At 44.8% G+C, this 230,686-nt stretch carries 230 protein-coding genes, 1 tRNA gene, 4 pseudogenes, 1 riboswitch and 1 other annotated feature (1 of these 237 cut by a window edge); of the genes and pseudogenes, 24 read left to right on the top strand and 211 right to left on the bottom strand.

Annotation, left to right across the window (positions count from 1 at the left end):
• The 24 genes and pseudogenes from FKX92_RS10000 to FKX92_RS09885 all read right to left on the bottom strand — a co-directional run.
• Window positions 1-316, bottom strand: partial view of an NUDIX hydrolase N-terminal domain-containing protein gene (locus FKX92_RS10000; RefSeq protein WP_149566225.1) — the 5' portion only. It extends 296 nt beyond the left edge of the window; 316 of the gene's 612 nt are visible here — the first part of the coding sequence; the start codon lies at window positions 314-316; its stop codon lies off the left edge, out of view.
• Window positions 306-1,676, bottom strand: a complete 1,371-nt coding sequence (locus tag FKX92_RS09995; protein ID WP_149566224.1) for a UDP-N-acetylmuramoyl-tripeptide--D-alanyl-D-alanine ligase — start codon at window positions 1,674-1,676, stop codon at window positions 306-308. Before FKX92_RS09995 ends, FKX92_RS10000 begins: the two co-directional genes overlap by 11 nt.
• Window positions 1,677-1,751: 75 nt before the next feature.
• A complete protein-coding gene (locus FKX92_RS09990; protein ID WP_187759421.1) occupies window positions 1,752-2,798 on the bottom strand; it encodes a D-alanine--D-alanine ligase in 1,047 nt (348 codons plus the stop codon).
• A gap of 218 nt (window positions 2,799-3,016) precedes the next feature.
• Window positions 3,017-3,613, bottom strand: a complete 597-nt coding sequence (gene recR / locus FKX92_RS09985) for a recombination mediator RecR (protein ID WP_002900872.1) — start codon at window positions 3,611-3,613, stop codon at window positions 3,017-3,019.
• A gap of 104 nt (window positions 3,614-3,717) precedes the next feature.
• Window positions 3,718-5,784 carry a penicillin-binding protein PBP2B gene (pbp2b, locus tag FKX92_RS09980; protein WP_149566222.1) on the bottom strand — a complete coding sequence of 689 codons (2,067 nt, stop codon included), beginning with the start codon at window positions 5,782-5,784 and terminating at the stop codon, window positions 3,718-3,720.
• Window positions 5,785-5,993: 209 nt separating this feature from the next.
• The gene (locus tag FKX92_RS09975; protein WP_002896114.1) at window positions 5,994-6,686 is read right to left on the bottom strand and encodes a phosphoglycerate mutase; all 693 of its coding nucleotides are present in this window, start codon (window positions 6,684-6,686) and stop codon (window positions 5,994-5,996) included.
• Window positions 6,687-6,835: 149 nt separating this feature from the next.
• Window positions 6,836-7,582, bottom strand: coding sequence for a hypothetical protein (locus FKX92_RS09970; RefSeq protein WP_002921900.1), 747 nt, complete (start codon window positions 7,580-7,582; stop codon window positions 6,836-6,838).
• Between the two features lie 465 nt (window positions 7,583-8,047).
• Entirely contained in the window at window positions 8,048-8,491 is a 444-nt protein-coding gene (locus FKX92_RS09965) for a Fur family transcriptional regulator (protein WP_002896119.1), read from the bottom strand.
• 202 nt (window positions 8,492-8,693) lie between these two features.
• Window positions 8,694-9,014 (bottom strand): hypothetical protein, encoded by a 321-nt coding sequence (locus FKX92_RS09960; protein WP_149566221.1) that lies wholly within the window; start codon window positions 9,012-9,014, stop codon window positions 8,694-8,696.
• Between the two features lie 218 nt (window positions 9,015-9,232).
• Window positions 9,233-12,808: an LPXTG-anchored SHIRT domain periscope protein gene (locus FKX92_RS09955; RefSeq protein ID WP_149566220.1), complete on the bottom strand. Its 3,576-nt coding sequence runs from the start codon at window positions 12,806-12,808 to the stop codon at window positions 9,233-9,235.
• A 332-nt stretch (window positions 12,809-13,140) separates the two neighbouring features.
• Window positions 13,141-13,416 carry an HU family DNA-binding protein gene (locus FKX92_RS09950; RefSeq protein ID WP_002896125.1) on the bottom strand — a complete coding sequence of 92 codons (276 nt, stop codon included), beginning with the start codon at window positions 13,414-13,416 and terminating at the stop codon, window positions 13,141-13,143.
• 112 nt (window positions 13,417-13,528) lie between these two features.
• On the bottom strand, window positions 13,529-14,362 hold the full coding sequence (locus tag FKX92_RS09945) for a DegV family protein (RefSeq protein ID WP_004191928.1): 834 nt from the start codon (window positions 14,360-14,362) through the stop codon (window positions 13,529-13,531).
• A gap of 282 nt (window positions 14,363-14,644) precedes the next feature.
• A complete protein-coding gene (locus FKX92_RS09940; RefSeq protein WP_149566219.1) occupies window positions 14,645-15,373 on the bottom strand; it encodes a metallophosphoesterase in 729 nt (242 codons plus the stop codon).
• 52 nt (window positions 15,374-15,425) lie between these two features.
• Window positions 15,426-17,084, bottom strand: a complete 1,659-nt coding sequence (gene recN, locus FKX92_RS09935) for a DNA repair protein RecN (protein ID WP_149566218.1) — start codon at window positions 17,082-17,084, stop codon at window positions 15,426-15,428.
• Between the two features lie 8 nt (window positions 17,085-17,092).
• Entirely contained in the window at window positions 17,093-17,524 is a 432-nt protein-coding gene (locus FKX92_RS09930; RefSeq protein ID WP_002900885.1) for an arginine repressor, read from the bottom strand.
• Entirely contained in the window at window positions 17,517-18,332 is an 816-nt protein-coding gene (locus tag FKX92_RS09925; protein WP_149566217.1) for a TlyA family RNA methyltransferase, read from the bottom strand. Before FKX92_RS09925 ends, FKX92_RS09930 begins: the two co-directional genes overlap by 8 nt.
• On the bottom strand, window positions 18,325-19,200 hold the full coding sequence (locus FKX92_RS09920) for a polyprenyl synthetase family protein (protein WP_149566216.1): 876 nt from the start codon (window positions 19,198-19,200) through the stop codon (window positions 18,325-18,327). Before FKX92_RS09920 ends, FKX92_RS09925 begins: the two co-directional genes overlap by 8 nt.
• Window positions 19,197-19,409 carry an exodeoxyribonuclease VII small subunit gene (locus FKX92_RS09915; RefSeq protein ID WP_002896137.1) on the bottom strand — a complete coding sequence of 71 codons (213 nt, stop codon included), beginning with the start codon at window positions 19,407-19,409 and terminating at the stop codon, window positions 19,197-19,199. Before FKX92_RS09915 ends, FKX92_RS09920 begins: the two co-directional genes overlap by 4 nt.
• The gene (xseA, locus tag FKX92_RS09910; RefSeq protein WP_149566215.1) at window positions 19,387-20,727 is read right to left on the bottom strand and encodes an exodeoxyribonuclease VII large subunit; all 1,341 of its coding nucleotides are present in this window, start codon (window positions 20,725-20,727) and stop codon (window positions 19,387-19,389) included. Before xseA ends, FKX92_RS09915 begins: the two co-directional genes overlap by 23 nt.
• Window positions 20,672-20,907: pseudogene (locus FKX92_RS12205) on the bottom strand (initiator RepB protein). The gene xseA and the pseudogene FKX92_RS12205 overlap by 56 nt, the downstream one beginning before the upstream one ends.
• On the bottom strand, window positions 20,883-21,725 hold the full coding sequence (locus tag FKX92_RS09900) for an NAD(P)H-hydrate dehydratase (protein WP_149566214.1): 843 nt from the start codon (window positions 21,723-21,725) through the stop codon (window positions 20,883-20,885). The pseudogene FKX92_RS12205 and the gene FKX92_RS09900 overlap by 25 nt, the downstream one beginning before the upstream one ends.
• Before the next feature lie 107 nt (window positions 21,726-21,832).
• A complete protein-coding gene (locus FKX92_RS09895) occupies window positions 21,833-22,606 on the bottom strand; it encodes an HAD hydrolase family protein (protein WP_149566213.1) in 774 nt (257 codons plus the stop codon).
• Window positions 22,603-23,457 (bottom strand): bifunctional methylenetetrahydrofolate dehydrogenase/methenyltetrahydrofolate cyclohydrolase, encoded by an 855-nt coding sequence (locus FKX92_RS09890; protein WP_149566212.1) that lies wholly within the window; start codon window positions 23,455-23,457, stop codon window positions 22,603-22,605. Before FKX92_RS09890 ends, FKX92_RS09895 begins: the two co-directional genes overlap by 4 nt.
• 198 nt (window positions 23,458-23,655) lie before the next feature.
• On the bottom strand, window positions 23,656-23,886 hold the full coding sequence (locus FKX92_RS09885) for a DUF1797 family protein (RefSeq protein WP_002896146.1): 231 nt from the start codon (window positions 23,884-23,886) through the stop codon (window positions 23,656-23,658).
• Between the two features lie 249 nt (window positions 23,887-24,135).
• Here FKX92_RS09885 and FKX92_RS09880 point away from each other — a divergent pair, with 249 nt between their 5' ends.
• Window positions 24,136-26,406 carry an ATP-dependent Clp protease ATP-binding subunit gene (locus tag FKX92_RS09880; protein WP_149566211.1) on the top strand — a complete coding sequence of 757 codons (2,271 nt, stop codon included), beginning with the start codon at window positions 24,136-24,138 and terminating at the stop codon, window positions 26,404-26,406.
• A 48-nt stretch (window positions 26,407-26,454) separates the two neighbouring features.
• Here the strand turns inward: FKX92_RS09880 and FKX92_RS09875 are convergent, their stop codons facing one another.
• Together FKX92_RS09875 and FKX92_RS09870 are read right to left on the bottom strand one after the other, a co-directional pair.
• Window positions 26,455-27,069, bottom strand: coding sequence for a GyrI-like domain-containing protein (locus FKX92_RS09875; protein ID WP_149566210.1), 615 nt, complete (start codon window positions 27,067-27,069; stop codon window positions 26,455-26,457).
• A gap of 59 nt (window positions 27,070-27,128) precedes the next feature.
• On the bottom strand, window positions 27,129-28,028 hold the full coding sequence (locus FKX92_RS09870) for a helix-turn-helix transcriptional regulator (protein WP_149566209.1): 900 nt from the start codon (window positions 28,026-28,028) through the stop codon (window positions 27,129-27,131).
• Window positions 28,029-28,253: 225 nt separating this feature from the next.
• On the opposite strand from FKX92_RS09870, the gene FKX92_RS09860 reads away from it, so the two are divergent.
• On the top strand, window positions 28,254-28,703 hold the full coding sequence (locus FKX92_RS09860; RefSeq protein ID WP_149566208.1) for an NUDIX hydrolase: 450 nt from the start codon (window positions 28,254-28,256) through the stop codon (window positions 28,701-28,703).
• A 67-nt stretch (window positions 28,704-28,770) separates the two neighbouring features.
• Window positions 28,771-29,073, top strand: coding sequence for a DUF1827 family protein (locus tag FKX92_RS09855; RefSeq protein WP_002896152.1), 303 nt, complete (start codon window positions 28,771-28,773; stop codon window positions 29,071-29,073).
• Window positions 29,074-29,098: 25 nt separating this feature from the next.
• Here FKX92_RS09855 and FKX92_RS09850 read toward each other — a convergent pair whose 3' ends face one another.
• Window positions 29,099-29,533: a GNAT family N-acetyltransferase gene (locus tag FKX92_RS09850; protein WP_149566207.1), complete on the bottom strand. Its 435-nt coding sequence runs from the start codon at window positions 29,531-29,533 to the stop codon at window positions 29,099-29,101.
• Between the two features lie 22 nt (window positions 29,534-29,555).
• Here FKX92_RS09850 and FKX92_RS09845 point away from each other — a divergent pair, with 22 nt between their 5' ends.
• Entirely contained in the window at window positions 29,556-30,011 is a 456-nt protein-coding gene (locus FKX92_RS09845) for a MarR family winged helix-turn-helix transcriptional regulator (RefSeq protein WP_149566206.1), read from the top strand.
• 135 nt (window positions 30,012-30,146) lie between these two features.
• Here FKX92_RS09845 and ileS read toward each other — a convergent pair whose 3' ends face one another.
• The 13 genes from ileS to typA form a co-directional block, all read right to left on the bottom strand.
• On the bottom strand, window positions 30,147-32,939 hold the full coding sequence (ileS, locus tag FKX92_RS09840) for an isoleucine--tRNA ligase (protein WP_149566205.1): 2,793 nt from the start codon (window positions 32,937-32,939) through the stop codon (window positions 30,147-30,149).
• A 282-nt stretch (window positions 32,940-33,221) separates the two neighbouring features.
• Window positions 33,222-34,016, bottom strand: a complete 795-nt coding sequence (locus tag FKX92_RS09835) for a DivIVA domain-containing protein (protein ID WP_002898030.1) — start codon at window positions 34,014-34,016, stop codon at window positions 33,222-33,224.
• A gap of 9 nt (window positions 34,017-34,025) precedes the next feature.
• Window positions 34,026-34,811 (bottom strand): YlmH family RNA-binding protein, encoded by a 786-nt coding sequence (locus FKX92_RS09830; RefSeq protein ID WP_002925564.1) that lies wholly within the window; start codon window positions 34,809-34,811, stop codon window positions 34,026-34,028.
• Window positions 34,808-35,083 (bottom strand): YggT family protein, encoded by a 276-nt coding sequence (locus FKX92_RS09825; protein ID WP_002896162.1) that lies wholly within the window; start codon window positions 35,081-35,083, stop codon window positions 34,808-34,810. The genes FKX92_RS09830 and FKX92_RS09825 overlap by 4 nt, the downstream gene beginning before the upstream one ends.
• 5 nt (window positions 35,084-35,088) lie before the next feature.
• Window positions 35,089-35,676 carry a cell division protein SepF gene (locus FKX92_RS09820; RefSeq protein WP_002896164.1) on the bottom strand — a complete coding sequence of 196 codons (588 nt, stop codon included), beginning with the start codon at window positions 35,674-35,676 and terminating at the stop codon, window positions 35,089-35,091.
• Between the two features lie 9 nt (window positions 35,677-35,685).
• Window positions 35,686-36,357: a YggS family pyridoxal phosphate-dependent enzyme gene (locus FKX92_RS09815; protein WP_002919449.1), complete on the bottom strand. Its 672-nt coding sequence runs from the start codon at window positions 36,355-36,357 to the stop codon at window positions 35,686-35,688.
• A gap of 8 nt (window positions 36,358-36,365) precedes the next feature.
• Entirely contained in the window at window positions 36,366-37,643 is a 1,278-nt protein-coding gene (ftsZ, locus tag FKX92_RS09810; protein WP_002900919.1) for a cell division protein FtsZ, read from the bottom strand.
• A 16-nt stretch (window positions 37,644-37,659) separates the two neighbouring features.
• Window positions 37,660-39,018, bottom strand: coding sequence for a cell division protein FtsA (gene ftsA, locus FKX92_RS09805; RefSeq protein ID WP_002904044.1), 1,359 nt, complete (start codon window positions 39,016-39,018; stop codon window positions 37,660-37,662).
• Between the two features lie 121 nt (window positions 39,019-39,139).
• Window positions 39,140-40,351 (bottom strand): cell division protein FtsQ/DivIB, encoded by a 1,212-nt coding sequence (locus FKX92_RS09800; RefSeq protein ID WP_149566204.1) that lies wholly within the window; start codon window positions 40,349-40,351, stop codon window positions 39,140-39,142.
• Window positions 40,348-41,418 (bottom strand): UDP-N-acetylglucosamine--N-acetylmuramyl-(pentapeptide) pyrophosphoryl-undecaprenol N-acetylglucosamine transferase, encoded by a 1,071-nt coding sequence (locus tag FKX92_RS09795; RefSeq protein ID WP_149566203.1) that lies wholly within the window; start codon window positions 41,416-41,418, stop codon window positions 40,348-40,350. The genes FKX92_RS09800 and FKX92_RS09795 overlap by 4 nt, the downstream gene beginning before the upstream one ends.
• 1 nt (window position 41,419) lies before the next feature.
• Complete coding sequence (gene murD, locus FKX92_RS09790) at window positions 41,420-42,772, bottom strand: UDP-N-acetylmuramoyl-L-alanine--D-glutamate ligase (RefSeq protein WP_149566202.1); 1,353 nt, start codon at window positions 42,770-42,772, stop codon at window positions 41,420-41,422.
• A gap of 219 nt (window positions 42,773-42,991) precedes the next feature.
• Window positions 42,992-43,261: a DUF3165 family protein gene (locus FKX92_RS09785; protein ID WP_002898040.1), complete on the bottom strand. Its 270-nt coding sequence runs from the start codon at window positions 43,259-43,261 to the stop codon at window positions 42,992-42,994.
• A 23-nt stretch (window positions 43,262-43,284) separates the two neighbouring features.
• Window positions 43,285-45,132: a translational GTPase TypA gene (gene typA, locus FKX92_RS09780; protein ID WP_032916279.1), complete on the bottom strand. Its 1,848-nt coding sequence runs from the start codon at window positions 45,130-45,132 to the stop codon at window positions 43,285-43,287.
• Between the two features lie 180 nt (window positions 45,133-45,312).
• Between typA and FKX92_RS09775 the strand changes: the two genes are divergently transcribed.
• A complete protein-coding gene (locus FKX92_RS09775) occupies window positions 45,313-46,038 on the top strand; it encodes a pseudouridine synthase (protein WP_149566201.1) in 726 nt (241 codons plus the stop codon).
• Window positions 46,039-46,112: 74 nt separating this feature from the next.
• Here the strand turns inward: FKX92_RS09775 and FKX92_RS09770 are convergent, their stop codons facing one another.
• The 4 genes from FKX92_RS09770 to FKX92_RS09755 form a co-directional block, all read right to left on the bottom strand.
• Window positions 46,113-46,340 (bottom strand): hypothetical protein, encoded by a 228-nt coding sequence (locus tag FKX92_RS09770; RefSeq protein ID WP_002910330.1) that lies wholly within the window; start codon window positions 46,338-46,340, stop codon window positions 46,113-46,115.
• 89 nt (window positions 46,341-46,429) lie between these two features.
• Window positions 46,430-46,810, bottom strand: a complete 381-nt coding sequence (locus FKX92_RS09765; RefSeq protein ID WP_002900929.1) for a rhodanese-like domain-containing protein — start codon at window positions 46,808-46,810, stop codon at window positions 46,430-46,432.
• 1 nt (window position 46,811) lies between these two features.
• Window positions 46,812-47,030, bottom strand: a complete 219-nt coding sequence (locus tag FKX92_RS09760) for a YqgQ family protein (protein ID WP_002898045.1) — start codon at window positions 47,028-47,030, stop codon at window positions 46,812-46,814.
• A 91-nt stretch (window positions 47,031-47,121) separates the two neighbouring features.
• Complete coding sequence (locus FKX92_RS09755) at window positions 47,122-47,637, bottom strand: Dps family protein (RefSeq protein ID WP_002911956.1); 516 nt, start codon at window positions 47,635-47,637, stop codon at window positions 47,122-47,124.
• Window positions 47,638-47,804: 167 nt separating this feature from the next.
• Between FKX92_RS09755 and FKX92_RS09745 the strand changes: the two genes are divergently transcribed.
• A complete protein-coding gene (locus FKX92_RS09745) occupies window positions 47,805-48,467 on the top strand; it encodes a prepilin peptidase (RefSeq protein WP_149566200.1) in 663 nt (220 codons plus the stop codon).
• Here the strand turns inward: FKX92_RS09745 and trpA are convergent.
• From trpA to FKX92_RS09670, 15 genes are all read right to left on the bottom strand, one after another.
• On the bottom strand, window positions 48,436-49,215 hold the full coding sequence (gene trpA / locus FKX92_RS09740) for a tryptophan synthase subunit alpha (protein WP_149566199.1): 780 nt from the start codon (window positions 49,213-49,215) through the stop codon (window positions 48,436-48,438). The two genes, FKX92_RS09745 and trpA, sit on opposite strands and share 32 nt — an antisense overlap.
• Window positions 49,208-50,431: a tryptophan synthase subunit beta gene (gene trpB, locus FKX92_RS09735; RefSeq protein ID WP_149566198.1), complete on the bottom strand. Its 1,224-nt coding sequence runs from the start codon at window positions 50,429-50,431 to the stop codon at window positions 49,208-49,210. Before trpB (FKX92_RS09735) ends, trpA begins: the two co-directional genes overlap by 8 nt.
• The gene (locus FKX92_RS09730) at window positions 50,421-51,008 is read right to left on the bottom strand and encodes a phosphoribosylanthranilate isomerase (protein ID WP_149566197.1); all 588 of its coding nucleotides are present in this window, start codon (window positions 51,006-51,008) and stop codon (window positions 50,421-50,423) included. Before FKX92_RS09730 ends, trpB (FKX92_RS09735) begins: the two co-directional genes overlap by 11 nt.
• Window positions 50,995-51,762: an indole-3-glycerol phosphate synthase TrpC gene (gene trpC / locus FKX92_RS09725; RefSeq protein WP_149566196.1), complete on the bottom strand. Its 768-nt coding sequence runs from the start codon at window positions 51,760-51,762 to the stop codon at window positions 50,995-50,997. Before trpC ends, FKX92_RS09730 begins: the two co-directional genes overlap by 14 nt.
• Window positions 51,759-52,763 (bottom strand): anthranilate phosphoribosyltransferase, encoded by a 1,005-nt coding sequence (gene trpD / locus FKX92_RS09720; RefSeq protein WP_149566195.1) that lies wholly within the window; start codon window positions 52,761-52,763, stop codon window positions 51,759-51,761. Before trpD ends, trpC begins: the two co-directional genes overlap by 4 nt.
• Before the next feature lie 10 nt (window positions 52,764-52,773).
• Window positions 52,774-53,337 (bottom strand): aminodeoxychorismate/anthranilate synthase component II, encoded by a 564-nt coding sequence (locus FKX92_RS09715; RefSeq protein ID WP_149566194.1) that lies wholly within the window; start codon window positions 53,335-53,337, stop codon window positions 52,774-52,776.
• Window positions 53,334-54,692, bottom strand: coding sequence for an anthranilate synthase component I (trpE, locus tag FKX92_RS09710; protein WP_149566193.1), 1,359 nt, complete (start codon window positions 54,690-54,692; stop codon window positions 53,334-53,336). Before trpE ends, FKX92_RS09715 begins: the two co-directional genes overlap by 4 nt.
• 402 nt (window positions 54,693-55,094) lie before the next feature.
• Window positions 55,095-56,276, bottom strand: a complete 1,182-nt coding sequence (gene trpB / locus FKX92_RS09705) for a tryptophan synthase subunit beta (RefSeq protein WP_125373591.1) — start codon at window positions 56,274-56,276, stop codon at window positions 55,095-55,097.
• 62 nt (window positions 56,277-56,338) lie between these two features.
• Window positions 56,339-56,568 (bottom strand) — a binding site (T-box leader).
• Window positions 56,569-56,643: 75 nt separating this feature from the next.
• On the bottom strand, window positions 56,644-57,183 hold the full coding sequence (locus FKX92_RS09700) for a VanZ family protein (protein ID WP_101771122.1): 540 nt from the start codon (window positions 57,181-57,183) through the stop codon (window positions 56,644-56,646).
• Window positions 57,170-58,258 (bottom strand): 23S rRNA (adenine(2503)-C(2))-methyltransferase RlmN, encoded by a 1,089-nt coding sequence (gene rlmN, locus FKX92_RS09695; protein WP_149566192.1) that lies wholly within the window; start codon window positions 58,256-58,258, stop codon window positions 57,170-57,172. The genes FKX92_RS09700 and rlmN overlap by 14 nt, the downstream gene beginning before the upstream one ends.
• Window positions 58,255-58,836: a YutD family protein gene (locus FKX92_RS09690; protein WP_149566191.1), complete on the bottom strand. Its 582-nt coding sequence runs from the start codon at window positions 58,834-58,836 to the stop codon at window positions 58,255-58,257. The genes rlmN and FKX92_RS09690 overlap by 4 nt, the downstream gene beginning before the upstream one ends.
• Window positions 58,837-59,017: 181 nt before the next feature.
• Window positions 59,018-60,061, bottom strand: a complete 1,044-nt coding sequence (locus tag FKX92_RS09685) for a SepM family pheromone-processing serine protease (protein ID WP_149566190.1) — start codon at window positions 60,059-60,061, stop codon at window positions 59,018-59,020.
• Window positions 60,048-60,542, bottom strand: coding sequence for a pantetheine-phosphate adenylyltransferase (gene coaD / locus FKX92_RS09680; RefSeq protein ID WP_149566189.1), 495 nt, complete (start codon window positions 60,540-60,542; stop codon window positions 60,048-60,050). The genes FKX92_RS09685 and coaD overlap by 14 nt, the downstream gene beginning before the upstream one ends.
• Window positions 60,532-61,080 carry a 16S rRNA (guanine(966)-N(2))-methyltransferase RsmD gene (gene rsmD, locus FKX92_RS09675; protein WP_002900954.1) on the bottom strand — a complete coding sequence of 183 codons (549 nt, stop codon included), beginning with the start codon at window positions 61,078-61,080 and terminating at the stop codon, window positions 60,532-60,534. Before rsmD ends, coaD begins: the two co-directional genes overlap by 11 nt.
• 69 nt (window positions 61,081-61,149) lie before the next feature.
• Window positions 61,150-61,638: a YcxB family protein gene (locus FKX92_RS09670; RefSeq protein ID WP_149566188.1), complete on the bottom strand. Its 489-nt coding sequence runs from the start codon at window positions 61,636-61,638 to the stop codon at window positions 61,150-61,152.
• Window positions 61,639-61,780: 142 nt separating this feature from the next.
• Here FKX92_RS09670 and FKX92_RS09665 point away from each other — a divergent pair, with 142 nt between their 5' ends.
• From FKX92_RS09665 to FKX92_RS09650, 4 genes are read left to right on the top strand one after another with little or no spacing between them, the layout of a single operon-like run.
• A complete protein-coding gene (locus FKX92_RS09665) occupies window positions 61,781-62,458 on the top strand; it encodes a helix-turn-helix domain-containing protein (RefSeq protein WP_002904012.1) in 678 nt (225 codons plus the stop codon).
• Between the two features lie 3 nt (window positions 62,459-62,461).
• Entirely contained in the window at window positions 62,462-63,877 is a 1,416-nt protein-coding gene (locus FKX92_RS09660) for a Y-family DNA polymerase (RefSeq protein ID WP_149566187.1), read from the top strand.
• On the top strand, window positions 63,874-64,248 hold the full coding sequence (locus FKX92_RS09655; protein WP_125405542.1) for a hypothetical protein: 375 nt from the start codon (window positions 63,874-63,876) through the stop codon (window positions 64,246-64,248). The genes FKX92_RS09660 and FKX92_RS09655 overlap by 4 nt, the downstream gene beginning before the upstream one ends.
• Complete coding sequence (locus tag FKX92_RS09650) at window positions 64,226-64,519, top strand: DUF5960 family protein (RefSeq protein ID WP_149566186.1); 294 nt, start codon at window positions 64,226-64,228, stop codon at window positions 64,517-64,519. The genes FKX92_RS09655 and FKX92_RS09650 overlap by 23 nt, the downstream gene beginning before the upstream one ends.
• 294 nt (window positions 64,520-64,813) lie before the next feature.
• Here FKX92_RS09650 and FKX92_RS09645 read toward each other — a convergent pair whose 3' ends face one another.
• Window positions 64,814-65,344, bottom strand: a complete 531-nt coding sequence (locus FKX92_RS09645) for a YceD family protein (RefSeq protein WP_149566185.1) — start codon at window positions 65,342-65,344, stop codon at window positions 64,814-64,816.
• A gap of 99 nt (window positions 65,345-65,443) precedes the next feature.
• Between FKX92_RS09645 and FKX92_RS09640 the strand changes: the two genes are divergently transcribed.
• Together FKX92_RS09640 and FKX92_RS09635 are read left to right on the top strand one after the other, a co-directional pair.
• A complete protein-coding gene (locus tag FKX92_RS09640; RefSeq protein ID WP_149566184.1) occupies window positions 65,444-66,313 on the top strand; it encodes an Rgg/GadR/MutR family transcriptional regulator in 870 nt (289 codons plus the stop codon).
• 352 nt (window positions 66,314-66,665) lie between these two features.
• On the top strand, window positions 66,666-67,907 hold the full coding sequence (locus FKX92_RS09635) for an MFS transporter (RefSeq protein ID WP_149566268.1): 1,242 nt from the start codon (window positions 66,666-66,668) through the stop codon (window positions 67,905-67,907).
• A 131-nt stretch (window positions 67,908-68,038) separates the two neighbouring features.
• On the opposite strand, the gene FKX92_RS09630 is transcribed toward FKX92_RS09635, so the two are convergent.
• From FKX92_RS09630 to FKX92_RS09615, 4 genes are all read right to left on the bottom strand, one after another.
• Entirely contained in the window at window positions 68,039-72,751 is a 4,713-nt protein-coding gene (locus tag FKX92_RS09630) for a glycoside hydrolase family 70 protein (RefSeq protein WP_149566183.1), read from the bottom strand.
• Window positions 72,752-72,820: 69 nt separating this feature from the next.
• Window positions 72,821-73,702 carry a helix-turn-helix domain-containing protein gene (locus FKX92_RS09625; RefSeq protein WP_125410656.1) on the bottom strand — a complete coding sequence of 294 codons (882 nt, stop codon included), beginning with the start codon at window positions 73,700-73,702 and terminating at the stop codon, window positions 72,821-72,823.
• Window positions 73,703-74,158: 456 nt separating this feature from the next.
• Entirely contained in the window at window positions 74,159-75,055 is an 897-nt protein-coding gene (gene htpX / locus FKX92_RS09620) for a zinc metalloprotease HtpX (RefSeq protein WP_149566182.1), read from the bottom strand.
• A 1-nt stretch (window position 75,056) separates the two neighbouring features.
• Complete coding sequence (locus tag FKX92_RS09615) at window positions 75,057-75,626, bottom strand: LemA family protein (RefSeq protein WP_002915741.1); 570 nt, start codon at window positions 75,624-75,626, stop codon at window positions 75,057-75,059.
• A 153-nt stretch (window positions 75,627-75,779) separates the two neighbouring features.
• Here FKX92_RS09615 and FKX92_RS09610 point away from each other — a divergent pair, with 153 nt between their 5' ends.
• From FKX92_RS09610 to rsmG, 5 genes are all read left to right on the top strand, one after another.
• The gene (locus FKX92_RS09610) at window positions 75,780-76,397 is read left to right on the top strand and encodes a TetR/AcrR family transcriptional regulator (RefSeq protein ID WP_149566181.1); all 618 of its coding nucleotides are present in this window, start codon (window positions 75,780-75,782) and stop codon (window positions 76,395-76,397) included.
• Window positions 76,398-76,459: 62 nt separating this feature from the next.
• On the top strand, window positions 76,460-77,743 hold the full coding sequence (locus FKX92_RS09605; RefSeq protein WP_002907078.1) for an MFS transporter: 1,284 nt from the start codon (window positions 76,460-76,462) through the stop codon (window positions 77,741-77,743).
• A complete protein-coding gene (locus FKX92_RS09600) occupies window positions 77,718-80,054 on the top strand; it encodes an ABC transporter permease (protein ID WP_149566180.1) in 2,337 nt (778 codons plus the stop codon). The genes FKX92_RS09605 and FKX92_RS09600 overlap by 26 nt, the downstream gene beginning before the upstream one ends.
• Before the next feature lie 57 nt (window positions 80,055-80,111).
• Window positions 80,112-80,855: an ABC transporter ATP-binding protein gene (locus FKX92_RS09595; RefSeq protein ID WP_149566179.1), complete on the top strand. Its 744-nt coding sequence runs from the start codon at window positions 80,112-80,114 to the stop codon at window positions 80,853-80,855.
• Window positions 80,856-80,935: 80 nt separating this feature from the next.
• Window positions 80,936-81,649, top strand: a complete 714-nt coding sequence (gene rsmG / locus FKX92_RS09590) for a 16S rRNA (guanine(527)-N(7))-methyltransferase RsmG (protein ID WP_002907081.1) — start codon at window positions 80,936-80,938, stop codon at window positions 81,647-81,649.
• 50 nt (window positions 81,650-81,699) lie between these two features.
• Here rsmG and FKX92_RS09585 read toward each other — a convergent pair whose 3' ends face one another.
• From FKX92_RS09585 to FKX92_RS09440, 28 genes are all read right to left on the bottom strand, one after another.
• Entirely contained in the window at window positions 81,700-82,284 is a 585-nt protein-coding gene (locus FKX92_RS09585; RefSeq protein WP_149566178.1) for a hypothetical protein, read from the bottom strand.
• Between the two features lie 50 nt (window positions 82,285-82,334).
• On the bottom strand, window positions 82,335-83,171 hold the full coding sequence (locus FKX92_RS09580; protein ID WP_111676229.1) for an energy-coupling factor transporter transmembrane component T family protein: 837 nt from the start codon (window positions 83,169-83,171) through the stop codon (window positions 82,335-82,337).
• Window positions 83,164-84,849 carry an ABC transporter ATP-binding protein gene (locus FKX92_RS09575; RefSeq protein WP_149566177.1) on the bottom strand — a complete coding sequence of 562 codons (1,686 nt, stop codon included), beginning with the start codon at window positions 84,847-84,849 and terminating at the stop codon, window positions 83,164-83,166. Before FKX92_RS09575 ends, FKX92_RS09580 begins: the two co-directional genes overlap by 8 nt.
• A gap of 9 nt (window positions 84,850-84,858) precedes the next feature.
• Window positions 84,859-85,620 carry a nucleoside phosphorylase gene (locus FKX92_RS09570; protein ID WP_149566176.1) on the bottom strand — a complete coding sequence of 254 codons (762 nt, stop codon included), beginning with the start codon at window positions 85,618-85,620 and terminating at the stop codon, window positions 84,859-84,861.
• A gap of 219 nt (window positions 85,621-85,839) precedes the next feature.
• Window positions 85,840-86,100 carry a SemiSWEET family transporter gene (locus tag FKX92_RS09565; RefSeq protein ID WP_002898091.1) on the bottom strand — a complete coding sequence of 87 codons (261 nt, stop codon included), beginning with the start codon at window positions 86,098-86,100 and terminating at the stop codon, window positions 85,840-85,842.
• A 180-nt stretch (window positions 86,101-86,280) separates the two neighbouring features.
• A complete protein-coding gene (locus FKX92_RS09560) occupies window positions 86,281-87,198 on the bottom strand; it encodes a DUF4299 family protein (RefSeq protein ID WP_149566175.1) in 918 nt (305 codons plus the stop codon).
• 294 nt (window positions 87,199-87,492) lie between these two features.
• Window positions 87,493-87,852 carry a TfoX/Sxy family protein gene (locus FKX92_RS09550; protein ID WP_149566173.1) on the bottom strand — a complete coding sequence of 120 codons (360 nt, stop codon included), beginning with the start codon at window positions 87,850-87,852 and terminating at the stop codon, window positions 87,493-87,495.
• A gap of 9 nt (window positions 87,853-87,861) precedes the next feature.
• Window positions 87,862-88,275: a VOC family protein gene (locus FKX92_RS09545; RefSeq protein ID WP_049553430.1), complete on the bottom strand. Its 414-nt coding sequence runs from the start codon at window positions 88,273-88,275 to the stop codon at window positions 87,862-87,864.
• A gap of 56 nt (window positions 88,276-88,331) precedes the next feature.
• A complete protein-coding gene (locus FKX92_RS09540; protein WP_149566172.1) occupies window positions 88,332-89,135 on the bottom strand; it encodes a helix-turn-helix transcriptional regulator in 804 nt (267 codons plus the stop codon).
• Window positions 89,136-89,375: 240 nt separating this feature from the next.
• A complete protein-coding gene (gene trhO, locus FKX92_RS09530) occupies window positions 89,376-90,362 on the bottom strand; it encodes an oxygen-dependent tRNA uridine(34) hydroxylase TrhO (protein WP_002915762.1) in 987 nt (328 codons plus the stop codon).
• A 316-nt stretch (window positions 90,363-90,678) separates the two neighbouring features.
• Complete coding sequence (locus FKX92_RS09525; protein WP_002907093.1) at window positions 90,679-91,221, bottom strand: ECF-type riboflavin transporter substrate-binding protein; 543 nt, start codon at window positions 91,219-91,221, stop codon at window positions 90,679-90,681.
• An 11-nt stretch (window positions 91,222-91,232) separates the two neighbouring features.
• Complete coding sequence (locus FKX92_RS09520; RefSeq protein WP_002911906.1) at window positions 91,233-92,078, bottom strand: SAM hydrolase/SAM-dependent halogenase family protein; 846 nt, start codon at window positions 92,076-92,078, stop codon at window positions 91,233-91,235.
• A 31-nt stretch (window positions 92,079-92,109) separates the two neighbouring features.
• Window positions 92,110-92,703 carry an MptD family putative ECF transporter S component gene (locus FKX92_RS09515; RefSeq protein ID WP_149566170.1) on the bottom strand — a complete coding sequence of 198 codons (594 nt, stop codon included), beginning with the start codon at window positions 92,701-92,703 and terminating at the stop codon, window positions 92,110-92,112.
• A 16-nt stretch (window positions 92,704-92,719) separates the two neighbouring features.
• Window positions 92,720-94,102: a M20/M25/M40 family metallo-hydrolase gene (locus FKX92_RS09510; RefSeq protein WP_149566169.1), complete on the bottom strand. Its 1,383-nt coding sequence runs from the start codon at window positions 94,100-94,102 to the stop codon at window positions 92,720-92,722.
• Between the two features lie 117 nt (window positions 94,103-94,219).
• Window positions 94,220-95,047, bottom strand: a complete 828-nt coding sequence (locus tag FKX92_RS09505) for an amino acid ABC transporter substrate-binding protein (protein WP_011836610.1) — start codon at window positions 95,045-95,047, stop codon at window positions 94,220-94,222.
• Between the two features lie 118 nt (window positions 95,048-95,165).
• Entirely contained in the window at window positions 95,166-96,308 is a 1,143-nt protein-coding gene (locus FKX92_RS09500) for a M20 peptidase aminoacylase family protein (protein ID WP_011836609.1), read from the bottom strand.
• A 375-nt stretch (window positions 96,309-96,683) separates the two neighbouring features.
• Complete coding sequence (locus FKX92_RS09495) at window positions 96,684-97,400, bottom strand: YebC/PmpR family DNA-binding transcriptional regulator (protein WP_149566168.1); 717 nt, start codon at window positions 97,398-97,400, stop codon at window positions 96,684-96,686.
• Between the two features lie 232 nt (window positions 97,401-97,632).
• Window positions 97,633-98,022 (bottom strand): hypothetical protein, encoded by a 390-nt coding sequence (locus FKX92_RS09490; RefSeq protein WP_187759426.1) that lies wholly within the window; start codon window positions 98,020-98,022, stop codon window positions 97,633-97,635.
• A 230-nt stretch (window positions 98,023-98,252) separates the two neighbouring features.
• Window positions 98,253-99,056: a DUF6612 family protein gene (locus FKX92_RS09485; RefSeq protein WP_149566167.1), complete on the bottom strand. Its 804-nt coding sequence runs from the start codon at window positions 99,054-99,056 to the stop codon at window positions 98,253-98,255.
• 205 nt (window positions 99,057-99,261) lie between these two features.
• A complete protein-coding gene (locus FKX92_RS09480) occupies window positions 99,262-100,356 on the bottom strand; it encodes a nucleotidyltransferase (protein WP_149566166.1) in 1,095 nt (364 codons plus the stop codon).
• 1 nt (window position 100,357) lies between these two features.
• Window positions 100,358-101,092, bottom strand: coding sequence for a class I SAM-dependent DNA methyltransferase (locus FKX92_RS09475; RefSeq protein WP_149566165.1), 735 nt, complete (start codon window positions 101,090-101,092; stop codon window positions 100,358-100,360).
• A gap of 74 nt (window positions 101,093-101,166) precedes the next feature.
• Complete coding sequence (gene rsfS, locus FKX92_RS09470; RefSeq protein ID WP_149566164.1) at window positions 101,167-101,532, bottom strand: ribosome silencing factor; 366 nt, start codon at window positions 101,530-101,532, stop codon at window positions 101,167-101,169.
• A 9-nt stretch (window positions 101,533-101,541) separates the two neighbouring features.
• Complete coding sequence (locus FKX92_RS09465) at window positions 101,542-102,045, bottom strand: cysteine hydrolase family protein (protein ID WP_149566163.1); 504 nt, start codon at window positions 102,043-102,045, stop codon at window positions 101,542-101,544.
• Window positions 102,042-102,641 carry a bis(5'-nucleosyl)-tetraphosphatase (symmetrical) YqeK gene (gene yqeK / locus FKX92_RS09460; protein ID WP_149566162.1) on the bottom strand — a complete coding sequence of 200 codons (600 nt, stop codon included), beginning with the start codon at window positions 102,639-102,641 and terminating at the stop codon, window positions 102,042-102,044. The genes FKX92_RS09465 and yqeK overlap by 4 nt, the downstream gene beginning before the upstream one ends.
• Window positions 102,638-103,270, bottom strand: a complete 633-nt coding sequence (locus tag FKX92_RS09455) for a nicotinate-nucleotide adenylyltransferase (protein WP_149566161.1) — start codon at window positions 103,268-103,270, stop codon at window positions 102,638-102,640. Before FKX92_RS09455 ends, yqeK begins: the two co-directional genes overlap by 4 nt.
• A 28-nt stretch (window positions 103,271-103,298) precedes the next feature.
• Window positions 103,299-103,610, bottom strand: a complete 312-nt coding sequence (gene yhbY, locus FKX92_RS09450; RefSeq protein WP_125330663.1) for a ribosome assembly RNA-binding protein YhbY — start codon at window positions 103,608-103,610, stop codon at window positions 103,299-103,301.
• A gap of 106 nt (window positions 103,611-103,716) precedes the next feature.
• A complete protein-coding gene (gene yqeH, locus FKX92_RS09445; protein WP_149566160.1) occupies window positions 103,717-104,823 on the bottom strand; it encodes a ribosome biogenesis GTPase YqeH in 1,107 nt (368 codons plus the stop codon).
• Between the two features lie 2 nt (window positions 104,824-104,825).
• A complete protein-coding gene (locus tag FKX92_RS09440) occupies window positions 104,826-105,353 on the bottom strand; it encodes a YqeG family HAD IIIA-type phosphatase (protein WP_005592391.1) in 528 nt (175 codons plus the stop codon).
• A gap of 134 nt (window positions 105,354-105,487) precedes the next feature.
• Between FKX92_RS09440 and FKX92_RS09435 the strand changes: the two genes are divergently transcribed.
• Window positions 105,488-106,114: a TVP38/TMEM64 family protein gene (locus tag FKX92_RS09435; RefSeq protein ID WP_149566159.1), complete on the top strand. Its 627-nt coding sequence runs from the start codon at window positions 105,488-105,490 to the stop codon at window positions 106,112-106,114.
• Between the two features lie 123 nt (window positions 106,115-106,237).
• Here the strand turns inward: FKX92_RS09435 and FKX92_RS09430 are convergent.
• The 13 genes and pseudogenes from FKX92_RS09430 to FKX92_RS09370 all read right to left on the bottom strand — a co-directional run.
• Window positions 106,238-106,485: pseudogene (locus tag FKX92_RS09430) on the bottom strand (EamA family transporter); the annotation flags it as partial.
• Between the two features lie 106 nt (window positions 106,486-106,591).
• On the bottom strand, window positions 106,592-107,638 hold the full coding sequence (locus tag FKX92_RS09425) for a 2,3-butanediol dehydrogenase (protein ID WP_149566158.1): 1,047 nt from the start codon (window positions 107,636-107,638) through the stop codon (window positions 106,592-106,594).
• Between the two features lie 121 nt (window positions 107,639-107,759).
• Entirely contained in the window at window positions 107,760-108,116 is a 357-nt protein-coding gene (locus FKX92_RS09420) for a hypothetical protein (protein WP_002898121.1), read from the bottom strand.
• Between the two features lie 81 nt (window positions 108,117-108,197).
• Window positions 108,198-108,728 (bottom strand): annotated as a pseudogene (locus FKX92_RS12180) (PASTA domain-containing protein); the annotation flags it as partial.
• Between the two features lie 522 nt (window positions 108,729-109,250).
• Window positions 109,251-110,081 carry a GIY-YIG nuclease family protein gene (locus FKX92_RS09410; protein ID WP_149566156.1) on the bottom strand — a complete coding sequence of 277 codons (831 nt, stop codon included), beginning with the start codon at window positions 110,079-110,081 and terminating at the stop codon, window positions 109,251-109,253.
• A gap of 145 nt (window positions 110,082-110,226) precedes the next feature.
• Window positions 110,227-111,660, bottom strand: a complete 1,434-nt coding sequence (gene gatB / locus FKX92_RS09405; protein ID WP_149566155.1) for an Asp-tRNA(Asn)/Glu-tRNA(Gln) amidotransferase subunit GatB — start codon at window positions 111,658-111,660, stop codon at window positions 110,227-110,229.
• Window positions 111,660-113,126 (bottom strand): Asp-tRNA(Asn)/Glu-tRNA(Gln) amidotransferase subunit GatA, encoded by a 1,467-nt coding sequence (gene gatA, locus FKX92_RS09400; protein ID WP_149566154.1) that lies wholly within the window; start codon window positions 113,124-113,126, stop codon window positions 111,660-111,662. The genes gatB and gatA overlap by 1 nt, the downstream gene beginning before the upstream one ends.
• Window positions 113,126-113,428 (bottom strand): Asp-tRNA(Asn)/Glu-tRNA(Gln) amidotransferase subunit GatC, encoded by a 303-nt coding sequence (gene gatC / locus FKX92_RS09395; protein WP_002896305.1) that lies wholly within the window; start codon window positions 113,426-113,428, stop codon window positions 113,126-113,128. The genes gatA and gatC overlap by 1 nt, the downstream gene beginning before the upstream one ends.
• Before the next feature lie 203 nt (window positions 113,429-113,631).
• Entirely contained in the window at window positions 113,632-115,368 is a 1,737-nt protein-coding gene (aspS, locus tag FKX92_RS09390) for an aspartate--tRNA ligase (protein WP_149566153.1), read from the bottom strand.
• 312 nt (window positions 115,369-115,680) lie between these two features.
• On the bottom strand, window positions 115,681-116,238 hold the full coding sequence (locus FKX92_RS09385) for a cysteine hydrolase family protein (protein WP_002925676.1): 558 nt from the start codon (window positions 116,236-116,238) through the stop codon (window positions 115,681-115,683).
• Entirely contained in the window at window positions 116,238-117,026 is a 789-nt protein-coding gene (codY, locus tag FKX92_RS09380; RefSeq protein WP_002896308.1) for a GTP-sensing pleiotropic transcriptional regulator CodY, read from the bottom strand. The genes FKX92_RS09385 and codY overlap by 1 nt, the downstream gene beginning before the upstream one ends.
• A 201-nt stretch (window positions 117,027-117,227) precedes the next feature.
• Window positions 117,228-119,813 carry an SEC10/PgrA surface exclusion domain-containing protein gene (locus FKX92_RS09375; RefSeq protein ID WP_149566152.1) on the bottom strand — a complete coding sequence of 862 codons (2,586 nt, stop codon included), beginning with the start codon at window positions 119,811-119,813 and terminating at the stop codon, window positions 117,228-117,230.
• Between the two features lie 322 nt (window positions 119,814-120,135).
• Window positions 120,136-121,350: a pyridoxal phosphate-dependent aminotransferase gene (locus FKX92_RS09370; protein WP_009659361.1), complete on the bottom strand. Its 1,215-nt coding sequence runs from the start codon at window positions 121,348-121,350 to the stop codon at window positions 120,136-120,138.
• A gap of 344 nt (window positions 121,351-121,694) precedes the next feature.
• Between FKX92_RS09370 and FKX92_RS09360 the strand changes: the two genes are divergently transcribed.
• Window positions 121,695-122,147, top strand: a complete 453-nt coding sequence (locus FKX92_RS09360; RefSeq protein ID WP_002896311.1) for a universal stress protein — start codon at window positions 121,695-121,697, stop codon at window positions 122,145-122,147.
• A 204-nt stretch (window positions 122,148-122,351) separates the two neighbouring features.
• Here the strand turns inward: FKX92_RS09360 and FKX92_RS09355 are convergent, their stop codons facing one another.
• The 7 genes from FKX92_RS09355 to FKX92_RS09325 form a co-directional block, all read right to left on the bottom strand.
• Complete coding sequence (locus FKX92_RS09355; RefSeq protein ID WP_002910434.1) at window positions 122,352-122,651, bottom strand: hypothetical protein; 300 nt, start codon at window positions 122,649-122,651, stop codon at window positions 122,352-122,354.
• A 12-nt stretch (window positions 122,652-122,663) separates the two neighbouring features.
• Complete coding sequence (locus FKX92_RS09350) at window positions 122,664-122,957, bottom strand: hypothetical protein (protein ID WP_002932350.1); 294 nt, start codon at window positions 122,955-122,957, stop codon at window positions 122,664-122,666.
• Window positions 122,958-123,086: 129 nt separating this feature from the next.
• Window positions 123,087-123,467, bottom strand: coding sequence for a hypothetical protein (locus tag FKX92_RS09345; RefSeq protein WP_149566266.1), 381 nt, complete (start codon window positions 123,465-123,467; stop codon window positions 123,087-123,089).
• Between the two features lie 22 nt (window positions 123,468-123,489).
• Entirely contained in the window at window positions 123,490-125,313 is a 1,824-nt protein-coding gene (locus FKX92_RS09340) for an EndoU domain-containing protein (protein WP_149566151.1), read from the bottom strand.
• Window positions 125,314-125,315: 2 nt separating this feature from the next.
• Complete coding sequence (locus tag FKX92_RS09335; RefSeq protein ID WP_002902533.1) at window positions 125,316-125,663, bottom strand: DUF3958 family protein; 348 nt, start codon at window positions 125,661-125,663, stop codon at window positions 125,316-125,318.
• A 3-nt stretch (window positions 125,664-125,666) separates the two neighbouring features.
• On the bottom strand, window positions 125,667-126,017 hold the full coding sequence (locus tag FKX92_RS09330; RefSeq protein ID WP_002902532.1) for a TIGR04197 family type VII secretion effector: 351 nt from the start codon (window positions 126,015-126,017) through the stop codon (window positions 125,667-125,669).
• Window positions 126,018-126,093: 76 nt separating this feature from the next.
• Window positions 126,094-127,491: a Cof-type HAD-IIB family hydrolase gene (locus FKX92_RS09325; RefSeq protein WP_125356169.1), complete on the bottom strand. Its 1,398-nt coding sequence runs from the start codon at window positions 127,489-127,491 to the stop codon at window positions 126,094-126,096.
• Window positions 127,492-127,671: 180 nt separating this feature from the next.
• Between FKX92_RS09325 and FKX92_RS09320 the strand changes: the two genes are divergently transcribed.
• Complete coding sequence (locus FKX92_RS09320; RefSeq protein ID WP_149566150.1) at window positions 127,672-128,634, top strand: asparaginase; 963 nt, start codon at window positions 127,672-127,674, stop codon at window positions 128,632-128,634.
• Window positions 128,635-129,348: 714 nt separating this feature from the next.
• Here the strand turns inward: FKX92_RS09320 and recG are convergent.
• The 32 genes from recG to FKX92_RS09150 form a co-directional block, all read right to left on the bottom strand.
• A complete protein-coding gene (gene recG, locus FKX92_RS09315) occupies window positions 129,349-131,364 on the bottom strand; it encodes an ATP-dependent DNA helicase RecG (RefSeq protein ID WP_149566149.1) in 2,016 nt (671 codons plus the stop codon).
• Window positions 131,365-131,468: 104 nt separating this feature from the next.
• On the bottom strand, window positions 131,469-132,575 hold the full coding sequence (gene alr, locus FKX92_RS09310; protein ID WP_316250857.1) for an alanine racemase: 1,107 nt from the start codon (window positions 132,573-132,575) through the stop codon (window positions 131,469-131,471).
• The gene (acpS, locus tag FKX92_RS09305; RefSeq protein ID WP_002896329.1) at window positions 132,565-132,927 is read right to left on the bottom strand and encodes a holo-ACP synthase; all 363 of its coding nucleotides are present in this window, start codon (window positions 132,925-132,927) and stop codon (window positions 132,565-132,567) included. Before acpS ends, alr begins: the two co-directional genes overlap by 11 nt.
• Before the next feature lie 107 nt (window positions 132,928-133,034).
• Window positions 133,035-134,066 (bottom strand): 3-deoxy-7-phosphoheptulonate synthase, encoded by a 1,032-nt coding sequence (locus tag FKX92_RS09300; protein ID WP_149566147.1) that lies wholly within the window; start codon window positions 134,064-134,066, stop codon window positions 133,035-133,037.
• A 1-nt stretch (window position 134,067) separates the two neighbouring features.
• Complete coding sequence (locus FKX92_RS09295) at window positions 134,068-135,099, bottom strand: 3-deoxy-7-phosphoheptulonate synthase (protein WP_002901054.1); 1,032 nt, start codon at window positions 135,097-135,099, stop codon at window positions 134,068-134,070.
• A 20-nt stretch (window positions 135,100-135,119) separates the two neighbouring features.
• A complete protein-coding gene (secA, locus tag FKX92_RS09290; protein ID WP_002896334.1) occupies window positions 135,120-137,639 on the bottom strand; it encodes a preprotein translocase subunit SecA in 2,520 nt (839 codons plus the stop codon).
• Window positions 137,640-138,134: 495 nt separating this feature from the next.
• Complete coding sequence (locus tag FKX92_RS09280; RefSeq protein ID WP_002898196.1) at window positions 138,135-138,584, bottom strand: cupin domain-containing protein; 450 nt, start codon at window positions 138,582-138,584, stop codon at window positions 138,135-138,137.
• A 17-nt stretch (window positions 138,585-138,601) separates the two neighbouring features.
• Entirely contained in the window at window positions 138,602-139,696 is a 1,095-nt protein-coding gene (locus FKX92_RS09275) for an ethanolamine utilization protein EutH (RefSeq protein ID WP_002896353.1), read from the bottom strand.
• Between the two features lie 16 nt (window positions 139,697-139,712).
• A complete protein-coding gene (locus FKX92_RS09270) occupies window positions 139,713-139,994 on the bottom strand; it encodes a EutN/CcmL family microcompartment protein (protein ID WP_002896356.1) in 282 nt (93 codons plus the stop codon).
• Between the two features lie 14 nt (window positions 139,995-140,008).
• On the bottom strand, window positions 140,009-140,656 hold the full coding sequence (locus FKX92_RS09265) for a hypothetical protein (protein ID WP_002911857.1): 648 nt from the start codon (window positions 140,654-140,656) through the stop codon (window positions 140,009-140,011).
• 31 nt (window positions 140,657-140,687) lie between these two features.
• Complete coding sequence (eutD, locus tag FKX92_RS09260; protein ID WP_002896361.1) at window positions 140,688-141,314, bottom strand: ethanolamine utilization phosphate acetyltransferase EutD; 627 nt, start codon at window positions 141,312-141,314, stop codon at window positions 140,688-140,690.
• A 23-nt stretch (window positions 141,315-141,337) separates the two neighbouring features.
• On the bottom strand, window positions 141,338-141,979 hold the full coding sequence (locus FKX92_RS09255) for a hypothetical protein (protein ID WP_149566146.1): 642 nt from the start codon (window positions 141,977-141,979) through the stop codon (window positions 141,338-141,340).
• Between the two features lie 196 nt (window positions 141,980-142,175).
• Window positions 142,176-142,451 (bottom strand): propanediol utilization microcompartment protein PduA, encoded by a 276-nt coding sequence (gene pduA, locus FKX92_RS09250; RefSeq protein ID WP_002896373.1) that lies wholly within the window; start codon window positions 142,449-142,451, stop codon window positions 142,176-142,178.
• A 55-nt stretch (window positions 142,452-142,506) separates the two neighbouring features.
• Entirely contained in the window at window positions 142,507-142,788 is a 282-nt protein-coding gene (gene pduA, locus FKX92_RS09245; RefSeq protein WP_002898203.1) for a propanediol utilization microcompartment protein PduA, read from the bottom strand.
• A 34-nt stretch (window positions 142,789-142,822) separates the two neighbouring features.
• Entirely contained in the window at window positions 142,823-144,301 is a 1,479-nt protein-coding gene (locus FKX92_RS09240; RefSeq protein WP_149566145.1) for an acetaldehyde dehydrogenase (acetylating), read from the bottom strand.
• Window positions 144,302-144,307: 6 nt separating this feature from the next.
• Entirely contained in the window at window positions 144,308-144,871 is a 564-nt protein-coding gene (locus tag FKX92_RS09235; protein WP_002910480.1) for a BMC domain-containing protein, read from the bottom strand.
• 15 nt (window positions 144,872-144,886) lie between these two features.
• Window positions 144,887-145,540 carry an ethanolamine utilization microcompartment protein EutL gene (gene eutL / locus FKX92_RS09230; RefSeq protein ID WP_009659835.1) on the bottom strand — a complete coding sequence of 218 codons (654 nt, stop codon included), beginning with the start codon at window positions 145,538-145,540 and terminating at the stop codon, window positions 144,887-144,889.
• A gap of 15 nt (window positions 145,541-145,555) precedes the next feature.
• Window positions 145,556-146,476, bottom strand: a complete 921-nt coding sequence (eutC, locus tag FKX92_RS09225) for an ethanolamine ammonia-lyase subunit EutC (protein ID WP_002919542.1) — start codon at window positions 146,474-146,476, stop codon at window positions 145,556-145,558.
• 16 nt (window positions 146,477-146,492) lie between these two features.
• Complete coding sequence (locus FKX92_RS09220) at window positions 146,493-147,863, bottom strand: ethanolamine ammonia-lyase subunit EutB (RefSeq protein ID WP_002903902.1); 1,371 nt, start codon at window positions 147,861-147,863, stop codon at window positions 146,493-146,495.
• 31 nt (window positions 147,864-147,894) lie between these two features.
• Window positions 147,895-149,328 (bottom strand): ethanolamine ammonia-lyase reactivating factor EutA, encoded by a 1,434-nt coding sequence (gene eutA, locus FKX92_RS09215; RefSeq protein ID WP_149566144.1) that lies wholly within the window; start codon window positions 149,326-149,328, stop codon window positions 147,895-147,897.
• 113 nt (window positions 149,329-149,441) lie between these two features.
• Entirely contained in the window at window positions 149,442-150,878 is a 1,437-nt protein-coding gene (locus FKX92_RS09210) for a PAS domain-containing sensor histidine kinase (RefSeq protein ID WP_125401321.1), read from the bottom strand.
• The gene (locus tag FKX92_RS09205) at window positions 150,878-151,453 is read right to left on the bottom strand and encodes an ANTAR domain-containing response regulator (protein WP_149566143.1); all 576 of its coding nucleotides are present in this window, start codon (window positions 151,451-151,453) and stop codon (window positions 150,878-150,880) included. The genes FKX92_RS09210 and FKX92_RS09205 overlap by 1 nt, the downstream gene beginning before the upstream one ends.
• Before the next feature lie 24 nt (window positions 151,454-151,477).
• Complete coding sequence (locus FKX92_RS09200) at window positions 151,478-151,822, bottom strand: BMC domain-containing protein (protein ID WP_002898216.1); 345 nt, start codon at window positions 151,820-151,822, stop codon at window positions 151,478-151,480.
• A 96-nt stretch (window positions 151,823-151,918) separates the two neighbouring features.
• On the bottom strand, window positions 151,919-153,061 hold the full coding sequence (locus FKX92_RS09195; protein ID WP_149566142.1) for a 1-propanol dehydrogenase PduQ: 1,143 nt from the start codon (window positions 153,059-153,061) through the stop codon (window positions 151,919-151,921).
• Between the two features lie 310 nt (window positions 153,062-153,371).
• Window positions 153,372-153,520: riboswitch (adenosylcobalamin (AdoCbl) riboswitch) on the top strand.
• 260 nt (window positions 153,521-153,780) lie between these two features.
• Window positions 153,781-154,380, bottom strand: coding sequence for a cob(I)yrinic acid a,c-diamide adenosyltransferase (locus FKX92_RS09190; protein WP_125340456.1), 600 nt, complete (start codon window positions 154,378-154,380; stop codon window positions 153,781-153,783).
• A gap of 12 nt (window positions 154,381-154,392) precedes the next feature.
• Window positions 154,393-155,460: a nicotinate-nucleotide--dimethylbenzimidazole phosphoribosyltransferase gene (cobT, locus tag FKX92_RS09185; protein WP_187759418.1), complete on the bottom strand. Its 1,068-nt coding sequence runs from the start codon at window positions 155,458-155,460 to the stop codon at window positions 154,393-154,395.
• A 1-nt stretch (window position 155,461) separates the two neighbouring features.
• Window positions 155,462-156,328: a GHMP family kinase ATP-binding protein gene (locus FKX92_RS09180; RefSeq protein ID WP_149566140.1), complete on the bottom strand. Its 867-nt coding sequence runs from the start codon at window positions 156,326-156,328 to the stop codon at window positions 155,462-155,464.
• The gene (gene cobD / locus FKX92_RS09175) at window positions 156,321-157,415 is read right to left on the bottom strand and encodes a threonine-phosphate decarboxylase CobD (protein WP_002911848.1); all 1,095 of its coding nucleotides are present in this window, start codon (window positions 157,413-157,415) and stop codon (window positions 156,321-156,323) included. Before cobD ends, FKX92_RS09180 begins: the two co-directional genes overlap by 8 nt.
• A 64-nt stretch (window positions 157,416-157,479) precedes the next feature.
• A complete protein-coding gene (locus FKX92_RS09170) occupies window positions 157,480-157,914 on the bottom strand; it encodes a EutP/PduV family microcompartment system protein (protein ID WP_080555648.1) in 435 nt (144 codons plus the stop codon).
• A 39-nt stretch (window positions 157,915-157,953) separates the two neighbouring features.
• Window positions 157,954-159,270, bottom strand: a complete 1,317-nt coding sequence (locus FKX92_RS09165) for an HAD family hydrolase (protein ID WP_002911847.1) — start codon at window positions 159,268-159,270, stop codon at window positions 157,954-157,956.
• A gap of 305 nt (window positions 159,271-159,575) precedes the next feature.
• The gene (locus FKX92_RS09160; RefSeq protein ID WP_149566139.1) at window positions 159,576-160,298 is read right to left on the bottom strand and encodes a hypothetical protein; all 723 of its coding nucleotides are present in this window, start codon (window positions 160,296-160,298) and stop codon (window positions 159,576-159,578) included.
• 303 nt (window positions 160,299-160,601) lie between these two features.
• Window positions 160,602-161,258, bottom strand: coding sequence for a lantibiotic ABC transporter permease (locus FKX92_RS09150; protein ID WP_161543461.1), 657 nt, complete (start codon window positions 161,256-161,258; stop codon window positions 160,602-160,604).
• A gap of 183 nt (window positions 161,259-161,441) precedes the next feature.
• On the opposite strand from FKX92_RS09150, the gene queG reads away from it, so the two are divergent.
• A complete protein-coding gene (gene queG / locus FKX92_RS09145) occupies window positions 161,442-162,584 on the top strand; it encodes a tRNA epoxyqueuosine(34) reductase QueG (protein WP_002907153.1) in 1,143 nt (380 codons plus the stop codon).
• Window positions 162,585-162,617: 33 nt separating this feature from the next.
• Here the strand turns inward: queG and FKX92_RS09140 are convergent, their stop codons facing one another.
• The 49 genes and pseudogenes from FKX92_RS09140 to FKX92_RS08900 form a co-directional block, all read right to left on the bottom strand.
• Window positions 162,618-163,193 carry a flavin reductase family protein gene (locus tag FKX92_RS09140; protein WP_002901082.1) on the bottom strand — a complete coding sequence of 192 codons (576 nt, stop codon included), beginning with the start codon at window positions 163,191-163,193 and terminating at the stop codon, window positions 162,618-162,620.
• A gap of 52 nt (window positions 163,194-163,245) precedes the next feature.
• Window positions 163,246-163,956, bottom strand: a complete 711-nt coding sequence (locus tag FKX92_RS09135; RefSeq protein WP_125352200.1) for an ABC transporter ATP-binding protein — start codon at window positions 163,954-163,956, stop codon at window positions 163,246-163,248.
• The gene (locus FKX92_RS09130) at window positions 163,943-164,734 is read right to left on the bottom strand and encodes an ATP-binding cassette domain-containing protein (protein ID WP_149566138.1); all 792 of its coding nucleotides are present in this window, start codon (window positions 164,732-164,734) and stop codon (window positions 163,943-163,945) included. Before FKX92_RS09130 ends, FKX92_RS09135 begins: the two co-directional genes overlap by 14 nt.
• A complete protein-coding gene (locus FKX92_RS09125) occupies window positions 164,722-165,528 on the bottom strand; it encodes an ABC transporter permease (RefSeq protein ID WP_149566137.1) in 807 nt (268 codons plus the stop codon). Before FKX92_RS09125 ends, FKX92_RS09130 begins: the two co-directional genes overlap by 13 nt.
• Complete coding sequence (locus FKX92_RS09120; RefSeq protein WP_149566136.1) at window positions 165,521-166,462, bottom strand: ABC transporter permease; 942 nt, start codon at window positions 166,460-166,462, stop codon at window positions 165,521-165,523. The genes FKX92_RS09125 and FKX92_RS09120 overlap by 8 nt, the downstream gene beginning before the upstream one ends.
• Window positions 166,463-166,552: 90 nt before the next feature.
• Window positions 166,553-168,160: pseudogene (gene nikA, locus FKX92_RS09115) on the bottom strand (nickel ABC transporter substrate-binding protein).
• Between the two features lie 94 nt (window positions 168,161-168,254).
• Entirely contained in the window at window positions 168,255-169,064 is an 810-nt protein-coding gene (locus FKX92_RS09110) for an ABC transporter permease (protein ID WP_002915853.1), read from the bottom strand.
• On the bottom strand, window positions 169,057-170,052 hold the full coding sequence (locus tag FKX92_RS09105) for an ABC transporter permease (RefSeq protein WP_011836551.1): 996 nt from the start codon (window positions 170,050-170,052) through the stop codon (window positions 169,057-169,059). The genes FKX92_RS09110 and FKX92_RS09105 overlap by 8 nt, the downstream gene beginning before the upstream one ends.
• Window positions 170,045-171,028: a M14 family metallopeptidase gene (locus tag FKX92_RS09100; protein ID WP_011836550.1), complete on the bottom strand. Its 984-nt coding sequence runs from the start codon at window positions 171,026-171,028 to the stop codon at window positions 170,045-170,047. Before FKX92_RS09100 ends, FKX92_RS09105 begins: the two co-directional genes overlap by 8 nt.
• On the bottom strand, window positions 171,018-171,788 hold the full coding sequence (locus FKX92_RS09095) for an ABC transporter ATP-binding protein (RefSeq protein ID WP_011836549.1): 771 nt from the start codon (window positions 171,786-171,788) through the stop codon (window positions 171,018-171,020). Before FKX92_RS09095 ends, FKX92_RS09100 begins: the two co-directional genes overlap by 11 nt.
• A complete protein-coding gene (locus FKX92_RS09090) occupies window positions 171,785-172,567 on the bottom strand; it encodes an ATP-binding cassette domain-containing protein (RefSeq protein ID WP_149566135.1) in 783 nt (260 codons plus the stop codon). Before FKX92_RS09090 ends, FKX92_RS09095 begins: the two co-directional genes overlap by 4 nt.
• A gap of 3 nt (window positions 172,568-172,570) precedes the next feature.
• Window positions 172,571-174,166 carry an ABC transporter substrate-binding protein gene (locus FKX92_RS09085; protein ID WP_187759417.1) on the bottom strand — a complete coding sequence of 532 codons (1,596 nt, stop codon included), beginning with the start codon at window positions 174,164-174,166 and terminating at the stop codon, window positions 172,571-172,573.
• A 120-nt stretch (window positions 174,167-174,286) separates the two neighbouring features.
• On the bottom strand, window positions 174,287-175,390 hold the full coding sequence (locus tag FKX92_RS09080; RefSeq protein ID WP_149566133.1) for an NADH-dependent flavin oxidoreductase: 1,104 nt from the start codon (window positions 175,388-175,390) through the stop codon (window positions 174,287-174,289).
• 51 nt (window positions 175,391-175,441) lie between these two features.
• Window positions 175,442-176,014: a histidine phosphatase family protein gene (locus FKX92_RS09075; protein ID WP_149566132.1), complete on the bottom strand. Its 573-nt coding sequence runs from the start codon at window positions 176,012-176,014 to the stop codon at window positions 175,442-175,444.
• Window positions 176,011-176,739 (bottom strand): adenosylcobinamide-GDP ribazoletransferase, encoded by a 729-nt coding sequence (gene cobS / locus FKX92_RS09070; RefSeq protein ID WP_149566131.1) that lies wholly within the window; start codon window positions 176,737-176,739, stop codon window positions 176,011-176,013. The genes FKX92_RS09075 and cobS overlap by 4 nt, the downstream gene beginning before the upstream one ends.
• Entirely contained in the window at window positions 176,736-177,320 is a 585-nt protein-coding gene (gene cobU / locus FKX92_RS09065) for a bifunctional adenosylcobinamide kinase/adenosylcobinamide-phosphate guanylyltransferase (protein WP_149566130.1), read from the bottom strand. Before cobU ends, cobS begins: the two co-directional genes overlap by 4 nt.
• Window positions 177,313-178,611 (bottom strand): glutamate-1-semialdehyde 2,1-aminomutase, encoded by a 1,299-nt coding sequence (gene hemL / locus FKX92_RS09060; protein ID WP_149566129.1) that lies wholly within the window; start codon window positions 178,609-178,611, stop codon window positions 177,313-177,315. The genes cobU and hemL overlap by 8 nt, the downstream gene beginning before the upstream one ends.
• Before the next feature lie 43 nt (window positions 178,612-178,654).
• Window positions 178,655-179,626: a porphobilinogen synthase gene (gene hemB / locus FKX92_RS09055; RefSeq protein ID WP_002910526.1), complete on the bottom strand. Its 972-nt coding sequence runs from the start codon at window positions 179,624-179,626 to the stop codon at window positions 178,655-178,657.
• A complete protein-coding gene (locus FKX92_RS09050; protein WP_149566128.1) occupies window positions 179,613-180,338 on the bottom strand; it encodes a uroporphyrinogen-III synthase in 726 nt (241 codons plus the stop codon). The genes hemB and FKX92_RS09050 overlap by 14 nt, the downstream gene beginning before the upstream one ends.
• Window positions 180,323-181,243 (bottom strand): hydroxymethylbilane synthase, encoded by a 921-nt coding sequence (gene hemC / locus FKX92_RS09045; RefSeq protein WP_149566127.1) that lies wholly within the window; start codon window positions 181,241-181,243, stop codon window positions 180,323-180,325. Before hemC ends, FKX92_RS09050 begins: the two co-directional genes overlap by 16 nt.
• Window positions 181,230-182,483 (bottom strand): glutamyl-tRNA reductase, encoded by a 1,254-nt coding sequence (hemA, locus tag FKX92_RS09040; RefSeq protein ID WP_149566126.1) that lies wholly within the window; start codon window positions 182,481-182,483, stop codon window positions 181,230-181,232. Before hemA ends, hemC begins: the two co-directional genes overlap by 14 nt.
• 15 nt (window positions 182,484-182,498) lie before the next feature.
• Complete coding sequence (locus FKX92_RS09035; protein WP_002896443.1) at window positions 182,499-182,930, bottom strand: precorrin-2 dehydrogenase/sirohydrochlorin ferrochelatase family protein; 432 nt, start codon at window positions 182,928-182,930, stop codon at window positions 182,499-182,501.
• An 11-nt stretch (window positions 182,931-182,941) separates the two neighbouring features.
• The gene (locus FKX92_RS09030) at window positions 182,942-183,517 is read right to left on the bottom strand and encodes a cob(I)yrinic acid a,c-diamide adenosyltransferase (RefSeq protein WP_111676385.1); all 576 of its coding nucleotides are present in this window, start codon (window positions 183,515-183,517) and stop codon (window positions 182,942-182,944) included.
• Entirely contained in the window at window positions 183,514-185,013 is a 1,500-nt protein-coding gene (locus FKX92_RS09025; protein WP_111676387.1) for a cobyric acid synthase, read from the bottom strand. Before FKX92_RS09025 ends, FKX92_RS09030 begins: the two co-directional genes overlap by 4 nt.
• Complete coding sequence (locus FKX92_RS09020) at window positions 184,998-185,813, bottom strand: energy-coupling factor ABC transporter ATP-binding protein (RefSeq protein ID WP_149566125.1); 816 nt, start codon at window positions 185,811-185,813, stop codon at window positions 184,998-185,000. The genes FKX92_RS09025 and FKX92_RS09020 overlap by 16 nt, the downstream gene beginning before the upstream one ends.
• Window positions 185,814-185,875: 62 nt before the next feature.
• Window positions 185,876-186,550: a CbiQ family ECF transporter T component gene (locus FKX92_RS09015; protein ID WP_125401503.1), complete on the bottom strand. Its 675-nt coding sequence runs from the start codon at window positions 186,548-186,550 to the stop codon at window positions 185,876-185,878.
• A gap of 117 nt (window positions 186,551-186,667) precedes the next feature.
• Window positions 186,668-186,973: an energy-coupling factor ABC transporter substrate-binding protein gene (locus FKX92_RS09010; RefSeq protein ID WP_002896451.1), complete on the bottom strand. Its 306-nt coding sequence runs from the start codon at window positions 186,971-186,973 to the stop codon at window positions 186,668-186,670.
• Complete coding sequence (locus FKX92_RS09005) at window positions 186,970-187,704, bottom strand: energy-coupling factor ABC transporter permease (RefSeq protein WP_002901131.1); 735 nt, start codon at window positions 187,702-187,704, stop codon at window positions 186,970-186,972. The genes FKX92_RS09010 and FKX92_RS09005 overlap by 4 nt, the downstream gene beginning before the upstream one ends.
• Before the next feature lie 69 nt (window positions 187,705-187,773).
• On the bottom strand, window positions 187,774-188,475 hold the full coding sequence (locus tag FKX92_RS09000) for a cobalt-factor II C(20)-methyltransferase (RefSeq protein WP_149566124.1): 702 nt from the start codon (window positions 188,473-188,475) through the stop codon (window positions 187,774-187,776).
• Window positions 188,476-188,484: 9 nt separating this feature from the next.
• Window positions 188,485-189,252, bottom strand: coding sequence for a sirohydrochlorin cobaltochelatase (locus FKX92_RS08995; protein ID WP_149566123.1), 768 nt, complete (start codon window positions 189,250-189,252; stop codon window positions 188,485-188,487).
• A 13-nt stretch (window positions 189,253-189,265) separates the two neighbouring features.
• Entirely contained in the window at window positions 189,266-190,705 is a 1,440-nt protein-coding gene (cobA, locus tag FKX92_RS08990) for a uroporphyrinogen-III C-methyltransferase (RefSeq protein ID WP_149566122.1), read from the bottom strand.
• An 18-nt stretch (window positions 190,706-190,723) separates the two neighbouring features.
• Window positions 190,724-191,473, bottom strand: a complete 750-nt coding sequence (gene cobK / locus FKX92_RS08985) for a precorrin-6A reductase (protein ID WP_149566121.1) — start codon at window positions 191,471-191,473, stop codon at window positions 190,724-190,726.
• Complete coding sequence (gene cobJ / locus FKX92_RS08980; protein WP_149566120.1) at window positions 191,470-192,195, bottom strand: precorrin-3B C(17)-methyltransferase; 726 nt, start codon at window positions 192,193-192,195, stop codon at window positions 191,470-191,472. Before cobJ ends, cobK begins: the two co-directional genes overlap by 4 nt.
• Window positions 192,196-192,271: 76 nt before the next feature.
• Window positions 192,272-193,333: a cobalt-precorrin 5A hydrolase gene (cbiG, locus tag FKX92_RS08975; protein WP_187759416.1), complete on the bottom strand. Its 1,062-nt coding sequence runs from the start codon at window positions 193,331-193,333 to the stop codon at window positions 192,272-192,274.
• Window positions 193,323-194,096, bottom strand: coding sequence for a cobalt-precorrin-4 methyltransferase (locus FKX92_RS08970; protein ID WP_002896463.1), 774 nt, complete (start codon window positions 194,094-194,096; stop codon window positions 193,323-193,325). The genes cbiG and FKX92_RS08970 overlap by 11 nt, the downstream gene beginning before the upstream one ends.
• Window positions 194,096-194,665, bottom strand: a complete 570-nt coding sequence (locus tag FKX92_RS08965; RefSeq protein WP_002896464.1) for a decarboxylating cobalt-precorrin-6B (C(15))-methyltransferase — start codon at window positions 194,663-194,665, stop codon at window positions 194,096-194,098. Before FKX92_RS08965 ends, FKX92_RS08970 begins: the two co-directional genes overlap by 1 nt.
• Entirely contained in the window at window positions 194,637-195,269 is a 633-nt protein-coding gene (locus FKX92_RS08960; protein ID WP_002901143.1) for a cobalt-precorrin-7 (C(5))-methyltransferase, read from the bottom strand. The genes FKX92_RS08965 and FKX92_RS08960 overlap by 29 nt, the downstream gene beginning before the upstream one ends.
• Complete coding sequence (gene cbiD, locus FKX92_RS08955; RefSeq protein ID WP_002901144.1) at window positions 195,260-196,387, bottom strand: cobalt-precorrin-5B (C(1))-methyltransferase CbiD; 1,128 nt, start codon at window positions 196,385-196,387, stop codon at window positions 195,260-195,262. The genes FKX92_RS08960 and cbiD overlap by 10 nt, the downstream gene beginning before the upstream one ends.
• Entirely contained in the window at window positions 196,387-197,091 is a 705-nt protein-coding gene (locus FKX92_RS08950; protein WP_149566118.1) for a cobalt-precorrin-8 methylmutase, read from the bottom strand. The genes cbiD and FKX92_RS08950 overlap by 1 nt, the downstream gene beginning before the upstream one ends.
• The gene (locus FKX92_RS08945; protein WP_002901147.1) at window positions 197,092-197,790 is read right to left on the bottom strand and encodes a cobalt-precorrin-8 methylmutase; all 699 of its coding nucleotides are present in this window, start codon (window positions 197,788-197,790) and stop codon (window positions 197,092-197,094) included.
• 9 nt (window positions 197,791-197,799) lie between these two features.
• Window positions 197,800-198,750 carry an adenosylcobinamide-phosphate synthase CbiB gene (gene cbiB / locus FKX92_RS08940; protein WP_149566117.1) on the bottom strand — a complete coding sequence of 317 codons (951 nt, stop codon included), beginning with the start codon at window positions 198,748-198,750 and terminating at the stop codon, window positions 197,800-197,802.
• A 1-nt stretch (window position 198,751) separates the two neighbouring features.
• Window positions 198,752-200,110: a cobyrinate a,c-diamide synthase gene (locus FKX92_RS08935; protein WP_149566116.1), complete on the bottom strand. Its 1,359-nt coding sequence runs from the start codon at window positions 200,108-200,110 to the stop codon at window positions 198,752-198,754.
• A gap of 293 nt (window positions 200,111-200,403) precedes the next feature.
• On the bottom strand, window positions 200,404-202,161 hold the full coding sequence (locus FKX92_RS08930) for an ABC transporter ATP-binding protein (protein ID WP_149566115.1): 1,758 nt from the start codon (window positions 202,159-202,161) through the stop codon (window positions 200,404-200,406).
• On the bottom strand, window positions 202,151-203,917 hold the full coding sequence (locus FKX92_RS08925; protein ID WP_149566114.1) for an ABC transporter ATP-binding protein: 1,767 nt from the start codon (window positions 203,915-203,917) through the stop codon (window positions 202,151-202,153). Before FKX92_RS08925 ends, FKX92_RS08930 begins: the two co-directional genes overlap by 11 nt.
• Complete coding sequence (locus FKX92_RS08920) at window positions 203,910-204,368, bottom strand: MarR family winged helix-turn-helix transcriptional regulator (protein WP_149566113.1); 459 nt, start codon at window positions 204,366-204,368, stop codon at window positions 203,910-203,912. The genes FKX92_RS08925 and FKX92_RS08920 overlap by 8 nt, the downstream gene beginning before the upstream one ends.
• A gap of 174 nt (window positions 204,369-204,542) precedes the next feature.
• Entirely contained in the window at window positions 204,543-204,878 is a 336-nt protein-coding gene (locus FKX92_RS08915) for a hypothetical protein (RefSeq protein WP_002903845.1), read from the bottom strand.
• 78 nt (window positions 204,879-204,956) lie between these two features.
• Window positions 204,957-205,367, bottom strand: coding sequence for a peptide deformylase (locus FKX92_RS08910; RefSeq protein ID WP_002910562.1), 411 nt, complete (start codon window positions 205,365-205,367; stop codon window positions 204,957-204,959).
• 46 nt (window positions 205,368-205,413) lie between these two features.
• Window positions 205,414-206,313, bottom strand: coding sequence for a fructokinase ScrK (gene scrK / locus FKX92_RS08905; RefSeq protein ID WP_002907200.1), 900 nt, complete (start codon window positions 206,311-206,313; stop codon window positions 205,414-205,416).
• 157 nt (window positions 206,314-206,470) lie between these two features.
• Window positions 206,471-208,435: a sucrose-specific PTS transporter subunit IIBC gene (locus FKX92_RS08900; protein WP_149566112.1), complete on the bottom strand. Its 1,965-nt coding sequence runs from the start codon at window positions 208,433-208,435 to the stop codon at window positions 206,471-206,473.
• Between the two features lie 196 nt (window positions 208,436-208,631).
• Between FKX92_RS08900 and FKX92_RS08890 the strand changes: the two genes are divergently transcribed.
• Both FKX92_RS08890 and FKX92_RS08885 read left to right on the top strand, forming a co-directional pair.
• Window positions 208,632-210,086, top strand: coding sequence for a sucrose-6-phosphate hydrolase (locus FKX92_RS08890; RefSeq protein ID WP_149566111.1), 1,455 nt, complete (start codon window positions 208,632-208,634; stop codon window positions 210,084-210,086).
• Window positions 210,067-211,032 (top strand): LacI family DNA-binding transcriptional regulator, encoded by a 966-nt coding sequence (locus tag FKX92_RS08885; RefSeq protein WP_125401280.1) that lies wholly within the window; start codon window positions 210,067-210,069, stop codon window positions 211,030-211,032. The genes FKX92_RS08890 and FKX92_RS08885 overlap by 20 nt, the downstream gene beginning before the upstream one ends.
• Before the next feature lie 96 nt (window positions 211,033-211,128).
• Here the strand turns inward: FKX92_RS08885 and FKX92_RS08880 are convergent, their stop codons facing one another.
• The 17 genes from FKX92_RS08880 to FKX92_RS08795 all read right to left on the bottom strand — a co-directional run bounded on the left by FKX92_RS08880 (window position 211,129) and on the right by FKX92_RS08795 (window position 228,692).
• Window positions 211,129-214,827 (bottom strand): pullulanase, encoded by a 3,699-nt coding sequence (locus FKX92_RS08880; RefSeq protein WP_149566110.1) that lies wholly within the window; start codon window positions 214,825-214,827, stop codon window positions 211,129-211,131.
• Window positions 214,828-215,152: 325 nt separating this feature from the next.
• A complete protein-coding gene (locus FKX92_RS08870) occupies window positions 215,153-216,070 on the bottom strand; it encodes a TDT family transporter (protein WP_009659049.1) in 918 nt (305 codons plus the stop codon).
• Between the two features lie 72 nt (window positions 216,071-216,142).
• Window positions 216,143-217,207, bottom strand: a complete 1,065-nt coding sequence (locus FKX92_RS08865; RefSeq protein ID WP_049540993.1) for an acyl-CoA dehydrogenase family protein — start codon at window positions 217,205-217,207, stop codon at window positions 216,143-216,145.
• An 18-nt stretch (window positions 217,208-217,225) separates the two neighbouring features.
• Entirely contained in the window at window positions 217,226-217,774 is a 549-nt protein-coding gene (locus FKX92_RS08860; RefSeq protein ID WP_149566109.1) for a carboxymuconolactone decarboxylase family protein, read from the bottom strand.
• 199 nt (window positions 217,775-217,973) lie between these two features.
• A complete protein-coding gene (locus tag FKX92_RS08855) occupies window positions 217,974-218,744 on the bottom strand; it encodes an acetyl-CoA carboxylase carboxyl transferase subunit alpha (protein ID WP_149566108.1) in 771 nt (256 codons plus the stop codon).
• Window positions 218,741-219,604, bottom strand: coding sequence for an acetyl-CoA carboxylase, carboxyltransferase subunit beta (accD, locus tag FKX92_RS08850; RefSeq protein ID WP_149566107.1), 864 nt, complete (start codon window positions 219,602-219,604; stop codon window positions 218,741-218,743). The genes FKX92_RS08855 and accD overlap by 4 nt, the downstream gene beginning before the upstream one ends.
• Window positions 219,605-219,703: 99 nt before the next feature.
• Complete coding sequence (locus FKX92_RS08845) at window positions 219,704-221,071, bottom strand: acetyl-CoA carboxylase biotin carboxylase subunit (protein WP_149566106.1); 1,368 nt, start codon at window positions 221,069-221,071, stop codon at window positions 219,704-219,706.
• An 18-nt stretch (window positions 221,072-221,089) separates the two neighbouring features.
• Window positions 221,090-221,512 carry a 3-hydroxyacyl-ACP dehydratase FabZ gene (gene fabZ / locus FKX92_RS08840; protein WP_002896886.1) on the bottom strand — a complete coding sequence of 141 codons (423 nt, stop codon included), beginning with the start codon at window positions 221,510-221,512 and terminating at the stop codon, window positions 221,090-221,092.
• Window positions 221,509-221,997 (bottom strand): acetyl-CoA carboxylase biotin carboxyl carrier protein, encoded by a 489-nt coding sequence (gene accB, locus FKX92_RS08835; protein ID WP_125401276.1) that lies wholly within the window; start codon window positions 221,995-221,997, stop codon window positions 221,509-221,511. The genes fabZ and accB overlap by 4 nt, the downstream gene beginning before the upstream one ends.
• A gap of 6 nt (window positions 221,998-222,003) precedes the next feature.
• Window positions 222,004-223,236 (bottom strand): beta-ketoacyl-ACP synthase II, encoded by a 1,233-nt coding sequence (gene fabF / locus FKX92_RS08830; protein WP_002901177.1) that lies wholly within the window; start codon window positions 223,234-223,236, stop codon window positions 222,004-222,006.
• Between the two features lie 64 nt (window positions 223,237-223,300).
• On the bottom strand, window positions 223,301-224,035 hold the full coding sequence (fabG, locus tag FKX92_RS08825; RefSeq protein WP_002893608.1) for a 3-oxoacyl-[acyl-carrier-protein] reductase: 735 nt from the start codon (window positions 224,033-224,035) through the stop codon (window positions 223,301-223,303).
• A gap of 12 nt (window positions 224,036-224,047) precedes the next feature.
• Complete coding sequence (fabD, locus tag FKX92_RS08820; RefSeq protein ID WP_149566105.1) at window positions 224,048-224,968, bottom strand: ACP S-malonyltransferase; 921 nt, start codon at window positions 224,966-224,968, stop codon at window positions 224,048-224,050.
• Complete coding sequence (gene fabK, locus FKX92_RS08815; RefSeq protein WP_002896881.1) at window positions 224,961-225,935, bottom strand: enoyl-[acyl-carrier-protein] reductase FabK; 975 nt, start codon at window positions 225,933-225,935, stop codon at window positions 224,961-224,963. The genes fabD and fabK overlap by 8 nt, the downstream gene beginning before the upstream one ends.
• 135 nt (window positions 225,936-226,070) lie before the next feature.
• Complete coding sequence (locus FKX92_RS08810; RefSeq protein WP_002893611.1) at window positions 226,071-226,295, bottom strand: acyl carrier protein; 225 nt, start codon at window positions 226,293-226,295, stop codon at window positions 226,071-226,073.
• Between the two features lie 55 nt (window positions 226,296-226,350).
• On the bottom strand, window positions 226,351-227,325 hold the full coding sequence (locus FKX92_RS08805) for a beta-ketoacyl-ACP synthase III (protein WP_125341570.1): 975 nt from the start codon (window positions 227,323-227,325) through the stop codon (window positions 226,351-226,353).
• On the bottom strand, window positions 227,325-227,759 hold the full coding sequence (fabT, locus tag FKX92_RS08800; RefSeq protein ID WP_002901186.1) for a fatty acid biosynthesis transcriptional regulator FabT: 435 nt from the start codon (window positions 227,757-227,759) through the stop codon (window positions 227,325-227,327). Before fabT ends, FKX92_RS08805 begins: the two co-directional genes overlap by 1 nt.
• A gap of 141 nt (window positions 227,760-227,900) precedes the next feature.
• Window positions 227,901-228,692 (bottom strand): enoyl-CoA hydratase, encoded by a 792-nt coding sequence (locus FKX92_RS08795; RefSeq protein ID WP_149566104.1) that lies wholly within the window; start codon window positions 228,690-228,692, stop codon window positions 227,901-227,903.
• A gap of 251 nt (window positions 228,693-228,943) precedes the next feature.
• Between FKX92_RS08795 and FKX92_RS08790 the strand changes: the two genes are divergently transcribed.
• Complete coding sequence (locus tag FKX92_RS08790; RefSeq protein WP_149566103.1) at window positions 228,944-230,308, top strand: aspartate kinase; 1,365 nt, start codon at window positions 228,944-228,946, stop codon at window positions 230,306-230,308.
• A 231-nt stretch (window positions 230,309-230,539) separates the two neighbouring features.
• Here FKX92_RS08790 and FKX92_RS08785 read toward each other — a convergent pair.
• Window positions 230,540-230,613: transfer RNA gene (locus FKX92_RS08785), tRNA-Asn, on the bottom strand.
• Window positions 230,614-230,686 lie beyond the last annotated feature (73 nt).

Here is a 230,686-nt window from a genome sequence, read left to right as displayed (position 1 = left end):
GAGATAGGCCGACTTCACAAAAGCCGCCTGGTAAAGCCCAAGTTTTCTCATTTTTACCCTTGACTAAACAGACTTTTCCGTCTCGAACCAGTAAGGCGCGGACATCAATCAAGGGAGTGGCATAAAAATCCGTTGGGCGCAACAGCTCTGCCAATTCTTTCCCATCCAAATCTGACCAATCAGCCAGAAGGTGTCCCAAAAGCTGACGGAGTTCTAAGTAACGCTCTCGATCAAATTCATCACGACTAAATGCCAGTCCAGTCTCTGTAATAGAAAGGAGACGTTGAATGGTTTTTGCAATTTCTTTAGTTTCCATCTTCCAAGTCCTCTACCAGCTTAGCCAGATTCATGGAATTGCTGCCTTTGAGAAGGATTTGGTCGGCAGGAGTAAGCTTCTCTCTGACAGCTTTGGTCAGCTGTTCAAACTGGTCTTTCTCGTCATTTTTGATAAAGTAATGGACCTTGCCTAGCGGGTAAATCTCCTTGGCATAGTCATAGAGAGCTTCCATGTCCTGTCCATAAAGGAAAAGGTCGGTCACAATTTCTGGATTGAGGCTGGTAATCATAGAGCCATGCATGGACTTAGAGTCCGCTCCCAGCTCTTTCATATCCGCCAGCACCGCTAATTTTCGTCCGCCTGGATTAGCCGGAATGGTCGAGAAGGTCTCAAGAATCAAGCGCATGGCTGTTGGATTGGCATTGTAGACATCCGATAGGATATCTGCGCCATTACCAGCTTTCTTCCACTCCGTTCGATTGCGGGTCAGCTCTAGCTCAGAAAAGGCTTGAGCAATAGCCACCTCAGATACCCCCTCCTGCAGAGCCGCATAGGCTGCAATCATAGCGTTGGTTGCATTGTACTTGCCGGTCACAGGCAGGTCAATCCTTTGCTCTAAAAAGTTACATTCAAAGCTCAAGCTGTCCTTGCGCTCTTCCAGACACGTCAGGAAGATATCCGCATCAGGACCAAAGCGAACTAGTTTGCAGTCTGCTGGCAGAAATTCATTGACAATCTTATCTGCCGGAACAATCAAGAGGCCATCTTTTTTCAAACCGTCCGCAATCTGCATCTTGCCTTGGGCAATCTCAGCTCGGCTGCCAAAAAATTCCAGATGGGCTTCTCCGACCAGAGTTACAATGCCCGTCTTAGGTTTGGCAAGTTCAGACAGGAGATGGATATCCCCCAAGTGGTCCTGCCCCATTTCTAAGACAAGTTTCTCTGTGTCCTCAGGCATATGAAGAACCGTATAAGGCAGACCGATTTCATTGTTGTAATTGCCCTGGGTCTTATAGGTCTTGTAAGTGGTTGCTAGTAGTTGAGCCATCATATCCTTGGTTGTCGTTTTGCCGTTGGAACCTGTCACTGCCAGCACATCCACCTGCATCTTTTCCAGATAATACTGGGCCAAGCGCTGAAAGGCTGTCAGGACATCATCGACCAAGAGATAAGCCCCCTCTGTCACTGGACGCTCAGATAGGGTAGCGGCCGCTCCCTGAGCAAAGGCTGTTGGGATAAAGTCATGGCCGTCACGCGCGCCCTTAAGTGGCACAAAAAGATCACCCGACTCAATCAAGCGGCTGTCAAACTCCGCATTTCTAAGCGCGACATTTTCAAACTGAGTCACATCATTTTTCGCAGATAGGACTTCTGCGATTTCATATAAATATAATTTCATACTTCTTCCTCGTTTTTCGGTTTGCTCGCAAAAAGAAAGGACCGAAAATTTTCAGCCCCTCTATTATATCATATTTTAGAGAAGATGCGCCTCTCTCTTAGCAAATGCCTCTTCAGCTAGGCCAACTAGTTTCTCAATCAAGTCAGGATAGGCCAGCCCCATATTTTCCCAAAGCAATGGATACATAGACCACTGGGTAAAACCTGGCATGGTATTGAGCTCATTAAGGAAGACCTGACCATCTTCTGCATAGAAGAAATCACAGCGGGACAGCCCCAGACCGCCCAGAGCTCGGAAAGCGGCCTCTGCATTTTGACGCATCAGGCTCACCACTTCTTCTGGAATCTTGGCCGGAATATCCATGGTAATTTTATTATCAATGTATTTGGCTTCGTAGTCATAGAAAGCCACGTCCTTGACCACTTCTCCGGGCAGGGTACTCTTGACATCAACATTGCCCAGAAGCCCAACCTCAATCTCGCGAGCCGTCACTCCTTGTTCGACCAGTACCCGGCTGTCATATTTGAAAGCCAGGTCCAGAGAAGCACGCAGTTCTGCTCGGTTCTCCGATTTAGAAATGCCGACACTGGAGCCCATATTGGAAGGTTTGGTGAAGACTGGATAGGTCAATTTCTCCTCGATTTCCTGGATTTTTTGCTCTAGATCCTCTCCATCGACCAGCGCCACATAAGGCACTTGGGCAATGCCTGCCGATTCCAGCACTCGCTTGGTCGTGATTTTATCCATGGCTAGGCTAGAAGACAAAATATTACAGCCGACATAAGGCATTTTGAGTACTTCTAGGAAACCTTGAATAGAACCATCTTCGCCCATAGGACCATGCAAGACTGGAAAGACCACTGCTCCTTCTTCGTAAATGTCGCTAGGCTTAATCTTCCGAGACATGTCCACCGTGGCATTAGTCATCAACTTCTCATCAGCCGCCGGCGTTGCTTCAAATTCCTGAGTTTGGATAAAATCTCCGTCCTTGGTGATGAAGTAAGTCTTCACCGAGAATCTATCATAATTGACAGCCCGCATGACGCTCTCAGCTGATAAAACCGAAACTTCCCGCTCTGCACTGCGTCCGCCATACAATAAAATCAATCTTAGTTTTGCCATGATTTTTCCTATCATTTTCTAAAAATAGTACAATTTACAAAAGCTGCCAGCCCGAGAAGAATCAAGTTCAAAAGCTTGGTTTTGCATCTACCTAGCTAGTCGATTCTTCTAAGCAGGAGCTTCTGTATCAGTCCGTTTTAGTATATCACAATTCCCAGCATTTTTGAACAGAAAAAAGGACTCTTCCAGCCAGCTAGAGCCAGAAAAATCCTTGATGTTTATAATTCCGTCCGATTTTCGATAGCGCGAATCAGCGTAACCTCGTCCGCATATTCAATGTCGGAGCCAACCGCCAAACCACGCGCTAGACGAGTCACCTTAATCCCAGCGGGCTTCAAAACCCGTGAGATATACATGGAAGTCGCTTCGCCATCCGCAGTCGCATTGGTCGCGACGATAACTTCCGTCACTTCACTATCCATCAAACGAGTAATCAGACTCTTGAGATTGATGTCATCCGGTCCAACGCCATTCATAGGTGAAATCAAGCCATGCAAGACATGATAAAGTCCGTGGTATTCCTGAATATTTTCCATGGCAGATACATCCCGACTGTCCTCAACGATCAAAATAGTCGATTGATCGCGCGACTGGTCTTGGCAGATAGCACAAGGATCTTCATCCGTCAGGTTGCCGCAGACAGAGCAGTAGCTCAGCTCACGCTTAGCAGCCAGCAGATTCTTGGCAAATTCATTGACATCGTCATCGCTCATGCCAATGGTGTAAAAAGCCAGTCGAGTGGCTGTTTTGACGCCAATGCCGGGCAGCTTTGAAAAACTGTCAATCAGCTTGGCAATAGGAGTTGGGTAAAGCATAAAATCCTTTCTCTATTCTCAAAAAATCTCCTCAAACCAGATTACTCTACTTGAGCACTGACAGCTCTTAGCTTTCTCCGTTTGCTGATGATTTTCATTAAGCACTAATTCATAGGGTGTTGTTGGTTGTAAAGATTGATAATATCGCGAGTGATACTGTGGCTGACAGTAGAAGATAGGTTCGTATTGTGAGGGAACACCACCGCCACCGCAATCTGCGGCTTCTCACTCGGTGCATAGGACACGACATTGGTATTGATGGCTTCTTTCTTGCCCTTGTCCACAAAGGTCTCAGCCGTACCAGTCTTGGCACTGATTGGCACGCTCTCTCCCTGGGAAATGGTTCGACCAGTCGTAAAGCCACTGCTGCCATGAACCACTTGATAGAAGCCTTGCTTGATAATGCTCATATCCTCGTCAGAGATATTGACCTGGTTCAGCTCCTTGGTATCAATTTTCTGCACCAAATCACCTAGTCCTCCTTGGTCACTGTTGCCGTAAATGCCTTCAACGATATGCGGAGCCACACGCTTGCCATTATTAGCTACTGTTGAGGCATACTGGGCCAGCTGAAGCGTTGTATAGTTGTCAAACTGGCCGAACGAATTGGTCAAATAGTTGGCAAAGGTAAACTTGTCTGGAAGATAGCCTGTGGACTCATTTGGCAAATCAATCCCTGTCGAAGTGCCCAGACCATACTCCGCAAAAGTCGACCGCAGCTTTTTCATGGACGAATCCAGCTCATCAAAATCCAGCTTCATATCCGCTGAGTAAGGCGTTCCCATCATCTTCAGCGCCACCTGCACCATATAGGTATTGGAAGAGTATTCCAAGGCCTCTTGGGCTGTGATAGCACGTGAACCATACTGGGTGAACCAAGAAGTTATACTGTCTGTACCGCCAAAGCTAATCGGCTGGTCTGTCAGGACTTGGTTGCCGCTAATGGCATTATTCTCCCAGCCCGAGGTCAATGTTGCAGCCTTGACAACAGATCCCGGAACAAAGACATTAGTCATGGTCCCCAGAGCATCGATTGAGCTTTCTCCTGTTTCCAGGTCGTGCCGGATGCCTGCCATAGCCAAGACGGCGCCAGTATTGGGATCCATAGCTACGGCATAGACACCCTCAGAGTAAGTCGCATTGCCACTAGCCAACTCCGCATTAAAGGCATTTTTGAGAATGTCCTCCACTCCCTGCTGGAAGCTCAAGTCTACCGTCAGCTTGAGATTGTCGCCCTTACTGCCGTCAGAGATATTTTCCACACTCTCCATATTACCATTTTTATCTAGATGAATCTCCTTCTCAGCTCGCTTGCCTTGCAAGACTGACTCATATTGCTTTTCCAGATAGGAGGTCCCCACCCGGTCATTGAGAGAGTAGCCTTTTTTCAGGTAATCATCCACTTCCTCAGCCGGAAGTCCAGTCTTTTCTGTCGAGATATTACCCACGATAGAAGCCAGCGAGGTATCCAAGACTTTGCGATCCCAGCCCGTTGAAACACTGATACCTGGCAGCTCTTTGCTGCTGGAAGCCAGTACAGCCACCTGCTCTGTTGTCAGCGGATCTGTCTGGATGGTTCCCGTCGCAAAGTTGGAAATGGCATTCATCTGACTAAAGAGAACGATGGCCTTCTTTTCCTCATCCGTATAGCCCAGCTGCTTAGGGTCAATGCTCTCAGCTGCCGCTTTATAGATTTTGGACTCAGGCAAGCGGTTGCCGTCTGTATCAAATTTCTTGTCCTTGGGCAGTTTTTCCACCACTTCCTGATAGACTGCGCTGTCCGCCAAATAATAGTCCACCTCTTGGCGATCTGTCACCTCTGTATCGCTGACACTGACATAGGTCAAAAGCTTTTGAGCTGTCGCTCGAATCTCACCAGCCGTCAGACGATTATCCCGTGTATAGGTCACCACCTGCTTGGTCGTATTTTCCACCAAGGGCTTGCCGGTAGCATCATAAATCTGCCCACGCACTGAGCTAGTGGTAATCTTGGTCTTGCTGGCCTTGGCCAACTTATCCGTATAAAAGTCCTGATTGACCACCTGCATATAGCCCAGACGAGCAATCAAGGCTAAAAACAAAAACATCACGATTCCAAACAGCAGATAAAGTCTTCTGGTGATGGAATGACTGTCAAATTTTCTCTTCTTCCTTGCCATTTTCTCTCTCATTCTAGTAAAAGTTCTGACCTTTATTTTACCATAAATCCAGCTTGATGAATGTTTCAAAACTGATAGAAAATCTGAAAATGTGGACGAGTTAAGAGGAAGTCTGTCAAACTGCTGAACAGAAAAGACTTACTAGCTAGGCTTCCAGCAAGCCTCGTTTTTCCTCTCTGGAAAAGCAAAGAACCTGAGAATAATCTCAGATTCCTTTAAACTTATTTTCCAAGGTAGTATTCTTTTACTACATTCAATTTTTCGTCAAATTCGAATACCAATGGTGGGAAGTTTGGAATTTCCACGTCCATGATTTCATCGTCAGACAATTGTTTGATGTGCTTCACAAGGGCACGGATAGAGTTACCGTGTGCACCTACAAAGACATTTTTGCCATCTTTTAAAGCTGGAGCAATCTTGTCTTCCCAGAATGGAAGGGCACGCTCAAGCGTAACTTTCAAGTTTTCAGCATCTGGAATAACTGAGTCGTCAAGTGAAGCGTAACGACGGTCAGTGTGTGCTGAGTACTCATCATCACGTGGCATTGCTGGAGGCAATACATCGTATGAACGACGCCAGATGTGAACTTGTTCATCACCAAATTGCTCAGCTGCTTCTGCCTTGTTTTTACCAGTCAGGCCACCATAGTGACGCTCGTTCAAACGCCATGATTTTTCAACTGGTACCCAAAGCTGATCAGCCGCTTCCAAAGCAAGGTTAGTTGTCTTAATCGCACGCTTCAAAACTGAAGTGTAAGCTTGGTCAAACTCGATACCAGCTTCTTTAATCAGTTTACCAGCGTCGATTGCTTGCTGAGTACCTTTTTCAGACAAGTCAACATCAGCCCAACCAGTGAAAAGGTTAGCTTTGTTCCATTCAGACTCACCGTGGCGAGCAAAAACTAATTTTACCATTAGATGGATTCTCCTTTTATTTTCCGAGGCAGTCCCCGTTTATCTATTCTATTTTACAAAATTTTCGCCTAAAAAGCTAGCCTATTTCGTCAAATCAGACGTTTTTCAGCAAGAAAGCGCTTTTGTATTTCCTAGCAGAAACCTTTGCCTTAGCACCCGCCAGACAGATAAGCCTCATTAGCTTCCTTGAGCCACCAAGTCCGCCGCCTGTCTATCAACTGATAAATAAGCAGTAAGGCAGATACAATCCATATGGAGAGCATATTGACAAAGATGAAAAGTTCTACACCTTTAGCATGCTGGGCCTGAGTTAACTGGCTATGTTTACCTATAAAGACATCTCCTTCAACCCCATAAATCTTTGGCATAATAATATTAATAAAGCAAATAACAGCGATAAAAGTAACAAGCCGAACAGGCCAAGAATAAAGGATTTTATGAAAACGCTCAAATCCTAAAGAAAAAGTAGAGAAACGTTTAAAGCGTTCTTTGCCCATAAAAAAGATGAATAAAGGAATGTAGCCTTCATAAGTGAAGCTAATCATTGTAGGCGTATGACGGCTAGCAATGAAAAAGCTAGAAAAGCCGTAATCTCCAGTGGTTAAAATCCAACGGCTTAAAAATTCTGGAAGAAAAATAGCTGGTATCACAAACAAAGCTGCTGAAAATTCCCTTCCAAATCTTACGCTCCATACTCGCTGCATCTTCTCCCGTATCAGGTGCAGACGTGCTTTGTCCGCGCCTTTCTTAGGAAAATTCTCTTTTATGAGTTGACCGCAGGAAGGACAAATAGGATAGCCCGCCTCATCCTCAAAGAGAAGATGACGGCATTCCAAAAGAGGCGATTCATCACTGTCTGACAACTCATCCAGCCATTTCTTTCTCCACCAGAACATAAGACCTCCTAAAAATCTAACCTACCCACAAAGTAATACCCCTTAAAGATTTCGATACTACAGACTTATGACGAATTTACCTATATTGTAAATCCTTCAGAACTCTTTGAATCTCTTTGTACAAGGCTTTATTCTGCTTTCATTATATCAAAAGAGAATTGGCCTGTAAAATAATAGCATAAGTATATAAGGGGTTGTACTTAAAATATCTGATCTTGCTAAGTGCTGTACTTGACTAGGTATCAACGTCTCTAGCTCAGATGATATCCTGCGAACAAGCCTCGCTAAAACACATAGAAAAAGGCTAAGAGACATAAATTCTAGCCTTTCTTTTTATTAGAAATAGAATCTTGACGCAGTAGCTGATTGCTCAAGTACTGCTTTGAAGTTGCAGATTGAATTTACGAAGCGAGTCACAACTTTGTTCGTCTTTAGGCTCCAAAAAGCTCCTAATCATCCTCGCAGTCATACCGCCTCCTGCTGGCATTGGGGGCATAGACCATAGACAGTCGTTTGGCTTTGGGTGATGTGGTAGCCAGTCTGCACTTCAGCCTCATGCTTCACATCAGGAAGTTCCAGCTCCATATCAGCGATACGACCGCATTTTTCACAGATGACATTGAGATGCTGATGGCCCATAAAGTCAAAGTAGGTCGTCGTATCATTGCGAACCTTGAGCTCAGCGACAAAGCCTTCATCAATCAGAACCTTGAGATTATTGTAGACTGTTGCCAGACTCATATTAGGAAAATTGGGCTTTAAGTCCTGATATATCATTTCAGCGCTAGGATGGTCGTGACTTTGGATAATATAGTCAATTACCGCCTTCCGCGTTTCTGTAATGCGCACACCCTTGGCGCGTAAATGGCCAATTACTTGGTCAAAGTCATGCTGATGTTCTTGTTTCATTATTTACTCCGTTATAGCCTCTCATCTAAGTCATTACCATTATACCATGACTAGGCTTACTTGGCTATTAAGAATGATTGTAAATAAGCTAAAAAGAAAAAGCAGGACACAACTAACCAAAGTTCATCATCCTGCTTCTGCATGATTGCTTATCCATTTAAGGCAATGCAAGCTTTAAACTAGTATTTTTTCAATCCTCGCTCTATGCTTGGAATCTCTTCAAGCTTGCTAAATAAAGGGAACCGCCTATGATAGAAAGAATAGCACCAATCCAGCCCAAGAAGTTATTAAAGGTAAAAATTCCACCTACAATCATCAAGATAGAGCCTGCTGGTCCCACACGATTGTCATCCTTATAGTAGACAATACCAGCAATTCCCAAAGCTAGGATTGCAATTTTCAGGATGTCAAATACACCTAGCATAAAATAAATAACCCAAATGAAGAATGGCCACAAAAGTAGAATAATACCACCAATAAGTCCAACAAGTCCATTTACGATTGCTAATGTTTTTGTCTTCATCAACAGTCTCCTTTGTATAATTTTTTACTAAAATAATTTACCATACTTACTAGAAAAATACAAGCTTATTTTTAATTTTATGAAAAATTCAAGCATTTGACTGCTTATAATGCTTATCTTTCCCTGAAAAATAAAAAGCCTGTTATTCCCAACAAAAGTTGAGACAACAGACTTTTCATATATTCTAGATTTTCAAAGCTTTTTACTGAAGCTTAATCTTAGTCACGCTGACGTTTGGTCAAGCCAACTGCTCCTCCAAAAGTCAAGAATCCAAGAATCAGCATCCAGACAGATGTATCTTGGCCGGTCTTAGGCAGAATTCGTTTCTTGCCAATCTCTTTAACTTGAGCATCTACAAGCAAGCGATTGGTTACATTCATACCTTCAGCTTGATTGCTGTAGCCTTCCACTTCGTCCTCGCGGACACTATAGACGATTTCTTTTCCATCCTTGAAGCGAGGCAGGTTTTCAAAGCTGTATTTCCAGCCCATCGCCTCATCAACAGTTACGCTGATGCCTGTATCATGTCCATCTGCAAGTAAGTGAACAAGGACACTCTGTGGTCGGAGACCTGCACCGTTATCATTGTCAATCCAGATCACACTGCCAGTAAGCGTAGTCGAGTCAGCTGCAAAAGTCCAAGTACCGACAAAGTGAACATCTGCACCATTAATAGTTGCTTCGTTCTTGTCATATGACTGGAAGCTCCAGCTGCCATCTGCTGTCTTCACTTCCGTCTTGACTGGTTGTGTTGGAGTGGTCTTAGTGCCGTCTGACAAATCAGATTTATCTCTTGGAAGCAAAGCTTTCACTTCTTGTGGAAGTTCCTTACCTGCTGTGCCACTGACAAATTCATGTGTAGCCTTGTAAGTTGGTGCTGGGCTAGGCTTCGCTGCAAACGTCCAAGTTCCAACAAATTTAGCGTCTGCACCATTAATGGTTGCTTCGTTCTTGTCATATGACTGGAAGCTCCAGGTGCCATCAGATGTTTCAACTTCTGTCTTGACTGGCTGGGTTGGAGTGGTCTTGCTACCGTCTTCCAAATCAGATTTATCTCTTGGAAGCAAAGCTTTCACTTCTTGTGGCAATTCTTTACCTGCTGTGCCACTGACGAACTCATGAGTAGCTTTGTAGGTTAGTGCTGGACTAGGCTTCGCCACAAATGTCCAAGTTCCAACAAATTTAGCATCTGCTCCATTAATAGTTGCTTCGTTCTTGTCATATGACTGGAAGCTCCAGGTGCCATCAGATGTTTCAACTTCTGCCTTCACTGGCTGCGTTGGAGTGGTCTTAGTGCCGTCTGCCAAATCAGATTTATCAGTTGGAAGGAAAGCTTTCACTTCTTGCGGTAATTCCTTACCTGCTGTGCCGCTGACAAATTCATATGTAGCCTTGTAAGTTGATGACGGAGTTGCTGTGAATTCCCATGTACCAACAAAGTGAGCGTCCGCTCCGTTGATAGTCTCTTCTGTCTTGTCGTAAGACTTAAAGGTCCATGTACCGTCGGCGGTTTTCACTTCTGTACTAGATGGCTGGGTTGGAGTTGCCTTAGTGCCATTTGCCAAATCAGGCTTATCGGCTGGAAGTAAATCCCTCACTGCTTGTGGCAGTTCTTTACCTGCTGTGCCACTAACGAATTCGTGAGTAGCCTTATAGGTTGGCGCTGGAGTAAAGTCCCAAGTGCCGACGAACTCCACATCTGCTCCATTGATGGTCTCTTCCGCTTTATCGTAAGACTTAAAGGTCCAAGTGCCATCAGCGGTCTTCACTTCTGTCTTCACTGGCTGCGTTGAAGTAGCTCTCGTACCGTCGGCCAAATCAGGCTTGTCGGATGGAAGCAAATCCTTCACTGCTTGTGGTAAGTCTTTACCAGCTGTACCACTAACAAACTCGTGGGTAGCCTTATAGGTTGGCGCTGGTGTAAAGTCCCAAGTGCCGACAAAGTGAGCGTCCGCTCCATTGATAGTTTCTTCAGCCTTATCGTAAGACTTGAAGATCCAAGTGCCATCAGCGGTCTTCACTTCCGTCTTGACTGGTTGTGTTGGAGTAGCCTTGGTGCCATCTGCCAAATCAGATTTATCGCTTGGAAGCAAAGCTTTCACTGCTTGTGGCAATTCCTTACCTGCTGTACCACTGACGAACTCATGGGTCACCTTATAAGTTGGCGCTGGTGTAAAGTCCCATGTTCCAACAAAGTGTGCATCCGCTCCATTAATCGTCTCTTCTATCTTGTCGTAAGACTTGAAGGTCCATGTGCCATCTGCCGTCTGCACTTCCGTCTTAGCCGGTTGTGTCGGGGTGGTCTTAGTACCATTCTCCAGATTCTTTTCTGTTTCTGGTGTTAGGTCTTTGATTTCCTGCGGGAGTTCCTTACCAGCAGTACCACTGACAAATTCATGTTTCTTTTCATAGAGCAAGTCAGTAGTAACTTGATTAGATGGTGCTGAAAGATTATCTACTTTTAAAATCACTGTATTTGTAATCGTTGCAGCACCCTTTTCTGCTACCTTTTGATTAGTTGCAGTCTTGTAGGTAATGACAATATCCTGAGAAGAATTTGCTTTAACATACTCCGGTGTCATCTTGACCGTAACGGTCTGGCCTTTCTTTTCAATCGTGTAATCACGACCTTCCTGCAAGGCATTACCGCCAGCCTCAACCTTGAGCTCCTTGTAATCCAGACGCTCATCAAAGGTTTCAGTCATCTCAATAGTAGTCGGGGTAGCCAAAATATCCTTACCAGGAACTGGAATCTTGAAGGTTCCCTTATAAGTCACCTCTTGACCTTCCTTAGCTGGAATCTTAACTGGATCCACTTCTAAGACTGGCTTGGGATCAACTTTTTCAATATAAAGACCAAAGACTGCCGAGCAAGCTTCTGTTGATAAATAACCGAAATTCAATGTGTTATCTGCAGAACGAACGGCCAAACCAGAGATGTTGTTTTCATTAGCAGCACCGCTAGTTGAAGTCGTCGCTTCCCAAATTGTCCGACCGCTCTGATCTGTTTGATTCAAAGCATTTGCATTGTTCATCAAGCGCTTATCAACAGCGTTTTTATAATCATTAATATAGAAAGACTCTTTTAGACCAAAGCCGTCAACTACATCAATGTCAGTCGGTTTCATAACCAACTTCAAATCTGTATCCGAACCATCCGCATAGCGTAGCTCTGCTGTAACATCAGCCTCCACCCAGAAAGCTTTGTTCATAATGTTATTATGGGCAGCATCCACATATGGGATATTCCCAATCTCAAAAGCGCTTCTTTCCCACAACTCTGAAATAGAGAAAAATTCAACTGCATTTTTTTGAGCATCATTCATCTGAGCTTCTGCTGTAGATGAGTTCAGATAGTGGAGTATTACCTTATTAAAAGTCAGATAGGCATCTACTTGTTTTCCATAAGCTGTTCCCACATTAGAAAACTTAAGAGAAAGCGGCTTATTAAAGATCTGATCTGCTTTTTGAGACTTGTCTACCTTAATGGTAAAATTTTCCATTTCTCCAGGATAAACCGCTCCCAGATACTCATAGTTTGGATTAGTCAGATGAACCTGTTCAATCGCCTCTGACTTAGAAAGAACACTGACATTGTTAACATTCAAGTCAAACTTATGAATATTCAACTTGGACAAATCCGTTCCATCCTTCAGCTCCTCCAAGGCAGACAATGTCTGCATGGGGAGTAGAAAGATTGAAAAAAGCACGACAAACAATCCCATCAGCAGGCGAAATTTGCTGCCATAAGGATTAACAGGGCGCAGTGAGCCCTGAAGTGGTTTCCATTTCATTTCTTACCTCCTAAACTTTTTCAATGATCTCGCAATCATTACACAAAAAGAAATGCTCCCTTCATTTTATCATAAACACCTATGATTTAAAAGCACTTTTGCTAAAATTTTAAACTTTTTATTTTAAGTCTTTAAAAATGTTTATCTCTTATCATTTTCTTTTGTTTAGAGACAAATTCTTTCACTTTACTGCAAAGAAAAAACTCCAAGAAAGTTCATAAATCAACTTTCTCGAAGCACCTAAATCTTTTATTAAGCTCAAGAATTGAGAGCAAAAAGAAAAACCTGACATACTCGCCAGAGGCAAGTGTATCAGGCTTTATTAACCAAAATTATTTTACAGCGTCTTTAAGAGCTTTACCTGCTTTGAAAGCTGGTACTTTAGAAGCTGCGATTTTGATTTCTTTACCAGTTTGTGGGTTGCGACCTTTACGTGCTGCACGCTCACGAACTTCAAAGTTACCAAAACCGATAAGTTGAACTTTTTCACCTTTTGAAAGGTACTCAGTTACAGCTGCGAATACAGCGTCAACTGCTGCTGCTGAATCTTTTTTAGTCAATTCTGTAGCTTCTGCTACTTTTGCGATCAAATCTTGTTTGTTAGCCATTTAACAAATCCTCCAAATTTTTTCTGGGTTAATAACCCTAACAAATATTATCATATCTAAAAAAAGCATTCAGGTCAAGTACTAAACCGCTATTTTCTAAATTATTATGGTTTTATTCGTAACGAATCAGCACAGCCCAAGCATTTTCCCCAGTATGCGTCTGAATAATGGACCCTGTTTCCAGCACTGAAATAGGTTTCTTGACATACGGCTGTAAACTTTCCTTCATTTCTAGTGCCAATTCTGGACTGCCTGCATAGGAAATTCCAATTTCAGCTACTTGTTTGTTTTGAAGACTTACTGTCAAATCATCCAGCCATTTCTTAAAGGTCTTAGCGCCCCTTCCCTTGACAATGGGCTCCAGCTGATGGTCCTTCATTTGCATGATGACACGAATATTGAGCAGGGAGCTAATCAGACCGGAAACTCGGCCAATACGGCCTCCTTTAACCAGATTTTCTAAGGTAGAGAGACCGATATAGAGTTCTGTCTTTTCCTTTACTTCCTCGATTTTGGCTAGAATCTCCTCTAGGCTAGCTCCTTCTTTGGCCAGTTTAGCTGCTTCGGTAACCTGGAACTTCATAGCCTGATCAGTAAAAGAGCTGTCAACAACCGTCACATCAGCATTAGCCAGAGTCGCTCCCTGACGGGCCGCTTCAACAGTTCCCGACAAGGCATGAGACATGTGAACGGAGATAATCTGTGCTCCATCCTCTGCCAAGCGCTCAAAAACATCAGCAAAGACTCCGACAGGCGGCTGACTGGTTTTAGGAAGATTGCGACTAGACTGCATAAGACGAAGGAACTCACCTTCCTCTAGGTCTGCATCCGAATAGACCACCCCGTCCACCATAACAGAGAGAGGCACAATAGTAATATCTAATTCCTTAGCAACCTCCGGTTCAATGGTTACGGATGAGTCTGTTACGATTTTTATTTTTGTCATAGATTTCCTACTCTGTATCTAAAATTTAACTTATTATTACACTACATTATACCAAATTTTTATGGTTTTGTGGGGGAATATTCGCTAAAATCACAGCTCAGACCAAGCGTTTCCTAAATTTAATCTGCTTGTTTTAGTTTTTTAATCTTTTTGCGCTTCTTTAAAATTAGATGAAAAAGTGTTTACATGCAGCTTTTTTAGCTTTATTGGGGAAAATTTGGGGAAAAAGCTGGTTTTCAAAGAGAAACTCAGCAAAAAAAGATTGGATTATCCCAATCTTTTTCAGTCTTCGGCTATCAAACCATCATTTTTTATGGCGTACTGCTCTATGATGCCATTATGACCAAAGACAACTCCGTGGAGTACTCCTCCATAGACAGCTCCGCCATCCATTCCAATCTTGCCATCCTCAGTCATCCATAGCTGATCAGTTCCCTGTGCCTTATGCAAGAGGTAAAATGTCGGTGTATGGCCAAAGACAATCGTTTTGCCAGTCTGATTACTGCCTTCGTGAAAAGGAGCGCGAATCCAAACTTTTTGATAATCACTGGTTTCTCGCCAGTCTTTCAGCTCCAAATCTAGGCCAGCATGGACAAAAACGTACTGCTCTGTCTCCAATAGGAAAGGCATCTGACGAATAAAGTCGACTAAATCTGCCGCCTCCGTCTTGACATGTTCCGCGTCTGCTAGTCCATATACAGGAGCATTGAGAGGCCGGCCTAAAAGCGAATTAATCGTCGTATCTCCGCCATTGCGTCGGTAGTGGTCATAAGACTTTTCAGGATTGTCCAGCCAAGTCAGAAACATATACTCGTGATTGCCAGAAAGGCAGATAGCTCCTTTCTGATCCACTAAATCCTTGACCCGCTCCAAAACCGCTCGGCTGTCCTCGCCACGATCTATCAAGTCGCCTAGAAAGACTAGTTGGCTACGACCGTCCCAGTGCTGGAGCAGCTCATCTAGCATACTAGCCTTGCCATGGACATCACCGATTGCAAAATATTCTGTCATACGCGCCACCTTCTAAAGGAGACCGAAACACTAGTGTCTCAGCCTCGCTTGTTTATTTTTTTAATAATTCTCTAGCCTGAGTCAAGGCAGCCTCTGTCACATCTTCGCCAGCCAGCATCTTAGCGACTTCCTGAACACGCTCATCAGCCGTCAGCAGGCGAACCGTTGAGACGGTCGAATTCTCATCCGAAATCTTCTCAATAAAGAACTGATAATCGGCAATCGCAATGACCTGCGGCAGATGGGAAATAGCCAAGACTTGGCCATTGGAGCCAATCTTGTGAATCTTCTGAGCAATAGCCTGAGCCACTCGGCCAGAAACACCCGTATCCACTTCATCAAAGACAATGCTGGTCTTGCCTTCCTTACGAGAAAAAGCAGACTTGATTGCCAACATGAGACGGGAGAGCTCGCCGCCAGACGCAACTTTCACCAAAGGTTTGAAATCCTCGCCTGGATTTGCCGAGATGTAAAACTCTACTTGTTCATTGCCTTCACGGTTGAACTTGCCCTTACTGAACTGCACTTTAAAGCACGCCTTCTCCATGTAGAGGTCCTGCAGCTCTTGCTTGATTTCTGCTTCCAGCTGGGCTGCTAGTCCGTGACGAGCCTGACTAAGCTCCTGGGCCAGCTCTACCAGCTCTCTCTCCAAGGCCTTCAGCTCTCGGTCCATATCCTCTGAGGACAAGTTACTTCCAGTTAAAAGGCTGTATTCTTTGGAAATCTGAGCAAAGTAATCCAACACATCATCTACCTGACCGCCGTATTTACGTGTGATGCTGTTAATCAAGTCTAAGCGACTCTCCACCTGCAGCAGCCGATCTCCGTCAAAATCCAGTCCATCTAAAATGTCCTCTAGGCGCTTGCTGACATCTTCCAAGACATAATAAGTCTCCGACAAGCTGCCGGAAAGCTCCTTGTAGGCTGGATCGTAATCCTCGATAGACTCAAGGTCATTCATAGCTGAGCGGACATTGGTCAGACTGGAAAAGTCTTCATTATCCAGCATGGTATAGGCGTTCGTCAGCGTATCGGCAATGAGCTTGTGATTGAGCAAGCGATCCCGCTCCTGATGCAGGGCAGTATCTTCACCACTTTTGAGGGCTGCGCTCTCAATCTCCGCCATCTGAAACTCCAGCATCTCAATTCTGGCCTTATGCTCCTGCTGATTTTTCTGCAAAGTCAGGACTTGCTTGCGCAGGCTTCGATAGCGGTCAAAGGTTTCCTGATAGCGGCCTTTGAGATTTAAAAAGTCTGCTGTTCCAAACTCGTCTAACATAGCAATATGAAGCTGGGGTCTCATCAGTTCTTCCTGATCGTGCTGGCCATGGATATCCACCAAATGCTGGCCGACAGCCTTTAGAACAGACAGATTAACCATCTGGCCATTGATACGGCTGACACTGCGGCCGTTTTGCAGAATTTCTCGACGGATAATCAGCTCGTCGGTCAACTCCCAGCCCTGCTCCTCAAAAATCTCTCGCAAAGCTCTGCTATTTTCCAGCGAAAAAAGTCCCTCTATCTCAGCTTTGGGTGCCCCATGACGAATAACATCCGTCGTAGCACGGCTGCCCAGCATCATGTTCATCGCGTCAATAATAATAGACTTGCCGGCTCCGGTTTCCCCGGTCAAAACCGTCATTCCTTGCTCAAAATTAAGGGATATCTCCTCAATAATGGCAAAATTTTTAATCGAAATTTCTAATAACATAGGCTTTCCTACCAATGGTGAATGATGGTTGCAACCTTTGCAGCCGCTTCCTCTGTCATCATAACCATCAAAATACTGTCGTTGTCTGCCAAGATACTGAAAATATCCTCAGCAAATTCATTTCTAAGATGGCGCTTGACCAGTGCTGTGCTCCCCGGTACCAGACTGAGATTGATCATATTTCCCAAAACCTGACAGGACAGGATGTTATTTTCAGCCAAGCCCAGACTGCTAGTCATGGTCTTAGGTAGCTCGTAGATATAAGTGTTGTCCTTGAGCGGTATCTTGACAATGCCCAACTCTTTGATATCCCTAGAGACCGTGGCCTGGGTCGCTGTAATCCCAGACTCCCTGAGATGTTCTACAATTTCCTCCTGTGTGCCAATGTCATAGTCACTGACAAACCGTCTAATCTTTTCTAATCTATCCTTCTTATTCATCCTTAAATTCCTTGTGTGCTGCCTCTACGACAGCTGTCATCATTGCTGAATTAAGAGGCTTCGGCTCTGTACTCTTTTCTAAATAGGCCAGAAATTCCACATTGCCCTGACCGCCCTGAATAGGCGAAAAATCCAGTCCCCTAACAGAAAAGCCAGCCTCCATCATAAATGCTGTGACCTTTTCCAGAACTGCTAGATGGACCTTTTTATCCTTGACAATCCCTTTTTTCCCAATCTGCTCGCGGCCTGCTTCAAACTGAGGCTTAATCAAGGCGACCACTTGGCCATCTCGAGCCAGAATCTCATGCAGAGCTGGTAAAATCAAACTCAGCGATATAAAGCTGACGTCAATACTGGCAAAGCTCGGCTCCTGTTCAAAGTCAGTCCTTTGGGCATAGCGAAAATTATACTGCTCCATGCTAACAACCCGCTCATCCTGTCTGAGCTTCCAAGCCAGCTGATTAGTACCAACATCTACTGCATAGACCAGCTTAGCTCCGTGCTGCAGCATGACATCTGTAAAACCGCCGGTCGAAGCTCCGATATCCAAGGTCACTCGATCAGTGACCGAAATATCAAAGACTTGCAAAGCCTTTTCTAGCTTGAGGCCGCCTCGGCTGACATACCTGAGTTTCTCACCTTTTAAGCGCAGCTCTGTGGCTGCGTCAATCTTTTCACCTGGCTTGTCAAAGCGCTGGCCATTGGCCGCAGCAATGACTAGTCCAGCCATCACACCACGCTTAGCCTGCTCTCTGGTCTCAAAGAGCCCTTGTCTGTAGGCCAGCACATCTACTCTTTCCTTAGCCATTCAATCTCAAACTTTCTATTATCTTTTGAATTTCTCCGCCTGAAAACTCTGTCTTTTCTTCCAAGTCTGTCAGAATGTCCACAGCTTCATCAAGGGTCTGATTGAAAAAGTTCTTAGCTCCATCCAGTCCCAGAAAGGCTGGATAAGTCGACTTGGCCGCAGCTAAATCTTTCTGCGGGGTTTTACCCAGCTCTTCAAAGCTGGCTGTCACATCCAAAATATCATCCCGCACTTGAAAGGCCAAGCCCAAGAGCTCTCCAATCCTACGAAGCTTGTCTTGAACAGACTGCTGAGCCTGAACAATCAAACCAGCTGCGACAAAAGGATACGTCAGAAGTTTTCCAGTCTTATTGGCATGGATGGTTTTTAAATCTTCTAAACTAATTGCTTGGCCTTCGCCTTGCATGTCCAGAACTTGTCCCGCGACCATACCAAAGCTCCCTGCCGCCAGAGACAACTCAGAAATCAAGTCCACCTTGACCTGACTGGGCAGCTCAGCTCTTGCCAATAGTCCATAGGGGTCCAAAAAGAGAGAATCACCTGCCAAAATAGCCATATCCTCTCCAAACTTCTTATGGCTAGTCAAGCGGCCGCGACGATAGTCGTCATCATCCATAGCTGGCAAATCATCATGGATAAGGCTGCCAGTATGAATCATCTCAAGAGCCGCCGCGACCTGATAGTGGGCCTCAACCAGCTCAAGACCAAAAGCTTGAATCAACTCCAATAGCAATAAGGGACGAATCCGCTTGCCGCCTGCCTGCACCGAATACAAAATAACTTCTGATAAATCCGACGACACTTGCTGAGACCTATAAAAATCTTCAATCGTCAGACCAATTTTTCCCAGTTTCTCGTTTCTTGTCATTCCATTTCCGTTTCTGTGCCGTCTGCCTGCATGACCTTAACCAAGGTCTTTTCTGCCTTGTCCAGACTAGCCTGAAGTTCCTTTGAAAGCTTCATTCCCTTTTGAAATTCCGCAATCGCCTCTTCCAGCGCTACATCACCATTTTCCAGCTTTTGGACAATGACTTCCAAGTCTGCTAAGTTTTCTTCAAATTTCTTTTCTTTGGACATGTTTTACCTCTACTTCCAGCTGCCCATCCCGCATAAGCAGGGTCAGCTCATCTTTTTCTTCAATGCCTGCACTTGACTCGACAACCTTTTGATTCTTTTGGACAATAGCATAGCCACGCGCCACGATTCGACTGGTATCCAGCATAAGCAAGGCCTCGGACAATCTCCTGACTTGAGCCACCTTGTTATCATAAATAACCGCCATGTTGCTGCGCAGCAAACGCTCCAGCTGGGCAGTCTGCTCTTGAAAACGCTGAACGCGACTGAGCGGATTCAATGCCTCCAAACGATGCTGCAAAATTTTGGCCCGCTGTTGCTCTTCACTATAATATTCGCGAATTTTTTGCTTGAGTCGCAGGTTGAGCTGGTCTAACTTCTGAAGATGGCCATCGTAAAGCCGCTCTGGCTGTCGGAAGATAACTGACTGGGTCAGTTTATTTAACCTCTCTCGATAATAGCCCAGGCGATTGGAAATCGCTCGAGACATGCGGTTTTCCTGCTGCTGCAAATGGCCCAGTAGGTCTAGCTTCGTGACTGGTGTTGCTAGCTCAGCCGCAGCCGTCGGAGTCGCAGCCCTGCGATCTGCTACAAAGTCCGCCAAAGTCGTATCAGTCTCATGGCCGACACTAGAAATAACAGGAATCCGAGACTCAAAAATAGCCCGAACCGTTTCCTCTTCGTTGAAAGCCCAGAGATCTTCGATAGAACCACCGCCTCGACCAATAATCAGTACATCCAAATCCGACCGCTCATTGGCCAGTCTGATGTGGTCAGCAACCTGAGCTGCAGCACCATCTCCCTGCACTTTTGTCGGATAAAGGACAATCTCCACTCCCGGAAAGCGACGGCTGACCGTCGTGATAATGTCTCGGATGACCGCTCCGCTGGGACTGGTTACAACACCGATTTTCTTAGGAAATTGGGGCAAGGCTTGCTTGAATTTATCTTGAAAAAGCCCTTCTTCTCCCAGTTTTTTCTTGAGCTGTTCAAACTGGATAGCCAAGGCACCGATACCATCCGGCTCTGTTTTTTCAATGATGATAGAATACGAACCGCTCGGCTCATAGAGCTGCACCCGACCAATGACATTGATTTTCATGCCTTCTTCCAGCTCAAAGCCCAACTTCTGGTAGATACCAGACCAAATCGTGACCTGAATGACGGCCTTTTCATCTTTCAATGAGAAATACTGATGATTGGGGCGCCGGCGGAAATTGGACACCTGACCAGTCAGATAGACCCGCTCCAAATAAGGATCCCGCTCAAACTTCATCTTCAGATACTTGGTCAAGGTCGAAACCGACAAATACTCTGGCATGCCCTTTTCCTTTCATTTCTAGTTTTTCCGTAACTTTTATTATAACAAAAAACTGCATAAAAAACCGATTACAAAGTCTAAAAATTCCCTGAAAGCAAGAAAAAAACTGGGCTTCCACAAAAGAAACCCAGCTGACTTAAAACCCAAGAAAATGTCTACTGACTCATCTCCTTCATCCACCTTGGAATGGCTCTGCTGATTGCCGTTGGCAGGACGACATAAGCTTCCTGACCCAATTTATCTGCGATGAGGGAATGAAGAAGGGTTGCAGCCGCCACTCGCTCAAAGAGACTGCTTGTCTTGAACTGACCCGCAAAAGCAGCAATCATACCAGCCAGCGTATCCCCCATGCCGCCAGTTGCCTGGTAAGGTCCGCCTACTTTCAGCTCAAAGACCTGCTCTTGTCCACTTTGATAGATGGTCGTTCCATGCTTTTTCTGCACGACAATATTGCCCAAAGGCAGCTGATTGACCGCTGCCTGATTGGCTGCCGCTGTCTGATCTGACAAGCTCAAACCCGATAAACCTTCCCACTCCTTCTGGTGAGGGGTAAAAATTGTCTGTGCTTTTGGAAATGGCAAAGCTGCCTTGCTAAAGAGTGAAATGGCTCCGCCATCCATGATGAGTATCTGCTGTTCTGCCACAGTCTGGATTACCTTTTGTAGGATATCTAGGCCTAGTTGATTCTCCGCCAAGCCAGGACCAATCAAAACTAGATCTGATTTAACCAGCTGCTCTGTCAATCGGTCTTGCTCCTCTAGGTCAAAGGCCATGGCCTCCGGTAAATGACTGTGCAGAGGGGCGATATTTTCTCTGTCTGTAGCAACAGTCACCAGACCAGCCCCACTATTGACTGCTGCTAAAGCTGCCATGATAATGGCGCCCCCATAAGGATAGGTCCCCCCAATCAATAAGAGACGTCCATAATCGCCCTTGTGACTTTCTAGGGGGCGTTCCCTAATGACTCTTTTTAAAATATTCTCAGCATTTTTTACCATGATATTCTCCTAGACCAACTTCATCCTGCACTGGTCTCAAGATGACCAAACCTATCTTCATTATACACCAAAAGGCACCTAAACAGGTGCCTCGTATCGCAAGAAAGTTATTTTCTTCGGAAATCTGCAAATTTTTGTAAGATTCTTGCTGCAACTGCCTTGGGTAAATTTTCCTGAAAAGCGACCTGCTCATCCGCATAATCGCTCAAGCCTGGGAAATCACCAACCTGCACAGCGTAGAGAGAATTCTTAAAGAGCTGGATATCATTTTGATCATTTCCAAAAGCCACATAATCCGAGCCGCATAATTCCTTTACAGTTGAAGCCTTATTGGTTTCAGCCGGATTGATATAAAAACATTTCTCATGTTCATGATAGTCTAGACTTAGATTAGGCAAGTTTGCAAAACTAGCCTGTACATCGTCTAAGAGTTGCTCATGATTCCCCATGTAAATAACAAGCTTAATAGGATGCTGGAGTTCAGTCAGTTCCAACCGTCTTGCCCGCCTGAGAGGATCTACACTGGCAATAAAAGGGATTTTTTCTAAAATCTGGCCGCTGTAGTCAAAAGTATTATCGACAAAAAAAGGCAAATTATAGGTCAAACAAGTATCTAGAATAGCTTGATAACTCGACTGATGCAGCTGACGCTCAAACATCAGCTGTCCATTCTGATAAGCTACTCCGCCGTTCAGGCCAATCACTATCTGCTGGCTCAATTCCGAACCTAATAGTCCCAGACAATCTCGATAGGAGCGCGCCGAAGCAAACAGAACTTCATGCCCAAACTGAGGAGCCGTTAGCAGGACCTGCTTAATCTCCTCATCAATCGTCATATAATCAAAGGACAAGGTCCCATCCAAATCAAAAACAAATTTCATGATTCAAGACTCCGTTTAAAGGCTTGGTAGGTCTGCTCCATCAGCATGGTAATGGTCATAGGCCCAACACCTCCAGGTACAGGGGTAATCAGACTGGCAAGTTCAGACACTTCATCAAACTTAACATCGCCAATCAGCTTGCCATTCTCATCTCGATTCATACCGACATCAATGACAACAGCTCCTTCCTTGACAAAGTCCTTGGTCACAAAATGTCCACGTCCGATAGCCACCACCAAAATATCTGCCCGCTTAGCAGTCTTGGCTAGATTGTGAGTCCGTGAATGTGTTAGGGTCACTGTCGCATTCTTAGCCAAAAGCAGCTGAGCCATGGGCTTACCAACAATATTACTCCGCCCGATGACGACCGCTCGCTTGCCTTCCAGTTCAACGCCATATTCATGGAACATTGCCATAATACCTGCTGGAGTAGCCGGAATCATAACCGGATGGCCGCTCCATAGTTTGCCCATATTAAGAGGATGAAAACCATCAACATCCTTGTCTGGATCAATAGCCAGCAGCACAGCTTCATCATCAATATGCTCAGGCAAGGGCAGCTGAACCAAAATCCCATGCCAGTCAGGATTTTGATTATAGGTTTCAATCAAGCTCAAGAGCTCTTCCTGGCTGGTCTCTTCTGGCAGACGTTCTACCTTACTCCGAAAGCCAGCAGCCAAGGCTGAGCGCTCTTTATTACGCACGTAGATTTGACTGGCTGGATTATTTCCCACCACAATCACTACCAAGCCCGGTACCTGACCTGTCTTTTCTTTGAGGCGAGCCGTTTTTTCGGCTAATTTTTTCTGAAGCTTCTCTGCCAAACCTCTACCATCAATAATCTGCACCATGTCATTCTCATTTCTTTTTCATTATCTTTTTCATTATACCAAAAAAATCTGGGCCCAGCCTATAACTTTTTCTTATATAAGGTTATAAGACGAGGATTCATTGGCACCTGGCGGTAAAATTTTCAGAACTACTGAATCTTTTCTATCTTTTTCAAAACAAGATAAAAAGGGTAAAAATAAAAAGCAGCTAAGTGCTTTTTAGTAGAGTAATTCATAAATTTCCATTGCAATCAAATCGATGCTGTCGAAAGTATAGGTCTCACGCGCTGCAACATCACGCAAGGTGAAGACAGAGCCGTTTTCTTCGTCATAACTGTAAGCTACTTCTGCTACAACCACTCCTTCACGCTCAAAATTACGTTTCAAATTTCCGCCATCCTTAGCCATAGCTTCTAAGCGGTTGATAATTCTAACTAAATGTGATTCCATTTTGTTTCTCCTATTTACTTAGTTCCCTCTTATTTTACCATAAATAGCGACCGAAATACCACTAAAAGCCTATTTTTTGTAATTTTTCAAGAATTTGTTTTCATTCTGCTCGGTCTAAGGGAGGATTTTGTAGTAAATTCTTGCAAAGTTCGAGAATACTGATATAATGAAACTATAAAACTTTGACTATTTTTGACCTTTAATCATTTCTATAAATAGCTTGCACACTAAAAGAAAAGAGGTATCTGCATGCTTTGCCAAAATTGTAAAATCAATGAATCTACGATTCACCTTTATACCAACGTAAATGGCCATAAACAGCAGGTGGATTTGTGCCAAAACTGCTACCAAATCATGAAAACAGATCCTGAACATTCCTTGTTCGGCGGAATCGCTAATGCCAACAATCACGGAACAGACCCTATCGATGACTTCTTTAACAGCCTCAGCAATTTTCAACAGCCTCAGGAATCAACTACCCCTCCTACCCAATCTGGCGGAGCCTATGGGGGTGGTGGCGGCTATGGCTCCAATCCTAGCAAGGGTGGTCAGCCTCAGCCAAGTCCGCAAAAGCCAAAAGGCCTGCTGGAAGAGTTTGGTATCAACGTGACTGAGTTGGCTCGCCGAGGTGAGATTGACCCTGTTATTGGCCGTGATGAAGAAATCGTCCGTGTCATTGAAATCCTCAACCGCCGCACCAAAAACAATCCTGTTCTCATAGGAGAGCCAGGAGTCGGAAAAACAGCCGTAGTGGAAGGCTTGGCCCAGAAAATTGTCGATGGTGATGTGCCTCATAAACTCCAAGGCAAGGAGGTTATCCGCCTAGACGTTGTCAGTTTAGTACAGGGAACTGGTATCCGTGGCCAATTTGAGGAGAGAATGCAGAAGCTTATAGATGAGATTCGTTCTCGTCAGGATGTCATTCTCTTTATTGATGAAATCCATGAAATTGTCGGAGCAGGCTCTGCTGGCGATGGCAATATGGACGCTGGGAACATCCTCAAACCAGCTCTGGCTCGCGGAGAACTCCAGATGGTCGGAGCAACTACCCTCAACGAATATCGTATTATTGAGAAGGATGCTGCACTGGAGCGCCGCATGCAGCCCGTTAAAGTAGACGAGCCGACAGTAGAGGAAACGATTACCATCCTCAAAGGAATTCAGAAAAAATACGAAGACTACCATCACGTCAAGTACACAGATGCGGCCATTGAAGCTGCTGCGCTTCTCTCCAACCGCTACATCCAAGATCGCTTCTTGCCAGACAAGGCTATTGACCTCTTGGATGAGGCTGGATCCAAGATGAATCTGACCCTCAACTTCGTTGATCCCAAGGTCATTGACCAACGTCTGATTGAGGCTGAAAATCTCAAGGCTCAGGCGACTCGTGACGAAGATTTCGAAAAGGCGGCTTACTTCCGCGACCAGATTGCTAAGTACAAGGAACTCCAGCAGACAAGTGTACTAGACAAGGATACTCCGATTATCAGTGAGAAAACGATTGAGCACATCGTAGAGCAAAAGACCAATATCCCAGTTGGCGACCTCAAAGAAAAAGAACAGTCTCAACTAGTCAATCTTGCAAGTGACTTAAAGGCTCATGTCATCGGTCAAGACGATGCTGTGGATAAGATTGCCAAGGCCATCCGCCGCAACCGGGTCGGACTAGGAAGTCCTAATCGCCCAATCGGCAGCTTCCTCTTTGTCGGACCTACTGGTGTCGGTAAGACTGAGCTGTCTAAGCAACTAGCTATTGAGCTCTTTGGCTCGGCTGACAGCATGATTCGCTTTGATATGAGTGAATACATGGAGAAACACAGCTTGGCCAAGCTGGTCGGTGCCCCTCCGGGCTATGTCGGCTATGATGAAGCTGGTCAATTGACTGAGCGCGTCCGCCGCAATCCCTACTCACTCATTCTGCTAGATGAGGTGGAAAAGGCCCATCCCGATGTTATGCACATGTTCCTGCAGGTTCTAGATGATGGCCGCCTGACCGATGGTCAAGGCCGGACTGTCAGCTTCAAGGACACCATTATCATCATGACATCCAATGCCGGAACTGGCAAAGCTGAAGCCAGCGTTGGCTTTGGAGCAGCGCGTGAAGGCCGCACCAACTCCGTTTTGGGTGAATTGGGGAACTTCTTCAGTCCTGAGTTTATGAACCGTTTTGACGGCATTATCGAATTCCAGGCGCTCAGCAAGGACAATCTACTGCAAATCGTCAACCTTATGCTGGACGATGTTAATCAACGTTTGGCAACCAATGGCATTCATCTGGATGTTACGGAGAAGGTCAAGGAAAAATTGGTTGACCTGGGCTACGATCCAAAAATGGGCGCTCGCCCACTGCGCCGTACCATTCAGGACCATATCGAAGATGCTATTACTGACTTTTATCTGGAAAATCCAAGCGAAAAAGAGCTCAAAGCTATCATGACCAGCAATGGCAAGATTCTCATCAAGTCAGCAAAGAAAACTGAAAGCACAGAGCCCGTTAATTCATCTCAAGAAGAAAAATGAATTTCGACAAAATAGAGCAGAAAACTAACTGTTTTCTGCTCTATTTCTTTATTTATCCTTCTGAACCTTGTAGCGCAGAATTGTTTTCAGCTTGCTAGGTTCTGTCCGATTCAGATTATTGAGATAGATTTCCCTATGAGTGTGTGAAATCCGTGTCAGCTGGTGACTCTGGCAAAAGGCATCCATTTTAGCGAAGGATTGAGGTTCTTCGTCAAAAGGTCCTAGGTGCAGCATGGCGACACACACTTCTTCTGTCATTTCCTCAAAACGAATCTCGTCATAGAGAGGATTAGGCTTTTTGACACGGACATGTTCCAGAGACTTTTTCACCATCTCTTCAGTGATAAAGTCCGGCTGCCCAATCATAATGGTATAAATCAATTCTTCTTTAATGAGTTCTCCTGCTTGCTCTTGCTGCCAAAGTCCTTCCAAGGGATAGACTGTAAAATCAGTAAATTCTTGCTCGGCCGCTGTCTTTTTGTAGTTCATCTTGATAGCATAGGCTAAGCTGTACAGAGCACCAACTCGTTCCGAAAAGTCAGCAGCATTAGGATTGCCCTTGCCGTCAATCATGATAAAAGACTGGGCAGGAACATCTATAAGACAGGGTTTAGACTTGATTTGATATAATTCACGATTGGCTTTTCTCCATTCATATTTCATGAGAGAGCCCTCCTTTCTTTACTACAAACAGTATAGCAAAGAAAAGCTGACAACCTCTGTCAGCTTTTATAAATATCGGCAATAGCTTTTAACTTTTCTTTGAATTCTTCCCGTAACCGAGGCGGCTCCATGATTTCAACTCCATCCAAAAAGGATAGCAAGTAGGTATAAAGACTATCGTGACTCGGCAAATGCGTCTCGACATAAATGCTCCCATCAGTCTCCTCTATCTCTGCTTCTGAAAACTCCTCGTACACTCGAAAGGCATGCTTCCGGTCAAATTTCAAGAGGACTTTTACAGTGCCTCCTAGCCGCTCCTCAGAACTAAATTTCTCATCCAAGACTCTCTGCTTAAATCGTTCCTCTAACATCTGACAGTCTCTCATTCTGCTGAGTTTAAAAAAGCGCGGAGCTTGTCTTAAGCGACAAAAGCCAGCAACATACCAGTTTTGGCTTTTAAATACTAACTTCAGCGCCTCTATCTTGCGCTGCTCTCTTTCTCCACGCCCATTCAAATAAGAAAAAGACAAGACTCTTCTTTGCAAGATTGCATGCTTAATAGTATCAAACAGTTCTTTCTGATCTGCTTTTTTGCGCCAGTCAGTGAAATCCACCTCCAGCCAGGAAGTTGCCTGAACTTGAAACAAGGACTGTAGCTTAGACAAGGTCTCTACTTGCTCGCCATCTGTTAAAATCTGCAAGCCTTGAAGAGCTGCTAATAGCTCATCCCTCTCAGACTCCGAAAACAAGGCCTTGTCCAAGACAAAATCCTTCATCAGAAAAATACCCCCGCCTTTGCCTGGACTGCAATAGATAGGAATTCCTGCCAAACTCAGCTTGTCTACATCTCGATAGATGGTCCGAATAGATACTTCAAATAGCGAGGCCAATTCGGGAGCTGTTGCGCGGCCCTGCTCTAAAAGAAGATATAAGATTTTAAAAAGTCTGCTTTCTGTCATAAAACCACCTCGCTACTATTATAACAATTTCTCCTATAAATGTTTTACTATTCCCATAAAGAAGAGTTTTTTTAAACGGTCGGAGGAAGGAATTTATTATTTTAAGGAGATTTCTTTCAAGGACTATCATTCTTTTTCTGTCCAATAAACCGAGTAAATTCTTGACAGCTGGTCCTTAGTCCATTATGATAGATAGTAAACTGACTAGAGATTGAGGATATTAGAATGACAAATCCAACCTTTGGTGAAAAGGAAGCAAATGTAGAATATGTGACCCGCTACGGAGTCTATGCCGTTATCCCAGACGAAAAGAAAGAAAAGATTATTTTGGTTCAGGCACCTAACGGGGCTTGGTTTCTGCCCGGTGGAGAGATTGAAGAGGGGGAAAACCATCAGACTGCGCTTGAACGCGAGCTGATGGAAGAACTTGGATTCACGGCCCAGCTTGGACGCTATCTTGGACAAGCTGATGAATATTTTTACTCCCGCCATCGCGACACCCATTTCTACAACCCGGCCTACCTGTATGAGGTCACCTCTTTCCAAGAAGTCCAAAAACCGCTGGAAGATTTCAACCAGCTTGCCTGGTTCCCCGTCGATGAAGCTATCGAAACACTCAAACGCGGCAGCCATAAATGGGGTATCCAGGCTTGGAAAAATGCACTTAAAGCTTAAAGAAATCATTCACAATTCATAGCAAACATGTTATAATAATAGCAGGTATAAAGCAGGAGGAAATCGTATGAAGCTTATTAATACAACAAACAGTCATGCTGACCTTGTCAAAAGCCAATTGGAAAGCACCGATGCGATATTAGTCGAAGTTTATTCTGCTGGAAACAGCGATGTTGTTTTTACACAAGCTCCTCTTCACTATGAAATTTTGATTTCAAACATGCACCGTGCTGTACGCGAACAGGAAATCGAAAAAATCAGAGAATTTTTCTTGAAGAGAAAAATTGATGCAAATGCTATTGATAGAGCTGCTATCCGCACGATTTACGCTAATAATCTAATCGAAATTTCCATTCCTGTGAAACAGTAAAAACTAAGGCAATCGCCTTAGTTTTTTATTGTTTATAGATCATGGTAATGTGAGGTGTCGATTCAAAAATAAAGGATTGGCCAACTGATTTGAAGCCATACTTTTCATAAAGAGCAGCCACCTGAACCTGAGCCTCTATTTCAATTTCCTTTCCTAGCCATTTCTCAGCACATAATTGCAAGATTTCTCTGATAAGCTGTCCTCCTAAGCCCTGTCCTCGTGCAGACTGAGCTGTGACTACTCGACCAAAGACTAAATGCTCTCCCTCTTCAAAGACACGGGCATAAGCATCAATTTCCCCTTGTTCATTAGCATGGTAAACATGCACTGCTTCTAGGTCTTTCTCATCCAGTTCATGATAGATGCGCTCCTGCTCCACCACAAAGGTGTCAATGCGAAGTTTTAAGATCTGATAAAATTCTATCGGGTTCAGCTCTGTTAATTTTTTCCTAGACCACATACTTGTTTCCTCTAACTTTTTAATGTATAATAAGTGCAAATGCAACTATCAAGGAGTTCCTATGGATTACCGTCAACTTTTCCGGCAAATGGGCTTTATTTCTAGACAAGCCATGATGAAAATGAATCAAAAAGCCAGTAACTACGGCCTAGACAATAATTTGTTTCTACTGCTCATTCGTATCGTCGAAAATGAAGGTCTCAGCCAATCTCAACTGGCAGAGATGGTGCAGATTGACAAGACTACCCTCAGCCGTTCTCTAGGAAAGCTGGAAGATAGAGGCTTGATTATCAAAAAAACCAAAGCTCAAAACAAGAAGTTCAAAGAGCTCTATCCTAGCAGTCAGGCTCTCAAACTCTATGACCAACTGATTGGCTTTGAAAATACCTACGCCAGTCAAGCTCTGCAGAAACTGACTTCCACTGAGCTCTTTCAGCTTCAAAACATTTTGGCTAAAATAAGCACTCCTAAGTTATAACTAGTATAACAGAAAACAGTTGCAAATGCAACTGTTTGTTTTTGCTAATTTGGTTTTAAATTAACAAATTTTCAAATCAATCTATCTAAAAAATGGCTTACCTCTAAAGGGCAAAGCCATTTTTTATTTTAAAACTTACTTGACCTCAAAGCCTTCTGATACAGCCTGAGCAAAGTTTTCTTCTAAAATTTCTGCACAGTGGTCACAGACAAGGGCTTGATAGCTGCGCTCTTGAACTGTTGTATCAATGCGACGGCAGCGATCACAGACTTGTCCCTGCGCATGCTCTACGACAAAAGCTACATCTTCAAAGACTAGAGCGCCTTCTGGAGCAGGTCCTTCAGCAATCGTTAATTGAGAAACAATGAGAAGCTGGGCCACATCGCTGTTAACTGCTTCCAGCAAGGTCTTGATGACTTCATTCGGATAGACAGTCAGATGTGCTTCCAACGATTTCCCAATAACCTTCTCATTGCGGGCTTCTTCTAAGGCTTTCTGAGCCTGACTGCGGAAGTCCATAAAGGCAGACCAAGTGTCCAAGATTTCTTCTTGATTTGGGAAAGTCTGAGCTTCTGGCAATTCAGATAACTGTACAAATTCTTCCTCTTCATGCTCTAGGTAAGACCAAATCTCTTCTGCTGTGTGCGGCAAGATTGGCGTCAACAACTTGGTAATCTTGACTAAAATATCATAGAAAACAGTCTGCATCTGACGACGTTCCAATGATTTTGCTGCTTCGATATAGACGACATCTTTGGCAAAGTCCAGATAGAAAGCGGACAAGTCAACAGTCACAAAGTTGACAATCGCTTTATAAATAGTCAGAAACTCAAAGTCTGCGTAAGCCTTGCGAATAGTCTCTACTAATTGATTGAAGCGGATAGTCATGTATTTATCAACGGAGCGAAGTTCTTCGTAAGCTACGGCATCCTCAGCTGGATTAAAGTCAGAGGTATTGGCAATCAAGAAACGAAGCGTATTCCGAATCTTACGGTAGGTTTCAGAAACTTGACCCAAGATATCCATAGAGATACGAACGTCGTTGCTAGAGTCAACACTGGTTACCCAGAGACGCAAGATTTCCGCACCAAATTGTTTTTCCACGTCACTTGGAGCAATTGTATTTCCAAGGGATTTAGACATCTTTTCGCCCTTACCATCTAAGGCAAATCCTTGTGACAAGATTTGTTTGTAAGGAGCTACGCCATGGTTGGCAACTGAAGTGATGAGGGAGGAGTTGAACCAACCTCGGTATTGGTCTGAACCTTCTAGATAAAGATCAGCCGGGTAAGTTAACTCAGGACGATTGACTACTACACCATTCCATGATGAACCTGAGTCAAACCAAACGTCCATGATGTCCGTTTCCTTGGTAAATTCGCCGTTTGGAGAACCTGGATGAGTAAATCCTTCTGGTAAAAGGTCTTTTGCTTCACGCTTCCACCAGACGATAGATCCGTGCTCCTCAAAGAGCTGAGCTACGTGTTCGATGGTTTCAGCCGTCATGATTGGTGTTCCGTCTTCGGCATAGAAGATTGGCAATGGTACACCCCAAGCCCGCTGACGCGAGATAACCCAGTCACCACGGTCACGAATCATATTATAGAGACGTACTTTACCCCATTCAGAATGGAATTTAACCTTTTCAATTTCGTCCAAAATTTCTTGACGGAATTTAGAAACAGATGCAAACCACTGTGGTACTGCCCGCCAGATAATTGGCTTCTTGGTCCGCCAGTCAAATGGGTAGGAGTGAGAGATTTCTTCCTGAGCAAGGAGCAAGTCACCAAGCTTTTCAATAACTGTTGGTGCAACTTTGTCATAGAACTGGCCTGCAAAGTCAGGACCAGCATTTTCCATCATGATACCACGCTCATTAACAGTGACAAATACTTCCAAGCCATTAGCTACACCAACATTATAGTCGTCCTCACCAAAACCAGGTGCTGTATGGACAATACCGGTACCAGAGTCAGTCGTAACGTGGTCACCAAGGATAACAAGTTCATCTACAGCGGTATCCCATGGGTGAACTGTCACGATGTGGTTCAATTCTTGACCACGGTAGGTAGCCAAAACTTGAACATCAGCCCATCCAAATTTCTCAGACAGACTATTCAACAATTCTGAAGCAACCACAAACTTACGAGATTCACCTGCTGGCTGAACGACTACGTAATCAATATCTGCTCCAACAGTCAAACCACGAGAAGCTGTAATAGTAAACGGAGTTGTTGTCCATACGACGATGTAAGTATCGGAGTCCAATACTCCTTTACCATCTTTGACGCGGTTAGCATAATAGAGAGAGGTGGAAACCAAATCATGGTATTCAATTTCCGCTTCAGCCAAAGCTGACTCAGAAGACCAAGACCAGTAAACGGGCTTAGCACCACGGTAGATATAGCCTTTCTTAGCCATTTCACCAAAGACACGGATCTGAGCGGCTTCATAGTCAGATGTCAAGGTTACATAAGGATTTTCCCAATCACCAGAAACTCCCAAACGCTTGAAATCTTCTTTTTGCTTTTCGACTTGGCTAAGCGCATAGTCCCTACACATATTGAGGTAGTCTACCAAGTCTAGCTCTTTGCGCTTAATGCCTTGCTTTGCCAACACCTGCTCAATCGGAAGACCATGCGTATCCCATCCTGGAATGTAAGGTGCATAGTAGCCAGCCATAGACTTTGAGCGAACAATGATATCTTTGGAAATTTTATTCATGGCATGGCCGACGTGAATATTACCGTTAGCATAGGGAGGCCCATCATGCAAGATAAAGTGCGGCTTGCCTTCGTTCAGTTCCTGACGACGCTGATAAAGCTTAGCTTCATCCCATTCCTTCTGCCAGATTGGCTCCTTATTTGGAAGACCGGCCCGCATAGGAAAAGCAGTTTTTCCAAGATTGAGTGTTTCTTTCAGTTTCATTCTATTCCTCTTTATTTTTAAAATTACAAATTAAAAACCGCAAACTTCTCCAAAAAGGACGAAAATTCGCGGTACCACCTTTGTTTAGGCAAGACAATAGCATGATGCTCCTCTTGCCCCTCTTTGTCCGTAACGTGGACTGACGTCTCATCCTACTGATTTCAGAAGAAAGTTCTGTAAAATGATAGCCCAAGCAAGATGGACTGCAGATCTTTCACCATCATCTGCTCGCTGAAAGTATTTTGCTTGGTCTGTGTTTTTACAATCTTATCTTTTTTAAAATTATAAAATATTTACTGGAACTTTTTGTTCCCCATTTGTGTCATCATCGTGATGGTCAGCTTCTGAGTTTTCCTCAGCTGCGTGAGCTTCTATATCTTCATCGCTGAGCGGAGAAAAAGCTTGGGTCGCAGCTAATTCACGGTTAGCAGCTTCAATGCGCTCTTGCAACTCAGCCATTTCCTCTGGAGAAAATTGACGTGTAACATCCACTTCTTCCTCGCGGACAACTGCTTCTTCTCCCAGAACCTCCGATACAACCTCCTTGAAGGCCTCATCGCTGGTCTGCAAGTAAGTAGCTGTCGGACGCAGGATTTCTTCCCATTCAGATGAATTCACAATACTGAGCTGGCTCTCAATGGTTGATTTCAAGCGTTGGTGGAAGACACGTGTTTTGTTTTTCAGTTCTTCTGTTTCAATGGCTACTTTCTTAGCATTGTCCGCTGCCTGACGCAAAATTTCATCAGCTTTGTACTTAGCTCCATCCAACAAATGCTGCGCATCCTGCTCTGCCTGACGGACAATATTTGTAGATCGCTCATTGGCAGCAACTTTAACACGCTCAGCCGTATCCTGAGCAATCAAGACAGACTGGCTGAGAGAGTCTTTCATCTCATCAAAATATGTCAGACGTTCTTCCAGATTACGAATTTTTGCTTCTTTTTCGTGATTTTCACGAACCAAGTCCTCATAATCACGGACAACGATGTCCAGGAATTCATCTACCTCTTCAACATCATAGCCTCTAAACTTGGTTCCAAAGGATTTATCTTTAATTTCTAATGCTGTAAGTGTCATAGTTCCTCCTCATTTACTAGCTAATAATTCAACAGTTAACTTATGTTTTCCATTCTTGGAAAGGCCATTTTCTCTTAAAACCTTAAATCTTCCAAATCGTCTAACGCTAATCAAGTCTTCAAGCCCGACCTGCTGGCTGGGATTGTCATTAACAGCATAGTTCATTTTCACATGCTTGCCAGAAATTAGCTGAGCAGCCTGGCTTCTTGATAACTTAAAGGTGCTGGCTACCAACTTGTCCAATCGAAGACTAGATGCTAAAATTTCTCTGGTGACAGCCTGCTTTTGCTCTTTCAGCTGCTCTGCAAGGGAAACTTCCTTTAGTCTGACAGGCATCTTTGCAATTTTAGAGACATGATCTATAAAATACTGGGATAGTCTCTTATCTACAAAGAGCTGAGCACGGTCTCCAACTACAAGAATATCACCAAAGGTCCGTCTTTCAATCCCCAATTGATTGAGCAAGGTCCCCATAATCTGCGAATGACTGATTTTATAAAATTTGCTTGCATAGTAAATTTCCAGCAAGCTCAATTCAAAATCATCCATATTCAGTTGGTAATAGGAAGGCGCCACAAGAACTCTTGCCAGTTCACTTGGAAAATAATCTGAACTAGCAAAGACTTGCACATCATATTGCTTGCCAATATTCTTCAGGATTGAGACCTGATGGGGATTCAAAAAAGAAGTTGTTTCAAAGGCATAGGTATCTTGAACCCGCTGAAGCAGCTCCAGACTCCTATCAATAAACTCTCGATCCTCATGCGAAAAGTGTTGATATAAATCTTTCATCATAATAACATTAGTAAGACGCTTATTAAATAAAAGACCACACGATTTAAAAGGTTTAAAGCCAGAATTGCAACCCAAACGGTAAAGTCCAGCCCTGCAAACTGCAAGGGAAGACGGCGGAAAAGTTTTAAATACGGTTCTACAATTCGTGTTAGAAACTCTCCGAATTTGGTTTGATAGGCTCCTGGAAACCAAGACAGAAGTGCATAGACAATCAAGGCAATGCTATAAAGATCGAAAAGATTAGAGATGGCACGAATTACAAAATATAACATATCTCTTATCTACTGCGCTTCATATCAAAGTCGAATTCGCTGATTTCAACATCGTTTGGCAGGCGGATATCTTCCACATTTACCACTACATTAATCGGAGTCAGCAAATACATAGTGCTTGCAACTTTTTTCAAATTTCCAGCCAAGACATAACGCGCACCGTCTAGGTAGTCTAAACAGCGACGAGCCTGTACCTCAGTCATATACTGGAAGTCAATCAGGATGCTTTCATTGGCCAAAAGCAGGTCAACAATTTCAGTCGCTTCCTCATATCTCCTCGGATAACGAACATCAATCGTAATCTTCTCATCCGCATTTGCACGGTGCTGAGCCAATTCCTGCTGACGTGCATGCAGTCTGGTAATATTCTCTGTCGAAGATTTCTGTTGTGGCTGTGGTTTAGGCTGTGGCTTGGCCGCAGCAACCGGACGAGGAGCTGGCTTGCTCTCTCTGACTGGCTTAGGCTGAACCAATTCAGGCTTCTGCTTAACAGGCGCTGCAGGTCTGCTGACAGTCTGCTCCTGAACCTCAGTCTCATCTCCATCTTCTGTAAAATAATCTATAAATTTATCAAATCTATCTTTTAATGACATATTTCTTTCCTATTTAAAAAATGCTGTACCGATTCTGACATAGGTCGAGCCATGGGCAATTGCTTCTGGATAATCACGGCTCATTCCCATGCTTAATTCAGAAAAGGGCATATTATTTAACTGTTTCTTTTTTAATTCTTTTTGTAGTTGATGAGCCTTTTCAAAAATTTGGTTCAGCTCCTCATGACTAGCTTCAAACGGAGCCATAGTCATCAATCCCACAATTTGAACATTTTCTAATTTTTCAAGTTCAGGCAGGACAACTTCAAGTTCTTCAATCAAAAAGCCATGCTTGCTCTCTTCTTTAGAAATATTCACCTGCAGGAAACATTTAATCACATGTTCAGCCCGTTTGTCAATCTCCTTGGCCAATTTTACAGAATCTAAAGCGTGAAAGTAATCAACATAGTTAATCACATCCTTGACTTTTCTCCTCTGCAAACTGCCGATCAGGTGCCAGGTCAGATTCTCATCTTTCAGAGCATGGTATTTATCTAGAAATTTATCTACCCGATTTTCTCCGATATGCTGAATACCTGTACGTGCAAGCTCCTGAGTTGTTTCGCAGTCAACATATTTGGTAACTGCAATGATATTTACTGAATCTTTCAAACGATGGGCTTGCTCCGCCGCTTGAGCGACGGATTGAAAGACCAACTCTTTATTATTCTGCAAATTCATGATTTAGATTAACGATTTCTGAAGAATGGAGGTGTTTCCAATTCATCATCATCTTCATTAGTTTCTGCATAGCGTTCCACGCGGGCTGACGAACTTGGTTCAGCCTGACGAACAATCGCTTCGCGGCGAAGATCCCAATCACCAAAGGCTGAACCTTTAGGCGCATCCGTTCTTTGACGGCTTGGAGCAGGAATATCAACCGTTTCGGTCATATCAAAGTTTCGTTCAAACTGTCCTGAGCGAACTTCGCGATTTGGCTCAACTTGCTGCGGACGGCTTGGACCAGTAGGCTGCTGGGTCTGACGAATACCGCTAACCTTTTCAACCTTATCCTGACGGACACCAGTAGCCACAACAGTCACGCGGATTTCATCCTTCATAGACTCATCAATCGCAGTACCGAGCCAGATGTTCACACCATGACCTGCTGCTTGGTTGACAATTTCTGAAGCTTCTTCAGCTTCAATCAGAGTCATATCTAGGCCACCAGTAACGTTGACAATTACGTCCTCTGCGCCATCAATGGTTGTTTCCAAAAGAGGTGAGTAGATAGCTTTGCGAGCAGCTTCGATGACACGTTCTTCACCGCTACCAACACCAATTCCCATCAAGGCATTACCCTTGTCTGCCATAACTGTTTTCACGTCGGCAAAGTCAAGGTTAATCAGTCCTGGGCTGGTAATCAAGTCGGTAATCCCTTGGACACCTTGGCGAAGAACATTATCAGCTTCACTGAGTGCTTCAAGGAGCGGAGTCTTCTTATCTACAATTTCAAGCAAGTTGTTATTTGAGATAATCAAGAGTGTGTCTACATGCTCTCGAAGTTCGTTGATTCCTTCTACTGCAAAAGTTCCGCGCTTGCTTCCTTCGAAACCGAAAGGACGTGTAACTACAGCGACAGTCAGAGCACCAACATTTTTTGCGATACGAGCAATCACTGGAGCAGCTCCTGTCCCAGATCCACCACCCATACCAGCAGTGATGAAGACCATATCTGCTCCTTGCAGAGCTTCGGTCAGGACTTCTTCACTTTCTTCAGCAGCCTTGCGGCCAACTTCAGGCTGACCTCCGGCACCAAGTCCGCGAGTCAGCTTAGGACCGAGCTGAATCACTGTTTCAGCCTTGGCACTGCTAAGAGCTTGAACATCTGTATTTGCTGCGATGAATTCAACACCAGCAACACCTTCATCAATCATTCGGTTGATGGCATTACCGCCACCTCCACCGACACCAATAACTTTAATTACTGCGCCTTGTGCAGCAGCAGCGTCAAATGAAAATGTCATATTCTCTGTATTCTCCTTAATCAAACATTTTGCCAATTAGGTTGCGCATCCGATCTGTAATACCGGTTTTTGGTTCTTGGTTTGGCACATCAGCACTGGCAACTGGAACTTCTTGAACCGGTTCCTCAGGAATCTCATCAGCTGGTTGAGGTTCAAAGCGTGGTACTGACTGAGCAGGACGCTCAAAGGATACAGGTCGATGGCGCAGTTGCTCATCACCATGAACAGCAACCTGAGCCAGCATATCCACATCTGTTAAGTTTCCAGCATACTCTGACAAGCTGATAACATGTGCAAAGGCTGGGTTGCGAATGCCGATTTGATTTGGCACATAAAGCTTGACATTCACGCCAAACACTTCCTGAGCCAACTCAACCACTCCTGGAAGAATAGCTGCTCCACCAATAATCACAATACCGCCTGGCAACTCGAGAAGATGCCTTCTATCCAAATCGCGTTTGATTTGCTCAAAGATGTGTTGGATACGAGCAGAAATAATCTCAGCCAGATACTTTTCAGTTACTTCAACCGGCTCAATCTCGCCAATCACTTCTACTTGGAAGGACTCTGTGCCAGCTTCTGGAACATAAGCAGACCCATAGTTAAACTTGAGACTTTCAGCCAACTTTTGCGAAGTCTTCAAAACCTTGGAGATATCCTTGGTTACGTAGTCGCCGCCTTCTTGGTATATATTCGTATATTGAAGTTCTTGACCTCTAACAGAAGCTACTGTAGTTTGACCGCCGCCCATATCAATGACAGTTGCACCAAACTCACGTTCCCCTTCGTTCAAGATTGACTTAGTCATTGCCAATGGGGAAATAATAACGTTCTCAAGCTGAACTCCCGCGCGCTCCACTGTCTTGCGGAGGTTGTGGAGAATAGTCCGTGGTCCAGTGTAGAGAAGACCACGCATTTCTAAGCGAATCCCCATCATACCGCGTGGGTCACGAATCCCTTGGAAACCATCCACTACAAACTCTTCTGGGATGAAAGTAATCACTTCGCGATCAGGAGTCATACTCTTAGTCAGAGCAGATCTAACAACATTCTCTACATCTGTATCTGTGATTTCCTTAGAATCACTAGTCACAGGAATCATACCCTGAGTAGGCTCAATCTGTAAGAGATTAGCCGGAAGTCCGACGTTAACTAAACCAATTGAAATGCCTGCCTTTTCTTCTGCTTGAGAAATAGCTGTCTTAATGGCAGCAGCAGCAGCCTCAATATCAACAATAATTCCATCTTTAACGCCAGCACTTTTTGCGTTGCTGACCCCAATAACATTCATTTCATCATTGATGTGCTCTGCCACCAACACTTTAATTGAGCTAGTTCCTATATCTAATCCAGTAAAAAAGCCGTCTCTAGCCATTACACCAGTCCTCTCTATCTTCCATGTTTCCGGTCTATACTAATAACGCTAAAAATTAGAGTTACCCAAGCTTTATTATAACATAAAGAAACTGAAAATGTGCAGTTTTTCTACATATAATTTAGCGATTTTCAGCAGTTCCCGGGTTTTCTGTCGAATTTTGCGGCTCTGCAGGTTCTTGTTCCTGACTTTCTGTCACCTGCTCAGCCGCTTGTTCTGTTGGCTGTCCCGTCGATTCCTCTTCTGCTTTCTGCTTTTCTTCATCAGAAGAAGACGACTCGTTTTGAGCTCCTTCAACATAACTAAAAATCCCTGCTTCCATATCTACAACACTAGGTACATCCTCTTCCAACTGTGATTGGATTCCCTTGTAATATGGCAGTTTCTTAGCAATATGCGAAATTGGTACCAAGATTTTATTGCCGTCATGCATGGTCAGCGTAACCAAGTCCGGTGTCACCTTGCTTGGAGTTAGCTGAACTGTCTTAATATTTTTCTTAACCGAAGCCGGTACCTTTTCAATTTGAAGGGCAAATTCCTTAATCAATTTTTTATCTGAAAACTCTATCGAAATATGGGTTTCCGGCATAGAATCTGCAGCAGTTGGGTCCGAAATGATCTCTCCATTTGTCAGAATAGGATAGTACTGGCCACCCTCATGCAGATAGGCCAGAACTCCGTACTCCTTGACTTTTACCTGAAAAGTAATCGGAAACTTATAAGCCATCTCCAGGTTGTTAATCCAAGGACTAGAAGCTTTCATATTGCGGATATGATTACCGCCATTGATAAAGGTTGTTAAAGTATAGTCCTTCTCATCAATCTTACTGCTTTTGAGCAGATCTTCCTGACTGACCATTTGATTCCCTGAAAACTTGATAGTCTTCATGGTCGCTAGTGGCGTCAAAAAATAGACTGACAGGAGAAAAATCAAGCCACTGCCCAGCAAAACCGGCAGTGCTCGATAAATATGAACCCTTGAAATATGCACCTTAGCAGCTTCTTTTTCTGCCTTTTTCTGAAGTTTCTCCAGTTTTTTGCGCTCTTTCTCGCTCAATTCAGTCTCTAGCTCAGGTTCGGATGAGTCATCTTCCAAATATTCTGTTTCTTCCTCTTCATAGGATGAGTCATCTTCTTCCGTCTCTTCAGCTATTTCTCCGCCTTCGATTGAGTCCCCAGCTTCAGCTTCTTTTGCTTCCTCTTTTTCCAGCTCCTTTTGTTTGCTGGCCTCTTCCTGAGCCTTCTTTTCAAGATATTCTTTGTTTCGTTTCTGCCATTCAGAGAGGTGCTCACTTACCTCTTCCTTTGGCTCATCGTGGTTTTTCTTGCTCATTTCTTTCCCTTGTCAATATCCGCTTTCAATAAAGCATAAAATTCATCTACAGACTTGATTTCCTGAGAATTTTTCATAGCTTGATGATAAGAAGCCTGGTTCGCCAAAAGGTCATCAAGTGCTGCCTGTAAATTGCTCATATCCAGCTGTTCCTCTGCCAATTGCTTGGCATATCCCTTTTTCACAAAATAATCCGCATTTTCAATCTGATCGCCGCGGCTGGCTTCGCGTCCCAGAGGAACGATAATATGAAGCTTAGCCATAGCCAAGAGTTCAAAGATTGTATTGGAACCGCCTCGGGTCACCACCACATCTGCCAAGTCCATCAAAGGTTGGTAGAGGTCAGTCACATAGGCTCTGCGAAAGAGACGTTCAGACAGAGCATCCAAACTTGCATCGCCTGTCAGATTGATAACGTTGTAGCGTTCGGTCAGCGCAGCTTGATTCTGGCTGACAAAGTCATTAAAAACCTTAGCACCAGCAGAACCACCGACAAAAAGCAGGGTTGGCAGTTCTTTATCAAAATACTGACGAATTTCTTCTAGTTCCTGCGGTGGGACTGACTCTTGACTGCCGACCTTGGTTACAGCTCCCACATGCTCAATCTTGGTCAGACTGGAAGATTGCTCAAAGGTTGCATACATCTTGGTCGCACACTTATAGGCAATTTTATTGGCCAAGCCAATGGATAGATCCGACTCATGAACATAGACGGGCACTCCGGACAGCCGAGCTGCAATCACGGGCGGAACGGATACGAAGCCTCCCTTAGAAAAGAGGGCCTGCGGCCGAACCTTGAGCATAATACCCATCGACTGGAAAATGCCCCAAACAACCTTAAAGCCATCCAGCAGATTCTGCCATGAAAAATAGCGACGAAGCTTGCCCGTAGCCACCGAATGGAAGGTCACGTCCAGTCCAGACTTTTGGATTTCCTGGTACTCAATACCATGCTTATCACCAATATAGTGGACCTGCCAGCCTTCTTTGATAAATTTCGGAATCAGGAGAAGGTTGAGGGTTACATGCCCAACCGTTCCTCCACCAGTAAATACAATCTTTTTCATCTTAACCTTTTAATTCTTCAAATACAGCGAGAAATTCATCGCCACGGACTTCAAAATTACTATACATATCCCAGCTGGCATTGGCAGGACTGAGCAAGACAATGTCTCCTGGCTCCGCTTGAGCAAAGGCCTTATGAGCCGCATCCCGGACATCAGTCGCATCCAGATAAGAAACACCAGCCTGATCAGCCGCTCTCTTTACACGCGCAGCTGATTGTCCTAAGATAACCATTTTTTTGAGCCCTTTGAGGTCAGGCACCAACTCGTCAAATTCATTGCCACGGTCCAAGCCACCCGCAATTAGAATCACCTTGCTATTGTCAAAACCAGATAAGGCTTTCTGGGTTGCCAAGATATTGGTAGACTTACTGTCATTGTAAAAGGCAACCTCATTTACACGTCCCACATACTGGAGACGGTGCTTAACACCACCAAAAACAGACAAGACTTCTTTGATCGTCTGATTGTCAATGCCACGCAGTTTGGCCACAGCAATCGTAGCCAGAGCATTTTCGACATTATGACTGCCAGGAACGCCGATTTCAGCCGCCTGCATAATCGCTTCTCCACGGAAGGTCAAGACATCACCCTCTAAATAGGCACCATCCACCTTTTCAGTCGTTGAAAAAGGCACAACAGTAGCCTGAGTCTGGCTAGCCATTTCCTTGGCCCAATCTTGATTGAAATTCAAAACCAAATAATCATCAGCTGTCATGTTTTTCTGGATATTCCACTTGGCAGCTGCATATTCCTCAAGAGAGCCGTGATAATCTAAATGAGTCGGCATGAGGTTGGTAATAACAGCGATTTGCGGATGAAAATCTTCAATCCCTATCAACTGGAAAGAAGACAATTCCATGACCAGCGTATCTTTGCTGCTGGCTGTTTGGGCTACCTGACTAGCAGGAAAGCCGATATTACCAGACAACAAACCGTTTTGACCGCCAGCCGTCAAGACTTGCGCAATCATGGTTGTGGTCGTCGTCTTACCATTTGAACCCGTAATACCAATAATCGGTGCTTCTGAAATTAGATAAGCCAACTCTACTTCAGTGATAACAGGAATCTTCTTTTCAAGAGCTCGAACGACCATGGCATTGTCATAAGGAATACCCGGATTTTTCACCATCAATTCAAAGTCTTCGTCCAATAACTCCAAAGGATGGCCTCCTGTCACCACTTTTATACCTTCTTCTAGCAAGGATTGAGCAGCAGGATTTTCCTCGAAAGGTTTACCGTCGTTAACTGTCACGATAGCTCCTAATTTATCTAAAAGGCGAGCAGCTGACTCACCCGACTTGGCCAATCCTAGGACCAAGACCTTCTTATTGGCAAAATTTGCTATATTTTTCATAAGCAACCTCTTCCATTCATACTTCATTCTATTTTACCTTTTTTTTTGAAAATAAAAAAGACATAGGAGTCTTTTATTTTCGACTGTAAGCAAGTTTTGAAAAAAATGATATGTTTTCATCTATTTGAAATATTTTGTAACATAAACCTATTGTTTTTGTAAAGAAAAAGAGCAAAAACTCAAAAAGTCTGTCCGACTTTCTAAGTTTTTGCTCATTTATTATTCTTCATCAAAATTCTTTTTTGATTTCTTTGGCGGCTTTAGACGGTTAATGTCCCGCAAAGCCAAGACGGTCACTACGGATAGGCCGAAACCTACAAAATATTCAGCTGGCAACTGGAAAATTTTAAAAATGCCTAAGCCAAATAAGATAATTAAGGCTACAATCAGTAGCACCATAGTCACTGCATTAACAGTCCCTTTAATACTGGATGGAACAGCAAAAATGTAGAAAAAGAGGATTAAAATCCCAATGATAAGATAAACCATCTTGCTGCTCCTTTCCCTTTTGCTTATTCAGCTGCAGCTGATTTTTTCTTTTTATTGGCTTTTTCGCGTTCTTGTTTGTTCAAAATTTGCTTACGCAGACGAATAGATTCTGGCGTTACTTCCATGTACTCATCGTCGTTCAAGAATTCCAAAGATTCCTCCAAGGTCAAGATACGAGGTGTCTTGATAACTGCTGTCTGGTCCTTGGTTGCAGAACGAACGTTAGTCATCTGTTTAGCTTTGGTGATATTAACAGTCAAGTCATTTTCACGAGAGTTTTCACCGATGATCATTCCTTCGTAAACCTCAGTACCTGGGTTGACAAAAATAGTTCCGCGCTCTTCGATAGACATGATAGAGTAGGTCGTTGCCTTACCAGCATCGATGGAAACAAGCGCACCACGGTGACGTCCACCAATTTCACCTGGAATCAATGGCAAGTATTGGTCGAAGGTATGGTTCATGATACCGTAACCACGAGTCATGGATAAGAACTCAGTTGAGTAACCAATCAAACCACGCGCTGGAACGAGGAAGACCAAACGAGTTTGACCATTACCAGTTGAAATCATATCCAACATTTCGCCCTTACGTTCAGAAAGGCTTTGGATAACAGATCCTTGGTATTCTTCTGGAGTATCAATTTGGACACGCTCAAATGGCTCGCACTTAACGCCATCGATTTCTTTTACGATAACTTCTGGACGAGATACTTGCAACTCATATCCTTCACGACGCATGGTTTCGATCAGGATTGACAAGTGTAATTCGCCACGACCTGAAACTGTCCACTTATCTGGTGAATCTGTTGGGTCAACACGAAGGGATACGTCTGTCTGCAATTCTGCTTGCAAGCGTTCTTCCACCTTACGAGAGGTTACCCATTTTCCTTCCCGGCCAGCAAAAGGTGAGTTGTTTACCAAGAAAGTCATTTGAAGCGTTGGCTCATCGATGTGAAGGATTGGAAGAGGCTCAATGGTATCTGTCGGTGTAATCGTCTCACCAACAAAGATATCTTCCATACCTGATACAGCAATCAAGTCACCCGCTTTTGCTTCGTTGATTTCACGACGCTCCAAGCCAAAGAAACCAAAGAGTTTTGTAACACGGAAGTTTTTCGTTGTTCCGTCTAGTTTAGAAAGGGTAACTTGGTCCCCAACCTTAACAGTACCACGAAAGACACGTCCGATACCAATACGACCTACAAAGTCATTGTAGTCCAAGAGTGAGACTTGGAACTGCAAAGGTTCATCAGAGTTGTCCACTGGAGCTGGGATATGGTCGATAATGGTATCAAAGATTGGTGCCATTGTTTTTTCTTGATCAGCAGGATCGTCAGAAAGTGAAGAAGTTCCGTTGATAGCTGAAGCATAAACAACTGGGAAATCAAGCTGGTCATCGTCTGCACCAAGCTCAATGAAGAGCTCCAATACTTCGTCTACTACTTCTGCTGGACGAGCAGATGGTTTGTCGATTTTGTTGACAACAACGATTGGGACAAGATCTTGTTCCAGGGCTTTTTTCAATACGAAACGAGTTTGTGGCATGGTTCCTTCGTAGGCATCTACCACCAAAACAACACCGTCAACCATTTTCATGATACGCTCAACTTCTCCACCAAAGTCCGCGTGTCCTGGTGTATCCATGATGTTGATACGAGTCCCGTTGTAAGCAACGGCTGTATTTTTAGCAAGGATCGTAATACCGCGCTCTTTTTCGATATCGTTTGAGTCCATAGCACGCTCTGCCAACTCTGTACGAGCATCAAGAGTTTCAGATTGCTTCAATAATTCGTCAACGAGGGTTGTTTTCCCATGGTCAACGTGGGCGATAATCGCAATGTTACGGATATCTTCTCTTAATTTTGTCATGATTTCCTCTGAATTTTTAAATTTTATTTCTAACTGAACAATTATACCACAGACGCAGGCAAAAAACACGGCTTTGATAAGTGTAAATGTTTTCATTAAAAAATATGGGAGCTGCATGAGGATTTGCATTTCCCATCCTGAAAATTTATGATATGATTTAGAAAAAAACAAGGAAAACAGATGCGCCTCGACCAACTGCTGGCTGCTAATCATATCAGCCGAAAAAAGATGAAACAAAACCTTTTACAAAGACAGATTTTAGTGGATGGTAAGCCCGCCTATAAACTCAGCCAAAACGTTGATACCGGCCTGCAGCAGATTACTTTTCAAGGCAAACAGGTCAGCGACCCTGCCCACCGTTACTACATGCTGAATAAACCCGCTGGCGCAGTCACAGCCAATCGTGACGCTGAAAAATTGACTGTTCTAGATTTGCTGGACAAGGAGATAGAGAAAGAAAATCTTTACTCTATCGGACGGCTGGATAGAGATACTGAAGGCCTTCTTCTGATTACCGACAATGGTCCTTTGGGATTTCAGCTGCTGCACCCTCAATACCACGTTGAAAAAACTTACTATGTAGAAGTCAATGGACCTTTAACCTCTCAGGATAAAATTGCCTTTCAAGAAGGCATTCGCTTTTTAGACGACACCGTCTGTCAGCCTGCCCAGCTTTATATCCTCTCTAACAGCTCCAGTCTGAGCCGTGCTAGCGTCAAGATTTCTGAGGGGAAATTCCACCAGATTAAAAAGATGTTTCTGGCAGTTGGTGTCAAGGTCACCTATCTCAAGCGAATTCAATTCGGAGATTTTACATTAGACCCCGACCTAGCCAAAGGCGATTACCGTGCTTTGAACCAAGAAGAATTAGAGATCATTAAAGAGTATCTAGAGAAAAGTCGGTAAAAAAAGATCCAGACAATAATGTCTCGATCTTACTTTACATTGTAATATAAATAGCATCTTTTTAAAAAGTCAAATTAGCTCAGAGTTAACATAACCCCTGCGATCATGTTAATTACAGAGATAACAATACCAATGATATTCAAAATCTTTTCTGTTTTATAATCCATTTGGCTCTCTTTTTGATGTGAACTTGCCAAAACCAAACCAACGATTCCTAGAATAAGTCCAATCAAAGCAAACAAAAGACTAAAAATAATGGATAGGATACCTAAAACAAGAGAGGATTTTTTCTTTTCTTGCATCTTCTAAAAACTCCTTAAAATTAATATTAATTTATTATAACATAAGAAACCAGCTTTGTATATATAATGCGACAAATTTTTGATTTATGTTAACTAGCTTTCACCTTGCCATTCCAAGAATCCAACCCATAAGAAAGAATATAGATTTCTTTAAATCCTTGTTTTTTCAGATACAGAGCCGCATTGGTCACGCGCTGACCACGACTATTTTCATAGAGGAGAACAGCCTTGTCCTTGCGAAGTGCACCGACACTATCCTTGAGCTGCTGAGATGGAATATTGCGAGCACCTAAGATATGCTTCCGGTGAAAATCAGATGGATCCCGCAGATCAACCAACTGCCCTTGGCGAATCAGGTCTTCAAATTCCCCATTATCCACGATTTTTGCTGCCTGACGAAGGCGCAGATAATTAAAGCCCATCCAGCCAATTATTCCTAAAAGTACCGCCCACAAAATCCAAATTGTCATCTCAAGTCTCCTTTTTCTTTTCTAAATATTCTAACTCTAAGCGATGTTCTCGGCGCAAGACTGCCTCTGCCTCAAAATAAGCTAGCTTATCCATTAGACCAGCATCATAAATTCTCTTCAGCTCGATTTTCATCATTTCAATATCGTAAAGGCGCTTGCCCATATAGATAATGATTCCGAAACTTTTAAGAAATTGCTGAACATCATACAGGGTTTTCATGAGCTATATTTTATCAGATTTTCCAGCGCTTTTCAAGATGAAAAAAGCAGAAAGGAAAGTCTGTTCCCTTCTGCTTCGCATGGATCATTTTTTATAAACCTGGTGCTTGACCAATTTCAGCTGTCAGCATCCAGATAGTCTTTTCAAGGTCAGCCTTGGCACCGACAAAGATATCATTGGTTACATCGTCCCCTTCTTGGTCTGTTACATCCAAAGCTTCTTGGTAAAGACCTGTCAGATAACGGAAAATCTCAATCACACGCGCCAGACTTTCTTCTACATTCTTGCTGAATTCACCAGCTTTTTCTTCAATCTTGCTGTGTTGGATAAATTCTGTCAACGTAGAATAAGGCTTGCCTCCCAGTGTAATCAAGCGCTCGCTGACTTCATCCAAAGTTGTATCCAAAGTTTCCATGTATTCATCCATTTTTGGATGCCAAACCATGAAGCCTGCGCCACGCATATACCAGTGAACTTGGTGAAGAGCAATATGAGCTGTATAAAGATCTGCCACTACTTGATTAAGAATAGCCTTAGTCTTTGGCAAAGCCTTTTGATTGCTGAAAGTTGCTACGTCAGTTGCTGCACCATTTTTTACTTGTGTCATTGTATTTACCTCGTTTTTATTTATAATGATTCTAATCTTTTTAGATTATGGTTTAATTATAATGCTTCTAAATAAGAAAGTCAAGACAAAAGATTCAAAAAAAAGACTTTATTAGAAAAGTTGCAAAATTTCAGAATTTTTCTGTTTAAAATTACGAATAAATAAGTATGATTCATCTATACTTTTTTCTTATTGGCACTGTCTTTGCCTCATTCCTAGGCTTGGTCATCGACCGCTTCCCAGAGCATTCTATCGTCACTCCCACTAGCCATTGCAATGCCTGCGGTAAAAGATTGGCACCGCGTGATTTGATTCCTATTTTTTCCCAAATCATGAACCGTCTTCGTTGCCGCTTCTGTGGAGACAAGATTCCCTTACGTTATTTATTTTTTGAATCTATCTTGGGCGGTCTTTTTTTGGCAACTTCGCTTGGCACGATTTCTATCAGTCAACTCCTACTACTCACCATGGGCTTGACTCTAGCCATCTACGATCAAAGAGAGCAGCAATATCCTTTGATGGTCTGGCTATTTTTTCAGTTTTCGCTGATGATGACAGCAAGTGTCAATCCTCTCATGTTCTTCTTTTTAGCCCTAGGACTTCTAGCCTTCTTTTACAATCTCCATCTCGGAGCTGGTGACTTTCTCTTTCTGGCGTCCTGCTCAGCCATTTTCAGTCTGACAGAAATTCTCATTCTTATCCAAATCGCTAGCTTCTCTGGCCTCGCCTGCTTCTGCTTTAAAAATAAAAAAGACAGGCTGGCATTTGTACCCTGTCTTTTGTTTGGTGTGGTAGTGATTATTTCTTATAAGCTGCTGCTTCTTGGATAAAGGCTGCTATACTGGCGTCCTTTTCATGAAGAGCTTTGACAATCTTAGATCCGACAATGACTCCGTCTGAGACTTGATTGAAACGGTCAACATCCTCTAAAGTTGAAACGCCAAAACCTGTCAGCACTGGAATCTCAGCAATATCATGGAGCTTGCTCAAATGCTGATCCAAATCATTGCGGTAGCTTCCGCTCTTACCTGTCACACCGTTGATGGCTACAGCATAGATAAAACCTTCAGCTTCCATGATCAGCTCCTGCTGACGTTCTAGGCCAGTCGTCAGACTCACTAAAGGAATAAGAGCTATATCTGAATCTTCCAGTAAAGGCAAGATGAAGTTCCTATGCTCGTAAGGCAGATCCGGAATAATCAAGCCTTTAACCGGCGTCCTAGCCAAATCCTTGACAAAATCTTTGAGACCGTATTGGAAAATAGGATTGAAGTAGGTCATGATGATGAGGGGTAGCTGAGTGTCCAACTTCTGCAAGCTTGCGATTAAAGACTTGGCGGAAGTATGGTGACCCAGACTTCTCAGACCTGCTTCTTCAATAACCGGCCCATCTGCAACAGGGTCTGAAAATGGCAGGCCGATTTCAATGGCTGACACACCCAAGTTTTCCAAAAATGCGATAGTTTCTGCTAATCCTGCCAAACCTTTCTCGTGATCACCAGCCATGATATATGGAAGGAAAATTCCCTTACCTGATTTTTTGATGGCCTCTAAATGCTGAGTGAGTGTTTTAGTCATGGGCACCTCCTTTTTGAGCCGCTTCATTTTCCAAGCGTTCCTTTACCTGAACGACATCCTTGTCACCACGGCCGGATAAGCAGACAATCATTGATTTATCTGGTCCCAACTCCTTAGCCAGCTTAACTGCGTAAGCAATAGCGTGGCTAGACTCTAGAGCGGGGATAATCCCTTCGATACGAGACAGGAGCTGAAAGGCTTCCAAAGCTTCTTCATCTGTGACTGGCACATAAGTGGCGCGCTGGATAGCATTAAAATGAGAATGTTCAGGACCGATGCCCGGATAGTCCAGCCCAGCAGAGATAGAGAAAGCCTCCAGAATCTGCCCTTGCTCATCCTGTAGGACATCCATCAAGGCACCGTGCAAAACACCCGGCCGGCCCTTGGTTAAGGTTGCAGCGTGTTCATCTGTATCCACGCCCCGCCCAGCTGCTTCTGTTCCATACATAGCCACTGTACTATCATCTACAAAGGGATAAAAGAGCCCAATAGCATTGGAACCACCGCCAACGCAGGCGACTAAAGCATCGGGTAAGGCACCTGCATTTTGCTCAGCAAACTGGCGCTTGGCCTCACGCCCAATCACACTCTGATAGTCGCGGACAATCTCTGGGAAGGGATGAGGTCCCAAGGCCGACCCCATAATATAGTGAGTATCATCGACCTGAGCCACCCAAGCTCGCAAGGCAGCATTGACTGCATCCTTGAGGACTCGAGAACCATCGGTCACTGACTCTACCTTGGCTCCCAGAAGCTCCATCCGAAAGACATTGAGGGCTTGGCGCTTGACATCCTCTTCGCCCATATAGATAGTACAGTCCATATTGAAAAGAGCTGCAGCTGTGGCTGTGGCTACTCCGTGCTGACCCGCACCAGTCTCTGCAATGATTTTTTTCTTCCCCATCCGCTTGGCTAATAGGACCTGGCCTAGAGCGTTATTGATTTTATGGGCCCCGGTATGGTTGAGGTCTTCTCGCTTCAGATAAATCTTAGCACCGCCAGCATAGGCTGTCAGATTTTTAGCAAAATAGAGAGGATTTTCTCGCCCTACATACTGCTTCAGCAACTCGTCCAGCTCAGCCTGAAAGGCTGGGTCTTTTTTACTCTCACGGTAGGCTTTATCCAATTCCAAAACTGCTGTCATCAGCGTTTCGGGAACAAAGCGCCCACCAAACTCACCGTAAAATCCTTCTTGATTGGGTTGATTATATGCCATGTTTCACTCTTTCTATAAATTCTTTTATCTTTTCTAAGTCCTTCTGGCCGTCAGTCTCGACCCCGCTTGAGACATCAACTGCGTAAGGGGCGAAGTGCTGAATCGCTTCTCGCACATTTCCTGCATTCAAACCACCGGCGATAAAGAAGGGCTGGTGGATTTGACTCTTGTCAAAAGCTTGCCAGTCAAAGGTCTGACCACTACCAGCAAGAGGTGCATCAAAGAGCCAGTAGTCCGCTTGTTGGCTGACTCCTTTTAACGCTCCCTTGACCTGATAAGCTCGAATAACCGGCCGACCAATCTGAGTCAGAAGCTCTTCATCAAAATCGCCATGAATCTGCACTAAATCTAGATTTGCCACCGAAATAGCTTCCTGTAGCTCCGATAAGCTCGGAGAGACGAAAACTCCTACCTTTCGGACAGCAGGCGGCACCAAGGAAGCTAGCTTCTGAGCTTGCTCCAAACTAACCCTCCGACGGCTCTCAGCAAAGACAAATCCAATGTAATCTGCACCAGCCTGGCATGCCGTTTCCACAGCGCTAGCCGTTGATAAGCCGCAAATCTTAACCTTTGTCAATTTTCAGCTCCTTGATTTTTTCTGCCACATTCTCAGCCTGCATCAGGGCTGTTCCGACTAAAACCGCATGGAAATAAGGAGCTACTAGCTCAGCATCTTCCTTGCTGAAAATAGCGGACTCAGATACGTAAACTCTGTCATCTTTGAAATGGGCAGACAGCTGGAGACTTGTATTGATATCTGTCTTAAAAGTAACTAGATTGCGGTTATTGACACCGATTATCTGTGCTCCTATTCTATGGGCAGTTTCCAGCTCCGCCAGATTATGGGTTTCGACCAAAACTTCCAAGCCTAAACCCGTCGCAAAATCATAGAGTTCTTGCAGCCGCTTTTCAGGTAAAGCAGCCACAATCAGAAGAATAACTGTCGCTCCTGCATTGCGGGCGCGAACAATCTGCTTTTCATCAATGATAAAGTCCTTATTGAGGGTTGGAATGGTCACTTGACTGGAAATCTCTCTCAGGTAATCCAGATGGCCTTTAAAGAAAATCTCATCTGTCAGGACTGAAATCATAGCTGCACCGCATCGTTCATAGGTGCGAGCCTGCTCCACAATATCCACACCGAGATTAATATCTCCCAGACTTGGACTGGCTTTTTTGACCTCAGCAATCAGCTGCAGCTCTTGAGGATGGCTTTTAAGATAATCATAGAGAGAATAGGTCGAGCGCAGGGGCTGCAGCTCTTCATAGGACATAGCCGCCACTTCCTGCTCTTTTTGCTTTAGAATGGTCGGGAGAAATTCTTTGCTCATTTTTGATACTCCTGTAGTTGCTTGAGTTTTTCATAGGCTGCGCCACTAGCAATCACCTGGCGAGCCAAAGCTATTCCTTCTTCTATGCTGTCTGATTTCCCATTAGCATAGAAGCCCAATCCAGCATTCAGAACTGTCGTTTCCAGATAGGGGCTGGCTTGATTTTGCAGGACAGATAGCAGAATTTCTGCATTTTCCTTGGCATTGCCTCCACGAATCGCTTCAAGAGGTATTTCTTCCATGCCAATATCTGACGGCAGAAAGCCGTGCAGGCTGATTTGCCCATTTTCCAGCAGAGCATACTGGGTACGACCATGAAGACCCGCCTCATCAAGACCATCCGGCCCCGACACGACTACTGCACGCTTACGGCCCATATTTTTCAAAACCTCTGCCGTACTCTCTAGCATATCCGGCCGGCTGGTTCCCAAAAGCTGAGTTTCCAGACTCATGGGATGGATGAGCGGACCAGTTAGATTCATGATTGTGGGAATGCCTAAGCTAAGACGTGCTGGCATGATGTATTTCATAGCGGGATGCATATTCTTTGCAAAGAGAAAGACGATACCTGTCTGCTCAAAAACCTTGCCCAAGCTAGCAGCGTCCAAGTCTAGATTAATCCCCAGAGCTTCTAAGACATCAGCTGAGCCTGACTTAGAAGAAATAGATCGATTGCCGTGCTTGGCCATCTTAATCCCGCCACCTGCCAGTACAAAAGCTGCTGTAGTCGAAACATTGAAGCTGAAAGACTTGTCCCCACCCGTACCGCAATTGTCCATGGCAGTGCGAATAGTGGTTGGAATCTGCTTAGCATGGCCTCGCATTACCTGAGCCAAAGCAGTTCGTTCCTCAATCGTCTCCCCCTTCATCTTAAGCCCCAGCAAGAAAGCTACAATTTGAGACTCTGTCACCCGTCCAGTGACAATACGCTCAATCACATCTGTCATCTCAGCGCTGCTTAAATCCTTAAAATCAGCTAGTTTTGCAATAATCTCTTTCATACACGCTCCTTTATTTTACTAAATCGATGAAATTCTTGATAGACGACAAGCCGTCCGGCGTGCCAATACTTTCTGGATGATACTGAAAACCATAAATAGGCAGACTCTTGTGCTGGATAGCCATAATCGAATTATCATCAGCTGCCCGAGCCGTCACTTCAAAGTCCTCCGGCATCTCTTCAATCAAAATCGAATGATAGCGCATGACCGGCTGCTCATCCTCTATTTCTTTATAGATAGGAGATTTTCCCTCAAAGCGCAGAATGCTTTGCTTGCCGTGCATGACCTTGGGAGCCAAACCTAGTTTTCCGCCAAATACTTCTGCAATGGCTTGATGCCCCAAGCAAATCCCCAAAATCGGCTTTTTACCAGCAAAATCGCGGATAAGTTCTTCCATCCGTCCTGCATCTGCTGGCCAGCCTGGACCCGGAGACAGAACCAAGGCATCAGCTTCTTCTGCTGCTTGATAAAGGCCTGCATCATCATTTCGCAAGACTTTAACTTCTGCGAAATTTCCAATATACTGGGCTAGATTGTAAGTAAAAGAATCATAATTATCAATCAATAAAATCATTGCATCTCTCCTATCTTGGTCATTGATTTGGCCTTGTTGATGGTTTCTTGGTATTCATTAGCAGGGATCGAGTCATAAACAATACCCGCTCCAGCTTGAACGTAAGCTCTGCCATTTTTCAAAATCATAGTGCGTATAGCAATAGCAAAATCCATATCCCCTGTCGCAGACAGATAGCCGATAGCCCCCGCATAAACACCACGTTTTTCCTGCTCTAGCTCATAAATTCGCTTCATAGCTCGAATCTTAGGCGCGCCCGAGACGGTACCAGCTGGCAGGGTTGACTTGAGCGCATCCATAGCTGTCAGTTGAGGCAGAAGCTGACCACGGACCACACTGGTCAGGTGCATGACATAGCGGAAATACTCTACCTCCATGTACTTAGTGACTTCCACGCTGTTATTCTGGGCAATTTTACCGATATCATTACGCCCCAAATCAACTAACATACGATGCTCAGCCACTTCCTTCTCGTCAGCCAGCAACTCCTTCGCCAAGACTTTATCTTCTCTCTCATCCTTCCCGCGCGGTCTGGTCCCAGCAATAGGATTGGTCGTAACCTGCCCCCGCTTGACAGACACCAGACTTTCTGGGCTGGCTCCGATGATCTGATAATCCCCGAAATCATAAAAGTAGAGATAGTTGGAAGGGTTGGTTACGCGCAGATTGCGATAATAATCCAGCGGCCTACCAGAATATTCTGCTGAAAAGCGTTGACTAAGCACACATTGGAACATGTCGCCCTGCCGAATCAAGCTACGCGCTTCTTCCACCATTTTTTCAAAAGCTGTCTGCTCGATATGACTCTGAAAGTTCAAACTGGACAGTTCCAGTGGTGAAAATTCATCTGCTGCTGGCTGCGCCAGCTCAGCCATAATCCTCTCCAGCCTAGCAGCCAAATCAGCTTCGCTCCTATCACTGTAGAGCGCCTCCTCAACGATATAGACCTTGTCTTTTTTATGGTCAAAAACCATGTAACTCTCATAGACGAAAAAGTGCATGTCCGGCGTCCCAATCACATCAGCTGGAATTTGACCAATCTCCTCATAGAGGGAAATCATATCGTAGCCAACAAAACCGATGGCTCCACCACCAAAAGGCAAGTCTGAATGATGATTTTTCTTTACTGCCAACTCATGCAGATAGTCCAAGGGATCTGCCTTGATTACTTGCCCATTCTTTGTTAGCTGGCCATTTTCATAGCGGACTTCAAAGACTGGGTTATAAGCTAGGATAGAAAAGCGAGCTGTCTCGCTATCTCTTGGAATACTTTCCAAAATCACCTTGTGGTCGCCCTGAATCCGCATATAAGCCAGAATCGGCGATAAAATATCAGCTGGTAAAATCTTTTGCATAATGTTTCTTTCTATTTAATCAGAAGCGTTTAAGGAGGAGCAATCTGCTAGCCATGACTACATTCACAAGAACAGATAGCACCTGTTCACTGTCATAACTTGCTCCAGAACTACAGAAAAACGCCCGCACAGTTCATCCTGTGAGGGCGTATCATCGCGGTGCCACCTCAGTTATGGAGTTTTTAAACTCCACATCTCATTTACTTATTTACAGTCATTTAGATTCCTTTTAGTAGAAGGTAGCATACCGACTCATGGCAAAGTATGCTAACAAAATGATAAAAGATCAACTAAAGGACAAAATGTTGACTCCAGCAGCCCATTTCATAACTTCTCCTGCCTGTTCTCAGCAACCACAGACTCTCTGAAAGGAGAGATGTTACTACTCTTCTGCTGGATATTTTATTTTCGTTTTTCTAGATAGTCGGCAATGGCTGCCACATCCTTGTCTCCACGACCAGAGACATTGATAATGATGATTTGGTCAGATGACAATTGCGGAGCCCGCTTGATGGCTTCAGCAATGGCATGAGAACTTTCGATCGCCGGTAAAATTCCTTCCTTTTGTGTCAAGAGAAGCAAGGCGTCCACAGCTTCATCATCTGTCGCTGCCACGTATTCTACTCGACCGGAATCTTTAAAGAAAGCATGTTCAGGACCAACTCCAGGATAGTCCAATCCTGCTGAAATGGAGTAAACCGGTGCTACCTGACCATCTTCAGCAAAGACAGCGTAGGTCTTCATACCATCCACTACTCCGACACTTCCCTTGGTCATGGTCGCTGCGTGCTGATCTGTATCAAGACCACGCCCGGCGGCTTCAACCCCCACTAACTTGACTTCTTCATCCGCCACATACTGGGAGAAGGCGCCGATAGCATTGGAGCCACCGCCTACGCAGGCAATAACATAGTCCGGCAAGCGGCCTTCCTTGTCCAAAATCTGACGGCGAGATTCTTCACTAATCACCTTTTGGAACTCATGGACAATCGTCGGATAAGGGTGAGGTCCGACAGCAGATCCCAAAACATAGAAGGCTTCCAAATCACTCATCCAAGCTCCAAAGGCTGCATCTACTGCATCCTTGAGGGTTTTGGTGCCTGTTTCCACAGCGTGAACAGTCGCCCCCATCATTTCCATGCGGAAGACATTAAGGCGCTGGCGTTCTACATCCTCTGCACCCATGTAAACATCGCACTTCATACCAAACTTAGCTGCAGCTGCCGCAGTTGCCACACCATGCTGACCTGCTCCAGTTTCAGCGATGACTCGGGTCTTGCCCATACGCTTAGCCAGAAGAATCTGCCCCAAAACATTATTGAGCTTATGGGAACCCAGATGATTGAGATCTTCCCGCTTCAGATAAATCTTAGCTCCGCCCAGATGCTGAGTCAGACTTTCTGCAAAGTAGAGCGGAGTTTCCCGTCCCGAATAATCCGCCAAATAATGCCGGTATTCATTTAAAAATTCTGGGTCATCCTTATACTTCTCAAAAGTCGCTTCTAATTCATCCAGCAAGGCTTGGATAGGCTCCGGTACGAAGGAGCCGCCGAATTGTCCAAAATATCCTTTAGTTTCTGTCATCTTGATTGCCTCATTTCTTTATTTTCAAGCAAAACAAAAGCCCACACACAGAAAAAACTCTGTGTGAGGGCGTAAAATCGCGGTGCCACCTCAATTATGGAGCAAAGTATAGACTGCCTCCATATCTCTGTCTTGTCTAACAACAAGCTGCACTGTAAGGTGTGCTCACCGAATTTTTATTGCTTCAAATTCATTTTTTGCATCAGCCCACTTCATAATCTTCCACTGCCTGTTTCCACCAACCACAGACTCCCTGAAAGTAGAAAAAATTATTACTTTTCTGATGATTTATTTTATTATAGGTCTTTCCCTTTTTCTTGTCAAGAAAAAATTTATTTTTTTCTTCTAAATCCGAACCTTTCGCTCGCTAATCTCTTTTGAAAGCGTCGCCTTGACGATTTTTCCAGATTTTCTGACCAAGCTGAAATGCCCGCCAAGCCAGATAACCACCCAAAGTATTGGTCCAGAGATCATCAATCTCAAAGACTCGATTGGCGTTGATAAGAAGGTCCAGCAGAATCTGAGTCACTTCGATAGACAGACTCATCCCAAAGCTCAGCCATACGACCTTCTTTGTCTTCCGCAATTTTGGAAAGAGCCAAAGCAATTGAAAAATTAAGGGCGACAGCAGAAAGATATTGGCTAGATTTTGGATAAAGACTTTGACCAACTGGATCCAAGAGGTAATCTCGCCAATATTGACAAAGGAATTAAAAGGGATTAATAAAACCACTATTCGGCCAAAATACTGGACTCCCGGCGTCTCCATTCCCGGCTCTGGAACTTGAGGAATAAAGCACAGAATGCAAAGCATCAAGAAATAGAGCCAGCTTCCCCCTACCAGCAATTTCCGTCCCTTAGCAGTCAGCTCACCGTCTGAAGTCAGATAGTTCTTAAGGCTGAACATCTTCTACCAATGCTTTCTCGCGATCACGCTTCATAGTATTGGAACGCAGCTGACCGCAGGCTGCATCAATATCTGTACCATGTTCCTGACGAACCACACAGTTGACTCCGTTTTTCTTGAGAGTATCATAGAAAGCCATCACGCGCTCTTTGGGACTACGACTATATTGGTCGTGCTCGCTAACTGGGTTGTAAGGAATGAGATTGACATAAGACAGTTTCTTAATGTTCTTAAGCAGCTCTGCCAATTCCTTGGCCTGCTCTACACCGTCATTGACTTCATTGAGCATGATGTACTCAAAGGTCACCCGGCGGTTGGTCGTCTCAATATAGTATTCGATAGCTGCAAAAAGCTTTTCGATAGGGAAGGACCGGTTAATCCGCATGATGCTGGTCCGCAAATCATTATTGGGAGCATGGAGGGATACAGCTAGATTGACCTGCACACCTTCATTGGCAAAGTCACGAATCTTATGAGCCAGCCCTGAGGTTGAAACCGTGATATGGCGGGCACCGATAGCCAAACCTTTGTCATCATTGACCGTCCGGACAAACTTGAGCACATTGTCGTAGTTGTCGAAAGGCTCACCGATTCCCATAACCACGATGTGGCTGACCCGCTCATCCTGACCACGCTCGTCAAAATACTTCTGAACCAGCATAATCTGAGCTACAATCTCACCGTTATTGAGGTCGCGTTGCTTTTTAATCAAGCCGGAGGCACAGAAAGTGCAGCCGATATTGCAGCCAACTTGGGTGGTCACACAGACAGAAAGTCCATAGTGCTGGCGCATGAGTACGGTCTCAATCAGCATACCATCCGGCAGCTCAAAGAGGTACTTGACCGTACCGTCAGCCGACTCTTGAACAATGCGCTGTTTAAGCGGATTGACGACAAACTGATCATTTAGCTTGGCAATCAAGTCCTTGGACAGATTAGTCATCTCTTCAAAAGACTGAACCCGTTTACGATAGAGCCACTCCCAAATCTGGGCAGCACGGAATTTCTTTTCTCCCTGAGCTTCCGCCCATTCAATCATTTCCTGACGCGTTAAGCTATAAATAGATGGTTTCATTTTTCTCCTTTATTCTGACGAATTACAAAATGGCGATTGCTGTCTTTTTGCTTTTTCTGCCTATCTTGCTGGGAATTGTTGCGAGAGCGCTTATTGTCCCTTTTAGAGCGGCTGTCTCGGTCTCGCTCGCTTCTGCGATTGCGGTTGCCGCCTGAACGGCTGTTGCGAGAACGTTTTGACCGCCCCTCTGACTCTTTCTTGCCATGCGATTTTTTATCAAAGGAAGCGCGCTGGGGATTTGGATTTTCCAAGACAAAATAAGCACAGCCATAGCTGCAGTACTCCAGCAAATAGTCTTCTAAGCGGCTGATCTTCTCATCGTTTTCATTAGCCCGCTCGTCCTTGTAAAAACCGCGCAGGCGTAGCTGCTCATTGCCCCAGTCGCCGACAATATAGTCAAACTTGGTGAGAATTTCTGAAAAACGCTGATGAAAGGCAGTCAAGTCAAAGCCTTCCTTATAGTTCTCAATCAATTCAAACTCGAATTTTTCTGCAACAATCTTGCTATCAATCTGTTTAAACTCCGGTCCTGGGAATTTATTATAATTATACAATTCAGGTGAAATATCTTTACGCATACTCTTCCTTTAACACTCTTGGATAGTTTATCTACAACACCTTATTTTATCATAAATCAGCCAGTATTTCGCGGACTTTTCATCAAAAATATCTTTCTGAAAAAAGTCAGACGATTTAAAGAAGAGAAAGCCAGATAACTTTGTCTGTCTCACAAGAAAAATCTTAGCAAAAGCTAAGATCTTACTTGTTCTTTTTCAGATAGTCAATGGCGTCCTGCAGGGTTTTAACTGGAACAATTTTCATATCCGTTTTAATCTTCTTGGCTGTCTCCAGAGCCGTTTGGTAGTTGTTTTTCCCATTAGGAGAAAGCTTTTTCTCTTCCTCTGTAAGTTCATTGTTCGGTGCAAAGAAAACATCTGCTCCGCTTTGGGCTGCTGAAACAACCTTCTTATCGATTCCGCCGATTTCGCCAACTTCACCTTCACGGCTGATGCTGCCGGTCCCTGCAATATCGCGGCCATCACGAAGGGTCGGATCAGCCAACTGGGTATAAATAGCCAGGCTGAACATAAGACCAGCACTAGGACCGCCGATACCCTCAGTTGAAAATGTAATCGGAATATTACTGCTGACTTCCGTCCTGTCTATCAGACTAATCCCAATCCCGTTCTTACCATTCTCCAGCTTGATAATCTTGCCGGTTGCCGATTTCTCCTGACCATCCTCTTGGAAAGTCACCTTGACCTTGTCCCCAAGCTTCTGCGAGTTGACATACTTGACCAGTTCCTCAGAACTTTCAAATGTCTTATCATTGACACCAGTTACCGTATCAGCAATATTAAGAACCCCCTTGAAGGTTGAGTTATCTGCCACCTGCAAGACATAAACCCCCAGATAGTCCATTTTAATCTCTTTACCAGCTGTCGTCAACCCTTGATATTTAGCCATATTTTGTGATGTTTCCATGTAAAATTGGTTGATCCGATTGAACTCCTCATCCGTGGATCCCCCCGTCATATCCTTAGCGGAATAAATATCGGTAAAAGGGGTCAGCCAAGCATAGACCAGATGGGCAAAAGTTGCCTGCTCTACTCCGACTGTCACAAAGTTATAGGAACCCGCTTCCTTGTCAGCCTTTTTATCAACCAGCAAGACCTGCCGAACATCCTCGGCACCACCAGGAACTTCTATATAATAAGGCAGACGAACCCAAAATGCTGCTATAAAAAAGGCAATAGTGACGCCAATGACCGTCGGCCATAGATACTTCTTAATTCTTTTCATCGTTGATTCTTTCTAATTCTTTGATTACACTTTGGGGCACATAGGCCGCGATATCCTGCTGAAAAGCAATCAGCTCACGAATACGTGATGAACTAATATGCTGATAGGCCGGCTTGCTGAGCAAGAAAATCGTTTCCAGCTCTTCTGCCAATTCCTGATTGAAAAAGTTCATATTGGCTTCATAGTCTAGGTCTTGACTGTTACGGAGACCGCGCACAAAGGCCTTGGCTCCCAGCCTTCCGGCCACTGTTACTGCTAGCTCATTCTGAGAAGTGATTACCTCGACATTATCCAAATGCTGCAGAGCTTCTTTGACCATGCGTTCTCGAGCTTCAATCCTGAAAAATCCATACTTTTCCCGATTATAGAAAATTCCTACATAGAGTTTATCAAAGAGCCTACTGGCCCGCTCGATAAGATCTACATGTCCCTTAGTGATTGGGTCAAAAGATCCTGTAAATAATCCTATCTTATCTGACATACACCGTCACCTTTGAAATTCCATATATCTTCTGCTTCCAAATGCCCAGCCCTGCAATTTCCTCAGGTAATTCAACTTCCTTGTCTGTCTCACAGACTACCAGGACATCTTGACCCAAGAGCTGGCGCTCCTCTAGCTTCTCAAGGTCCTCCACAATCTGCTCCTTGGCATAAGGCGGGTCCAAGAGAACCAAGTCAAAAGACCCTGTCAACATTTCCAAGGCTCGGCCAGACTCCATCTTGAGCAAGTCAAAACGTTCCGGCTCCTTGGTCATCTGAATGTTCTCTGAAATAATAGCCTGAGCTCTACGATCCTTCTCGACTAAGACAGCTGCCTCCATACCTCGCGAAATAGCTTCAATGGCCAAACTCCCGCTCCCAGCATAAAGATCCAGCACCCGACCGCCGTCAAAATAGGGACCAATCATATTAAAAATTGCCCCCTTGACCTTATCGGTCGTAGGCCTAGTCGTCTTGCCGTCCAAAGTTTTGAGGGGCCTACCCCCGTATTTACCTGCAACAACTCTCATAAAAAATATTATAACACACATCGCACAAGAGGCCAATTTTTTGAAAACTTGACAGATAAAAAACAGAAGTCCTCCAAATTAGAGACTTCTGTTTTCTTTTAGTTTCAGTAAAAAATCAATTAATTCAGGCTGACAGTCTGCCTTATCCAAGATCAGCCCCATTGACCGGCCAACCATAATATAAAAAGTTTCTGGCTTGTCTATAATCGCCACAATATCTTGGTAGTCAAATCTGGCATTGTTATTCCGATTAACGACACGAAAGTCTGTCTCATAGAAGCTAAACTCCTGCTCTATATCATGCCAGAGGGGGTTGCCTCTATAAAACTTTTTAATATGTCGATTCATGGACAGATAGTAAAGAAAAGGAAGGACTGCCACAGTAACAAGAAAAGCTACGCCTGGCAAAGGTTCCCCGATGAAAAAACAGATTGCACCGCATATCAGCACCACCATCTCAGGGAGAATCAGTGAAAAGAGGCCATTCTTTTTATACCAGAAATTGGTCCAAGCGAAACGGCGATAAGCTTCTTCTGTCATGATCGTTTTTGCTGTCATAGGAAACATCTCGCTACCTCCAGGTTATATTCCTCCCTACAGTTTACCACACTCTTGCTAGAAATAACAATACTCAAGAAAGAACTTGCTTTTCTCGATTTCATCTGTTATACTATATGTAACTTTTAAAACGTTACACAGGAGGTGTGATATGTTTTCGCATGAAAAATTAAAAAAACGCCGGCTGGAGCTCAATCTGACACAGTCTTCCATTTACCAAGAGCTGGGCATCTCTCGAAAGACTTATTCAGCTTGGGAAAATGGTCTAGCAGAACCCCACGCAAAAAATCTCAGGAGGTTGGCCACCTGTCTCAAGGTCCAAGAGAACTACTTTGTGGATGAGACTAGTACGCTCTACACCTACCCTTTACTAACCCCACCGCATAAAAAGGAAGTAGACCAGCTAGCTAGTCAACTCCTAGAGAGACAGCGCAAGGTTAGCTCTCTTACAGCCTATAAAGTTCTATCCGTTGAGCTAGCTGCAGGGCGCGGGCACAGTTACTATGACAATGAAACAGACTATGAAACTGTCTACTTTGATCAAGATATCCAGCATGACTTTGCATCCTGGGTCTCTGGGGATTCTATGGAGCCCAAGTATCCCAATGGCTCTGTTGCCCTTATGAAACAGACAGGATTCGACTACGATGGGGCAGTCTATGCTCTTATGTGGAATGGCAAGACCTATATCAAAAAAGTCTACCGAGAAGCTGAAGGACTTCGTTTAGAGTCTATCAATCCTGACTACGAGGATCTCTTTGCTCCCTATGAAGACCAGCCTAGCATTGTTGGTATCGTAGTCGGACATTTTCTGCCGATTGAGGTATAAGTTATGGTCCTATTTGATTATTCACGCGAGCCTCGTTCAGACATCGCTTTTGTGGATATGAAAAGTTTTTATGCCTCTTGCGAATGCATTTCTCTCGGCCTTGACCCTTTAAAAACCTCGCTCTGTGTCATGAGCCGAATTGAAAATTCTGCTGGACTGATATTAGCTGCCACTCCTCTCTTTAAAAAGAATTTCGGCAGCCAGAATGTCAGCCGAAGCTATAATCTTCCTTTTGATGTCCACACCCGCAAGTTCAACTATGCTGCTGCCCACAAGCAGGGACTGCCTATTACAGCAGATTATGTGCGCTTTATTGAAGATGCTGCTCAAAAGACCTTATTGGTCCCACCTCGGATGAACTACTACATCCAGAAAAACATGGAAATCCAAAAAATTTTCCAGGATTTCGCAGCTCCCGATGACATTTTCCCCTACTCAATCGATGAGGGTTTCTTAGATTTGACTAGCTCTATCAACTACTTCATTCTCGATCAGACGCTGGACCGCAGGACCAAACTGGATCTGCTGGCCGCCCGCATTCAACAGGCTATCTGGAAGAAGACTGGGATTTATGCCTCTATCGGCCTGAGCAACGCCAATCCTCTTCTAGCCAAATTAGCCTTGGACATTGAAGCCAAACACACAAAAAAGATGCGGGTCAACTGGTCCTATGAGGATGTACCAAGCAAGGTTTGGACTATTCCGACAATAACTGATTTTTGGGGCATCGGCAACCGAACGGCCACCCGTCTTAAGAAGCTAGGCATCCATTCCATTTATGATTTGGCCCACTTTAACCCCGACATACTCAAAAAAGAAATGGGGGTTATGGGCCTGCAGCTTTGGTTTCACGCTCACGGAATTGATGAAAGCAATGTTCACAAGCCTTATCAGGTCAAGTCACATGGTCTGGGCAATTCGCAAATTCTCCCACGAGATTATAGACAGCAGGCAGAGATTGAGTTGGTTTTTCGAGAAATGGCTGAGCAGGTCGCCATTCGTCTCAGACGCTCTGGTAAGAAATGCCAGCGTGTCTCCATCTATGCCCGCTATTCCAAGCAGGAGCTCCTTCCTTCCATTCATACACAGAAAAAAATTGAGCCCACTAACACCAGCGATCGATTGGCTCAAATCGTCGTTCAGCTTTTCCGTTCCAAATATCAGGGCGGGGCTATCCGACAGATTGGCGTTTTTTACAATGACTTTGTTGATCAAGGTTATAGTCTGATTTCTCTCTTTGACGATCCTCTGCAAATTCAAAAAGAAGAGGAGCTCCAACAGACGATTGACCGCATCAGAGATCGCTTTGGCTTTGCCTCTCTGCTTAAGGGAAATGCTTTGCTGGACTCCTCCCGTGCCATCGCTCGAAGCAAGCTGACAGGTGGCCATTCGGCTGGAGGGCTGGAGGGCTTATCATGACCGACCGATCCTACCTCCCCTATCAGTCAGCTCGTGACTTTCAGGATCGGGGCATGGCTAAGTGGGCTGGCTTTTTCCTCTCTGAACACAGCACTGCTTTGGACAAAAAAGAACTAGATATGAGCCAATTGCCCCAACTTGATAGACAGGAAAAATTCCACTTACTCAGTCAAGCCTACAGCCAGCAAGTTCCCATCCGAATTACCTTTCTTAATAAGGAAAGGCTGACCGACATTACTGCTACAATCTTTCATCTGGACTGCAAGCAAGTCCTCCTGCAGGAAGGCGACCATTACAAAGGCCTTGCTATCCATCAGATTCTTTCGATACATGCTTCAGGAGGAGCAAATGACCACTCAGAATGTACATGAGGAACTTCAATTCGACTATTTTTCCCAAAATTACTATCAATTTCAAGAGGATTTTTATCAATTTTCCAATCTTCCCCAGCCTCTGATGATCATGGAAGATGACATCCTACTCCACATGGCCAGCCGCCAGGCCACTTATTTCAAACTCTCCAAGACCAAAAGTTTGGACAAGAAGGACCATTACTTCCACTTTACCGTCAGTCGCCCAGACCAAGCAAACCGACTCTGCATTTACCACTATCAAGGCCAAACAGAAGATATAAATCAATAAGCTCCCAAACTAAGTTTGGGAGCTTATTGTAGGGAACTGTCCATCTACTAGAATCTTCTCAATTATTTATTGCTTTAAGTCAGGTAAATAACTTTAAAGATTTGAGTCAGCTATATTTAAAGCCAAGAAGCGCCATTCTTTTTAGGTTATCTATTCAGTTCATTTGTATAAACTAATTTCATACTAAAAACACCCCAATCGTTAGATTTTCTGTCTAACTTTTGGGGTGCAGGTCATAGCAATTTGTCTTTTCTTTTATTTTATTTTTTATCGATTTCAAAATTTTTACAAGATTCATTCATCAAACAGTCCTTGCAAACCAGCGAAAGGATTGTTCTTCTCTTTTTGAGCTTCTTGAGCAGCGGCGAATTCTTCTTCTGTCATAACCTGCCAGTCCTGACCCGACAGAAAGCCTTGGCCAGCTTCTTCCTCAGCTGTTAGAATTTTCAGCGGGATATTCATCAGGATATTATCAGCTACACTCTCGGCTACATTAATCTCGCAATTTTCAATCGGCAGCACCAAGTCCTGATCAATCATATCCTGTGATGCAGCCTGGCCTTCCTCCATGAAAATTTCGTTGACTAGATAAGACTCCTTGAGTTCTACTGGCTCCATACTGCGACTGGACGTCAAGGTAATGGTATAAGACAGGTCATAATCTAGAAAATAGAGGCCATCTTCATATTGAACCTTTCCTTTGGCTAAAATATCCTGAACATCTAAAATCTCAGGATTGCGTTCTTTTAACTCCTCTGCCAAGTCCAGCTTTTTCTCAAAGGCTAGTCCATCTGGATTCTTCCGAATTTCTTGAATATGCAACATAAGTTCCTCTTTGTTTTTTTCTTTATATTATATCATGTTTGAGCACTTCGATGTTATTGAAAATTATTTTGTTATAATAAAATTCAAGGAGGGAAGAAAATGAAACATCTAGGACAGGTTTTTAGATTTTTTCGAGAGGCAAGGCACATCTCTTTATCCGAAGCGACTGGCGGAGAATTTTCAAAATCTATGCTTTCTCGCTTTGAAAATGGGCAGAGCGAACTTTCGGCACAGAAATTTTTTAGCGCTCTCAGCGCCATCCACACGGAAACGGAAGAATTTACCGTTGCAGCCGGCATCCAGGATCATCATTCTCACAAGGAACTCTTAAGCCACATTCAAGACCTGTTGCAAGCCAGTCAGCTCGACCTCTTAGAAGAACTTTATCTGGAAAAAGAAAAAATCACTCAAAAAAGCAAGAAGACTAGCGATTGGGTTGAACGCCTGATTATAAAGGCCTATCTCTGTGCCCTCAAAGAGTCTGAAAAGGCCAGCCTAGGCGAGCTGGATTTCCTCCATGATTACCTCTTTTCAGTTGACATTTGGGGACGCTACGAACTCAATCTCTTCTCTATCTGTACTCCGGTTTTATCCCTAAACTTGTTTTCCCAATACACCAAAGAAATCCTCTCAAGAAAGGATTTTGCATCCTTGTTTGCCAACAATCGCAATACCCTGCACACTACCTTTCTTAATGGTTATCTTCTGGCCATTAGTCAGGAAAACATCACCCAAGCAGACTATTTCCAACAAGTCATTGAGCGACACTTTTACGAAGAAAATGAGACTTACTTCCGAATTGTCTATCTCTTTGCTCAGGGAGAATTAGTTTGTTTGAAAGGGCAAACAGAAGAGGGGCTTACGCAAATGAAGCAAGCTGTCGATATTTTCCGAATCTTGAACTGTCATCATAGCGCTGACTACTATCAAGAAGCCCTTGATACTGCTTTTCAAAAATATAGCAAATGATGCAAATTTCCACTTTTAAGCTCAGCGATATTGAGTTGGAAAGTGGTTTTTTTGATGTAAAATACACTCCAACTTACTCATCTTAACAATTGCACAAAAAAATCGTTGAATATATGCAATATTTCCTGCTGCTTAGATTTTCTATTTTATACTAAAAGCAGAAAGAGCTCTCGCAAGTCACTTTCAGAATTTTACCACTTACTTATGAGACCTAACCAGTTGCCGAAAAGCCCTTGTTTTTGGCTTTAAACGGTCTATAATGTTCATCAGAAAGAGAAAAAAACAAAAGCTAGATTACAGATGCACCCAATCAGCTTTTATACAATCTTGCAGTTTAGAAAAGGAGCCTATGATGAAATTATTTTTTAAAAATGGGGTCTATGCCTCACTCAGCCTTTCTCGAATCTTCAACACCTTGGGAGCTTCTATTTTTAATATAGTTTTTGTGGTATTTGCGTCCAGCATGCCCAATCCCAAGTTTGCTATTGCCGTGGCTAATTTTATCGTTCTGGTTCCGACCTTCTTTACTATCTTTGCTGGTATCAAAGCTGACAAAACCGTCCATAAGGCTCGCTGGCTGATTTATTTCGGTTATCTTCAAGCCCTGCTCTTTGTCCTTGTTGCCTTCATGACTCGCTCCAGCTCTTATCTAGCCTTTTCAGCCGTCTGCTTGATGAATATTCTTTCAGATATCATCAGCGATTACCGCAGCGGCCTGCAAATGCCGATTTTGAAAAAGAATGTTCCAGAGAAAGACCTTATGGAAGCCTTCTCTTTTACCCAGCTTATCAGCTTTCTCTGCAGCCTGGCCGGACAAGCTTTGGGAGTTTGGCTCCTAACCGTCAGCCAGCAAGACTTTTTCTTAGTTGCTTTGGTTAACGCCTTGGCCTTTCTCCTATCCTCCACCATCCTCTACCTAGTCCGTCGCCGATTGACCCATGACCCTGTGGCAATTTCTGAGAGAAAAGCTCCTCTGAAAGAAGAGTTGAAGAAAATGTACACATCGTCCAAGCTCATCTTTGAGCAGGAAGGTTCTAACAATTTTCTCAAACTGCTGGCTCAAATCCTGATCGTCAACGCTATGGCAGGTTCTCTTATAGCTCTTTATGATCTCTACTTGCTGGACAACCCCATCTTCCAGCTGTCCTTTAGTCAGTCTCTCTTGGTTCTTCAGACAACTCTTGTCCTAGCCATGATTGCAGCCAGTCTGACTCCCAACGATTACTTTAGCCGCCTCTCTCTAAATCAACTAACCCTCTGGGCTGCTCTCACAATGATTCTGCTTGCTGTCAGCAATTTCTTGCATCTGCCTGTTTTCGTCGGCATTGCTTTTGGATTTTTACTAGCTTATATCTCCGGTAAGATCAATCCCAAAATCAACACCCTCTTACTGAGCAAACTGCCTTCTGATGTTCTCGCTCAGACTTCCAGCTTTCTGAGTCTGCTCTTTTCTTTCTCTGTCCCCTTTGGTACTATGGTCTTCAGCAGCCTAGCCCTCTGGAATATGAACGCTAGCTGGCTTATCTTCAGCATTATCGGTGTGATTGCTCTGCTCCTATCTATTGAAAAAAAGAAAGATATTAAAGAAATTTGATAGATTTAATTTTGTTTTTATGTTTGTTCTCCCAGAAGACAGCAAAAAACGATAACTTCCAAATAAGAAGTTATCGTTTTTGTGTATTAGAAAGCTAAAGATTAAATTTCATTTAGCCTATTCTATTGCTATTAGTTCCAGCCGAAGCGTCTGCCTCTACCATTGCGGTCAAAGTACATCCAGCTTCCATCTTCTAGCTGAATCCATTTATTGCGTGCCATTTCTCCTGAATTAGCATCAAAGTAACGGTTAGCACCATTGACATAGACAATCTTACCTTTGACTTGCTTGCCATTTTGGTCGAAGTAAAGGGTTTGTTGGCCAATCTGCCGCAAACCTGTCACTGCTTTAGCAGCCTGATCGAAGTAGTACCATTCGTTCTTGGCACCTTCAACAAACTTGTTGGCTGCCATTTCACCGGAGTTGGCATCGAAGTAACGGATTGATTTATCAGCCAGAGTTACTACTTTACCTTTGACTTGCTTACCATTTTGATCGAAATAAAGGGTTTGTTGGCCAATCTTCTGAAGACCTGTCACTGCTTTACCAGACTGATCAAAGTAATACCATTCGTTCTTAGATCCTTCTGCAAACTTGCCGACTGCCATTTCTCCGGAGTTGGCATCGAAGTAACGGATAGATTTATCATCCAGAGTTACTACTTTACCTTTGACTTGCTTGCCATCTTGGTCAAAGTAAAGGGTTTGTTGGCCAATCTTCTGAAGACCTGTCACTGCTTTACCAGCTTGATCGAAGTAATACCATTCATTCTTAGATCCTTCTGCAAACTTGCCGACTGCCATTTCTCCTGAATTAGCATCGAAGTAACGGATACTCTTGTCTGCAAGTGTCACGATTTTACCCTTGACTTGCTTGCCATCTTGGTCGAAGTAAAGTGTTTGCTGACCAAGTTTTTGAAGACCTGTTACTGCAACACCATCTGCTCCGAAATAGTACCAGTCACTTGGATTATCACCTTGGGCAAAGCGGTTAGCAGCAGCATTACCTGAATCCTTATCAAAGTAACGAAGTTTACCATCTTTGGCACGCGCAATCTTGCCTTTGACTTGGTAGCCGTTTTGGTCGAAGAATTGCTGATTGCCGCCCATGGTTACCAGACCTCTAGCCATGACACCCTTGGCATCAAAGTAACGCCAGTTTTGGCCGTCAGTAGTATAGTAACGGTTGAGAACTTGGGCGCCAGTCTTATCGTAGTAATACTGATTGCCGTTTTCATCTTCACGGAGAGAGTCACGCAGCTGAATACCATTCTTGAGGAAATAAACTTGCTTGCCATCAATTTCATGAGCACCTGTTGCTAAATAGCCTCGTTTATCGAAGTAATACCAATTTCCATTTTCATCTTGAATAAAGGAATTTCTAGCTTGATAGCCACTAGTTGAATAGTACTTAGTACCACTAGCATCACTAACAAATCCTGTGTAGGCATTCTTATTAACTAATTGTTTAGGCAGTACCATCTCACCATTCTTGTTGTTGAGATATTCGTTGCTAGCCCAGTCTTTAAGAACATAGTATGCACCACGACCCAAGATATTAGTACCGTTGAAATGTTTAGCAGACCACTTGGTAATCTTCTCATCAGTCGTCATCTTTTGACCGTTGGAAATCTGTACTCTTTCAAAGATTTCTGGATATTTAGCTTTGAGTTCATCCAAGAAGGCTCCACCATACTTGCCTTGATAGTCTGTACCATTCGTTTTAGTATTGGCAACGTAAAGTTTTTCCTTGATTTCTGCGCCTTCACGGTAGGTTCCGTAGTTGTTGACACGAGTGGCTGTTACCACTTCTTTACCTGGCAGGTTGTAGATTTGGTCTGGCACCCAGTCCGCAATGGCTTGGATATTGACACTGTGAAGAGCACGGAGAGCATTGAGTAGGTCATTTAAAGAACCATATTTATTGTTCTTGCTCATTGCCATGTCATAACGGTCTTCAAAGGCATAACCATTCTGGATGATAGAGTCTAGGAAAGTACCGTCTTGGCTAGATACATACTGAGGTGGCAGCTCAAATGAAGTCACTCCCCATTCCTTGAAGAGGTTGACATTTTTAGCAATGACTTTATTGGTATATTGGTCATCGCGAGTTGCAAAGTCTTGGAAGTTAGAGAAGCCTTCGTAAATCAGCTGAGAATCAAGGGCTGCGCTAGACTCGTAAACCTGACCGCTGGCATTTTTCTTCTTGCTGGCTGTTACACGAGCATCCTGATCTGCCTTAGCACCAACTGGTACCCAAACAGCCAGATAACCAGAAACTTGGACATTGCTGTAGCCTGCAATATCATTCATATCAAAGGTCAAAATACCATTGGCATCTGTCTTCTTCCAGAGGGATTGTGGTACTTCTTCGTCAGTTAAATAGCGGGAAATACCATCTTTGGTCGTCAAGAGCACAGGGCGGTAGTATTGATTCTTATGGGCTGCTCCCATATTGACTTGCAGTTTATCCCACTCGTTCAGTTTCAGGTTAGGGTTATTAGAAGCAATAACTGCCATCCCTTGGGTACGAGTTTCTGCTGTTCCTTCATCTGTCGCTTCGTTAGCACCAGTACCGTAACGAACAGAAGTCAAAATACCATTGTAAGACCATTTATCAGCCTCACGAGGGACACCCATATAGGTGACTTTCATGTCCTGACCACCAGCTACATACTTAATCCGAGCACGCAACAGGGCATCGATAGCGTCGTGGTAAGGAGATTTTTTCTCCATGTATTGGCCGTCATCTGTGTAGAGATCACCATAGTAAACCCGAGTGATGGAGTCTTTGTTGGAGAGCATGAGAGCATGAGCAGTTGGGATATTGAACTGCGTATACTTCTTGTCTGCCTTGCGCATATCTTCATTGTAGATCTTGAAGGCTTGCTTGAGCTCATCCATGGTAAAGGTCAAACCATCCGTATTTGGATTGATATTTTCTCGGATGATGTCAGCAATAACGGTTTGTACTTCACTATCATGTGCCCGGACAAAGATATAGTTGGCCATCCGTTCGCCATTTTTCTTTTCAGTAGAACGGTCATTCAGACTATTCGTAATCGTTGGCTCTACACCGCTACGGATAGAAAGTTTACGCATGAACGAATAAAGCAAGGACAGACGAAGCTTATTATCAATCGGCAATTGAGCACCCTTGGTGTCTTTGTTGTAGTCAGGGTCGTTGTCAGACCAAGCTTCTAAGATAGACAGATGCTTAATAGCCTGCTCTTCACTTTCTCCGACCTTGTAGCGAGACTTGAAGTAGTCAGAGGCAATTTGGAGCAAGTCCGCATTGACATTATCCACCGCATCGACACGGACTCCGTCAAAGTTAGCAGTCGGATCATTAGCTACGATGCTGCCGAAGTTCATCATAAAGTGCAGCCAGTTGAGTTGCTCAGCCTGAACAGCTGGATTAGAGTTGTCAAAGTCGTTGGCCAACAGGAACTCATAACCACCGTTTGACTTGTCAATAAAGTACTTAGGTGTACCAGTTTGGCTGGTAGGTGTGCGGTTCAGGATGCGGTACTTAGAATTAGCATGAGAAGTCTTATCACTATTGGTATAAAGCAGAGCTCCGCCTTGCAAGTGGTCCTTATTCGTACCAGTTGTTTCAGACTCTGTCTTAATGTTCCAGTTTGGCTGAGTTTTGACAAATGAGCCCATCAGTGTTCTCAGCCATTTAGTATCGCCTTCTTTACCGATTCTTTCTTCAATTTTGCGCTGAACCTGCTGAGAAGCACCTGTCAGGATAGCTTGTTCCACTTTGTTTTCAAAAGCTCCTGCTCCCAGACCTTGCTGGTTCATATAGTTAAGATAGCTAACCTGCGTTTGCTTATCAGGCCACCAAGCCATTAAAAGCGGACGCAAGTCAGTCTCTGTAGACTGAGTCCATGTTTTTCCATCCTTGAGGATAGCTTTTGGACGATACCAAGTATCCGCTGTCAGGTAGCCGTCAACTGTTTCGATGTCCTTTTCCGTAGTGCCATGGAAGGCATTCATTCTGGTGAATTCATTGTTAAGGCTGCTAGTACCTTGCTGGAATTGATACTCAGCTGAATCAATCAGTGCTCCAGTCTCTGCATCGAAATAAAGAATTTTTCCATTGAGCTCAACAGCGAAATTCTTTTTAACTGTACCGTCGTCCTGAACATAGTATTTCTTACCATCAATGGTCTTGATGTGAGATAAGACATCATCATCATGCTCAGTATTAACAGGTGCCGCTTGGGCTTGAGCAGCACGCATTCTTTCAGCTATCGCTCCCTGTCTTTGAGCCGGTTCTGGCAAACGATCTTTCTTTGCAACCTTTGGATTTGCAACTATCTTGTCTGTAACAGTCCTCTTTGCTTGTTTGTCAGCAGTTGCGGGACTTGCTTGTATATCCTGACCAGCTGCTTCCGGTTTAGCAGTTTCTGATGTTGCATTAGCTGCTTTTGCTTCTTCAGCAACGGCTGCTTTTTCTGTAGTTGCTGCTTCTGCTACTGCCGGCTTAGCTGGCTCTTGAGCATCTGTTTGAACCGCTGCTTCCGTATTTGCTGCAGTTTCAGCAGTTTTTTCACTGGCTACAGCAGCATCAACCACCTTGTCTGCAGAAGTTGCTTTTTCTGCTTCCAACTGAGAAGCTGAGTTGGCTTGTACTTGAACCGGCTGCCCTGAGCCACTATCCTGAGCTGCAGTTGGTTCTTGAACTGCCACCTGCTTAACATCATCAGCGTGGACAAGACCTGCTTCGAGACCAAGTACTTTTGGTGCTACGATAAGTGCTAAGGTAGTCACACCGATGGCTACCCAGTTCTTCTTAACTTTATGCATCTTATAATGAATTTTTTTCTCCATCATAAAGCCTCCTTCTGAATTTGGTATAAAGTTATACTCTTATTCTAGTATATTTTTAGAAATGAGTCTATTTTATTTGCACATCTGCAACTGGGAAAGGCAAATTCTTTCAAACTGAGCCTTGAGCTTCTGGGCAACACCGAAGGAATCTAAAAATTCCAAGAAAGATAAGCATTCCTCAATATCACTCAGAGCATAGCTATTCCCAACCTTGTAGGAATAAAGAGCCCTATGATACTTAATCAGCATCCGATCATAAAGATCTGTCTCAGGGATTTTAGAATGGTCAAGATAATTGAGGAATCTCATAGCAACTAGCAAATGATTACTCTCTATGCAGACGCTGATAACATTAAGCAGCATCTTGATAATACGCCGGCGATTCTCCGGTAGATTATTATAAAACTGGGTGCGGTTAATCATTTCACTAGCAAAGGTCTCCAGTGTTTCCAAGGTCAATAGATCCACACTATTAGTAAAGAGCCAGAGCTCATAACGCCCCCACTCCTCAACGGAAAAGAGATAATCGGTCAGAAATTCTACATCTTTCTTGCTAATCTGAAAATCTGGACTGCAGGAAGACAATACTGCTCTAACAACAATTGTATTAAGCCTATAATTCTTCTTCTCAGGGAACTTTTGAGCCAAAGCTTCTGAGCTAGCCAATATACTTTGGAGCTTGACGACATTGTTTTCCTGATAAGCATCAGCTACTTTTTTTGAGAAAAGCGCATCATCTGCCTCAATGTAGTTATGGTAAACATACTGAAATTCGTCTAGAGAAACAGCCATATTCTTTAAGCAGCAATAGAAAGAATCAAGCGTGATACCACTGACTCCCCGCTCAAAACGAGACAGCTGAGCCACTGAAATATCTCCGGCTGCCGCCTCTTTAAGAGACATGTTTTTTGATTCTCTAATGACTTTGAAAATTTTTCCAAATGTTTTCAACATATTGAGCCCTCGGTTTCATATATGCAATAAAATTTTTTACTAAATTTAATATACTAGTAATATATTTCGAATATGTTACAAAAAAATTACTTTATATTTCCAAATAATACAAATAGATTAATTTGAAAGATAGGAATACTCAATATAGTGATTTTTTCTGAAAGTTATATGGTTTTCAAGAAAATATTGATTTTATAAGATTCTCAGAAGGGTTCAACCTGACAACTTGAAAACACTGGCTTTTTCAAAACTAGCCTCCTTACTTATACAAAAATAAACTTGGATAATCTGAGGTTCATGGATAACTGAAATAAAACTGTAACAAAATCTAAACGAATATTTTTTAGACATGAATGAAAGGAAGTAAAATGAAAAGGACTTAGTCCTGTTCAATGCAGAACTAAATCCTTTTACTAGTTATTGGTCTAAGTTTTGGAAATAATTTATTCCCAGCTTTTACATATGTCTCAAGCGCTCCACCCGCTCTGAGATAGGAGGGTGCGTATAGAAAAGTTTCTTCAGACTGCCTTCTTTTTTAGGATCGCTGATATAGAGAGCTGCACTGGCATCATCAACATGATGTTCCATTGGCTCGCTGTGATCCAGCTTGAGCAGAGCATTAATCATCCCTTGTGGATTGCGGGTCAGCTCTACACTGGAAGCATCAGCCAGAAACTCCCGCTGACGAGAAATGGCTAACTGCACCAAGGTAGCTGCCAGAGGAGCTAAAACGATAGCAATCAATGATACGATAAGGAGAATAATTCCCAAACCACTATCGTTATCTCGATCATTACTACTGCGCCGTCCGCCACCAAACCACATCATACGGCCAGCTAGGCTAGACAACAGGGTAATAGCACTGGCCAAAGCCACAGCAATCGTTGAAATCCGAATATCATAATTGCGAATATGACTGACTTCATGGCCAATCACTCCCTCAAGCTCCTCACGATTCATGATTTGCAAGATACCTGTCGTTGCTGCAACAGCTGCATTTTCAGGCTTAGAGCCAGTCGCAAAAGCATTGGGAGAGGAGTCCTCTACGATATAGACACGTGGCATAGGAATCTGAGCGACCATGGCCATATCTTGAACAATATGATAGAGCTCAGGTGCTTCCTGCTCAGAGACCTCGCGAGCCCCGTTCATAGCCATGACAACCTCTGTAGACTGAAAAATCATTACTCCGGCATAAATCGCTCCGATAATCAAGGCTAGCAAGACACCACCTACAGCAGACCGCAGCCAGAGATAGCCAATAGCTGCTCCAAGGAGAGCCAAGAGACCGAAAAAAGCGATAAGGAGGAGCCAAGTCCTCCTTTTATTGCTGGCAATTTGATCAAATAGCATCTTAGTCACCTAGTCCAGTGCTGCCAAAGTCAACTTTTGGCACAGCCTTTTCTTCTTCTGGTGTCTTGAGGAAGTCAGCAGCTTTAAAGCCAAACATTCCTGCAACAATATTGCTTGGGAATGTTTCCAGCTTGACATTGTAGTTGCTAGTTACTGAATTATAAAGCTGACGAGAATAAGCAATTTTATTTTCAGTATTGGTCAGCTCTTCCTGCAACTTCAAGTAGTTGGTATTTGCTTTCAGATCTGGATAGCTTTCAGCTACTGCAAAGATTCCAGAAATCTGACGAGAAAGGGCGTCGCTGGCTTGCATGGCTTCGGCTGGTGAAGCAGCTGAAGCTACCTGGTTGCGCAGTTGGGTTACCTTTTCCAAGGTTGCTTGCTCGTACTTGCCATAGCCTTTGACCGTTTCCAAGAGGTTAGGAATCAGGTCATTACGACGTTTGAGCTGCACATCGATCTGACTCCAAGCTTCCTGAGTCTGCATGCGGCTTTTAACCAAGGTATTGTACGCACCAACAACGAAGAATGCTAAAACCGCGACAATAATAAGAACAATAATAAAAGTCATGATATACTCCTTCAATTTTGATTAGACTTATTATATCAAAAAATAGAGGAACTGTCTTTATTCTTGACATTGATTTAGAAAAGATGTACGATAAAGGAAAGAATAAACCGACTGTCGGTCTAATAAAATTTTACTAATAAAAAGGATGCAAGCATGGCTAATAAAAAAGACTTTATCTTAGATACCGCACAAAAGCTTTTTATGGAGCAAGGCTTTGACCAGACCTCTATCTCCCAGATTTTAGAAGCGACTCAAATCGCCCGCGGTACTCTCTACTATTACTTTTCTTCTAAGGAAGAGATAATGGATGCCATCATTGAGCGAACTATCGAACAAGCATTTACGGCTTCCCAAGCCTTGGCTGATAATCGTGAACTAACTGTCCTAGAGCGCTTGATTGGTAGCATGGCTGCTCTGAATCTTAATCATCAAGAGGGAGAGGGAGTGCTGCTGCATCTCAACCAGCCGCAAAATGCACTCCTGCACGAAAAGACCAATCAAATTCTTCTTGAACGGGCACCCCAGATTTTACTTCCCATCATCCAAGACGGCATCACCGCTGGAGATATGAGGACCGACTATCCCTACGAAAGCCTAGAAATGATTCTTACTTATTCCCTACAAGCTTTTGGCAGCAGCTTTCAAGCTCTCCCCCCAGAAAAACAGCAAAAAAAACTGCAAGCTTTTCTCTATCTTTTAGAAACTCTTTTTCACAGCCGGCAAGGCTACTTCAATCCCTTTCTATCTTTGATTCAAACTCAAAGCAGCTAGAAAGCTAAGCACTAGATTTACTATTTACACTTACTTGCCATTACAAGCATAAGGAGGCAACTATGAAACAATCAGGTTTTAGACTCTTTTTATTGATTTGGATTGGAAGCCTCATCTCGGAAATCGGCTCTGGTATGACTTCTTTCGCTTTAGGTGTTTATATCTTCCAGCTGACTGGTTTGGTTTCTGTTTCTTCTTTTGTTACCCTTTGTGCTTTCCTACCCGGTCTTTTGGTTACTCCTCTGGCTGGAATTCTGGCAGATCGCTATGACCGAAGATTGCTGATGGCTCTGGGAGATGGCTTGTCAGGCTTAGGAGTTCTCTGGATTTACTTTAGTCTGAAGAATCCTGCTTTGATTTTTATCTGTATCGGAGCTGCCATTAGTTCGCTCTTTTCAGCCTTGGTCAATCCGGCCTTTCGGGCTACGATTTCCGACTTGCTGCCTGAGGACCAGTTATCAAAAGCAACTGGTTTGTCCCAGATTAATGGCATTGCCCGCTATCTGATTTCACCAGCCTTGGCTGGAATGATTTTGGCGAGCGGAGATATCAGCATGATTCTGTTGCTGGATTTTTCAACCATTTTCGTGACAGTAGCCTGCACCTTGCTGGCTCGTAGGGCCATTCACACACAAGTTTATAGCAGTGATAGTCGTTTCTGGGCGGATTTCCTTAAAGGTTTTCAAATCGTCTATAGAAAAAAAGGAATCTGGATTTTAGTCCTAGCTGGAACAGGCTTTTCCTTCTTTTTGGGAACAGTCCAAATCCTGTTTTCTCCCTTGGTACTGGCTTTCGCAGACGCTAAAACAGCCGGCTGGGTCATGACCATCTCCAGCAGCGGGATGCTGATAGGAGGCTTGGTTCTGGGGATATTTGCTATCAAAAAACACTTCCACCGTATGCTCTGTCTCTCACTATTTCTACTGGGACTCTTCATGGTTGGGCTGGGAATGAAGGAAAACTTCATCTGGATTTGCAGCTTTGGCTTTCTCCTCTTTGCTGCCCTACCTTTCACCAATACAGCCATTGACTACCTGGTCCGCATCAATATTAACAAAGCTGACCAAGGCAAGGTCTGGGGGACCATAGGGATTATTTCTCAGCTGGGCTATGTGCTAGCTTATGCCGGCATGGGTTGGGTCGCGGACACTCTTTTCAAGCCCTCACTGACTTACTTTGGCTGGCTGGCAAATTCTGTCGGAAAAATCATCGGTGTCGGAGGAGGCAGAGGCTATGGTCTGCTCTTTATCCTATCCGGTATCTCTATCAGCATCGGTGCTTACCTGCTCTCCCGAGCACGTTCAGTAAAGGAGCTGGAATATGTTTCAACGCTTGATAAAAAATGATTTAAAAGAAAACAAAGTCAGCATGCTAGTCATTGGACTTTTCCTGCTTCTGACTCTGACTCTGAGCTTTGCAGCCACTCGCCTGACCGTTAGTCTGACTAGCTCGATTGAGCGCTTTGTAGAAACAGCTAAAAGTCCTCACCTGCTACAGATGCACAGCGGAAGCGTTGACCAAGAACGCCTGCAAAACTTCGTCCAGCAGCATCCAGAAATTGCCTCTTGGCAGCTGACAGACTTTGTCAATGTGGAAGGAGCAGCCATCCGCATCAATGGGCAGGACTCACTTAAGGACAGCTCTCAGGATAATGGCTTTTCCAGTCAGAACCAAAACTTTGACTTTCTGCTGGATCAGAATAACCAGCCTGCCCAGCCTCAGCCAGGGCAAGTTTATATTCCCCTTTATTATTACAACAGCGGAAAAATCAAGATCGATGACCAAATAAAGGTCGGCAAGCTCCAACTGACTGTTAAGGGCTTTATCCGAGATGCTCAGATGAATGCCGGTCTAGTCTCCTCCAAGCGCTTCCTCATCTCGCAGACTGATTTGCAGACTCTGAAAAAAGAAGCAGTTGCATCTAACGAGAACCTGATTGCCTTTCGAGTGCATAAGCTTAGTCAGATCTCTATCATCGAGCAAGCATATAAAAATGCGGAGCTTGAGTCCAATGGACCTCCTATGATTACCTATCCGACTATCAAGATGATTAACGGCTTCAATGATGCTCTAGTCATCCTAGTCATGGGGCTGCTGGTTGTGGCTATCATTGGCATCACCTTTCTCTGCATGCGCTTTGCCCTCTTGACCAAGATTCAAGAAGACCTGCAGCAGATTGCCGTTATGAAGGTGATGGGACTGCCCCAAAGCTTTATCAGCAGGGTCTACCTGACCAAGTATTATTTCTGTCTGGCTCTAGCAACCATCGCAGGCTGGGGACTGTCCTTTCTTCTGAGTAGTCCTTTTAAAAAGCAAATGGCACTGTCTATGGGGCAAAGCCCGACGCCCTTCTATAGCTATCTTTTGGAAATGCTAGTAGCTCTGCTGCTCTGTCTCTTAGTCTTCTGGCTGACTGCCCGGCCTCTCAGCTCTTTTAAGAAAATGACACCCGGCCAAGCTTTAAGATTAGCTTCTTCCAACAGTCTGACCGAGACTCCTTCTACTCCCAAAATGGGATTACCGACTATCCCCCTCTTAGACAGGCCCTATTTCGCTCTGAAAACGATTCTGAATCATAAAAAACTCTATTTGATAATGTTGTTCATTGTCAGTTTGATTAGCCTGCTTATCCTGCTGCCAGCCAGTCTCTACAGCACTGTGATGGACAAGAATTTCATTCAGTATCTGGGAGCTGGTCAGGCAGATGTGTTGGTTGATATTTCTCAGACTGAAGACATTGATACCAAGGCTGCCCAGCTTCTGAAAGAACTGCAGGCAGACAAGGATATCGCAGAGATTAATCAGTACCAGAGCCAGAATTTCTCCTATCAAGACCAGCAAGGTCAGACCCAGCAGTTGCGGGTAACTCTGGGAAACCATGCAGGATTTCCAGTCAAATACAGCCAAGGCCGCTATCCTAAAAACGAGCATGAAATTGCCCTCTCCAAGCTTAAGGCAGAAGAGCTCAAGCTAAAAGTAGGAGACAGCTTGACCTTGACGGTGGATGGTCAAGCACGAAAACTAAAAGTAGTCGGTATCTACTCAGACCTGACCTACGGTGGCAAGACCGCCAAGGCTGTCTTTGTGACAAAGCAAGCGCAAACGCTCAATAGTCTGACGACCATCCGTCTTAAAGATGTTAGCAACAAAGCTCAAAAAATCAACGAATGGAAAAAACGCTATTCCAACTATAAATTAACCAATGTAGAAGACTTTTTCCATCAAACTTTTGATGACACTCTAGCCATGCTCCGCCTGATTCAGACCAGCGTTTTCTGGACAGGGCTCGGCATTGTCTTCATCCTTATGACTCTCTTTGTCTATATGATTTTCACCAAGGACCAAGCTGACTTGGCACTTTATCGGATGCTTGGATTTGGCAGTGAACGACTCAGGAGCCACTACCTGCTCGCTGTCTGCTTCATCTTGATGCTGGCTCTGGCAATAGCCGACCTGCTACTTCTTAGTCTGGGGCAAGAAGTCTGCAGTCTGCTGCTCAGCAGCTTCGGTATCAGCAAACTCCAGCTCATCATCAATAAGTCCCTTACTTTTCTATGGACACCGCTGGCTCTGCTTCTTAGCGGACTCACAGCAGCACACATCAGTCTCCGAGCGCTGAACAAGCTGGAAATTGGACGTTATCTAAAGGAACATTGACCTTAAGCAGCTAGCTTCCGAGCGCTTAGCATTTATTTTACATCCGAGGAGAAGCCTATGTTATTAGAAGCACATAACCTCAGCAAAAGCTATCAGGGAAATCAGGAGCCCATTCTCCGTGATTTGTCGCTTGAGATTGAAAGCGGCCAATTCATCGCCATCATGGGGCCGTCTGGCTGCGGGAAATCCACTCTTCTCAATCTTCTGTCCACCATTGACAGACCTGACCAAGGGCAGATTCTTTACCAGGAACAGGACTTGCTAGCCATGAAAGATAAAGACTTAGACCGCCTTCGCAGAGAGGCTTTCGGCTTTGTCTTCCAGCAGGCAACCTTCCTGAAAAATCTAAATATCCTAGACAATATCTGCCTACCGAGTATCATTGGTAAGAAAGGCAGTGAGCGAAAGGCAGCCTATGAGCGCGCCAAGGAGTTAATGGCTCTGACTGGGATTAAGGACATTGCTCACCGCTCTATCCATCAGGTATCAGGCGGCCAGCTCCAGCGAGCCGGCATCTGCCGGGCTCTCATGAACCAGCCTCGAATCATTTTTGCTGACGAGCCGACAGGAGCGCTCAACTCTCAGGCTGGCCGTCAAGCTATGGAGCTCATGCAGCACTTCCACCAGCAGGGTGCAAGCATTCTCCTAGTGACGCATGATGCCAGTGTGGCTACCTATGCAGACAAGGTTCTGCTCATTTTCGATGGCAAGATAAAAAAAGAAATTCTCTTTGACCCAACCGCTAATCAGGATGGGCGGCGCCAGCTGCTCTTGGCGGACCTCAATCAGATTGGCATATAAAAAAGAGGCCCTTCGGCAGAATGCTGGGGTCTCCTTTTTATGATATAATAGGTTGAATACTGACAGATAAGGATGAAACTATGACACCGCAAGAATTTTACCAGCTATTGAGCCAGCAGGGAATCGAGCTGACCGACCGCCAGAAAGACCAATTTGAGCGTTATTTTGAACTCTTGGTCGAATGGAATGAAAAAATCAATCTGACAGCTATCACCGAGAAAAATGAAGTCTATCTCAAGCATTTCTATGATTCAATTGCGCCCGTTTTGCAAGGCCTGATTGAGAATCAAGAGCTTAAGCTGCTGGATATCGGAGCCGGGGCCGGCTTTCCTAGCCTCCCTATGAAAATCATCTGCCCTCAGCTGGATGTGACTATCATTGACTCGCTCAACAAACGAATCAACTTCCTCAAACTACTGGCAGAGGAACTCGGGCTGGACAAGGTTCACTTCTACCACGGCCGCGCAGAAGACTTTGCTCAGGACAAGGCCTTTCGAGCCCAATTTGACCTGGTCACTGCCCGTGCAGTCGCCCGCATGCAGGTCCTATCCGAGCTGACTATTCCCTATCTAAAAGTTGGCGGGAAGCTTTTGGCGCTTAAGGCTTCTAATGCTCCTGAAGAACTGGAAGAAGCAAAAAATGCCCTCAACTTACTCTTTAGCAAGGTCCAAGACAACCTCAGCTATGCCCTACCAAACGGCGACCCCCGCTTTATCACAGTGGTAGAAAAGAAGAAAGAAACCCCCAATAAATACCCCCGCAAAGCCGGTATGCCAAATAAAAGACCGTTATAAGAAAAAAATCAGGCAATCCTTGCCTGGTTTTTCTTCGCCATTAGAGAATATTATTTTTTATTTGCTTCATTATAGATTCTAATCTGAGGGGCGACTTGATTAACCACATCTAAAAACTGTAATAGTTCAACATAATTTTGATTAGTATAGCGTCCCAGATGCAGACGAATATCTTTGTTAGCACTCATGGGACTATAATACAAATATAGATGAGGATATTTAACGTACTTGTTCTCTTGAACTTTCTCAATCTTAATAGTCAAATCAGTTAAATCAGAAAGCATAAGAAACTGAAAATAGGTATCATCTCGTATGATTGCATCCTTATAAAGATAAAGAGATAGTTTTTCACGTGAATAGCGAGACTGGCTATAAATCTTGTAAAACTTCTTCTCCAGCTCCGGATAATGAGAATAAAGCTTCTGATAGCTTTGCAAGCTCTTTTGCTTAGTAATCCAAGCAAGCCAGGTAAAGAGTGCACTCATCAGTAGTAGCAAAGCAGCAAAAATCAAGGATGCCCAAAAACCAAATTCGTCCGCATGTGGCATATAGAAGAGAAAAATTATACCTCCTAAACCATATAAAACAGGAAATAATAAGTCCTTACGGAATCTACTCTTTATTCTTTCTTCCACCTAGTAGTTATCCTCCTAATATATATTAAACAAAGTTCACACACTTTATCCTACCTCCACGGATTGTAAAAGCGGCCGTGATTGACTGCGAAGAGGGCAAAGCAGAGCAATAGAAAGGCGACTGCCAGTGTCAGCACCAGCATATCTCGTCTGCTTAGAGCCTGATAGGTATACCATGTGCGTTTTTTATTTTTTCCGAAACGGCGCAGCTCCATGGCTGTGGCAATGGTATTGATGCGCTCTAGCGAGCTGAAAATCAGCGGAATGATAATCTGCAGATTTCCCTTTACGCGCTGAGACAGTTTGGCTTTCTTGGATAATTCCTGCCCACGCGCTTCCTGGGACATCCTGATCAGGAAGAACTCTTCCTGCAAATCTGGAATATAGCGGAGCGTCAGACTGACTGCGTAAGCAATTTTATAAGAAATACCAAGCTGATGTAGGCTGGAAGCAAACTGACTGGGATGGGTTGTCATGAGGAAAATCACTGCCAGAGGTATGGTCGAAACATACTTGAGCAGGAGATTAAAGAGGTAGAACAGCTGCTGAGCTGTTAGATTATAAGCTCCCCATCCGGTCCAGAGGACATCTTTGGCCCCGTAGATATCGACACCATACTGAGGCGCAAAAAGATAGACCATCACTAAGTTAAGAGCAGCAAAGGATGCCGCAAAGACTAAAACAAATGAAATGTCTCGGATGCGGATACGGGACAGCCGAAAGAGACAGAGGGACAGCAGGGCTAGCCCCAGCAAAAAGCGAGTATCGTAACTAATCATAGCTGCCACTGATACCAGAACGAAGAACAGCATCTTGCTGGCACCGGACAGACCATGAAGAAACGTCTCGCCTGCATGGTAGCCGATTAATTTTCGCTGATTAAGCATGCTTGTCCTCCTTTTTTCGCATATAAAACTCGGTCAAAGCCAGAGGGTCGGCACCAATCTTCTCAGCCAGAGCAAAGATTGACGTTTCTTTTAGATGAGCCGCCGAAATCAACTCTTGATCTGTCAGCACCTGAGCAGGCGCCTTATCGGCTAAAATCTGACCATCCACCACAACTACTGCCCGATCTGAATAATCTAGCATCAGCTGCATATCGTGGGTAATCATGATAATCGTATGTCCCTGCTGGTTGAGCTCGTCTAGAAAGTCCATCATCTCTGTATAATGGCGCTGGTCCTGACCAGCTGTCGGCTCATCCAAGAGGATAATCTCTGGATTCAGCACCAAGATAGATGCAATGGTCACCCGCTTTTTCTGACCGAAAGACAGAGCCGAAATCGGCCAACTACGAAATTCATAGAGGCCACAGGTCTTGAGAGCCGCATGGACCCGCTCTTCGATTTCCGCTTCTGCCAGTCCGCGCAAACGCAAACCTAGAGCCACTTCATCAAAAATCATGGCTGCCGAAATCATCTGATTGGGATTCTGCAGGACATAGCCAATCCGCTCAGCTCGCTCCTTGATGGAGTCTCCTTTGATGTCCTGACCTTTCCACCTATAGCTCCCATCAGTCTCGATAAACTGACAGAGGGCCTTGGCCAGGGTTGACTTACCAGCTCCATTTTTACCAACGATGGCTATTCGCTCACCCTTGAAAATCTTCAGATTGATATCCTGCAAAATAGGCTTGCCGCCGCTCTGGTAAGCAAAGGACACATGCTCCAGTTCCAGCAAGGGCTCCTGAGGCTCTTTGTCAGAGTCAGACCAATCTCTGCCTTCAAATGTCACATCTGCCAGCTGCAACTGATCCAAGCGGGACAATCCCTCAGTCTTTTCCACATCAACACCCAGCTGGCGTAGGGTCGTAATGTAGAGCGGCTCGCGAATGCCATTTTCAGCTAGCAGTTGTGTTCTGAGCAGGTCATCTGGCTGTCCATTAAAGAGAATGCGTCCGTCATTGATAAGCACTAGCCGGTCTACTGGCCGATAGAGGACATCTTCCAAGCGGTGCTCGATAATCAGAGTCGTCGTTTCCGTCTCCCGATGAAGTTGGTCAATCAAATCAATGGTATCCTGCCCTGACTTGGGATCTAGGTTGGCCAAGGGCTCGTCAAAGAGCAGAATAGGACTCTCGTCAATCAAAACTCCTGCCAGACTGACGCGCTGCTTTTGACCGCCTGATAAATCCTGAGGCCGATGCTGCATAAGCTCTGCCAAATCCAGCTTCTCTGACCAGGTTTTAACTTTTTCACGCATAAGCGACAGCTCCATCACGTCATTTTCCAGCGCAAAGGCCAGATCTTCTGCTACGCTAAGCCCGATAAACTGGCCATCCGTGTCCTGCAAGACCGTGCTGACTAGATTGGACTTATCATAAATGCTGGATTCAAAGGCTGGCTGCCCCTTAATCAAGAGCTGTCCGCTGGCCTCTCCTTTATAAATGTTAGGGATAATCCCATTGAGACACTGGCCCAGCGTTGATTTACCAGAGCCAGACGGACCAACAATCAGAACCTTCTCCCCCTCGTAAATAGTCAGATTAATCTGCTTGAGGGTCGGCTCAGACTGGGCCTGATATTGAAAGCTAAAGTCTTCAAATTGGATAATTGGTTTTTTCATCTTATTTCTCTATAGTGCCAGAGCGATTTGAATCGCTAGATTGGCAATCTTATCTTTTTCGTCTAAGTCTGCATGATTGGCCAGGTTGCGCATATCCCAAGCTTCCTCAGACAAGTGGTCGGCTGCATAAAAGAACTGGCAGACGGATATCTCTCGAAAAGCTGCTAAAGCCGCTACTGCGGAACATTCCATGTCCACACAGATAGCTCCCTCAGCCTTTCTCTGGCGGAGTTTAGCTGGTGTCTCACGGTAAATGCCGTCTGTCGTCCAGACCTTGCCCTTGCTATGGGAAATCCCGCGCTCATCCAGAAAAGCCGTCAAAAAATCTTTCAAGCCAAGATTGACTTCCAGCTCACGGCTAGCCGGCTGGTAATGATAGCTAGTCCCTTCATCACGCAAGGCAGCTATCGGGATAATGACGGACGTTTCCTTAATCTCCTCATCCAAAATGCCGCAAGTACCGAAAAGCACCAGCTTCTTCATGCCAAAAGCAATCAAGTCTTCCAGAATAGCCACACAGGCCGAAGCTCCAACAGGTGCATTGAAGAGAGCTAATTCCCGTCCATCTGCGAAAACACGATAGATAGGAATTTCAATATTTGCCATGCTGGTTGTCGTAATCAGCTCATGCTCAAAATCCGCTAGCATTCGCGCAAAAGTCTCCCTGGCAAAGCAGGAAACAGCTGTCTCCGGAAAACCCTCTATGGATTCATTCAAGTCTTCTGGGTTGATGATGGCATTGCGACTTTGGTCAAATTCTTCAAGTATCATAGGCTTGCTCTCTTATCCTTTTCTTCCTGATGAAACAACCAGCAGAACTCTGCTGACTTCATCTTACCATTGTATCATAAAAAGGCGGTCTGCTGAACGCTGTCTACATATTTTCTACATAGGAAATGCCATAGGCAGGCTCTATAGCTACAAGTGAAGTGAGTACTTTATCCAATGATTTTCCAACAAAAAAGACTGGGAATAACTCCCAATCTCATCTTACATAAGGGCTGTTGCAGCAGTAATCAAGCCAAATACGATGCCCGGCATATTAGCCGCTGCCAAAGGAATGTCCCGCTTCTCTTTAAATAGACCATAAATGACCCAGAGAGTACAGTTTAGAGCAGCTACTGAAGGCTGGATAAAGTCACCCTTATTGCCAGCTAGATTATTCATAATCTGTGGGATATAGGAAACATACATCATAACAGACATAAACGTGGCCACCCAGCCCAAGATTAGCATGTGTTTTTCTTTCATTTCGTTCTCCTTTTTATAAAACTGACCTCTATTCTATAGCTTCTTTTTGAAATTTTCAAGATTTTTTCAACAATGTTATCAAAATGAAACGAGTCACAAAATTGTGAGAACTGCTGACAGAGCTTAAAAAGCCGCCTTTTGGCAGCTCTGTTAAGATTCAAAAAGTAAATTTTCCTAACGCTAAAACTTCGGTTCTCCTTCGGGAAGTTGATCCAAAATGGCTTCCAGTTCCAGCCGATTGAGTGGCTGAATCCGGATCTGGCTGGAATCCAGATAGCTACGGTGAGTCTCTGGAATCTTCTCCAAAAAAACTTTTAAATCCTTTGTTGTCAGATATTTATAGCCCTGCGGACTGCTGGCATCCTCTATCAGGATATGAAGATGCCATTCCATGTCTTGACTAGCACCGCTCTCAATCATCTCTTTTACCAAGTATCCCTTGGGCATGGGCTGAGTCGGAAGAACTGTCTCCACTCCTTCTGCCAGAACATAAGAGCCCAGGTATTTCCCACCCTGATCCTTATAATACTTCGGAGTAGAAAATTGACTCTGAACCTGCTGCATCTCGGCCATCTGCCTGCCAAACTCCTCCACAGGATCTTCAGCCTTGAATAGTTTCAGAAGCTTTTCCTGCGACATATACAAATCATGAGCATAACCTTCAAAAACATGCATAGGCGCAGCTGCAACTCTAGCATCGTTCAGGCCATAGAGAATATCCGCTTCAAAATCAATATTAAAAATCCCATCAGCAGTATAAGTGGTGCCGTATTCATCGACAATATCCTGCTTCATCTTCTGAGCCAAACGACTCATGAAGAGAATAGCCCCTTTCCAGTCGCCCACCGTTGATGGTGTCAAGACGCGGACCTGGTAGGTTTCTCGGTCTGGCAGATAATAAACTTCAAACCCTCGGCCTGCCCCTTCCCAGTAGACAGCCAGAAAAGTTCCGACCTGATCCAAGGATTGATAAGCCTTATCGCCCTCAAGGCCTACGACCTCCAGCCCTTCCACCAAGGAAACCAAAGACAAGGGTGTTTCGACCGCCTTATAGCTAAACAAGCCCTTTCGGTTCTGAATGTAAAAAGAAATACTCATACCATGCTCCTTTCTAACTACAAAAGCCTTTCAGAAAGCGAGAAAATGCAAAAACAAAACTCAATACTGGTACAAACTAGCTTTTCTCCAAGACTTTTAAGGATAAACTTCATTCGCAAAACGGACCCTGGTATTAGTATAACATTTTTGGAAGAAAAAGACGAAAAAACCTGTATCTATGAAGAGACTTTCCGATTGAAAGCTTCATCAATACAGATTCTAAGAATATATTTGGATTTCATAAAAAGGTAATGAATAAACTTCTAAGAAAGCAAAACTCATTCTGAGTACTTCTTACTTTTTATCCTGCTGCGTCAGCTCCTGATTGTAGGACAAGGCTAGCTTGATCCAGTAAGGCAGTTCCTTTTGTCCTTCGCCATCTAAATCAATATAGCCATGATAAAGCCTGCCCTTCATTAACGTCACACTGGCACCATTTTTAGGCAGAACCTGCTTTTCCAGTTCCTTACCGATGCGTACCATGATAAGCTCTTGACTTCTCGAACTCACAGTAACGGTCATCTTACCTCGGACCATAAAAGCCAAGCCACCAAACATCTTCTTCTCTTCTACCTCTTCTTCAAAAACATGAAGAGGAAGTTCAGTAGCTAAAATGGCACGGACTTGCTGGGCTAAGGATTCACTATAAGCCATCCTTCGGCCTCATTTCATCACATCCCAGCCGATACCAAAACGGTCAATCAAGCGGCCATAAAACTCTGCGAAAGCTTGTTCCTCTAAAGGATAGAGAATTTGACCACCTTCAGCAAGCTTTGCAAAAAGTTCATCAGCTTCTTCTCTACTGTCTGGGCTCAGAACTAACCATTGATTGGGCTGATGATTGCTAGGAATAGATAGGTCGTTAAAAATGCCTACATCTTCACCATGCAGGGTTAAGTTTTCCGTATCTAAGGCAATCCAGGCAAGCTTATCCCGTTTTTCTGCAGGAAGGTCAGCTGGATCCATCATCTCACTGGCTCGGACAAGTCCCTTTATCTCTGTCTGAAAAAGATCTGCATAGAAACGAAAAGCTTCTTCGGCCTGACCATTAAAACTTAAAAACACGTCTAATTTCATTATTGTTCCTCCAATTTTTTATAGCTGAGAATAAATCTCTATCATCAGTTTATCAATTAGGATAAAAATTTTCTTATTCTCAATTGCGCTTGTTTGGCTAGGGAACGCATGATTAAAACTGGAAGATTAACTGTAATAGGTGGATCGCTGAGCAAGGGCCTGCGCATGCTGATTTCCTCCTGATAGATACTATCGCCTGAAAAAGTGAGAGGCTCATCGCTGCCCCAGCGAAAGTTATGCTTCAAGACATAGTTTTTAGACAGGTGTAAATCCTCCAGCAATTCACAGGCCAAAAGATAGTAGTGACCATCGGGTACATTTTCAAAAGTAAACCGTCTCTCCTGACTCAATGCTACTCCGATAACTGGCTCTTCTTTGGGTATGCGGGTTTTAAAAAGCCCGACACAGCTAATGCGTGGTTCATAGCCCTCAGGATAAGATAGCGCCACAGTCAAGCGATTGCCACTTTTACAGTCGGGATTCTGATGCAAGAAAGCTCCCTTCTCATCCAGCTGTTTGATCATAAAATCATAAGCCTTGGTTGATTCCTGATAATATTTTTTAGGCGAAAGTCCAGTATGCCGCTTAAAAGTATTGGAAAAACTGCCTAGACTATCATAACCAGCTTCCATAGAGGTCTCGGTCACATTTTGCCGGCCTTCCACAATTTCCTGAATCCCTTTTTCCATCTTAAGAGCTTCCACATATTGCTTGATAGAAAAGCCCATCTTTTTCTTGAAAGTTCTGGATAGATGGGAAGGACTATAATGGAAATACTGAGCCAAATCGGTCAGACTCAGCTCTTGATCTGTATGCTGACGTAGATAGGCTGCCACTTCTTCCATGATAGCTTTAGACATAGACTTGCTCCTTTCCCATTTATTTAAGCCCATTATATCACATCAAAAAGAAAGGACAAAAAAATCGAAACTGTGGAAAGAAAACCAGAAAGCAAGTATTACTCCGCGAGATGTCCCAAGAACTGGCGGAAATAGTCTGCTTTCCCAAATCTCTATCCAACAAGCCTTTTATCTGTAGGTAAATGATGAAAAAAACTTTAGACAGTAAATTTGTCTAAAGTTTTTATCTTCACGATTTAATTACTGAGCTACCAGTGTTTCCAAGCTTTCTCCAATCGCAGCCAAACGCTCCATCACTTCTGCCTGGCTCAAGCCATTTTCAGCCACATAGCGGTTGCGAGGGTGAACGCGGCATTCATGAGAGCAGCCGCGGAGGTACTTGTCTTCATTTTCTTCTGAAGTCAGGATGCGGCGGTTACACTCTGGATTGCCACAGTTGACATAGCGCTCGCAAGGAGTACCGTCAAACCAGTCTTTCCCAATCACGACTGGATCAACATGGTTGATATCAACGGAGATACGCTCATCAAAGACATACATCTTACCATCCCAAAGCTCACCTTGAACTTCTGGATCCTTGCCGTAGGTCGCGATACCACCATGAAGCTGACCGACATCCTTGTAGCCTTCACGCACCATCCAGCCTGAGAATTTCTCACAGCGAACACCACCGGTACAGTAAACAACCACGCGCTTGTCCATGAACTTCTCTTTGTTATCACGGACCCATTGCGGCAATTCGCGGAAGTTGCGAATGTCTGGACGGATGGCACCGCGGAAGTGCCCCAGATCGTACTCATAGTCGTTACGGGTATCTAGGACAACAGTGTCTTCGTCCAAGAGGGCTTCTTTAAATTCCTTAGGTGATAGGTAAGCTCCTGTTGTCTCCAGCGGGTTGATGTCATTGTCAAAATCATTGTCTTCCAAACCCAGATGCACAATTTCTTTCTTGTAGCGAACAAACATTTTCTTGAAGGCTTGCTCGTTTTCTTCGTCAATCTTGAACCAAAGGTCTTCCATGCCCGGAAGGCTGTGCACATAATCCATGTATTTTTGAGTGGTTTCATAATCACCAGAAACCGTTCCATTGATTCCTTCATCAGCCACCAAGATACGGCCTTTAAGGCCGATAGATTTACAGAAGGCCAGATGATCAGCTGCAAATTTCTCAGCATTCTCAATCGGAACATATTTGTAGTAAAGTAGGACGCGAATATCTTTTGCCATAAGATTTCAACTCTCTTTTCTCTATAAAATTTTCTGAATTTTTTAATTCATCTATTTATTATAACCTGATTGAAAAAACTGGGCAAAATATTTGTTTGAAAAATAGCAGAGCTGGAAAGTTTAAATGAGAAGGACAACTTATCACTCTTCTTCCAATTGATCCAAATACTTCTCAAAGCGCTTTTTCTGCCATTCTCTTACAGATTCTCCTTTCACTTTATAAATTTCTATAATACAATATATAATTTACATTATGTTTTTTATTTTGTACAAAAAAAGACTGGGAATTCTCCCAATCTTTCAATTTTTGATGTAATCAATCCTTTTTCAGACTTCCTGCGCGGGTGCGGGTGCGAGCGTAAGCAGTCAGCAAGACTGTACCGATGACTGCTACTGTCGCAGAATTCACCAGAATTGCTACAATACTTTGAGCAATAACCTTATTGACCGGCTCACCAGATACAATCACATCACCAATCGGGCCGATTAGCCAAGCGATTGCATTGGCTCCAAACTGAATCAAGTTAAAGCGGATAATATCCTTGACTTCAAATTTGCCATCTTCTACTTGGAAGAATTTTCTAAAGAAACCAACCAATAGACCAAAGACTCCGCTGCCAGCAATCCAGAACCACCAAAGTCCGCCACCACTCATAGCGTCTTTAATGGCATGGCCAATGAAGCCCATCAGGAAACCGACAATTGGTCCAAAGATGACGCTAAAAAGAGCTTGCAGAGGGTATTGGAGCTGGATACTGGTATTGGGTACAGGCGTTGGAATATTGATCATTCCGATGACCACGAATAGGGCAGCTCCAATTCCTGTTGCGACTACGTTTCTGATTGTATTATTTTTCATGTTCTTCTTCCTTAATTTTCAATTCTCTTGATTTCAATATGCCATTGGGCACCGACGCCAACATTGTAAGCCTTAGCAAAGGAACCTTGGTTAATCGCTAAGCCAACCCGATAGAGGGAGTTGATATAGAGGATAGGCTGGCCGATGCGGACATCCGCAAAGGACTTGCCATAGGTTACTTGGTTTTGATAGACCAGCATGTCATTATTGTAAATGGTAACTTCAAAGCGGTCACCAAATTCTGGTTTCAAGGTGCAGAATTCCTCGCGGGTGATAGAGGTCCAGAGAGAACCAAAGCGGACATCCAGGATATCAATAGCTCCGCTGACATAATTATCCGCAAGCGTGGTCTCAACTACCTGAATTTCGACGATGTCTTCGACCTTGAGTTCTGGTCCGACTTCTTCAAAGCTGATATGGCCGCTGGCTAGCTTGGCACCTGTATAAGCATAGACATCACGACCGTGGAAAGTGTAGGAATGCTCCGTATCCTTACGGCGATTTTCCACCTCAGAAATTTCCCGAATAGCCTCAATGCCGACATGCTTCTTGATGAAAGACAGGGTACCGTTATCAGGCGTGACGATGTACTGGCCCTTTTTAGTCTTAGCTACCACACTCTTACGCTTGGAGCCAACGCCCGGATCCACTACTGACACAAAGGTCGTTCCTGCTGGCCAGTAATTAACCGTCTGGAAGAGACGATAACTTCCCTCAAAGATATTGTAAGGGGTGATATCGTGAGTCAGATGATGAATTTTCAGAGTGGGCGACTCTTCTAGCGCCACTCCGATCATGGCTGATACAGCTCCATCTACCAGACCAAAGTCCGACTGGAGTACGAGTAAATTGTTCATGTTTTCTCCTTAGTTATATTTTCTATGATATTTAGTCTGAAGCTGACTTGGAATGTCTAGCTTTAAGGATTTTTCTTCCTAATAGGGCGCCTAGTAAAGCCCCCAGTAAAATGCTAGCTACAAACCAGAGGACTAAGCTGGGTTCTGGCTTAAGCATGACCTGCTCAATATAAGCCTGAGTCTTTCCTCTAGCAAGAAGACTAGCTTCGTACTGCTTGGGTGCCAGCCACATTAGGAAAATAGGGCCCGCTGTGCTAAAGCTGAAAACTATAAAAGCCAGCAAGCTTCTAACAGTCTTTTGATAGCTGCCTGACCGAGCTATAAGATCCGCTAAAATACCGCAAATCAAACCTGGTAGAAAGGCTCCAAAGCCATGTCGACTGAGCAGAAAGAAGAGACCTAGCAGACAACCTAGGCCGCTGATTAGGCCGAAGGTCTTTATTTTCTCAGTGTAGAAGATGAACAGAACTCCGCCAAAGAAAGCTGTAAAAGCCGGAGCGTAAAACATATTGCCCGAGCGGTCAAATAAAAGCCCAACCAAGACGCCTAAAATCATGGCTAAGAAATAAAAGATGTAAAAGAAGCCAGCCTGCTTCAGTTTGTCTTTTCTTGTAGAGTATAGCATAAGCCTTCCTTTTCCGCTAATCAGCTTGACGGTAACTGCCAATCAAGTCTTGAATGAGCTCTATATGTGTATAGTAGTCAGCAATTTTCACATTCTCATCTCCACCGTGGTCCCGGCTGTTGGCATTTCCAAGTCCAAAAGCCGCCATAGGAACCTCCAAGGCCTCATAGACCGTGTGCATCGGACCAGTTCCAGCTGAGGTCGGCAGTACAGAGATGCCCTCTTGATAATAATCTTTAGCCAGCTCGATAAGATTGAGAATGGAAGGTGCGCTCATGTCGCTGCGATAGCTCATTTCTCCCAAGGTATAAGTCAGCTCAACCGCCGGATATCCATTTTTATCCAGCTGTCGACGAATCTTGTCTAACACATCCTCTGGCTCCAGACCAGGCACCAGACGAACTTCCATCTTAGCCTGAGCATCTGAAGGCAAAATGGTTTTAACCCCTTGGCCTTGATAACCTGATCCGAAACCTTCAATATTCAGCGAAGGTTCAAAGTAAAAGCGACGGAGAAATTCCTTCCGTTCGTCCAACAAAACCGGTAATTTCAAGCCATAGACTTGACTCAACTCTTCAGGAGTTCGCAGGGCATATTGCTCAATCAGAGCAATCTCCCGTTCATTTGGCTCTTGAACCTGCTCATGAATGCCTTCAACTAAGATGCGACCGTCTGGACTGCGCAAGCTGGATAGAGCATTGAGCAAATACCAAGAAGCGGAATTGATAACACCGCCGAAGCTAGAATGAATGTCTACATCTGCACTTTTGACCGTCATATCAAAGGTAACAATTCCCTTATTACCGCCTGAGATTTCCAGCTGTCCTAGATTGTTGCGGCTGCCTTGCTCCCAGACCAGCAAATCTGATCCTCGCAGGCGTTTGCGATGCTTGGCCAAATATTTATCCAAGTCTGTCGAAGCAGACTCTTCTGCCCCTTCCATCATAAAAATGATATTGACCGGCAAATCACCGTGCTCTCGAATATACTTGCGAACGGCCGTCAAACGAGCGGTAATGTGCCCCTTGTCATCATCCACTCCTCGCCCATACATAACTCCGTAATGAACCGACAGTGTAAAGGGATCATTGGTCCAAGGCTGGTCGTCATCTGCTGGCACTGTATCGTAGTGGTTGTAGAAAATAATGGTCTTAGCAGCAGGATTTGAAGAAAGAAACTCCGCCAAAACAAATGGAGCAGTATAGCTATCGTCAATCATGACCTTGGCACCTGCAGCTGTAAAAATCTCTCCCAAATAGTTGGCTACTTCCTGCAGGCCAACCTGCTGGGCAAAGATTGATTTTTTAGAGATCAAGGTCCGCAGCACTTCAAAATAGTGCTGGGCAACCTCGTCGTTTTCAAATTTCTTGATTTGTTCAGTCTCAGTTGAGAAAGGCATGTGTTACTCCTATTAACAGCAGATAAAGGGCTGGGGAAATAAGCTTCCCCGCCCTTATCGTATTTCTTGTATCAAAGTTTAGTCAGCCAAATTGCAGACTGGACTTGATGGGATTTCTTACTTGATGTCTTTTGCATCTGGCAGGTAAGAACCGCCAAAGAATTCTTGTGATAGTTTTTCAAGCGTACCATCCTCATAGAGTTCCTTGATTCGCTTGTTGACAAATTTTTGTAGGTCTTCCTGACCGCTTGCAATAATCGGATAGACATAAGGTTGCTGGTCGCTTGGAAGCTCAATCACTTCCAGATTTTTCAAGCCTTGGTCTTTGATAATAGACTCTACAGTTATGCGCTCAAAAACCTTATAGTCCGTACGGCCGTCATTCAGATTGGCCAAGATTTGCTGAATGGTTCCGTCCGTATAATTGATTTTTGTCGGATTATCGCTATGTTCCTTGTTATAGTCCTCTAGTTGCTGAGCTGTTGAAGTCCCCTGAACAACCTCAGTAGACTTGCCGCCAATGTCATCCAGCGATTTGATGCCCTCACCTTTACGGACAACTAAAACTGTTGGATTTTTCGCATATGGACTAGCATAGAGATATTTGTTAGCTCGTTCTTCAGAGTAGCTGATATTATTGGCACCGATCTGGTAGCGGTCGCTGTCCAGACCTGAGAAAATAGAAGCCCACTTGGTCTTATTGAAATTGACTTCATACTTGTCTGAGTCCTTAAAGATAGCACGAAGGACTTCGATATCGTAGCCAGTCAGTTTACCGTCTTTATCCTCGTATGAAAATGGTTTGGTCGTTCCCACTGTTCCGACTTCTACCTTTGTTTTCTCTGTTTTCTTCTCACTTGATGATGAGCAGGCCACTAGGGCACCAATGGCCAAGACACTGACAGCCGCCAGAGAGAAGTATTTCAAGGTTTTCTTCAGGTTCATATTTCGAATTCCTCCTAAAAAGTCTTTCTTTATCATATCAAATAAGGAGAAACTTGACCATTATATATTTTTTATGGAGGTGATAGCTTTTCTTTATCAGCTTTGAGGCAGTCATTCACTAGACTTTCTGCCTATAGTGCTGCAGGAGAAAGAGGGCGCTTTCGACATAGTAAGGAACGGAAACCTTGAAAGCTTCGTCGTCAATGACCATGCTGTCGTGATGGAGGTCAGGAGCATTTTCTGCCCCATTTGAGCCGATAAAGGCAAAGACACCTGGAAGCTTCTCCTGATAAAAGGCAAAATCTTCTCCAGCCGAGGATGGATTGGCTGGCAGAACCTCTGCCAGATTCCGTGAGTGCTCATAGAGCAGCTCGGCCAATTCAGGGTCATTATAAGTCACTGGAGGAGTATGGTCCCAAGAAATCCTTACCTGAGCTCCAAAATTCTCCGCTGTATTCTCTACAATTCGGATAAAGTCTTCCTTGAGACGCTGCTGCAAGGTCGGATTGAAGCTGCGAATCGTTCCTTCAAAAAAGCCCGACTGCGGCAGTACATTCCAGGTCGCTCCTGCTTCGATATGAGTCACAGATAAGACAGCCGCTTCAAAAGGAGATACAGTGCGGGCCACTAGAGCCTGCAGATTTTGAATCATACTGGTCAAGGTCAATACTGTATCAACCCCCAGGTCTGGCCTAGCCGCATGGCTGCTGACTCCTTCTACCTCAACCTTGAACTTCTCAACCCCAGCCATCATGGCACCAGCTTTAAGTACCAGCTGTCCCGCCTTAAGCTGGGGCATATTGTGAAAGCCAATAATAGCAGACACATCGTCCAGCAAACCAGTCGCAAGAACCTGACTGGCTCCCTGAGAAGTTTCCTCAGCCGGCTGAAAAATCAGACGAACCGTTCCTCTCAAATCTCCTTCCATAGCCTTGAGCAGCTCCGCTGCCCCCAAGAGGCTGGTCTGGTGAAAATCATGGCCGCAAGCGTGCATGACGCCTGCATTCTGACTGGCGTAAGGCAGACCCGTCTGCTCCAAAATGGGCAGAGCATCGATATCAGCCCTCAGGGCAATAATCGGCTTGCCAGAGCCAACCTCGGCAACCAAGCCCGTTTTCAGACCGGATTCTAAAATTCTAATCTCCAAATTTTCCAGATAGCCTTTTAGGAAAGCTGTCGTTTCAAATTCCTGCCCAGACAGCTCTGGATGCTGATGAAGATAATGCCGCGTTTGCATCAGTTTATCATAAAATTTTTTCATGGCAGACTCCTTTACTCGAATACACCTATCTACCATCCAGTATAGCACAAAGCTGGACGCGGAAACAAAAATAGAGAGCAAATAATCAATAATCAGCCCTCTAATTTTGCTATTATGATATATCGCCTTCAAAGGAGATGACAAGGGATTCATAAGAAAAATCAAGCTCCAAGACCCACTTGCCATCTGCCTTGACAAATTTCAACTGATAATCTCGTTCTGGTTTGGAAGCAAGGCACAGTCAGCCAAATTCATCTCCTTCATAAGTTAATACTATGACTTTTGTACTTTACCATACTTAGCTGCACTGGTAAATATAGTTTGAGACTTCTCATCACAGAAAAACCTGTAGCTCCAACTACAGGTCAAGTATCTTTAGAATCCATCTACATTTGTATAGATTTTTTGGACATCTTCGTCGTCTTCCAAAACGCTATAAAGTTTTTCAAAGGTTTCGAGGTCTTCGCCGGTTAACTCTACTTCAGACTGAGGAATCATTTCAAGCTCAGTTACTTGGAATTCCTGGATGCCAGATTCACGCAGAGCCACGATGGCCTTGTGAAGATCAGTTGGCGCTGTATAGACGGTGATACTTCCTTCTTCTGCTTCAACATCATCAACATCCACATCCGCTTCCAGCAGCTGTTCAAAGACACTGTCAGCGTCGTCCCCAGCAAAGACAATCACGCCTTTATTATCAAAAAGATAAGATACAGAGCCGCTAGCTCCCATATTACCGCCATTTTTCCCAAAGGCTGCACGAACATTGGCTGCAGTTCGATTGACATTTGAAGTCAGAGTATCAACAATCAGCATAGAACCGTTTGTCCCAAATCCTTCATAGCGGCCTTCAGTAAAGGTTTCGTCGGTGTTTCCTTTTGCCTTATCAATAGCTTTGTCAATAACATGCTTCGGCACCTGAGCCTGCTTAGCTCGGTCAATAACAAATTTCAAAGCTGTGTTAGACTCTGGATCTGGATCACCTTTTTTAGCTGCTACATAGATTTCTACACCAAACTTAGCATACACTTTTGAGTTTGCGCCGTCTTTGGCCGTTTTCTTTGCCACAATATTGGCCCATTTACGTCCCATTGGAGATTCTCCTTTTGATAAATTACATTTTTAATCTTTCTTATTATAACACAGGGAATCAGAAAAATCACTAAGAAAAAATGATAGCTTCCAGAAGATTCTGGTTGTATTCTTCGACTTCTACTGGGCTAAAATCGATACAAAATTGATTTCAGTTTTCCTTCCATAAAAAATCCAGTCGCTAAAAGAGCAACTGGACGGTACATTCTATTTCCTGAACCCGACAGGTCTGTCATAGCGGACCTTTACCGAAATCCCACTGATAATTTTTCACAATAGGTAAATCTGGTTTGCACCTGCTTAAGCAGGCAAAAACATCCTCTATTCTGCAATCTAAAAAAGTGACATCTACTCGAACGGATTTGCCATGATAAGGCTTGACATATAGGTAGTCTCTCCTATAGTACCTGACTCCCAGTCGAAAAGAAGCCTGCCCATCAGAAGTTCTGCCCCAAGCCGGCCGGTAAAAAACACTTTCCAGTTGATTCCAAGCAAAGCTATGCTCTTTCAACAAAGCGCCTCGCACGGTCAAGCCCCACTCTGTTCCCGCAAGAACAAAGCACTTTTTACTCAGCTTCCGTCCCGCATGAACTATTGCAAATATTTCGACTATAGCAGTCATGAAAAAAGCAAGTATAAAAGGCAAACTGAACGAGCGTATTCCTGATCCAGGCATGGCTTTATCAATTGAAAACAGGAGCAAGCAATCTAAAGCGCCGAAAATGATGCCTGAGACTAAGAAGACAGATGCCAAGATGACTATGGTCAAATAGAGTCCTCTACGGTAGCGAAAAGCAAACAATAAAGGCATGACTTTTCCTTTCTTTCTCCGCTAATAGTTTTACTTATGCTTTACTGAGGCGCTTTTATCTCATCTTCATCTATAGTGTTCCAGTCAGAATAATGAGTATCTGTTTGAACATCCATACTACCTTTTTCACCTTTATAAGATAAACCTAGCTTAAAGTCTTTTAAAAATAAGGTCTTTTTATCCAAGCGTACTTCTAACTTCTTATCCATATCCGCCTGAGTAACACCTGACAGCTCTAGTTTGAATTCTTCACCAAAGAGCCCCAGCAAGTCAGCATTTTTACTGCTTAATTTAAAGACATATTCATCACCGCTTTCCTTTACAGTGACATCATCAGCCATTTGATAAAAGCCATCCATGAGTTTGAAATAATCGGGCTGAACATAATAATCTGCCCCGCTTCCCATTTCTTGCTTAGACCATGTTCCATTTTTAAAAGAACGAGTATACAAAAGTTTATCCTCTCCACCTGGCATAATCGCTTCTTGATAACTCTCCTGACCGCTCTCTTTTCCATCTATGACTAAATGCCCCTTGGCCAGCTCATCCGTGCTTTTATCATAGAGAAGATCCCCGCTCATCGTTTGAGTTTTATTGGAACCATCTACAGTGATAGATAATTTCACCTTCATTTTCATTGAAGTTAGATCTTCATTCGCAGTTTCTGCTTTCTCCAAAAGTTCTTCAATATCGTCAGAAGAAGTATTCTTTTGGCTCTCACGGGAGCTATTCTCAGTCCCACCCTGATTCTTTTGAGAATGCTTCTGCCCAATCAAGCTACAAGCACCTAAACTAAGCGTAAGCAAGGCTGTAAGTGCCATAAAGGTAATCTTTTGAATTTTCATGAGTCTTCCTCCTTTGAGACATGGATAGGAAAGATAATCATTCAATCAGCACAGCAATGTTTTATTGACCAAATGCTAGCTTTCATATCTACAGTCAAATCACTAAAAAGCAAATCGTGCTTCTTAGTGAAAACAAGTTTATTTGTTTATTATACCATTTTTTATTTACCATCGCAAACAAAGCAAAAAGGCTGAACATTCAGCCTTACTTGTCTCTCATAATCGGAACCCGTCCAAAATTCTGCTCCCTAAATGCAGGATTGCCTAGCTGATAGACCTTATCAGCCTGCTGGGTTAGACTATCCCATGGCTTCTTGCCGATACGGCTGACCAATTCAACATTTCCCTTAAGCTGGGACAAATGTTGACGCCCCTGCTCAGAAAAGCCTAAAATATGAACTCCTGACGGAACTTCTTCTTGTCTAGCTCCGACCAGAATATAGGTTAGTAGACGCCGGATCCGAGCCTTGGTATAACGCTTGGTCGCCACCTGTTCGACTAACTCTTCTATGGTCTCACTGTTTTTCAAGGCCTCTCTAATCCTAACGGCCAACTCCTGGTTGACCTGATAAAAGTCCGTCAAATCCGGACAGGTCACTATCTGGTATCGAAGATAAGGAAAGAGGTCCGACCAGGTCACCTTGGGAGCCGTTTCAAGCAAGTGATGGGCTGGGGTGAATTTTTTGAGAAAGTCCGGCTGATCCAGATTCTGACGAAGGGCAGTTGCGGAGGCAAATTCCTGATCAGCTGATAAGGAATGATAGCCAGCCCCCTGACGTTGAATCGGGCACAGTTTTATATTTTTTCCCGACACAGCCTTGGCATAGGCCAAGCCTAATATATGATTTGGAGTAGAGCCTGAGAAATTGAGCCCTGCAAACTCCTGCCACATGGCCTGAGTCTTCTGAGGATAGGATAGGGAATCAGGCAAACCTGCCAGATAAGCCTCCATCTGCTCTGCCTTTTGACCATAGACCTTGGAAATACTCTCATAATCCAGCACTTCCTCGGTCCCAAAAGTCAGCTGTTCGATGTCCAGTCTCTCTAAGATGTCTACTGCCCCCTTAGCGAAAAAGTCTGCCGCCTGAACGCTGACCAAGAAAGGCAACTCAAGAACCAGATCCGCTCCAGCTTCTAAAGCCATCTGAGCCCGAGTCCACTTGTCCAGGATAGCCGGCTCCCCCCGCTGAACAAAATTGCCGCTCATAGCGATAATTTTCAGACCAGCAGCCTGCTCCAGCAGATATTTGTGGCCATTATGAAAAGGATTAAACTCCGCGATAATACCGGTAACTGTCATCTCATTTCTCCGCCACAAAGAACCAGCGAGCGCTCTTGTCAGTTGGCTCCTTGTCCTCAAAGTCCGCATAAACCTTGACATTCTTAAAGCCAGCCTGCTCCAGCAAGATATCATAGGTCAGAATCTCATAGGTCCGCTCCTCATGCACCTCATCATGGCGCGTGAAACGCCCATCTTCGTCTTGGACAAAGAAGGTCAGCTCATGCACGATGGAATGAGGCGGTTCGTCCGCATAGGAATCCCAGACCATAGCAAAGGTTTCAGCATTTTCATGATAAGAATAGCCTGGAAAAACCTCATCAATCTGGTAAATCGAATGTACGTCAAATATAAAGCGGCCGCCCTCATTTAGATGCTGGTAAACTTGAGTTAAGACCTGACCGACATCCACTTCGTCCTCCATATAGCAAATCGAGTCTGAATAACAAGTCACCAAATCAAACTGACCGATGCCACTCAAATCCAGCATATTGCCCTGAATAAAGGGAATGTCCAAACCGGCCTCTCTGCTGCGCTTCTCTGCCAAATCCAGCATTTCCTGACTCAGGTCCAACCCTGTCACCTCAAGACCCGCTTGCTTAAAATAAATGGACTGGATGCCCGTACCGCAGGCTAGCTCCAGCAGTTTTTTCTTATCCTTGGGAAAATGACGCAGGCTGAAATCCGTCCACTTCTCATACAAAGAATCATCCATAATCGCATCGTAAACCGACGCGAAGGTTTCATAAGTTGCCATACTTTTCCTTTCAAAAACAGCCCAGCCAGCAGGCTGACTGAGCCAAATTCTGCTTTCTGCCTAAGGGCAAAAAATCACTTGTCTTTTTCTTCCAATAAGGCTGCAACATCCACACCAGTTGCTTCGTGCCACAACTTTTCCAAATTGTAATGCGCCCGCATTTCCTTTGAAAAGACATGGACGACCACGCCGCCCAAGTCTAAGAGCACCCAGCCGCCAGCTGCGTCTCCCTCAACATGGCCAGCAGAAACACCTGCTTCAGCAGCTTTCTCACGGATATTTTCAGCTACTGCATCCAGCTGACGACTGTTCATAGAGCTGACGATGACAAAGTAATCTGTTACAGTAGTCAGACCTTGCAAGTCCAAAGCTACAATATCTTCTGCACGCTTTTCATCGGCCGCCTTCACGACCAGTTCCAATAATTCTTGTTCTTTCATAGTTCCTCTTTAATTAAAAATGTTTTTGTAGTCTAGAACATCCGCAAAACGTCTGTTCCAAATTTTTTGATAAAAAGTATTTATTTTTTCTGCCGAAGCCTCTTCTCCATCAAAAGTTGTAAAAGCACCTTCTGGAATGATAAGTTTATAATCAAATTCAAATCCAACTTTAACTGATGCATCTACACAATATTCCGTCTGCATTCCACATAAAACTAGACGACCAATATCTTCTTTATCCAAGTAATCCTTCAAACCTGTCTCTTTAAAAATACTATTATACTTCTTCTGAAAGACCTTTTCGTCTGACTTTCTATTCAAGAGAGGAGACAGCTGCCAATCTTCCAATGCACTGTCTTCTGGATTTTCAATATGCTGAATATAGATAATTTCGACACCTTTACTCCTAGCCTGATGCTGCAGAAAGGAAATTTTATCCATCATTTTATTAGACTGAAAACCTGTTTCCACTAAGATATTTTGCACATCTATAATGATTAGAGCTGTTTTCATTCTTCTATTTCCTTCAAATACCCTACAAAGGCATTGTAAGTCTCCAAGGTCTGCGGATAGATGGGCATTCCTTTGTGAGCCAAATGCTCCACAGTCCTTGCGGTTTCATAGGCCACAGCTTGATTGAGCGACCGCTGAGCCAGCTCTCTGGCCTTGTCCACTCCTGGAAAGTCCCGGTTGTGTTCAATATAGTCGGCGACATAGACCACCTTGTCCAGCTCAGACATGGTGCTACTCCCCACTGTATGGATTTCAATGGCCCGCAGTATCTCAGCATCTTCGATGCCTAAATCTTCCTGAATCTTGTAAATACCCACCATGCCATGCCAGACATTATTGCCCCAGTTTTTCAAGTCCGAATCCAGCTGGTATTTGTCAATCAAGGCCAGAAATTCCTCATCTGAAACCTTTTTGGCATAATCGTGTAGAAGTCCTGCCAGACCTGCTTTTTCGACATCAAGACCGAAGCGATCCGCTAATTCACGGGCAGCCTTTTCCACACCCAGACAATGGCGCAGGCGTTTCTCAGGCATGACTGTTTCCATCTTAGCCAGCAAAGCTTCACGGCTCATGCTGATATAGCTTTCATAGGTCATAGGTAAAGCCCTTCTTTCTCGATATAGTCTAAGACTGGCTGAGGCAGTAGGAAATTAGGGGTCCGTCCCTGAGACAGGAAATCCCGCACTATACTGGAGGAAATATCCATAAGGGGCACATCCACCCAGATAACGGGGTAAGAAGTCCCCGCCTTGTAGCGTGGCCGCTGAACACCAACAAACTGAACCAGTTCAACCAGCTCATCAATCCGGTACCACTTGGGCAGGTAGTCCACCATATCCGCACCGATGATAAAGTAATAGTCCGTATCTGGATGCTGCTCAGTCAGGAGCTTCATGGTGTCGTAGGTATAGGAAATTCCCTTGCGCTCCAGCTCAATGGTTTCAATCCCTAAGCCTTCAATGCCCTCAATAGCTAGCTCCAGCATTTTCAGCCGATGCTTTTCATCAATGGTCTCTTTCTTATCTACATGGGGTGGCTCGTACTCAGGCATGAGCAGGACCTGATCCAAGCCTAACTGTTGCCGGACCTGATCCGCCACGACCAAATGAGCATTGTGGACAGGGTTGAAATTCCCACCTAAAATGCCAATCTGTTTGCGTTTTTTATCTTTAACTTCTGGTTCTAATTCCACCTTGGTAAAGGGGGTTAGTAATTCAATAGCCATAGGCTGACATCTCCACAGAAATTTTTCCTTAAACTTGCTTGACTTTGACAGAGAGTTTGCGATTTTCCTTCTTGCTGGACTGCTTGTAGAGGATTAAGATCCGGCCAATCTTCTGCACCGTATCCACTCCGATCTCTTCTTCCAAAATCTCTGCGACCTCGTGGATATTTTCATCCGTATTCTGCAAGAGCGTAACCTTAATCAGTTCTCGCGCGTCCAGTGCCTGACGGACGCTGGTTTTGATTTGGTCATTGAGTCCATTTTTCCCAATCTGAATGATAGGTTTGAGACTATGTGCCTGACTGTTGAGAAAGGCCCGTTGTTTTGATGTTAGTGTCATGTTCTTCTATAAGGCTTGAGACAGTTGGGACCTGCTTGTCCCCCCACTGCTCATGGCCTTTTCCTTTCTTATTAAAGGAGATTTATTCCCCTTGGTTTCTTGAGTATTATATAATAGCTTTCCGAGTGACAACCGCCACACCCTCTGGCGCCCAACCAGCTACTTGGGCAGGACCACTGACGCGAATCCAGCCCAAACCTGAGAAGACGATGTCTGTCTTGTCCTTGATGGTAAATTCATGCTTGACCAAGGTTGGAAATTCTTCCTTTTCCTTGCCAACTGGCGGCACTAAGAGACTGCCGACATGTTTGTCATAAAATTCGCTAGCACCTTGCAACTTGGTCCGGTGGAGCTTAAGCTCATTATCAAAATAAGCTGTGAAGCCTTGCTTGTCTCCTGCCACAAAATCGAAACGGCCTAAACCACCCAAAAAGAGGGTTTGCTCAGGATTGAGCTGGTAGGTTTTGGGTTTGATTTCCTTTTTGGGACTAATGTATTTGAGATTCTTAGCAGAAAGATAGTGAGCCATCTGGTGACGATGGATAATGCCCGGCGTATCATAGATATGACTGCCATCCGCCAAAGGAATCTCGATTTTATCCAGAGTTGTTCCCGGGAAGCGCGAAGTCGTAATAATATCCTTATCACCCGTGATTTCCTGAATAATGGCGTTAATCAAAGTGGACTTGCCTACATTAGTCACGCCAACCACATAAACGTCACGTCCCTTGCGGCAATGCTCAATCTTGTCAATCAAGTCCTTGATTGCCTGCTTGTTCTGAGCAGAGGTCAAGACCACATCGACTGGACGCAGGCCTTCTTCGTGAGCGCGCTCCGTCAGCCATTGGGTCACCTTGCTATCCTTGACCGACTTAGGCAGAATGTCCTTTTTATTCCCGACCAAGAGAACATCGTTTCCAGCAACAAAGCGAGGCAGGCCAGGGATAACCGATCCATTAAAGTCAAAAATATCGACAACATTGACGACCAAGGCATCACTATCTCCAACCTCATGCAGAAGCCGTAGAAAGTCATCATCCGTCAGCTGGACATCGCTGATTTCATTATAATGGCGCAGGCGGAAACAGCGTTGACAATAGAGTTCGCCTGTCTCCAAGCCTTTTTCTAGAGCTGACTGAGGCGTGTAGCCTAGCTTGCCCTTATCTTCTGTCTGAATAGTGGCTCCGCAGCCGATACAGAGAAGTTCTTCCATGCTTAAATTCCTTTTTTATATTGAATTGGGCCGTATTTTTCAGTGATTTTTTTGAGCACACGGCGTTCACGCGCCCGATTGATCTGGGTCTTGATAGAGTCGTGCTCGACCAGTGGTTTAACCAAAATCGAACGAATTCCGGCCCGATGTGCTGCCCGAATATCCGTCATGAGCTGGTCGCCTACCATGACCACTTCATTTTTTTCAAAATGAAAAAGCTTGAGCGCCCGGTCAATTCCCCAAGTGAAGGGTTTCATCGCCCAGTAGACATAGTCAATTTCAAACTTTTCAACAGCCCGCTTGACCCGTTTTTGGTTATTATTGGACACCACGATAATCCGAATGCCCGCGTCCCGCAAATCATGGAGCCACTTCTTCATCTCTGGGGTCCCATCAGGATTATTCCAAGCAATCAGGGTATTATCCAAATCCACCAAAACCGCTTTGATCCCCTGTCTTTTCAAACTCTCTACTGTCAAATCGTAAACTGCCTCAACCGCAAAGTCCGGCATATAATCTTCAATCGCCACATCTCTCTCCAAAAATTCGTATTCTCATTATTATAGCATAAAATGGGCTTTTTGGCACTTACAGCCTCAAGTGTTACAAAAAGGAAAAAAGATGATATTATAGTGGTGATAGTATAAATGTTCTGGAGGTTTGTATGGCAGAAAAAAACAGGCAGATGCAGACTGTTTCCCCTCTTTTGCAAAAGATTATCAACTGGTCGTCCGCTATTGGCGCTCTAGGAACGGTGGCCTTTTGTCTTTGGGCCTATTTCGCAGGTGTTCTCCAGTCCAAGGAAACTCTCTCAGCCTTTATCCAACAGGCTGGCTTCTGGGGACCGCCACTCTTTATCTTCCTGCAGATTCTACAGACGGTCGTGCCCATTATCCCTGGCGCCCTGACTTCAGTCGCTGGTGTTTTCATCTACGGCCATATCGTCGGTACCATTTATAACTATATCGGTATTGTCATTGGCTGCGCCATTATATTTCACCTAGCTCGCACCTACGGTCCGGCTTTTGTCCAGTCTGTCGTCAGCAAGCGTACTTATGATAAATATATCAGCTGGCTGGATAAGGGCAATCGCTTTGAGCGCTTCTTTATTTTCATGATGATTTGGCCCATCAGTCCAGCCGACTTTCTCTGCATGCTGGCGGCCCTGACCAAGATGACTTTCAAAAAGTACATGCTGATTATCCTTCTTTGCAAGCCCATCACTCTCGTCATCTATACCTACGGACTGACCTATATCATTGATCTTTTCTGGAAAATGGTCTCCAAATAAAAAGAAGTTGAATTGTACTGACCCCCAAAAGTTAGATTTTTTCTGTCTAACTTTTGGGGTGCGGTTCAAGTTCAACTCCTTTTTTATTTATCCTTTTTTTGTATCCTATATATAATGATTCAACTAAGAGAGGCTGCAGGACTTTTTCTTTTTTTGCAGCCATAAATCTTTAAGGGAAATAAGCGAAACAGCTATTAAAATCATAGCAATCCCTACCAGATCTACGACATAAAAACGCTCATTCATCAGAAAAAAGGCAAAGAAGACCGCTGAAATAGGCTCAATGAAAGCTAGAAGGCTGGATTTGACAGGATCTATCAGGGAAGTACCCTTAAAAAGACCATATAAGAAAAGATGTTCCCTTTCAAAACTTTTGACATCCTAAACATCTTTCTATATCTTTGCTTATTACAGCACAAATCATAAAGAAAAATCAGCCAGTTTTGACTGATTTTCATCTCATGATTAAGCAAAGATTTATTCTGGCGACACCAAAATCTTGATCTGCGCCTTGTCCTGAGTCAGCTCGATAAAGCCTTCTTGCACAATATCCTCCAGCTTAATCTTCTTGGTCACAAGCTTATCAGCAGAGAAATAGCCCTGCTCCATCAGTTCCAACACCTTAGGGAAAATATGCCGATAGGCGATAATACCCTTGAGTGATTTTTCTTGAATGGCAAATTCATTAGGGTTGATGCTGGCTTCTCGTTCCCAGATAGAAACAACCATACATTCTCCAGCCTTGTGAACAGCAGCTAAAGCTTGTCCCAGCACAACCGGCACTCCAGTCACTTCATAAGACACATCTGCTCCGCCACCAGTTAAACGATGAATAGCAGCCACCACGTCTTCGCCTTCTTCTGGTCGCACAATAATCGCCCCAAGCTCCTCTGCCTTGGCTTGGCGTTCTGGAGATAATTCAACTCCATAAATCTTAGAGGCACCGGCTGCCCGCAAAGCCTCAATAATCAAGAGCCCGATTGGTCCCAAACCGAAGACAACCGCTGTATCGCCCGTCTTAAGAGCTGACTGACGGACCGCGTAAACAGCCACAGCAGCAGGTTCTGTCAAGGCTGCCTGCTCATAGCTAAGGCTGTCTGGAACTTTGTGAACAATGTCTCCGTCCAAAACACAGTATTTGGCAAAACCTCCGTCTGCCGCCAAACCGACAAAGTTTAGATTAGGGTCCAGATTGTAATCACCGACAAGATTATGCTTAGCCAAAATGGGCTCAACTGTCACTCGGTCGCCAACTTTGACCCGTGTCACAGCACTGCCAACCTCAACAATTTCCCCAGCAAACTCATGTCCCAAAGTTACAGGCGCTTTCTGACCAGAGTAGACGTGCTCTGTTTCTGTCGGAATAAAAATCGGTCCGTCCAGATATTCATGCAAGTCAGTTCCACAGATTCCTGTATACTTGACCGAAATTTTGACCTGATGCGGTTGGACTTCCGGTACATCCACTTCTTCAATACGGACATCTTTAGCGCCATACCAACGCGCAGCATTCATTTTTGCCATAAACATACCTCGCTTTATAATTTGTTAGCTTTATTGTAAACCCTTTCAGAAATCTTGTCAAAAGATTAACTACATTTTCAAAAAATAGCATACAAAAAACCAGCATCAGCTGGTCTTAGACTTATTCTGCAATTCTAGCCGAGTAAAACGGAAAAAGAAACATTAAAACAATATAAAGAATCAAGAGTATCGCACGGAGCAATCCGCCAAATAGAAAAGCAACCACTAAAGTTCCTAAACAAATAGAAAAATTAGTAAAATTTGTTTCAATCAGCAAGGTTTGTCCTGCTTTAACTGTCACTGGCTTGGTTTTCATAGGAGCTGCTCCCACACGAACAACAGCTTCTTCCCCCTCAATAGGGAAGACAGCCTCATCACCATTCTTAATTGCGCCAACTTTCTGATCATTGATAAAGATTGGAAACTTTCCAATAATTCCTACAAAACCTGTCCCACGTTTCACTTTGATTTCCGACATAAAAGACTCCTTTATTTTTTTAATTATTTTAACATAGAAAACTTGAGACTACAAATAAGGGAATTATAAAACAGCAAAATATCAATAGTCGGAAGAACTAGAACTACTTGAATAGATTTCATCATCAGATGATGAGCTATTTTTCGAACTGCTAGATGATGGTGTCGTTGCTTCTGTCACGTAAAGAGTGATCTTTTCATTAGACTTGAGGTCAATTGTCTTACCAGCCGCTGGTGACTGGGAAGTTACCAAGTCTGCCTGAGTCGAAGTGACCGAACGGTCAACAACTCGCTCAATTCGGGAAGAAGAAATTCCCATTTGGATCAAGTAAGACCGTGCATTAGCGTAGGTGTACTGCATGCTGCCAAAGTCAGGCATGGACACACTAGTCACTTCTTTCGCCACTGTCAGCTTGATCTTATGGTTAGAAGTCAAATCATAGGTCGAACCAGCTGCCGGAGACTGACGAATCACCTGACCTGGCTCGTACTCGTCCGATTCTTCCTCAACAATCTCAATCAATTTCTCAGAAACATTATAGTTTGTTTTCAGATTTTCAACCACGGCTGATTTTGCTTGACCGACATAGTTCTCCATAGTAAATGTTTTTTGATTAGTTACACTTGGAGCACTATTATTTTTTGTCTTGTCTATTTTTGAATCCTTCTTTGATGAAGAACTTTTCAACACAGATGATGGTGATTTCCCATTTTGATTATTTTTAGAAGAGTCATGCTGTATAGCTAGAAAAGCATAAATTCCAAAACATATCATTATTACACTAGGAACTAGAAAGTAAATTTTTCTCCACCTCTCCTTTTTTCTATTTCTTGCTTCAACTTCATTATATTCTTCAACTGCATCATCAAGCAACCTTTGTAATTTCGCCAATTTCTCAGGATTATCTGTTTGTGCCATGAGGACACGTAACTGATGAATTCTATCTTCATAGAATCTCTCTTCTTCTTTTTCAGCCTGTCTTTCTTGCAATATCAATTGAGTGTGTTGGAGGTTTGTTTGTTGTTGTAAAAGATCACCTTGCCGTTTTAATTCTGCGTTTCTCTCCTGTTCACGCATGTCTCTTTCCCAATTATTGTAACTTCCCATTATAATATCTCCCGTTTTATTTTTATCCTAATTCGCATTATAGCCAAATTCTCTTGACTTCAAAATATTCTTCCACCAAGATTCTCTTTTCAACACAAATGAATCATCAACTTTACCATTATAATTCTCTAAAACCGAGTATTGAAAATTTTCTTTTATATATTCAACTCCTTCATGAGAGACGAGCTCCTTAAGCTCTTTATTATTTCCATGTATGCTATCAATATAGGATTGCCATCTTTGTAGCAACATTCCGTTATCTCCTGTTGCAGAACCAACATATAATTTACCATTCTGTTTATCAGTAAGTAAGTATACTGCTTTCTGATTTGAAAGAGCAGTAATCCAATCTTTCTTTTTAAATCGTAAAATTGTTTCTAATTGATGGTAGGACAAACTTATATTATCATAACCAGGAAAATCATCACCTCCATATACATCCGGCAAAATTTGAAATACTTCTATTTTTTCCACGATATTTTTGAAATGAAACACAGGTGCTCTACTAGGCCTTTTGCAACGAACAATCAAACGTCCATATAAACCAGAATATTTAATTAACTCTCTTCCTTCATAATTTTGACCAAATGTAACATCCAATTCTTTAGTGACTTCTTTTATAGTTGTCAAAAGCCAAGTATCATAACTCATTTGAACAAGATTAACTGCAATGTCATCTATATTATAATATCGTCTTTGGTTTCTCCAAAATAAATTGAAACTATTTAATAATTCTGGCTCTCTTAAATAAGTTTCAACTGGATTCTCCCCTGTCCAATTATTAAACTTTATTTTAACTCTTGAGATTTCTTTATCATCGAAATCTAGAATATCCTTCAACAAAATTTTTCCTTCCATGATCTCCCTCTCTAAAAAGACAATTTTATTTGTGTTTTCTCCTTAATTATAATCCAAAGTTGTCACTTGGTCAACGCTTTATACAGTTGAATTTTTTAGATTTCTACATAAAAAACCAGCCTCACGACTGGTTTTCTACTTATTTCTATAATTTCTCCAACTCTTCATTGAGCAGTTTTTGTGCTACTTGTGGGTTGGCTTGGCCCTTAGTAGCCTTCATGAGCTGGCCAATCAGGGACTTGGCCGCATTCTTGTTTCCGCCCTTATAGTCATTGATAGCTTTTTCATTATCCGCAAAGACTTGCTGGATAATAGGTAGAAGCTGGGCAGGGTCTGAGATTTGGATCAGGCCTGCTTTTTGCACATACTCTTTAGCAGAGCCACCGTTTTTAGCCAGATGGACAAAAACCTTCTTGGCAATCTTAGAGGAAATCGTGCCATCTGCAATCAGAGCAATCATCTCAGTCAGGTTCTCAGGTGTTAGCTCAATCTCAGAGATGGTCTTGCCTTCGGCATTGAGGTATTGAGCCACTTCCCCTTGAAGCCAGTTAGAGACAGCCTTGGCGTCACCGCCTGCTGCAAGAGCTGCTTCAAAGAAGTCTGACACAGCCTTGGTCGCTGTCAACTGCTTGGCATCGTAATCAGACAGACCGTAGTCTCCCACATACTTAGCCCGGCGCTCTTTTGGAAAAGCAGGCAGACTGCTGCGTACTTGCTCAATCCAAGCATCTTCAATCTCAAAGATAGGCAGATCAGGCTCTGGGAAGTAACGGTAGTCCGCTGAGCCTTCCTTGACCCTCATGAGCAGGGTTTCGCCAGTTGCTTCATCATAACGACGGGTTTCCTGACGGATTTGACCACCGCTGCGTAGGATTTCAGCTTGGCGCTTTTCCTCAAATGCCAGACCCTTGCGGACAAAGTTGAAGGAGTTGAGGTTTTTCAGCTCAGTCTTGGTACCAAACTCTTCCTGACCGAAAGGACGGATGGAAATATTGGCATCCACCCGCATGGAACCCTCTTCCATCTTGACATCCGAAATGCCCGTGTACTGGATGATTTCCTTGAGGGCAGTCAGATAGGCATAAGCTTCTTCTGGACTGCGCATATCCGCTTCTGATACAATCTCAATCAGCGGCACCCCTTGGCGGTTGAGGTCCACATAAGAGTAGCCGTCACTGCCGTGGGTATTCTTTCCGGCATCTTCTTCCAAGTGGGCCCGCTCGATACGGATTTTCTTGGTCGTGCCGTCTTCTAGCTCAATCTCAATCCAACCATTGTAGCCAATCGGCTCATCAAACTGAGAAATTTGATAAGCTTTTGGATTGTCCGGATAGAAGTAATTCTTGCGGTCAAAGTGCATTTTTTGGTGAATGTCCATGTTCAAAGCCAGAGCAGCCTTGATACCGTAGTCAATGACACCCTTATTCATAACAGGCAGAACACCAGGGAAAGACCAGTCAATGATATTGGTGTTGGCATTGGGATCTTCACCGAAGTGAGCTGGAGCCGGTGAGAAAATTTTTGAATTGGTCTTCAATTCAACATGGACTTCCAGTCCGATAACTGTTTCAAAGTTCATTATTTTTCACCTCCAAAGATAACTGGCTGCTGTTTGTGGTAGTCAGTCGTTGCTTCAAATGCTGCGGCTGCCTGATAGATGGTCTCTTCATCAAAGTGGTTACCAATCAGTTGCAAGCCGACAGGAAGACCATCTGCAAAGCCAGCTGGGATTGAAATGCCCGGCAGGCCAGCCAGATTGACTGGAATGGTCAAAAGGTCAGCCAGATACATAGCCACTGGATCTTGGTTTTGACTGCCCAAGTCATAAGCTACAGTTGGTGCAGTTGGGCCTAAGATCAAGTCGTATTTTTCAAAAACCTTAGCAAAATCTTGCATAATCAAGGTCCGAACCTGACCAGCTTTCTTGAAGTAGGCATCGTAGTAACCAGATGACAGGCTGAAAGTTCCCAGCATGATGCGGCGTTTCACCTCTTCACCAAAGCCTTCGCTGCGAGATTTGACATAGACATCTTCTAGATTTTCAATGCCTTCTGCGCGGTAGCCATAGCGAATGCCATCAAAACACTGCAGGTTAGAACTAGCTTCAGAAGAAGCAATGATATAGTAAACAGCCACGCCGTACTTGCTGTGGGGCAGGCTAACTTCTTCAACGATGGCTCCTAGACTTTCCAAGTGCTTCGCCGCTGCCAGAATCGTTTCCTTGACCTTGCTGTCAATTCCCTCACCCATGTATTCCTTAGGCAGGGCAATCTTCATCCCCTTGATGTCTTGGCCAATCTTGCTGGTAAAGTCTGGCACTGCTTCTTGTGATGATGTAGAGTCCTTAGGATCATTACCAGAAATAACATTCAGAAGCTGTGCATTTTCCTTAACTGTCTGAGAGAAAGGCCCTATCTGGTCTAAAGACGAACCAAAAGCAATGAGACCAAAACGCGAAACCCGACCGTAGGTTGGCTTAAGACCAACCACACCGTTAAAGGAAGCCGGCTGGCGAATAGAACCACCCGTATCTGAACCCAGTGACAGACGAACCTGACCAGAGGCAACAGCTGTCGCTGAACCACCTGATGATCCACCAGGAACCTTGCTGCTGTCCCAAGCATTCTTAGTCGTCTTAAAGTAAGAATTTTCACTGGATCCACCCATGGCGAACTCGTCCATGTTGGTCTTCCCGACGATAATCATGTCCTTACCGTAAAGCTTCTCCACGCTGGTCGCATCGAAAATCGGTTTGTAATTGTAGAGTATCTTGGAGGCAGCCGTCGTCAAGATTCCCTTGGTTGAGATATTATCCTTGACTGCCAGCGGAATTCCGCTCATAAGATTGTCCGCATCAATGCCCTTGGCGTCTAGAGCCGCAGCCTGAGCTAAAGCCTCCTCTTCGCTGACAGTAATGAAGCTATCCACAGCCGCTTCACGTTCTTTGATGTCCGCTAAAGTTGCCTGAGTTAACTCTACTGCAGAAATTTCTTTCTTGACCAGCAAGTCGTGCAGTTCTTCAATGGTCTTGTGATTAAAAGTCATTAGGCATCTCCTCCGTCATCTAGGATGGCAGGCACTTTGATGTAGCCCCGCTCTTTTTCAGGTACATTTTGGAAAAGCTCTTCCCGGTTCCAGCCTGGCTGAGCCACATCTTCTCGCATATAGTTGATATTGGCAGCTACATTAGAAGTGAAAGGCACTCCTTCCGTGTCCACTTCATTGAGCAATTCGACCATGTCGACAATCTTGGTTAAGGTCGTCGCAAACTCAGCCGTTTCTTCTGGTGAAAAAGCCAGTTTTGACAGCTTAGCAACGTGACTTACTTCTTCTTGAGTAATCTTCATCTCTGATTCCTTTCATAAGATATGTGAGCTTTAGCGACTAAAAATAACAATTTCTAGATGATATCTTTATTTCCAAGCTTCAGCTCACCTTTACTTTGACAAGCCAGGGACGCTGATTTATTTACCATCCGCTAGCTCTTTTCTTCAGCTTCTTCCTGCCATTCTTCAGGAATTCGCATCATTTCATTTTACCATATTTCAGGCTAATTCTTCAATTCCAAATGCAGTTCTTTGAGCTGTCTTTGGTCTACCAAACTCGGACTTTCCAGCATAGGGTCAAAGCCAGTACCATTTTTCGGAAAGGCGATGACTTGCCGGATATTTTCTTCCCCAGCCAAAATCATAACCAAGCGATCTAAGCCCAGAGCCAAGCCGCCGTGTGGTGGGAAGCCGTATTCTAAGGCTTCCAGGAAGAAACCAAAGTCCCGTTCATAGTCTTCTCGGCTCATGCCTAAAAGCTCAAACATAGCTTCCTGAGCCTTCCGGCCATGAATCCGCAGACTCCCACCGCCAATCTCATAGCCATTCAAGACGATGTCGTAAGCGTGACTACGGAATTGACATGGCTCCTGACCTTCTTCAAAAATGCCCTGTGTGAAAGGATGGTGCATGGCTTGATAGCGGTTTTGGTCTTCATTCCACTCCAGCAGCGGCCAATCCACAACCCAGAGAAAATGAAGCAAACTCGGGTCAATCAAATCCAAAGCTTTTGCGACTTCTATGCGCAGATGTCCCAAAGCTTCCTGAGCCCGACGCTTCTTAGCCATGACTAGCAGAACGAGGTCTCCATCTTTGGCCTCAAAACGTGCCAGCAACTCCTGACTCTCAGCCTCAAAGGTGCTAGCCAAATCTCCAACTAACTGGCCATTTTCAACCTTTAGACTGGCGAAACGACTGCAGCCAAATTCCTTCATTTCCTGATAGTAGTGACTCAGCTGTTTCTTGCTAAAAGCACTAGCCGCATCTGGAATACAGATTCCCATCACTTCCTCTTGATTATCCAAGGCTTTCTTGATGAGAAGAGAGTCATTGGACTGGCACAAATCCGTCAGATTCTTCAACTCTAAACCAAAGCGTGTATCTGGCTTATCAGAACCAAAGCGGCTCATAGCCTCTTCATAGCTGATAGTTGGAAAATCTTCTGTCAACTCTAAACCATGAGTTTTCTTGACGACAGCCTTGAGCATAGCTTCAACCAGAGCTCGGATTTCTTCTTCGCTGGCAAAACTCAGCTCTAAGTCCACCTGGGTAAACTCTGGCTGGCGATCGCCCCGCAGATCTTCGTCACGGAAGCAACGAACAATCTGATAATAGCGCTCGAGACCAGCTCCCATCAGTAACTGCTTGAGCATCTGCGGGCTCTGAGGCAGCGCATAGAATTGATTTTTAAAGACCCGACTAGGCACCAAGAAGTCTCTAGCCCCTTCAGGAGTTGACTTGGTCAGATAAGGCGTCTCCACTTCCAAAAAGTCCAAACTGTTCAAATATTCCCGAATGGTTGAGGTGACCTGGTGACGTAGTTTGAGGTTATGTGTCATCTTCTCACGGCGCAAGTCCAGGTAGCGGTATTTCTGACGCAGGTCTTCCCCTGTATGGGCATGCTGATCTAGCTCAAAAGGCAATGCCTTGCTGCTAGCAATGACTTCAATTTTCTCAGCTCTCAGCTCAACCTGACCAGACTTGATGGACTTATTGACAAAGCGCTCTTCTCGCTGAACCACTTGCCCCGTCACTGCAATAACATCCTCTTTGCCAATGTCTTCCAGCTTAGCAAAATCTTTAATCTCACCGCCAACGAAGACCTGAAGTAAGCCCTCGCGATCCCGCAATTCAATAAAGGCTAGTTTGCCGTGATTGCGGATATTGGCCACCCAGCCAGTTGCGGTCATGGTCTGTCCGACCTGCTCTAAACCATAGTTCCCGATAAAAATTTCTTTCATGTTCTTTCCCTTTCAAATCAATTAGTAGCTCCGCCCTGCTGTTAAGAATATTTGAAGCATTCTTCTATTGTCTTCACTTGTCCTACTGCAAAATAAAAAGCTTCCGTCTCTGAAACAGACGAAAGCCGTGGTACCACTGTTATTCGCCGCCTTAAAAGGCAGCCTCTGAACTCGTAACGTGAGCGACGTTTGTGCTTAATCACACAAAAGATTACGAAACATGTTCTTCGGTTTTTTGCTTTCTTGGTGCTGCTCTCAGCTATCAGCACTCTCTGTGCAAGTCAGCAAGCCTACTCTGCTTCTCTTTTACTTTTAAATTGTATCTATTATAGTCGAACCCAGAACATTTTGCAAGTGGTTTAAGGCAAATTTGTGATTTTCCTCTGACAGAGAAGCCACAGCCGGTTCTACCACCTGAATCTGATAACCAAGATTATAGGCATCAATCGCTGTATGCAAGACACAAATATCCGTCAAGACTCCAGTCAAAATGACCGTATCTACCTTTCTTTCCCGCAATCGAATATCTAAATCCGTACCGGAAAAGGCAGAATAATGGCGCTTATCCATCCAAAAGACCCGAGAGTCTGCTTGATGCTTGTCATAAAAATCAGCCAAAGGGCCATAAAGATTGCGACCGCTAGTTCCTTTGATGTTATGAGGCGGAAACAATTTGCTCTCAGGATGAAAGGCATCATTCTCATCATGGGCATCAATAGCAAAGAAGATATAATCTCCTCTGTCAAAAGCTGCCTCCGTCACTTGAGCAATGGCTTCAGAAATTGCCTGAGCTGGCGCTCCTGCTGTCAACTTGCCCTCATCTGCGACAAAATCAACTGTATAATCAATGGAAATCAGTGCTTTAGCCATTAATAGTCCCTCTTTTTAATTTCATCAAAGACATCCGGAATAAGAACTTTCAAATAAGTTCCTTTCATCCCCAGCGAGCGGCTTTCAATAATCCCAGCACTTTCCAGCTTGCGCAAGGCATTAACAATCACTGAACGGGTAATCCCAATGCGATCAGCAATAACAGATGCAGTCAGCTGGCCTTCATTGCCATTGAGCTCGCCCAAAATTGCTGAAACAGCTCTCAGTTCTGAGTAAGACAGGGTATTGACTGCCATGGTCACTGCTGTCCGGCGGCGGATATTTTTCTCATCCTCTTCCCGCTGGAAGTTAAGCAGCTGGATACCAACCACTGTGCTGGCAATCTCAACCAAAATCAGATCATCGTCCGCAAATTCCTTGTCATTGCGCCAGATAATCAATGAGCCCAAACGAATCCCTGAAACATGGATGGGAGCAATAGTAGTCAGGCCATCTGGAAAATCATCCTTGGTCTCTACCGGAAAAATCGTCAAATCATGCGTAACTGGCAGATTAGCCTCCGTTTCATAAACCAGATTGGCTTCTTGGACATACTCCTCTGGGAAATTCTTATCTTGGAAAAAAGCTTCTACACGGTCATTATTGGTCTTATAGCGCATGAAATAGCCTAGTAGACGTCCCTTGCTATTGATAATGCAGGCATTGCAGTGGATAATATCAGCTAACTGACGCGTAATAGCATTATAGGGCAAATCTTCCTGCATCTGCTCTTCCGAGCGCTTCAGAATAGACGTAATTTTTCGTGTTTTTTCTAGTAAATCGGCCATATTTTTACCTCATATTTATTAGCTTCATTGTAACATAAAAGCAGTGAAATTTCAATAATTATCTGAAAATTTTTTATTGAAAAACAATTACATACAATTCTATAAAATAAAGAATTTTTCAGGTATATGTCTTGATATGTCAAGTTATATTAAACAAAAAACAGTCAAGAATTTGACTGTTTTTGATTACTTTTGTTCTTTCTAATCAAGAGAACGTTTCTTGTAGAACAATTTCATAGCCATGAGCAGAAGCATTTGGCCTGCTAGAAGAAGCCAAGAAGAGTTTTCCCCTGTCTTAGGCAAGGCATGACCTGAAGCAGCTGCCTGTTTATGATTTACAGGGCCAGCACTTCCAGCATCTCCAGTAGTTCCAAGAGCTGTATGCTGAGGATCTCCTACTTGTCCAGTAAGCGGAGAGCGAGCGAAGCGCTCCTCTGTGTGAGCCAAAACAGACTGATAATAGCGAATATCTTCTTCCTTATTTTGCTCAGCATATGTTTGAGCTAGCAAGTCGTATGTCGCCTTAGCTTGTGCTTGAACCGCAGTTAAAACTGCTACTTTTGCTTCTTGATCTGTTTGAGCTGTAAGAGCTGCTTGGTAAGCAGCCTGAGCTGCGGCTAGTTTGGTTTTAGCTTGTTCCAAGTTTTCTTCTGCATTTTCAAGATTTGACAATGACTCTTTAGCCATTTGCAAAGCTGCTTCAGCATCTGTAACAGCTTTTTCAAGATTAGTCTTTCTTTCTTTTGCTGCATTCAAAGCTGCGTCTAGCTGAGCCAACTTATCTGATTCAGTTTTTAGAGCTTCTTGAGCTGCGGCAACTGTCGCTTGAACAGCAGTCAGGGCTTCTTGGGCCTGAGTTAATTTTTCTGCTTTAGTCTTGTCATCCAAGTTTGAGTTTTGTAGGGCTGCTTGTGCTGCTGCCAAAGCCGCTTGATCAGCTGCCAACTTCTCTTGAGCTGCAGCAAGAGCTGCTTGAGCCTGAGCAGTTGCTGACTCACCTGCTTGAGCTTGTGCCTGAGCCAGTTGCTGATTGGCTTGCTCTAAGGCTGTGGCCTTCCGATTGTAAGTGGTTTGAGCAACTCCCTTAGATGCCAGAGCCAGTTGATTGGCCTTGAAGGCAGCGTCATAGGCAGTTTGAGCCTGAGCTACTTCCTGCGGATCTACTTTTGATGTTGCAGCTTTGCCTGTAATCGGGCTGGCATTGAAGTTCTTTTTGCTAGCATACTTGACTTGATCTTCTGACACCATAGTGAAATGAGCCATAGTGATGTCGCTTTCCATTGAGAAATCAACACCCAGATAGTTTTTCTGGCGACCAGTATTGAGACCAGAGATAGAGGTGGCATGTAGCCATTCATAGCCATTAAACATGAATTCAACAACGGAATCATAGATTCGTCTCTTCATTTCAGCCACACTCATTTGGCCAGCTTTTTCTCTCCAAATATAAGCGTTTTCATAATACTGGAGACCTTTGCTCTCTTGCTCAGCACTTGTGGTCATTAAACCATATTCACGCGCTACGCGGTTAATTGCTTTAGCATCGTGATGGTATTTCTCCATCAAATCCCAGTTCCAGTTGTCTTTGCGATATTCTGTTGCCACCTTATCAGCGAAATCAATTGAAGATGGTGTCACAACTACTTCGCCTGTTCCCATCTGAGCACGCAGCTGGTTGATGAGTTCTGAAGCAAACTGTGAAAGTTCCTGACGAACATTCTGTGGAATATTGTTGGTATCAATCAAAGCTTTGCTATCTGTAGGATCTGCTACATAACGATTGAGAGCCTTAGCATTGGCATTAAGTGTAGCCAGTCTATTTTGAATCTCATTAGTTTTTTGCTCTGATAAATTCGGTGCGATTAGCTCTCTCAAGGCTGCAATGTATTCCGGAGTCATTGACACACGGTTTTTATTGCTAGAAGCTTCAGTAGTAATTTTTCCAGCTTGAGCCTTTTGCAAAGCTTGTTGAGCTTGGTTCAAGTCTGACTGTGTCTTCTCAGCCGCAGCAGTTTTTTCCTGCAAGTTCTTTTGAGAAGCATCACGGGCCGTCTTAGCCTGAGTCTGGTTGGTCTGAGCTTTTGCAACCTCAGCCTGCTTCTGACTGTCAGTCTGACGAGCTGTAGCTACTTTTGCTTGAGCTGTTTCAACAGCAGACTGGTCAGCTGCCACCTTGTCTTGGGCTGCTTTCACATTTTTTTCTGCTTTAGCTGTAGCGTCCCCACTTAGATTAGCCTGAGCTTCCTTCACGTCATTTTGAGCTTTAGCAAGGCGTCCTTCTTGAGTTTTCGCTTGCTCTTGAGCTTCTTTAGTCTTGGCTGCCTGAGTATCGCGCTCAGCTTCAGCCGCCTTAGTTGCTTGGTCAGCTTTAGCCAGTTCTGACTTATTGCTGTCCACTTGAGCTTTTTGATTGCTCTCTTCTTGCCTAGCTGTTTCAATAGCTTCCGGACCAGCTTTATCAGCTGCCTCCTGTGCCCGGTTAGCTTCAGCTTGTGCTTGCTCGACCTGACTTTGAGCCGCAGCAGTATTTGCCTGAGCTTGAGCCAAATCAGCTTTCCCTTGTGCAACATTGCTGTCGGCTTCTTGTACAAGAGCCTGAGCAGCGTCTACCTGTTCTTTCGAAACAGATTCATCCTTCTGTGTGTTTTCTGCCTGTGGTTGGCTTTGACTAACGGGCGCATCAGAATAAGACTGATTATCAACTAATTGATCAGCCTGAACTCCTTCTGCGAGCACCAAAGACAATGCCGCTGCACTGACAGAAAAAGCACTAAGTGTCTTTTTCATTGTCAATATAATCTCCTCCACTTTTTCATCATTGTTAAAAACATTGACAAACACATTCTATCATGTTTGTCTTCTAGAAGGAAGACGCTAACACATTTTTTTAAGCATTTTTGGACAGATGCATAAAAAATGTTGGACAAAATCCTAAAAAATGTCGGTAAAACCGCCTATAATTTTTACCAATCGACCTCAAATTCGGATTCCAGAGCATCTTAATTTTTTTATTTTTGCAATTCAAAGACAGCTGCTGGACTAAAAAATATGTAAAAATAGATAAGAAAAAGGCCGGAACCTTGTCCAGCCTTTTTGTAGCATCTGCTTATTAACGGCGATATTGACGCAAGAAGCGCGTCATTTTCTCTTGGATTTGAGCTAGCTCATCTACTCGAGGCAGATAAACGATGCGGAAATGATCTGGATCCTTCCAGTTAAAGCCTCGTCCATGAACGAGAAGGACTTTCTCCTGCTTGAGGAAATTGAGCACAAACTGCTCATCATCGTCGATATGATACATGTTCCGGTCAATTTTCGGGAAAATATAGAGACCAGCTTTAGGTTTTACAGCTGACAGTCCCGGGATATCCTGAATAGCCTGATAGATGAAATTACGCTGTTCATAGATACGACCACCTGGCAAAAGCAGTTCATCCACAGATTGGTGACCGCCAAGTGAGGTTTGGACGACCTGTTGAGCCAAGACATTGGAGCACAGGCGCATGTTGGAGAGCATGTTCAACCCTTCAATATAACCCTTAACATGATGCTTAGGTCCAGATAGCACCATCCAACCAACACGGAAGCCTGCGATGCGGTGCGACTTGGAAAGACCATTCATGCTGACACAGAAGATATCAGGAGCCAGACTAGCCACAGACGTATGGACATTGCCATCCATCACCATGCGGTCATAAATTTCATCCGCAAAAATAATGAGATTGTTCTGGCGAGCAATTTCCACAATCTCCAGCAGCAGTTCCTTAGGATAAAGTGCTCCCGTTGGATTGTTAGGGTTAATGATAATGATAGCCTTGGTATTAGATGTGATTTTTGACTTGATATCGTCAATATCTGGATACCATTCTGCCTGCTCATCACAAACATAGTGAACAGCATTCCCACCAGCCAGACTGACTGCAGCCGTCCAGAGTGGATAGTCTGGCATCGGCACCAGCACCTCGTCCCCGTCATCAAGCAAGCCCTGCATGGACATGACAATCAGCTCGCTGACACCATTTCCCAGATAAATGTCATCAATATCTACATTAGGAAAATTCTTAAGCTGGCAATATTGCATAATCGCCTTACGGGCTGAAAAAATCCCCTTAGAGTCAGAGTAGCCCTCACTGTCACGCGCATTCATAATCAAATCATGAATGACCTCATCTGGAGCGGTAAAACCAAATTCAGCCGGATTCCCTGTATTAAGGCGGAGAATCTTTTCACCATTGGCCCGCATGCGCATAGCTTCATCCAAAACCGGACCGCGAATATCATAGGCAACATGTTCCAGCTTGCTGGACTTGTCAAATTCTTTCATTCTTATTTTTCCTCTATTCATCAGAATGTTATCATTATACCACCAGAAAAAGCGATTGACAACAAAAAAATAAGCTCACTTTTCACGCGATTATGAAGCGATTTATAAGATAAAGAGCACTATTCCTTTTCTAACCCCTCAGAGTAAAGGAATCTTTTTCTGCTTGTAATTTTCTGACAGCATTTCCATTTTATCTTTACTTTTTTTCTGAAAAGGGTTACAATAGAAACAAGAAAATAGTTGCAAATCACTCGGACGTTATGGACTGATTGATTTTTGGTCAGCCCAATCATTCTGTGAATGATGCGACGTCCTTTGCCGACCATTTTAGAGGAGGTAGCTCTATGACTCAGAAATATGAAAACATTATGGTTGCTGTGGATGGTTCTCACGAATCCGAACTAGCTTTTGAAAAAGGTGTTAACGTAGCTCTCCGAAACGGTTCTCGTCTCACTATCGCCCACGTCATTGACACCCGGGCTTTGCAAAGTGTCTCAACCTTTGATGCAGATGTCTACGAGGACTTACAGGAAGATGCTAAAAAGCTGACAGCAGAACTGAAAGAAAAGGCTCAAAAATCTGGTATCAAGTATGTTGACATTGTCATTGAGATGGGCAATCCCAAGACTCTCTTGGCTACAGATATCCCAGAAGAGCACAAGGTAGATCTGATCATGGTCGGTGCTACCGGTCTCAATGCCTTTGAACGGCTGCTAGTCGGTTCTTCCTCCGAATATATCCTGCGCCACGCCAAGGTTGACTTGCTGGTGGTCAGAGACCCAGAAAAGACTTTATAAAAACTAGAGCAGTTCAATGACTGCTCTAGTTTTTCGTTTATGCGAGGTATTTTTATCTATCTTAATCTGTATTCCATTTCTGAAGACTTCGTTTACATTTTGCAAATATTTTTTAGAATTAGACTGTAAATTATTAAATTGATTTCCATGTTTGAAAAAATAATTTATATACTCACCACCCATTTTCGTGATAAAATTTATCAACTATCCCCAGTCGTAATCAGAAATAGCTGAACTATTTTTTGTTTCTCTTAAGTCAATCCCTAATTTTCTTAATGCGGCTAAGGACATATGCTCCAAACAAATTGGACCTAAAACTGAATCTTCCATCGAAAGTCTGACTGAAATTTCTTTTAGTTTATTTATAACATCAACATCACAGATATCACTATCAACGACTTCTCTTATTATGTGATAAGACACAATTGGATTTAAATCTATATTATTTATTAAATCATTATTTTTATAGGCTTTAGTTTTAATTTTTTTAAGAATATTCACCATTAAATTATTTTGTTACCGTTCCAGCAAATAATCAGCAATTGTTTTCGTTGAATCTGATATGACTTCATTAACTGTTTTTCTTGTTCCAAAGTCGTTATGCCAATAATGAATATCTGATAAACCACCGCGTGGTGGAAAAAGTTCTTGATAAAGAGTAAATTTTTCCCTTGTACTTAGCTCGTCATTGGTATTCAAAGATTTTTTTAAATATTTTAAATCCTCTACTTGCGGATGAACGTTTTTAATCTTATATCTGTCAATTATTGATAACAAATCATCAATTGCTTTTAAAACTGTTTCTAACATACTAATATTTTCCTGTCCTAGAGGTATATTCAAAATGCTTTTGTTCAAAGTTAGGGCCGTGTTTCTCAACAAATCTACGAGACGAAAAGGGCAAGGAAAGCATCCTACCCTAAAATTCTTTATACTAGATTAATCTTCTAAAATCACAGGAAAAATATCTTCCCCTCTGCGCATTTTTTCTTCCATTTCTTTCCACTCTAAAACCAATTTATATAGTTCATCAGTTGAAATAAAGCAAGGTTCCCCAAGACTTTCATCATCCATTTGATAGTATACTTCTGTTTCTTCTTTACCTATATCAATATTTAGCATATTACCGCCAAAGTCTGATTCTTCTTTTTGACCAGTAACAACTGCCTCTAATTCTTTTTGAATATGGGTGTAAAAATTATGAACCTCAGAATTTAAAAAGTCTGACAATGATTGAAATTTTTGATCAGTAAACTTCAAAATTAACATTATATCATTTTCTTCATTTCCAAAAACCAAAACTGAATATGTTCTCTCCATTAACCTTACCTCTAAACTCATTTTACTCCATTGGGAATGCTGATATAATCTTTCCATCAGATTCTCTTATATACATTCCAATCTTTAATCCATTATGACTTTTTCCAATGTATGTGTTTCCATAAGCTAAAACTTTATTAAAATATGCCTCATTAATGGTATCTACAACTTCCTGCGGGCTCATATAGTCAGGAAAAAAGGTTGAATAGCCTCCATTTGCTTTTTTAGGAATGCCATTTACTTCAATTTTTGCCTCATAAATCCCAGCGTCATTTAATGCAGGCCCTCTCGTACCTTCTATAATATTTCCTGAAGTTCCCTCTACCATATCATAGTGATAACCTCCTGATTGTCCTCTCCTATTTAAATCACCTTCAAAGATATGGATTTTAGACTTCTCTGTAAAGTTCTCTGTGTGCTTAAGATTCGCTAAGTCATCCATACTGTAGGTTTTTATCTCAACCACCGGCTGACTCCCCACACTCGAATTTCTCACCGCATCCTTAATCTGATAATACTCATTAATCTGGGCATCGGTCCTTTGTGTTTGTATATCCTTATTATAAGCCCGAGTACTCCAAGCTGCTGTTCCTACCATTAGGAAGTCATAACCCGCTTTTATACTCGGTGCGTACTTGGTATAGTTTGTGGCATAATTTAGGAGTTCCTCATCAACCTCTTTGCCTGTGACTGGATCAAGGCCAGTTCTAGAGATATATTCAAAACGTTTTTGCTCGAAGTTAGGATCGTGTTTGCTGATAGGATTTTGGCTATCCAATTCTTGATAGCGAGCAGCCAGATATATATCATTCGCCTTATCTATTTCGGATGAATAATAGTTATGATCTAGAATCGGAGCTATAGGACTAAATTTTAATCCAGGATAATATTCTTCCAGCTCCTTCTGGTTCATACGGTCAATCTTTGCTTTGAAAAAGGGATCCACTTTCTGCAAAGTATACTTACTAACATTGTTTTTCCGAGGTAAGTCTTTTACTTCCTCGTACCTCTTAACAACAGCTTTTTCAAGTTTAATCCTATATTCAGTCTTGTTTGGCTTATAGTATGGACTGTTTAAATCGCCACTATCTTTTGCTGAAATAATTTCAGAATAATTATGAAGCAAATCATCATAATCCATCTCTGCGATTCTATCAAACTCTGTCTTCTTGGCATTTTGTCTCTTTACTTCCTCAATCATCTCCTGCCGCTTAGTCCATCCAGTATTGATGGTACCTTTCCAGCTGAGATCAGCATCTCGGCGAGGAGGAAGATAAGTCTGAGTAGATGCATCCCAGCTCTGTGCTGCTTGAGATAGGCCGGTAGATGCTGCTGCTAAATAAGTTTCAGCTTCCGCGAAGATAGTTGGCGAACTCTCATTAAAAGCAAGCAAATTATCCAAAATTTCTTGGAAGACTTGCCTAGCGCTTTCTGCAACAGCGATGGAAGCACTGAAATCCACAATAGACATACCCTTATTATTTGAATAGAGTTGCGATTTGCGTTCCAACTCTGCAAGTTGCTGTTCTGCAAAACGAATTTTCTCTTCCAGTTCTGATTGGCGCCAGCTCTTGCCGTCTACTTCTGCCGTGTAGTTACTAACAAAATTTTGACAAGCTAAGGCTATCGCTTCCTGATAGAGAATGACCCCCTGAACAATCGGTATGACCGTTCCGACAACATGATTCTTGGCAGAATCATACGCTTTACCTTTTAGTTCATCCTCATTATGAAAAGCTGATAAAACGCTTATTAATTTAAGATTCTGCCCCAAACATTGTTCAACTGCTCTTCCAAGGCTTTCTGCCTGCGTTCGAGCAGCTTCTAAATACATATCAATACTCATCCTTACTCCTCGCCAGCTAAAGCACGCTTCTCTTTGTAGACTTCTTCTAGCTGATTTTCTGCGTTTTGATGTTTTTTCTGCAGTTTTTGTATCTGATCCTCTATATCAATCTTTAGTTGTCTGCTTCGATGAGAAAAATCTAGCTGACAGTCTGCTATCTTACTGTAATATCGGCTTCCTTCGAAATCATAAGACAGATCATGAAACCATGTCCCTATAGAATCCAACTGACATAATACATCTTCTTCTTGAGCTTTTGCCTGTCCCAACTTTTTATAGAGTTCCCATTCATGATCAGCAAGCCTCCGCTCCTTGGCCAACAAGGCAGTCCATCGCTTATCTTCCTGCATTGATTATTCCTCCAAAGCAGTCAGGGTATTCAGACCTAAATCTTTTTTAGTGACTGTCGGTTCCTTTTTAGGCGGTAAATAGTTAGTAGTCAGACTTTGACGAATCATAGCATCCTTGTCCTCAAACTCTGCTGCTACACTATGAACATTCTGAATAATACTTGTAATGTGTGCCCCGAGCTGCCCTTGTAGGTTCTCAACATTTGAAATCCCTGCAGTTGCATTAGAATTTCCAGCAACAGTTGTCTGCGAATCTCGAGTAATAGCCATCATCTGCAGGAAATTTGCATCTCCGATTGCCGTCGCATGACGAGCTGCTGTTGATAGGTCGCTCTTAACTTGGTATTGATCCATCCGTCCTCTCCTCTACATTTTTTCTTATTGTACCATAAAATAAAAAAAGAGCAAAAAATTTCTGCTCTCCAAACATTTATTCTTTGTTTTCTTCTTTCTGCTCTAAGGTACGCTGGTAGGCCTGAATCTGTCGTTCCAGTTCTTCTTTGATAGCTCCTTCGGGAGCGTATTTTTCTTCCCAGTCATCTGGTTTGAGGATTTTATGGGTGACGGGGTCAAAGTGAGCCTTCCCGTCTGGGAAAATTTTGCCCATATTAGCCCGATGGACAATATCGAACAGCTGCTCTGGATCCACTCCCATCAGGACAAAACTGCCATAAGTGAAGTATAGAGTATCAATCAAGGCATCCACCTGACCGACTAGAGAAACCTCAGCCTGACTCTTGGAGCGAACCTTGTCGGCAGCCTTGTCAAGGGCCTGATGGAGATAGGCTACAGAGCTATCAAAGTCTTCCTCTGAGTTACTAGCTGCTCGCAGAAACTCGACCAGCTCTTCCAGCTTGAAGCCTGCCCGATAGCGAGCGTCCTGAGGCGACCAAGCAATTGGCTCTTCCTGAGTGCTTTCATCCATAACACTATGGAACTCTTTAACCTTATTAAAGTGATGGTCGCTGCTGGTAAAGACCTTCTCCCTCGCTAGGATACCAAAATGCTCCAAAGCCTTGTGAATCCCATCCTGACTATTGCTGCTAGTTGTATGCTTGGCCACTTCCTTGACTGAGCTTGTTCCATTTCCCATAGCAATGGACAGACCAACTCCCGATAGCATTTCCAAGTCATTGTCAGAGTCACCGAAGGCCATGACCTGATGAATGTCAAAACCATATTCCTTGCCGACTCGGCGAATCCCCTCTAGCTTAGATGTATCTTTATTGATAATATCAACCGCATAGGGGCTGCTGCGGGTAAATTTCAAATCAGGAAAGTCTGCTTCAATCTTACGGCTTTCTTCTGGACTGGCTAAAATCAAAGCTTGATAAATCGGCTCCTGAATCAGCTGCAGGAGATCTTTTTCATGCTGGGGCAAGGCCTTGCTGATGACCTTATTAAAACCGTGACTGACTGTTCGAGCCATTCGCTTAGGGATGAAGCGGCTAGTCCACTGGGAGAAAGGGCTCATGCCGAAGGACATAATCTTGGAGCCCAGCATAGCCTCAGCCGTCCCCAAGGAAATCTCTTTCCGATGCTTCTTAGCATAGGAGATTAAATCCCGCAAACTCTGCTTGTCAATGGGACTGGCAGAAATCACTCTGTCTCTTGAAAAAATGTACTGGCCATTGTAGGTCACAGCAAAGTCTAAGTCCAATTGCTCCATAAAAGGTTTGACAAAGAAAGGACCGCGGCCTGTTGCCAAACCGACCAATATTCCTTGCTCCTTTAAACTCTGAATAGCCTTTTCTGTAGATTTCAAAACCGTTCGACTGTCATTGACCAGTGTCCCATCAATATCGAAAAAGACGGCCTTTACTTCCATTGATTTTCTCATTCTTTCCTTTTATGATACAATAAATTATAACACAAAAATGACATACAATCACATGAATTGCAGAAAAGAAAAGCTGGAGTAATATCCATGCAACAGAAATGAAAACTCTATGAAAACATAATGTGAGTTTTCAACTCTGCATTATGACTACAAGGAGAAAAAGGATTTATGACAAAAAAAATCTTGGTCCTGCACACAGGAGGAACCATTTCCATGCAGGCTGACGGCTCTGGGGCTGTCGTCACCAATGCTGATAACCCTATGAACCATGTGACAGTTCCGCTTGAGGGGATTGAGACGGAAGTCATTGACTTTTTTAATATTCCTAGTCCTCATATCACGCCCCAGCACATGCTCAAGCTTTATCAAAAAATCAAAGCCAGTGCTGACCAATTTGACGGAGTAGTCATTACTCATGGGACGGACACTTTAGAAGAGACGGCTTACTTTCTGGATACTATGCAGTTGCCGAAGATTCCAATCGTTCTGACCGGAGCTATGCGCAGTTCCAATGAGCTGGGGAGCGACGGAGTCTATAACTACCTGACAGCCCTGCGGGTAGCCAGTGATGAAAAAGCCAGTGATAAAGGCGTGCTTGTCGTTATGAATGATGAGGCACATGCTGCTAAGTATGTAACCAAAACCCACACGACCAATGTCAGCACCTTCCAGACGCCGACTCACGGACCGCTTGGCTTGATTATGAAACAAGAGATTCTCTATTTTAAGACAGCGGAGCCTCGGGTCCGCTTTGACTTGAACAGCATTTCTGGTCTGGTGCCCATCATTCCAGCTTATGCCGGTATGAAGACAGAGCTTCTGGACATGCTGGATTTAGACAAGATAGACGGCCTCATCATAGAAGCATTCGGTGCTGGCAACCTCCCCAAGGAAGTAGCTGACAAACTGGCTGATATGATAGCTGAAGGCCTGCCAGTTGCTCTGGTCTCTCGCTGTTTTAACGGGATTGCTGAGCCAGTCTATGCTTATGAAGGAGGCGGAGTTCAGCTACACCAGGCTGGTATCTTCTTCGTCAAAGAGCTCAATGCCCAAAAAGCCAGAATCAAACTGCTCATCGCCCTGAACGCTGGACTCAAAGGCCAAGAACTACGAGATTATATGGAAGGCTGAGAGAAAAAGTTCCTATTTATATTCTTTAAATCAAAAAAGTGCTAAGATTGCTTAGCACTTTTTTGACTCTTTCATATTCTAAGACTGGGAAAACTTCATTGAATCGCCGGACTTAAAAGATAACCTCAAACAGAGACTCTAAAATTTCAAAAATATAATCACTTACCATAGGTCACCTCCATTTTCTGAGCTTGCTTAAATTTCTTCGGATAGTGGACTTTGATTGTAACTTTCATAGCTTTTACCTCGCTTATCATTCATTCTTTAAGAACAAAAACGAAACTCTTGGAGTCTTTAGCTTTAGGTTTGACACCTAATCTTTTTGTTCTTACTTGAATATAAAGATACAGCCCTAAACTTAAGAATCTCTTATAGATTTCTTAGGGAAAGCTTATAGTCAAAGAGTCCGGCAGCAATCCCTATCTACTATTTGAAAGGAACAAGTCTTTTCAATCAAATACAAAAAACTTCACCGATTGGGTGAAGTTTGTGATTTGTTAGGAGATTTATGATGAAAAAATTCTAAATTATTCTTATTCTTTGAGTGGCTCATACCTCGCAAGTCTTCTTGTCTTCAAGCTTTGGTTATAGGATTTTAAGGGATGTTTACTTTGTCATTGGTCCTACCTCTTTCTTTGATTTGACAATAGTATAATCCCTCAAACTTAAAGCCTACTTATAAATATCTTGCAGGAAACTTAATTCAAAGAACCTTTAATCTAGGTAATCTCGCTTGTCCAAATGAAGAGCAATCAAGTGCCAATTAGAATCTGTCCGCCAGTTCGGATCAGCTGTAATCTGGCTGGCAACCTTTCTGGCTTCTTCTAAAATCGGATAATCTTCCACGATGTCTGCCACTTGAAACTCAGGAATACCAGACTGCCGAGTGCCAAAGATTTCTCCAGAGCCTCGCATTTTCAGATCCTCCTCAGCCAGCAGGAAACCGTCGGTCGTCTCAGTCATGATTTTCATGCGGCGCTTGCCCGACTCCGTCTTGGGATTGGCAACAAGGACGGCATAAGACTGCTTGCTCCCTCGGCCAACACGGCCTCTTAGCTGATGAAGCTGGCTGAGTCCAAAGCGGTCCGCATCCATGATGACCATCACAGTAGCATTGGGGACGTTGACTCCGACCTCAATGACCGTGGTGGAAACCAGAATGTCAGTCCGTCCTTCCTTGAAGTCCTGCATAATCGCCTCTTTTTCCTCGCTCTTCATCTTGCCATGAAGCAGAGCCACTTGGGCCTGCTGACCAAAATAGGCTGTCAGTTCTTCTTCTAGGGCAATGGCATTCTTAAGATCCAGCGCCTCAGATTCCTCAATCAAGGGAGAAATAAAGTAGACCTGAGCCCCCTTGTGGAGCTCTTTTTTTAGCCAGTCGAGGACGACTTCCAGCTGCTCATGCCTGACCCAGCGAGTGATGATAGGCTTGCGTCCTGCCGGCATCTGGTCAATAATGGACACATCCATATCACCAAAAGCTGTAATGGCAAGGGTTCTGGGAATTGGCGTCGCCGTCATCATGAGGACATCAGGATTGTCTCCCTTTTCCCGTAAAATCCGGCGTTGCTCCACCCCAAAGCGATGCTGCTCGTCAATAATGACCAAGCCCAATGCATGGTAACGGACTCCTTCCTGAATCAAGGCATGGGTTCCGACAATCATGTCCACCTGACCGTTTTCAATCGCTGCCAAGGTTTCCCGGCGCTCAGCTGCTTTCATCCCACCAGTTAGCAGGGCCAGCTTCAATTCTGGAAAAATCTGAGCTAGACTGTCAAAATGCTGCTCAGCCAAAATTTCTGTTGGAACCATCAGAGCTGACTGAAAGCCAGCTGTATAAACAGCATACATAGCCAGACCAGCGACAACAGTCTTTCCACTTCCCACATCCCCCTGCAGCAGGCGATTCATGTGTCCAGGCGATCGCAAATCCTGCAAAATCTCTGTCAGACTGCGCTCCTGAGCCGAAGTCAGCTCAAAAGGTAAGCTCTGCTTTTTCTCGGCTACAGCATCCGACTGCCAATCAATTTTTAATCCATTGCTGACAGCCTTGGTTTCTCTCTTTAAGACCTGCAGCTGCATTTGGAAATAAAAGAGTTCTTCAAATTTAACCCGCCGAAGAGCCTGCTTGTAGTCCGCCAAGTCCTTTGGAAAATGCATAGCCCGCACAGCCTCCACTCTGCTCACTAGCTGGTAGCGTTCCAGCAGGGGCTGGGGCAGAGTTTCCTCTAAGAGCAAGTCCAATCCCTGGTCAAAGGCAGTCTTAATCAGCTTGACCAAGCTAGCCTGACTAATTCCCTGAGCCAGCCGATAGACAGGCTGCAAGTCGTCCTCGACCTGAGCCAGCAGTTTCATTCCAGTCAGACTGGCCTTGGCTTTGTCCCACTTTCCAAAGACGGCTACATTGGCTCCCACTTCAATCTTGTCTGCCAGATAAGGCTGGTTAAAGAAATTAACTGCCAGAGCGACTTCTCCCTGCTTGATGGTAAAGCGCAGGCGGTTGCGTTTGTAGCCATAATACTGGACATTAGCCGGGGTTACGACCTGACCAGAAACAACCGCCTTTTCTCCATCTTCCAAGTCTAGGACATTCTTACTCTTAAAATCCTCATAACGAAAAGGAAAATAAAGCAGCAAATCCTGCAAGGTCTCTAGACCCAGCTTGGCAAATTTTTCTGCTGATTTCGGTCCCACACCAGGCAGAACCGTCAAAGGTTGGTGTAAATTCATAATTCCTCTTTCAGTTCTGATACTGCTGCGGTGCTAATATCGCAGACAGGGGGCCAAGCTAGAACATTATCAAATACTCCAAGCGGTTCCCTGCATTAATCTACTTAGTCTTTATAGACCCTCGGTACACGGTCGCTAATCAAGCAAACCACTTCATAGTTAATGGTGCCGCGTTTTTCTGCCACATCTGTCGCCGTAATGGTCTCCGCTCCGCTATTTCCAATCAACACAACCGGCGTGCCAAGGGGATAAGCCTGAGGCAGACGCACTGTAATCTGGTCCATGGAAACGCGGCCGACAATAGGACAGCGCTGACCATCAATCAAGACATCAAAGCCCTGCATATCACGTGTCCAGCCATCCGCATAACCCAAAGGAATGGTGCCAATCCACTCTTGAGACTGGCTAGTGTAGGTAGCTCCATAGCCAACATCTGCTCCAGCCTCTACTTCCTTGATATGCACCAATTCTGAGAGCAGCGACAGAGCTGGCTTGAATTCGTAAGGAAGTTTTAAAACAGTTCCGCTAGGGTTGAGGCCATAAATGATGTCACCCAGCCGGACGGCATTTAGAACAGTCTCACTGTGCCAGAGAGAGGTGGCAGAATTACTAGCGTGGACACGAGGGGGAACACTGTCCAGCTCAGATAAAATCTGATGAAAACGAGCCAGCTGGGCTTCAAACTTATGGTGCTCTGCTTCATCTGCTGTTGCAAAGTGGGTAAAAATTCCCTCCGCGACAGCCCCAGCAGCCTGCAAGCGATGGATTGCCTCCTGAGCTTCCTGACTATCTCGAAAACCAATCCGCCCCATACCAGAGTCAATCTTGATATGAAAGTTCAATCCTTTTAAGTCTTTTTCCGCAGCTAAGGCTAGATCCAACCACTCCAGACTGGCTACGGTCAGAGACACCTTTCCCTTTCTAGCCAGCGGAAGCGCAGCCAGATCTGACACTCCTAACACCAGAATTTTTTTGCCAATGCCGGCTGAGCGCAGCTCCAAGGCTTCATCAATATTAGACACACAAAAGCCATCTACGATGGGCTCAATTCGCCTAGAAACCTCAATAGCTCCGTGGCCATAAGCGTTTGCCTTGACGACAGCCCACTTCTCTGTCGTCTGAGGCAGATGGGCACTCAGTTGTCTAATATTAAAAGCAATGGCAGCCAAATCAATCACTGCCTTGCTGGGTCTATGCAGACTAGCTTTCATCATTTTCCTCCAAAATAACGCTGGCTGTAACTAGGCCAGCAGCATGGCTGAGCGAAATCCAAACCTTGCCAGTAAAAGGTGACCGGCTGAAATAAGGCGCTCCCTGACGGTCGTTTAAAATCTCCAAGTCTTGAAACCTGAGCTTACCAATTCCGGTTCCCCAAGCTTTAGAAAAAGCCTCCTTGGCAGCCCAACGACCAGCCAAAAATTCGATTTTCCGTTTGCCGGATAACTCCTCAAAACGAGAAAGCTCCGCCTCTGTCAAGACTTTCTTTGCAAAGCGGGCATTTTTCAGATAGGCTCGCTCAATGGCAGCCAACTCTTCTATGTCAATTCCGTGTCCTTTTATCATATCATTCTCTGGAAAGGCGACAAAACTCAGCTGGGCCGCCAGCTGAGTTCGTCTTCACCCGACAGTTAGTCCTCTTTACAGGTCAAGACTGTCCCTTTCAATTTTCCTTATTTATCTAAAGTGTTGTAAATTTCTTCAATAAGCTGAACTGTATTGTCCCAGCCTAGGCAAGGGTCAGTGATAGATTTACCAAAGACTTCTGGCTCATTTTGCCGGCCATCTTCCAGATAAGACTCAATCATAAAACCACGAACCGCTCTCTTAATTTTTTCGTTCCAATCCCGATTCAGCAAGGTCTGACGCACAATCCTAATCTGTTCCAGATACTGCTTGCCAGAGTTATCGTGATTGGTATCGATGACGATGAAAGGATTCTCCAAGCCCATATTTTCATAGTAGGAAATGGCATCCAGCATATTTTCATAGTAGAAATTTGGAATGTTCTTACCAAATTCATTGGTAGCCCCACGCAGAATAACGTGAGCCAAAGGATTCCCAGATGTTTCTACTTCCTGACCGTGAAAAAGGAAAGTCTGCTTATTTTGTGCCGCATAGACAGCGTTAAACATAACCCCCAGATTGCCAGAAGTTGGATTCTTCATGCCGACTGGAGCGTCAATACCTGACGCCACAAAACGGTGCTCCTGGTCTTCGACTGAGCGGGCACCCACAGCATGATAGCTGACCAAGTCGTCTACCAGCACAAGATTGGACGGATAGAGCATCTCATCAGCCGTCGTCAGACCAGTCTCTGTAATGACGCGGTAGTGCAGCTGACGAACTGCCTGCAAACCATTGATAAGACTAGGAGCTTTAGAAGTATCTGGCTGGTGAACCAAGCCCTTATAGCCATCCCCATTGGTCCTCGGCTTAGCAGTATAGACCCGCATGACGATAAAAATCTTATCCGCGACCTTCTTCTGCAACTCTGACAAACGGCGGGCATACTCCAGCACAGCATCTTCACTGTCAGATGAGCAAGGGCCGATAACCAAGAGAATACGCTCGTCTTCCCCACTGAGAATCTCAGCTAGTTCTTGGTCTCGCTTGTTTTTATGAGTCAAGGCCTGACCAGTCAGTCTGGTTCTGGACTTAATCTGCTCAATGTCAATCTTCTGACCTTTTTCAATAAATGCCATACTATTTTCCTAATGTATCATAAATTTCACGAACCAGCTGTTCTGTATTTGCCCAGCCCAGACAAGGGTCAGTAATGGACTTGCCAAAGACTTCTGGCTCGTCCTGACGACCGTCTTCCAGATAAGACTCAATCATAAAGCCACGTACTGTAGCCTTAATCTTTTCATTCCAGTCACGGTTAATCAGAGTCTGGCGAACGATACGGACCTGCTCCAGATACTGCTTACCAGAGTTATCATGATTGGTGTCAATGATGATAAAGGGATTTTCTAAGCCCATTTTTTCATACTGGGCAATGGTGTCCAGCAGGTTATCATAATAGTAGTTGGGAATATTCTTACCGTATTCATTCAGAGCACCGCGCAAGATTGCATGCGCCAAGGGATTGCCAGATGTTTCTACTTCCTTACCAGCGAATAGGAAACTCTGCTTGTTCTGAGCTGCATAGATGCCGTTAAACATGACATTGAGATTACCAGAAGTCGGATTTTTCAATCCAGTCGGAAGATCCGCTCCACTAGCTACAAATCGGTGCTGCTGGTCTTCGACCGAGCGAGCTCCTACAGCCATGTAAGAAATTAAATCATCTACCAGAGGCAGATTTTCTGGATAGAGCATCTCATCAGCTGTGGTCATGCCTGTCTCGGAAATAACCCGATAGTGCAGATTGCGGACTGCCTTGATGCCGTTAATCAGACTTGGAGCGGCAGTCGCATTGGGCTGATGAATAAGCCCTTTATAGCCATCTCCGTTCGTCCGAGGCTTAGCAGTATAAACCCGCATGACCATGAAAATGCGGTCTTTTACTTCTTCTTGGAGAGCAGATAGACGCTTGGCATACTCCAGCACCGCTTCTTCGTTATCTGAAGAGCAGGGACCGATAACCAAGAGAATGCGGTCATCTTGACCACGCAGAATTGCTTCTAACTCTCGGTCACGTTTTTCCTTGCGAGCTAACATGTCGCCTTCTAGCTTAGCAAGTTGGCGAACTTCTGCCACATCAATGGGTTGACTGGTTGCTTTAAAGGTCATCTATTCTCCTTCTTTTATATTTACTTTTTACGGCCGTGACAGTTCTTGAACTTCTTGCCAGAACCACATGGACAAGGGTCATTTCTCTTTACATTAGACAGATTTACATTCTCAGGCATATTTGGCGCCTTGGCAGAGATATTGCGGGTAGCGGTGGTATTGATAGCCCGCTCTGTCCGAGGACGCTCTTGCTCATGAATCTGTGCTTTCATCATCAGACGAGTCACATCAAACTCAATAGAACCAATCATGTCGTTGAACATACGGAAGCTTTCTGCTTGATATTCGACAACTGGGTTATTTTGTGCATAACCACGCAGTCCAACAGCATTGCGCAGCTGGTCAAGGGCGTCGATATGGTCAGTCCACTTGCTGTCCACTACGCGCAGAATCAAGACCTTCTGGAATTCACGCACGGCTTCTTCGTCTCGCAGCTTAGCAATCTGACTGTCGTAGACTTCCAATGCACGTTCAAACAGATAATCTTTGATTTCTTGGTCAGACTTGCCTTCCAAATCGCTGTCTGAAATAGAATCTTCTGAAACCAAGTTATACTTAGCAAAGTTTAAAATCGCTTCAATCTTATCATCCTGATCTGAGTGGCTGCTGCCATCAACGATGCGGTTAATCGTCCGTTTAATCATAGCATGGATTTCAGGACTGAGGTCACGGTCAGCAGTAATGACATCGTGGCGCTCAGCATAGATAATTTCCCGCTGCTCACGCATCACGTCATCATACTGTAAGACTTGTTTCCGCGTATCGTAGTTATTTCCTTCGACACGCTTCTGAGCTGCCTCTACCTGACGGGTCAGCATGCCAGACTTAATAACAGAATCTTCGTCACTAAGGTTCATCCGATCCAAGAGGGCTTTAATGCGCTCTGAGCCAAAGCGGCGCATCAGCTCATCTTCCAGTGACAGGTAGAACTGTGACTCACCTGGATCACCCTGACGACCTGAACGTCCGCGCAGCTGATTGTCAATCCGGCGGCTTTCATGGCGCTCTGTACCGATAACGCAGAGACCGCCCAGTTCGCGGACACCTTCACCCAACTTGATATCAGTTCCCCGTCCAGCCATATTGGTTGCAATAGTAACTGCACCACGTTGGCCGGCGTTCATGATGATTTGCGCTTCTTTATAGTGGTTTTTCGCATTAAGAACTTCGTGAGGAACCCCAGCTTCTACCAATTTCTTAGAAATATAATCACTGGTCTCAACCGCAACGGTACCGACCAGAACTGGCTGGCCTTTTTCATGACGCTCTTTAACATCCTGAACAACTGCCTTAAACTTAGAATCAATACTTGGGTAGAGCAGGTCAGAATGGTCAATACGTGCTACAGGACGGTTGGTTGGAATTGGAATAACACGAATGTTGTATGTTTCGCGGAACTCTTCTTCCTCCGTCTTAGCTGTACCTGTCATACCGGACAGCTTCTTATACATACGGAAGAGGTTCTGATAAGTAATGGAAGCAGAAGTCTTTGTTTCTTCCTGAATCGGCACACCTTCTTTAGCTTCAATCGCTTGGTGGAGACCATCAGAGTAACGACGTCCCTCCATTGTCCGACCGGTAAATTGATCGACAATCAGAATTTCCTGATCTTCACTGACCACATAGTCAATGTCAAGGAGCATGATGTAGTTAGCTCGCAGGGCATTGTCGATAAAGTGAGTCAGGGCAACATTTTCAATATCATAGAGATTGTCCAGCTTGAAGTAGCTTTCTGCCTTGTCAATCCCTGAATCAGACAGACCAATCGTCTTAGACTGAACATCGATGATGTAGTCGTCCTTATCCAGAGATTTGACATAGTGGTCAGCCATATGATAAAGCTGGTTGGTATCTGAAGAAACCGGTCCTGAAACAATCAGCGGTGTCCGAGCTTCGTCAATCAGGATTGAGTCCACCTCATCGACCAAGGCATAATTGAGTGGGCGCTGTACCATGTTTTCAGCTCGAACTACCATGTTATCACGCAGGTAGTCAAAGCCAATCTCAGCATTGGTTGAATAGGTAATATCACAAGCGTATGCTTCTTTTTTCTCAGATGGAGACTTAGCTGCCAGATTGATACCAACAGAAAGGCCCAGCCAAGAATAGAGTTCACCCATTTCGGTCGCGTCACGCTCAGTCAGGTATTCATTGACTGTGACAACGTGCACACCTTTTCCTGCAAGGGCATTTAGGTAAACTGGCATCGTCGCTGTCAAGGTTTTTCCTTCACCGGTACGCATCTCTGGAACGTCACCATGATGGAGAACAATCCCTCCCATAACCTGAACCTTATAAGGGAAAAGACCCAACACTCGCTTAGCTCCTTCACGGACAACTGCAAATGCTTCAAATAAGAGCTGATCTAAAGTTTCGCCATCAGCATAGCGTTTCTTGAATTCTTCTGTTTTTGCCTGAAGTTCTTCATCAGACAAGGCCGCCATTTCGTCTTCATAAGCCAAGACTTTGTCAGCCATTTTTTCTAATTTTCTTAATTCACCTTTATCATTTTCAATGATAGTCTTTAAAATATTCGCCATTTTTTTCCTTACTATATAATAATCTTTCTGATTTTTAGAATGTTCTTTTCATTATAGCATGTTTTCCTATATCTTTCAAGAATGAAAAAAGCAAAAAAGCTTCATTAGACTGTGCTTACAGAACTGGGAGATGGCAGGAGATTAGAGGATAATTTGTGCATGATAAACCATGTGATTTTCAATCTATATTTTCCCTCTCTCAGTTTTGAGCAAACTTCAACATCTTAATTGTATCGCATTTGGATTTTTTAGGGGAATCTTCAATTTGCACCTGCATGGCATGATTTATTGGCTAAAGTCTTATGGAACTAGACGGGCTGATAGTTATATAAACGAAAACCAGCACCTAAAGTGTACTGACTCTAAAAAGTTAGATTTTTGTGTCTAACTTTTGTAGTGCAGTAAAGAGGCACTGGTTTTTATATGGGGATACCATCTGTATTTCACTTCCCCTTAGTGGGGAATAATCATCCAATAGTTCAATTCTCCAACAAACTAGCCTTGCCAGTCAGCCGGATAAGTCACATAGATAAAGCGGGCCTTATCTCTGACAGAGAACTGAATGTCGCTGCCTTTAGGGATAAAGAGTACTTCGCCAGGGCCAGCTGTCATGACTTCGTCACCAACGATAATATCAAGACGCCCTTCAATGACATAATCCACTTCATCATAGTCCAGATGCCAAGGGAAAGTTGTCTTTTCCATGGTCATCAGACCCAAGCCTAATCTTGGACTCTCATCTAAGGTCAGCAAGTCTCGTGTATAAACTTGATGGCTCGAATCACCTGTATCCAAGCGATCTTCTGGACGAACATCTAGACCTGGCAGGGCGATAGAAGCTACGCCTGCCTTGCTGACTTTCTTCCCACCATCTTTAGTGGCTAATTCTTCCAATAAAATCTTACGAACCAATGTTTCTAGGTCAGAACGATTAATATCTGCCATACTTCATACCTCCAAGTCTAAGCTTCCTTTTTCGTTAAGAAGAAAGCCAGTAATACCGCTGTGATACCGCCGACAAATTTACCAATCATCATCGGCACAATCATTTCCGGTTTTTGACCAGCTGTGAAGCCTAGGTGATCTCCAATAACGAAGGAAGCAGATACGGCAAAGGCTACGTTGATAATCTTACCGCGTTTGTCCATATCCTTCATCATCTGGAACATGGCAATGTTATTAGCCAGAGAAGCTACCAAACCAGCTGCACCAACTTCGTTCATTCCCAGGGATTTTCCGATAGCAGAAAGTGGTTTGTTGGCTACCTTGGTAAAGACAGCTACCAGACCAAAGGCTCCAGCCAAGGTTACGGCAATCGTTCCGACAACTTCAAAGGCTTCCTTCAGTGTCTCAGCACCTTTTGGATAGAGGCTAATGAGCCATTCATTTCCAGTCAGAAGCTGCGCTGCACCAAAGGCCAAACCAAGCGTTGCCAAGATAACAATAATCTGACCAAACACTTCAAAACCTTTAATCATGGCATTAGGCGCCAAAAGCAATCCTATGAAAATCAGAGCAGATACAATGATAATCGGGATAAGATTGACAACCAAGGTTCCAAAAGGCAGACCTGGCACGAAAATTCCTCCGAGGAGACAGCCAATCGGAACAGTTACTAAACCGTATAAGATTCCACGAGCCAAAAGCGGACGGTCATCTTTTTCGATAATACCCAAGGCAACCGGAATCGTAAAGACGATGGTTGGCCCCATCATAGAGCCCAGTACAAAGGCAGCGAAATTTCCTACCGCTGGATCCTGAGCCAGACTGAGAGCCAGAGGAGCTCCTCCCATATCATTGGCAATGAAGGTTGTCGCAAAAATAGACGGGTCAGCGCCCACCAAGCCATACAAAGGCACGACAATTGGTTTCAAGACATCCGCCAAGAGGGGAGCGATTACCATAATCCCAGCCATAGACAGAGCCAAAGCTCCCATAGCCATGATTCCTTCTTCAAATTTTTCACTTAGTCCTAGTTTGCCACCGATACATTTATCCACTGCACCGATCAGCATGAATAGCACCATGATATAAATGATAATTTCATTGATACTCATAACATTACCTTAGTTTCTAATATTCTTCATCACTGTGATAGTCAACCTTGTCAATGATAGCCACAACGACCATATCTACAGGGATATTCGTCTTATTTAGGCTCATCCGGGCAGAACTGCCAGTGGTTACCATTACTTGGTCTCCTTCGCCTGCACCGATGCAGTCGGCCACAATAAGCAGAGCTGGGTCACTTTGATGTTCATTTAGCTGCCGTTCGACCACTAAAAATTTCAAACCATTTAAATTTTCGTCTTTTCTAGTCGCCCAAAGGCTTCCTTTTACTTTACCAACAAACATCTCTACCCACTCCTTTATTCTATGATTTCTATTTTTTGACGTTTTAGATAATCTCTCGCCAAGGCTGTCACAATCATTCCTTTTTCTATTTTAAAGCTTCCATTTTCAGGTAAGCCCATTTCTCTCAGCCTCTTCTCTGTAAGCAAAACCGGCTTGCTCGGAGCCTTAGTCTTCGGGCTGACTTCTTCAGCCACCGCCCGTTTCACTTCCGGGCGAGGTTCTTCAGCCTGATCACTTTCTAGGAGTGCTAAGAGTTGGCCTTCTTTATAAAATTGCAGACCGTAGCGAATCAGCTTTTCTCGCTGTCCCTGCAGTTCCTGATACAAGTACACTTTAGAAGATTGCTTGTACTGTTGAATAGCAAAGGTGCTGTCTGATACGAGGACTTTTTTGCCTTTCAAAAGACTCTTTAAAATGACTGCTTCCTCCACCGCTAAAGGGCAAAGGGATGAGAGTCTTAGAAAAGCATCAAAACCAAGCGACTCAACAACAACAATCTCTGCTGTGCAAGAATCTTTTACGACTTGAAAGCCTTCCCCTTCTAATAAGTCAGGAATCTTATCGCCTCCAATGACGTATACTGAGGGTTTCTGAGGCTTTTTCTTCAACTTTTCCATCAGGCGGTCTGTAATCAAATCTACTAAATGATCTAGATTTTCCATTCTTTACCTACCTTTTATTTGCTCATACGACTTATTTTTTAATAATCCGTCCGCGTGTTCCTTTTTTGAAACCACAAGCATTGGCTTCATCGTAGTCAATATGCATATAGGTTGCAAATTTAGGACTAACACGGATAACCACATCATCAAATATCAGCGGACGAGCTCCTTCTACTCTGACTTGTACAATCTCGTGATTTTTTACATTCAGACGTTCGGCATCTTCCGGTGTCATATGAACATGACGTTTAGCTACAATCAGGCCCTTATCCAGACAAACTGCCTTGTCTCCATGTGCCAAGATGACACCTGGTGTTCCTTCGATATCGCCACTTTCGCGAATAGGAGCCTTGGTGCCCAGCTGCAAACAATCGGTCAGGGAAACTTCTACCTGAGAATGTTTGCGAACAGGTCCCAGAATAACCACATTGTGAAAAGCGCCTTTTGGACCGACAACTGTCAGTCTTTCTTGACTAGCGAACTGGCCTGGCTGTGATAGGTCTTTTGCTTTTGTTAATTGATAGTTGGGACCAAACAAGGCTTCCAAATCTTCCTGACTCAAATGGACATGACGTCCGCTCGCTTCTACCTCAAATGACCCCTGCAATTCTTCCTGAACTTTATCAATTACTTTATTTACCAAATTTTCTAAAGTCATTGCTGTTCTTCTTTCTCTTGTTATTAGCTTGCTATCAACCAGAGCAAGACTTCAATTGATTTTAATAATTGAGAAACCTTACAAGCAAATTGATCTCTGTCACCATCAGCAGCCTGCTCCAATTCTTTGCGCAGGAGGGTCGTTTCGATATATGTATCATAGCAATTCAGCTGCCAAGTCGGCTCCTGATAACTCATCATAACCGTTTCTTGATCGAGCTGTCGACTGACCCGAATGGCCTGCAATTCTGCATTGCTAGGCAGGTCTGTCTGGTAATCAGAAATATCATCCAGAATATGATGGCCGACGATTTGTTCTACTATGTTCAATAGTTGGCCAACTTGCTCACACTTTTCATCCTGAAAAGCCTGATGCAATTCTCTCTGGTTCTTCAAAAAGCAAGTATAAAGTTTAGTCAGTCTAAATAGTCGTGGATACACAGCAGAGTCCTCAAGGTTTGTAATCGGCACCCTGATAGCATCAGCAGCTGAGGCTGTTTTCCCTTTGGTCTGACCTGAAGAAATAATTCGAATATGGTGATCATTGAGAAAACCTCTGGCTGCTGGCGTCAGTTTTTCATCTTTGTTTAATTCAAAGACACCGTTATCAGCGAGAACGGATTCTCTATAAAGCTTTCTAATCTTAGCTTCTGTAAAAACTGACATGTATTCACATCCTTCTACTCCGTTGATACTCTGTGAAAATCAATCTGATACTCTCCGAAAATCAACATTTCTGTCTAGTATCGAGCTGCTGCTCATAAGCTTCATTTTCACTGAGTATTCTATTTGCATCAGAGGCCTGTATCAAGCCTGAACACTACAATACAGGCCCTTTCAGCAAATATTTTTCTGTCCCAGATTATTTGGGAAGAATGACTTCCACTTCAGCATGTGGACGTGGAATTACGTGAACTGAAATCAATTCACCAACATTTTCAGCTGCAGCTGCTCCAGCATCTGTTGCTGCTTTGACTGCGCCGACATCACCACGAACCATTACAGTTACCAAACCAGCACCGACTTGTTCTTTACCAATCAAAGTTACGTTAGCGGCTTTGACCATTGCATCAGCTGCTTCGATTGCGCCGACGAGTCCTTTTGTTTCTACCATTCCTAATGCATTTGCGTTTGCCATGTTTATTTCCTCCAATTATTTTCTTGTTTTTAAGTTTATACGAAAGTCTGTAATCTTATTCTTGATGAGGTAAGATTACTTCTACTTCAGCATGTGGACGTGGAATTACGTGAACTGAAATCAATTCACCAACGTTTTCTGCTGCAGCTGCTCCAGCATCTGTCGCTGCTTTGACTGCACCGACATCACCACGAACCAAGACTGTTACCAATCCAGCGCCGACTTGTTCTTTACCAACTAAAGTTACGTTAGCCGCTTTGACCATTGCATCAGCTGCTTCGATTGCGCCGACAAGTCCTCTTGTTTCTACCATTCCTAATGCATTTGCGTTTGCCATGATTGTATCCTCCAATTATAATGTTTAATATTGACTATTTTAGTTTTTCCAATACGCGTTGAACCAACAAGGTTACCAGTTCTTCTTCGTTTGATCCGTCAACTGCTACTGCTTTTGGTTCTTCTACTGCCATATTTTCTGCTTTTCGCAGGTCTGATAGTTCAGCTGTCCCGTATGCTACACGACGGATATTGAAGAGATTGAGCGGGCTGACATTATCAGATGTCGCGCTGCCACCCACTGCTCCACAACCTAAAGTAAAGGCTGGGAAGAGACCAGTCGTTGCACCGACACCACCTAGAGCTGCTGGCGTATTGATCAGCAGACGAGATACTGGTTTTTTCAGTGCAAATTCACGAATAATTTCTTCGTTTTGACTGTGGATAGCAAGAGTGTGGCCTGCACCTTCATGATGCAAAATCTTAATACTCAGCTCACAAGCTTCCAACCAGTCCTTAACAGTGTAGAAGCCCAAGACCGGAGCCAGTTTTTCCATAGAATATGGATACTGCTTGCCGACGCCTGTTTCTTCTGCAATCAAGACCCGAGCATCAGCTGGAACTGAAATACCGGCTAACTCAGCAATCACTTGCGGTGTTTTACCAACCATCTTCGGATTCATTGCGCCACTCGGCTGGATAATGAAGGAGCCTAATTTCTTAGCATCTTCTGCTGGAACAAAGTAAGCACCTTGTTTCTTGAACTCTGCTACAACTTTTTCCTTCATATCTTCTTCAACGATGATAGACTGCTCAGATGCACAAATCACACCATTGTCAAAGGTTTTAGAATCCAAAATCTGACGAACTGCTTTTGGCACATCTGCTGTTCTTTCGATGAAGGCTGGACCATTACCAGGACCTACACCGATTGCTGGTGTACCAGATGAGTAAGCTGCTTTGACCATGGCATTTCCGCCAGTCGCCAAAATCAGATTTGTATCCTTGTGCCGCATCAACTCATTTGTAGCTGCGATAGATACCCGATGAATCGCGCTGATGGCTCCATCCGGACAGCCAGCTGATTTAGCAGCTTTCTTGATGATTTCCACCGTTTCCTCAATACACTTAAGAGCATTTGGGTGAGGAGAGAAGACGATACTGTTTCCTGCCTTCAAGGCGATCAAAGCCTTATACATAACCGTTGATGTCGGGTTGGTTGATGGAATCAAGCCAGCAATGACACCGACTGGAACCCCAACTTCCAAGACTTTCTTTTCCTTGTCTTCGCTGAGAACCCCAACCGTTTTCATATCCTTGATTTCTTCAAGAATACCTTTGGAAGCAAGAGCATTTTTCAACACCTTGTCTTCCCAGCGGCCAAAGCCAGTTTCCTGAGCCGCCATCTTCGCTAGGCGTTCACGCTCATCATAACAAGCTTTCGCTACTACTTTTACAATGGTATCAATTTGCTCTTGGCTCATTTTAGCAAGTTCTGCTTGGGCTTTCTTTGCATCCCGAATCAAATTCCTTACTTCCTGAATCGATACCAAATCTTTATCTTCTAAAAACATCCGCAATTACTCCTCTCCTATTGTTTCCATCAAAGTCTCAACGAGAAGTTTCTTGTTGGCAAATTTGATTTCTTTCTTGCTGAGACGGATACCTTCTTGATGATAGGCAAGGCTGCGTAGTTCGACGACTTTTAGTTTTTCCAGTTCTTCTCTGGTGTAGGTCCTTGTCTCTCCTTCAAGCTTCTCTGCTGGTTCAGCCTTAGTTTCCTTTACAGGCTGAGGCTTTTCTTCGATTTTTTCTGAAGGGATTGTTTCCGCCGTAGAAGCAATCTCTTTTTTAGCTGTTTTACTATTTCTCTTTGGTACAAAGAGAAGGTCTGTCTGATTATCCAGCCTAGAAATTACATGGCTGGCCAGATAGTAAGGTTTATCCTGTACCAACTCAACTGCCGCATCAACCGCTGAGCGGACTGCACTGACATCGCCTATCAATTGAACCGTATTCAAACCAGCTTTGACCGTTTCAATATTAAGCAATGATACATTGGCAGCCTTCAAAGCCGCATCTGCAGCAACTACAGCACCTAGATAACCTTTTACTTCAATTAAACCTAGTGCTCTATCTGCCATTTAATCAACTCCTAATCAATAACTTTTAGGATCATTTGCTACTGCGATAACTGCATTCGCAAATGCGTCGCAGGCAGCTCGGCATGCTGACTGTGATCCGACCAGAAGGCCGCCGGCAAAGTTGGTTTCGCTCGGTGGTCCATAGAAGGCTCCAACTTGCACATCTGCCGCTTTCAAAGCCGCATCCAGTGCCACCATAGCTTCACCCGGTGGAGCAATCAAGTAAGCAATTGCTGTTCCTTCTTCTGCATTAGCACCCTCTGACAGGTAAGAACCTGCACGAGAGATACAATGAGCAAAATAAGGAATACTGTCATCATCATTGGCACTGTAGAAGCTAGCCCCATTTTCGATTTCATAGACTGCTACATCCAGACCGCTGCGAACTTCTTCTGGGTTTGGACCAGCCAAGATACCGATGACTTCACCAGCCAGCTTAGTTGAAGCGTTGCCTGCACCAGCATACATACTGCGAGCATAGACCACTTCGACATCTGCTGCCTTGGTTGCTTCATCCAAGGCTACATAAGTGACATCATCACAGTCAGAAGTGATAATTCCCAGGCTTCTGTGATGTGGTTTAAGCTCCAAAGAAGCTGCCAAACCTGCATCCACGTTTGAAATCAGAAGGGCACTTAATACATTTGCACCTAATCGATCATTTTTCAAAGCCACTACCTCCTATTATTTCAAATCAATTCCTGATTTCTTATTATCAAGAATCTTCTTAATGATTTCTGCTACATAGGCTCCAGCTTCAACGGCTGGTGTTCCGCCTTTATGAATATTGGAAACAACGGTCCGTTTCGCTTCTGGCATACCAACTGTTGGCTTGTAAGCCAGATAAGCACTCATAGACTCAGCTGTTACCAGACCTGGACGCTCACCGACCAGCATACAGATAACTTCTGCTCCAGTCAGTTCTGCGATTTGGTCCATAGCTGCAACCCGAGCATGCTTGATAAAGAGTACTTCACCAAAGTCCAGTCCGAACATTTTCAGACCTTGCTTCAGAGCTGGCAGGAAGTCTTTGACGTTAGCCTCGATAGCTGATGAGCTAAGACCATCACCAACGACAATCTGAACTTTGGCATTAGGTTTGCATTTTTCCTTGATAATCGCCTGCTGATCTTCAGGGAAGACCCGGCCAAAATCTGGACGTGTCAAATATTCATCTTTAGTAGTCGCCTTAGTCTGTACAGGAATGAAGCCCATTTCCTTGATAAAGTCATCTGAGACATAGGAGAAGACCGCATCCTGAGCTGCCGCATGGTCTGCACGGAAACGCAAAACACTTTGTGTCTTGTAGCGATCACCTGCTCGCCATAAGCCCAGACGTGCCGGAGTAAATTTCTTAATCTTCCGGTAAGCTTCTTCATTGATGGCATTCGGAACTAAGAACTGTTCCTGGATATCTACTTCTGTTATATCCGGAATGATGCCATCTTCAATCACTGAAGTGTCTTGTTTGACTTCTTCCTGCAGAGAAACCGCAGGTTTTTCAGCTTTGTTCTGGTCAGTCGCTGCTGTTTCTTTAACAGCTGAGTCGCCGCCCATCTCATTTAACAATGAGCGAATCATTTCTTTTAATTGCAATTCATCCACAATGATTTCCTCCTTGCTAATTTGATTTCATAAAGATGGATCCGTCTCCGCCGATTTCTGTCAGGTGGCCATCTTCCATCAAGCCCATCTTTTCCATCCACTCTTCAAATTCCTTAATCGGACGTTTATTGAGAAGTGAACGCATGGTTGCTGTTTCATGGTAACCAGTTGTTTGATAGTTAAGCATGATATCGTCACCATGAGGAATCGCCATGATGTAGTTAACATTAGCTGCTCCGAGAAGAACCAAGAGATTTTCAGCGTCGTTTTGGTCAGCTTTCATGTGGTTAGTGTAGCAGATATCACAACCCATTGAGATACCAGTCAGTTTGCCCATGAAGTGGTCTTCCAAACCAGCACGGATAACCTGCTTAGAATCGTAGAGATACTCAGGTCCGATGAATCCAACAACGGTATTTACCAAGAATGGATCGAAGCGTTTAGCGAAGCCATAACAACGAGCTTCCATAGTCACTTGGTCTGCTCCATGGTGAGCATCAGATGAAAGTTCAGAACCTTGACCTGTTTCAAAGTACATGACATTCGGTCCAGCAGCTGTTCCCACTTTCAGAGCTGTATCCCAAGCTTCTTGAATGATTTTAGCATCAAAACCAAAGGCTTCATTTCCTTTTTCAGATCCAGCGATAGACTGGAAGACCAATCCTGTTGGAGCACCTTGATTCATGGCTTCAATCTGAGTAGTGACGTGAGCTAGCACACAGTGCTGAGTTGGAATCTTGTACTCTTCGATGAAGTCGTTAAACTTATGCAAGACACGTTTGGTACTTTCTACTGAGTCGTCTACTGGGTTCAATCCTAAGAGAGCATCCCCACATCCATAAGCAAAACCTTCCATAGTAGAAGCCATGATACCGTCTGGATCGTCTGTGGTATGGTTTGGTTGAAGACGAGAAGAGAATGTTCCCGGCATACCAATCGTTGTATTGGCATGTTTGGTAATGACAATCTTATTGGCAGCTACAATCAAGTCCAAGTTAGTCATCAACTTAGCAACTGCTGCTACCATTTCAGAAGTCAACCCACGAGACAGCCACTGAATATCTACGTTCTTAGTCTTGTTATCCAAGATCCATTCACGCAGCTCTTCTACTGTCCAATTCTTAATCTTTTCGTAAGTACGAAGATTGACGTCGTCGATGATAATCCGCGTTACCTCATCTTCTTCATAAGGCACTACCGGATTATTGAACAAATCAGACAGTTTTAGCTGAGCTAGTACAACCTTAGCAGCGACACGCTCTTCGGCAGATTCTGCTGCTACTCCGGCTAGCTGATCTCCGGATTTGTACTCATTGGCTTTGGCCAGCACTTCTTTTACGGATTTAAATTCGTAAAGCCGACCAAACAATTTTGTTTTCAAAATCATGGATTACTTCCTCCTTTGTGTAAATAAAAGTTTAATTAAACACCAATGTTTTCACAACAATCGGTAAGACCGAGCCTTCAATAACTGGATTACCAATATCGATATAGTCGCCATTTTGAACATCCACTGAGTCAATGCAGACAAATGGATAATCCTTAGGCAACTGAGCAAAGAGACATTGACCTAAAACCTTGGCCATATCTTCTCTGACTACCACTAGCAGCGGAATTTTCTTTTCAATACTTTCGCTCATTCCGCTGACAATAGCCTCTGCGTATTCCAAAACTCGGGCGAAGCTTGGGCTTTTTTCTCCATTGATTGCCAAAGCCACCTGCTGGACTTCATTTTCCAGTGTGAACCAGGCCACCTTGTCCTTGATAATCTGCTGCAGCCCCTCCTTATCCTCATGCTCATCAGAAGCTGCCAGTTTGAGAACTGGAATGTTCTTAATAGGGAGGATATCAGAGATGTAGGTAATGGTACTGCCGCTGACATCGGTCGTATGGCTGCCGGCTCCAACAACGGTTGCCCGAATAGTCTCAGCTGACTGGATGACTTTCTTTTGATCAAAAATCTTGGATTTTCTCAGCGCCCTGCCAAGCAGGATACCGATATCCCCATAGCGGAAATCATCCGCCGAGGTCGTTTCCAAATATATTCCATCAGCTACACCACCAGAAAAGGATACGCAGTGGAGATCATAGTTCAACTTGAGACCGTGGTTGGTCTGTAGGAGCTCATAGTAAGGACTGTGATTGTCAATTCCTACAGACTGTTCTAATACGGAGACCATTTCTTGAATCAGCCGATCCAAATCAGCCCGATGGACCGTTTCACCAACTGCCAGCTGAAGCCCCTGCTCTGCAATGATAGTCTGCAGTTTTGGAGCAATATAGCTAATCCGCTGGGTCTGCGGATCCATCTTTATCAGCCGACCTCCGATATCAAAACACCCTGTATCAATCACATCTCCTTCTCGAAAGACCGCCAGATTGGAAGTCCCCCCACCAATATCAATATTGACGACTGATGTATGATGCTCTTGAGAATACTGATGACTGCAGGCCCCTTTACCAGCGATGATACTCTCAAGGTCTGGACCAGCCGTCGCAACGACAAAGTCACCAGCATAGCCACTCAGTGCTTGAAGCACCTGACTGGCATTTTCCTTGCGAGCCGTCTCACCAGTAATGATGACTGCTCCCATCTGAATATCTTTTTTCTGAATGCCTGCTTTCGCATACTCATTCAGAACAAAGTTTTTGATCTTATCCACCTCGATCAAAAGTTGATCCGAAATTGGTGTGAAGATAATTTCACTTTTATAAAGAACTTTTTTATCTGTAATATAGACACGAGGAATAGTAAACACAGAAGCAATATTCTCGATGGTAAGCTCTGACAAGATCAGCTGTGTAGTGGCTGTCCCGATATCGAGCCCCACACTCAAAATTTTATCTGACATACTAAAAACCTCCAAAAAAAGACGCTCAAAGCAATGCAAACAAACAGAGTTCATTTACATTCTTCAAGCGTCATTGCTTTTTTCGACTGACATCATTGTTAGTCTGGTAGTATTTATTTTTTAAAACGAATGGTCGTTGCCGTTCCCTCATGGTCTGAGTGGATAGACAAGGTTCCAAACAATTTTCCTTGGACAAAGCGTTCCACCAAGAGCAGGCCTAGATGATTTTCAAAGGTGTGCTCTTGATTGTAACCGCTACCATTATCCAGTACTTTTAAAGTTATTATATCATTTTTAAGTCCAACCTGCAAACGGATTTGCGGTTTTTCTTGATTTTTTTTGTCCTTAAAAGCATGTTCATAGCTGTTCTGCAGTAATTCATTGACGATTAGCGCCAGTGAAGTGGCCCGGCTGCTATCAAGACAGAGTTCCGGTTCCAGACTATAGGTAAGGGTTATTTCCCTATGCCCGGAAAAACAACGCTGAACATTTTCGATAACTCTCTTCAGCAGATGCTCAATCTGAATGCTGTCATCCTGCTGAGAAGACAGGAGCTCGTGAGTCGCCGCTATGGAGAGCACACGATTCATACTGTCATTAAGAGCTTTTTTTGTGTCTGCTCCTGGACTTTGCTGAGCCTGTAGTCGCAGCAAGGAAACAACGGTTTGCAAGTTATTCTTTACCCGATGGTTCATTTCACGAATGGTAGTTGTATGGGTTAAGAGCTGTGCTTCCTTTTCCTTAATGTCTGTAATATCCTTACAGATCATGACCACATTTTCACTCTCAGCCAGCAGATAGCGTTTGACCAAAAAGCAATAAGTGCCATAATGTACCTCAACTTGGTGAGGTTTTTCTTGAGGGGCTTGCGGTCCCAGTTGCTGGATTTCTTCAAAAGTCAGACTGTCTAAGACCAGATTGCTATAGTGCATTCCCTCAATCGAGTCCATATAGCCCAGCTTATGGCGATAAGAATCGGCAGCTGCTTGATTGAAATACTTGAGATAGCCTTGCTGGTCAAAGACCAGACAAGCTTCGTCAATATGATCAAATAAAACAAACTGCTCTTGAGCTGAAATCTCAGGAGTGCTTCGCAACCCAAAACCGCCGTCCTCTTTATCCAAAGAAAAGTGGTCCGGTAAAGTCTGAGGAGCATTTTTTTCGATAATCAGCGTTCCGATGACGCGCTCTTCTCTCACTATCGGAAAGACCGTCTGGTGGATGGCTAAGCCCTCCTGCGATCTGGCCGAAAGCCCAATCGAGGGAGCGCCCGTCTCCAAGGTCCGGATAACACCTGGCTCATTTTCCAGGTAAGCCATAGCACCTACGACCGAGTTTTCGTACAAGCTGAGCTTGCTTTCCGGTTTTTTGTGAAAGATGACAATGGCATGTTCCGAAAAGATATTCTTTACGTCAATGAAGACATCTTCATTAGCATAAGCTGAGTTTTTCAATAATTCGTCAGCCTGTTGGACAAGATGCTCGATATCAGCCTCATCCAAATTTGTCTGTTCCTGACAAAGCTGCTTTATCTTATCTTTATACATCATTACACATCATCTTGGAGCACCAGCAATTTAGCAATCTCAATCATCGGCACTCTCTTTTGCATACTAATTGTCCGAATGCGCTTGAAAGCTTCTGGCTCTGACAAATGATCACGAGCCATCAGCAAGCCTTTAGCCTTTTCAATCACAATCCGATCGTCTATTTTTTTAGACAGCTTGACCATTTCATTGGACATCTGCTGAAGCTGGCGGCCCTTCTCAATGCAGATTTCTACCATTGGAATCAAGGACTTGGCATCCAAAGGTTTAACCAAGTAAGCACTAATCCCATTGGTTTTAGCTTTTTGAATATAGTGTTCATCGCTGTAGGCTGACAGTAGAATCACACTGTAGGCTAAAGCGTCTTCGAGTATCTTCTTACCCGCTGTCAGGCCATCCAGAAGCGGAAGCTTGATGTCCATCATGACCAAGTCACAACGATATTTCTGACACAAATCAATAGCCTCAAAGCCATCGGATGCCTCAGCCACCACTTCATAATCAGCTGCCTCTAATATATTTCGGATATCTAATCTTACAATTGGATCATCATCAACAATTAGTATTCTGCCTTTCATACTTCCCCTCGACAGTTTGATTTTTTATGTCCGCGTTACGACAGTGCTGGAGAAGCCCAAAATCTCTTCCAGACCTTGTAAAACGGCAATGAGAGCTGCCTCAACAGAAGAAACGTCACCTGTCATCACGACAGAGCCGCTGAAACGATCCACAAAACCAACTTGAACATCCGCAGCCTTGGTCGCAATATCAACCGCAATGATAGCCGCTTCACTCGGAGTGATCGTCAAGATTCCAATCGCATCCTTGATTTCTGCCTGCAATCCCAATTTTTCAAAAATGACTTCATCAGGATTAGCGATAAGGTGCGCCAAGGTCACTTGTTTCCCAGGAACATATTCCTGTATCATTCTTTGTTTTTCTTCCAATTTAGTAAACCTTCTTCATGATTTTAAACCTTCAGAAGTGTACTGCATGCTCTTAATCATTATACAATAATTTTGGCATAACAGCAATTCAGAGGATTAAAACGCTTTCTCTAATACTTTAAGCAGTTCTTCTGCCGTAGGAACGCGAGGGTTAGTCGGAGTACAGCCATCATGCAGAGCAGCTTCTGAAATTTCTACCTTGTACTGAGCAAAAGCATCTGCTTTCACACCATATTCTCTTAGAGAAGTTGGCATCTCCAGCTTTCTTTGCAGTTTCTTGATGGCTTCAACCAGCTGTCTTACTCCTGACACAGGACTTGAAGCACTGCATCCCAGTAGTTTGGCAATATCCTGATAGCGACTTGCTACAGTCTTGTCTGTCACCTGCCGGTTCCGATTGTTGAATTCGATACCAGCATTATATTGAATGACATGGGGCATTAAAATACTATTTAAACGACCATGAGGTACATGGAATTTAGCGCCTGCCGCATGTGCCAGACTGTGATTGATCCCCAAAGAAGCTGTGTTAAAGGCCATACCAGCCAGAGTGGATGCTGCATGCATCTTTTCACGCGCTTCTACATCCTGACCATTTTTGTAGGCTTTAGGCAGGTATTCAAAGACCAGCTTGATTGCCTTTTCAGCCAAGGCATCAGAGAAGTCCGTAGCCTTGGTCGATACATAAGCTTCAATGGCATGAGTCAGTACATCCATTCCAGTGTCAGCCGTGATGTTACCAGGAAGTGACAGAACCAAATCCGCATCTAAGATCGCAACATCCGGAAGGATTTCTTTGGTCACTAAAGGATATTTGGTACCTCTCTCTGCATCCGTGATGACAGAAAAGGACGTTACTTCAGATCCAGTTCCGCTTGTCGTCGGGATGGCGATGAGAATAGCCTCGGAGAAGGCACCCTGTTTCTTGGCAAAATAATACATAGCCTTGGAAGCATCAATAGCAGAGCCGCCACCAATAGAAAGCACAATGCTGATTGGCTTGTCTCCTGCACTCTTGATACCAGCCACAACCGTTTCGATTGGCGGATCAGGCACAATATCCGTGAAAACAACAATATCATTGCTGTCATCAAAGTTGGCTAAAATGGCATCCAACGTGCCAGATGTCTTCAAAAAAGGATCGGCAACGACTAGAATATGCTCGTTTTTATAATGGCTTAATTGCTGCAGAGCGCCCTTGCCCACATGCAATTCAGTCTTATAGGAAATCTTATACATCTTTTCTCCTTTCTGTTGTATCTATTTTTAAACAAAAAGAAGCTATATGAAAATAAGACTGTTCCCCTACACACGTCACAGCATTTTCATATAGCTTCATTGCTTATTTATCTTCAGTACCCCTTTGTACTATATTGAATTATAACACAAAAGCGCTTTCATAGCAATGAAAAAGTCATTAATATAAGAAATTTTTAGCACCGCATCTCACAGCAAAGGCAAGCTTATTTAAAGGATTAAATTTTTATTAAAATTTAGTTCATTTTCCTTGTAATTCCCTGTGAAAGGTGTTACAATCTAGTTACTAGGAAATTGATTTTAGTACTTTTAAGGATATGGAAGTCTGGTGCAAATCCAGCGCGGTCCCGCCACTGTGATAAGCTTTTCAGCTTTAAGTCAGGTCTTTATTCTTAAATTTTAGTAGATTTCATGCCTCGATGTAAGGTAGTGATGTCAGTTTGGAACAAACATTTTAGCTTAGTTTCCATTATTGACTCTACGTTTAAGTACGTTAATTTTCTAAAGATGAGGTTTCTCTTGTCTTTCTGCAAAGGAGCAGAGTCAATAATTGGAAAGCTAGTGCTAATCAACGAAGCTTAGCATGAAGATACGATGATGTATAGGCGGCTTTCTTTTTTAGAACATCAAAATAAGTTCTGTCCTTCCAAGACTCGGTAAAGTCCGAATTGGAAAGACAGAACTTTTTCTGTTTCTTTTTATCACTGGCGCTTGCTCGCCCAACGCTCAACATCTGCCTTAGTAATATTGTGGAAGACCTTGGCACCTCTTTCGTAGGCGATGTCTTCTTGATGCTTGGTAAAGTTGATTACTCGAGCCAAGGCAAAGAAGTAATCTGACAGACGGTTGACAAAAATCAGGACATTATTGTTAATTTCCGTAGTCCACATAGCCCCTACGATATGGCGTTCTGCCCGTCTTGCAATGGTCCGAGCCACATGAATCATGGAAGCAATCTCGTCACCGCCTGGTAGGATAAATCTTTCCAGAGCCGGTGGAATTTCTGCGTAGGTATCAATCCTCTCCTCAATCCAGTCAATCAGCTGCTGATCGACCTTATAAGGGTAAACTCCCTTTGGTGTAGAGAGGTCTGAACCACAGTCAAAGAGATAATGCTGCAGCTGGAGCAACTCATCTCTCAGCTTATCATCCTTCTCCAGCTTGGTAATAGTATAACCAATCCAAGAGTTAAGCTCATCAATGGTTCCGTAAGCATTAACCCGTTCTGCATCCTTGGCGACACTTTGACCGCCAACTAGCTTGGTCAAGCCCTTGTCACCTGTTTTTGTATAGAGTTGCATATTTTTCCTCCTTTAAGTCACATTTTTGCGAATATCAACATAATCTTCTTCTTTCAAGCTGCCTTCAGCAAAGGTTGGCATGTGCTCCATGGTATAGACAGCATTTTCCAGCAGAAAGAAAGCCAAAGGACAGCCCGAGCCTTCACCCAGTCGCATATCCAGCAAAAGCATAGGCTCCAGTCCTAGAAAGTCACTGACCAGTTTGTAAGCAGGCTCCGTCGAAGCATGGGAAGCAAAGGTATAGTCCAAGACATTAGGAGTCAGCTGATGGGCAATCAGCAGCCCCGTCAGAGAAATAAGACCGTCCACTACACATGGCAGCTGATAGCTGGCACAGGCGAGATGAGTGCCTGCCATAGCCAGCATATCTAGCCCACCAAGCTTAGCGGTCAGATCCAGAATATCTCCATAAGGAGCGTGACGATCCAAACACTGCTGGATAACGGCTGTTTTATGAGTCTTCATATCCTGAGTCAGACCAGCTCCATAGCCTGTGACGTCTTCTGCTTTGAGACCGAGAACTGCCGCAATGACAGCAGCCGAGGTGGTGGTGTTGCCAATCCCCATTTCTCCTGTTCCAAAGAGACGATAGCCGTCTTTAATCAAGGCCTCTGTCTTCTTGTAGCCGACTAGAATTGCCGTTATGGCCTGCTCGCGAGTCATGGCCTGCTCCTCAAGCATATTGCGCGTCCCATGACAGACCTTGTCCTTATTTTCCTCAAAGATATCCTTCTTGCAGCCAATGTCTACCAGGCAGATGTCTGAACCAGCATGTTTGGAAATAGCACACAAGCCTGATTTCCCTGCTAGAATATTGCGAGCAACAGTATAGGTCGTTTCCTGAGGATTGGCAGAAACGCCTTCAGCCACGATGCCATTATCCGCTACGTAGACAAGGACAATCTTCTTCTCCAAATCAATGGGACCAGAAAACATGGCATGCAAGCGAGCATAGATGGTCTCGAGCTTCCCTAAGGAGCCTGGCGGCTTTCCTAGCTGATCACAGTAGCGCTGGCCTTCTTGAAGCTTGTCTTTATCTATCGGAAGAATCTGCTCAATAATTTTTTCTAAGTCTTTCAAACTAGTCTGTCTCCTCCCTGACCGGCTGCACCCCTTCAAAAATAATCCTGCTCAAGTTCCGAGTCTGATAATAAGCCCCACTGGCTGAGCGAGCTAGTTCAGCCTCCAATTGAGGCAAGTTTTGTAGCTGTTCCCTGCTCAGCAACAGACCAACCAATGTACCACTATGGGCAACATTGAGACCTAAGCACTGGTGTTCTTTTACCAAAGCCAGTAATTCTTTCAGATAGGGCTTGGGCAGCCGTTGGTTGTTCAACAAAGCACTATAGCTCGCTAAATGGCCAAGTTTTTCCAAACACTTCTCCTGACAAGCCTCCTGAAAGAGAGGAAGCAAGCGCTTGGACTCCTCAGCCGGATAGCTAGGACTGTCCTTCATCCGAACCAAGTCAAGAGTTGTCACCATCTCCACAGGCTCCAAGATATAGACATAAAGCTCCGGTCGCCAGTCTGTCTGCCAGACCACTTGACCAGTCAGGGGATTAATGACCGTCCAGTCCGCAAAAGCCACCGAGTCAGTAGGCTCAATCTTGGCACAGAGACGAGTCAAATCTGCCGCTCTTAGAGGCTGCTTCTGCCCCAGAGCAGCTGCCTGCAGGCAGCTAACCATATCTGCTGTGCTGCTAGAATAGCCCTTGCTGATAGGCAGGTCTGACTCCTGAACAAAAGAGAAAACATTGGACTCAGGCAGGAGCTCCAAAGCTCGCCTTACCTTTTCACCTTGGGCTTGCCTTGCGAGAGACGAAGCCCCGTCCAATCTCACTCGACTGCGCTTCTCAATCCCATAAGAGAGCAGAACCTCCTGCTCTCCTACTAAACCTTGAAATAATTCACCGCAGGAACCTGGGCAGGAAACGATTCCCTTAGTCATAAGCTGCCTCTTTCGCCAAGACCTTTGTCAGACAAGCCAGAAGCTGTTCATTCTCCTGATGGCTGCGAATGGCTAGGCGGTAATGTCGGTCTGTCAGATCATGATAATTTTGACAGGAACGGATGAAAATCTTTCTCTGCCGAAGCTCCTGACGCAGATCCTGCTGACCTAAATATTCAAAGAAGATATAGTTGACACTAGGCTTGACCGGCCGAATCTGTGAAAATGCAGTCAGTCCTTGAAAAAGGAAGTCCCTTTCTACTCGAAGCCACTGCTTGGTAGCTTGCTGATAGACCTCGTCCTCCAAAAGGACAGGCAGGGCGCGATCCGCCATAGCATTAACCGACCAAGGAGCGCGGCTCCCCTCTATCTCATCAAAGCAAGTTGGATGACAGCTGAGAGCATAGCCCAATCTCAGACCAGGAATAGCATAAAACTTGGTCAGAGACCGCACCACTACTGCATTTGGATAGGCAGCCAGACATGAGACGAAGCTATAGTCCTCCTCATCGTCCAGAAAGTCCATAAAAGCCTCATCCAGTATCAAAAAGATTTGCCGCTCCTGCAGCTTCTCAGCTAGCTTTTCTAGATCAGTACGCCGAATCAAGGTACCCGTCGGATTATTAGGATTGCAGATGAGCACAGCGTCTCCTACAGTCAGTGAATCTAAGGCTGGCAACATGTCAGCTAGATTCCACTCATAGGATGGAGAAGGAAGGCTAAAGCGCTCCACCTTGGCCTGCACTTGCGAGAAGGCTTTTTCATATTCCATGAAAGTAGGACTCAAAGTCAGGACAGTTTTTGGACGCAGGAAGCGGGCCAGCTCATAAAAGACTTCTACCGCACCATTTGCCAGCAGGACATTGTCCTTTTCTAGGTCATGATGATGTGCCAAAAGCTCTCTGGAGCGGCTGTAGCTGATGTCTGGATAATGAACCAGCCAATCAATGGACTCGGTCAGACAAGCCCTAAGCTTTTGAGAAATCCCCAAAGGGTTGATATTGGCACTGAAATCCAGACAGTCTTCTAGAGAAAAACCAAATTCCTCAGCCAAAGCTGCCGCATTTCCACCGTGCTCTACTTTCATAAATAGACATTCCTTCCTCGTTTCCTTGTTAGAATCTAGTATACCATATTCGGCTTTTTCGTCCCTAGTCTGCCTCCAGATAAGCCTGAAGACGGTCAATTCCTTCGTTTTCCGTCGCTGATATTTCAAAAATTTCCTTGGCTCCAGCCGCTTTCAGCTGCCGCCGTGCTTTTTCGATTTGCTCCGGCTGTTCAGCCATATCAATCTTGGTGACAATGCCAATGACTTCTTTATTGAAGAGGGAAGAAAAGCCTTGAGGAAAGGTCTGCATCTGATTGGAAGCCGCCACCAAGAGACCAATCACATCAGCCTCCGTTGCAGTCACGTTCAGAGCATTATAATACTTACGATGCTGGAGAAATTCTCCGGGCGTATCAATGATGGCATCATAGAACTCAATAGCCTGAGTCTTAAAGTAGCTTAGCTCCAAGCCTTTCAGTCGCTGGGTCAGAGTAGTCTTACCCACTCCGACTGGACCGACAAACATGATTTTTTTCATATTTTGCATCCATTCCTCTCTATGACAGGGAACTGCCTGCTATCTGCTTAGCTGGGCTTCCTTACTATCTAGTTTGATAGTTTCCCTGCCATTGAGCAGTACACCTTTATTTTCATCGCGGCCTTGCAGGTAGTAAAGTGCATCTTCCTGACCGTAAGTTTCAATTGCCTTAGTTTGCAAAAGACCGATTCCCTTGCTAGGATCTCTCAAAAGATTGAAGATAATACCCATTTGCAGTTTAGGGAAGTCCTTGAGCATAGCATAGTCGCCATTACTGTCACCGGCAATCAGGATTGGTTCTTGATTGTCATGATTGACAGCAATCAGCTTTTTGATGGTCTCTGTCTTGCCCTCACCTTGAGTCTGAGCATAGTTGGTATCGTATTCCGGCTGAATTACTCCCTTGTCATCCTTTTTCAAACGCATAGCAGTAACATTTTCTTTAGGAATATTGTAGCCATACTTAGAATTGCTAGCATAAGGGATAATCACATCGATATAAGACGCTGAGCAGATATAGACATCAATGCCGTTAGCCATCAGAGTCTTGTAGAGATTTTGCATTTCCTTGACCGAGCGAACACCGCGCTTGAAGGTCACAGTGATTTGGCCTGACTCACCTTTCAAGCCTTCTGGACTTTCCCAAGTTTCAGAAGTCAGCTTGTCCTCAAGAGCTTGGTCAATAGACTTTTCAGATAGAGCTTGAACTTCTTCAGAAGTCATACCTGCATAGAGGTAGGTCACCCATGGATAACTGATGTCAGAGCTGAAGGTATCACCAATCGCTTCGTAAAGATAGCGGAGTTTAGCAGCAAAGTCTTGGTATTCATCGGTCTTTTTGACTTCTTCCAGAGACTTGTCTCCTTGCATTCCCTTATAGCTATTGTAAATAACCGTGTAGTCAGAAAGCAGGTCAGCCGCAATCTTGTCAATGTTCACTGGTTCACCATCTTTGTTATGGAAATCTTCAACAAAATCGTCGCTCGGTATATTGGTCCGCACTGCTTGGTCAAATTCTTCCGGCGTCATCTTAAAGGCCAGATTTTCAATTTGATAGGTAAAGGTTGCTTCGCCAATGTCGTTGATGACTGTCGTATTGTCCCAGTCAAAGACGGCATAAGGTTTTTTATTTTTATCATAGCTAGAGCTGGTGTTCCCATTCTCCTTGATGAGCTTAGTCAGGCGGGCATAAAGCTTGTCTTCCCAAACGCCCTTATCCAAAGTCTTAGCCTTGTCCTTATCCGTTGTCTCTGTCTTAGCCGAGGATGACTCAGTCGTCGTCTTATTATTCCCCGCTTGACAAGCTCCCAGAAGCAAAGCCAAACTACAAAGCAGCACAATTCCTTTTGTCCGCATAGAAACAATCCTCCATAAAAAATAATAGTGCGCAAAAAAATGGCAGAAAAACCCCTTTGATTCTGAAACACTCGCTTCATTGCGATCAAATCAGGCTTCCTTGCCATTTTCTATACTGTTATTATATTATAAACTATCTGGCAGACTTTGTCAATGAAGCGCTTTCAGATTTGTAAAAAAATAAAGGCAGAGAAAAATTATTTCTCTACCTTAGCAAACTTTTAGAATATAAACGCTATAACTGTTTAACTACATAGGAGATATTCGGAACACCACTCAACTTTTTGTCAGTTACTAAAAACACCTCAAATCAGTTCATCACTTTTCAGATGATTCCTTATATAAATAGCTGCATAAACCGCATCTACCATAACAGCTGGCAAAGTCAAGGTCAACAAAATTCCCAATAAAACACCAAAAGCAATCTGAATATAGCCTGTTAGGAGGGGGGGAATGATTGTTGCCCCAGCAAAAGCTATAGCAAAATTATTCCACCATGTTTTCTTTCTATCTCCCTCTTTTACTTGATTAAAAGCCCAGACTTTCCCCTGATTCTTTGGGAGATAGTACCAAGCATAGAGGCCACAAGCAAAGATAAAAAGGAACAACATTGGCATAACATAAAATAGACTCAAATCTGAATCATAGACAGTTCGTGCACTAATAGAATCTCCGTTTGAGATGAACATCAATAATCCGATAAAGGTTAGGCAGACCAACACTGTCCAAGACACTAAAGCAATTAAAATATAAGTCAACGACTTAAAGCGATTGATTAAAGAGTTAAAACAAGCAAAAAAGACACTAGCCACATTAATAATAATGCATATAAGAAATACCGTTTTAATAGTGCCAATATTATCCTCATAGCCCCCACCAAAATATAAAAATAAACTAATTGGTAAGCTAATCCATGGATATAATTTAATGTAGCCTAAGCTAACACCATGTGTGATCAAAGGACCATGGTATCTTTCTCTTTCGATATTAGTAATCTTCACTTTATCTTTTCTATTTATCTTTACCATTAAAGAAACCAACCTTCCACTAGTTTAAGCCATTAGTTCTATTAGAAAAGATTTGTAAAAATCTGAATTATTTATTGGTCTATAATCTATAATAATCATATTCAAAAAATCGTAATATTTTTTCTTCATTTCGCAGCTCCTGTATTGATATTTTTGTTTCTTCTAAGCTTCTCAGTATTAATTACTCATATCCATTTTAAATCATTCTTGATAAACAATCTAGTTCTAGAGGATACGTTCATATTTCCAGCTTCCCTCTTAATAAAAAAAGGGAAATCGTTTCTTCGACAATCCCCTTTAATTCTACCATTTTTCAGGCACTTGATTTCTCCAGCCTGTGAAAACTTGTGCATAGCCCAATAGATACAAGGGCGTCAATGCGATACTCAAGCCTACCAAGGCAATAATCATATAGAGTCCTGACAGCATAAACAAGCGAGTGATGACTGCTACTGCTGCTGACAGGCAGCACAGGACGATGGCGTGAATCTGCAAAATGTTGATCTTTTGTTTCTGTTCAAAATATCTCAATTTTGAAACGATAACTATCTGATAGAGCAAATTAATCAACTGATAAGACAAGCTGAGTATGATAAAAATCATAAAAAATGCTAAGTGGTTCTCACCAAAAAAGATGGAGCCCCAAAAAAGCAATTCAAAATGAAGAAATAGGTAAGAGCTGGTCGGAATGAGCTGCAAGGCTTTAATATCAAAAAACTTTTGGAAGAGTAAAAAGGCCAGGAACAAGATAAGCGTGTGAACAATAGTAAAATTCATGACTATCATGCTCAGATGATGCATCTCCCCGCGTAAGAAAATAGAAACGATAAATACCAGTGAGATGAAAAATAACTCAACTAAACCAGCCTTATAAAAATCTAAGTTTCTGATTGGATTACAATCCGTAACAAGAACATTCAAAAATTCATAATATCTCTTTTTCATTTTGTAAACTCCCATTGTTTAACTTTATAAAATTTCCCCTAAACTTTGCGGAACTTTCTATAAAAAAATTCCACATTTCATTATATCATACAGTATATAGGCTAAGGAAGTCTTATAAAACTATAGGTATAGTTCTATAGGATAGTTCCCTTTATTAATCATTCGCCAAGTTGGCATTTTTCCGCTATAATAGTAAGGATGAACATCAAAGAAGAAATTATTAACTTAGCAAAAGAAATTGGGATTTCTAAGATTGGCTTTACGACAGCGGATGATTTCGACTATCTGGAGAAATCGCTGCGCTTGGCTGTAGACGAAGGGCGAAATTCAGGATTTGAACATAAAAACATCGAGGAGCGGATCAAGCCCAAGCTCAGTCTAGCCTCAGCCAAGACCATTATCTCTATCGCAGTCGCTTACCCCCACAAGCTCAAGCAGCAGCCTCAGAAAACGGCCTACAAGCGGGGCAAATTCACCCCCAACAGCTGGGGATTAGACTACCACTATGTCCTGCAGGACAAGCTGGACCGGCTTGCCAAGGGAATCGAAGAGCTGACCGCTGACTTTGAATACAAGGGCATGGTGGACACGGGCGCCTTGGTCGATACCGCCGTAGCCCAGAGAGCAGGAATCGGCTTTATCGGCAAGAACGGCTTGGTCATCTCCAAGGAATTTGGCTCCTATATGTTTTTAGGAGAGCTCATCACCAATCTGGACATCGAGCCCGATCAGCCCGTCGACTACGGATGCGGAGACTGCAATCGCTGCGTGACAGCCTGTCCTACTTCCTGCTTGATTGGCGATGGCAGCATGAATGCCAAGCGCTGTCTGTCCTTTCAGACTCAGGACAAGGGCGTCATGGATCTGGAATTTCGCAAGAAGATTAAGACTGTCATCTATGGCTGTGATATCTGCCAAATTTGCTGCCCTTACAATAAAGGCTTGGACAATCCTCTGGCGACAGAGATTGACCCCGACCTTTCTCATCCAGAACTCCTGCCTTTCTTGGAGCTTTCCAACGGTCAGTTTAAAGAGAAATTCGGTCATGTGGCCGGCAGCTGGCGGGGGAAAAATATCCTGCAGCGCAATGCCATTATCGCTCTGGCAAATGCCAATGACCGCTCTGCCATTCCTAAAATGCTGGAAATTATCGACAAGGGGCAAAATCCGATTCATGTCGCTACAGCTATCTGGGCTCTGTGTCAGCTGGTGCGTGAGGTCCATCCGGAGATGATAGAACTGGTCATGGGCATCAAAAATCCGACCCCGCAAATCCAAGAAGAGCAAGACCGTTTTCTAGAGAAATTTGGCCTAGAAGAAAAACTTTTGATAGAAAACTAAACCGCTGAGATAGTATGAATCTCAGCGGTTTCTTTATTTTTCTTCTTGTTTGCGGATTTCTTTAATGATGGAGCCCATCTTGACTGACTCGTCGCTGAAATAGCGGTAAAGCCGGCCATCTCCGTCTCCCATGTAGCTGATAGGAGAAAAACGGTCACTACGGAAAGCATCATTCTCATCAATCAAATCCTCATCAACCACGCGCCGAGTGACACGGGCGATGACATTGGTCAAGGCACCGCATTCGACCATATCCAGCACCTGACACTCAATGGATACAGGGCATTGGTCTACCAGCGGAGCATCCACAGTCTCGCCGATTGTGTAGCTAAGACCAGTCAGGGCAAACTTGTCCTTGCGGCTGTTGAAGCCAGCAATTTCAGACTCTTTGGTCAAATCCTTCTCTGGGACATTGACTGTGAACTGCTGGTGCTTGGTAATCTCTGTAATGGCATTCCCCTTGGTACGCATGGCAATAACCATCATACTGCCCAAGGAATAAACCGAGCTTGAGGTCGAAATATTATAGCCGTGCACATCGTCCTTATAGCCTAAAAAGAAGACTGGAAAGCCGAAGTAAAGTTTTCTCGTTTCAAAAGTACGTTTCATATAGGTTCCTTTATGTTTAATTTTAAAATAGATTAGCTAGTTAAGATATTCGTCAGTTGAAATTTCCCTTGTCGCCTATCAACTTTTTTGTCACGGGGTGATGAGCTTGGATAGGCAGCTCAAAGTCCTTTATCTCATCAACAATTTCCCCGTCTGCCATGACCAAAATCCGATGGCAGAGAGCGTAGCTCAGCTTGAAATCATGCGAGATGAAAAGATAAGTCAGCTGGTATTTCTCCCACAAATCATATAGGAGGCGTAACAACCTTCCCTGAACAATGGGATCCAGACCGCTCAGAGCCTCATCAAAGATGAGAACATCTGGCTTTAAGAGTAAGCCGCGGGCGATACAAATCCGTTGAAGTTGGCCGCCACTGAGCTGGCGTGCTAGCTGATTCAGATAGCTTTTATCCAGACCGACGTCTTCTAGAATGGCTTCTACCTCTTCTCTAGCCACATTTTTTGGCAGGGCCTCTGTCAAGACCTGCTCGACTGTAAAATGCGGATTGACCGAATGGAGTGAGTCCTGAAAAACCAGCAAAATTCTCACGCCAGACTTTTTGACTGAGTAGGGCTGGCCATCCAGTAAGACCTGGCCTTGACTGGGCTTTTCTAGACCAATCAGCAATTTAGCCAGTGTACTCTTACCACTGCCGCTCTCGCCCATCAGACCGATCATTTCACCTTTCTGGACGGAGAAGTTACAGTCTTTGACAACCATTTTGCCATCGAATTTTTTAAAAACATGTCTACATTCCAGCATCTTGTCTCACCAACCGTTCGTATGGATTTCCTAAGATAAGGTCTTGGCTATAGGTCTGCGAAGGACTTTCGAGGAGCTTAGCAACCGGCCCTTCCTCCATGATAGCCCCCTGATACATGACAAGCATCTTGCCTCCCAGCTCCCGCGCCAAATGATAGTCATGAGTCACTGTGATGAGGGTCTTTCCTTTAGCCAACTGCTCCTTTAAGATGAGGATAATCTGCTCGCGATTGTGGATGTCCAGTGCCGAAGTAGGCTCATCCAAAATGATGGTCTCTGGCTCTAGGCAAAGCAAGATAGCCAACATGACCCGCTGCAGCATACCGCCGCTGAGCTCAAAAGGATATTTCTTCAAAAGCTCTTCCGGCTCTCCCAGTCTGACTTCTTTCATAGAGGCTAGGGCCTTAGTCAGACAAGCGCTTTTTGAAATCTTGCTATGGCTGCGCAGGGTTTCCCAAAAATGGCTTTGAATGGTCTGAAAGGGATTGAACATAGCCATCGGATTTTGAGACATATAGGCTACTCGGCTCCCCCGCAGCTGCTGCCAGTCCTTGAGAGAATTGCGCTCTAGAGACATGGAGCCATAGTGAACTTCACCTTGCATGCTCAAGGATGAAGGCAACTGGCCAATCAATATCTTGGTTAAGAGGGTTTTACCAGAACCACTCTCCCCAATGATGACCAGAGACTGACCTGCCTCCACTTCAAAGCTGATGTCCTGCAGAATGGTCTTTTGCTCGATTTGGGCTGTCAGTTTCTTTACTGCTATTTTTTCCATATCTGTTTCCAGCCTTTCTCTTCAAAACATTCGGCAAATAGATTAAAGGCGACCACAGTCAGAAAGATAGCCAGTCCGGGCGCCAGCATCATCCAAGTTGCCGTTTGAAAATGGCTTCTAGCATCATGCAGCATCATACCCCACTCGGTAATGTTGGGCTGGACACCGATTCCCAGAAAGGAAAAGCCAGAAATCATGAGAATGATATTCCCGATATTCATCAGCACAATAATCAAAATGGGCTTGTAGATAAAGGGCAGGATATGAGTTTTGAGAATATGAATCTGAGAGAGTCCCATGGTCTGAGCAGAAATGACATAGGCTTCCTCTTTGGCACTCTTGACCAGATTGGCCGTCACCCGAGCATAGTAAACCCACTCTATGATGACAATGGCTAAAATCATATTGGTCATTCCCTGTCCTAATATCCCAACTGTAGCTAGCGATAGCAGAAAGCTAGGAAAGGCAGAAATAACATTTGCAAACCATAAGAAGGTTGATTCAGCCTTTCCCTGATACCATCCAATCAGCAAGCCAACTGTTACACCGATAACCACTTCCAGCAGACTGATGGTCAGGGATAAAAAGAGAGAATAACGAGCCCCGTGCAGCAGACGAGACAAGACATCTCTGCCCAGCTGATCGGTTCCCAATAGATGAACAGCGTCAGGAGCCATTAGTTTGTTTGAGATTTCTACATGCTGGGGATCAAAAGAGGATAGATAGGGAGCAAAGAGAGCACAGATGAAGAGGGACAGCAAAATGACACTTGAAAAAATAAATCGTTTAGACATTGCTCCTCCTTTTTCTGACTCTAGGGTCAATCCAAACTGGCAGCTGCTGGGTTAGAACATTATTTCCCAAGAATAATAGACCAAATAGCAGCATGCAGCACTGAATAATTGGCAAATCCACAGCCTGCAGAGCATCTACAAAAAGAGAGCCGACACCGTTCCAAGAGAAGACTTCCTCGACAATCAAGGAGCCTGTCAGGAGATAGACCAAGGTCAGGCTCAGGCCTGTCGCAATGGCTGGCAGGGAATTTCTCAAGAGATGGTTCTTGACCAGGAAGAACTTGCTGACTCCGCGCAGGAGAGCATTTTCAACATGGACACTGTTCATCTGTTCCAACACAGCCTTGCGGATCAAAGCGGTATATTGACCAATCAATGACATACTAAGGGTCAGACTAGGAAGAATCAAGCTGCTAAAATCCTGCTTACCCGAAACGGGCAACCATCTGAGCTGAACAGCAAAAACCACAATCAGCATGTAACCTAGCCAAAAGCTGGGCATGGAAACGCTGGAAAAGGATAAAAAGCGAGTGACCTTATCAAAGAGAGAACCCTTGTAGACCGCACTAAAAATTCCCAAAGGAATGGATGTAAGCAAAATGAGAGCAAAGGAAGTCAAACCTAGAGAAAGAGTCGACTGGAAACGCTCCAGCACCAGGGGCAGGACAGGAACCTTTAATAGATAAGATGTCCCAAAATCCCCACGAAGAGCTTTAGTCAGCCAGCTTAGATACTGCTGGGGCCAGGGTTGATTGAGTCCCAGATATTCTCTGGCTTTTTCCAAGGATTTAGGAGTCACTTGAATCTTCGATACCCTTAAATAATTTTCTGCTTGATCTGCCGAGGATAGCTTGGCCAAGAGAAAAGTCAATACCGATATCATCAAGAGAGCAGCTAAGAAAGAAACTATTGTTTTAAATAAATCTTTTTTCATAGTCCTTAAAAGAAAAGGGGCGGCTGATAAGCTTTTCACTTAGCAGCACTACTCCCTTTATATGCAAATTTTTATGTATGAAGGTAGCTTTTATTTTTTCTCAATGTAGCGCAGTGGGAAGGCATTTTCTTCTGGAGCAAAACGCATGCCATCGAGTTCTCCCTTACGATAGACAGAGACAACGGATTGGTAAGTGATTGGGATATAGATAGCTTCATCATGGAGCATAGTGAGGACTTTCTTGTAGCCTTCATCGACTTTTACTTCGTCTGGCTCAACCAGAGTCGCCTTGATAATGCTGTCCATTTCTGACTTAGATGGCAGAGCTTCTAGGGAAACATTTTCTGGGTGACCATGGTCTGCTGGTGAAGTCAGAGCAGTCATCCAAGCATGCGGATCCCAAGGTGCTCCCCAAGAGAAGGTCAGCATCAAATCAAAGTCGCCAGTCTTAATATTTTCCCAGTAGTCATCTTCTTCCATAGCTTTGAGCTGAACATCGATTCCGATTTTCTTCCATTCGCCCTGGAAGTACTCAACCAAGTCCTTGTCTGTCGCCTTAGACGAGATATAAGGAACATTCAGACTCAATTTCTTGCCGTCTTTTTCGCGGATACCGTCAGAACCTTTCTTCCAGCCTGCTTGATCCAGCATCTTTTCAGCCAGCTCAATATCGTATTCATAGGGAGTCAGATTAGCGTCAGAGTGAGGGGTAGACTTAGAGAAGATAGTATCAGCTGGTGTTTCTGTTCCGCGGAAAATGTCTTTCGCGATAGACTTCTTATCAACCGCATGGTTCATCGCCTGACGGACCGTCTTGTCTTTGAAGATTTCTTGCTTGGCATTCAAGAGCATGAGGCGGCTGGACATTGGCTGAGATACGTCTGTCGTGTACTTGTCATCCTTGGCATACTTGGCAAAGTTATCCAAACCGATAACGCCATTCCCATAGATCAAGTCAACATTGCCAGACTCAAACTCAAGAGCACGGGTTTGTGGATCTGGAATAATCTTGACTGTTACTTCTTTCAGTTTAGGCTTTTCACCCCAGTAATTTTCGTTACGGGTAAAGGTGATGTACTCGTTTGGCTTCTTGTCTTTGACAACCCATTGACCGGTTCCGATTGGCTTCTTGAGGTTGTCCTTGGTCGTATCATCTCCGTCAGGGAAAGCAGCATCAGCTATGAAGCGAATCGGACGAATCATTTATAAATCATAGAGAGTCGCACTGTAGGCTTGTTTGAGCTTAATCTCAAAGGTATGCTCATCTACAACTCGATAGCTTTCCAGCTGGTTGGTAAAGTCAAACCAAGTGTGGTTTTTCTTATTTTCCTCTGAAAAGACGGTATCGAAATTCCGTTTGACATTCTCAGCATTAAAGTCAGAGTCGTCTGAGAATTTTGCTTTTCTCAGCTTGAAGGTATAGGTTTTACCATCTTCGCTGATATCCCAGCTTTCAGCCAAGGCTGGCTCGATTTTACCATTGTCACCGTAGCGGACTAGGCCTTCATAGACCATATCCTGAATGACAAATTGATCTGGATTGTAGCGGTGAGGATTGACATCCCCAAAGTCCTCTCCCCAGACCATAGTGAGTTTGTCTTTCTCATTGACCTGTTTGGAAGAATTTGAGTTTTGCTGGCAGGCTACCAAGAATAAAGGCAGCAAGAGGACAACTAATAAAAATAATTTTTTTCTCATTTTTATTGAATCACTTTCTTGTATTCATATTTTTTATGATTGCAGTCCCAAGAGATAAGGGGCTATAGTTTTTTAGCTGTTGATTTTTTGATGATCAATTCATGCGGTTGTACTTGCTGTTCAGAGCGTCTCCGAACTTGGTAAAGAGGAGAATCGTCAGAATCAGCAAGATACAAGGAAAGACCACAATCCAAGGGGCTTCCTGAATGTAAATCCGGCCGTCATTAATCATGGCTCCCCACTCAGGCGATGGTGCCTGAGCTCCCAGACCGACAAAGCTGAGGCCAGCGATTTCCATGATAATGGTGCTAATATCAAAGCTCATGGTTGTCAGAATCTGAGGAAAAAGACTGGGGAAATAATAGTTTTTCAGGCTTGTCCAAAAACTATTGCCATACATTTTCGAGGACTGGATATAGGGTTCATTTTTCAGCTGCAGGGTCATGGAGCGCATCAGGTAGGCATACTTGGTCCAGGCCGTTAGGCAGATAGCGATGAGGGTCTGCTGGAGACCGATGCCCAAGATACTGACGATGGCAATGACCAGAATGATAGATGGGAAAGACTGAAAAGCCGTGATTACCAGCAAGATGAACTGGTCGAATTTCCCGCCGATGAAGGCGCTGGTTACCCCAATAAAGGAGCCTACCGTCGCAATTAGCATCAGAATCATCAGGGCTGGCAGGACTGTTTCCGCACCTCCGCTCACTGCACGCGCAAAGACAGACCGTCCTAGAGCGTCCGTTCCGAACCACTCACTGCTGCTCGGCCCTTGCAGGGCTTGGCCCAAATTGACCTTGGTTAAACTATCACCCAAGAGATGAGGGGCCAAGGAGGATAGGATCAGAGCCAGGACGATGAGGCCGCCCAAGGCCAGGAGTTTTCGATTGATTTTCTTATCCATACGAACCCTCCTTGCTTGCTTTTAATTTCTTCGTGCGCGGCAGCAGTTTGGGATTTTCCTGAGCCAGTCGGACGCGAGGATTGAGCCAAATCGTAAGCAGCTGAAAGACTAGATTTACAGTCAAGACTCCCGCTGTGATAAAGAGGACCGCACCCTGAATGAGGGGATAATCCCGCTTGGCAACTACGCCAATCAGCATCTTACCGATGCCCGGCCAGGAAAAGAGGTGCTCGATAATAGCCACCCCTCCTAGGAGCGAGCCCAGAGAGAGGCTGACTAAGGTGAGAAGAAAGGGCAGGACATTGTAAATCACGTCATGCAACAGGATATGTCCCTCTCGAATCCCCCGACCACGCGCACCTTCGACTTCTGGCGAATGCAGCACTTCTATCAAAGCGGTCCGCAGCTGCGGGATATAACGAGTGGACATAATCATGGCCAGTGTTATGACTGGCAAGACTAGACCCAGCTCATTAGCCGTTGCCTGAATGGGAAACCAGTGCAGCTGAACAGAAAAGATCAGAATCAGGATAATCCCCATAACAAAGCTAGGAATGGCATTCAGAAAAGCCAGACCTCCCATCAGGAAGCGATCAACTGGCTTTCCTGCATGGTAGGATGTGTAGAGAGCTGTCGGCAAGGAAATTCCCAGAGTTGCTAGCAGGGTATAAAAAGCTAGGTAGACTGTATTGGGAAAATAGAAAACCAGCTGCTCCCAGACCGAAGCTCCGGAATTATAGGTCACACCAAAGTCGCCATGGACAATCCTGCCCAGCCAGGCCAGATATTGCTCCATAAAGCTGCCATTCAGGCCCATCTCAGCCCGCTTGATTTCCAGCAATTCCTTGGTAAAAGGAATACCCTGAGCATTGAGGATACTCTCAGCCGGATCTCCCGGTGCTAGATAAACCAGCAAAAAGGAGATAAAGCTGACGCAGAGCAGGATGAGGACGAATTGCAGAATAGTTTTGATAATAAATTTAATCATGCGCCTCCCTTTCAGATGTCTGGTAGCTTTCAGGCTTCTTGCTGGCTACGGCCAGCAGCACTTCGCCTTGGTGGACGACCAAGGTCGCTTTCTGGTAGAGGACCAGACCGTCTTCCTTGGCAGTCACCTTTTCTAAAATATTGCCATAAATATCACAGATTTCGCCAATGACCTGACCAGCCTGTACTGTTTGATTGGGTCGGACAAAGCACATCCAGCAGCCCGACCTTTGACAGGTCAGATAGTAACTGTCGTCAAAGATCAGCGGCGCCCGCTTATAATAGGGCATGCTCCCTTCAAAAAGGTATCGGGCGACTTGTTTGATCGACTCCTTCATAGCCAGCACATCCTCTGGCAGACAGGTGCCATTTTCTCCCTGCTCCAGCAGGATGCTAGGCAAACCATAGTCCACCGAGGCAGCGTGATAAAGATTGCCACGGTCCTGAGATCGATAGATAATCGGTGTCCCAGAAGCCTGCAGCATCTGATAGGACTTTTCCATCACCTCTGGATTTGCCCGCAGGGAATAGTAACCATGAGGGGTCAGCAGTTCTTCCCGATTGCCACTATGCAGGTCAATGAGGAAGTCACTGACACTAAAGACCTGACTCTCAATCACAGACCGAATCTGATAGCTGAGGCTGGAAACTGGCTCTTGATCCTGAAAAATCCTGTTCAGATTGAGGCCGTCCTCAGGTACAAGTGTCGTCTCCCGAGCCCAGAAGCCGCTGACATTGACTGCATGCAGGAGGAGGACAGAGCCTTGAAAGTTAAAGTCCCACTCATGCGCTAAATCCATTAGCGCCTTGACACCGACATACTCGCAGCCATGGACTGCAGCACTGATGGTCAGCAAGGGCTGGGAGGCCTGTCCTTTGAGCAGAGTGTACTGGATAGCCAGCTCATCCGTGATGGGCAGACTTCCTTGATAGCTGCTGCATGGAGCCATAGAGTCTAGTTCTTGCTTAATCCTCATCTTTATCCTCCCTGTACTGACTGAGCAAGAGCTTGGTATAGTCACTCTTGGGAGCAGAGACGACCTCTCGCATGCTGCCCTTCTCCTGCACGATTCCGTCCTTGAGGACGACCAAATCTTCCGCAAAATTGCTGACCAGAGCGATGTCATGAGAGATGAAGAGAAAGGAGGTCTGCGAGCGTTCCTTGATATCTGCCAGCAGCTGCATGACTTCATACTGGACGGTCACATCCAGAGCACTGGTGATTTCATCGCAGATGAGCACATCAGGATTAATCAGCAGGGCACGGGCAATGGCCGCCCGCTGACATTCTCCTCCGCTCAGCTGATGCGGCAGCCGCTGAGCAAGCTCAACTGTCAGACCGACCGAGGTCAGCAAGTCATGGATGGCCTGCTTTCTATCTGACTGCTGCTGATAGAGAGAGAAATTTCGACAGACCTCTTCTAGGCTCTGCTGAATGCTGCGCTTGGGATGAAAAGTCGACTGGGGCTGCTGGGCAATATACTGGACCCGAGCATAGTAGTCTCTATCTCTGTAGGCAGAGACTGGTTTGCCCAGTAGGGTCAGCTCTCCTTGGTCCGGCTTTAAAAAGCGGCAGATGAGTTTGGCAATGGTACTCTTACCAGAGCCTGATTCACCGACCAGACCCAAAGCCTGTCCCTTTTCCAAGCTAATGTCAATATCAAAGACACCGCTTCTCCGCTCGCCTATCTGACTGTACTCGTAGGTCAGCTGGCGACCGATCAATACTTGATTCATAGCTGCTCCCCTTCTCTAAACTCTGCCAGCTTGGGTACGGCCTTCAGCAATTTCTGGGTATAGGCCTGCTCAGGATGGCAGAGAATTTGATGGGCTGGACCACTTTCGACAATCTGCCCTTCTTTCATGACGACTACCTTTTGCGCTAGATGCTCAGCTACACTGATATCATGTGTGACAAAGAGAATGGCCATGTTTTCCTCCTGATGAAGCTTGCTCAAGAGATCAAGCAACTTCATTTTCGACAGGACATCCAGAGCGCTGGTCGGCTCATCAGCCAGAAGCAGTTTGGGCCTGCTGGCTAGAGCTAGCGCCACACCGACCAGCTGCATCATACCACCGCTGAGCTCGAAAGGATACTTATCGAGGACTTTTTCAGGCAGCAGTCCCACCATCTCTAGACATTCCTCCAAGGGACGGAGATTTGCTGCTTGCTGGCCCTGATTTTTCACCAAGTCCTGATAATGCTTTTTGATCTTACGACGGTTATTGAAGCTGAGACTGGCATGCTGACTAATCCAGGCCACTTCTCGGCCTACAAAAGGCAGATAAATGCGATGGTCCTGGGGATGAATTTCCTGCCCCTCAAAGGTAATACTGCCCTCTGTCACTGTCAGCCCCCTAAGAGGGAGGCCCAGCAGCATCTTGAGCAGGGTAGACTTGCCACTGCCACTCTCGCCCACAATCGAAAGGGACTCCCCCTCTGCAAGAGAGAGGGAGACCCGATCGAGAATGACTTTATCTGCTGACTGCACCAGCAGATCTTTCATTTCCAGCATGTTTTATTCCTTTGATAGTTTGTTGCTGACGTGATAGTAGTCTGTTGGATGGGATTCCAAACCAGAGACGGACTTGTCCATTACCAGAGCGACCTTGAAGAAGCCGATAATGGTAAAGCCATAGTCCTTGTCCATGATTTCTTGGATTTCCTTGCTGAGCTGATTGCGCTTAGCTGGATCAGTTTCAGTCGCCAACTCTTCGATTTTCTTATCCGCTTCTGGATTGCTGTAGTGACCGATATTGGCTGTACCATTGGTCTTAACAGCACTGTTGAAGAAGGCATACGGATCACCAATCGGAGCTGCTACCACCGCGTAAGGTGTGAAGGCATAATCCTTTTCACTGGCAACGGCACTGACTTCAACTTTCTTAATGGTCGCTTCGATTCCGACTTCCTTGAGCTGTTGCTGAGTTGCTTCTACAGCCAGCGGCATTTCAGGCAGACGGGTAAAGGACAGCAGCTCAATACTGACTTTTTGACCGTCTTTTTCACGGTAGCCATCGCCGTCGGTATCCTTGTAGCCAGCCTCATCCAAGAGTTTCTTAGCCTTGTCTACGTTAAATTCATGGACGCTCTTTTGCAGGGCAAAGGCGAAGCCAGTAGGGAAAGGTCCAACAGCTGGCACAGCTGAGCCTTTAAAGAGGGATTCAGAGTAGGTCTTCTTGTCTACCAAGGTATCTAAAGCCTGACGGAACTTATCATCTGCCACATAAGGATTTTCGAAGTTATAATAGTAAGCTAGGTAGCGGGAACCTTCTACTTCAGAAATTTTGTAGTTCTTATCGGAAGCATAGGTGCTTAGATTTGCATAAGGCAGACCATAGACGGCATCCACTTCCTTAGACTTGAGGGCTGCAGAAATAGCTGTCGGATCAGAGAAGTATTTAATCTTCAGATTAGCAACTTTTGGCTTGCCATCCCAGTAGTCTTCATAAGCCTTGAGCTCTGCTCCGCTCTCAGGAGTGTACTTGGTCACCATGTAAGGTCCAGTTCCGACAGGAGCCTTGTCAGATGCACTCTTGCCAGTCGTATCGACAATAGCGGAGTAGGGCTCTGCCAAGAGATTAGCCATGATAGGCTGCACAGCCTTTGTCTTGATGGTCACGGTTTGACCCTCTGCAGAAATGCTGTCAATGCCCATATCTGATGCTGCCCGCTCGCTTGTCTTAATCAAGCGTTCCAGAGAAGCTTTGACCTTTTCACCGGTCATTTTTTCACCATTTTGGAAGGTCACCTTATCCTTGAGGGTAATTTTCCACTCTAGGTCTGAGACTGCTTCGATTTTCTCAGCCAGCCAAGGTTTCACCTCAAGTTTGTCGTCCATCTTAAAGAGGGTTTCTCCCACTCCGTAACGGACCGTGAACCAGCCATTGTATTCCGCTGCTGGATCCACATTTGCTGGAAACTGAGTGTAGCCAATGGTTACAGTCTTACTGCCACTATCGCCAGCAGGCTCGCTGGTTTTGCTAGGGTTTACACAGGAGGCTAGGGCTAGGCCTGCCAAGGCTAGAGCCATAATTTTTTTAAAATGTTTCATAAAGTATTCAACTTCCTTTTCTATTTTGTAAACTACTTTAAGACGGTCTGTCCTAGTCAAATCTATATATACTTCGCTCTCTGTCTAAGGTGGGTGGTTCTATGTCCTGAAGATGAGAGAGCAAACGAGTGAAAAACAAATGATTGCTCATTCTTTTTCCTCCTTGGGGATGTGCTTGTCTTAATCTTTTCCTTCCAGATAGCTTCTAGCATCTTCGACAAAGGCAGTTGGCAGAGCCAAGTCTGCCTGCAACTCATCGCGATAAGCTCGGATGACTTCTGCCTCTCGGCCAGAGACAACCTTTTCTGCCCAGTCGGGGTCTAAGAGCAGGGCCTTGCCCAGGGCAAAAAGCGGAATCCCCGCATCCAATACTTGCTGGGCATCCTGCTTGGTCTTTATCTGACCGACACCAATCAGGGGCACTCTACCATTAATTTTTCTGATAATTTTCTGAATCACTGGCTCCGAGTCCTGAGAATCTCTGATAGACGAGCGCCAGACATCAGAGGTCGAAATATGCAGATAGTCCACCTGATGATAGATGAGCTGCTCCAGCAACTGCAGGGTATCATAAAGCTGGATACCTGGCTCTTCAATCTCTTCCGGAGAAAAGCGGTAGCCAATCAGGAAGGGGCGTTCTGCCTCTTCTTTGACTAGTTGCTTGGCTCTTTTCAGCAAGGTCTTTGGAAAGCGCAGGCGGTTGTTAAGACTGCCGCCCCACTTGTCCTGACGGACATTGGAATGGGGAGAGACAAACTGCTGAATCAGATAGGTATTGGCGCCATGAAGCTCGACTCCGTCAAAGCCAGCCTGAATGGCCCGTCTGATAGCTGATAGAAAATCCTCTATCACCTGCTCTACTTCAGAATTCTTGAGCGCCCTCGGCTCTGCCAGATAATCGCGCGGAGCCTTGACAGCGCTAGGTGCTACTGGCTGACCGTCAATCAAATCAGGCAGAACCATGCGACCACCATGATAAAGCTGCACAATAGCTAAAGCCCCTTGGTCCTTGATGGCCTTGGCCAGACGACTAAGCCCCTCAATCTTATCGTCCTCAGCGCCGCTGAAGCTCTCCGCAAAGGACTTGCCCAGAGGATGGACATAGGTACTGCCAGTTATGACCATGCCAACCGACCTCGACCGGCGGGCAAAAAAGTCAATATCTGCCTGAGATACATAGCCTCCAGGCTCACTAGCACAGATGGTCATAGGCGCCAAGACAACGCGATTGCGCATGGTCTGACCATTTTTAAAAGTAAATTTATCCTGAATCTGTGTATTCATCTAGTCACCTCTTTCCCAAGATAAATCATGTTGTTTTTTAATAATAAAGCCTTAGAGTAAGGTCGCCTGCCAAGTCTGGTCCCGCTCTTCTAAGAGCAGCACTCGTCCTTGGGGGACATCAATGTTCCAAAAAACAGCCTCTCCATCAACCAAATGCTGGTAAATCAAGCGAAGGACTCCCAAATGAGCCACTAGAGCCATTAACTCATCAGCACTATCTAGCAGGCGGTCCGTTGCTGCCCAGACTCTGGTCTGAAAGTCTGAGAAAACTTCTGCTTCAGGAGGCGTGACCTCAAAGGGGGCCTCCAACCAAGCTTGCCAGACTTCTGGAAACGCCGCTTCAATCTCATCAGCTGTCAAACCTTCCCATTGTCCAAAGCCCCGCTCGTCAAAATCAGCTATGGCCTGTACTTGCCTGTCTGGAAAAGCCAGCTGGGCTGTTTCCTGCGTCCGCTTGAGACTACTAGTGTAGATTGCATCAACCGCATGCTTCTGCATCAGCAGCGCCAGCTGCTTAGCGTCCGCTTGGCCTTGCTCATTGATAGAGACATCATGGCTGCCGTAGAAACAGCGCCTGCGATTGTAGTCTGTCTGACCGTGCCGCATCAGATACCATCTTTTCATCCTAGCACCACCAATCCTAAAAGATAGAGGAGTTGGGCAACTTCAACATAGGCTCCTAGCGTATCGCCTGTGTGGCCGTCAATTTTATTATAAACGAACCGGCGATAGCCGATTGCTCCCAAAAATACTAAGCCATAAGCCAAGAGGCCTCTCCAGCTAAAAACTAGCAGAGACAGGAGCAAGGGGAGAAGCTGGGCAAGCAGGATATGACTCGTCTTGCTGCCACTGAAGAAATTCCCCGAACCGCCGCCTTCTCTGGCATAGGTCATCCGGTAAAGCTGTAGGCTCAAACCGGCCTTGCCAATCATGGACAGACTAGCCACGATAAACCAGCGAGGCTCTGGCAGATAAGGATAGAGAACCAGCATCAGAGCATAGTAGAGAATGAGCGCCAGAACTCCATTGCTGCCAATCCGGCTGTCCTTCATAATCTCCAGCATCCGCTCCTTCTTACGAGAGGAGAAGAGCCCATCCGCCGTATCCGCTAAAGCGTCCAAGTGAAAGCCACCTGTCAGCAGAACATCGAAAGCAAGGGTCAGAACCCAAGCAACCATTCCTGGTAAGACTAGACTCATTAGGAAATAAAATCCACCTGAAATCAAACCCAGCAAGAGACCAAAGAGGGTCAGAAAAGGAAGTCCCCGTCGCAGATAGGAGATATCCACTGCCTTTGGAATCACAATCCGGCTAAAAAATTGGGTATAGATAATCAATGCCTTTATCATTTCAACTGCTGAGCGAGACCGCAGATAACCAGATAAGCCTCACTCGCCTCCTTTGCAATCAGTTGGTTGATCTTGCCCTGCACATCACGGAAGAAGCGTCCTAGTCTGGTCTCTGGGACAATGCCCAGGCCAACCTCGTCCGTCACAATCCAGCACTCAGCATTTGCCTGACGGATTGTGGATAGGAGCTCTTGCCATTCTTCTTCCAAGAGCTGCAGCAGGAAAGACTGCTCCTGCCGACTGAGAAAGTGCTCCTCTGTCAGCTCCAGCTTGTCTGGAAAATGCTGAGCAATCAAATCAAAGAGGCGATTGCTGGTCAGAAGCGTGGCACAATCCAGCAGATAAACTGGATGCGACTGCTCTCGCAGCCAGTCGGCCAGCCCTGCATACTGCTCTTGAGTCGTCCAGGAAGTCGGCCGGCGTTCTTGGTGCAGCCGAATCCGCTCCTGCCATTCTGGATCTTCTCCTCGGGGTAGGCCGGTCGCAATATAGCAAACTCGCTCTCGATCCGCCAACTGCTCCTCCGCAAATGCTGACTTGCCGCTTCTGGCCCCGCCTGTCACTAACACAATCTTAGCCATTTGCTTCTTCTTTCATTGCATGAAATGCCCGCTCAAAGGCTGCCAAGGTCTGGTCTAGATCCGCTCTAGTATGGGCACTGGACATAAAGTTGGTTTCATACTGAGATGGCGCCAGATAGATGCCCTCTTCCAGCAAGAGACCGTGCAGTCGTGCAAACTGTACATGGTCAGCCGCCTTAGAATCCTCAAAGTTGCGGACTGGCTTCTGGCTGAAAAAGAAGCCAAACATGGTACCTTTTGATACGACTTGCAGATCAATGCTGTACTTGTCTGCTAGATTTCGCAAGCCATCACAGAGGTAGCTTGTTTTCTCTTCAATCTCATCAAAGAGTTCAGGTGTTAGCTGTTTCAGAGTTTCATAACCGGCCGTCATAGCGACTGGATTCCCCGACAAGGTACCAGCCTGGTAGATGCTGCCTAGAGGCGCTACCTGATCCATATAGACGGCCTTGCCGCCAAAGGCTGCGACGGGGAAGCCGCCACCAATAACCTTGCCCAAGCAGACCAGATCTGGCTCTGTCTGATAGAGGCCGACTGCCCCCTGATAATGAGCTCGGAAACCACTCATGACCTCGTCCACGATGAAGAGAGAGCCGTATTCCTGAGTGAGGGAGCGAATAGTACTGATAAAGTTCGCATCCGCTGGAATCAAGCCCATATTGCCAGCAACTGCTTCTAAAATGACACAGGCAATGTCATCTCCGTACTTTTCAAAGCAAGCCTTGAGAGCATCTTTGTCATTGTACGGCAAGGCCAGAGTTTCCCCAGCTACCTGAGCAATGACTCCGGCAGAATCAGCAATCCCAAAGCTGGCCAAGCCTGAACCAGCCTGAACCAAAAAGGAATCACTGTGGCCGTGATAGCAGCCGATAAATTTAACAATTTTAGATCGCTTGGTCACTCCACGTGCTACCCGAATGGCGCTCATGGTCGCTTCCGTTCCCGAATTGACCATCCGCATTCTTTCCATGAAAGGCAGACGCTCCTGCACCAGCTGGCCAAGAGCGATTTCTCTGGGACTCGGAGCACCAAAGCTGGTCCCCTCCCAAATAGATTCCTCAACTGCCGGCAACACATCCTTAGGAGCATGCCCCAAAATCATGGGTCCCCAAGACAGGACGTAGTCAATATAGCGGTTGCCATCGACATCATGCAGATAGGCGCCGCTGGCTTTTTCGATAAAAAGCGGATGGCCGCCCACAGCCTTAAAAGCCCGTACAGGACTGTTGACCCCGCCTGGAAAGAGCTTTTGAGCCTCTGTGAAATATTGGTTGGAATGTTCTCTCTTCAAGTTCGTCCTCCTTATCTAGAAAACTGCTGATTTTCCGCAGTCTCTATCCTTCTTTCAGATAGCCGGCCGCATCCTTGGCAAAATAAGTGATAATCAAGTCTGCCCCAGCCCGCTTCATACTGGTCAAAGTTTCCATGACTATAGCTTTTTCATTGATCCAGCCCTGCTGGGCTGCTGCCTTGACCATGGCGTATTCTCCACTGACATTATAGGTCACCAGAGGCAACCGAGTTTCCTGACGCAGCTCTCTGAGGATATCCAGAAAGGCCAGAGCCGGCTTAACCATGAGAAAGTCTGCTCCCTGCTCCTCATCGCTCTTGGCTTCTCTCAAAGCCTCCAATCGATTGGCCGGATCCATCTGATAGGTCTTGCGGTCACCAAAGGCCGGAGCACTCTCACCAGCATCTCGGAAAGGTCCATAAAAGCTAGAGGCAAACTTAATGGCATAGGACATGATCGGAATGTCTTCAAAGCCCGCTGCATCAAGTCCCTGACGAATAGCCGCCACAAAACCGTCCATGGCATTGGAAGGCGCAATGACATCTGCTCCAGCCCTGGCTTGGCTGACAGCGACTTCTGTCAGTCTAGTCAGAGACAGATCATTATCCACTTCTTCCCCTCGCAAAATACCGCAATGGCCGTGACTGGTAAACTCACAGAGACAGGTGTCTGCAATGACGACCGTCTCAGGAAAATGCTTCTTGATCAGACGGATAGCTTCTTGGACAATGCCATTTTCAGCTGAAGCCTGACTGCCTATTTCGTCCTTTTCTGACGGAATGCCAAAGACGATAAAAGCTCGAATACCTAAGTCCACACATTCCTGAACTTCTGGCAGCAAATCCTCGAGGGAGAACTGATAAACTCCCGGCATAGAAGCTACCTCTTGCTTTTCAGTCAACCCTTCCTTGACAAACAAGGGTTGGATAAAATCATCCACAGACAGCTTGGTTTCTCGAACCAGCTGCCGCAGACTGCTGCTTCTCCTCAGTCTGCGATGTCTATAAAATTCCATGCTTCTTCTCTTCTTTCTTGATTATTTCCTTGACCATTTCCTCAACAGAAGGACTCTGGGGCTGGTAATCTACCCCATAGCCAGACTCCTTAACCGCCTGAGCCGTTGTCTGACCAATCACTGCAATCTGATGGCTGGATGCTAGATGGGGCTGAATAGCACAAAAACTCTGCCAAGCCGACGGACTGGCAAAGGTCCAAATCACTTCCTCTTGAGACAGATAGGTCTCGAGCTGGTCCTGACCAGCAGGATTTGAGGTCGTTTCGTACATAGGCCAAGCCCAGACATCATGACCTGCTTCTTTTAACTTCTCAGCCAGACTGGGATTGGACAAGCTGCTCTGGGGCAGCAAAATCTTCTGCGTTGGCAGAGCCAAATCCAACCACTCCTGAATAAAGTCAAGACCATAGTGGCTGCTGGCCTGAAAATCACAGGCTCGGCCTAGCTTGTCCAGCGCCTGACTGGTCTGCGGCCCGATGGTCGCAATCTGGTAGTCAGCTTTCAGATAGGGACTGAAAGCCTCTACTGCGACAGCACTGGTAAAAAAGGCCCAGTCAGCTTCTGGCAGTGCTGCTTGGACATCTTCTGGCAAGGGCAGAGTCTGACAGCGAATGAGAGGAACATGATGCGTCTCAAATCCAGCCTGTCTGATCTTTTCTAGCCAGGCAGAGTCTGGCGCCTGCTCTCTGGTAAAGATTATTTTTTTAACCATGGCATTCCTACTGCTCCCTTATCGGCTAATTGGCGCACAGCCTGCTCTGCCAATTGCTGGCCATCCTGCCCTTGAAGGATGACAAAGACACATTGGCCGTCCTCCTTGGCCAGCATGGCCTCTAGCTGGTAGTCCTGACCGTTTTTCTGGGCAAAAGCAGCGATAGGGAAAGTACAGTCTGCATTCATCTGAGCCAAAACTGCCCTCTCAACTTCCACTTCAGCTGCTGTCTTCTCATCCTGAACAGTTGCCAAGAGACTCCGCAGTTCCTCATCCTCTTCCCGGCATTCCACTGCCAAAGCTCCCTGAGAAATAGCCGGCAGGCAAAGACTGGTCTCTAAAGGCTGAATGTGAAGATGGCTTTGGTCCAGCCAGCCCAAACGTTTAAGTCCAGCCATAGCCAAGACAATCGCATCGTATTCACCTTCTTCCAGCTTCTTGATGCGTGTATCAATATTGCCTCGCAGTGGCTTGAACGTCAAATCCGGCCTCTGAGCCTGCAGCTGAACCTGTCGGCGAATGCTGCTGGTTCCTATAAGAGCGCCCTTAGGCAGGTCAGCCAATGTCTGGCCAGCTTGACGGAAAATCAAGCAATCTCGAACATCTTCTCGCTGGCTAATCGCACCGAGTGCACAGCCCTCAGCTAGTTTAGCGGGCATGTCCTTGAGACTGTGGACTGCCATATCAATCTCACCAGCCAAGAGGGCTCGCTCGATTTCCTTGACAAAGACTCCCTTGCCGCCAATTTCCTGGAGGCTGACATGGGTCAATCGATCTCCTTTTGTGGTATAGGGAACGAGGACAAAATCCCGCTCTGGATGGAGCTTCTTGAGCTGGTCGACTAACTGCTGGGTCTGGGTCATAGCCAGCTTACTCTTGCGGGTTCCTACCTTAATGACCTTCATCTTTTCCCCTTTCTCTGTGCAAGCCAAATATCTTGGCAATCAAGGCAATGTCATAGTCTGAATGCTCTCCGACTGACAGCTCTTTGAGCTGCAAGATTGGCTCCTTCAAGACTTGGTTGATAATACTCTTCATGTGCTTGGAAATCTGCTTTTGCTCCCGCTCGGTCAAATCCGGAAACTTACGATTAAGGCTTTCCATGGCCGAAGCTTGAGCTTCCAAAGCCTTATCCCTGATTTCCTGAATCAGAGGAATAATGCCCAGTTGCTGACGCCAGTCAGCAAACTTGACCAGCTCCTCATCAATCTCCAAAGCAATCCGACCGGCAATCTCCTGCCGTTCCGCTTTGTATTGCTCCAGTTGATTGGTCAGATTTTCGATATTATAGAGCTTCAGAGATGAGCCTGGATGGCAGGAACGAGGCAGACAGAGGTCAAACACGACCGCATCCGCCTTAAGCATGGAGGGAAAGATAATGTATTCTTCCGTTTTAACAGCTGAAAAGACCACATCCGCATCCGCCAGCACTGCCTCCAACTCATCCCAGCCATGGGCAGATACCCTGTCCTCTGTCAGAAAAGGCTGGGCCTTGCTGACTGTCCGATTGAGCAGCATAACTGACTTGAAAGGCCGCTGTAGAGCATACTTAGTCACCAGCTGACCAATCTCTCCCAAACCGATAACAGCTACCTTTTTAGTGCTGTAATCCAGCCCCAGTCGGTCCAATTCTTGGATAGCCGTCAGGCCGATAGAAATAGGCCGGTCATTGATCCGATAAGTATCATGCATGCACTTAGCAAAGGTCAGCGCCTGCTTGAAAGCCTGATTGAGGACAATTCCAGTCGTACCAGCATCTTGCGCTGTCAGGAAAGCCTGCTTGAGCTGGCCCAAGACCTGACTTTCACCAACAATCTTGGATTCCAATCCGATAGAGACCCGCAGCAGATGCCGCAAGGCCTCATCCCCTTCACGAAAGACTAAATACTCTTCCAGCTCCTTGACAGGAATCTGAAACCAGTCCGCCAAAAAATGCTTGGAATAGTAGCGGCCAGTATGCAGCTGGTCCACCACCAGATAGAGCTCGGTCCGATTGCAGGTGGACAGGATGATATTTTCCAAGATACTTTTTTCTCTTTTCAGGAGCTTTAGGGCTTTCAGCCCCTCCTGATCTGAGAAATGCGCTTTTTCCAAAATTGGCAGCGGCGTTTCCCGATGGGTCAAACCCACATATAATAGGTGCATGCTTCTTTCCTTCTTTTAAAGTTGGTCTAAAATTGCTTCTATCTTCTTGCGAATCTCCTTGGAGCGACTAGGCGAGAGACCGTTGGTCGAGATCATGACAGACACGTCCTTCTTTCGCGCAATGGCTACATTGTAGAAGTCAGAAAAGGTCTTGTCGCCCGTATTGTTTACCAGCTGACTGGGTGCAGCATCCTCCATAATCTGACGGTTAACTTCCGCCTGATCTGTACAGGCAAAGACTAGCTTTGCGCCTTCCAAATCGCCTGTCTGGTAGGGTCTAGCTAGCCACTGGATCTCCGCCTGTGGAATATCAGCATGCAGAGTCGGACTGACTACTGTCACAGCAGCTTGCTCAGCCAGCAGGGTCTTAATCTTCCGCGCTGCGACCTTGCCGCCTCCCACTACCACGACTTTCTTCTCTCTGATATTAATCATGACTGGATACATGCTAGCTTCTCCTATTTCTTTTCCCGAAAGATTTTTGCGCTGCGTTTGTAGACCGTATCTGGCTCCTCGAGCCGGTCATTGACCAATCGAGCCAGTACAAAAAAGTAATCCGACAGACGGTTGATATAGATCAAGCCGATCTCATTGACCGCTTCATCTGCCTCTATAACAGCTACCATACGCCGCTCCAGACGTCTGGTCATGGTGCGGGCCACATGCAGGAGACTGGCAATCCGATGGCCGCCCGGAATGATAAAGCGGTCGATTTTCGGAGGGATATGCATATACTCATCCATCCGCTCCTCCAGCCAGCTGACATTGGCTGGTTCTTGCTTGTAGGGGCGTAACTCCCGCGGCGTAGCCAAGTCGCTGCCGCAGTCAAATAGATGCTGCTGGATTTCCTCGCATTCCAGACGTAGGTCATCCAAGATAGGATAGTCGCGCATCTCAGATACGACATAGCCTAGATGAGAGCATAGCTCATCCATCGTTCCATAAGCTTCGACTCGAATATGGGTCTTGGATACTCGATCCCCACCGTAGAGCCGAGTAAACCCTTTGTCTCCGTATTTCGTATAAATTCTCATTTTTCTTCTCTGTTGATGATTTGATAAATCTGCTCCATGTCCAAAGACTGGCGCAGGACGTCTGCTAACTTATCATACTCTCTATCTTTAAAGTCTTTGATACTGACAAGCTGGTCCTCTAGCGGTTCTAAGCCCTTAGCCAGACGAAGTTCATTCAGGTACTGACGAGTCCATTCTAGATTGTCAAAGACCCCATGAAGGTAAGTTCCTTGCACCTGCCCGCCATAAGCCACAGCTCCATCTGGACGCTCGGTTGCCTCACCATTTTGCTCCTTGATGATGGAAAATGGCTCCAGACGATCCGCCAGCTGGGTTTCCCCCATGTGAATCTCGTAGCCCTCTAGTTCTTGTCCCTCATGCAGGGCTCTGACCTGCGTCGTCCTCTTGACCGGCTGAAGCACCGTCTCGGTCTCTAAAATACCCAGCCCGCTAATCTCTTCTAAGTCAGACTCTAGGTGCAGCGGATCGCTAATCTTCTGTCCCAGCAGCTGATAGCCGCCACAGATACCAAAGATTCGCACGCCCTGCTCTAGACACTCGAGAATCTCAGCTTCAAGACCAGACTCTCTCAGATAGTTCATGTCTTCGATGGTGTTTTTGCTGCCCGGCAGAATCAAGAGGTCCGGTCGACCAATCGCATCACCAGGCTGGACATAGCGGACAGAAACATCCGGCTGGATTTCCAGACTGTGAAAATCCGTAAAGTTGGACAGGCGCTTGAGGCTGACAACTGCGATATCCAGACTCTTTCTGCTATCAAAGCGCCGACTTTTCTGTACCAATGCCACACTGTCTTCGCTGTCAATATCCAGCTGGGCATAAGGCACGACTCCGATAACCGGCACCTGGGTCAGCTCCTCAATCATATCAATACCGGACTGCAGCAGGGCCACATCGCCACGGAATTTATTGATAATAACACCCTTGATCCGCTTGCGGTCCTCAGGCGGCATGAGCTCAATCGTTCCATAGATAGAGGCAAAGACGCCGCCCTTATCAATATCCGCCACTAAAATCACTGGCGCATCAACTAACTTGGCCATGCCCATATTGACAATGTCTCGGTCATTGAGATTGATTTCAGCTGGACTGCCCGCACCCTCAATGACGATGATATCATTCTCAGCGCCCAGCTCCTCATAGACTTCCTTAATCTTAGGCAGGAGCTGCTGCTTGTATTCATGGTATTCGACGGCATCCATATCCCGCAGTACACGGCCTAGAAAAACAACCTGAGACTTACGGTCAGAGGTGGGTTTGAGCAGGACCGGATTCATGCGGACATCCGGCTCTTTGCCAGCTGCCTCAGCCTGAACGACCTGAGCCCGGCCCATTTCATCTCCTTTTTTGGTGATAAAGGAATTAAGCGCCATATTCTGCGACTTAAAAGGCACCACTTCTAGGCCATCCTGCTTGAAAATCCGGCAGAGACCCGCCGCAATAATGCTCTTCCCAGCATCTGAGGCAGTTCCCTGTACCATCAATGATTTGACCATTTTACATTTCCTCCTAGCTGCTCAAAGAAAGCAGCTTCATTTTCTGCCAGTGGCGTCTGGATAGTCTGATGAAGCTTGACAATCCAAGGTACAGCCAATCCTGCCTCTACTAGCAGTTCTCCCTGCTGGAAGAAATCAAACTTGCTGCCCTCCGCAATCAAATGCCCCTTCTGCAGCAGGTAGGCATAGTCACAGCAGTCATACATCAGATCCATGTCATGGCTGGATACGATGATGTTAGTTCCAGCCTGGACTAGCTTTTTCATGGTCGCTGCCATCTGGTCCCGCCCTTTGGGATCCAGTCCTGCCGTCGGCTCATCCAGCAGCAGATACTTGGGCTGCAGGGCTAGCATACCTGCAATAGCCACACGCTTTTTCTGGCCGTAGCTCAGATACTGCAGCGGTCTGTCCTGCAGATGGGAAATGTCCATCATCTCTAAAGCCGTCGCTACTCTGCTGGTTATCTCGTCTTCTTCATAGCCTAAGTTTTCCAAGGCCATGCCAATATCGTCCTTCACAATGGTATAAAAGAGCTGCTGCTCTGGATTCTGAAAGACCATATTGACATGCTGCCGATACTGGAACAAAGCCTTCTTAGAGTCGCCCACAGGCTGACCATCATATAAAATGCTGCCCTTCTGCGGTTTGAGCAGTCGGGTGATGATTTTCATGATGGTAGACTTACCTGAGCCATTAACTCCCAGAATACCGGTAATCCGGCCTTCTTCGAAGTCCATAGAAATATCGTGCAGCGTTGGATTTTCGTCATACGAAAAAGAAATATTCTTTACTTGTAACATCTAAGTTTCCTATCTACTTTCCATTATAGTATAAAAGCAGTCTTATTGTAAATGCGCTTTTATTATTCACTGTGCTCTGCATCAAATCTTAGCGTTAGCACCTCATTTAAATGCTGATTATCATCCAGCAATTTAACAAAAAGAGTATTGGCTAATCTGCCCCAGGCTTGGTGTTGCTTCCTTTTATTGTAAAAGGAGAATTTCAAGTCCAAGGTATCCCGAATGGTCACAAACTCATAGAAGACCAGGAAAATGAAGCGATACATGAGGACAATCAAGTCTAGCAGTACCCGTGGAACATGCATGGCTTTAAAAAGCCGCAGCATCTGAGCAAAAGGCACCGTCAGGACAAAGAAATAAGTCGAAACCAAGGATGAATAGATGCGCAAGAGGATAAAAATGGTCTGCTGGACAGAGGATTGGCTGATGCCCAGATAGCCCTGACCCAAAGGCAAGGCCAGCAAGAGCTGCTCCTGACTATTCTGATAGGTCAAGACAAAGGTCAAGAGACTGATCAGGATAAAGATACTGGCATGCAGATACCATTTCAGATAGCGCAGCCACGGAAGCCGAGCCACATAGCAAGTCAGAGGCGCCATCAAGACGATAAGTCCTAGCTGCAGACTCCTGACACCAGAAAAGCTGACAGCTAACAAGAGCACATAGATGACAAATTTATAAGCAACCGGCAGATTTTTCAGCCGATTTTGATAGGCATATTTATCAATCGCAAACAAGTGGAGGTACTCCTTTCTAGCTTTGTTTTTACCACGCCCCCAGTACAGAGCAGCTCCGGTCCCAAACAAGCTGAATCGCTATCAAGAACCAGAGCTCGCTCATACTGTTGAAGGCTTTTATTTATGTTCAGAGTTTTCCTTTTGTTGGCCTTGCTTTTTCCCTTTGTGGTAGCCAATGACATAGAAGATGATACCCGCTCCGATACTGCCTTGCAGGGTGAAGAGCAGACTTTCTACTTCTGGACCCGCTGGCTCAAAGATTGGTGAAAACCAAGGCTCATAGTCCTTTTGGATAGAGCTAATGGTTTTTTCAGCAGCGTCATCTGTTCCACTGTATTCCACACCCTTAGGTGCAAAGATAAAGGCAGCTAGAGTGACTGCTACTGCAGCCAAGATTAAAATGATATTCTTGTATTTTTTCATTTGAACAGACCTGCTCTTTCTTTGACATTTTCTGAGATTAAGTTATAGAGGACAACTGTCAGCAATCCTTCTACGATAGCGATTGGGATTTGAGTAGTCAAGAAGACACCCATGAATTTCAGTGCAGAACCAACAAAGCCACTGTTAGCATCAGGGAAGACCAAACCGAGCTGGATAGAAGTTGTCGCATAAGTCGCCAAGTCCGCAATCACAGCACAGATAAAGATTGAAACCGGTGTAGAAAGCTTGATAGATTTAGCAAACTTGTAGACGAAATAACCAACAAATGGACCAACCACTGCCATTGAGAATGCATTGGCACCCAAAGTTGTCAAGCCGCCGTGAGCCAAGAGAAGGGCTTGGAAGAGCAAGCAGATGGTTCCCAAAACGCTGATAACGGACGGGCCAAACATAGCTGTCCCCAGACCAACCCCAGTCGGATGCGAACTAGATCCTGTAACAGACGGAATCTTCAAAGAAGACAGGATGAAGATAAAGGCACCGGACAAGGCCAACATAGTCTTGGAATTTGGATCCTCTGCAACGATTTTCTTGATGCGCATCAATCCTACTACAAAGAAAGGCAGGAATACGGCGAACCAGAAGATACACCAAAAGAGTGGAAGATAGCCTTCCATGATATGCATAGCTGACACAGACTGGGTACTCAGTACCGCCAAAATAGCCAGCAAGGCAACAAAAGTTACTTTTTTATTTTTTAATAGTTTCATGTTTTTTTCCTTTTCTAAGAGCCTGAGCTCACAAGAATGAATCTTCATCCTTGAACATAGACTCTGATTTTAAAAAATCTTCTTTTTCACGAGGAAGGTAGTAAAATAAGGCAGCTTGGTTTCTGGTGTGATTCCATCGAGGCCCAGCAGAGTCTGCTGCTTATCTGTCGAAGAATTGCTAACCATGAAAGTCTGCTGCAAGAGACCGAGCTTTTCGAGCAGAGGCAGGACAGTATCTAGGTGATTGGCCACCTTCATCAGCACAATCGAGTCATGCAACTCAAGTGCCGCCTCAATCTTCTCAGCTGAAGCCGTAGCTGGAATGACCGCCAGAGACTCCTCATCCATAGTCAGGGGCTGACCTAACTCAGAAGCCATGCTGCAGAAAGAGGTGATACCAGGGATGGTCTGACAGTCGATTTCCTTATTGAGCAACTCCAGTAGATAGCTGTAAGTACTATAGACCATGGGGTCACCCAGTGTGATAAAGCCGACATTCTTGCCTGACTTGACATCCTCTGCGATTTCAGCAGAGATGGCCTGCCACTGGACTTCTTTGGTCAAATTGGAACGGACCATAGGGAAATGCCGCTGCTTGATTTCCAGATGCTCTTTCAGGTAGGGCTCTGCAATGCCTAATGCAAAGCTCTTGCTTCCCTTCTTAGCTTCTGGTGTATAGAGAATATCTAAGTCTTCCAAAAGCCGACTGGCCTTAACAGTGACTAGCTCACTATCACCCGGTCCCACACCAATTCCGTAAAATTTTGCCATTCCTTCCTCCTATTCGATGATTTCTTCTAAATGCTGGATATAGAGCTGCTGAACCTCAGGGTATTCGCCCAGACCGACCAGATGGGCCTTGACCTCATATCCCCGCTCCTTGAAGAAGTGATACCAAGAACCTTCCTCATCTGAGCTCATATCATTGGTCGCATGGTCACCAGCCACCAGCATGAAAGGTGCCAGATGCACTTCTCGGACACCCTCTTTCTTCAGTTCCTGCTCAATCAGCTCAACTGGAGGATAGCTTTCTACACAGCCGATATAGACTGAGCTTTCCTTCATCATATGATCCAAGGCCGCATAAGCTGTAAAAGCATAATGCTGGCTGCCGTGGCCCATCAGAACTGTTGCTGCCTCTTGACCTTCATGGCCATACCGTTCCAGCAGAATATCCTTGACAGCCTCATAGTCTTCCTGACTATTGAGCAGAGGCTTGGCAACGACCAGCTTTTTAAAAGCTGATTCAAACTCTTTGGCTTGGGCGAGAATCTTCTCATACTCGCTGCCCAAAATGACATGGAGAGGCTGGATATAGACCTCTTCAGTGCCCGCTTCCAAGAGCTGCTCCAAAACCTCTTTGACCGTAGGAATATCTAGCCCTTCCTGCTTCTTAATCCGACGTCTAACGACATTTGAGGTAAAAGCTCGGTGGACTGGATAGTCTGGAAAATGTTCCTGAATAGCCTGCTCACAAGCCTCAATTGTTTTACGTCTGGTCTCGGGATAGGTCGTTCCGAAACTGACTACTACTATAGCTTTACTCATGACCTGTATCCTTTCAGAGAATTTCCCGACATTTATCGATGATAGAAGCAATAGTCGCTTCATCTGTCTCAACAATCTTGCTAAAGCCTGCTTCCTCTAAAACAGCCCGCGTGCTGGCACCCATGACAACGATAGGGACATCTGTCCAGTCAAATCCAGCTTCTTGACTAGCTGCTACAAAGTTCATGGCCGCAGCAGAGTTCGGAAGACAGACCACTTCAATCTCTGACCAATTGTCACTGCTAATCTGACTGTCAAAGGCCAGCCTGTGGCTAGCGATAATCGGCAGCGAATAGAGTTCTGCCAGACTGGCTTTCTTATGCTCAGCTGTCAGAATATACCAGTTGCCGCCTTCTTTTTCCAGAGCAGCTGCAAAATCCGCATCGGACTGCTGAGGCGTCATCCGATCCAGCACAATGCCGCTCGCTTCAATAGACTTAGCCGTATGATGACCAATAGCTGCAAAGCGGATGTGCGGTAGACTGCGCAAGTCTCTGCCTGCCTTGCGGAGAGCTTTCAAGAAGAGCGGCCAGCTTTGCATATCTGCAAAGAGGAGGCCGTCTACTTGCTCCAAGTCCGGCAGCTGCAAGTCTAACTCTTCAACCAAATCTCGAGCAGGGAAAGTGGTCAGCGCAGCTCCAGCATCCCTGAGCAAACGAGGAAGTCTGCCAGTCTCTGATTGCTGGATGAAGATTTTACGGCCGAAAAGCGGCAGATTCTCATGGAAATTCAGCTGCTGTCTATAGGCCACGACATCACCTACCACGATGACACTCGGTGCCTTAAAGTCTTCAGCTTCTGCTAGTTCTACTATGTTACCCAAGGTTCCATCCACCGAGCGCTGTTGAGGATGGGTTCCCCATTCAACGATGGCGGCTGGCTTGTCCTTGCCATAGCCTCTAGCCGTCAGCTCTTGGACGATGGAAGGCAGATTTTTCATGCCCATGAGGAAGACTAAAGTTCCTTTGAGCTCAGAAATTGCTTCCCAGTTGAGCATTTCTGTCTCATCCTTGAGATGGGCTGTAAAGACATGGAAGCTAGTCGCTACATCCCGATAAGTCATAGGAATCCCTGCATAGGTCAGACCAGCCACAGCAGAGGTGATGCCTGGCACCACTTCAAAGTCCACACCAGCTTCCACCAGCTTGACTCCTTCTTCTCCGCCTCGGCCAAAGATATAGGGATCGCCACTCTTAAGGCGGACTACCCGCTTGCCCTGACGGGCTTTTTCGATAAGAATATTTTCAATTTCTTCCTGTCGGATGCAGGGCTGACCTGGCTTTTTGCCGACATCTATCTTTTCGCAGTCAGACTTTAGATGCTGAAAGAGCTCTTGATTGACCAAGCGGTCAAAGACCAAGACATCTGCTTCTTGAAGCCGTCTCTTTCCTTTGAGGGTCAACAACTCCGCATCCCCTGGACCTGCTCCCAGTAATGTTACTAAACCGGACATTTTTTCTCCTTTTATTAGCTATTTTTTCAGATAAGCCTCTAACTCTTCCAAGTTAGAAACCATCTGCGGATAGGCCACAATTGGCCGAGAGATGATAATGCAGTCCATCCCCAGCTCTTGACAGCCATCAATCTTTTCACGAATACCGCCGACGGTACCGCTCTCCTTGGAAACAAAGACATCTGCTCCTGAGCGCAGCAAGAGCTCTTTATTACACTCTTTGGAAAATGGAGCCTTAATCGCATCAATCTGATCCGCTACCAGTCCCAGCTGCTCACAAGCCAGAAGCACTTCCGAAGTCGGCAGAACGCGAACGACAATCCGCTGCTCTGGTAGGCCCTTGACAAAGAGCGGCAGGGTCTTGCTGCCTGTTCCCAGATAGACTGTCTTGTAGCCGCGCTTGGCAATCTCATCAATGGCTTCTTGGGTCGAATGCACCACGATGGCCCCGCTCAAATCCAAGGTAGCCTGGCGCTCAAAGCGCAGGTAAGATACACCAGCCATCTCTGCCGCCCGAATGGCTTCCTTGGAAACGATGTCCGCAAAAGGATGGGTCGCATCAATGATTTCATCCACATCATTCTCTTTGATGAAGGCAACCATGTCCTCAGCTGTCAGCCGGCCCTGAATGACCGGCTGGCCGAACTTGGAAGCCAAGTGCCGGCCGTAGTCTGTGACAACAGAGCTGGTCACATCGATTTTCAAGCGGTCAAGCACTTCTAAAATAGCGGTGCTGTCGGATGTCCCTCCCAGCAGTAATTTCATCATAAAGTATATCCTCGAGGTGTGATCATGCGTCCGTTTTTAACATAAGTTTCTTTGTTACCAACGATAACAATTGTCGTCATATCTACCAAAGTTTCATCCAAGTCTTTGATAGTCGTCAAGATGATTTCCTCATCCTTACGGCCAATGTCCTTACCGATACCGACGATCGTATCCTCTGCCTTGTACTCAGACATGATAGAAAGTGCTTTTGCCAAATGGTCTGGACGTCCCTTACTCCGAGGGTTGTAAAGGCAGACAACAAAGTCCCCTTGAGCTGCGGCATGCAGACGCTTCTCAATCATTTCCCAAGGCGTCATCAAGTCACTCAGACTGATGTGACAGAAGTCATTCATAAGAGGAGCTCCCATAGCAGCAGCGGCACCTAGACTAGCTGTGATACCTGGAACCACTTTAACTTCTACATCACTGGCATCTCCCAGCAATTCTAAAATCAAGCCAGCCATCCCATAGACTCCAGCATCTCCACTGGAAACAACTCCGACATTTTTGCCAGTCTCTCTAGCCAAATCAATAGCCTTTTGACAACGGTCGATTTCCTGGCGCATACCATTCGCTACGAGCTCCTTGTCCTTGACCAAATCAAGAATCAACCGCATATAAGTCGAGTAGCCGACGATAATCTCACAATCGGCTATAGCAGCCAATGCTTCTTGTGACATCAATTCTTTTTTACCTGGGCCTAATCCGATAACGTATAACATATATTTTTTCTCCTTTATGGGTATGATAAAATTTTATAAGGACAGTTGGTTTATAAGACCGTCTGCTCTTTTGGATTTACTTTTTGGTTATTGCTTTTGCAAGCGCATAGGTACAGCCGTTCTTGGCAAAGCGCTCTGTCAGGACTTGACCCTGACTGGCCAGATCTGCGCTGGCCAAGGCAACACTGCCGACTCCGACTGTCTTTTTGACAAATTCTGACTGAGGATAGCGGTCTGCTACAACAGACAGCTCTTCCTTGCTAAAGGTCTCAAAGGGACAGCCCAATTCCTTGGCCAAGGCCAGAATAGCTGCTTCATCCTTCTTGACATCAATGCTGACGATTTTAGAAATCTCACTGGCAGAAATCCCCTGCTGCTGACAAAATTCCTCAAAGCCTTCTCGGAAGACAGCAGCAGCCACATCCTTTCTCGCTCCAACTCCTAAGATATAGGGTTGAGGATAGATGAGAGCCAGATTTTCTCTTTGAATGTCCTTTTTTTCAGTAGTTATTAGAATCAGCGGTTCCGTTCCCTTGAGAACAGCCGCAAGTCCTTCCTCATCCACCAGAGTCAGACCGCGAAGGTCCGTAACCCAGTCCTTTTCCTGATAGAAATAGACGGTTCGGCCGCTGCCTAGATAGCTGTTGAAAGGTTTGATGAACTCTCTCAATTCCGGCCGCCAGCCATTGACCGACTGTGCCAGATTGTCCAGAGCTGTTACATTCTGCACATCTGTCGCTGTTGTGATAACGGGATTTGAACCGAGCAATTCTGCGATGTCTAGCGTCACTTGATTGGCTCCGCCTAGATGTCCGCTCAGCAGGCTGATGACATTCGTCGCTTTCTCATCCATGACCACTACTGCTGGATCGCTCGCCTTGTCTTTCAAGACTGGAGCAATAGCTCGCACAACTGCCCCGATAGCCATGATACAAATGAGTACATCCACTTCCTGAAAGAGCTGACCAAGCGCCTCAACCACTCGTCCTTCGATAGCAATGACCCTGTCATCTGCCAATCGAGGTGTCGTATAGATAGGGATTTCCTTGCCTAGCTTTTCTCGCAGAGTCAGAGCCAAGTCCTTGCCGACCGCTGTCACTGTTGCGATTGCGTAGCGGGCTTGAGAATTACTTGGCATGGCTGCTCTTCCCCCGTCTGAACTCATGCTGGAAATCTGCATGATAGAGCTTGGAATAGTAGAATTCCTGACCTAAAAAGTCCCCGACTAAAATCAAAGCTGTTTTTCTAATCTTAGCTTCCTTGACTTTCTCAGCAATGTTAGTCAAATCGCCAAAGACCTTCTTCTCATCCGGCCAAGTAGCCTTGTAAATGACAGCCACAGGCGTTTCTGGAGGATAGCCACCCTCAATCAGCTCGCTGACCACCTTCTCAATCCCTTGAACTGACAAGAAAATGGCCATAGAGGTCCGGTGCTGTGCATAGCTTTTCAGGGATTCCCGATCTGGCACAGGCGTCCGGCCGGCCATCCGAGTGATGATGAGGCTTTGAGAAACCTCTGGCACGGTATACTCTGCCCCGATACTGGAAGCAGCTCCCAGAAAAGAGCTGACACCCGGCGTACAGTCAAACTCTATATCCCGCTTCTTCATCTCTTCGATCTGCTCTCGAATGGAGCCGTAGATGGAGAAATCTCCCGTCTGCAGGCGGACTACATCTTTACCAGCCTTGACTCCAGCTTCCATGACATCGATGATTTCCATCAAGTGCATACTGGCGCTGTCGTGAATCTCAGCTCCTTCCTTACAGTAGTTCAGCAAGTCTGGATTGACCAAGGAGCCTGCGTAAATGACCACATCAGCCTCAGACAGCTGCTTGTAACCTTTGAGCGTAATCAGCTCCACATCACCTGGGCCTGCTCCAACAAAATGTACTTTGGACATCAATTAGCCTCTCTTTCTTTTTTCTTACAGGAAACGATAATGGTCGGATTCTGAGGCTTAAAGTAGTGCCCCTTACCTATAGCTGTCCAGCGACTAGCCTGAACTGATACAATCTCTAAATCCTCCCAGTCCATCTGCTCCGCTATTTGAGCTGCTTCCAGAGCATTCTCCAGCAGGATAAAGTTCAAGACCAACCGACCGCCCGGCTCCATGAGCTGGGCACACCAGTCGAAAATCTCCTGCATGTTGCCCCCTGTCCCTCCGACAAAAATGGCATCAAAGCTGCCTTCCAGCTCAATCGGAGCCAGTCCTTGATGGAGACGGACATTGTGGCATCCAAAGTGCTGGATATTCTCCTGCGTCAAGGCCACCGCGTCTTCATTGCGCTCAACCGCCACCACTTCCAGTTCTGGATAGGTTCGGGCTGCCTGAATCGTGACACTGCCAGTGCCAGAACCGACATCCAGCATACGCTTGGCTCGATGCAGCTCCAACTTATCCAAACTGATGGCTCTGACTTCTTCCTTAGTCATAGGGACTTTAGCCCTGATAAATTCCGAATCCCTCATCTAACACCACCACTACATTCATTTCATATTCTCTGTCTTCTACCTCACTCGCAGGCAGAATGGTAATACGCTCGTCTTCATAACTCAGCTGCTCACCGATGACCAGCACCTTATCCAAACCTCTTTTAACGGCCTCTTGAGCAATTTCGTAGGGGCCAACTTTCTGATCCGTCACCATAAAGACTTTTGACAAACTCATAATCAAGTCAAAGTTAGGCACCTTAGCATGACTGCTCGTCAGATAAGCGTCGTTCATAGGCAGGGCAATTCTGCTGGCCAGATACTGCATGGCGCTGATACCCGGCGAGATGACCACGCGCCCCTTGAACTTCTCTGACAGCCATTTGCCCAAACCGTAAATCAGAGGGTCGCCTGAGGCCAGATATAAAATTTCCTCATTCTCACCAAAGCTCTCCAGCAATTCTGCTAACGCAGCTAATTTTTTGGGAGGGACCAAACCCTTATCCCGATAAGCAGGTGGTAAAATTTCCAGATGCCGCTCGCTGCCCAAAATGCGGTCAGCCTTTTCAAAGTAGGCTTCCTGTCTCAGAAGACCATAGCTCGGATCTCCCGGACCAATTCCGATAACATAAATCATGTCCATTCCTCCTTTATCTGCTCTAAAGGCTGAGTTGATGCCAGATAGCCTTCCTCAGTCCCAAAGACGACCACTTCAATATTGACTTTTGGCTTACGGTAGCGAAGCAGACGCTCACTTCTAGCCTTAATCTTATCCGCCAATACCTGATAGACACCCTCATAAGAAAATTCTTTAATGGCTGTTCCAGCTGCCTCGGTCGTCAAGCACTTGTCAACCTTTTCCAGCAGCTCAATAGGCGCCCCCATCAGGGCTAGATTAGCCACCAGCGTTTCCATACGGGCATCCGAGTCCTTACTATGAGTAGAGAAAATACCAGCCGCCACTTTGACAAACTTGCCCATGTGACCGATCATCAAAACCTTGGTAAAGCCGATTCGCTGGACTTCTTTTAGGACATGGCCGACAAAGTTACTCATATTGACGATGCGCCCAGCTGGAATCCCCACAGTATTAGTCGCAAAATCTTCACCGTAATTCCCCGGCACCAAGACGACTGAGCGATGCCCTTGATTGTAGAGCATGGTTAACTCGATCGTGATGGATGCCTTCCAGCTATCCTCGGACATTGGATTAACAATCCCTGTCGTTCCCAAGATTGAAATGCCACCGACAATGCCTAATCTGGAATTGTAGGTAAGCTTGGCCGTTTCTTCTCCTCCGGGAACGGAAATGATGACCCGTGCTCCACAATTGGGGCCGATAATCTCACGGACATGCTGCTCAATCATCCGTCTAGGAGTTGGATTGATGGCTGCCATGCCGACATCACAGGCCAGCCCCTTCTCGGTCACGCGCCCGACGCCCTGACCACCGTCAATCTCGATTTCCTTCTGATCTGGCAGAAGAGTCACGGTCGAATAAATCAAGAGTCCGTGCGTCGCATCCGCATCATCGCCGCCATCTTTTTCAATGGCCGCAGTCGCCTCTTCTGGTCCAAAGGAAGGATTGTGAACATCCATGGTCACTTCCACACCTGAAGCCGTATGAACAGTGACCTTTTCTTCTCTTTCCTGATTTAAAATCATACTCAATGCTGCAACAGTCGCTGCCGTTGCACAAGTACCAGTTGTAAAACCTTTTCTTAATTTCTTTCCATTGACATAAGCGTATTCATCCATCATTAGCCCTCTCCTTTCTCCGGAGCCTGCTTTTTATCTGAAACACTGTAACGCTCATAGTCCGTAGTGTCGAGCTTGAGCTGGTAGAGAATGGCATTGACCACAGCTGCTGCAATGGTACTGCCGCCCTTTTGACCCAGTGCCGCAATAGAAGGCACAGAACTTTCATGCAGTTTGAGCTTGGATTCTGCCGCTCCGACAAAGCCAACTGGAACTCCGACAACTGCATCCGGCTGCAAGCTTCCTTCTTCGACCATATCCAAAACCTTGAAGATAGACGTTGGAGCATTCCCGAAGACAAAAAGTTTTGGACCATCCACTTTAGCTGCATATTCTACAGCTGCCATGGAGCGAGTAATTCCTTTTTCCTTAGCTTCCTTAAAGATTGCTGGCTCATTGACCAGACAGCGATAGGAAACACCTAGATCATCCAGCAATTTCTTATTAAAACCGCCCAAGACCATGGTTGTATCCGTAAAAATGGTGCCCTTGTTTCGGAGGACGTAGAGGATTTTCTCAATAACCTGATTGGAAAACTTGATATTGTAGAGGTAGTCAAAGTCTGCACTGGTAAAGACAACCCGCTTGAGCACTGCCTCTTCAAAAGGATCCGAAAATTGAATATCTGGATGCTCTTGGTCAATAATTTCCTGAATCTTGCTGAAACTAGCTTCTTCAATCTTATGCGCTGCTTTTAGATAGGACATCTAGTTCTTTCCTCCTTCTTTACTGGATGGTGTAGAGTAGCGGACATAGTCGTCCGTCACCACTTCTCTCAGCTGATAGATAATGGCATTGATAATGGCTACTACAATCGTGCTGCCGCCTTTTCTGCCGAGATTGACAAGGGCAGGAAGACCTGACTGAAGCAGTTCTTCTTTTGACTCTTCGACATTGATAAAGCCGACTGGAACCCCAATCACTGCATCCGCTTCTACCAATCCCTGCTCTGCCAGCTCAATCAGGTAAGATAAAGCCGTAGGAGCACCACCGAAAGCAAACACTTTAGGTCCTTCAATCTTGGCTGCTATCTCAACAGCCGCCATAGCTCTGGTAATCTGCTTTTCCTTGGCAAGCGCAACCACTTCTTCATCGCTAATCAAACAGCGATAGCTCACACCCAGCTGGTCAAGCACGCGCTTGTTAATCCCATTGAGAGAGATATTGGAGTCCAGCAGGATGGTACCCTTAGCTCTGATTACTTCTTCTATTTTTTTAAGGACATCATGCTCAAAGCGCATGGTATAGAGATAATCAAAATCTCCCGTCGTATGGATTGCCCTCTTGATGATGGATTCTTCCATTTCCGAATGGAAGACATAATCAGGGTCTTTTTCAGTAATCATAGACTGAATAATTTGAAAGCTCTTTTCCTCAATAGAGGAAGGGTTTTGGATATATGTCATAGTATACTCCTAGAAATATGCTTGCTTTACTAAATAAAAAAGAGTGAACAAGATTAAACCTGTCATGGTGCTTGTATAAAGCAGAGAGATAGCTGTCTGAATATCATCAGCCGCAACCGGCCTGGAAGCCTCTCCAATGGTCGGCTTCTCAATCAGCTCTCCGTGATAGACATGCGGTCCGCCCAGCTGAATGCCCAGAGCTCCAGCTACAACTGCCTCCGAAAAAGCACTGTTGGGACTGGCATGCTGGTAGCGATCCCGCCAGCCAATTCGCAACGCCCCCTTGAAATCTAGCAGTAAAATCTGACTGCTGAGAATCAAGAAAAGCCAAGTCAAACGCGCAGGAATCAGATTGGCCAGATCATCCATCTTGGCAGATATCAAGCCGATTTTGCGGTATTTCTCCGTCTTATAGCCCACCATGGAGTCTAAGGTGTTAATGGCCTTATAGGTCATAGCTAGAATGGGGCCGCCCAGAAAGAGGCAGAGCAGAGGGCCGATAACCCCGTCACTGGTATTTTCAGCCACCGTCTCAATTGTCGCCTTGCTGATTTCCTCTGGTGTCAGCTGGGAAGTTTCACGGCCGACAATCATACCAACTTGCTTTCTAGCTTCTTCCAAAGTGCCAAACTTGAGTGTATGGTAAACCTTTTGGGCCTCAAAAGCCAGACTTTTAGCCGCCAGACTGGCATAGGCCAGATAAATCCAGACGAACCAGTAGAGAACGGGATGAGCCAGACCAGCCAACCAAAGCAGCCCGCAGCTCACTCCCAGCGCCAGTCCAACTGTTGTCAGCCAGAGGAAAAAGCCAAATAGATAGGGCGAAAACTGCCTTTTCTCCTGCAAGCGCATACACAGATAAATATAGGAACCCATCCACTTGACTGGATGAGGCCAGCTATAGGGGTCCCCAATAAGCCAGTCCAGCAAGACGGCCAAAAAAATTGCAACGAGTGTCATATCAGTCCGCCTCTTTGATATAATTCAGCCAGTTGGCCAGCAGCTGCTCGTCCTGATAAAAATGAACATGCAGGTAGCTAGCAAAGGTCCGGTTCTTTTGATAACCGCCTGTCCAGGCAGCTACGACCTGACCGTCTCTAACCTTCTCTAGCTTGAGGACCGTATCTTCCTCCGTCTCAAAGACTGAATGATGAAACTCATGTCCCCTGACCGCCGTACCTTTAGGACCAAAAAGACTGTCTACCTGCGTTTCTGCTTGGCAGTAGCCAAAGCTTTTCAGGCCGGGAGTCATCAGGCTCTTGCCCTTGAAAATGCCAACCATTTCATAGACCTGACCCTCTACTTCCAGCAACTCTCCCAGATACATGAGTCCGCCACATTCTGCGTAGATTGGCCGGCCCTGCTCGTGAGCTTTCTTAACCGAAGCCCGAAAGGCAGCATTTGCCATCAGCTCCTGAGCGTAGACTTCTGGAAAACCGCCGCCAAAATAATAAGCATATGCAGCTGGCAGTTCCTTATCTTTCAGAGGGCTGAAAGGCACCAGCTGGACATTGAGCTCTCTTAGAAAGTCCAGATTGTCTTCGTAGTAAAAGTGGAAAGCATCATCCAAAGCATAAGCCAAAGTCAAGGGCTGGTCATTGCTGATACGAAAAGGATTTGTCATCCGCTTATCGGGAAGTTCTGCCTTTTCCAGCAGTCTGTCTAGGTTAATATGTTTGGCTGTTGCTGCTCCCAAGTCCTCAAATCGACGGTCCAAATCATCCATTTCTACGTCAGGGATTAGACCCAGATGGCGCGATGGCAGCTCTGCAGTTGCATTCTTAGGCAGATAACCCAGCACTTCGACATCCGTGTAACGCTCAATGGCGCCCTTGATAAGTTCAAAGTGAGTCTGTGAAGCCACCCGATTGATAATGACCCCAGCAATATCCAAATCGGGATCAAAAGTCGCAAAACCATGGACCATAGCAGCCGCTGAGGTGGATGTCGCTTTCCCATCGATAATCAAGACAACCGGAATGCCCAGCTTCTTAGCAACAGAAGCAGAAGACGCACAGTCCTTGTCTGTTCCCAGACCATCAAAGAGCCCCATGACTCCTTCGACCACTGCCACATCAGCATCTCCATGCCATTTATAGTAGGACCAAGCCAGACTCTGATCGTCCGGTATCATAAAGCTGTCCACATTCCGTGAAGGCCGCTTGGTAATCCGACTATGATAAGCTGTATCAATATAATCAGGTCCTATCTTATAAGGCTGGACCTGATAACCTCTGTCTGCCAGAGCTTTCAAAATCCCTAGGGTAACTGTAGTCTTTCCAACACCGCTGGAAACACCAGCCAGCATAAATTGCTTCATCGCTTTACTCCAGATTCACTGATAAAAAAAAGCACTACAAAAAAGAAGTTTCATTTTTTGTAGCACCGTTGCTCACTTATATGTAGTTCAAACACTCCGTTGTGTTCGTTTTCAGTTCTTATATTAAATTTATTTTAATATAAATGACAAAAGCTGTCAAGTTTTTCCTAGAGCATCTGCGGAGAAAGTCAGTGTTTTAGAGCGTTTTCGCTGAAAACTGAGCAATTTTTACAATTCTGTTAAATTTAAAAAAACATCAGGAAAACGAACATTCCTGATGTTTTATTTGAGTATCAACTTGCATCTTCCTCTACAAATTGACTATTATAGAGGTCCGCATAGAAGCCATTCTGATCCATGAGTTCATCATGGTTGCCCTGCTCGATGATATTTCCATCGCGCATGACCAAGATAAGATCCGCATTACGGATAGTAGACAGGCGGTGGGCAATGACAAAGGAAGTCCGGCCCTCCATGAGTTTGTCCATAGCCTTTTGAATCAGCTCCTCCGTCCGCGTATCGACTGACGAAGTTGCCTCATCCAAGATCAAGAGCGGCGCATCTTTCAACAGAGCACGAGCGATGGTCAACAGCTGCTTCTGACCAACCGATAAGTTGACCGTGTCATCCAGCACTGTATCATAGCCCTGCGGCAGAGTCATGATAAAGTGATGAACACCGACCGCCTTCGCTGCAGCAACAACTGCTTCATCCGTGACATGCTCCTGATTGTAAATCAAGTTCTCTCGGATAGTTCCTTCAAAGAGCCAGGTATCCTGCAAGACCATTGAAAAGGCATCGTGAACCTCAGAGCGTTTCATATCCTTAATATCTATACCATCAATGCTGATACGCCCTTTATTAATTTCATAGAACTTCATGAGCAGATTAACGATGGTCGTCTTACCAGCACCCGTCGGTCCGACAATGGCAATCTTCTGTCCGGCTTTGGCCTGGGCTGAGAAATCATGAATAATCGTCTGGTCTGGCTTGTAACCGAAGAAGACATCTTCAAAGGCAACATCTCCCTTGACAGCAGCAAGCTGCTGCTCTTTATGCTGGTCGTCTTCCATCTCAGGCTCAGCCAGAAATTCAAGGACACGAACCAGTGCTGCACCAGCCTGCTGCAAGACAGTGATTCCTTGGGCAATCTGTGACAAAGGCTGAGAAAAGGTCCGCACATAAACCATAAAGGCGACGATAATTCCGATACTAATAGAGCCATTAATCGCCAGAGCAGCACCGACCAAAATAACCAGCACATAAGCAAAATTCCCCGTAAAGAACATGAGCGGCATCATCATACCAGAGATAAATTGAGACTTCCAAATACTGTTATAGAGATTATGATTGAGAACCGCAAAGCGCTCCTTAGACTGCTCAATGGCATTATAGCTGGTAACAACATTATGACCGGAGTACATCTCCTCTACATAGCCGTTGACAGCCGCCAGATTGTTTTGCTGGGCAGTGAAATAGCCCTGAGACTTACCCATGATGAGACCGACAAAGACAAAGCCTAATACAGTAGCTAAGATGGTTACCAAGGCCAAGATCCAGTTCATGAAGAACATGGTCAAGACCACAGCCACCAAGAGCAGGCTGGCAGAGATAACGTTACCCAGACTCTGGTTGAGGGATTGGCCGACCGTATCAACGTCATTGGTCACGCGCGACAGAGTATCTCCCTGAGAATGACCATCGAAATAGCCCAACGGCAGCTTATTTATCTTCTCTGCAATAGCCGTCCGCAGCCGCTTAGAGAAATACTGGATAACCGTACTGATGATAAAGGACTGGCCATAGTTGAGCAGGGCTCCGACTGCATAGAGCACGGTCAGCAGCAGGGCAATCTGAGACACAGCTTTCAAATCAATACTGGTAGCCAGACCATCAGAAATGAGATTGGTAATTTCTTTTAATTTATTTGGCCCATAGACCGTAATAATGTTTGACAAGACAGCTCCCACAAATGCCAAAGCAAGAGGAAGCTGGAAGCCTTTGAGATAAGGCCGTATCTGGCTAAATAATGAAGGCTTCTTATTTTCCATTTTCTAATTCCTCCTTGGATAGTTGTGAGTAAGCAATTTCTTGATAGACTTCGTTGCTGGCCAAAAGTTCTCGGTGAGTACCTTGACCGACTACCTTACCAGCATCCAAGACCAAGATTTGATCCGCATCCATGATAGTAGAAATCCGCTGCGCCACGATCAGCTTGGTCATATCCTGCGTCCGCTCAGCCAGTTCCTTGCGCAAAATGCGGTCTGTCTTATAGTCTAGGGCTGAGAAGGAATCGTCAAAGATGAGGATTTCTGGCTTACGAGCCAAGGCTCTGGCAATGGCCAAACGCTGACGCTGACCACCAGAGAAGTTGGTCCCGCTTTGAGCCACTTCTGACTTGAGCCCTTTTTCCTTCTCTTGGACAAAGGGCTTAGCCTGCGCTAAATCAAGAGCATCCCACATTTTCTGCTCATCCAGTGGGCTTTCTTTGCTTTGACCGAAGTCCAGATTACTCTCAATATCGCCAGAGAAAAGCACAGCCTTTTGCGGGATGTAGCCGACCTTATTATGCAGATCTTCCAGCTGGTAATCCTGAACATTGACGCCATCTACCAGAATCTCTCCTTCAGTCACATCGTAGAAACGAGGGATGAGATTGACAAGCGTGGATTTCCCTGAACCAGTTGAGCCGATAAAGGCCACGGTATCACCAGCCTGCGCTGTAAAGCTGACATGCTCAATGATCGCTTCTGAATTCTTGGAATAGCGGAAGGACACGTCTCGAAAGACCACCTCTCCCTTGCTATCCGCTGCTGCCTTAGGCTGTTCCGGACTGGTGATAGAAGAATGCAGGTCCAGTACTTCATTAATCCGGCCAGCGGATACAATGGTCCGAGGCAGGACGATGAAGAGGGCACCCATGAGCAAGAATCCAATCACAATCTGCATAGCATAGGACATAAAGACGACCATATCACTGAAGAGTGGGAGACGCTCCTGCAGCCCAGCCTCCTGGATCAAATAAGCACCAATCCAGTAAATAGCCAGTGTCAATCCGCTGGAAATCCCCATCATAACTGGATTCATCATGGCCATCAGACGACCGATGAAAAGATTGAGCCGGGTTACTTCATCATTGGCCGCCGCAAATTTCTCATCCTGATAATCCTCAGCATTGTAAGCCCGGACCACGCGAATCCCAGTCAGACTCTCTCTAGTGACACTGTTTAGCTTATCGACCAAGCGTTGCGCAACTGACTGTTTGGGAAAGGCCAATGTCACCAAAACTACTGTCAGCAGGATATTGACTATAACAGCAATAAGAACTGCTATCAGCCAGTTCTCGGACTTGCCAATAATCTTGGTCATGGCCCAAATCGCCATAATCGGTCCCCTGGTCACCACCTGAAGCCCCATGGTAATTAAAGTCTGTACCTGGGTAATATCATTTGTCGTCCGAGTCAGCAGACTAGGGATTGAAAATTTCTTAATCTCCGTCTGCGAATAGTCTAGCACACGGTTGAAAATATCGCTCCGCAAGCTCTGGGTAAAGCTGGCTGCTATACGAGCGGCAAAAAAGCCAACCACAATAGCTGACAGCAAGCTAGCAAAAGACAGGCCGATCATTTTCAGACCTGGCTCCCACAAATCTGCCAAACCAGTCCCTGGTGTTTGCAGCAACTCTGTAATCGTCGAAATATAGGTTGGAACTTCTAATTCCAGATATACCGTTAGGAAGGTGAAGAGCACACTGAGAACAATCATGCTCACTTCCCTTACCGTCAGCCGTTTAAATAACTTAAACATCTTTCCCTCCATTTTCTAAACTTTCGATATTCTGATAAAACTTGGCCATGACTTGAGAAAAAATCAGCAGTTCCTGCTCAGAAACACCATTCAAAATAGAACGGTTCATTTCATCAAAAAAGTCACGGATTTTCTTCATTCTTTCCTGCGACTGCGGAGTGAGACGGATATATTTAGCCCGCTTGTCTGTCTTGCCCATTTCCAGCTTGATAAAGCCATTCTTCTCCATCCTTTTCATTAAGTTAGAGGCCACTGATTTGGAAATATCCAACTCCTGCTCAATATCCTTGATAAGGGTATCCTTCCCCTCTTCCATACGACAGGCGACAATATGCAAGACCTGCCCCTGAGGCCCAGCCATGGACTCAATCCCTTGCTCCTTGGCAAGCTTTTCCGCTATGAGATGAATCTTTCGTCCAAAACGCTTCAATTCCAGTAAAGGCTTATCCATACCTGTATCCTTTGTAAAAATAGTTTTCGTGAGAACTATTTTAACACAAGAAAAAAGAAAGTCAAGAAAAAAGTTTCCATGAGAACTATTTTTTCAACAAGAAAAAAAGCGAAGAAAATTTCTTCACCCTTCCTTTCAAACTGACAAACAGCCTAAAAATTGATTGGTCCCGCATTAAAATTTTGAAGAAGAAGCGAGGAATAGAGCCCCTCCAATGATAAGGAGAATGCCTGCAATCCAGCCTATAAATGGAATGGGCGCGATGTTGCTGCTTCCGACGATAAGGAGGACGCCCGCTGCGACACTGAAACGCATTTGACCTTTGTAATAAGCTAAGGAAGTAATTCCCAAGCCCAGAGCTGCCAATTTAATCACCGCTCCCAGTAAATTCAGGCCAGAATCACCTAGTAGGGCTGAAAAAGGAACAAAAAAGATATTCGAGAGCAGCAAAATAGTCCCTCCAATCAAACCAACCAGACCGCTTATCAGTGCTAAAGTTTTTGTTTTCATTTACATCTTGCCTCCTTCAATATTATTCTGCTAATTATCTCTAATTTTAGACATTTTTTGCAATTTTGTCAATTTTTTCTAAATGATAATCCCTTCCAAATGATCCAATTCATGCTGGCAGATTTGGGCAGGCAGGCCTTTCAAGGTCATGGTCTGCTGCTGCCAATGTTTATCCAGATAATCGACTGTGATTTCCTGATAACGTTGAGTGGGACGGCTTCCAACCAAGGACAGGCAGCCCTCTTCTGTCTTATAAGGGCCTGACTTAGAGAGCAGCACCGGATTAAACATGACTACCGGCACCAAGCCATATAGAAAGATAATGACCCGCTTACGGACACCAATCATATTTGCTGCGAGCCCTATACAGTTTTCTCGATTGGCCTGCAGAGTATCCTGCAAGTCTTGAGCCAGATAAAGGTCTTCTCTGCTAGCCCGCTCAGACAGCTGCTGCAGAAAGAAAATATCTTTGACAATTGCTTTTTCCATTGCTTTCCCTCATAGAGAAGAGCCTGATAAATCAGACCCTATAAGCTTATTTTGCGTGGCGTTCACTAACTTCTTTAGCCAGTACAAAGTTGCCCAGCGTTGCGGAGCCATTTCCAGCCACAGCCGGTGTCACGATATAGTCACGAACATCAGGAACTGGCAAATAGCCATTCAGAAGAACTGTGAATTTCTCACGAACTCGATCCAGCATGTGCTGCTGAGCCATAACTCCGCCACCAAAGACGATGACATCTGGACGGAAAGTCACTGTCGCCTGAATAGCTGCCTGAGCGATATAGTAAGCTTGAATATCCCAGACAGAACTATTGAGTTTAATATTTTCCCCACGAACTCCGGTCCGCGCCTCTAAGCTTGGTCCAGCCGCCAATCCTTCCAAGCAGCCATTGTGGAAAGGACAAACGCCATTGAACTCTTTTTCCACATCCATAGGGTGCTTAGCTACATAATAATGCCCCATCTCTGGGTGTCCTGTCCCCCCTACAAATTCGCCTCGCTGGATAGCGCCAGCACCGATTCCTGTCCCAATCGTATAATAGACCAGATTTTCAATACGGCCGCCAGCATTGTTACGGGCTACTACTTCACCGTATGCCGAGCTATTGACATCCGTTGTAAAGTAAATGGGCACATTGAGGGCTCGGCGCAGAGCGCCAACAATGTCCACATTAGCCCAGTGCGGCTTAGGAGTAGTCGTGATAAAGCCGTAAGTCTTTGAATTAGGGTCAATATCAATTGGCCCGAAAGATCCAACAGCTAGACCAGCTAGATTGTCGAAACGAGAAAAGAACTCAATCGTCTTGTCTAGCGTTTCAATAGGCGTGGTCGTTGGAAACTGTGTCTTTTCAACAACTTCAAATCGTTCATCGCCTACAGCACAGACAAACTTAGTGCCGCCCGCTTCCAAACTTCCATACAATTTTGTCATTATAAATCCTCTTTTAAAATTTGATTTCTACTCTATTCATTATAGCATATCTCTTGCAGACTATTTGCCAAAAACTTTCCTTATGACACTCTTATAGATAGACTTACGTTATTAGAAAAAACGAACAAATCAACTTTTGTTCGTTTTCTAAATTCCATTAGGCTTTCACTTCGATAATTGCGTCGCCTTTAGCAAGTGCTCCTTTTGCTACTGGAGTCACAGAAGCGTAGTCGGCTGTGTTGGTAACGATGACCATAGTCGTATCATCCAGACCAGCAGCTGCAATTTTCTCAGCTTCAAATGTTCCCAGAACATCACCAGCTTTGACCTTGTCGCCTTGAGCAACTTTTTGGTCAAAACCTTCGCCGCCCATAGACACTGTGTCGATTCCGACATGAATCAGAATTTCAGCACCATTAGCTGTCTTCAAACCATAAGCATGGCCAGTCGCGAATGCAATAGTAACTTCTGCATCAGCCGGAGCATAAACCACACCTTGGCTAGGTTTGATAGCAATTCCTTGCCCCATCGCTCCGCTAGAGAAAACAGGATCATCAACATCGCTCAAAGCTACTGCCTGACCAACAATTGGAGAAATAATTGTTTCGTCTTGGAGGGCAGCTGGCACATTACCAGTTGTTTCTTCTTCGACCAGTTTTTCAGTTTCGGCTTTTTCATCTTTTTTATCAAGTGCAACTCTCAAAGCAACGCTAGGAATTGAAGCTTTTGATAAAACATCCGTCATTTTATCTTGCCACTCATCTTTCTCATCTTCAAAACCAAACATATACGTCAAAGCAAATCCAAGCGCAAATGATACAGCTACCATGAAGAGATATTGTAAGAGTTGTCCATTACCGATGTAAAGCATTGTACCTGGGATGATAGTGATACCATTACCAGTACCAGCAAGTCCAAGGAGAGATGCCAAGCCACCACCAATTGCACCAGCAATCAATGAAAGGAAGAAGGGTTTGCGGTAACGCAAGTTAACCCCGAAGATAGCCGGCTCTGTAATACCAAGAAAGGCAGAAAGAGCAGCTGGGAAAGCAAGAGCTTTTAATTTAGGATTTTTCGTTTTGAACGCAACGGCTACAGTAGCTGCACCTTGGGCTGTCATGGCAGCAGTGATAATCGCATTAAATGGATTCACCTTATCAGTAGCGAGTAACTGAATTTCAAGCAAGTTGAAGATATGGTGAACACCTGATACGACAATCAATTGGTGAACTCCACCAATCACCAAACCACCTAAACCAAACGGTAAAGCAAGGATTGCTTTTGTTCCAAACAAAATGTAGTTTTCAACAACGTGGAATACTGGTCCTATGATGAAAAGTCCAAGGATAGACATTACAAAAAGTGTAACGAATGGAGTCACCAAGAGATCCAAGACATCTGGCACAACCTTGCGGAGAGCTTTTTCAAACTTAGCTCCAACAACCCCGATAATGAAGGCTGGAAGAACGGAACCTTGCAAACCAACAACCGGGATGAAGCCAAAGAATTTCATAGCAGTCACTTCACCACCAGATGCTACTGCCCAAGCATTTGGAAGCGAGCCAGATACCAGCATCATCCCAAGGACGATACCAACAGCTGGATTTCCACCAAATACGCGGAAGGTTGACCAAACAACCAAGCCTGGTAAGATGATGAAGGCTGTATCCGTAAGGATTTCTGTATAGGTCTTCACATCATCTGGAAGCGTCATTCCAAGAGCGTTCAAGAGTCCACGCACACCCATGAAGAGACCTGTCGCTACGATAACTGGGATGATTGGCACAAATACGTCACCAAATGTACGGATGGCACGTTGGAACCAATTCCCTTGCTTAGCAGCTTCTGCTTTCATGTCATCTTTTGATGAAGTTGGCAATCCTAAGGCTACAACTTCATCATAGATTTTATTAACCGTACCGGTACCAAAGATAATCTGGTACTGGCCTGAGTTAAAGAAGGCACCCTGAACTTTTTCCAGATTCTCGACAGTATTTTTGTCGATTTTACCTTCATCTTTAACCATCACGCGTAAGCGAGTCGCACAGTGAGCCACACTGTTAACATTCTCACGTCCGCCAAGGGCTTCAATGACTTTTTTTGCAATGTCAGTATTATTCATTTGCAAAAATCTCCTTATAAATATTTTTAACTTTTTGAAAGCGATTTTATCGCCTTTACGAATATTATTTTACCATGATTCAAAAATATGTCAAGCGTTTTGCAGAAAAAATATTTTTTTACTGTTAAATGTTGATTTTTCAGCAGAAAACGTTTACTATAGTAATAAGAAATAATATGATTCGGAGGACAAAAGATTGGCTTGGACGACTGAAAAACGCTACAAACGCTATGAAGACTGGACTCAGGAAGAGCTACAGCAGATCAAAGAAAACATCGCTAAATCTCCTTGGCGGGCTAACTACCATGTAGAGCCTCAGACAGGTCTCCTAAATGACCCCAATGGCTTTTCTTATTTTGATGGCAAGTGGGTGGTTTTCTACCAAAACTTTCCTTTCGGAGCAGCTCACGGTCTCAAGTGCTGGGTCCAGATGGAAAGCGATGACCTAGTTCACTTCACGGAAACTGGCCTTCGGGTGCTGCCAGATACTCCTCTAGATAGCCACGGCGCCTATTCTGGCTCTGCCATGCAGTTTGACGACAAGCTCTTTCTCTTCTATACTGGCAATGTTCGTGATGAAAACTGGGTGCGTCATCCTTATCAAATCGGTGCCTTGTTAGACAAATCAGGCAAGCTGGAAAAAATTGACAAGGTCTTGATTGAACAACCTGCTGAAGCGACTGACCACTTCCGTGATCCACAGATTTTCAACTACAAAGGGCAATTCTATGCCATTGTCGGTGGGCAAAACCTAGATAAACAAGGATATATCAAGCTTTACAAGGCTGTTGATAATGACTATAGCAACTGGGAAGTCGTCGGCGATTTGGACTTCGCCAATGACAAGACAGCCTATATGATGGAGTGTCCTAATCTAGTCTTTATCAACGACCAGCCAATCCTGCTCTATTGCCCTCAAGGCTTGTCTAAGGATGTACTGGATTATAGCAACATTTATCCAAACATGTATAAAATAGGTCAATCGTTTGACACAAATAAAGCTGCTATGATTAATCCAAGCCCTATCCAAAATCTGGACTACGGTTTCGACTGCTACGCGACCCAAGCTTTTAACGCACCTGACGGTCGTGCACTCGCTGTCAGCTGGCTAGGCTTGCCTGATGTGGAATACCCATCTGACCGCTTCGACCATCAAGGTGCCTTCTCTCTCGTTAAGGAATTAAGTCTGAAAGACGGAAAACTCTACCAGTACCCAGTGCCTGCTATCAAGAATTTGCGAGCAGAGGAACAACCTTTCGCTGCTTTGGTAGAAAGCAAGAATAGCTACGAACTAGAGTTGAATCTCGCTGCAGACGCCGAACACGAAATCATTCTCTTTGCGGACAAGGATAGCAAGGGCCTACGCATCAATTTCGACCTCAAGGCAGGTCAAGTGACTGTTGACCGCAGTCAAGCGGGTGAGCCATTCGCTCTGGACTTTGGAACCAGCCGAAGCTGTAATATTGACAAAGAAGCAACTAGTGCTACTATCTTCATCGATAAATCAATTTTTGAAATTTTCATCAATAAAGGAGAGAAAGTATTTTCCGGTCGTGTCTTCCCGAGAGAAGACCAGACAGGCATTGCCATTACCAAAGGCAATCCAACCGGTACTTACTATGAATTAGATTATGGTCGCAAAGCTAACTGATGTAGCAAAACTAGCAGGAGTCAGCCCCACAACTGTTTCCCGCGTCATCAACAGAAAAGGCTACTTATCCGACAAAACGATCTCTAAGGTTGAGGCAGCCATGCGAGAATTGGCCTACAAGCCCAACAATCTGGCGCGCAGCCTCCAAGGAAAATCAGCCAAGCTAATTGGACTCATTTTCCCTAATATCAGCAATGTCTTTTATGCAGAATTGATTGACAAGCTGGAGCATGAGCTCTTTAAACAAGGCTATAAAACCATCATCTGCAATAGTGAGCATGACTCTGATAAGGAGCGTGAATACCTTGAGATGCTGGAAGCCAATCAGGTGGACGGCATCATTTCTGGCAGCCACAATCTAGGCATTGAGGACTACAATCGCGTGACTGCTCCAATCATTGCCTTTGACCGCAATCTTTCTCCGGATATCCCTGTCGTCTCCTCAGACAACTATGGTGGCGGAGTGCTGGCGGCTCAGACCTTGGTCAAGGCTGGGGCACAAAACATCATCATGATAACCGGCAATGACAATTCCAACTCGCCAACCGGCCTGCGCCACGCTGGCTTCGCTTCCGTCCTGCCGGACGCACCGATTATCAATGTATCCAGTGATTTTTCTCCCGTCCGCAAGGAAATGGAAATCAAGCAAATTCTGACTCAGACCAAACCTGATGGCATTTTTACATCAGACGATCTGACAGCCATTTTAATTATGAAGGTCGCTCAGGAGCTGGACATCCAGATTCCTAAAGATTTGAAAATCATTGGCTACGATGGTACCTACTTTGTAGAGAACTACTACCCGCAGCTAGCAACTATCAAGCAGCCACTGAAAGATATCGCCCGTCTCTCTGTAGACCTGCTCCTCAAAAAAATTGCTGGCCAAGAAGTCCAAACAACTGGCTATTTCCTGCCAGTCAGCCTCTTGCCTGGTAAGAGTGTTTAACACAGATATAAGCAAGCAAAGACGACCTCCATTATTGGAAGTCGTCTTTATTTAGCCATAGTCTAAAAAATTTCTCACAGGGCATTAATCAAATTACTACTCTTTCTTTCTAAAGGTTAGCAGACCGGCTAGGAAAGCAAGGAAACCACCTAAAAGTGCCAGCAGGGAAGTACTTGTTCCCGTTTTTGGCAAGGTTTTTTCTGTTTGGTTATTCGCTTCTTTTACTTCTGAAGCCAGAGCTTTTTGCCCATCCAAGGATAAAGCTTGAGGCTGAACGCTGACCACAGAAGGAGCAGACAGCTGCTCTTCTTGAGCTGCTGGAGCTTGGGATTTTTCTTCCTGAGCTGGGTTCGCTTTTCGAAGTCGCAAAATAGTCGCTGTCAGCGGAGCTAGAGCTAAACCATTGCTGTTTCTGGTAATACCTGCTGGATCAGAAATGGCTGTCACTCCTGCGGTATTGCCGTCTGCTACAACCTCTGCACCTGCTAGATGCTTGTAGGCTTCACCAAAGTTGAATTGTCGTTCCTTGGTGTCCGCATTGACAAAGACAGCATAAATATCGCCATTCGACGCAACTACTTGGTAGCCGAGAACAAGGTCTTCTTTCTCAATACCATCCGTACCAGGCTGGGTGATGAGGGTCACATTTTGCTCCACTTCATCTTTGGAACTGCGGGTAAAGGCATCCGTTGATTTCCGCAAGGCAATCAAGCCTTTCATATAGGCCCGACTCTTGGCATTTTCAGGGAATTTCTCCGAATCAGTCGCCTTGGTCCAGTCAAAGTGGTTGACCGCGTCACTCGAATCATAAGAATCATGAATGAAGTATGGATAGTCAAAGGGCGTGCCGTCTTCATTGGTCAACAAATGCGCTTTGTTTGGAACCTTGTCTTCAGAGACCGGATATTTATAGTCGGGATCACGGAATTGCTTGGTCCGGCCGTACTCTTGACCAGAGTGGATAAATGGTGTCCCTTGCGAAGTCAGAATCATCAGATTTCCCAGACGTAGGCGGCGATGAATCTCTTGATAATTGGCAGCCACTGCCGGATCTTTCTTGATCGACTGGGCAATGATATCAAAGAGCGTCAGATTATCATGGGCTGCGATGTATTGGATCACATCCCCTGGGCTATCCGCCTCAAAATTGGTTGGTTGCGCCTTGATGTTTTTAAAGACATTTTCTACACTGCGTTTGCCACCGGTGATAAAGGCTGGTGTTCCCTCATTTGGATAACCTGATTTCAAGGTATTGCGAATATCATCAGAGAAGACTGCTACCGTGTCTGTTGACTTCATCCAAGATTGGTCAGCCGGCTGGACAGCTTTATTTTCATCACCTGCATAAGTCTTCCAGCCCTCACCCAGCATAATGAGATTTGGATTCAGCTTCTTGGCTTCTTCAAAAGCTTTTTGGATGGACTCAGCATCGTGGTCCCCCATCATATCAAAGCGGAAACCATCTACCTTGTACTGCTCTGTCAGGTACTTGATCGAATCCACCAAGACCCGTCTGCTCATATAGTGAGTAGTACCCAAGCGGCCGCCGCCAAAGCTGGATCTCGGTGTACGATCCGCATCCATAAAGTGGTAGTAATTGGGCTCCAAATCCTCAAAGATAGAGGTTTTAGCCGTATGATTATAGACCACATCCATGATAACGCCCATGCCGCGCTTATGAATTTCATTGACAAGATTTTTGAATTCCTCAATGCGCTTGGCTGGATCTGTCGGCGCACTGGAGTACATACCTGTCAGCGAGAAGTAGTTTTGCGGGTCATAGCCCCAGTTATAGTTGCTGTTGCTAGAAGCGTACTTGTCCATGCGCTCAGCATTTTTCAGCTCATTTACAAAGTAATAACTTAGAACTGGCAAGAGCTGAACGTGGGTCACTCCTAAGTCTTTCAAATAATCCAATTTCTCAATGAAAGCTGAGAAAGTTCCAAATTGAGATTTCAAATCCTTTGAAATAGCTGGATCAGAGGTAAAGTCACGAACGTGCGCCTCATAAATCAAGGCATCTTCCCGCTTCTTGAAGTTCGGAATAGTAGCATAGGTCAGGTCTTTCGGTCCATATTCACTTGGATCTACAAATGCTGCCTTGGCAATCTTGTAGGCATCCCCCTTGTCCGCGTCTTCACTGTTCCAAGCAGCTAAAGACTTAGCATAAGGATCCAGCACCAGAACTTTTTTGCCGCCACGAGTAATTTCATAATGATAGAAATACCCTCGATAGTCAGAAATCCCCAGACCGCTCTCAGGGGTCAAGCTACTCGTCCATGTGCCAGACTCACCTCTCTGCATAGCTAGGCGACCAATGACCTTGTTCTGATCTTCTTTGTCATAGACCACCAAATCAACTTGGTCCGCACTCGGTGACCAGAAGGTTAGATCCACTTGTTTGCCCGCCTGAGAAACACGTGCTCCCAAATCACCATCATACTTGTAAAGGCTGTCTTTCAGTTGCCAGTTCATGCTGGTTTTGAATTGGTCATTGCCATATTTGATAAGATAAGGTGACTGAGCTTGGTTAAAATCACCGATGAATTTGGCACTTTTGGTCTTAGGATCCAGAACCACATCTTTAACAACGACTTCATGGCCATCTTTGTCTGTAATCTTTAAGTTCTTTAAAATGTCCTCTTTTTTAGCATTCTCTAAGGTAGAAAAGCTGGCTTCAATCTCGGTCAAGCCAATATGCTGGGCCCCCGTCATACGAATATCGTTGACAAAGTAAGGATTGGTATAAACTTTCGGATCCGCATCACGCAAGAAAATTTGGCTGTTTTTTTCCAAATTCGTGAAATTATAATCCTGATTTTGAATCTTCACATCATCTCCTGATTTGCTTTCGTCTAAAAGTAAAAAGCCAATCATCTTAGCAGCATCTTTCAAAGGAACATCTACATAGCGACCATATTTCCCAGTCTTCTCAAAGTCCACTCCGTCAGGCCAATTCTTGCTTGGGTTTTGGACATCTCCCCAGAGCCAGAGCGACTTCTTATCATACTGCCCATCTGTACGATAGTAGTTGATTCGAACCATCCCTTTTTTCAAAGGCTCATAAGTATGAGGTTGATAGTCTGTGTCAAACCAAACCTCATTCATCTGAGGACTGAGCAGCTCAACTGTCTTGTCACCTGTAATATTTTGCCCAGCTGTATTATTGATTAAAAGGCTAATCTTGCTTCGTTTTTCGGCCATCTTGACATCAAGATAATAGCCGTAGTCGTCTTCTTTAGCAGTCGCAAAGCTAGTTGCTCCAGTCGGCCAAGCTCCCTTTTGGCTAGAAGGTGTCTCAACATCGTCCCAAGTCCACAAGCCCAAGCTGTCTAGATTTTGTGACGGCAAGGTTTTGAAATGAAAGCGAATATTACCTTCTTCGATAGCGTCTTTCGCCGAAGCTTGCGGCTGACTAGCTGGTTCTTGCTTGTCTTTTTCACTTGGATTTGCAGCTTCTTGACCAGCTGCTTCTGAACCTGCACCAGCTGGAGCTTGATCTGCTAGCACACCAGTTGGAGCAGCCTGCTCTGAAGCCCCCGCTCCTGAACTATCTGCCTCTCCAGTTTTTTCTTCATCTGCTGACTTAGGTTGGGCTGCCGCATTTATATCAGAGACTGCTTCTGTTGCTGGGCTGGTCGATGTGCTCGCCTCATCCGCTCGGACTAATTGGGCATTTCCCAGTAGGAAACCTGAGGCAATGACAACAGATGCTACTCCTACTTTTAAACGACGGATGCCAAAATAATGACGCTTTTCGCCCATCCGAGACTGTAGGTGATCGTTATTTTTCATAAACAGAAAACTCCTTTGTATTTCTTATAGAGAACATCTATGCAAACGTTTTCTTTATTTATTATACCGATTTTTTTTCAAGTTGTAAAGGTTTTCAAGGAGAGTTTTTTAACTCAGATATTTCATGATCTCTGTGCGGATTTTGATGATTAGGATAAACTATTTCTGGTTTAAACCACCTTTGACAGTTATGAACCACCTTAAAAACGGATGACTTGTACACAACTTTTCCCTTATCACTAAGTCTAAATGCAGACTTATTTTGCTAAAATTAAAAAATCCGAGATCAACTCAGAGAAAATCAAAAACAGATTTTCAAAGAGTATCATCTCGGATTTTTTGTTATCTTTCTAGCTCGCAATGAGACTGTATAGTAAAAACAAACATAGAGGACGATTGCGAAAGCTAGCAGAGCTTCTGCATGACTTAGCCAAACAAGCCAGGTCCAACCTAGATAATCAAGTCCCAGTTTCAGGGCAAAAGCTGTATTGACAAGAGGAAAGGTCAAGGCTGACCAGCTAAGCTGAGGCCCCAGTCGGAAAATGCGAGGTAAAAGACATAGGACCAAGAGATAAAAGGCCTGCGATAAGAGGAGCAGCAAGGCAACAAACCAACCTTCAGCATCAGAACCAGCCAGACGGATATAACTTCCCAGCAGGAGCGAGAAAGGCGCACAGTAAATGGCCCACTGTGGCTTTAAAGTATCTGGCAGCCTTTGTGTCCGCCTAACCTTGTAAAACAAGGGATAGAGAAGCAAACTCAGTAGCAGAGCAAAAAACCAAGCCAAATAGCCCAAAAGCGGCTGATGAACTACACCCTGAGTCAAGCTTGCCATGGCTAATCCAACATATAGGACCGTCCAGCTCGGGGTTAAAGATAATCCTTCGGCCTTAAACACATTCTTCCAAGTAAAGATAACTATTAGAAAAACATGCAGCAGCAAGGCCATGTACCAAAGCAACTGACTCACCCAAAATAAGCCAAGCTTGCTTAGGTAAGCAGCTAAGAGCATACTAGCCATAGGATAAGTCGCAAAGCTCGATAAGAAAGGGGCCTTTTGCAAATCCTGTCGATAGTACGAAAATGACAGCACTAAAGCCAGTGTCAGATAAAGCCAAAGTATCAAAGCCAGACCATTCAAGAAGTGGAAAAAGATAGAATGGTAGTTCAGTAAAAGATTAGCTAAACCAAATAGGCCAAGAATCAACCCGGATAAGAGAATGGGCGGTCGTTTGCTGTTCACGATGCAACTCCTTTATAGTAATGTCTTGAAGTCCCTTTTCAATGACAATCAAACGTTTGTTTGCTATCATTTCTATGAAACTTCTAAAATATGCCGTAGCTGGACTGCACTCGGTGAGACAATGGGAAGAAAAGCTCCTTCGTTCCAACGGCGAATAAAGCCAGAAGTCGAATTACTCAAATATCCTCTGCCTCCACTAGCCTGCAGCTCTAAGAGCAGACTTTGGGCCACCACATCAACTATATCAATTCGCAGCTGGAAGAGCTCCTTAGGACGCTCAACAAAATAACCAGGCTGAAGAAGACCTCTATAGAGCTGATCCTGGATCGCAGTCAGAGCAGCCACTTGCTCCTCCCACTCCTCTCTCAAAATAGAGCGGACTGACAGATTAGCTTCGACCTCCGCCAGCGATTTCTCCGCTAGGCCAAGAGCCAGACCAAACTGATAACCTAGAAAAGCTGGGCGATTTTCTGCCAAAAAGGTCTGGGCATCTCGAGCGAGAATCCATTTCTCTTGCAAAGGCACATGGTTAAAGGTCAGGGCAGCTGTATTTCCCCCTTGCAAGGATACAAACTCTAAATCCGCTGAACGGGAGAAATTCTCTGCGTCAGACGGCACAGCCAGAACCAGAGGCTGGCGGCTCCCGTCTTCGAAACCGGCAACAAATATACTGAGGAAGCGATCCGCTCGAGCATTGGTTACCCAAGGCAGACGCCCCTTGAGATAAAGCTGCCCGTCTTCCTCCACAATAGAGACATTTAACTCCTCTAGGTCCGACAGGAATTTGACAGCATTGGACAGGGCTGTCGCACCTGCATATTCCCCTGACAGGAGCCCTTCCAAATAGTGGTCTCTAAAGTAGGGATTAGGAGATTTTAAAATGTTATCAATAAAGGTCCTTTGTCCCCAAGAGATAAAGGAAGCGGTCAAGGAATGGTGAGCCAGCTCCTTGAGCACTTCAATCACATCCGTATCATTGCCACCTCGGCCTCCCAGCTCTTCTGGAACGCCAACCCTAAAGGCTCCTTCAGCGGCGATACGCTCAATCAGTTGGTTACCCGCTGCACAGGATTCTTTGTCAATTTGGTCAGCGTGATTATCCAACCAGTTGATAAACTCTTCTGAAAAAAATGTCATTTGCCACCTCCTCAAAGACTAAGCATAAGGTTGCAATTCCGGATTAATTGGCGTGTTGGCCAAATTATTGGCATAATTGCAAAGGGTCGCAAGGCTGACACCCAGAACTACATCTAGAGCATTCTCATGTGTATAGCCTGCTTCTAGGAAGTCTGCCAAAGCCTCATCTCCGACCCGTCCCTTAGTATTAATGACAGCAATGGTAAATTTAGCAAGCGTATCTAGCTTCGGATCTGTATCAATTGGAGTACGATTGCGCAGAGCATCCAAAAGATCATCATTCATTTGAATCTGCTTGATTGAAAAGGCTGTATGACCCGCTACACAGAAAGCACATCCGTTGGTAACTGCAGCCGTTATCTGCACTACTTCACGCTCAGTCGGTGTCAGGCTGTTACGGCGATTGATGGCTCCGACCGTCCGATATGTTTCCAAGGCAGTTGGTGCATTGGCCAAAAGACCAATAAGATTAGGAATATAGCCACCGTTATCTTTTTGAACAGTTTCCAGGACTTCTTTTACCTCAGCTGGTGCGGACTCAATCGTGTGGATAGTAAATTCTGACATATGAAACCTCATTTCTTTTAATTAGAAACTATCTTAACATAGGATCAATGGCTTGTATAATATATATTTTATATAAGTCCTATAAAGAGAATATAATGCGATTTTTCAAACTAAAATATATTTCCCTCGTGAGGTAGCTCCACATCAATTCCAAATAAGAATCCGAAACGAGAAAAAGAAGCCTTCTGGCTTCGATTTTTTAATATCTCCTGAATCGCTGGTAGCGATTTTCCAGTAATTGTTCCAAGGGAAGCTGAGACAGATTATCCAACTCAGCAGCGATTTCTTCTTTCACTGCAGCCAGTAATTCATGGTTGTTAAAGCCTCTTTCAGGAATAACCTTATCCACCACTTCCATCTGCAAGAGCTCGTGTGAAGTAATTTTCATCAGTTCTGCCGCTTCCATAGCGCGGCTGCCGTCTTTCCAGAGGATAGAAGCAAAACCTTCCGGGCTGAGAACTGCATACATAGAGTTTTCCAGCATCCAGACCTTGTCTGCTACAGCCAAAGCCAAGGCTCCGCCTGAGCCACCTTCACCAATGATGATGGCAATAATCGGTACTTTGAGATTGCTCATTTCCATCAAGTTACGGGCAATAGCCTCCCCTTGACCACGCTCCTCAGCACCGACACCAGGATAAGCACCTGCCGTATTGATAAAGGTTACCACAGGACGTCCAAATTTTTCCGCCTGCTTCATGAGGCGCAGAGCCTTGCGGTAGCCTTCCGGATGCGGCTGACCAAAGTTTCTGCGCAGATTATCCTGCAAATTGCGTCCCTTTTGAATACCGACCACCGTTACAGGCTGACCGTTTAGCGTCCCAATACCGCCAATCACTGCACCGTCATCTCGAAAAGAGCGATCTCCATGCAGCTCGACGAAGTTATCAAAAATTCCTTGTGCAAAATCCAGCGCAGTCAAACGAGCCTGATCACGCGCTTCTTTAATAATCCGAGTGATTTTTGTCATGCTTGACCTCCATGGAATGCTAATAAGGTAGCAAGTGTATCTCTCATATCACCACGCTTGACGATGGCATCCACAAAACCATGCTCCATGAGAAACTCAGCCTTTTGAAAATCATCTGGCAGCTTCTCACGAACAGTGGACTCGATAACTCGACGTCCGGCAAATCCAACTAGAGCCTGTGTTTCAGCCAGAATAATATCGCCTTCCATGGCAAAAGAGGCTGTGACACCACCAGTTGTCGGATCTGTCAAGACGGTCAGATAGAAGAGACCTGCTGCAGAGTGACGCTGCACCGCTGCAGAAATCTTAGCCATCTGCATCAAGCTCATAATACCTTCCTGCATGCGGGCACCGCCAGAAGCCGTAAACAGAACGACTGGCAATTTATGCTCTGTCGCATACTCAAAGAGACGGGTAATCTTTTCACCCACAACTGTCCCCATAGAAGCCATAATAAAGTTTGAATCCATGATGCCAAGAGCCATTTTATGCCCCTTGATACTAGCTGTCCCAGTCAAAACTGCCTCATCTAAGCCTGTCTTCTCGCGGGTAAGTGCTAATTTCTCCTGATAGTTAGGGAAGTTCAGAGGATCCTTGGTTTCAATTCCAGTGAACATCTCCTCAAAACTGTTCTCATCCACAGTTAGATTTAAGCGCTCATGAGCAGAAATACGGAAATTATAGCCACAGTTAGGGCACACACTGTCATTTCCAAGATCTTTTTGGTAAATGGTATGCTTACAACCTGGGCATTTCGAAAAGAGTTCGTCTGGTACCTCAGGCTTTGCTTGAGGCTTTTCCCGACTCGCTCGATTAGGATTGATACGGATATATTTATCCTTCTTTGAAAACAAAGCCATCGTTTACGTCTTCTCCTTTTCAAGATTTTATACTCAGGCACATCAAACAGCAAAAGCCACCGTCTTTCGAATTTACAGAGTAGCTCTTACATGTCGTATCTATTGTTTCTCTTGATAAGCCGGAAGGAACTTCTCCATGAGAAAGGCTGTGTCATAATCACCAGCAATTACATTAGAATCTGAGATTAAGTCCAGTTGGAAGCCGCTGTTGGTCACAACACCGTCAATTTCTAGTTCATAGAGTGCACGTTGCATCTTCATGAGAGCATCAAAGCGATTTTCCCCATGAACAATTATCTTCGCAATCATGCTATCGTAGTAAGGGGGGATGGTGTAGCCAGGATAGACGGCTGAATCCACGCGCAGCCCCACTCCACCGCTTGGTAGATAAACATTTGAAATCTTACCAGGACTCGGCGCAAAGTTAAAGGCTGGATTTTCAGCATTGATCCGACACTCAATTGCATGCCCTCGGATTTCAACATCATCCTGACTGAAGGACAGCTCTTGACCGTTTGCAATCTTGATTTGCTCTTTTACAATATCCACACCAGTAACAAACTCGGTGACTGGATGCTCGACCTGCACCCGAGTGTTCATCTCCATAAAGTAGAATTCACCCTTTGCTTCATCAAGCAGAAACTCAATTGTACCAGCATTTTCATAGCCGACAGACTGAGCAGCCCGAACAGCTGCTTCACCAATCTGCTGACGCAGGGTTTTCCCAATCGCCACGGATGGACTTTCTTCCAGCACTTTCTGATTATTACGCTGCAAAGAGCAATCCCGCTCGCCCAAGTGGACCACATGCCCCTGCTGATCCGCCAAAATCTGCACTTCAATATGGCGCGCTGGATAGATGACTCGCTCCATATACATGGCACCATTACCAAAGGCTGCTTTGGCTTCGCTAGATGCAGACTCAAAGGCCGATACTAAATCCTCAGCCTTTTCAACCTTACGAATGCCCTTGCCGCCGCCGCCAGCAGAAGCTTTAAGCATGACTGGATAGCCAATCTTTTCGGCGACTACCAAGGCTTCTTCAGAGGTATGGACTTCTCCATCAGAACCTGGGATAACCGGCACTTTCGCCTTAATCATCTGAGCCCGAGCATTAATCTTGTCCCCCATCAAGTCCATCACAGCACCTGAAGGCCCAATAAACTTAATGCCGACTTCTTCGCACATAGTCGCAAATTTGGAGTTTTCACTCAAAAAACCAAAACCAGGATGAATGGCTTCTGCACCTGTCAAGACAGCAGCAGACAGGACAGCGTTCATATTCAGATAAGAATCTGTGGACTTGGCTGGACCGATGCAGACGGCCTCATCAGCCAGTAAGGTATGGAGTGCTTCCTTGTCAGCCGTTGAATAAACAGCTACCGTATCAATTCCCAACTCGCGGGCTGCACGAATAATTCTGACCGCAATTTCCCCACGGTTAGCAATTAAAATTTTACGAAACATGGTGAAAGCTCCTTTTATCTACTGGCCAATCGCAAAGGTCAAGGTACCGCTGGCTGCAAGTTTTCCATCAACTTCTGCTTTCGCCTCTACAACCGCAATCGTTCCGCGGCGCTTGACAAACTTAGCTGTCATAATCAGTTGATCACCTGGTACAACTTGCTTCTTGAACTTAACCTTGTCCATGCCAGCATAGAAGACCAGTTTGCCCTTATTTTCTTCTTTGGACAATTCCAGCACGCCGGCTGTTTGAGCCAGAGCTTCCATGATCAAGACACCTGGCATAACAGGATACTGAGGAAAATGCCCGTTAAAGAAAGGCTCATTGACTGTTACATTTTTCAGAGCAACAATCTCATCTTCACTAACTTCCAAAACGCGGTCTACCAAAAGCATTGGATAGCGATGCGGAAGTGCTTCTTTTATTGCATTAATATCAATCATTTGATCCGTACCAGCCCTTTCCCAAATTCAACCATTTCTTCATTCTGAACCAGAATTTCTGTAACCAGACCATCTTTAGGTGCTGGAACTTCATTCATGACCTTCATTGCTTCAATAATCATCAGGGTTTGACCTTTTTTAACTTGGTCTCCAACTGATACAAACGGCGGCTTGTCTGGACCAGCTGCTAAGTAAGCCACACCAACCAAAGGGCTTTCCACAACATCACCTTCAGCAGCAGGTGCCGGAGCTTCTGAAGCTGTTTCTGGCTCTACAGACGGAGCTGCTTGAGGAATTGGCTCAATCACAGGCGCACTCGCAGCCTGCAAAGGTGCAGCAATTGGAGCAGAGCTGGCTGTTGGAACTGCAGCCTGACCTTCATTCTTACTAAAAGTCAGCTCATCGCTCTGATTTTTGTAAGAAAACTCACGCAGACTAGACTGGTCAAACTGCGCCATTAAATCTTTAATTTCGTTGATATTCATAGGTTTTTAAGCCTCCCAGCGTTTAAAGGCAAGAACTGCATTGTGGCCGCCAAAGCCAAATGTATTGGAAATCGCATAAGGGATTTCCTGTTCCTTACCTTGACCGTAAATAACGTTGGCTTCAATATAGTCTGGCAGCTCTGTTGTACCAGCTGTTTTTGGCACATAGCTATGACGCATTGCTTCAATCGTCGCAATAGCCTCAACCGCGCCCGCTGCACCGAGCAAATGTCCTGTAAAGGATTTAGTAGAAGACACCGCTACATCTTTACCAAAGACAGAAACAATGGCTCCGCTTTCGCCTTTTTCATTAGCAGGGGTCGATGTACCATGAGCATTGACATAAGCCACATCTTTTGGCTCAATTTCAGCTTCTTCAACTGCCTGTTTGATCGCCTTGATAGCTCCCAAACCTTCTGGATGCGGAGAAGTCATATGGTAAGCGTCACAAGTGTGGCCGTATCCTACTACCTCAGCCAAGATAGTAGCTCCGCGCTTCTCAGCATGTTCCAAGCTTTCCAGAACCAGCATACCAGAACCTTCACCCATGACAAAGCCATTGCGGTCCTTGTCAAAAGGAATAGAAGCACGCTTAGGATCTTCTGTGGTAGAAAGAGCAGTCAGAGCTTGGAAACCAGCAATCGCAAATGGTGTAATAGAAGCTTCTGAACCACCAACCAGCATCACATCTTGATAACCGAATTTAATTGAGCGGAAAGCTTCACCAATCGCATCGTTTGCTGAGGCACAGGCTGTATTGACCGACTTACAGATACCATTGGCTCCAAAGCGCATAGCCACATTTCCTGCCCCCATATTTGGCAGGGCTTTTGGCAAGGTCAAAGGTTTGATACGTTTAGGACCTTTTTCATGCAAGCGAACAACCTGCTCTTCAATTTCCTGAATCCCGCCGATACCTGAGGCAACGATGACACCAAAGCGATCCTTATCCAGCGTATCTACATCTAAGTGAGCATTATTCACCGCTTCTTGAGAGGCATAAAGCGCATAAAGAGTGTAATTATCATAACGGTTGGTATCCTTTTTGACAAAATATTTATCAAATGGAAAATCCTGAATTTCCGCCGCATTGTGAACACTGTATTCACTATGATCAAATTTAGTAATTGGACCGATTCCAATATTGCCTTCTTTTAAATTATTCCAGAATTCTTCTGGAGTATTCCCGATAGGTGAAGTTAAACCGTATCCTGTTACAACAACTCGATTAAGTTTCATATTGAGCTCCTTTATTTAGATGAATCAACTGATTTTCTACTCGTTAATATTCAAAAACTGTGACTTACTGCATAGTAAAGCCGCCATCAATCGTGATGACTTGACCCGTCAGATATTCTTGACCTGCCAAGAAGAGAGCAACATCCGCTACTTCTTCCGGAGTACCAAAACGCTTCATCGGAATGAGCGCCAGAGACGCTTCCTTAATTTTTTCTGGGAGCACATCTGTCATATCAGATGCGATAAAGCCAGGGGCAATGCAGTTCACACGGATATTACGCGCTGCCACTTCACGGGCTACTGACTTAGAAAAACCAATCAGACCGGCCTTGGAAGCTGCATAGTTTGCCTGACCGATATTTCCAGCCAAACCAACGACACTCGATAGGTTGATAATAGCACCCTGACGAGCTTTTGTCATCGGTTTCAGGACTGATTGTGTCATATTGAATGTTCCAGTCAAGTTCACTTTCAGCACCTGCTCAAAATCTTCTTCCGTCATTTTCAGCATGAGCTTATCACGGGTAATACCAGCATTATTGACCAATACATCAACAGACCCCAGAGCCGCAACAGCTTCTTCCACTATCCGCTGAGCATCCGCAGATTTAGACACATCCCCAATAACAGCTACGACTTTACCAGAATAGCCGGCAAATTCAGCCAAAATATCATCAGAAATCCCGCTTAGTCCGTTTAAGATAACATTGGCTCCGACACTGGCAAATTTATGCGCAATTGCCAGCCCAATCCCACGAGCGGACCCTGTAATTAACACATTCTTGTTTTGTAATTCCATGATGATTCCTCATTATTTTTCTAGAAGAGCATTCAAACTTTCTACATCTTCAACTTGGCGTACATCCGCAGATTTATCAATTTTCTTAATAAAACCAGATAGGACTTTGCCAGGACCGATTTCGATAAATTCAGTCACACCAGCTTCCTGCATTTTAGCAATGCTGTCATAAAAGCGCACTGGCTCCATTACCTGACGAGTCAAAAGCTCTTTGACTCTCTCTTTTTCCATCACAGTTGCTTCTGTATTTCCGACTAATGGCCGTACAAAATCTGAAAACTCAACTGTTTCCAAGACTTCTGCCAATCGTTGGCTGGCTGGCCTTAAAAGCGCCGTATGGAAAGGCCCGGATACATTGAGCGGGATTAAGCGCTTGACACCGGCATCTTTCAAAAGCTCCACAGCCTTGTCCACCGCTGCCACTTCTCCGCCGATAACGATTTGACTAGGCGTATTATAGTTAGCTGGTGAGACTACACCAATAGCACTTGCTTCTTGACAGACCGCTTCGATGAGAGAAACTTCTGCATTTAAAACTGCGACCATTTTCCCTGATCCAGCTGGAGCCGCCTCTTCCATGAAGCTACCGCGCTTAGCAACCAAGGCCACTGCAGTCTTAAAATCAAGGGCGCCCGCAGCCACCAAGGCAGAATATTCTCCAAGTGAGAGACCAGCTACCATATCAGGTTCTATTCCCTTATCAGCCAAGATCCTATAAATAGCTACTGAAGTCGTTAAAATAGCCGGTTGCGTGTAGCGAGTTTGATTGAGCTTTTCTTCATCCTGATCGATCAAAGCTCGGACATCATAGCCTAGAACTTGGCTAGCCTCATCAAAAGTTGACCGCACAAGCTCATACTGATCATAAAGCTCGCGCCCCATTCCAAGGTACTGCGCTCCCTGACCGGCAAAGAGAAAGGCTCTTTTAGTCATTTCTAGTTACTCCTGCCCAACGTTTTGCTTCCTGCTGAATCTTCTCAGCAGCACCATAGTAGATATCTTTGAGGATTTCTTCGACTGTCTCTTCCTTACTAATTAAACCAGCAATTTGACCAGACATGACGGAACCATTTTCCACATCTCCGCGAACAACCGCATTAGCTAAAGCACCAGCACCCAGATTTTCAAAAACAGTCAAATCTGGATTTTCTTGCTTGAAGGCTTCTTTTTCTGCCTTTTCGAAATCACGCGTCAGCTTATTCTTGATAGCACGAACCGCATGACCAAAATGCTGGGCAGAGATAGTTGTATCAATATCGCGAGCCTTCAAAATCATATCCTTGTAGTTCTGATGAGCATTGGATTCCTTAGCGACGACAAAGCGAGTTCCGACCTGAACAGCCTCCGCTCCCAGCATAAAGCCAGCCGCAGCCCCAGAGCCATCTGCAATACCACCGGCAGCAATAACCGGAATGCTAACCGCTTCTGCAACCTGACGAACTAAGGACATGGTAGTCAATTTTCCGATGTGGCCACCAGCTTCCATGCCTTCTGCAATGACTGCATCCGCACCGATCTTTTCCATCCGCTTAGCCAAGGCCACACTTGGCACAACAGGGATAACTGTAATCCCCGCTTCATGGAAACGAGCCATGTGCTTGCTTGGATTACCCGCACCAGTTGTTACTACTTTTACTCCCTCTTCAATGACGAGATCCACAATGTCATCTGCAAAAGGAGAAAGGAGCATGATGTTAACTCCGAAAGGACGGTCCGTCAAAGACTTAATCTTGTCAATATTAGCCTTTACCACTTCCTTGGGTGCATTTCCGCCACCGATGATACCAAGACCGCCAGCTTTTGAAACTGCGCCAGCCAAGTCACCATCAGCAACCCAGGCCATCCCGCCTTGAAAAATAGGATAATCAATATTCAATAATTCTGTAATACGTGTTTGCATAATACCTTCCTTTTATCATTGCTTAAGTAATAGCTTGATCTCAAACTATCACATACTGGTGTATTTTCTTTACTTTGACAGTCAAACTATTACCTAAACAAGAGAGAATATCTTTCGATACTCTCAGTTACTTGCTTATTTAGTTTTTTCTTCTACATAAGCAACCAAATCACCAACTGTGTTCAAACCTTCTTCAGTTTCAATTTGGATGTCAAATGCATCTTCAATTTCTGAAATCACTTGGAACAAGTCCAATGAATCTGCTTCAAGATCATCGAAAGTTGACTCAAGAGTAACTTCTGATGGCTCTTTGCCAAGTTCTTCAACGATAATTTCTTGTACTTTTTCAAATACTGCCATGGATAGACTCCTTTAAAAATAAAATATTTTTTATCATGTGTTTCCACTTGATTAACTAAATTGTAACAATAAGCGTGCCCCATGTCAAACCTCCACCAAAACCTGACATCAAAATTGTCTGATTTCCGTTCAGTTTGATCAGACCTTGCTCCACACACTCAGATAATAAAATCGGGATGCTAGCTGCGCTAGTATTGCCATATTCCATCATATTGGCTGGAAGCTTCTCTCGCGCAACACCAAGCTTCTTAGCCATTTTATCTAAAATACGGATATTGGCCTGATGGAGCAACAAAAAATCCAAATCTTCCGCTGAAAGCTGACTGCTTTCAATGGTTTCCTTGATAGAACGAGCAACATCACGAATAGCAAAGTCGAAAATAGCTCTACCGTCCATTGTTAGATAAGGCTGATTCTCACCTTTTTCAGAAAAAGGTGAAGATAAACCAATTTTTCCGCAGGTCAGACTATCTCCGCGAGATCCGTCCGTAAACTGACTTTCTGCCAAAAAATGCTGTTCTGAAGCACTTTCCAACAGTACACCGCCAGCTCCATCTCCAAAGAGGACAGCTGTTGAACGATCCGACCAATCTACCGTCTTAGAGAGCGTCTCACTTCCTATGACTAGACCTTTTTGATAACGGTCTGAAGAAATAAACTTTTCCCCAGTAGATAGTGCGAAGATAAAGCCACTACAGGCTGCTGTCAAATCAAAGGCAAATGCATTCTTAGCACCGATATTTGCCTGTACTCTAGCAGCCGTTGAAGGCATTAAAGAATCCGGCGTAATGGTGGCAACAATGATAAAGTCCAGGTCCTGAGCAGAAATTCCTGACTTTTGCAGCAAATTCTCTGCTACTTTTGTAGCTAAATCACTGGTCGTTTCATCTGACGATAAATGGCGGTTTTTAATCCCAGTTCGACTTGAAATCCACTCATCACTGGTATCCATAATCTCGGCTAGATCATCATTGCTGACAACCTGACGGGGAGCATAATGAGCCACCTGGCTAATCTTAGCATAGTTCATTATTTCAAATCCTCTAGGAAACTATATAAATTTTGCAGGCCCTTTTGCATCACTTGTCTCTCTTCTGGACTCATCCCATCCACTACCTGCATGACCATGCGGTTGTGGAATCGCTTGTGAAGACGATACAAAAGCCGCCCATTCTTTGTCAAATTTAGATGCACCACACGACGGTCAACTTCCGACCGACGCCGCTCAATATAACCCTTACGCTCCAGATTATTCAAACTAGTCGTAACAGTCCCCAAAGTCACCATCAATTCTCGTGATATATCACTTGGAGTAGCATTTGGGGTTGTGCCGATGACATCTATTGTATGCATTTCCTTAATGGAGACATCGTTGAAGCGACTGCTTCTTAGGCTCGATTCTTCAATAACCAAGACATTATTGAAAATAGACGTTAAGTAATCATTTACTAACTGAAAATTCAAAACCATACCTCCTTAAGAAAATACTTTGACAATCAAATTTTATCAGATAGAAAAGTAATTTGCAAGCTTTTTTGAAAATTAATTTGATTTTCAAATATTTTTGTAAACAACTTGCAAAATAAGCAACCTTGAACCAGTACATTATTTACCTGTGAAGTTTGGACGACGCTTCTCAGAATAAGCCCGAACCCCTTCTTTGAAATCCTCTGTGAAAGCCAGCGATTTCTGAAGCTCCAATTCTAGCTCAGCATACTCAGACCAGCCGCCAAACAAACTCTTCCAGACCATTTCTTTCATGGCTCTGTAAGAATTCAGAGAGCCTCGTTTCAGTTTCTTCAGCAACTGTTGCGTTGTTTTTTCCAATTTCTCTGCTTCACAGACTTTATAAAGCAAGCCATAATCCAGAGCTTTCTCTGCAGTCAGAGCTTCCCCAGTCATAACCAGATGGGTCGCCCGAGTCACCCCGATAGCACGAGTCAGTAAGTAAAGACCACCAGCATCTGGCGCCAGACCAACACCGACAAAGGCCTGAATGAAACGGGATTTTTCAGTCGCAATACAGAAATCCGCTGCAACGACCATATTGGCAGCCGCACCAGCAACAGGACCATCAACGCTCATGATGACAGGCTTAGGAAGACGTTTCATAGCAAAAGAAATATCATTGACCAGTTCGGCAATTTTCACCAAGGATTGGACGTCATCATCACTGACAGCTCTCTGCATTTCAGCCAAATCCCCGCCCACTGAAAAAACCTTACCATTCGCATTGATAACTAAAAATTTGACGGACTCATCCTTAGCAGCAAGTTCAATAGCCTCTAAAATTTCCTCACACATAGGAATATTAAAACCATTTGAAACTTCAGGACGATTGAAAGTAATCGTTGCTACCTCATCTGCTACATGATAGAGAATTCCATTAAATGTCATTTCAGCTCCATTCCCGACCCGATTTCAAATCAGCCGTTTTGTTTTATTCTTAAATAATTTGATATTCAAATTATAAACAACTTATATTTTATCATAAAATATAAAAGAAAGGAAATAAAAGATGGGAAAAATTAGATGGTCTTCAAATTTGAAGTGTAAAAGCAATATTTTGGTTAAAATATAGTATAAAAACTGCGTTTGAATAATTTTCAGAATTTTGTTATAATTTTTAAAATAAGATAGGAGAACCAATGAAAGTTGTAAAATTTGGCGGAAGTTCACTGGCTTCTGCGACTCAATTAGAAAAAGTTTTGAACATTGTCAAATCTGATCCTGAACGTCGATTTGTTGTAGTATCAGCGCCAGGAAAACGCCATGATGACGATATCAAAGTAACCGATGCTCTGATTAAATATTACCGAGAGTATATTGCAGGAAATGATGTCACGCCAAACCAACAGTGGATTATCAATCGCTATGCAGATATGGTGGCAGAACTAGGTTTGAAACCAAAAGTTCTGGAGAAAATTTCCAAAAGTATCACAAGCCTTGCAACTTTGCCAATTGAAGATAATGCATTTCTTTATGATACTTTTCTTGCTGCAGGAGAAAACAACAACGCCAAATTAATTGCAGCTTATTTCAGTCAAAATGGCGTTCCAGCTAGCTACGTACATCCAAGAGAAGCAGGACTCGTCGTTTCCAGTGAACCTAGCAATGCAAGAATTCTTCCTTCCAGCTATGATAAGATTGAAGAACTCAACAATTCTGATGAAGTTCTAGTTATTCCTGGTTTCTTTGGTGTAACTCAAGATGGACAAATCTGTACTTTCTCTCGCGGGGGTTCTGATATTACGGGCTCTATCATTGCTGCGGGAGTCAAAGCAGATGTTTATGAGAACTTTACTGATGTTGACGGAATCTTTGCCGCCCATCCTGGCATCGTTCACAAACCACATTCCATTCCTGAGCTAACCTATCGGGAAATGCGTGAATTGGCCTACGCTGGCTTTACAGTTCTCCATGATGAAGCTCTGCTTCCAGCTTACCGCGGCAAAATCCCTCTGGTTATTAAAAATACCAACAATCCAGAACATCCAGGTACTCAAATTGTCCATAAACACAGCAAGGACCATCTACCAGTCGTTGGAATTGCTGGAGATGCAGGATTTGTCAGCATTAACATGTCCAAGTACCTGATGAACAGAGAAATCGGCTTTGGTAGACGCGTCCTTCAAATTCTAGAAGATTTGAATATTGGTTGGGAGCATATGCCTACAGGAATCGACGACCTCTCTATTATCTTGCGCGAGCGCGAATTAACTCCTATCAAAGAGGAAGAGATCCTTCGTCAGCTTGTTCAAAAAGCAGAGGTTGATCATGCAGAAATTGAACACGACCTTTCCATTATCATGATTGTCGGCGAAAAAATGAAAAGCCATATCGGGGTTACTGCCACTGCAACTAAAGCTCTTTCAGAAAATAACATCAACATTCAAATGATGTCCCAAGGCTCAAGCGAAGTATCCATCATGTTTGTTGTTGAAAAAAATCAAGAAAAAGCTGCCATTCGCGCGCTTTACCGAGCTTTCTTTGAAGTCAGTACAGAATCATAAATGTAAACCTCAGAAGCATTTTTATCATACAATCACTCGATAATCGAAAAAGGCAGAAGTTAGTTACGCACTAACTTCTGCCTTTTTGATTTAACTGCTAAATACTGTTGTTTAATTCACAGACTATCTGAAAAACAATAGCTTTTAACACTACCACTCACAATCATAGAATTATCTCCCATTGTAAATAATACCAAAAAGTACAAAAAAAGAGGTAAAACCTCTTTGAAACTCCGCCAGTAGGACTCGAACCTACGACATCATGATTAACAGTCATGCGCTACTACCAACTGAGCTATGGCGGATAAACGCTAAGCGACTACCATATCTCACAGGGGGCAACCCCCAACTACTTCCGGCGTTCTAGGGCTTAACTGC

Origin of the sequence: Streptococcus sanguinis (assembly GCF_008329445.1) — a bacterium.
GTDB classification, from domain to species: Bacteria; Bacillota; Bacilli; order Lactobacillales; family Streptococcaceae; genus Streptococcus; species Streptococcus sanguinis_O.
This window is presented reverse-complemented; position numbering and strand designations above follow the sequence as displayed.

Bases quoted from the DNA above. Each gene is read 5' to 3' on its own strand.
- cbiG (WP_187759416.1), bottom strand. From the start codon at position 193,333: ATGCCAAGTAATTCTCAAGCCCGCTACGCAATCGCAACAGTGACAGCG.
- fabG (WP_002893608.1), bottom strand. From the start codon at position 224,035: ATGGAATTACAAAACAAGAATGTGTTAATTACAGGGTCCGCTCGTGGG.
- FKX92_RS09960 (WP_149566221.1), bottom strand. From the start codon at position 9,014: ATGAAGACAAAAACATTAGCAATCGTAAATGGACTTGTTGGACTTATT.
- FKX92_RS09500 (WP_011836609.1), bottom strand. From the start codon at position 96,308: ATGAAAAAATTTTATGATAAACTGATGCAAACGCGGCATTATCTTCAT.
- accB (WP_125401276.1), bottom strand. From the start codon at position 221,997: ATGAATATCAACGAAATTAAAGATTTAATGGCGCAGTTTGACCAGTCT.
- FKX92_RS09775 (WP_149566201.1), top strand. From the start codon at position 45,313: ATGCGCCTCGACCAACTGCTGGCTGCTAATCATATCAGCCGAAAAAAG.
- FKX92_RS08860 (WP_149566109.1), bottom strand. From the start codon at position 217,774: ATGTCAGAATTTACTATCCACACGATTGAGTCCGCACCAGCTGAGGTA.
- FKX92_RS09025 (WP_111676387.1), bottom strand. From the start codon at position 185,013: ATGGTCAAATCATTGATGGTACAGGGAACTGCCTCAGATGCTGGGAAG.
- yhbY (WP_125330663.1), bottom strand. From the start codon at position 103,610: ATGACACTAACATCAAAACAACGGGCCTTTCTCAACAGTCAGGCACAT.
- cbiB (WP_149566117.1), bottom strand. From the start codon at position 198,750: ATGACACTCGTTGCAATTTTTTTGGCCGTCTTGCTGGACTGGCTTATT.
- FKX92_RS09360 (WP_002896311.1), top strand. From the start codon at position 121,695: ATGACTCAGAAATATGAAAACATTATGGTTGCTGTGGATGGTTCTCAC.
- FKX92_RS09995 (WP_149566224.1), bottom strand. From the start codon at position 1,676: ATGAAATTATATTTATATGAAATCGCAGAAGTCCTATCTGCGAAAAAT.
- cobU (WP_149566130.1), bottom strand. From the start codon at position 177,320: ATGGCTAAGATTGTGTTAGTGACAGGCGGGGCCAGAAGCGGCAAGTCA.
- FKX92_RS09235 (WP_002910480.1), bottom strand. From the start codon at position 144,871: ATGGCAGATAGAGCACTAGGTTTAATTGAAGTAAAAGGTTATCTAGGT.
- FKX92_RS09920 (WP_149566216.1), bottom strand. From the start codon at position 19,200: ATGACAAGAAACGAGAAACTGGGAAAAATTGGTCTGACGATTGAAGAT.
- FKX92_RS09190 (WP_125340456.1), bottom strand. From the start codon at position 154,380: ATGCAACTCTATACAAAAACAGGTGACAAGGGCTTGACCAAGCTAGTT.
- aspS (WP_149566153.1), bottom strand. From the start codon at position 115,368: ATGAAAGAAATTTTTATCGGGAACTATGGTTTAGAGCAGGTCGGACAG.
- FKX92_RS09700 (WP_101771122.1), bottom strand. From the start codon at position 57,183: ATGTTCAGCCTTAAGAACTATCTGACTTCAGACGGTGAGCTGACTGCT.
- fabD (WP_149566105.1), bottom strand. From the start codon at position 224,968: ATGACTAAAAGAGCCTTTCTCTTTGCCGGTCAGGGAGCGCAGTACCTT.
- FKX92_RS09255 (WP_149566146.1), bottom strand. From the start codon at position 141,979: ATGTCAGTTTTTACAGAAGCTAAGATTAGAAAGCTTTATAGAGAATCC.
- FKX92_RS09120 (WP_149566136.1), bottom strand. From the start codon at position 166,462: ATGAAAAAAGATTTATTTAAAACAATAGTTTCTTTCTTAGCTGCTCTC.
- FKX92_RS09825 (WP_002896162.1), bottom strand. From the start codon at position 35,083: ATGTTATATTTTGTAATTCGTGCCATCTCTAATCTTTTCGATCTTTAT.
- FKX92_RS09800 (WP_149566204.1), bottom strand. From the start codon at position 40,351: ATGAGCAAGAAAAACCACGATGAGCCAAAGGAAGAGGTAAGTGAGCAC.
- FKX92_RS09295 (WP_002901054.1), bottom strand. From the start codon at position 135,099: ATGACCTTTAAAGCAACCAGTCAACCCATTGATGTGGCAGAAGTTCGC.
- FKX92_RS08845 (WP_149566106.1), bottom strand. From the start codon at position 221,071: ATGTTTCGTAAAATTTTAATTGCTAACCGTGGGGAAATTGCGGTCAGA.
- FKX92_RS09945 (WP_004191928.1), bottom strand. From the start codon at position 14,362: ATGACAAAAATAAAAATCGTAACAGACTCATCCGTAACCATTGAACCG.
- secA (WP_002896334.1), bottom strand. From the start codon at position 137,639: ATGGCGAATATTTTAAAGACTATCATTGAAAATGATAAAGGTGAATTA.
- trpE (WP_149566193.1), bottom strand. From the start codon at position 54,692: ATGCAAAAGATTTTACCAGCTGATATTTTATCGCCGATTCTGGCTTAT.
- fabZ (WP_002896886.1), bottom strand. From the start codon at position 221,512: ATGATTGATATTAATGCAATAAAAGAAGCACTTCCGCATCGCTATCCA.
- FKX92_RS09325 (WP_125356169.1), bottom strand. From the start codon at position 127,491: ATGGAAGTAAAGGCCGTCTTTTTCGATATTGATGGGACACTGGTCAAT.
- FKX92_RS09595 (WP_149566179.1), top strand. From the start codon at position 80,112: ATGTTATTAGAAGCACATAACCTCAGCAAAAGCTATCAGGGAAATCAG.
- FKX92_RS09485 (WP_149566167.1), bottom strand. From the start codon at position 99,056: ATGAAAATTCAAAAGATTACCTTTATGGCACTTACAGCCTTGCTTACG.
- FKX92_RS09135 (WP_125352200.1), bottom strand. From the start codon at position 163,956: ATGCTGGAATGTAGACATGTTTTTAAAAAATTCGATGGCAAAATGGTT.
- FKX92_RS09350 (WP_002932350.1), bottom strand. From the start codon at position 122,957: ATGTTAGAAACAGTTTTAAAAGCAATTGATGATTTGTTATCAATAATT.
- FKX92_RS09685 (WP_149566190.1), bottom strand. From the start codon at position 60,061: ATGAAAAGAATTAAGAAGTATCTATGGCCGACGGTCATTGGCGTCACT.
- trpB (WP_125373591.1), bottom strand. From the start codon at position 56,276: ATGACAGAAACTAAAGGATATTTTGGACAATTCGGCGGCTCCTTCGTA.
- acpS (WP_002896329.1), bottom strand. From the start codon at position 132,927: ATGATAAAAGGACACGGAATTGACATAGAAGAGTTGGCTGCCATTGAG.
- FKX92_RS08965 (WP_002896464.1), bottom strand. From the start codon at position 194,665: ATGAGGGATTCGGAATTTATCAGGGCTAAAGTCCCTATGACTAAGGAA.
- FKX92_RS09870 (WP_149566209.1), bottom strand. From the start codon at position 28,028: ATGACAGAAAGCAGACTTTTTAAAATCTTATATCTTCTTTTAGAGCAG.
- hemA (WP_149566126.1), bottom strand. From the start codon at position 182,483: ATGCACCTATTATATGTGGGTTTGACCCATCGGGAAACGCCGCTGCCA.
- FKX92_RS09955 (WP_149566220.1), bottom strand. From the start codon at position 12,808: ATGAAATGGAAACCACTTCAGGGCTCACTGCGCCCTGTTAATCCTTAT.
- ileS (WP_149566205.1), bottom strand. From the start codon at position 32,939: ATGAAACTGAAAGAAACACTCAATCTTGGAAAAACTGCTTTTCCTATG.
- FKX92_RS08915 (WP_002903845.1), bottom strand. From the start codon at position 204,878: ATGAAAACAAAAACTTTAGCACTGATAAGCGGTCTGGTTGGTTTGATT.
- ftsZ (WP_002900919.1), bottom strand. From the start codon at position 37,643: ATGACATTTTCATTTGACGCTGCTGCTGCACAAGGCGCAGTAATTAAA.
- FKX92_RS09575 (WP_149566177.1), bottom strand. From the start codon at position 84,849: ATGAAAAAACCAATTATCCAATTTGAAGACTTTAGCTTTCAATATCAG.
- FKX92_RS09465 (WP_149566163.1), bottom strand. From the start codon at position 102,045: ATGAAAACAGCTCTAATCATTATAGATGTGCAAAATATCTTAGTGGAA.
- FKX92_RS09210 (WP_125401321.1), bottom strand. From the start codon at position 150,878: ATGATGTATAAAGATAAGATAAAGCAGCTTTGTCAGGAACAGACAAAT.
- FKX92_RS09010 (WP_002896451.1), bottom strand. From the start codon at position 186,973: ATGAAAAAATACAAGAATATCATTTTAATCTTGGCTGCAGTAGCAGTC.
- pbp2b (WP_149566222.1), bottom strand. From the start codon at position 5,784: ATGAGAGAGAAAATGGCAAGGAAGAAGAGAAAATTTGACAGTCATTCC.
- FKX92_RS09885 (WP_002896146.1), bottom strand. From the start codon at position 23,886: ATGGAATCACATTTAGTTAGAATTATCAACCGCTTAGAAGCTATGGCT.
- yqeK (WP_149566162.1), bottom strand. From the start codon at position 102,641: ATGACCTATGAAAGCTATATCAGCATGAGCCGTGAAGCTTTGCTGGCT.
- FKX92_RS09925 (WP_149566217.1), bottom strand. From the start codon at position 18,332: ATGGCTAAGGAAAGAGTAGATGTGCTGGCCTACAGACAAGGGCTCTTT.
- FKX92_RS09855 (WP_002896152.1), top strand. From the start codon at position 28,771: ATGAAGCTTATTAATACAACAAACAGTCATGCTGACCTTGTCAAAAGC.
- FKX92_RS09570 (WP_149566176.1), bottom strand. From the start codon at position 85,620: ATGATACTTGAAGAATTTGACCAAAGTCGCAATGCCATCATCAACCCA.
- FKX92_RS08855 (WP_149566108.1), bottom strand. From the start codon at position 218,744: ATGACAAAAATCACTCGGATTATTAAAGAAGCGCGTGATCAGGCTCGT.
- FKX92_RS09655 (WP_125405542.1), top strand. From the start codon at position 63,874: ATGACCGACCGATCCTACCTCCCCTATCAGTCAGCTCGTGACTTTCAG.
- cbiD (WP_002901144.1), bottom strand. From the start codon at position 196,387: ATGATGGATGAATACGCTTATGTCAATGGAAAGAAATTAAGAAAAGGT.
- FKX92_RS09345 (WP_149566266.1), bottom strand. From the start codon at position 123,467: ATGGAGAGAACATATTCAGTTTTGGTTTTTGGAAATGAAGAAAATGAT.
- FKX92_RS09030 (WP_111676385.1), bottom strand. From the start codon at position 183,517: ATGAGAATTTATACGAAATACGGAGACAAAGGGTTTACTCGGCTCTAC.
- FKX92_RS08960 (WP_002901143.1), bottom strand. From the start codon at position 195,269: ATGGACATGATTTATGTTATCGGAATTGGTCCGGGAGATCCGAGCTAT.
- FKX92_RS09270 (WP_002896356.1), bottom strand. From the start codon at position 139,994: ATGTTTGTTGGTAAAGTAAAAGGAAGCCTTTGGGCGACTAGAAAAGAC.
- FKX92_RS09435 (WP_149566159.1), top strand. From the start codon at position 105,488: ATGGCAGAAAAAAACAGGCAGATGCAGACTGTTTCCCCTCTTTTGCAA.
- FKX92_RS09165 (WP_002911847.1), bottom strand. From the start codon at position 159,270: ATGCGGACAAAAGGAATTGTGCTGCTTTGTAGTTTGGCTTTGCTTCTG.
- FKX92_RS09545 (WP_049553430.1), bottom strand. From the start codon at position 88,275: ATGAAATTAGACGTGTTTTTAAGTTTTAATGGTCAGGCCGAAGAAGCT.
- xseA (WP_149566215.1), bottom strand. From the start codon at position 20,727: ATGCCAGAGTATTTGTCGGTTTCGACCTTGACCAAGTATCTGAAGATG.
- FKX92_RS08880 (WP_149566110.1), bottom strand. From the start codon at position 214,827: ATGAAAAATAACGATCACCTACAGTCTCGGATGGGCGAAAAGCGTCAT.
- FKX92_RS09195 (WP_149566142.1), bottom strand. From the start codon at position 153,061: ATGTATAAGATTTCCTATAAGACTGAATTGCATGTGGGCAAGGGCGCT.
- FKX92_RS09565 (WP_002898091.1), bottom strand. From the start codon at position 86,100: ATGAAAGAAAAACACATGCTAATCTTGGGCTGGGTGGCCACGTTTATG.
- FKX92_RS09420 (WP_002898121.1), bottom strand. From the start codon at position 108,116: ATGTCGGAAATCAAAGTGAAACGTGGGACAGGTTTTGTAGGAATTATT.
- FKX92_RS08865 (WP_049540993.1), bottom strand. From the start codon at position 217,207: ATGACATTTTTTTCAGAAGAGTTTATCAACTGGTTGGATAATCACGCT.
- FKX92_RS09605 (WP_002907078.1), top strand. From the start codon at position 76,460: ATGAAACAATCAGGTTTTAGACTCTTTTTATTGATTTGGATTGGAAGC.
- FKX92_RS09950 (WP_002896125.1), bottom strand. From the start codon at position 13,416: ATGGCTAACAAACAAGATTTGATCGCAAAAGTAGCAGAAGCTACAGAA.
- FKX92_RS09180 (WP_149566140.1), bottom strand. From the start codon at position 156,328: ATGACTAAGGGAATCGTTTCCTGCCCAGGTTCCTGCGGTGAATTATTT.
- FKX92_RS09205 (WP_149566143.1), bottom strand. From the start codon at position 151,453: ATGAAAGGCAGAATACTAATTGTTGATGATGATCCAATTGTAAGATTA.
- gatB (WP_149566155.1), bottom strand. From the start codon at position 111,660: ATGAACTTTGAAACAGTTATCGGACTGGAAGTCCATGTTGAATTGAAG.
- FKX92_RS09845 (WP_149566206.1), top strand. From the start codon at position 29,556: ATGTATAATAAGTGCAAATGCAACTATCAAGGAGTTCCTATGGATTAC.
- FKX92_RS09990 (WP_187759421.1), bottom strand. From the start codon at position 2,798: ATGGCAAAACTAAGATTGATTTTATTGTATGGCGGACGCAGTGCAGAG.
- FKX92_RS09690 (WP_149566191.1), bottom strand. From the start codon at position 58,836: ATGCGTAAAGATATTTCACCTGAATTGTATAATTATAATAAATTCCCA.
- FKX92_RS09970 (WP_002921900.1), bottom strand. From the start codon at position 7,582: ATGTTCTGGTGGAGAAAGAAATGGCTGGATGAGTTGTCAGACAGTGAT.
- FKX92_RS09715 (WP_149566194.1), bottom strand. From the start codon at position 53,337: ATGATTTTATTGATTGATAATTATGATTCTTTTACTTACAATCTAGCC.
- FKX92_RS09335 (WP_002902533.1), bottom strand. From the start codon at position 125,663: ATGCAGGAAGATAAGCGATGGACTGCCTTGTTGGCCAAGGAGCGGAGG.
- FKX92_RS09625 (WP_125410656.1), bottom strand. From the start codon at position 73,702: ATGTTGAAAACATTTGGAAAAATTTTCAAAGTCATTAGAGAATCAAAA.
- FKX92_RS09880 (WP_149566211.1), top strand. From the start codon at position 24,136: ATGCTTTGCCAAAATTGTAAAATCAATGAATCTACGATTCACCTTTAT.
- FKX92_RS08910 (WP_002910562.1), bottom strand. From the start codon at position 205,367: ATGGAAAAAGCAATTGTCAAAGATATTTTCTTTCTGCAGCAGCTGTCT.
- FKX92_RS09000 (WP_149566124.1), bottom strand. From the start codon at position 188,475: ATGGCAAAATTTTACGGAATTGGTGTGGGACCGGGTGATAGTGAGCTA.
- gatC (WP_002896305.1), bottom strand. From the start codon at position 113,428: ATGAAGATTACTCAAGAAGAAGTAAGTCACGTTGCTAAGCTGTCAAAA.
- FKX92_RS09370 (WP_009659361.1), bottom strand. From the start codon at position 121,350: ATGAAAGAATTTGACAAGTCCAGCAAGCTGGAACATGTTGCCTATGAT.
- scrK (WP_002907200.1), bottom strand. From the start codon at position 206,313: ATGACAAAATTGTATGGAAGTTTGGAAGCGGGCGGCACTAAGTTTGTC.
- FKX92_RS09520 (WP_002911906.1), bottom strand. From the start codon at position 92,078: ATGAACAATTTACTCGTACTCCAGTCGGACTTTGGTCTGGTAGATGGA.
- FKX92_RS09320 (WP_149566150.1), top strand. From the start codon at position 127,672: ATGACAAAAAAAATCTTGGTCCTGCACACAGGAGGAACCATTTCCATG.
- murD (WP_149566202.1), bottom strand. From the start codon at position 42,772: ATGAAAAATATAGCAAATTTTGCCAATAAGAAGGTCTTGGTCCTAGGA.
- FKX92_RS09275 (WP_002896353.1), bottom strand. From the start codon at position 139,696: ATGAGTATCAATGAAATTATCATTTATATCATGGTGCTATTCATGCTG.
- FKX92_RS09975 (WP_002896114.1), bottom strand. From the start codon at position 6,686: ATGGTAAAATTAGTTTTTGCTCGCCACGGTGAGTCTGAATGGAACAAA.
- FKX92_RS09930 (WP_002900885.1), bottom strand. From the start codon at position 17,524: ATGAATAAGAAGGATAGATTAGAAAAGATTAGACGGTTTGTCAGTGAC.
- FKX92_RS09600 (WP_149566180.1), top strand. From the start codon at position 77,718: ATGTTTCAACGCTTGATAAAAAATGATTTAAAAGAAAACAAAGTCAGC.
- FKX92_RS09650 (WP_149566186.1), top strand. From the start codon at position 64,226: ATGACCACTCAGAATGTACATGAGGAACTTCAATTCGACTATTTTTCC.
- FKX92_RS09635 (WP_149566268.1), top strand. From the start codon at position 66,666: ATGAAATTATTTTTTAAAAATGGGGTCTATGCCTCACTCAGCCTTTCT.
- cobK (WP_149566121.1), bottom strand. From the start codon at position 191,473: ATGATGAAATTACTGCTGGGAGGGACATCCGACAGCACCGCTATTTTA.
- FKX92_RS09240 (WP_149566145.1), bottom strand. From the start codon at position 144,301: ATGTTTTTAGAAGATAAAGATTTGGTATCGATTCAGGAAGTAAGGAAT.
- FKX92_RS09815 (WP_002919449.1), bottom strand. From the start codon at position 36,357: ATGAATTTGCAGAATAATAAAGAGTTGGTCTTTCAATCCGTCGCTCAA.
- FKX92_RS09080 (WP_149566133.1), bottom strand. From the start codon at position 175,390: ATGAATACACAGATTCAGGATAAATTTACTTTTAAAAATGGTCAGACC.
- eutA (WP_149566144.1), bottom strand. From the start codon at position 149,328: ATGTCAGATAAAATTTTGAGTGTGGGGCTCGATATCGGGACAGCCACT.
- FKX92_RS09850 (WP_149566207.1), bottom strand. From the start codon at position 29,533: ATGTGGTCTAGGAAAAAATTAACAGAGCTGAACCCGATAGAATTTTAT.
- FKX92_RS09745 (WP_149566200.1), top strand. From the start codon at position 47,805: ATGATTCATCTATACTTTTTTCTTATTGGCACTGTCTTTGCCTCATTC.
- hemB (WP_002910526.1), bottom strand. From the start codon at position 179,626: ATGGAATTTTATAGACATCGCAGACTGAGGAGAAGCAGCAGTCTGCGG.
- FKX92_RS09610 (WP_149566181.1), top strand. From the start codon at position 75,780: ATGGCTAATAAAAAAGACTTTATCTTAGATACCGCACAAAAGCTTTTT.
- recR (WP_002900872.1), bottom strand. From the start codon at position 3,613: ATGCTTTACCCAACTCCTATTGCCAAGCTGATTGACAGTTTTTCAAAG.
- FKX92_RS09820 (WP_002896164.1), bottom strand. From the start codon at position 35,676: ATGTCATTAAAAGATAGATTTGATAAATTTATAGATTATTTTACAGAA.
- htpX (WP_149566182.1), bottom strand. From the start codon at position 75,055: ATGCTATTTGATCAAATTGCCAGCAATAAAAGGAGGACTTGGCTCCTC.
- FKX92_RS09785 (WP_002898040.1), bottom strand. From the start codon at position 43,261: ATGGTTTATCTTATCATTGGGATTTTAATCCTCTTTTTCTACATTTTT.
- FKX92_RS09340 (WP_149566151.1), bottom strand. From the start codon at position 125,313: ATGAGTATTGATATGTATTTAGAAGCTGCTCGAACGCAGGCAGAAAGC.
- FKX92_RS09090 (WP_149566135.1), bottom strand. From the start codon at position 172,567: ATGCTGGAAATGAAAGATCTGCTGGTGCAGTCAGCAGATAAAGTCATT.
- FKX92_RS09020 (WP_149566125.1), bottom strand. From the start codon at position 185,813: ATGTTACAAGTAAAGAATATTTCTTTTTCGTATGACGAAAATCCAACG.
- FKX92_RS09940 (WP_149566219.1), bottom strand. From the start codon at position 15,373: ATGACAGAATATTTTGCAATCGGTGATGTCCATGGCAAGGCTAGTATG.
- FKX92_RS08790 (WP_149566103.1), top strand. From the start codon at position 228,944: ATGAAAGTTGTAAAATTTGGCGGAAGTTCACTGGCTTCTGCGACTCAA.
- ftsA (WP_002904044.1), bottom strand. From the start codon at position 39,018: ATGGCTAGAGACGGCTTTTTTACTGGATTAGATATAGGAACTAGCTCA.
- FKX92_RS09660 (WP_149566187.1), top strand. From the start codon at position 62,462: ATGGTCCTATTTGATTATTCACGCGAGCCTCGTTCAGACATCGCTTTT.
- yqeH (WP_149566160.1), bottom strand. From the start codon at position 104,823: ATGGAAGAACTTCTCTGTATCGGCTGCGGAGCCACTATTCAGACAGAA.
- trpA (WP_149566199.1), bottom strand. From the start codon at position 49,215: ATGACTAAAACACTCACTCAGCATTTAGAGGCCATCAAAAAATCAGGT.
- rsfS (WP_149566164.1), bottom strand. From the start codon at position 101,532: ATGAAAGAACAAGAATTATTGGAACTGGTCGTGAAGGCGGCCGATGAA.
- FKX92_RS09525 (WP_002907093.1), bottom strand. From the start codon at position 91,221: ATGAAAAATAATACAATCAGAAACGTAGTCGCAACAGGAATTGGAGCT.
- FKX92_RS09765 (WP_002900929.1), bottom strand. From the start codon at position 46,810: ATGACAATTTGGATTTTGTGGGCGGTACTTTTAGGAATAATTGGCTGG.
- FKX92_RS09410 (WP_149566156.1), bottom strand. From the start codon at position 110,081: ATGGAAGGAAAAATTTTGTTGAAGGATATTCTAGATTTCGATGATAAA.
- codY (WP_002896308.1), bottom strand. From the start codon at position 117,026: ATGGCCGATTTACTAGAAAAAACACGAAAAATTACGTCTATTCTGAAG.
- pduA (WP_002898203.1), bottom strand. From the start codon at position 142,788: ATGGCAAACGCAAATGCATTAGGAATGGTAGAAACAAGAGGACTTGTC.
- FKX92_RS09890 (WP_149566212.1), bottom strand. From the start codon at position 23,457: ATGGTGCAGATTATTGATGGTAGAGGTTTGGCAGAGAAGCTTCAGAAA.
- FKX92_RS08950 (WP_149566118.1), bottom strand. From the start codon at position 197,091: ATGTCCTATCTAAAAGCAGCGCATAAGATTGAAGAAGCTAGTTTCAGC.
- FKX92_RS09580 (WP_111676229.1), bottom strand. From the start codon at position 83,171: ATGCTTAATCAGCGAAAATTAATCGGCTACCATGCAGGCGAGACGTTT.
- FKX92_RS09630 (WP_149566183.1), bottom strand. From the start codon at position 72,751: ATGATGGAGAAAAAAATTCATTATAAGATGCATAAAGTTAAGAAGAAC.
- pduA (WP_002896373.1), bottom strand. From the start codon at position 142,451: ATGGCAAACGCAAATGCATTAGGAATGGTAGAAACAAAAGGACTCGTC.
- accD (WP_149566107.1), bottom strand. From the start codon at position 219,604: ATGGCTTTGTTTTCAAAGAAGGATAAATATATCCGTATCAATCCTAAT.
- FKX92_RS09330 (WP_002902532.1), bottom strand. From the start codon at position 126,017: ATGGATCAATACCAAGTTAAGAGCGACCTATCAACAGCAGCTCGTCAT.
- FKX92_RS09265 (WP_002911857.1), bottom strand. From the start codon at position 140,656: ATGGAAAATCTAGATCATTTAGTAGATTTGATTACAGACCGCCTGATG.
- FKX92_RS09965 (WP_002896119.1), bottom strand. From the start codon at position 8,491: ATGAAACAAGAACATCAGCATGACTTTGACCAAGTAATTGGCCATTTA.
- FKX92_RS09760 (WP_002898045.1), bottom strand. From the start codon at position 47,030: ATGAAAACCCTGTATGATGTTCAGCAATTTCTTAAAAGTTTCGGAATC.
- trpB (WP_149566198.1), bottom strand. From the start codon at position 50,431: ATGGCATATAATCAACCCAATCAAGAAGGATTTTACGGTGAGTTTGGT.
- FKX92_RS09105 (WP_011836551.1), bottom strand. From the start codon at position 170,052: ATGATTAAATTTATTATCAAAACTATTCTGCAATTCGTCCTCATCCTG.
- FKX92_RS09480 (WP_149566166.1), bottom strand. From the start codon at position 100,356: ATGACAGTTACCGGTATTATCGCGGAGTTTAATCCTTTTCATAATGGC.
- FKX92_RS08920 (WP_149566113.1), bottom strand. From the start codon at position 204,368: ATGGATAAGCCTTTACTGGAATTGAAGCGTTTTGGACGAAAGATTCAT.
- FKX92_RS09550 (WP_149566173.1), bottom strand. From the start codon at position 87,852: ATGGCTTATAGTGAATCCTTAGCCCAGCAAGTCCGTGCCATTTTAGCT.
- cobA (WP_149566122.1), bottom strand. From the start codon at position 190,705: ATGTCCGGTTTAGTAACATTACTGGGAGCAGGTCCAGGGGATGCGGAG.
- FKX92_RS09895 (WP_149566213.1), bottom strand. From the start codon at position 22,606: ATGAAATTTGTTTTTGATTTGGATGGGACCTTGTCCTTTGATTATATG.
- FKX92_RS08930 (WP_149566115.1), bottom strand. From the start codon at position 202,161: ATGGAAAATAAGAAGCCTTCATTATTTAGCCAGATACGGCCTTATCTC.
- coaD (WP_149566189.1), bottom strand. From the start codon at position 60,542: ATGTCAGATAAGATAGGATTATTTACAGGATCTTTTGACCCAATCACT.
- FKX92_RS09035 (WP_002896443.1), bottom strand. From the start codon at position 182,930: ATGTATCCAGTCATGATTAATATCAGAGAGAAGAAAGTCGTGGTAGTG.
- FKX92_RS09495 (WP_149566168.1), bottom strand. From the start codon at position 97,400: ATGGGACGTAAATGGGCCAATATTGTGGCAAAGAAAACGGCCAAAGAC.
- eutD (WP_002896361.1), bottom strand. From the start codon at position 141,314: ATGACTTTAGAAAATTTGGTAAATAAAGTAATTGATAAAGTTCAGGAA.
- cobD (WP_002911848.1), bottom strand. From the start codon at position 157,415: ATGAAAGTAGAGCACGGTGGAAATGCGGCAGCTTTGGCTGAGGAATTT.
- rlmN (WP_149566192.1), bottom strand. From the start codon at position 58,258: ATGAAACCATCTATTTATAGCTTAACGCGTCAGGAAATGATTGAATGG.
- alr (WP_316250857.1), bottom strand. From the start codon at position 132,575: ATGAAAGCTAGTCTGCATAGACCCAGCAAGGCAGTGATTGATTTGGCT.
- FKX92_RS09150 (WP_161543461.1), bottom strand. From the start codon at position 161,258: ATGGGAGTTTACAAAATGAAAAAGAGATATTATGAATTTTTGAATGTT.
- FKX92_RS09110 (WP_002915853.1), bottom strand. From the start codon at position 169,064: ATGGATAAGAAAATCAATCGAAAACTCCTGGCCTTGGGCGGCCTCATC.
- FKX92_RS09160 (WP_149566139.1), bottom strand. From the start codon at position 160,298: ATGGTAAAGATAAATAGAAAAGATAAAGTGAAGATTACTAATATCGAA.
- FKX92_RS08885 (WP_125401280.1), top strand. From the start codon at position 210,067: ATGGTCGCAAAGCTAACTGATGTAGCAAAACTAGCAGGAGTCAGCCCC.
- FKX92_RS09170 (WP_080555648.1), bottom strand. From the start codon at position 157,914: ATGAAAAAAATCATGTTTGTCGGTCCAGTCGGAGTGGGTAAGACTACT.
- FKX92_RS09915 (WP_002896137.1), bottom strand. From the start codon at position 19,409: ATGTCCAAAGAAAAGAAATTTGAAGAAAACTTAGCAGACTTGGAAGTC.
- FKX92_RS09560 (WP_149566175.1), bottom strand. From the start codon at position 87,198: ATGAGTATTTCTTTTTACATTCAGAACCGAAAGGGCTTGTTTAGCTAT.
- FKX92_RS09050 (WP_149566128.1), bottom strand. From the start codon at position 180,338: ATGGTTAAAAAAATAATCTTTACCAGAGAGCAGGCGCCAGACTCTGCC.
- FKX92_RS09900 (WP_149566214.1), bottom strand. From the start codon at position 21,725: ATGGTAAAAAATGCTGAGAATATTTTAAAAAGAGTCATTAGGGAACGC.
- FKX92_RS09835 (WP_002898030.1), bottom strand. From the start codon at position 34,016: ATGACACTTACAGCATTAGAAATTAAAGATAAATCCTTTGGAACCAAG.
- FKX92_RS09640 (WP_149566184.1), top strand. From the start codon at position 65,444: ATGAAACATCTAGGACAGGTTTTTAGATTTTTTCGAGAGGCAAGGCAC.
- FKX92_RS09540 (WP_149566172.1), bottom strand. From the start codon at position 89,135: ATGTCTAAAGCTATCATGGAAGAAGTGGCAGCCTATCTACGTCAGCAT.
- rsmG (WP_002907081.1), top strand. From the start codon at position 80,936: ATGACACCGCAAGAATTTTACCAGCTATTGAGCCAGCAGGGAATCGAG.
- FKX92_RS09875 (WP_149566210.1), bottom strand. From the start codon at position 27,069: ATGAAATATGAATGGAGAAAAGCCAATCGTGAATTATATCAAATCAAG.
- FKX92_RS09670 (WP_149566188.1), bottom strand. From the start codon at position 61,638: ATGTTTCCTATGACAGCAAAAACGATCATGACAGAAGAAGCTTATCGC.
- FKX92_RS09515 (WP_149566170.1), bottom strand. From the start codon at position 92,703: ATGCTATACTCTACAAGAAAAGACAAACTGAAGCAGGCTGGCTTCTTT.
- FKX92_RS09795 (WP_149566203.1), bottom strand. From the start codon at position 41,418: ATGAAAAAGATTGTATTTACTGGTGGAGGAACGGTTGGGCATGTAACC.
- FKX92_RS09130 (WP_149566138.1), bottom strand. From the start codon at position 164,734: ATGGAAAAAATAGCAGTAAAGAAACTGACAGCCCAAATCGAGCAAAAG.
- FKX92_RS08935 (WP_149566116.1), bottom strand. From the start codon at position 200,110: ATGAAGCAATTTATGCTGGCTGGTGTTTCCAGCGGTGTTGGAAAGACT.
- FKX92_RS08970 (WP_002896463.1), bottom strand. From the start codon at position 194,096: ATGTCCAAAGTACATTTTGTTGGAGCAGGCCCAGGTGATGTGGAGCTG.
- trpC (WP_149566196.1), bottom strand. From the start codon at position 51,762: ATGAGCAAAGAATTTCTCCCGACCATTCTAAAGCAAAAAGAGCAGGAA.
- FKX92_RS08795 (WP_149566104.1), bottom strand. From the start codon at position 228,692: ATGACATTTAATGGAATTCTCTATCATGTAGCAGATGAGGTAGCAACG.
- FKX92_RS08945 (WP_002901147.1), bottom strand. From the start codon at position 197,790: ATGACATATATCCAAAACCCTTCCTCTATTGAGGAAAAGAGCTTTCAA.
- FKX92_RS09770 (WP_002910330.1), bottom strand. From the start codon at position 46,340: ATGCAAGAAAAGAAAAAATCCTCTCTTGTTTTAGGTATCCTATCCATT.
- FKX92_RS09375 (WP_149566152.1), bottom strand. From the start codon at position 119,813: ATGAAAAAGACACTTAGTGCTTTTTCTGTCAGTGCAGCGGCATTGTCT.
- FKX92_RS09300 (WP_149566147.1), bottom strand. From the start codon at position 134,066: ATGGCATTTATTGAAAAAGGTCAGAAGATTGACATTGAGCAGATTAAG.
- FKX92_RS08900 (WP_149566112.1), bottom strand. From the start codon at position 208,435: ATGAATAATACTGACATTGCAAAAAAAGTCATTGAAGCCCTTGGCGGA.
- trhO (WP_002915762.1), bottom strand. From the start codon at position 90,362: ATGGCAAAAGATATTCGCGTCCTACTTTACTACAAATATGTTCCGATT.
- FKX92_RS09615 (WP_002915741.1), bottom strand. From the start codon at position 75,626: ATGACTTTTATTATTGTTCTTATTATTGTCGCGGTTTTAGCATTCTTC.
- FKX92_RS08810 (WP_002893611.1), bottom strand. From the start codon at position 226,295: ATGGCAGTATTTGAAAAAGTACAAGAAATTATCGTTGAAGAACTTGGC.
- FKX92_RS09220 (WP_002903902.1), bottom strand. From the start codon at position 147,863: ATGATTTTGAAAACAAAATTGTTTGGTCGGCTTTACGAATTTAAATCC.
- trpD (WP_149566195.1), bottom strand. From the start codon at position 52,763: ATGAAAGAGATTATTGCAAAACTAGCTGATTTTAAGGATTTAAGCAGC.
- FKX92_RS09280 (WP_002898196.1), bottom strand. From the start codon at position 138,584: ATGGCAGATATTAATCGTTCTGACCTAGAAACATTGGTTCGTAAGATT.
- FKX92_RS09510 (WP_149566169.1), bottom strand. From the start codon at position 94,102: ATGCCTTTCTCAACTGAGACTGAACAAATCAAGAAATTTGAAAACGAC.
- cobS (WP_149566131.1), bottom strand. From the start codon at position 176,739: ATGATAAAGGCATTGATTATCTATACCCAATTTTTTAGCCGGATTGTG.
- FKX92_RS09005 (WP_002901131.1), bottom strand. From the start codon at position 187,704: ATGAAACTATTAAAAAATAAAAAAGTAACTTTTGTTGCCTTGCTGGCT.
- fabF (WP_002901177.1), bottom strand. From the start codon at position 223,236: ATGAAACTTAATCGAGTTGTTGTAACAGGATACGGTTTAACTTCACCT.
- recG (WP_149566149.1), bottom strand. From the start codon at position 131,364: ATGAATTTACACCAACCTTTGACGGTTCTGCCTGGTGTGGGACCGAAA.
- FKX92_RS09355 (WP_002910434.1), bottom strand. From the start codon at position 122,651: ATGGTGAATATTCTTAAAAAAATTAAAACTAAAGCCTATAAAAATAAT.
- FKX92_RS09755 (WP_002911956.1), bottom strand. From the start codon at position 47,637: ATGACACAAGTAAAAAATGGTGCAGCAACTGACGTAGCAACTTTCAGC.
- fabK (WP_002896881.1), bottom strand. From the start codon at position 225,935: ATGCAAACACGTATTACAGAATTATTGAATATTGATTATCCTATTTTT.
- FKX92_RS09830 (WP_002925564.1), bottom strand. From the start codon at position 34,811: ATGATGAAAGATTTATATCAACACTTTTCGCATGAGGATCGAGAGTTT.
- FKX92_RS09665 (WP_002904012.1), top strand. From the start codon at position 61,781: ATGTTTTCGCATGAAAAATTAAAAAAACGCCGGCTGGAGCTCAATCTG.
- gatA (WP_149566154.1), bottom strand. From the start codon at position 113,126: ATGACTTTTAATCACAAGACCATTGAAGAACTGCACGACTTGCTGGTC.
- FKX92_RS09140 (WP_002901082.1), bottom strand. From the start codon at position 163,193: ATGAAACGTACTTTTGAAACGAGAAAACTTTACTTCGGCTTTCCAGTC.
- FKX92_RS09490 (WP_187759426.1), bottom strand. From the start codon at position 98,022: ATGACTGCTATAGTCGAAATATTTGCAATAGTTCATGCGGGACGGAAG.
- FKX92_RS09075 (WP_149566132.1), bottom strand. From the start codon at position 176,014: ATGAAAAGATGGTATCTGATGCGGCACGGTCAGACAGACTACAATCGC.
- FKX92_RS08995 (WP_149566123.1), bottom strand. From the start codon at position 189,252: ATGAGTAAAGCTATAGTAGTAGTCAGTTTCGGAACGACCTATCCCGAG.
- queG (WP_002907153.1), top strand. From the start codon at position 161,442: ATGAACATCAAAGAAGAAATTATTAACTTAGCAAAAGAAATTGGGATT.
- FKX92_RS09475 (WP_149566165.1), bottom strand. From the start codon at position 101,092: ATGGCAACTTATGAAACCTTCGCGTCGGTTTACGATGCGATTATGGAT.
- FKX92_RS09645 (WP_149566185.1), bottom strand. From the start codon at position 65,344: ATGTTGCATATTCAAGAAATTCGGAAGAATCCAGATGGACTAGCCTTT.
- FKX92_RS09095 (WP_011836549.1), bottom strand. From the start codon at position 171,788: ATGAATCAAGTATTGATCGGTCGCCAGCTGACCTACGAGTACAGTCAG.
- FKX92_RS09385 (WP_002925676.1), bottom strand. From the start codon at position 116,238: ATGGCTAAAGCACTGATTTCCATTGATTATACAGTTGATTTTGTCGCA.
- cobJ (WP_149566120.1), bottom strand. From the start codon at position 192,195: ATGTTATACGTTATCGGATTAGGCCCAGGTAAAAAAGAATTGATGTCA.
- FKX92_RS09505 (WP_011836610.1), bottom strand. From the start codon at position 95,047: ATGAACCTGAAGAAAACCTTGAAATACTTCTCTCTGGCGGCTGTCAGT.
- FKX92_RS09455 (WP_149566161.1), bottom strand. From the start codon at position 103,270: ATGGCTATTGAATTACTAACCCCCTTTACCAAGGTGGAATTAGAACCA.
- typA (WP_032916279.1), bottom strand. From the start codon at position 45,132: ATGACAAAATTAAGAGAAGATATCCGTAACATTGCGATTATCGCCCAC.
- FKX92_RS08805 (WP_125341570.1), bottom strand. From the start codon at position 227,325: ATGAACTATGCTAAGATTAGCCAGGTGGCTCATTATGCTCCCCGTCAG.
- FKX92_RS09100 (WP_011836550.1), bottom strand. From the start codon at position 171,028: ATGAGGATTAAGCAAGAACTAGACTCTATGGCTCCATGCAGCAGCTAT.
- FKX92_RS09425 (WP_149566158.1), bottom strand. From the start codon at position 107,638: ATGGCAAAAATGAATGCTGCGCGTTGGTATGGCGCTAAAGATGTCCGT.
- FKX92_RS08925 (WP_149566114.1), bottom strand. From the start codon at position 203,917: ATGTTTAAGTTATTTAAACGGCTGACGGTAAGGGAAGTGAGCATGATT.
- FKX92_RS09860 (WP_149566208.1), top strand. From the start codon at position 28,254: ATGACAAATCCAACCTTTGGTGAAAAGGAAGCAAATGTAGAATATGTG.
- FKX92_RS09125 (WP_149566137.1), bottom strand. From the start codon at position 165,528: ATGTCTAAACGATTTATTTTTTCAAGTGTCATTTTGCTGTCCCTCTTC.
- recN (WP_149566218.1), bottom strand. From the start codon at position 17,084: ATGTTATTAGAAATTTCGATTAAAAATTTTGCCATTATTGAGGAGATA.
- hemC (WP_149566127.1), bottom strand. From the start codon at position 181,243: ATGAAGGTCATTAAGGTAGGAACCCGCAAGAGTAAGCTGGCTATGACC.